We start from the raw sequence: 163,615 nt of genomic DNA, 5'->3' as shown, positions 1-163,615 counted from the left end.
CTCAGCAATCGTTGGTTACATCTTTGATTTCTCGCGGAGTAACTTGTGATGCTGATAATCTTGTTGACTATCAGTCTGACTGCACAAGCACCCACACGAATTGCTTGATTCAGTTGTTAAAGAGCGGCTGGTTAAGATCTTTCATCTCAACCGAGCGGCGTATTCTACAGCAGCCTCTATTGCTGTCAAGTGGTTATTTTCAGAAGTTTTCAAAGAATCCTTTGCAACTTCAATCACTTGCGCTTTCGATCTCTCGTCAGCGGGAGGCGGATTCTACAGTGTTACACACCGCTGTCAACACCTCTTTTTCAACTTCCTTTTGGCTTCGATGACCTGAAGCAACCCGCTGCCGAAAACTTCATAACTCATTGTTTACCAAGGAGCTTTCCGTTTCGACTGCGCCGGAAGTGGGGCGGATTATAGACAGATAAAATTCGCCGTCAACTGCTAATTCAGGGTTTCTATCAGTAAAGCCGCCCCCCCCCTGAAACCTCGACTACCTATATAGAAGGATACGTCCAAGAGTTGCCCACCCTGCCCAACGCCATCAACGACAGGTACGTCATCACTCCCACCCCATCAATGCCATCGATGTTCACCATCGACCCAATGAAGTTCTCATAAAAATCCTGACGCGTAACATCTGCTCCATACCTACCCACAACACCCCGGAGCACACCACCATGAAACGCCAGATCATTCTCAGCCTCGCTTTCTCGGTACTGGCCGCCAACGCTTTTGCCGCCTCGCAGGCACAACCGGCCATCGACACCCAGCTCCAGCCAGTAATTGTCGAAGGCGGCTCGGATCGCCTGATCCAGAATCGCATTGCCGAAGGTGGCTCCGATCGTCTGCAACAGAACCGCGTCGCCGAGGGTGGCTCCGATCGTCTACAACAGAACCGCGTCGCCGAAGGTGGCTCCGATCGCCTGCAACAGAACCGCGTCGCCGAGGGTGGCTCCGATCGCCTGACCCAGAACCGCGCATGACTTGCAGTCCCGCAGTACAGGACAAAAAGCCCGGCCTGAACCGCCGGGCTTTTTCTTGCCTGCCCCGCCCTTACGCGCCAGACGCTCGCTTCATGCAACGCTGATAACGCTCATCGACACGCTTGGCGAACCAGGCCGTGGTGAGTTTTCGAGTAATTTTCGGGCTTTGCAATTCAATTCCCGGCAATACCGCCCGGGGCAGTGATTTGCCTTGAGCCTTTTGTGCAAGCTCGAACACCCGCTTATAGAGCTTGCTGTCTTCGAACGCCAGGCTGTCCCCCAGCTCCAGCTGATCGCGAATGGTCGTGTTACGCATGTCCAGGCGCTTACCCAGGCTCCGTACCGCCAACTCCGTTGTCCCCGGCATGATTGAGCCATGGCGGATCAGGTCACCATCCAGCGCCAGTGAACTACCGGTCGCACGATTGAGTGCCGCCTGGAAAGCCGCGTTGCGACTGGCGTACCAACCGGCATTGAAATCGGCAAAGCGGTACAACGGCTGACTGTAATTGACCGGGTAGCCGAGCAAATGCGCGATGCCGAAGTACATGCCGCCGCGCCGGGAGAACACCTCACGTCGAATCGAACCGTCCACCGCATAGGGATAGCTGCGCGCCTGCTGCTCGGCAAACGCGATGCTGACTTGCATCGGTCCTCCGGTATGCACCGGATTGAAGCCGTCGAACAGGCTTTTCCCCATCGGCACCCGGCCAATGAAGTCATCGAAGATGGCGCTGAGTTCTTTCTCACTGCGCGCCGCGTTCAACCGGTCGTTGTAGCTCTTGCCGTTCGTCGAGCTGACCTGCAAGGCACCCCGCACCAACAGGTTGGGGATGTGCGCCTTGGCAGCGCGTCGATCGATCTCGTCCCGGGCGATCTTGCCCAGGCCGGGAACCACAGGGTCCGCCTGAAACGTCGACTCCTGCTCGGTCACGGCCAGCACTGAACAGAGGTTCTGCGTGGTGGCAGGGATCTTCTGTTCCGCGAACGCTGTATAGATGTCATTGGCCCAGCCTTCACGGTCAAGGGTCCTGGCTGGTAACAAGCGGACAATCTGCGCTTTGACCTGGGCCGGTTTCGGCACCGCCTGCCGAGGGGCCTGGCTCGCGCAACCCGCCAGCAGCAAGAGCGCCGTCAGGCCGGTGATCAATGATTTGCAGTGCATGGGAGGTTCAAGGGTCCTTTTGACATACCGGGTGAAACGCTGGCGCCTACACTCCGGGTTTTCCCGGTGGAAATGCAAGCACCCGTGCTCTTCACTGAGAGATTGATTCGTGGCTGTCTGACACCCAAACGTTTGAAGGAGTTCGACGCGATGCTGACCCTGGATTTCCTGATCACCTCATTGATTGTTGTCCTGATCCCCGGCACCGGCGTGGTGTTCACCCTGTCCACCGGACTGAGCGCGGGCAAGCGAGCCAGTGTGTATGCCGCACTGGGCTGCACCGCCGGTATCGTGCCGCACTTGATGGCTTCGATCCTGGGGCTGTCGGCGATTCTGCATACCAGCGCGCTGGCCTTTCAGGGGTTGAAATTCGCCGGGGTCGCCTACCTGTTGTACCTGGCCTATGCCACCTGGCGCGATCGCTCAGCCTTTGCCGTGACCGATGTCCCCGTGACCCGCAGCGCTGCACACATCATGCTTCGGGCCTGCCTGCTGAATGTACTCAACCCCAAGCTGACGATTTTCTTCCTGGCATTTCTCCCGCAGTTCATCACGCCAGGCGGTCCTGCGGCGTCGCTACAGATGCTGACACTCAGCGCCGTGTTCATGCTCATGACCTTTGCAGTGTTTGTGATCTATGGCTTACTGGCCCACATTTTTCGCACCGCCGTCATTGAATCCCCCGGCGTCCAGAACTGGCTACGTCGCGGCTTTGCCGCCACCTTCGCCGCGCTGGGCCTACACCTTGCATTTGCTCAACGCTGAGCCCCGGTCCTGGAAAGGGTAATGCCGGACAGCCGGATCTAAACTGTAGGGATCCGCTTCGAGGCAAATCGGCCGTGTGGCACCTCACCTCCAATAAAACGCATAATCAAGAGAGCCCGCATGAAAAGAGTGCCGGTCGCCAGCCTGCCATTGGCGTTGCTGTTGTTCAGTGGCAGTCCCTACGTATTGGCTACCGAGGGCAGTGTCGGCAGGCCGATTACCGGCCAGATCATCTACACCAACGCCGGGATCATTCCACCGGAGCCTGGCTGGGTGGTGTCGGCGACCTCCATCTATTACGACGGTGAACTGAGCAAGAGCAAGCCAGCACCGGTGCGCGGCGAAGTGGGTAGCGGGTTGAAGATGAAAGTCTCCTATACCATGACCAACATCACTCGAATCTGGGACACCGGCAAGGGTCGCTGGAACTTTGCTTCGGCCGTTGGCCTGCCCGTGCAGTACACCGACGCCGAGGTCGACCTCACCGGACCACGCGGCCATACGGTGCGTGAAACCGACTACGGCACCCAGTTTGCCGACGCCCTGATCACGCCGATTGCAGCCGGTTACCACTTCAGCGCCACCGATCACATTGCGATGTCCTTGCCGATCTATGTGCCCACCGGCGCCTACGACAAGGATCGCCTGGCCAACGCCGGGCAGAACACCTACACCTTCATGCCGACCCTGGCCTACACCCACCTGTACGAGAAAGGCGGTGAGTTCAGCCTGCTGGGGGCGTTCGAGTTCTATACCAGGAACGACGCCACCGATTACCAGAACGGCTGTATCTTTCGCCTTGATGGCCTCTGGACCCATGGCCTTGGCAATGGCTGGGCGGCCGGGGTGGTGGGCGGCGTGATCAAGCAGGTGACCGACGACGAAGGTCCGACTGCCGACCAGTTGAACGGCTTTCGCGGACACTCGGCCGGTGTCGGGCCGTACATTGGCTGGAGTGGCAAGTTTTCCGATGCCCAGGCGAGCATCAATGGCCGCTGGGTGTCCGAGTTTGATTCCGTCAACCGACCGGAAGGTGGCGGGGTCAGCGTGAACCTGACGCTGGCGTTCTTCTAAATCTCAAGCCAGCGTCGCACGGAGCGCTCCTACGAGGGCAACGCTATGAACCGCAGCGACGTACTGATCATCGGTGCCGGCCCCACGGGGCTGGTCCTGGCGCTTTGGCTGTGCAAACTCGGGGTCCGGGTGCGCATACTCGACAAGACCAGCGTCCCCGGCACCACCTCCCGCGCCCTGGCCGTCCAGGCCCGCACCCTTGAGCTGTACCGCCAGCTCGACCTCAGCCAGGCCGTGGTGCAGAACGGCCACACCGTGCCCGCCGTCAATATGTGGGTCAAGGGCGTGCCCGCCGCGCGACTGCCCCTGGCGAGCATCGGCAAGGACCTGACGCCCTACGCTTTCCTGGAAATTTACCCGCAGGATCAACACGAACGGTTGCTGATCGAGCGTCTGGAACAATTTGGCGTGGAGGTCGAGCGAGACACCGAGTTGACCGGTTTCAGCGAGCACGACGGCGGCATTATCGCCCAACTGCTGTTGCCCGACGGTCAATCACACAGCTGCCAGGCCTGCTACCTTGCCGGCTGCGACGGTGCTCGCTCCACCGTGCGCAAGGCACTCGACATCGGCTTTCCCGGCGGCACGTACCAGCAAGTGTTTTATGTCGCCGACGTCAATGGCTCCGGCCCGGCGTTCAATGGCGAGCTGCATGTGGACCTGGATGAAGCCGACTTCCTGGCCGTGTTCCCCCTCGCCGGCACTGGCCGTGTCCGGTTGATCGGCACCGTGCGCGACGAACGCGCGGAACAGGCTGAAACCCTCAGGTTCGAAGACATCAGCCGTCGCGCCATGGATCACCTGAAGGTGCAAATCGATACCGTCAACTGGTTCTCGACTTACCGGGTCCACCATCGGGTGGCGGACGAGTTCCGCCTGGGTCGTGCCTTTTTGCTCGGTGACGCGGCCCACGTCCACAGCCCCGCGGGTGGCCAGGGCATGAACACGGGCATTGGCGATGCGATCAATCTGGCCTGGAAACTCGCCGCCGTCCTCAACGGTGGGGCCAGCGACAAGTTGCTCGACAGTTACGAGATCGAACGCATGGCCTTTGCCCGCCGACTGGTGGCGACCACCGACAGGGTGTTCAGCTTCGTCACCGCCGAAGGCCCGATCGCCGACCTGCTGCGTACCCGCCTGGCGCCCTTCCTGTTGCCGAAAATGGCGTCCGTGGAGCGGGCTCGAGAGTTTCTGTTTCGCACCGCGTCTCAAATCACCCTGAACTATCGGGGGATGCCATTGAGCGAGGGGCACGCCGGCCATGTGTTCGGCGGGGATCGCCTGCCCTGGGTGCCAGACGGCGTCACCGACAACTTCGCCAGCCTGAGCCGCCTGGACTGGCAGGTGCACGTGTACGGTGACACCAGCGACGAAATGCGCGCCTGGTGCACTGAACATCGTCTGGCGCTACAGGTGTTCGACTGGTTGCCCGCCCACGAAGCCGCCGGGTTGGCGCGCAACGGTTTCTACCTGTTGCGACCGGACACTTACGTGGCGGTGGCCGACCTGTCGGCCGACCCGAAAGTCATCGAACGCTACTTTCGCGACCACGGGATCAGGCCGTTCCTCTGCTGAGCACCCGTTAGTGCCGGCTCAGATCCCGCTCAGGGCCAGGTCCATCGCGAAGTATGTGAAGATCAGGTCCGCGCCGGCGCGCTTGATCGCACCGAGGCTCTCACGCACCACGCGCTCTTCATCGATGGCACCGGCGGCCGCACCGAACTTGATCATCGCGTACTCGCCACTGACCTGGTACGCCGCCAACGGCAAGCGCGAGGCTTCACGGATATCGCGGATAATATCCAGGTACGCCCCCGCCGGCTTGACCATCAGCGCATCGGCGCCTTCCCGCTCGTCGAGCAAGGATTCGCGCACGGCTTCACGGCGATTCATCGGGTTCATCTGATAGCTTTTACGGTCCCCCTTGAGCGCACTGCCACCGGCTTCGCGGAACGGGCCGTACAGCGCGGAGGCGAACTTGGTCGAATAGGCCATGATCGAGGTCTGGCTGAAACCGGCTGCATCCAGCGCCCGGCGAATGGCCTGGACCTGCCCGTCCATTGCCGCTGACGGGGCAATCACATCGGCCCCTGCCCGCGCCGCGGCGACCGCTTGCTTGCCGAGGTTGATCAGGGTGTTGTCGTTGTCCACCTCAGCGCCATGCATCACGCCGCAATGACCGTGATCGGTGTACTCGCAAAAACAGGTATCGGACATGACGATCATCTCCGGCACCGCGTCCTTGCAGATCCGCGCCATGCGCGACACCAGACCGTTTTCATGCCAGGTGTCGCTGCCGTTGCCATCCAGATGATGGGACACGCCAAAGGTCATCACCGACTTGATACCCGCTCGTGCATACCGCTCGATTTCACCGGCCAGTTTCGACTCGGGGATCCGACGCACGCCCGGCATGCTGGTGATCGGCACGAAATCGTCGATTTCTTCCTCGACAAAGATCGGCAAGACCAGGTCATTGAGGGTGAACTCGGTCTCCTGGAACAGGCTGCGCAATTGCGGGGTGCGCCGCAAACGGCGAGGACGGGCTTCGGGGAACTGACTGGACATGAGGTTTCCTGGCAGGAGGCCAACGGCCTGGACAAGACAAAGGTCGCAAAGACCGGAAGCTTATGCCCCTGCCCCCTTGCGACACAAATGCACATTCCGGAAGAGTTTATTACAGATCTGGCAATAATTGACGTTCGCCGACAGGGTTGCCCCCCGCGCCAGCAGACACCGTGTTGCCGGTGAGCTAGGCTCAAAGCCGACCCCAACACCCCGAAGGATACGGAGTACCCCCATGTTCGACATCCAGAACTACGGCAGTTTCATCGCGGCCATTGTGATCTTCCAACTGATGCCCGGCCCCGGCACGTTTGCCATCCTCAATGCCACTGCCCGCAACGGCATCGGCGCGGGTTTTGGCGCGGTCATCGGTACCCTGCTGGGCGATGCGGCCTACATGATTGCCGCCGCAGCAGGCCTGGCAGCGGTCATGCATGCCAACCCCATGTTGTTCCACGGTTTGCAATGGTTCGGTGCCGCCTACCTGTGCTGGATGGGCCTTGGCATGTTGTTCGGCCCGGTCGCCCGCGATACTGGCGGCGAGGAACCGAAACGCTCGGCGCGCACCTATCTGCGTAATGCACTGGTGATCAGCCTGACCAACCCGAAAGTCATGTTGTTCTTCGTGGCATTTTTCCCACTGTTCATCCAACCGGGTTCATCGAGTGTCACCCTGGTGGCGATGATGGTGCACATCACACTGATCAGTTTCCTCTACCAGGGGGCGCTGGTATGGGTGGGCAATGCCGCCGCGATTCGCTTGAAGACACTGCCCCTGGCCCGCACGATCGCCACCCGGGTGGCTAGCCTGGCGCTGATAGGCTTTGGTCTCAAGCTGGCGGCGAGCAACCGCTGAACACTGGCTCTGCCGGACGCTGAAAAACGCCACCGCCGCGACGGCAGTGGCGTTCCATTCATGGCTTTGGAATTTCCAGGCCGCGAATAACCGCCGGTCGTGCCAGAAAGCGCTCCAGCACCCGCAGTACATTCGGGAAATTGTTGATCTCCACCAGATGCCCGGCTTCATAGAAGCCGATCAGGTTACGCACCCATGGGAAAATGGCGATGTCAGCGATGGTGTAGCGCTCGCCCATGACCCAGTCACGACCTTGCAGGCGTTCGTCGAGCACTTTGAGCAAGCGCACACTCTCGGCCACGTAACGGTCACGGGGGCGCTTGTCCTCGTAGTCCTTGCCGGCGAACCGGTTGAAAAAGCCCAGTTGGCCAAACATCGGGCCGATACCGCCCATCTGGAACATCAGCCACTGAAGGGTCTCATAACGGGCGGCCGACTCCTGAGCCAACAACTGCCCGCTCTTGTCGGCGAGGTAAATCAGGATCGCTCCAGACTCGAACAACGCCAGGGGCTGGTCGCCAGGGCCGTGCGGGTCAAGGATCGCCGGGATCTTGTTGTTGGGGCTCAACGACAGGAACGCCGGGGACATCTGGTCCTGAGTGTCGAACGATACCCGGTGCGGCTCATAGGGCAGGCCTATCTCCTCCAGCATGATCGAGACCTTGACCCCGTTAGGCGTCGGTAAGGAGTAGAGCTGGATCCACTCGGGGAACTGTGCAGGCCATTTTTCAGTAATAGGAAATGCTGACAAATCGGTCATAATGAACATCCAGTGACAATTAAATGACTGAGCTCTGGCCTTGATCGTGGCGTACGCCGGGCCTTACCGCGGCTAGCTTAAACCCGCGCGTCGCAAGGGGAGCATCTTAATTCAGAAACATTATGTCGCTAACCTGGTACACGCCCCACAGGGCACCCCGGATAAAGTGCCGCCCGCAAACTTTATTCGAACCAACGGGCCTCAATAGACTCTGAAGCCAGCCCTAGTGCCAGACGATTTGCTCCACGACACGGAAAACCATCCGTAGCCAGGCAGGCTGCTCGCGATGGAAAGGTTTGTCAGCCTTAATCAAATGTGCTGAAGAACTTTTATTCAATGATCAACAAATTCAAGCTCACCCATCGCCTGAAGCGCCGCTCCTTGATGCTCTTTCCGGCCTTGCTGGTGGCAGGTGCCCTGTTCCTTGCCCTTGAGTCCAGCGAAAGCCGTGCGCAGCCGGCTGACGGCACCCAGACCCTGGTGTTCCTGCGTCACGCGGAAAAACCTGCCGGCGGCCTCGGCCAATTGAATTGCCAGGGCCTGAACCGTGCTATCGACCTGGCACAACTGCTGCCGGAGAAATTCGGCAAGGCCGATTTCGTCTTTGCCGCCAATCCGACCCGCAATGTCGAGGAAGGCGAGCTCGATAACTCCTACAGCTACATTCGCCCGTTGATGACCATCAGCCCAAGCGCCATCAAACTGGGGCTGCCGGTGAACATCGAGTTTTCGGCCAATGACACCAGCGAGCTGGCTGACGAACTGCTCCACAACAAGTACCACAACGCCACTATCTATACGGCCTGGTCTCACGGCTACCTGCCGGAACTGATCAACAAAGTGGCGCAAGAGGCTGTCGGGGGCAAACAGTCCATTACCGATGACTGGCAGTCCGGCGACTTCGACTCACTCTACGTACTGACCCTGACCTGGCATAACGGCAAGGCCACCTTGCAGAGCCAGCACTTCAAGCAGGGGCTGGACAACGGGGATGAGGCCTGTCCGACCTGACAGGTCGGCTTCTCACCCACAGGTCTTCACGTCTACAGGGGAAACCGGGCTGGGGTATGATGCGCCCCTTGTCTCTATTGTCCGGAACCCCCGCATGTCCAACTCCTTAGCAGCCCCTACACGGGGCTGGTCGTTCTGGTGGAAGCCCGCCCTGTTCCTGTTGGTGGCCTGCATCGGCCTCTACTACGTCAAGTGGTCGCCGTACTACTTCAAGGCCTTCGTCGCTGCCGACAACCACAGCATTGGCGCCTCGATTCTCAATGATGCGCAGACCTCGCCATTGGCGGCCGCCCTGGCCTACGCCAAGGTGTATTTCCTGGCGATCTGGAAAGCGGCGGTGCTGGCGGTCATTCTCGGCTCATTGCTGCAGGTGCTGATCCCCAGGGACTGGTTGCTGCGCCTGTTCGGCAAGGCCGGTTTCGCCTCGACCCTGCGTGGCGGGCTGTTCGCGTTGCCAGGCATGATGTGCAGTTGCTGTGCCGCCCCGGTGGCCGCCGGCATGCGTCGGCAAAACGTTTCGGTGGGCGCCGCGCTGGCGTTCTGGATCGGTAACCCGGTGCTGAACCCGGCAACCCTGGTGTTCATGGGCTTTGTCCTGGGCTGGGGCTTTACCGCCCTGCGACTGGTGGCCGGCCTCGTGCTGGTACTGGGAGTTTCACTGGTGGCCCAGCGCATTTCCCGTCCCGAGCACGTGCCGGAAGCCGCGCTGCAAGCCGTGGCGAACGTCAGCACCACGGATTCGCAACCCTTCCTCAGCCGCTGGATTCGCACTCTGTGGCAGTTGTTCTGGAGCACTATTCCGGTCTATGTCCTGGCAGTGCTGGTGCTGGGCGCCGCACGGGTCTGGCTGTTTCCCCACGTTGACGGGGCGATGGCAGACAACTTGTGGTGGCTGGTACCGCTGGCCATCGTCGGCACCTTGTTCGTGATTCCCACCGCAGCGGAAATCCCGATCGTGCAGACCATGATGGCCCTGGGCATGGGCACCGGCCCGGCAGTTGCCTTGCTGATGACTCTGCCCAGCATCAGCCTGCCGTCGCTGCTGATGCTGCGCAAGGACTTCGACACCCGGGTGCTGGTGACCGTGGCCCTGCTGACCATGCTGGTCGGCGTGATGTGCGGGCTGATCGGCGCGCTGGTGCTGTAAGACACGCGGGGCAAGGCGCTGGACGATCGGCGCCTTGTTCTCAAGCCTGTCGGCGGCTGCGTTCGCGCAGGTATTCAAGCACCGCGGCCTGCTCGCCCGCGAACTCGATTCGAGCGCCCTTCTTCTCGCGCTGGAAGGCGTACATCGGGTCGTAGTACTCGTTCAACAACCCTTCGATCCAGCCGCAGTGCAGGTCCACCGCACCGCTGCGTGCCTGTTCGGCCAATGCCGCTTCCATCAAGCCGAACAGCCGTTGGTGGCGCTCGCCACCCAGACGTTTGCTGATGTTGTTCAGGCTGCCCAGCAAGCGCTCGGAAAACTGCGCAAAGCCTTGATCGCCATGCACCGCGACAAACTCGGCGCACAGGTCCACCACATAATCACGCAGGATGCGCTCTATCCGCCCCTGCACACTGTCTTCCAGCCAGACCATCGGAAAACGCTGCATGCCCTGATACAGCGGCAACGGCAAGGCGCAACTGCCCACCATGCGGCTTTCATCCTCGAGCACAAACTGCTCGATACCCCTGGCGCGCTTTTTCAGTACATCAACTGCCAGGCGGTTCTCGAAGTCGATATTGGAGGGTTGCCCGCTCGCCCGCTTGCCAAAACTGGAACCACGGTGATTGGCATGCCCTTCCAGGTCCAGGCCATTGTTCAAGCGCGTGAGGACATCGGTCTTGCCGGTACCGGTCATGCCACCGAGCAAGACGAAATCGCACTGGCCGACAGCCTGGTCGAGCGTATCCAGCAGGAAGGTACGCATTGCCTTGTAGCCACCGCCGACCCGAGGGTATTCGATGCCCGCTTCATCCTTGAGCCATTGCTGGACGATCTGCGAGCGCAGGCCTCCGCGAAAGCAATACAGATAACCCTCGGGATGGGCCCGCGCGAAATCGGCCCAGGCCTGGATCCGCTCGGCCTTGATCGCCCCCGAGACCAACTGGTGCCCCAGGACAATGGCCGCCTGCTGGCCTTGCTGCTTGTAACAGGTGCCGACGCGCTGACGTTCGTTGTCGGTCATCAGCGGCAGGTTGACCACCCCGGGAAACGCGCCCTTGGTGAATTCGATCGGCGCACGGGTGTCCATCATGGGTCGATCGTTGAGAAAGATGTCGCGGTAATCGGTGATATCGACGGGCATCAAATCACCTCGACCGCGTTGCTCTGTCGCTCGACCAGTTCACCGATAGGCGCCAGGTCCAACCCCAGCTCGGCGGCCACCGCCAAAAACTGCTCGTTGCCCTCCGGTGTCACGGCAACCAGCAAGCCGCCACTGGTCTGCGGGTCGCACAGCACCCGCTTGTGCAGTTCCTGGACGCGCCCGAGTTTACTGGCGTAGCTGTCGAAATTGCGCAGGGTGCCACCCGGCACACACCCTTGGTCCAGGTAGTACTCGACCCCCGGCAGGCGCGGCACGCGGTCGTAGTAGACGCGAGCGGTCAGCGCACTGCCGTCGGCCATTTCCACCAAATGCCCGAGCAGGCCAAAACCGGTGACATCGGTCATGGCGGTCACGCCGGCAAGCTTGCCGAAGCGGCTCCCGGGCTTGTTCAAGGTGCACATCCAGTCGCGAGCCAGGCCCACGTCACTGTCGCGCAGCTTGCCCTTCTTCTCTGCGGTGGTGAGGATGCCGATCCCCAGCGGCTTGGTCAGGTACAGCAGGCAACCGGCAGTGGCGGTGTCGTTGCGCTTCATGTGGCGTTTTTTCACCAGCCCGGTAACGGCCAGGCCGAAGATCGGCTCGGGTGCGTCAATCGAATGACCACCCGCCAATGGAATACCCGCCGCGTCACACACCGCACGGCCGCCGCGAATCACTTCCCGGGCGATCTCAGGCGCCAGCACGTTGACTGGCCAGCCGAGGATGGCAATCGCCATCAACGGGTCACCGCCCATGGCGTAGATGTCGCTGATGGCATTGGTGGCGGCGATGCGACCGAAATCGAACGGATCATCGACAATCGGCATAAAGAAGTCGGTGGTCGAGACCACACCCTGCTCGTCATCGATGGCGTACACCGCCGCGTCATCACGAGATGCGTTGCCCACCCAGAGTTTCGGGTCGAGGTTCTGCGCGCCGCTGCCGGCCAGAATCACCTCCAGCACCTGGGGCGAAATCTTGCAGCCACAACCTGCGCCATGGCTGTACTGGGTCAGGCGAATCGGCTCGCTCATGAGGGCACCTCTGCAATTGAAGATGAGCGATTCTAGCAGAGCGCGCTGCCCGCACCCTCACTTGGCGTCCAATCGGCGTGACTGCCGAACTCTCGCCCCCATGCTGCCAGTTCATGACCGTTCGGCAACCGGAGTGAATTTTTCCTGCCGTGGACGATCACTCAACTACGACAGGGAGAAATAGCGACACCATGATCAACGCAAAATTGTTCGTCATTGAATACACCCTTCACGGTGTGCCCAAGTCGTTCATCATCCGTCACGAGAAGATGGACAACGCTGAAGCCTGGCACTGGGCCAGTTGTGACGCCGGTTTCGGCCGGATCGGTCGATTTGTCCGCGAGAACGTCAAAAAGACCAGCATGCCGCAAGCGCAGAAGTTCGGTATCGAGAACGTCACTTGGCGCCCGACCCGTTAACTCAATCGATGCCACCATCGAACGTGAAGCCCAACGGCCCCACGCTCAATGGCGTGCCTTCAACCGTGGGCGCCCTTCGCACACTTACAACCGGCCATGACGCAGGCTTCGCCGTGTTCGTGATGCTTGGCGCAACCTTCGCAGCAGTAATGCTTGCCATGACGGACGACGGAGTGCTCACCCAGTTTGCAGGTGCAGTTGGGGCAGGCGCAGGTGTCTCCTTGCTTGGCTTTCATCGATCTGATTCCTCCATACGGGTGGCTGTGCGGGCGTGGCACCAGAGCCACACCTCAAGCAACGACCGCGCACCTTGAAACCGACCCACAGAGACGACTGGCGGCCTTCGCTCATCGTTGAGGTTAGTCGATGCCACACACTCAGCCGGCCCCTGCGTACACGACCACTGGCATCAGGCAAAATGACGCGGTAGCAGTCCCCGGCAGACTGAATGTCATAAGCCCCCGCAAGCGACATGCCTGAAGGTTTCAGGCGACAGGGCAAAGCCTTGTATGCTGTGGCTACTGCCCTCGTACAAGGATCTGTCCGTGCTGCTTTTGAAACTGCTGGTGATCCCCGGTTTTCTGTTGTTGATCTCCCTGGCCGGCAAACGCTGGGGCCCCAGCATCGCCGGTTGGTTGTCGGGACTGCCGGTGGTGGTCGGGCCGATTCTGTTTTTCCTGGCGGTCGAGCAAGGCACGGCCTTTGCCGCCCAATCCGCGACGGCGGCCCTGTCCGCCATGTTTGCGATGATCACCTTCTGCGTGGTGTATGCCCAGGCAGCGCAACGGTTCAACTGGCCAACGGCGCTGTTGATCGCGCTGCTGAGCTGGACGTCCGTGGCGCTGGTGTTGTCGCTGATCCCCGCCTCCCTGGTGTTTTCCAACATCGCCGCAGCCACCGCGCTGCTGACCGCGCCTTACCTGTTTCCGGCGATACAGCCGCTGGTGTCCGGCCCAGCACCGAAGTCCGACAAGCTCCTGCTGCGCATGCTGGCCGGCGCCGCGTTGACCCTGGTGGTGACCCTGCTGGCCAGTACCGTGGGTGAGCGCTGGAGCGGCCTGTTGGCGGTGTTCCCGGTACTGGGCAGCGTCATGGCGGTGTTCTCCCAGCAAACCCGCGGGCCGGCGTTCACTGCCGCCTTGCTGCGGGCCACGGCCACCGGCATGTACTCATTCGCCGCCTTCTGCCTGACGCTGGCACTGGCCCTGCCTCATTGGGGATGGAGCGCATTTATCCTGGGTGTGGCGGTGTCACTGGGCATGTTGCTGGTGACCAAGCGCAAAGCGGCGCCAAGGCCCCTCGCCGCGACGATCGAACCGGTTGCGACTAAGCTCGTGGGCGGTGTTGACCGCACGCAACAACCCTGACTCCAGCCGCCGCACTACTGTTTACGAAGGAACGTAGATGACCGCCTCTCTTGAAGTGCTTGCCCCGGGCAAAAAAGCCACCTCGGCCACTGCCATCGGGACGATCGCCATCTTTCTTTGGTCCTGCCTGGCCCTGCTGACCACCCTCACCGAAGGCATCCCGCCGTTCCAGTTGCTGGCCATGAGCTTCGGCATCGCCTTCGTCGCCAGCCTGATCATTCTCGGGCGACGGGGCCGGGTCGGCTTCCAGAGCTGGCGCCAGCCGTGGCCCGTCTGGCTGACCGGCTTTCTCGGGATCTTTGTCTATCACGCCCTGTACTTCTTCGCCCTCAAAGCCGCGCCTGCGGCTGAGGCCAGCCTGATCGCCTACCTCTGGCCGCTGCTGATTGTGCTGCTCTCGGTACTGGGTACCGCAGAGCGCCTGCACGCACGGCAACTGCTCGGTGCCCTGCTGGGGCTTTTCGGCACGGCGCTGATCCTGCTGCAACGGCCCCAGGATGAAGTCGCGACAATGCCCATTGCCGGCTATCTGGCGGCGCTTGGCTGTGCGTTGGTGTGGTCGAGTTACTCGGTGATCAATCGGCGCTTCAACGAAGTGCCCAGCAGCATCATGGGTGGCATGTGCGGGTTGGTGGCGCTGGCCGGGCTGATCTGCCATCTGCTGCTGGAAACTAGCGTCTGGCCCGACGCCAGCCAATGGGCAGCGATCATTGCGCTCGGTCTCGGCCCCGTGGGGCTGGCCTTCTTCGCCTGGGACCACGCCACCAAACACGGCAACCTGGCGATGCTCGGCGCGCTCTCGTACCTGGCGCCGCTGATGTCGACCCTGCTGTTGATCCTCATGGGGCGCAGCCCGGTCAATCCGCTGTTGATCGGCTCGGCGCTGTTGATCATCGTCGGTGCCGTCATCGCGACCGCGCGCGCCAACGCACCGAAAGCCGCCGGCGAGGCCCAGCCTGACTGACCCCGGCGCCGCACCGGCAGGACATTGCCAGCACCCTGACCACATGACCTCAGGTCGCAGGGCAAGCCTTCACTCAAGTTGGCACTGGAGTGAAGGCGCGAGCCCGTGGGATGATCACCGCCGTCGCGCGATTACCCCGGAGACCCTGCATGTCGCTGCTCAAGAAACCCACCTTCCGTAAAAAAGCCGCTGCCCTATTCCTGACGGCAGTGACGGCCTTTGGCGCCACCCACACATTCGCCGCCAGCCAGCCTGCCGCCAAGACCGCCTCCGAGCAGAAAGTCTCGGCACTGGGCGGGAAATTCGCCTTTACCCTGCCCAAGGGGTTCATCGCCGACCCGTTGCCCGGCGGCGACGTGGCCCAAGGCACTTCCGGCGCAACGGGCACCATGTACACCAACCCGCACAGCAAAACCGTGCTGATCGTCGCCGAAAACACCCTGCCGGGCGGACTGAACATCAAGGACAACGACAGCGTATTCCTCGACGAGTCGGTATCCGGCTTCGCCAGCCAACAACGCGAAGCCCTGCCTGATTTCAACAAGCAAAGTGAAAAGAGCCTGACCCTCAAAGGCCTCGGCCTGCGCCAGATCGACTTCACCGCCACCCAAGGCGGCGGCCCGACCCTCAACACCAGCCTGCTGGCCGGCTCTGGCACCCACATGGTGCTGGTCCAAATCATCTCCCGCGCCGACGACAAAACCGGCCACGCGGCACTGCTCAAAGAGGTTCTCGGCGAGAAATAAGGTTCTTCACGGAATCCCGGGAAACACAGAAACAACAGGCCGAACACCAACTCGCCAGCTCGCCTACCGCCCTTGATCTAGCTTTGGCTTTGGCTTTTGATCTTGATCCACCCGCCCCTTCGACAGGCCGAACGCAGGCGTTCATCAGGGGGTAGGCGCGCAGCGCCGTTCGGCGCAGCCGAACACATCGAGAGGAGGTCGAGCGAAGCCGACCGGAGGCGATGCCCCCTGATGAATGCCGGAGAGAGGGAACCCCGAGCCTCGGCGAGGGGCCGAACGCTCGGGGCGAGACCTTTGGTTACTTTGGGGCGTTTGCCAAAGTGACCCGCTGTAAAAGCGGAACCATAAGAGGCCGTAACCGCAGCAACGGATATGTACACCTGCAACAAAATGACTGGCTGTCAGGCAAGCCAGCTCGTGCAGCGGACTCCGCAAACAAAACCAGACTCAATCATTGGTCAACTTGCCCACCCGAATCACCTCCCGCCCCGCCACCTTCGCCTGCCAGATCCCCGGCTCCGTATAGCGCCCGCGATCCAGCGCAAACAACACCCCGCTGGTCCCGGCACACACCACGGACACCCGATCACTCAACGGATCGACCACCTCGAACACCGCATCCCCCCGCTCGACCCACTCCCCGGCCTCGCGCAGAAAACTCACCACCCCATGATGGGGCGCAAACAGATACTCGGTACCGGCGAACGGCATCCCCTCACAGCAGGCTTGCGGTGCCGCCGGCCACTGCCCGGCAATGAACCCCTGCTCGGCCAGGAACCCCAGAATCGCCTCGCAATTGGCCTGTGCCTGATCAATCCGGGTGTCGCCCATGCTGCCCAACTCCAGGGTCGTCGCCAGGTTGGCCGGAGGAATGGCCGCCTCAGGAAACGCCCGGGCCAACCGCAACCAGGGCGACGAACAGGACTCATCGAACGAACTGCCGCCAGAGTCTTCACACAGCAACGCAACGCCCGCCTTCAAGCGCGCCGCCAGCGACTGCCACTGCGGCCAGTGCTGCGGCAACGCATAGAGATGAATGGCGGCTTCAAAATCGCAGTGCAGGTCCAGGGTGATGTCGGCGTCACAGGCATGACGCAGCAGCAACCGGTGCATGGCCTCCAGCTGTGAAGCCGGCGCTGGCAAGCGGTCAAGTACCTGGCCCATGGTCTGCCGGATCAACGCCACGTTTACCTCGGCGTCGCTACCCAATTGAGCGCCGATCAATTCACCGACCGGGCCGCCGAGCTCATGAAAAGCACGGTTGAAATTCTTGCCGCTGCCCAGTTCGAAACGCCCCATGTGGGCGCTTTGCAGATGTTGGTCCAGACCAATCGGGTTGGCCACCGGCACCAGTTCGATCACACCCTTGAGCTGGCCCTGGGCTTCGAGTTCGCCAAGGCGTTTTTTCAGCTCCCAGGCCGTGCGCATGCCCGGCAACTCATCGGCGTGCAGGCTGGCCTGGATGTAGACCTTGCGCTCACCTGCGCCGAAACGAAACACGCTCAGGGTGCGCTCGGTGCCGAGGTGGCTCCAGGGCAGTGAATGGTCAATACGTTGCATGGGGGCTCCCAGGGGAAACAGGTCGGACAGGGTCACTCAAGTGGGCATAAAAAAAGTGGCCACCGCGTCAACGGTAGCCACCTTTTTGAACGGAGAAATTACTCGCCGTACACGTCAAAGTTGAAGTACTTGTCCTGCACTTGCTTGTACTTGCCATTGGCGCGGATTTCGGTGATGGCGGTGTTGAACTTGTCGGCCAGCGCCTGATCGCCTTTGCGCACGGCAATACCCGCGCCGCCGCCGAAGTACTTGGCGTCTTCATAGGTCGGGCCTACGAAGGCGAAGCCCTTGCCGGCGTCGGTTTTCAAGAAACCGTCGTCCAGGTTGACCGAGTCTGCCAGCATCGCGTCGAGGCGACCGGCAACCATGTCCAGGTTGGCTTCCTGCTGCGAGCCGTAGCGCACCAGCACGATACCGGCCGGTTGCAGCACTTCGGTGGCGAAGCGGTCATGGGTACTGGCGCGCAGCACACCGACTTTCTTGCCCTTGAGTTCGGTCAGCGGGTCTTTGACCGCGGTGCCTTCCTTCATCACGAAGCGGGCCGGGGTGTGGTAGTACTTGATGGTGAAATCGACGTTCTTCTTGCGGTCGTCGGTGATGGTCATGGACGACAGGATCGCGTCGATTTTCTTGACCTTCAGCGCCGGGATCAGGCCATCGAACTCTTGCTCGACCCAGGTACATTTGACTTTCATCTGCTCACACAGCGCATCGCCGATGTCCACGTCAAAGCCTGAGAGTTTGCCCTCAGGCGTCTTGAACGAGAACGGTGGGTAGCCGGCTTCAATCCCCAGACGGATCGGCTTGGCATCGTCGGCCACAGCGGTCAGGGACAACATCGACAGTGCCAGGGCACCGAGCATCACTCGCTTTTTCATTTATAACTCCTGTGTGCGGAGACTCTTATTGGCAGCATTCGATGGATAGCTTGTGGCTAGTATTTATCGAAGTGGCCGGCAGTCTAGAGCTGCGCCCGGGAAGCGAATTATGTTGAAGCGACAAATTGTTATAAAAATAAGCAGAAGGTATGACAAGCCATAGTCCACTGCACCCGCACGCTGCAACGCCCTACAGAAACGCCGCGCTTTCGGTCAAGATGACGCAGCTGCCGACAGAACACTCCACCCGCCAACCGAGCGCCGCATCATGCCCGAGCACTTGACCTCGCTGAACCTGATCCAGCACCACCCCGCCGAAGGCCCGGGCGCGATTGACGACTGGGCCGAATCCCGAGGGCTGACCCTCAAGGTGTTTCGTGCCGACCTCGGTCAACTACCGTCGGAGAGTGCAGCACCGGTGATCATCCTGGGCGGGCCCTACGAATCCAATGCCGGCCCAGAGTGGCTGGCCGCAGAACGCCAGTGGCTGGCGGCCAGTATCGAGGCCGGAGCGCCGGTATTCGCCATTTGCCTGGGTGCGCAATTGCTGGCCCTGAGCCTGGGTGGCAGCGTGCGGCGAATGGCGGAACCGGAAACCGGCTGGACCCGCATCACGTTCGCCAATGGGCAACCCCTGACGGTCCTGGAATGGCATGAGGATGCTATCGATCTGCCGCCCAACGCCCACTTGCTGGCCAGCAGCGCCCGATGCGCGCAGCAAATGTACGCTGTCGGCCCGACCCGTGTGGGCGTGCAGTTTCATCCAGAATGGAACGCCGAGTCCGTCGCCTTGCTCAACGCCCATTTCGCGCAAGCATCACCACTGCCCCGGGACCAGGACGACAGTGCGGCCTACTGTCAGGTGTCCGACTGGTTGCACGTGACGCTGGATCAGTGGCACGCGGCGACCAAGGCTTGAGCGATTCCCCTGTGGCGAGAGCGCTTGCCCCCGCTCAAGCACCTGGCGTCGCAACCAACGCTCACCCAACACCCAGCAGTGATCAGCATTCACAACCGATCGCTGCACTGACCGGCCGCTCGATCGCACGGCTCAACTCGAAGCCTTCATCCAGCCACCCGGTCACCCCGCCGATCATTTCCTTGACCGGATACTCCAGCGCCGCGAGTTTCACCGCGGCCTTGTTGGCGCCATTGCAATGGGGGCCTGCGCAATACACCACGAACAACGTGCTTTTCGGGTACGCCGCCAGAACGTCCGCAGTGATCAAACGCCCCGGAATATTCAGGGCTCCCGGCACATGACCGCGCTCATAGGCGTGCGGGCCGCGCACATCCAGCAGGACGAAGTCCACTTCATCGGCCTGCTGGCTGGCAAACACGTCAGAACAGTCGGTTTCAAAGGTCAGGCGATTGCTGAAATGCATCAAGGCAACGGCTGAAGAAGCGGCAGGGACAGCGTTTACCAGACTGGTCATGGGTGTTCTCCAAAGCGGATATGGGTGTGAGAAGACTGTATCCAGATAGTCGTTGGCGCTACAGTGGCGCAAACGACACTCACTGGGAACTTTCCGCCAAATGCACAACGACCCCGGATTAGTCGCGATTCTGGCCTACGACGGGCTCTGTACCTTTGAGTTTGGAATTGCCGTGGAGATCTTCGGTCTGGCAAGGCCCGAGTTCGACTTCCCCTGGTACGAGCACTGCATCGTAGGTGTTGACCCGGGACCGATGCGCGCCACCGGCGGCATTCAGGTGCTGGCCGATGGCGGCATGGAACGGCTGGAAACGGCCCGGACCATCATCATCCCCGGCTGGCGCAACCGCAGTGAGCAGGTGCCGCAAGCCCTGCTGCAGGCGCTTCGCCAGGCCCATGCCCGGGGCGCACGGCTGCTGTCGATCTGCTCCGGGGTGTTTGTCCTCGCGGCCACCGGCCTGCTCGACGGGCGCAGCGCGACGACGCACTGGCGTTACACCCAGGAATTGGCCGAGCGCTTCCCCAATATTCTGGTGGACCCCGACGTTTTGTACGTGGATAGCGGCCAGTTGATCACCTCGGCCGGAAGCGCCGCGGGGATTGATGCGTGCCTGCATCTGGTGGCCAGGGACTTCGGTACTCAGGTCGCCAATTCGGTGGCCCGGCGGCTGGTGATGTCACCGCAACGCACCGGCGGTCAGGCGCAATTCATTCCCGCCCCCATCAGCCGTACGCCCCGCAGCGATCTGTCGCGGGTCATGCACTGGGCACGAGAGCGCCTGCATGAGCCCTTGGGTGTGCGTGAGCTGGCAAGCCAGGCGGCCATGAGCGAGCGCACTTTTCTACGACGCTTCAGTGAAGCGACCGGCGAGTCCCCCAAGTCCTGGTTGCAACAACAACGCCTGGCCCGGGCCCGGGAGCTGCTGGAAAGCAGTGCCCACCACACGGAATCGATCGCCCGGCAATGCGGCTACCGTTCCGTGGAGAGTTTTCGGGTGGCGTTTCGCACGGTGGTGGGACTGCCGCCCTCGGTGTATCGGGAGCGGTTTGGTCGCGAGGTGAACGCGCGGTCGGATTGATCGCCTTCGATTGAAAAACCGCACAGGCAATCACCCGCAACCACGCCAGACGGGTGGTGCGGGTGACCTGCCGCGCCGGGGCTTACTGCCCGCTGCGCAGCATGTCCTTGGGCACGTACTTGCCGATTTCAAACTTGCCGATCGCGGCGCGGTGCACTTCGTCCGGGCCGTCGGCCAGACGCAGGGTCCGTTGCATGGCGTACATGTAGGCCAACGGGAAATCGTTGGAAACTCCCGCGCCACCATGGATCTGGATCGCCCGGTCGATGACTTTCAAGGCGACGTTCGGTGCAACCACCTTGATCTGGGCAATTTCGCTTTTCGCCACTTTGTTGCCCACGGTGTCCATCATGTAGGCGGCCTTGAGGGTCAACAGTCGCGCCATGTCGATTTCCATCCGCGAGTCGGCAATCTTGTCGATGTTACCGCCCAGGCGAGCCAACGGCTTACCGAAGGCAGTGCGATTGACCGAGCGCTTGCACATCAACTCCAGTGCCCGCTCGGCCATGCCGATCGAACGCATGCAGTGGTGAATCCGGCCCGGGCCAAGGCGCCCCTGGGCAATTTCGAATCCGCGGCCCTCGCCCAGCAATACGTTCTCGTACGGCACCCGCACATTGTCGAACAGCACTTCAGCGTGACCGTGGGGGGCATCGTCGTAACCGAACACCGGCAACGGACGCAGGATTTTCACCCCGGGGGCGTCCACCGGCACCAGGATCATCGAATGCTGTTGGTGCCGTGGCGCGTCAGGGTTGCTCAGGCCCATGAAGATCAGGATCTTGCAGCGCGGGTCGCAGGCACCCGACGTCCACCACTTCTTGCCGTTGATCACCCACTCATCGCCATCGCGCTCGGCACGGGCGGCCATGTTGGTGGCATCGGAGGACGCTACGTCCGGCTCGGTCATGGCGAACGCCGAGCGAATCTCACCGCGTAATAGCGGCTCAAGCCAGCGCTGCTTTTGCTCTTCGTTGGCATAACGCACCAGCACTTCCATGTTGCCGGTGTCCGGTGCCGAGCAGTTGAACGGCTCGGGACCGAGCAACGAGCGACCCATGATTTCCGCCAATGGTGCGTATTCCAGGTTGGTCAGGCCGGCGCCGAGTTCCGACTCCGGTAAAAACAGGTTCCACAGGCCTTCGGCCTTGGCCTTGTTTTTCAACTCTTCCATGATCGCGGTCGGCTGCCAGCGATCGCCCTCGGCGACCTGGCGTTCAAACACCGCTTCGGCTGGATAAACGTAAGCATCCATGAACGCAGTCACGCGTTCACGCAATTCCTGAACCTTGGGCGAATAGGCAAAATCCATGGGCAGCTACCTTTTTTGACGAGGTGGTGGAGGCGTTGTTGAGGTCATGAATCGATGCTAGATCAGCCTTGATAATTTATCTAACCTATTCTCGGCGTGTATTAACATTCATCACCGATATATGATCGACTGATCGAGCCACCTGCTCCCATAACAAAAGCCAAGAGCCAAACGCTATGAATCTAAGCAAGGTCGACCTCAACCTGTTCATCGTCTTCGACGCGATCTATACCGAAGCCAACCTGACCCGTGCCGGGCAGATTGTCGGCATTACCCAGCCGGCGGTGTCAAACGCTCTGGCCCGCCTGCGCGAGACCTTCAACGACCCGCTTTTCGTGCGCACGGCCCAAGGCATGGTGCCCACGCCCATGGCGCAAAACATCATCGGCCCGGTGCGCAACGCCCTGTCGCTGTTGCGCGTCTCGGTCCAGGAAAGCCGGATTTTCAACCCGCTGCAGGCGGTCAAGACGTACCGCATCAGCATGACCGACCTCACGGAAGCGGTAATCCTGCCACCGCTGTTCCAGCGCCTGCGCCGCCTGGCACCGACCGTGATCATCGAGAGTTTCCTGTCCAAGCGCCGCGAGACCACCAAGGAACTGGCGGCCGGGCGCCTGGACTTTGCCGTCGACGCCCCGCTCAACACCGACCCGCAAGTGCGCCATGTCAAGCTGATGGAAGACCGTTACGTCTGCGCCATGCGCAAGGGCCACCCCATGGCGGGGAAAGAGAAGTTCAGCCTCGATGACTACCTGTCACTGACCCACATTCATATTTCCAGCCGGCGCAGCGGCCTGGGTTACGTTGACCTGGCCCTGGGTAAAATGGGCATCCAACGCAAGATTGCCCTGCGTTCCCAGCATTACCTGATGGCCTCCCAGGTGTTACAACAAACCGACATGGTGATGACCGTACCGGAACGTTTCGCCCGTCGTCATGACCTGCAGTCCTTCCTGCTCCCGGTCAATGACGTGCCACCGGTGGAAACCCACCTCTACTGGCACGAAAGCACTGACCAGGACCCGGCCAACCGCTGGATGCGCGAGCAGATGATCGAGTTGTGCCAGCAGGTGACGGCCAATGAGAAGAAACTGGACAAGGTGTAATCGCGAGGGGGCAGCCTGACAGGTCCTGTCCTCGTTCATCGCAGGCGAGCGGTACGCCGCCCGGCCCTCTTCCACAGGTTCAATGCGATACCCGCGGGGACGGGCTGGCCCGCGCAAACGCTGCTTGACGTTTACGTCAACCTGACATTAGTTTAGTCCCAAGTCCCTTTCTTGAGCGCGCCCATGAGCAGCCAGACCTACAGCATTTCCGACCTCGCCCGCGAGCTCGACATCACCACCCGCGCCATTCGCTTTTACGAAGAACAAGGCTTGCTGAGCCCCGAGCGACGCGGTCAGGAGCGCATCTATTCGCCGCGGGACAAGGTCAGCCTGAAACTGATCCTGCGGGGCAAGCGCATCGGTTTTTCCCTGGCCGAATGCCGCGAACTGATCGAACTCTACGACCCCACCAGCGGTAACACCAAGCAATTGCACAGCATGCTGGCGAAAATCAGCGAACGCCGCGAACAGCTTGAACAGCAACTGCTGGACATCGAACAGATGAAGCTGGAGCTCGACACCGCCGAAGAGCGCTGTGTCCATGCGCTGGAGCAGACGATCAAGAACCAGCAGGCCGTCCAGTAGAAACACTACGCCCAATGGGGAGCCGGGCTTGCTCACCCCCCCACAGGGATCTCCGAACACTCAGACAATGACAACAGGTCAACGCCCATGTCCCTCCCCTCCCATGTACGCCTGATCGAAGTCGGCCCGCGCGATGGCCTGCAGAATGAAGCCCAGCCCATCAGCGTCGCCGACAAGGTGCAATTGGTCGATGCGCTGAGCGCTGCCGGCCTCGGCTATATAGAAGTCGGCAGTTTCGTGTCACCCAAGTGGGTACCGCAAATGGCCGGCTCCGCCGAAGTGTTCGCACGGATCCAGCGCAAACCCGGCGTGACCTATGGCGCCCTGGCCCCCAACCTGCGCGGATTCGAGGACGCGATGGCGGCCGGGGTCAAGGAAGTCGCGGTGTTCGCCGCCGCGTCCGAGGCATTCTCGCAGCGCAACATCAATTGCTCGATCAGTGAAAGCCTGGAGCGTTTCGTGCCGATCATGGACGCCGCCAGGCAGCATGGCGTCAGCGTGCGCGGTTACGTGTCCTGCGTACTCGGCTGCCCCTATGAAGGTGAAGTCGCGCCGGAGCAGGTGGCAATGGTCGCCCGCGAGCTGTATGCCATGGGCTGCTACGAAGTGTCCCTGGGCGACACCATCGGTACCGGTACCGCTGGCGCCACCCGCAAGATGTTTGAAGTGGTGTCCGCCGACGTGCCACGGGACAAGCTCGCCGGGCACTTCCACGACACCTATGGCCAGGCCATGGCGAACATCTACGCCAGCCTGCTGGAAGGGATCGCAGTATTTGACAGCTCCGTCGCCGGCCTGGGGGGCTGCCCCTACGCCAAGGGCGCCAGCGGTAACGTCGCCACGGAAGATGTGCTGTACCTGCTCAATGGCCTGGGCATCGAGACTGGCGTCGACATGGAGCAATTGCTGCTGGCCGGCCAGCAGATTTGCACCGTTCTGGGCCGCCCAACGGGTTCACGCGTGGCCAAGGCCCGTAGCGCACAATAATGTGTCGGGGGTGTGTTACCGCCCCGCAACAAAACGAGTAACACGGAAACAAACTGACCGAAAAAAATTTAGCGAATGAACACGCAAAATTGTAAATCATTGATTTTAAAGGATTTTTAAAAGTTGGCACGGGTTCTGCTATCTCTATGGCATAACAAGAACAAAAAAAGCGGCAAACCTAATAAAAATAAGACGTAACGACTCTGACATAACAAAAACAACACGGCAGAGACGCAGCTAACAGATTTTTTTGGAGAAGGTGTGCTTTCAGGGTGCTGCATGCAGTCACCCGCAACCGGGCAGAGAACAATAAAACTACCTTCAGGTAGCTCCCGAACTGGTTGGATCGCTTGGCGAAAAAGCAGATCAGCGCTCAAAAAAATACGTTTGCTCTTGACCCCGCATGGGGGTCGCACAAAACAGCGGTAAAGGGTCACGGTTGCCAAAAACAACAACAGACCGCCCCTTAATAATAAAAAAAGAGCATGCAGCAATAAATTAAAGGGGAGCTTCGGCTCCCCTTTGTGCTGTCTGGTGTTCAGGTTTTCCACCGACCTCGCGCAGATTCCGCTTGCTCGCGATGAACTCAATAGCGCCGCGCTTATCCAGAAAGCACGCGTCATCGTTAACGTCCATCGCGAGCACGCTCGCTCCTACACAAGAATGTGGTTATCCCTTGCTGGCTTTCAACTCCTCGATACTGACCTCGCGCATCTTGAATTTCTGGATCTTGCCGGTCACGGTCATCGGGAATTCATCGACAAACTTGAAGTAACGCGGCGTCTTGAAGTGCGCGATGCGCTCCTTGCACCAGGCTTGCAGCTCCTGCTCGCTGGCGGTATGGCCAGGGTGGAGCTTGATCCAGGCCACAATCTCCTCGCCATACTTCTCGCACGGAATACCGATCACCTGCACATCCGCCACCGCCGGATGGGTGAAGAAAAACTCTTCCAGCTCACGCGGGTAAATGTTTTCACCGCCGCGAATGATCATGTCCTTGTTGCGCCCGGCGATGCACACGTAGCCCTCTTCGTTCATGGTCGCCAGGTCGCCGGTGTGCATCCAGCCAGCCTGATCGATGGCATCGGCCGTGCCCTGCGGGTTGTTCCAGTAACCGAGCATCACACTGTAGCCACGGGTGCAGAGCTCGCCGATGGTGCCGCGCGGGACCAGGTTGCCCGCCTCATCGATGATTTTGCTTTCCAGTTGCGGCTGCGTGCGGCCGACGGTGGTCACCCGCAGTTCCAGTTCGTCTGAAGGACCGGTCTGCAATGACACCGGACTGGTTTCAGTCATGCCGTAGGCAATCTGCACTTCACTCATGTGCATTTCGTTGATGACCCGCCGCATCACTTCGATCGGGCAGGTCGCCCCGGCCATGATCCCGGTGCGCAGCGTCGACAGGTCGAACTCCGCACGACGTGGCTGATCGAGCAAGGCGATGAACATGGTGGGCACGCCGTACAACCCGGTGGCGCTTTCCTGGGCCACGGTCTCGAGTGTCAGCAATGGATCGAATGCGTCATTGGGGTAAATCATGGTGGTGCCATGGGTGATGCAACCCAGGTTGCCCATGACCATGCCGAAGCAGTGATACAACGGCACCGGAATCACCAGGCGGTCGTGCTCGGTCAGCCCCAGGCTTTCACCGACCATGTAACCGTTATTCAGAATATTGTAGTGACTGAGGGTCGCGCCCTTGGGGAACCCGGTCGTGCCGGAGGTGTACTGGATGTTCACCGCCTGGTCGAAATGCAGGCTGTTCTGCCGCGCCTTGAGTTGTTCCACCGGAACGCCGGCGCCCAGATCCGCCAGTTGCGACCATGGCAGGAAACCGGACGGTGGCTGCGGGTCGAGGCTGATCACGCCGCGCAGATCCGGCAGGCGCTCAGACTGCAACTGACCGATGGCGTGCTCGGCCAACTCCGGTGCCAGTCCCTGCAGCATCGCGTGGTAATCGGAGGTCTTGAACGAACCGGCGCACACCAGCCACTGACAGCCGGACTGCTTGAGCACATACTCGAGTTCCGAGCTGCGGTAGGCCGGGTTGATGTTGACCAGAATCACCCCGATTTTTGCGCTGGCAAATTGGCTGATGCACCACTGCGCGCAGTTCGGCGCCCAAATGCCCAGGCGGTCCCCCGCCTGCAGGCCCAGCGCCAACATCGCCCTGGCGTGCAGCTCGACGGCATGCGCCAACTGCGTCCAGGTGTAGCGCAATTGCTGATGACGCACGACCAGCGCTTCGCCCCGTGGGTACTTGGCGACCGTGTTGTCGAACGCCTGGCCAATGGTCATCGCCAGCAAGGCTTTGTCCTGCGAACCGCGGCTGTAGCTGTGCTGTGGGTGAGCACTGTGTTGATCCATGACGACCCCTATATTGTCTTTTTTGTAGGAGCGAAGCCTGTCGGTGAATGAGCGTGTTTTCTCACCCCCCAAAGCGACGCTGGTCTTTCAGAACTGCCCCTACTCTCGCTCAAGTTGACGTTAACGTAAAGGGCGATTGACAGCCATTCGTCACAGGTTTACGTTAACGTAAAGGTGACAGTCGACTCGGCACGATTCACAGGCCGATTCTCCATTGATAAAAACAAGTGTGAAGGTGCCCCCATGAGCTATCCGACCCTGAACTTTGCCCTCGGCGAAACCATCGACATGCTGCGTGACCAGGTCCGCGCATTCGTCGCCAAAGAGATCACACCGCGAGCCGCACAGATCGATATCGATAACCTGTTCCCGGCGGACCTGTGGCGCAAGTTCGGCGACATGGGCCTGCTGGGGATCACCGTGCCGGAAGAATACGGTGGTGCCGGCCTGGGCTACCTGGCCCACGTCGTGGCCATGGAAGAAATCAGCCGCGGTTCGGCCTCTGTCGCCTTGTCCTACGGCGCCCACTCCAACCTCTGCGTCAACCAGATCAACCGCAACGGCACCCATGAGCAGAAGGCCAAGTACCTGCCCAAGCTGATCAGTGGCGAACACATCGGCGCCTTGGCCATGAGCGAACCCAATGCCGGTTCCGATGTGGTCTCGATGAAGCTGCGCGCCGACAAGCGTGGCGACCACTACGTGCTCAACGGCAGCAAGACCTGGATCACCAACGGTCCGGACGCCAACACCTATGTGATCTACGCCAAGACCGACCTGGAGAAGGGCCCGCACGGCATCACCGCGTTTATCGTCGAGCGCGACTGGAAAGGCTTCAGCCGCAGCAACAAGTTCGACAAGCTCGGCATGCGGGGTTCCAACACCTGCGAGCTGTTCTTCGACGACGTTGAAGTCCCGGAAGAAAACATCCTGGGCGTGCTCAACGGTGGCGTGAAAGTACTGATGAGCGGCCTCGACTACGAGCGCGTGGTGCTCTCCGGCGGCCCTACCGGGATCATGCAAGCGTGCATGGACCTGATTGTTCCGTACATCCACGACCGCAAGCAGTTCGGCCAAAGCATCGGTGAATTCCAGCTGATCCAGGGCAAGGTCGCCGACATGTACACCCAGCTCAACGCCAGCCGCGCCTACCTGTATGCCGTGGCCCAGGCCTGCGAGCGTGGTGAAACCGCCCGCAAGGACGCTGCCGGCGTGATCCTCTACAGCGCCGAACGCGCCACGCAAATGGCCCTCGACGCGATCCAGATCCTGGGGGGTAACGGTTACATCAACGAGTTCCCCGCTGGCCGTCTGCTGCGTGACGCCAAGCTGTATGAAATCGGCGCGGGCACCAGTGAGATCCGTCGCATGCTCATCGGCCGCGAACTGTTCAACGAAACGAAATAAATTTCGTCAGCGGCAAGCGTCAAGCTGCAAGAGGACTGCGCTCTTGCTTCTGACTTGTAGCTTGTAGCTTGAAACTTGAAGCTGCTACGGAGTAGCCCATGATTTTGCACACCCAGCTCAATCCCCGTTCGGCGGAGTTCGCCAGCAACAGCGCGGCAATGCTTGCCCAGGTCGATGCGCTGCACACCCTGCTCGCCCAGGTCCAGCAAGGCGGTGGCGCCAAGGCCCAGGAACGGCACACCTCGCGGGGCAAACTGCTGCCCCGCGAGCGGATCAACCGCTTGCTCGATCCGGGTTCGCCCTTCCTGGAAATCAGCCAGCTGGCCGCGTATGAAGTCTATGGCGAAGAGGTTCCGGCCGCCGGGGTGATCGCCGGCATCGGCCGGGTCGAGGGCGTCGAATGCATGATCGTCGCCAACGATGCCACGGTCAAAGGCGGCTCGTACTACCCGCTGACGGTGAAAAAACACCTGCGCGCCCAGACCATTGCCCAGCAGAATCGCTTGCCGTGCATCTATCTGGTGGACTCCGGTGGCGCCAACCTGCCCCGTCAGGATGAAGTCTTTCCGGACCGCGAACACTTCGGGCGAATCTTCTTCAACCAGGCCAACATGAGCGCCATGGGCATCCCGCAGATCGCGGTGGTCATGGGCTCGTGCACCGCGGGCGGCGCCTATGTGCCGGCCATGGCCGACGAAGCGATCATGGTGCGCGAGCAGGCCACTATTTTCCTCGCCGGCCCACCGCTGGTGAAGGCCGCCACCGGCGAAGTGGTCAGTGCCGAAGACCTGGGCGGTGCCGATGTGCATTGCAAGATTTCCGGAGTGGCCGACCACTACGCCGACAGCGATGAACACGCCCTCGCGCTGGCCCGACGCAGCGTTGCCAACCTCAACTGGCGCAAACTCGGTGAGCTGCAGCAGCGCGCGCCGATTGCCCCGCTGTTCGCCAGCGACGAGCTGTACGGCGTGGTCCCGGCCGACGCCAAGCAACCCTTCGATGTGCGCGAAGTGATCGCACGCCTGGTGGATGGTTCGGTGTTCGACGAATTCAAGGCGCTGTTTGGCACCACACTGGTCTGTGGTTTCGCCCATCTGCACGGCTATCCCATCGCGATACTCGCCAACAACGGCATCCTCTTCGCCGAGGCCGCGCAAAAAGGCGCGCACTTCATCGAACTGGCCTGCCAGCGCGGGATTCCCCTGCTGTTCCTGCAAAACATCACCGGCTTCATGGTCGGCCAGAAATACGAGGCCGGCGGTATCGCCAAGCACGGCGCCAAGCTGGTGACCGCCGTGGCGTGCGCCAAGGTGCCAAAATTCACCATGATCATCGGTGGCAGCTTCGGTGCCGGTAACTACGGTATGTGCGGCCGGGCCTACGACCCGCGCTTCCTGTGGATGTGGCCGAACGCACGTATTGGCGTGATGGGCGCCGAACAGGCCGCCGGCGTGCTGGTGCAGGTCAAGCGCGAACAGGCCGAGCGCGGCGGACACCCTTTCAGTGCCGCGCAGGAAGCCGAGATCAAGCAACCGATCCTCGACCAGTATGAAGAACAGGGCCACCCCTACTACTCCAGCGCTCGCTTGTGGGATGACGGCGTCATCGACCCGGCGCAAACCCGCGACGTGCTGGCGCTGGCGTTGTCCGCCTCGCTGAACGCCCCTATCGAACCGAGCCGCTTCGGCGTGTTCCGGATGTGATCTGGAGAAAACCATGAGCGACTTCAATACCCTGGAACTGCTGACCGACCCCCGTGGTTTCGCCACGCTGTGGCTCAGTCGCGAAGCGAAGAACAACGCCTTCAACGCCGAAATGATTCGCGAGCTGATCCTGGCCCTGGACAAGGTTCAGGGCGACCCGAACCTGCGTTTTCTGCTGGTGCGCGGACGCGGCAAGCATTTCAGCGCCGGTGCGGACCTGTCCTGGATGCAGCAGTCGGCCGAACTCGACTACCACACCAACCTGGATGACGCCCGCGAGCTCGCCGAGTTGATGTACAACCTGGCCAAGCTGAAGATCCCGACCCTGGCGGTGGTGCAAGGTGCGGCCTATGGCGGCGCCCTGGGCCTGATCAGTTGCTGCGACATGGCCATCGGTGCCGATGACGCGCAGTTCTGCCTGTCGGAAGTGCGCATCGGCCTGGCTCCCGCGGTGATCAGCCCCTTCGTCGTACAAGCCATCGGCGAGCGCGCAGCCCGTCGTTATGCCTTGACGGCAGAACGCTTCAGCGGCGTACGCGCCCGGGAAATCGGCCTGCTCAGCGAAAGCTATCCGGTGGGCGAACTGGAGCCACAGGTCGAGCACTGGATCAATAACCTGTTGCTCAACAGCCCGCAGGCCATGCGCTCAAGCAAGGAACTGCTGCGTGAGGTCGGCAACGGCGCCCTGAACCCCGCGCTGCGCCGTTATTGCGAAAATGCCATCGCGCGGATCCGGGTCAGCCCCGAGGGGCAGGAAGGCTTGCGTGCCTTTCTGCAAAAACGGCCGCCGAGCTGGCAGGTCGAATCCACCACCAAGGAGCCGCGTTGATGAGCGCACCTGTACTCACCACCCTGCTGGTGGCCAACCGTGGCGAAATCGCCTGCCGTGTGATGCGCACCGCCAAAGCCCTGGGCCTGACCACCGTGGCCGTGCACAGTGCCACCGACCGGGACGCACGGCACAGCCGCGAAGCGGATATCCGCGTGGACCTGGGCGGCAGCAAGGCGGCTGACAGCTACCTGCAAATCGACAAACTGCTGGCCGCCGCCAAAGCCAGCGGCGCCCAGGCGATTCACCCGGGCTATGGTTTCCTCTCGGAAAACGCCGGCTTTGCCCGCGCCATTGAAGCGGCCGGCCTGATTTTCCTCGGCCCACCCGCGTCGGCCATCGACGCCATGGGCAGCAAATCCGCGGCCAAGGCCTTGATGGAAACCGCCGGCGTGCCGCTGGTACCGGGTTACCACGGCGAAGCCCAGGACCTGGAAACCTTCCGCGACGCCGCCCAGCGCATCGGCTACCCGGTCCTGCTCAAGGCAACGGCCGGCGGTGGTGGCAAAGGCATGAAAGTGGTCGAGGACGTCAGCCAGCTGGCCGAAGCCCTGGCCTCGGCCCAGCGTGAAGCCCTGTCGTCGTTCGGCGACTCGCGGATGCTGGTGGAGAAGTACCTGCTCAAGCCACGCCACGTGGAAATCCAGGTGTTCGCCGATCAACACGGCAACTGCCTGTACCTCAATGAGCGTGACTGCTCGATCCAGCGTCGTCACCAGAAAGTCGTCGAAGAGGCCCCTGCCCCCGGCCTGAGCGCGGAACTGCGCAAGGCCATGGGCGAGGCGGCGGTCCGTGCCGCGCAAGCCATTGGCTATGTCGGCGCCGGTACCGTGGAGTTCCTGCTCGATTCGCGGGGTGAGTTCTTCTTCATGGAGATGAACACTCGCCTGCAAGTCGAACACCCGGTCACGGAGGCCATCACCGGCCTCGACCTGGTCGCCTGGCAGATCCGCGTCGCCCAGGGCGAGCCGCTGCCGATGACCCAGGCGCAGGTGCCGTTGATCGGCCATGCGATTGAAGTGCGGTTGTACGCCGAAGACCCGGGCAATGACTTCCTCCCGGCCACCGGCCATCTGGCGCTGTACCGTGAGTCCGCCGCCGGTCCTGGCCGTCGTGTGGACAGCGGCGTCGAGGAAGGCGACACCGTTTCACCGTTCTACGACCCGATGCTCGGCAAGCTCATTGCCTGGGGCGAGGATCGCGAACAGGCACGCTTGCGCCTGCTGAGCATGCTCGACGAGTTCGCCATTGGCGGCCTGAAGACCAACATCAGCTTTCTGCGCCGAATCGTCGCTCACCCGGCATTCGCCGCCGCTGAACTGGACACCGGGTTTATCCCGCGCTACCAGGAGCAATTGCTGCCCGCTTCCCGCGAACTCAGCGATGAGTTCTGGCAGGCCGCCGCTCAAGCGTTTGCGCAAAGCCAGGCACACAGCGTACGCAGCGATGACCCGGGTTCACCCTGGGCCATTGGCAACGGGTTCCGCGCCGGATTACCCGCCGAAACCACGCTGCACTTGAGCTGTGAGGGCCAGGATCGGGCCGTCACCCTGGCCCCGGCTGACAGGCGTCATGCCGAACTGGTCGATGAACAGTTGCGGGTGGAGCATCACGGCCTGCGCCGCCAGCATCGCGCAATCCGCCACGGCGACAGCCTGTACCTGCAATGGGAAGGCGAACTGCACAGCGTCAAGCAGTACGACCCGATTGCCGCAGTCGAAGCCAGCCATAGCCACCACGGCGGGTTGACCGCGCCGATGAACGGCAGCATCGTGCGCGTCCTGGTGGAGCCGGGACAGACCGTCGAAGCCGGGGCACAATTGGTGGTACTCGAAGCCATGAAAATGGAGCACAGCATCCGTGCACCCCATGCCGGCGTGGTCAAGGCCTTGTATTGCCAGGAAGGTGAGATGGTCAACGAAGGCAGTGCGCTGGTGGAGTTCGACTAACCACCACCCACTGCCAGAGAGGTCCTGCGCGCCAGGACCTCGCTGATCAGAACTTCGCGGTAGCCTGCACCACCACGCCGATGATGTGGCAGTCGTCGGTCATCAGGGCCTTGGGATAGGTCGGGTTCAGCGGCACGAGGTAACGCTGGCCGCCCTCTTCTATCAACTTGCGGAAGGTCGCCTCGGCGCTGCCGGACCATTGGGCGATCACCAGTTTGCCAGGCACCGCCTCGACGGCCGGGTCGACCAGGATCAGCATGTCCTGAGCAATGCTCGGTCCGCTGGGTGCCGTCATCGCATCGCCCACCACGACCAGCCAGAACGCCGGCCCGCGGGCATGGTAATCCGACAATTCGGAGCGCCCCTTGCCGTAGGTGGGTGCTGTCGTTTCACGCACTTCGCAAAGCCCCCGCCAGTCGCTCACCGGGTAACGAAAGTACGGGTTGTACTTTTGCGCCAGCGGCATTTCATCCTCATCCGCTTCGTCATCGACTTTCGCCGCCTCGGTTTCCCTGATCACCAGGGCCACCTCAAGAAACCCCATTCCCAGTTCCCGGAGCACCCGGTTCATGTCGTCGAGGCTCGGCTGCCGACGCTTGTTCAACCAATGACCGACGCCGCCCTGCGACATGGCGAGGCGTTCAGCGAGTTTTTCCTGAGTGATCCGTAGCTCACTCATCTTGGCCTTGACCAATTCAATCCATTTATCCATGGGCGGAACGATACTTCCCGTGACCAGACCCTCAACACACACATTGTAGTATTTAATTTTTCGTCATAAATACGATTGGTACTAATATTTGACCTGACCCTACGCCCCCTCTCATGGAGTAAGACCTCACCATGGATAACATCGACAAAAACCCGCAAGAGCAGGAAATCGACACCAGCTTCACCTCACTCAAGGACTGTGCCGCTACCCAGCGCGCCCTCGACTATTACTTGAAACCAACTGTTTCGGAATGGGATGTCACGGAACGCTTGTTCAACGTCAAACGTCACGTCAGCAGCGAGGAAGCCCTGGTCCATGCCTCAGGCCTGCTGCGCTGTGCAGCGGCGAGCGCCAACGAGTCGGCGAACAGCCTGCAGGGCGCCAGCCGCGATCTGGTCTTGACGGTGGTTCACATGATCGACATGGCCAAGGCCATGGTGGAACGATCCCTGGACGGCAATCGAGCGGATTGAGCGGGAAATATTAGCGTCAACGCCGGGTTTCAGGTCAAACCGCAGGCGTCTTGCAAGGCGACAGGAAAAATATTTCCTATGAGGCAGGTGAAAACATTTGACTTGCAAATGATAATGATTATTATTGCATCAGCTGGTCGCGAGATCAGTCGATATCCCAAGAGACCTTAGGTCGGACTCTTCGAATATCTCCTCATCAGGCTAATCACGGTTTTTGACCCGGCTTTTTGCCGGGTCTTTTTTTTGCCAGTTATTCTGGCTTTGGCTTCAGGCTAATGAAGTCGGGTACTGCTGAATTCGATGGCGCGGATGATATCAAAAGAGCATCTTTTTGCAACACGGCAGTGAGAAGACGCCTTACAGGCAATGGAAAATAGCACTTGAGAATCAATCGCATAGTCACTAAGCTGCGGCTGCGTCAAGGACGACGCCCCCCCTCAACACCCCGCAAATTGCCCTCAGCCTTCCCCCTCCCTTGCGTGTAAAGTAAGCGCCATAACAATCATATCCAGGATGAGATTATGACCGTGGCTCAACGCTCCTTTGATATCACTGCCAATTTCGACAGCGGCAACATAGAGGTGCTGGACCTCAGCAATCCGTTACAGGCCTTGCTGGCCATCAAGCCCGATACCCGCAGTCAGCACTTCCAATGGTTTCATTTCAAGGCCAGCGGCCTGCATGTGGGGCAGGAGCACTGGTTTCGCCTGAACAACGCCAGCAAATCCTCGTACAACAAAGCCTGGGACGGTTATCAGGCCGTAGCCTCCTACGACCACGTGAACTGGTTCCGCGTCCCGACGATCTTTGAAGGCGATTGCCTGCGCTTCAGCCTGGAAGCCACCCAGACGCACGCCTGGTTTGCCTACTTTGAACCCTACAGCCGCGGTCGCCATGACTGGCTGATCGAACAAGCGCTGACCAAGGCCGGCACCGAGTTGCTGGCCACCGGCAAAAGCATCGAAGGTCGTGACATTCAACTGCTGCGCAAAGGCAGTGGTGCCGAAGGCCAGCGCAAGGTCTGGATCATCGCCCAGCAGCATCCCGGCGAACACATGGCCGAGTGGTTCATGGAAGGGGTCATCGAGCGCCTGCAACAGCACAACGACCCTGAGCTGAACAAATTACTGGCCAGCGCCGACCTGTACCTGGTGCCGAACATGAACCCGGACGGTGCCTTTCACGGTCACCTGCGCACCAACGCCATGGGCCAGGACCTCAACCGCGCCTGGCAGAGCGCCAGCCCGGACATCAGCCCGGAAGTGTTCTTCGTACAGCAGCAAATGGAAAAGTACGGCGTCGACCTGTTCCTCGATATCCACGGCGATGAAGAAATCCCCTACGTGTTTACCGCCGGATGTGAAGGCAACCCGGGCTATACGCCACGGATTGCAAAGCTTGAGGAGCATTTCCGCAGCCACCTCAAACACAAGACCCGCGATTTCCAGACCACCCACGGCTATACCCGTGACGAGCCGGGCAAGGCCAACATGACCCTGGCCTGCAACAGCGTCGGCGAACAGTTCGACTGCCTGTCGCTGACCCTGGAAATGCCGTTCAAGGACAACAACGACGCCCCCAACGCCCACACCGGCTGGTCCGGCAAACGTTCGATGCAGTTGGGCAAGGATGTCTTGTCGACGGTGGCCGATATGGTCGGCGCCTTGCGCTGATCCCCTGGCATGGCGGCATGCCTCCACGACATGCCGCCATGACCTCACTCAGACGCCGCGATCCGCCGGCAATCCTCCGGCCCCAGCAAGCGCCCGTCCTGGGAGCGCAGTTCCAAAGGCCTGATAACAGCGGTGCAACGCAACGCTGCACCGCCCTGCCCGATCAGTGATCCTTGCCAGCCAACATGCTCTGCAACACGCCGTCACGGCGCACCCAGCCATGGAACAGCGCCGCGGCCAGATGCACCAGCACGGTCAGGAACAGCAGGTACGCCAGATAGCCGTGAGCCTTGCGCAGGAAGGCAAACAGCGCGGTATTGGCCGGCACAATCGACGGCAGCTGCCAGGCACTGGCGAGCATCACCGGGTCGCCTGCCGCCGAAATCATCGCCCAGCCCAGCAGCGGCAAGGTCAGCATCAAGGCATACAGCAACACATGGGAGGCCCTGGCCGCCAGTACCTGCCAGGCCGGCAAATCGGCGGGCAACGGTGGCTGGCGAGTCGAAAAGCGCACCACCAGTCGCACGATCACCAACAGCAGGATCGCGATGCCCAAGGGCTTGTGCAGGTGGATCAGCCAGGCATGGCGCTCGGACACCGAGGCGACCATACCGGCGCCGATAAACAACATCGCGATGATCATCAATGCCATCAGCCAGTGCAGCAGCCGCGCCAGCGGCGCAAAGTGGTTCGGGTACGCGCTCATTGTGCAGGCTCCTGTCTGGCGGTGGGCAACTGGCTGACTTCCTGGGTACGCCGCAGGTAGGAGTTGGCGTAGACCGCTGAACGCGCCGCCAACAGCGGGTCATCCGAGCCTTCGATGCCTGCCGGCAAGATCAGCGGGTCGTAGTTGATGTCGCGGCATTCGCCGCTGTCCTGCGCCTGGGCACGCTCCAGGACCAGGGTCCCGGCATTCAGGACGGTGCGGTCGGCAGGCCACGCCTTGCTCGCGTCATGGGTCGGGTCCGAGGGCGCCGCCAGCGTGATGTTCAACTGCCAACGCAAAGGGCCGCTGCTCAAGCGCTGGAGCAAGTCCTGTTCCAGGAAGTCCGCGCCTTGCGGTGCACTGGCGCCCGCAGCGTCCCGGGTGACGGGCACCACGCCCCAGCGTACCGCCTGGCGCTGACCTGCTGCGTTGACCAGGTAGAACGCGTTAATGCCGTTATAGCTCTCGGTCGCGTAACTGGCCGAAGGCCTGGTCGACTTCACCCATTTCAGGAAGGGCGCGGTTTCCGGGTGCGCGGCGAAAAATGCCGGTGCGGCGGCCGGATCAGGTTTGCCAGTCGCGGGATCGGGGGTCTGCACCTGTTGCAACTGAAGGAAGGCTTCAGGCGTCCCCACCGGGAACACCGGCATGCTGTTCATGCCCGTGCGCCATTGCTGGCCGTTGGCCTGGGTGAAACGCAACGCCAGGCTGCGGATCGGCACACTGCTGTCAGGGGCGTAGGGGTTACCACTGGGCAACGCAAAGCGCCCAACCACCGGCGTCCATGCCGCGCTGAAGACCTGCGCAGTGGAATACTGACGCGCCTCTCCGGAGTTTTCGAAGTAACCGATCACGCACACCCCTTTGGCGTGATTGCGTCGAAAGCCTGGGTGAACACCGTTGTTGGTCTCCAGCACATTGACCAGCGCCTTGGGGGTCAGACGCTGTGGGTCCAGTGTGCCATTGACGTAGGCAAAGGCCCCGGCCAAGGCCGCAATCACCACGCAGATCCCCGCCAGGCGCAGGATCAGGCTCCCAGGGCTCAGGGGTATTTTGTCGGGTGGCGGTGCATGATCAACCATAAAAGACTCCAGGGCCGCAGCGGGCCTGTGGGAAGGATCAATCAGACGAAAGCGCTGCCGGTTTATTCCATTGGCATGGTGTTTATTTTTCCGCGGCTGGAATAACCTCCCTTGCCAAGCGTCTCCCGGGTCCCCAACACAGTGACTGGCCAGCCCACCATGAACCCGCTCGACGAACAGTTACGTGAACTCATCCCCAGGCTGCGGCGCTTTGCCGTGTCCCTGACACGCCATCCCGGCAACGCTGACGATCTGGTGCAATCGTCGCTGGAACGCGCACTGTCGAGCTGGGGGAGCAAGCGCCCGGAAGGCGACGTGCGCGCGTGGCTGTTCGCGATCCTGTATCGGCAATTTCTCGATGCCCACCGTCGCTCGAGGCGCTATGCCCGGATGCTGGAATTTTTCACCGGGCGCGATGACCCACAGCCTTCGCTGGAACGCACCGTCATCGCGCAATCGACACTGGAAGCCTTCGACCGACTGCCCACCGAACAACGCGCGCTGTTGCTCTGGGTTTCGGTGGAAGGCTTGAGTTACAAAGAGGTCGCCGAGATCCTCGACGTCCCCACCGGTACCGTGATGTCTCGCCTGTCCCGCGCGCGCCAAGCCTTGCGCCAGCTCAGCGATGGCGAAATCAGCAGCCCTACTCTGCGGATACTCAAATGATCAGCATGCCCCCCGAGGTCAATGACCTGCACGCCTACGTCGACCACCAACTCAACGAGGCCGACCGGCGCCTGGTGGAAACCTGGCTGGCGGCCAATCCGCAGATGACCGTCCAGGTCCGCGCCTGGCAGCAGGACGCCCAGCAACTGCGCGCCGCGTTGGGCGGAGCAATGCAGCAACCGGCCAACCCGGACCTGGACCCCGGCATGATTCGCCAACACCTCAAACGCCAGTCCCGGCGTCATCTGGCCAGTGCCGCGGTGCTGCTGATCGCGGTCAGTGTCGGTGGCCTGAGTGGCTGGCAAGCACGCGAGATGAGCCTGACCGGGAGCACACCGCCGATGACCGACGCGATGCAGGCGTATCGGATGTTCGCCCAGCAAGGCATTCTGCCGGCCGATTACAAGGTCGCGGACGACGGCGACGTACAAGGTTGGCTTGACCATTACTTCACCCGGGCCAATCGCCTGCCGGACCTCTCCCCCTCAGGGTTCAAACCGGTCAGCGGGCGTTTGCTGAGCACCGATCAAGGCCCGGCGGCCATGGTGATGTACGAGAACCCGCAGGGCAGCAAGATCAGTTTCTACATTCGGCCACCCGGCCCCCGGAACAATCTGTTGCCCCGTGGCAGTCGCAGCGACGGTGAATTGCAGGCGCAGTACTGGTCAGGGGCCGGGTACAACTATGCAATGGTCAGCGAAGCCCGGGGCCCGGCCACCCAAGTGATCAAGCAGACGCTGCGGTTCTAGAACCCGACGTCCAGAATGCCGTTGCGCTAAATTGCCGTTCAACAGCGTTTCATCAACCTGATCGATGTGCTGTACGACCAGGACAAGCTCCTGATCCTCTGGGTGAGCGCGATTTCCGTGGTGAGGGAGCTTGCTCCCGTTACGGCGCGAAGCGGCCCTGAGAAGACTGTGCAGTCTTTCAGATAACATCCGGTGAGCCGTTTTTGGCCTGCTGCGCAGACCAGCGCGAGCAAGCTCGCTCGCCACGGGATAAGTGTTCGACGTCCCAAGCTGGCATTACGCCGCTGAGCCGGTATTTGCCGCTATCATGGCCACGCCTGTCAGGGCGACACACTGCTCTCTTTTCACTGGTTGGATCTGTCCATGCATACCCTTGCACAACTGCGAGCCGGAGCGCTCGCAGGCCTCAAACGTCTGGACCTGTCGTGTGGCCTGACGGAGTTCCCCGAGGAAATCTTCGACCTGGCGGACTCGCTGGAAGTGCTCAACCTCAGCGGCAACGCCCTGGAGCGCTTGCCCGATGACCTGCACCGCCTGACCCGTTTGCGCGTGCTGTTCTGCTCGAACAACCGCTTCACTGAACTGCCGGAGTGCCTGGGCCAGTGCGCGCAACTGAGCATGATCGGGTTCAAGTCCAATCAGCTGGAGCGGGTCCCTGCCGCCGCCCTGCCGCCGCTGCTGCGTTGGTTGATCCTGACCGACAACCACATCGGCGAGTTGCCGAGTGAGCTGGGCGAACGCCCGCTCCTGCAAAAATTGATGCTGGCGGGCAATCGTCTGCGACACCTGCCCGCCAGCTTGAGCCAGTGCCATCAGCTGGAACTGATCCGCATCGCTGCCAACCAGTTGACCGAATTGCCACAGTGGCTGCTGACCTTGCCGGCACTGGCCTGGCTGGCCTACGCCGGCAACCCGTTGGAAACCGAGGCCTGCGCCAGCGCCCTTGAGACCACGGCGAACATTCCCTGGCCCCACGTGCACCTGCAGCAGCCGCTGGGTGAAGGCGCCAGCGGAGTCATTCATCGGGCGCAATGGCAGCCCCCTGCACAACCGGCGCAACCGGTCGCGGTAAAACTCTACAAAGGGCACATGACCAGCGACGGCTCACCGCTGCATGAAATGAACGCCTGCATCACCGCCGGCATTCATCCGAACCTGATTCGCGTCCATGGGCGCCTCGTCGACCATCCCCAAGCCCAGGCCGGGCTGGTGATGCACTTGGTCGACCCGAGCTACCGCAACCTGGCCGACCTGCCCAGCCTGGCCTCTTGCAGCCGTGACGTGTACACCGACGACCTGCGCCTGAGTGCTGCCGTGGCGTTGAACATTGCCGCAGGCATCGCCTCGGCTGCTGCGCACCTGCATCGGCAAGGCATTACCCATGGCGACCTCTACGGCCACAACACGCTGTGCAATGAGCGCGGCGAGTGCCTGCTCGGGGACTTTGGTGCAGCGTCTTTCCACGCTACCGCCGATACCCTGGAGACCCGGGCGCTGCAACGCATCGAAGTGCGGGCCTTCGGGATTCTGCTGGGTGAGTTGCTGGAGCGGGTCGACTCGGGGTTGAGCCAGGCAGGTCGGGTGGGACTGGAGCAATTGCACACGCGCTGCTGTCAGCCAGATGTCCTGGCCCGACCGGGTTTCAGCGAGATCGTGGAAGCGTTGGCCGCCTGCGACTCAAGTCGCTAGCGGCGCACACGCCACGTGGCAAGGGAGCGTGCTCCCTCGCCACGGGTCAGGTCGGATTCAGCCCGCCAGGCCGACAAACATGTCCTGCACGTCGTCGTGGTTATCCAGGCCTTCGAGGAAGGCTTCGACTTCTTCCATTTGCGCGTCGGTCAAGCCGCTGACCGGGTTCTTTGGCTTGTAACCCAGTTTCGCCGACAACACGGTGAAGCCTTGCTCAGGCAACGCCTTCTGCACGGCATCCAGGTCGGTGGCTTCGGTGATGAACAAGGTCGCACCGTCCTCCGCCGGCTCGAAATCCTGCGCACCGGCTTCGATGGCGGCCATTTCCGGATCGGCGTCAGGGGTGTCCGGGGACGCCTCGATCATGCCGACGTGGTCGAAGTCCCAGGCTACGGAACCGGAAGCCCCCAGTTGCCCCTTGCGGAACGCCACGCGGATTTCAGCCACGGTGCGGTTGATGTTGTCGGTCACACACTCAACGATCAGCGGCACCTGGTGCGGTGCAAAACCTTCGTAGGTTACACGATGGTACTGAACGGTTTCGCCCAGTTGGCCGGAGCCTTTCTTGATGGCGCGTTCCAGGGTCTCACGGGGCATCGAGGCCTTTTTAGCCTGCTCGACCACTAGACGCAGGTGCGCGTTGGTCGCGATATCGGCGCCGTTACGCGCAGCAATGGTGATTTCTTTCACCAACTTACCGAAGATCTTGCCCTTGGCGTTGGCTGCCGCTTCTTTGTGTTTAACCTTCCACTGTGCGCCCATTACTCACTCTCTTGATCTGTGGCGCCGAGACAACTATTGGCCGACGCTTTGCGCAAGTTTATACGGCAAAAAGTTGGCAATCGACCAAAAAGTGTTGTCAGTGATCGACATCCTCACCAGCCGTTGTAGGGTATTTCCGAAAAACCGCCTTGGCCGACTATTGATGGCCAGTGTTTCGTAACCTCTATGCCCCCGCACCTCATGGCAGAAGAGTCTTTGATGCACAACGACAAGGAAAGCCCCTTCACCCTGACGCTCACCGAGCTCGGCTTGAGTTTCCCGGTCCGCCAGTTCAGCGGTCACGAAGCCCTGAATCAGGTCTATCGGTTCGAGGTTGAAATGCTCGGCCCCATACCGGCCATGGCGCTGGAGCACTTGCTGCACCAGCCGGCATGGCTCGAGATGAGCCGCGACACCGGCCTACACGGCATCGTCCACAGCGCCGGCCTGCACTACGAAGGCGCGCAGCAGATCGGCTACAACCTGAAGCTGGCACCCCGGCTGCAGACGCTGGAACAGCAGCCCCGACGCCGGGTGTTCCGGCAACTGAGCGTGCCAGGGCTGTTGCGCCAGTTGCTCAACGAACACAGACTGCCAGGCGACAGTTATCGGTTCGAACTGCCTAACGGTGAGTATCCGCTGCGCGAGTTCTGCATCCAGTACGATGAAACCGACCTGCACCTGCTGCACCGGTTGTGCGAAGAGGAAGGCCTGCATTTTCACTTTGAACACCACCCTGACCGGCACGTCCTGGTGTTCGCCGAGGACAGCACAAGCTTTGCCCTGCCTCCGGTCGAGACCACCTTTCACCTCGCCGCACACAGTGCCGACCCGTCGCAGATCACCCAACTGTCCGAGTGTCATGACCGGCCCTTCGGCGAACCGCAGGCCGGTTTCCAGCCGCGCGCCGACAACCTCGGCGTGCTCCCTACGCCCGCCGACGCCGCCAATCAGGCGCCCCTCGACACGCCGTCTGCGCCGGGCCGAATCGACCCTTTGCTCACGCGTCGCAACCAGTTGGGACGCCGGGCACTTGAGCGCACACGTTGCCGGCAGCGTCGAGTGCAGGGCCACAGCACCCAGCCCGAACTGCGCAGTGGCCGGACGCTGCAGGTCAGCGGCCATCCCGTGGCGGCACTCAACGATCAATGGCTGCTCTGCGATGTCCATCACGTTGGACAACAGCCCGGTGTGGACAGCCCCTGGCCGGAACAGCCGACAGGCTATGGCAATCAGTTCACCGCCATTCCCTGGGCCACCGAATTCAGGCCAGCCCTGACCCATCCCAAGCCATGTATCAGCGGCTATCAGGTTGGTTGTGTCATGGGGCCGGCCGGCAAACCCGCCGCGCTCGACGCTCAAGGGCGGATTGAGGTCTGCCTGTGGCCGCAGCAGTCCGGCGGACCAGGCGCGGGCGGCATTTGGTTGTCCCTTGTGCACACCGGCAGCGGGCAGCCTCGACTGCCCTTGGGCGGCAACGAGGTGCAGGTCGCCTTTCTCGATGCCGACCCCGACCGGCCTGTGCTGCTGGGCGACTTCACCGGTGCTGCGCCAGACGAGTCCGCGCAAAAGATTGAAGATCAGCCCATCAGCCTGAGCGCCAATGGCAATGTCCTGCATCTGACGCCGACCGCCATCACCCTGTCCGGCCCCATGATCAGCCCTGCGCAGCCCTCAAGCGCCCCGCCGGCTGCCTGCGAACATGTCGACGACACCGATAGGCTGGCGGAACACGCCACCGGCTGGAGCGGCGAGATCTATCTGTTCGAACAACCACCCTCCACTGCCCGACGACTGTCCGACACCATCTGGTACATCGTGCGCACGCCCCGCCCCGGCCTCAAGGAGCTGGACGGTCTCAACCGTGATGCCGTGATCATGGAAGGCCGCAGCCAGGCATCAGGCAACCTGTCACTGACGACCAAGCAGAAAAGACAGCTGGCCCACGAATATGCCCGCACGCCGGAGCAACTCTGCCTGCTGTATCCGGGGCAATGCGTGGCACTGGCTGACTACTTCCAGCAATACTGGACAAGTGAGCAGCGCCTGGATTTCATCGACAGCGCCAAAGCGGCCAGGGCACACCAGCGCGGGGTCGACAACCAGTTGCTGTTCGACTGGCTGGTGAACCGCCCCGGACACTAACCCTTGTCCGCCTTGCCGGCCGCGACGGCAAACCTGGCCAGCCGCACGTCCAGATGGCGTGGCCGCCGGCCATGGTCCTCCGCGGGCTCCTTGTACGCGACGGGTGGTGGCGACGTTCCTGCAGATGGTGCGCGAAAGCCTGGAGTAGACAGGTCCCGCCTGCCCGCAAAGGCCGCATCGCGCGCTATCCCCCTGGTGCCAGGCCAAAGAATGCCTGGATCAAGCGCAAATCCCGGCGTCGCTCCATGCAGCCGATCATGTGCCGGTTCACCAGCCCGTCGCCCAGGATCGGCACCGCCCGCACCCGTGGGTCGTGACTGACTTCCACCGACGACACCACCCCCACCCCCAGTTGGGCGGCGACGGCTTCGGTGACCGCCTCGCGACTGTCCAGCTCCAGCAACACCCGTGGATTGACCTTCGCCTGAACACAGGCGTCATCGAAGGTGCGGCGGGTAATCGAGCTCGGCTCGCGCAACACCATGATCACCTGATCCAGTTGCTTGAGCGCTACCCCCCGCTCCAGTGCGGCCCAAGGGTGGTTATCCGGCACCAGGGCGCAGATCCGCGATTCGCTCAAGGCTTGCAGGTGCAACCCTTTGCGCGGCTCGACCTCTGTCAGCACCGCCACATCAGCATGCTCGGACAACAGCGCCGCCAGGGTTTCCTGGGCATTGCCCAGGCGCAGGTTGACCGTGATTCCCGGATACCGCGCCCGCAGGCTGGCCAGCATCGGCATCACCATGTGCGGGCCGTCCGCCGCCACTTCCAGGCGTCCGGTCAGCAACTGCCGATTGGCTTCGAGCATCACCTGCGCTTCCTCGGCCAGGCCAAACATGGCCCGGGTGATCGCCGCCAGCTTGGTGCCCTCCTCCGTCAGCTCGACCCGCCGCGCGGTACGCCGCAACAGTGTGATCTGGTAGTGCTCCTCCAGTGCCTTGATGTGCCCAGTGACCGCCGGCTGGCTGATAAACAAGCGGGCAGCGGCCCGGGTAAAGCTGCCTTCACGGGCCACGGCATCAAATGCACGAAGCTGGAACAGATTCATGAATAACCCTTACTGATGGTTGGCATAACAACAAACAATTTGATTGATGGCACACCAAATTGCAATTTATGTCCCGTAGCTTCATCCCATTGAATGCGAGGACACGTGAATGAGTACTGCCGACCCCATCCTGCTCACCCCCGGCCCACTGACCACATCGGCCCGCACCCGCCAGGCGATGATGGTCGACTGGGGCTCATGGGATGACCGCTTCAACCAATTGACCGCCAGCCTGTGCGAACAACTGCTGACCATCGTCAACAGCACCGACAGCCACCACTGCGTCCCCTTGCAAGGCAGCGGCACCTTCGCCGTCGAAGCGGCCATCGGCACCCTGGTGCCACGGGACGGCAAGGTCCTGGTGCTGATCAACGGTGCCTATGGCAAACGCCTGGCGAAAATCTGCGAAGTGCTGGGCCGTTCGTTCAGCGCCTTCGAAACCGCCGAAGACGAACCGACCACGGCCGCCGACGTCGACCGCCTGCTGCGCGCCGACAACAGCATCACCCACGTGGCGTTGATTCACTGTGAGACCAGCACCGGGATTCTCAACCCGCTGCCGGACATCGCCCAGGTCATCGCCGGGCACGGTAAACGCCTGATCATCGACGCCATGAGCTCGTTTGGCGCGCTGCCCATCGACGCTCGCCAGGTTCCTTTCGATGCCCTGATCGCGGCCAGCGGCAAATGCCTGGAAGGCGTGCCGGGCATGGGCTTCGTCTTCGCCAACAAGGCCGCATTGGCCAATGCCGCCGGTAACTCCCACTCCCTGGCGATGGACCTGTTCGACCAGCACACCTACATGGCCAGGACCGGTCAGTGGCGTTTCACCCCGCCAACCCATGTGGTCGCCGCCCTGCACGAAGCACTGCTGCAATACAACGAAGAAGGCGGCCTGCCGGCGCGGCATCAGCGTTACGCGAGCAACTGCCGGGTGCTGCTCGAAGAAATGAGCAAACTGGGCCTGCGCAGCTTCCTGCCAGCCAGCATCCAGGCGCCGATCATCGTCACCTTCCACGCACCGAAGGACCCGCGCTACCAGTTCAAGGAGTTCTACGAACGGGTCAAGGCCAAGGGTTACATCCTCTACCCGGGCAAATTGACCCAAGTCGAAACCTTCCGCGTCGGCTGCATCGGTCACGTCAACGGTACCGAGATGCGAGCCGCCGTTGCCGCGGTCGCTGAAGTACTGCGCGAAATGGAAGTGCTCGACATCTGACCCCGCTGACGCACCGACTGTTGCAGGCGCTGGCTTGCCAGCGACGGACTCGACAGCACCGCGTTTATCCAGCAAACACGAGTCATCAACGATCTTCGCTGGCAAGCCAGCCCCTACAGGACATCCGTGCCATGAACTACAACAACCCAACCCAACTGCAAGCCGCCATCCTCGACTGGGCCGGCACCGTGGTCGATTTCGGCTCATTTGCCCCGACCCAGATTTTCGTCGAGGCCTTCGCCGAATTCGACGTCCAGGTCTCCATCGAAGAAGCCCGTGGGCCGATGGGCATGGGCAAGTGGGACCACATCCGCACCCTGTGCGATCAACCGCAGGTGGCCGAGCGCTATCGCCAGGTCTTCGGGCGCACACCGACCGACGCTGACGTGACCGCCATCTACCAACGCTTCATGCCCCTGCAAATCGAAAAAATCGCCGAACACTCGGCACTGATTCCAGGCGCCCTGGACACCATCGCCCAACTGCGCCAGCAAGGGATCAAGATCGGCTCGTGCTCCGGCTACCCCAAGCAGGTGATGGACAAGGTCGTGGAGCTGGCCGCCACCAATGGTTACGTGGCTGATCACGTGGTGGCCACCGACGAAGTACCCAACGGCCGCCCATGGCCGGCCCAGGCGCTGGCCAACGTGATTGCCCTGGGGATCGACGACGTCGCCGCCTGCGTGAAGATCGACGACACGGTGCCCGGTATCCTCGAAGGTCGGCGTGCCGGCATGTGGACCGTTGCGCTGATCTGCTCGGGCAACGCCCTGGGCCTGACGTACGAAGGCTATCGTGCGCTGGCCAGCGACACCCTGGCCAGTGAACGCAAACGCATTCACGCCCTGTTCGAAGGCTCGCGCCCGCACTACATGATCGACACCATCACGGACCTGCCAGAAGTGATTGCCGACATCAACAAACGCCTGGCCAAGGGCGAAATGCCGCAAGGCAGCTAACTGTCCCGGGACGTTCGAGCAGCACCAACCCCTGAACCGGGCTGGCGTTTTTTTTGACCAGAACACCCGTCGCAGAGCGCTCGTAGCATGACAAAAGCCTGACCTGGCTCAGGCAAACCCGCGCAAACAGGATTACAGTGACCGCACTCCGTCACACAAGAGCGGGGAATTTCAGACCTGACTAGCGAGGAAATACCTATGCCATGGAAGAATTTGGAATCACGCTACAGCACGATATCAGTCACATTGCACTGGTTGATGCTGGTCCTGCTGGCGGTGGTTTACGCTTGTATCGAACTGCGCGGGATCTTTCCCAAGGGCAGTGAAGGGCGCACCCTGATCAAGGAAGCCCACTTCATGCTCGGCCTGACGGTGTTCGTGCTGGTCTGGCTACGCCTGCTTGCCCGCAGCCTGGGGGTTGCCCCGAAAATCAAGCCGACGCCGCCGCAATGGCAGAGCGCTCTCGCCACCCTGATGCATGTTGCACTGTATGTATTCATGATCAGCATGCCGATTCTAGGCTGGCTGATTACCAGCGCCGCAGGCCATCAGGTGATGTTCTACGGCGTCGACTTGCCGCTGCTGATCGATGAAAACAAGGACCTGGCCAAACAGATCGAGGGCTGGCACGTCCTGGGCGGCACTATCGGCTATTGGCTGATCGGCCTGCACGCGGTGGCTGGCCTGGCTCACCACTACGTGTACCGCGACAACACGCTGCTGCGGATGCTGCCTAAACGCGGCTGAGCACCGACGCCACGCTCTGGCGAGGGACCCCGCGCCCTCGCCACACGCACCGTGCCCGCTTGTGCCCTACGAACTCAAGCCCCGACGACCCTGCAGGCCACCCGTGTGGATGAAGATCAAGCGCGTCCCGGTGGCAAAGCGTCCAGACTCCACCTGCTGCTTGAGCGCCAACAACGCCTTGCCGGTGTACAAGGGTTCCAGCGGAATACCACTGGCCCGTTCGGTGGCGTCAATGAACGCCAGCAATGTCGGATCGACCTTGGCAAAGCCACCACGACTGCCATCGAACAGCTCATAGCCTCCGTCGGGCATCCCACACTCACTCAATATCCCGTCGACCTGCTGCGCCACGCCATGATCATCCGGCACGGCCAGCACACCCAGTACGGGGTGCCTGCCGGCCTCCGCCAGCACCAGGCCGGCCAAGGTGGTGCCGGTTCCACAGGCCAGCCACCAGCCATCATGGTCAGGCCAGCCCAGCGCCTCCAATTGCCCGGCCGCCAACGCCAATAACTGTCCGCACCCTCGAGCGCCCAACACCGTGCCCCCGCCTTCGGGCATCGGATGCAAATCCGGGTAGCGCTCCCGCCACGGTTGCCAGAAACCGGGTTGGTGCCGAGCCCGATAGCCGCCATACCCCAACCAGTGCAATTGCATGCCGAAAGCCTGCAAGTCCTGCACCGTCGAAGTGTCCTGGGGATGGCCGCGCAACAGGCCCACGGTTGCAAAACCAAAGCGCTTGCCCGCGGCCGCCAGGGCATGCAGGTGATTGGACCAGGCGCCACCGAGGCTGATGACACCCTTGGCCCCGCTTTCGCTGGCGAACCTCAGGTGCTCGATCAACTTGAACCACTTGTTGCCCGAGATCAGCGGATCGATGAGATCCAGCCGCAGCACCGCCACCTCGACACCCGCGCGAGCGAGCCAGTCCAGGTGCAGGGGTTGAAGCGGGGCCTGGGGGAGCCAGTGGGGAGGGAAAAGCATGAGGGATCGGTTCTGGGAGAAAAGAACCGGGATTTTAACAGCCTGCTACGGCTTGTGTGGCGAGGGAGTGGCTGCGGATACCTACCACCGTGGCGAGGGCACTTGCTCCCTCGCCACAGGGATTGAGTTACAGCTCGGCCGCCAGGCGCGAACCCTGATTGATCGCACGCTTGGCATCCAGCTCGGCCGCGACATCCGCCCCGCCGATCAGGTGCACATTCTGCCCGGCAGCCACCAGGCCATCGTGCAGCTCACGCAGCGGATCCTGGCCAGCGCAGATCACGATGTTGTCCACGGGCAACACCTGCGGCTCGCCAGCTTCGCCAATGCGAATGTGCAACCCCTCATCATCGATCTTCAGGTACTCGACACTGTTGAGCATCTGCACCTGCTTGTTCTTCAGGCCTGTGCGGTGAATCCAGCCGGTAGTCTTGCCCAGGCCGTCGCCGACCTTGGATTTCTTGCGTTGCAGCAGGAACACTTCACGGGCCGGGGCATGGGGCACCGCCTTGATCCCGGCAACACCGCCACGGGCTTCAAGGTGAGTGTCGATGCCCCACTCCTTCCAGAACGCTTCCCGGTCCTGGCTGGTGGCGACACCTTGATGCACGAGGAACTCCGAGACGTCAAAACCGATGCCGCCGGCGCCAATCACCGCGACTTTCTTGCCGACCGGCTTGCGCTCCAGGATCACGTCCAGGTAGCTCAGGACCTTGGCATGCTCGACGCCTGGAATAGCCGGTACGCGAGGTGCGATACCGGTGGCCAGGATCACCTCGTCGTATCCGCCGGCCACCAGTTGCGCAACATCGACCCGGGTGTTCAGGCACACCTCGACATGGGTGGTCTGCAGTTTGCGCTTGAAGTAACGCAGGGTTTCAAAGAACTCTTCCTTGCCCGGCACGCGCTTGGCGATGTTGAACTGGCCGCCGATCTCGCTGGCGGAATCGAACAGGGTCACCTGGTGGCCGCGCTCGGCAGCCACGGTCGCGGCGGACAACCCGGCCGGGCCGGCGCCGACCACGGCGATCTTCTTGAGTTGCTGCACCGGCAGGTAGTTGAGTTCGGTTTCGTGGCAGGCCCGCGGGTTGACCAGACACGAGGTCAACTTGCCGCCAAAGGTGTGGTCCAGGCAGGCTTGGTTGCAGCCGATGCAGGTGTTGATTTCATCGCTACGGCCTTCGGCCGCCTTGTTGACGAACTCCGGGTCGGCGAGGAACGGCCGCGCCATCGACACCATGTCAGCGTCGCCTTCGGCGAGGATCTGTTCGGCCACTTCCGGGGTGTTGATGCGGTTGGTGGTGATCAGCGGAATGCCGACCGTCCCACGCAGCTTGGCCGTGACCTTGCTGAACGCCCCACGCGGCACCTTGGTGGCGATGGTCGGAATACGCGCTTCGTGCCAACCGATACCGGTGTTGATGAGGGTCGCGCCAGCCTGCTCGATGGCCTTGGCCAACTGCACGATCTCTTCCCAGGTACTGCCGCCTTCCACCAGGTCGAGCATCGACAGGCGGAAGATGATGATGAAGTTCGGGCCTACCGCTTCCCGTACGCGACGGACGATTTCCACGGGCAGGCGCATACGATTTTCGTAGCTGCCGCCCCAACGGTCGGTGCGGTGGTTGGTGTGCGCGGCGAGGAACTGGTTAATGAAATAACCTTCCGAGCCCATGATCTCGACACCGTCGTACTCGGCCTTTTGTGCCAGCACGGAACAGGTGACGAAGTCGCTGATCTGCTTCTCGATGCCCTCCTCGTCCAGCTCCTTTGGCTTGAACGGGTTGATCGGTGCCTGGATCGCACTCGGCGCCACTTGTTTCGGGCTATAGGCATAACGCCCGGCGTGGAGGATCTGCATGCAGATCTTGCCGCCCGCCTCGTGCACGGCCCGGGTGACGATCTGATGCTTGAGCGCTTCCTCCTCGGTGGTCAGCTTGGCGGCACCGGAATAAACGCCGCCCTCGTCGTTCGGGCCGATACCGCCGGTGACCATCAAGCCAACACCACCGCGCGCGCGCTCGGCGAAGTACGCCGCCATGCGCTCGAAGCCACCCGGTTTTTCTTCAAGGCCGGTGTGCATCGAGCCCATCAGGGTACGGTTGCGCAACGTAGTAAAACCCAGGTCCAGCGGGGCCAACAGGTGCGGGTAGTGAGTGGCGGCCATCGGTAACTCCACAACGAGCAATCACGGAAAAAGTGCGGACGCTCTTGGGCGTCCATCGGTTATGTGGCACAGACTAAGAGCAGGCCCGCCGCCACTCAATGACCGTAAGTGACAAGTTATTGATCCAAATGCGCAGCACCCCTTGGCATTCTCCAGCCTGGGGCCTACCCTAGGCACCGAACCCTGCACACGGCCATCGACTGTTTTCCCATGCGCAAACTTCTGTACCTGACCTTCTCCATGGCGCTGCTCGCCATCATCACCAGCTACGCCATGTGGACAGCGCAACGCCCGATGGGCCATTACCTGTCCGACCTGCGGATCAACCTCGCCGTCGATCAGGGTGTACCGAGCGACCGCGGCAATCTGCTGGGCATCCAGCCCGAGCTGTTCCCCACCGATTATCAAAGCCCCGAACGCCTGCATCGCAAGCTCGCAGCCTATCTGCAGCACGCACGCGAACAAGGCCTGCTCAACGAAAAGACCATTGTGGTGCTGCCCGAACACATCGGCACCTGGCTGATGCTAAGCGGCGAAAAAGACGAGCTGTACCAGGCCGCCACGCTTGAGGAAGCCATGAACTGGCTCGCGGTGAGCAATCCTTTATCCTTTGTGCGAGCCGTGATCAGTGCCAAGGGCGACAACCGCCTGGATGACGCGCACCTGCGCATGAAGGCCAAGGACATGGCCAGCCAGTACCAGGCCCTGTTCGGCGGGCTGGCCAAGGCGTTCGGCGTGACCCTGGTGGCCGGCAGCATCGTGCTGCCCGAACCGAGCGTCAACGACGGCACACTACGCGTCGGGCGCGGCCCGCTGTACAACACCAGCCTGGTATTTGGCCGCGACGGGGTGCCCCTGGGCCAGCCACAGCGCCAGTTGTACCCGGACCCTGAGAGACAAGGCTACATCCAGCCAGGCACCGAGCACGCACTGCAAGTCGTCGACACACCGGCCGGGCGCCTGGGTGTGCTGATCGGCAACGACAGCTGGTACCCCGGCAACTACCGCACACTCAACGACCAGGGCGCACAGCTGATCGCCGTGCCGGCATTTGTCAGGGGCCGCTCTGGCTGGGACAAACCCTGGCGGGGTTATCAGGGTTCACCGACGCCTGGTGATGTCGGCCTCAAACCTGGCGAACTCAGTGAAGGCCAGGCCTGGCATCGCCTGACACTGACCAGCCAGCCACCATTGAGCCAGGCCAGTGCTGGCGTCAGCGTGTTCCTGCGCGGGCAATTCTGGGACCGGGGCAGCGCGGGGCAAAGCTTCCTGAGCAGCCATGGCCAGCACTTTGGCGACAGCGAAGCCCGCGGTGCGCGCTTGCTCAATATCTGGTTGTAACCCATGAAACCGCTGCCGATGCGCCTCGGTGACCTGTCGGTCGGCTTCGTCCACAGCCTGGCGGACGCCATACGCAGCCACGACCTGGACCCGCAGCCCCTGCTGGAACAATACGGCCTCGATGCCGCGCGCCTGGCTGAAGCTGGCGCCCGCTTGTCGATTCCGCGCTACATGCGCCTGGGCCATGCGGCGATCCAGCTGACGAACGACCCGGCGCTGGGCCTGCGCATGGGCCGGCTCAGCCGCCTGAGCCAGGCCGGACTGGCAGGCGTCACCGCCGCCCAGGCACCGACCGTCCGCGAGGCGGCCCGTTGCCTGATTCGCTTCGAGGCCTTGTACGGATCCAACTACCGCGGCCAGTCGAGCTTCCATGAGGACGCACAGGGGGCCTGGCTACGCTTCTACTCCATCAGCCCGTACAACGCCTACAACCGCTTTGTGGTGGATTCGATCATCGCCGGCTGGTTGCAGCAACTGTCCAGCGTCAGCCCTGAACCCTTGCGTGCCGAGCGGATCGACATCGAGTTCAGCGAACCGGATTACCGCGAACAGTACGCGCTGCTGGGCGATTGCCCGCTGCAGTTCGGTGCCGAGCAGAACCAGTTACGCCTCAGCCAGGCCAGCCTGGCCCAGCGCAACCCGGAGCATTGCCCGAGTACCTGGCGACACCTGTTGCAACTGTGTGAACGGGAACTGGAGCAATTGACCCGCACCCGCAGCCTGCGTGAACGCATCACCGCGCTGCTGGGACCGTTGCTCAATGGTGGTCGTGAACCCGACCTGGAAGAAGTGGCGGCGCGCTTGAAACTGCCGACCTGGACCTTGCGGCGCAAGCTCGCCGAAGAAGGCACGCAGTTTCGCGCGATTCTCAACGACACCCGCCGCGATCTGGCCATGACCTATATCCGCGACACCGAACTGGCCTTTGGCGAGATCGCCTACCTGCTGGGGTTCGCTTCGGCCGAAGCCTTTCAACGCGCGTTCAAGCGCTGGAACAACCAGACACCCGGCGAGTTTCGTCGCAGTCACCGGCAATCGGCCTGAAGCTGAAAACTTGCAGCTTGTAGCTGTACCTCTTACAACTCCGTTGCGTCTTCGGCCGGTTCCAGCGGGTCCAGTTCGAACGCCTGATATTCCAGCAGTTCTTCTTGATAATCGTCCATTGAGATGTCCTTCCTGAGTCGTGTTGAAAACCGTTTAACCCTTGACCTTCGCCATCAGCATAAAGTGCTCGCATGAACAAAAAATGACGCGGGTGAACGCCAGCACCTGCTGATAAAACGTAGCAGGCACCGAAGAATTTATCACGGGACAACTCGAACAGAGGTTGACGTACATCAACCCGCGCGCCCTGCGCGCGCATCGCTGGAGTAACGCTGCGTAACCAGCCTTCGATTGCGCAACGCCGGATTCGGATTACTGGCCGGAGGACGGCAAGGCAGGGATCGGTTCGCTTGGGGCGGGCAACACGCTTGAGTTCACGACTTGGGGCTCAGGCACTGGCTCGACATGGGTCACAGGCGTGATCGCGGCGGCTTCGGTTGGCGCCGCAACCGGTTCGGAAGCCGTCGACACCGGTTGTGCCTGCTCAACCGCCACGGGCATTGCAGGTACCGGATCGACGGCCGAAGGGGCTGCCGGTGGCGGAGCCGGCTCGATGATCGGCGCGGGTGTCGGTTCCGGGGCTGGGGCGGGCGTTGGATCCGCTGCCGGTGCCGGCGCGGCGGGGGCAGCCTTGGGTTCTGGCACACCCAGGTCAGTCTTTGGCTTCTCGGGAATATGCGCCGCTTTTTTTACATCAGGTGGCAGGAACAGTTCGACCAAGGCAAAAAAACGCTCGTAAAACTTCCCGGAGGTCACGGTTTCACTGGCGACCTTGACCATCGAGTCGTCGGAGGAGCCGATCGGCATCGACACCGAACCCAGCACACCGACACCCAGGCTGGCGGAGTTGTTGGTTTTCTTCAGCGCATAACGGTCCTGCAAGGCGTTGGCAAACATCGTCGCGTGATGGCTGCTGTCCTCGGCACAGACCACATTGAAGCTGATTTCCATGTGGGTTTCGCCCGTCTGCTGAAAGCTCTTGTGACCGCTGATCAGTTTCGGATCGGAACTGGTGATGATATAGCCTTGGCTCAGCAACGCCCGACGGGCCGCCTCGCACGTCGCCACATCAGTCACTGGGTACTTGCGCGAAAACGTCCCGGAATCGTCGAAGTTTTCATGCTCATAGATGGCCTGATCCTTCGAACAACCGGCGACCGCTGCCAGCATCAACGCCAGCCCGGCGGCACGCACATGAAATGATTTGAACATTGAACATCCTGAAAAAAACGACCCGGGGCGTATTGTGCAACAGTTCGGCCCGTTACGGCGCATGGATTAGTGGCTTGCACCCGCTACACCACTACTGACCACGATTTTCCGGAAAAGTCGCACACACCGATGATCGACGAACACCCGTAGCTTCGCCGCCCAGCCTTGAGGTGCACAAAGCAAAAGACCCCGGCATCACTGCCGGGGTCTTCGCGGATTACTCAGCCAGTACGTCAGGCATCAGAAGCGCTTGACGTCTGCCTCGCTTTCCAGCTGCTTGCGGTAGGCAGCAAAGTCTTGCTGACCCACACGCGATGCCAGGAAGCGACGGTACTGAGCCTTCTCTTCTTCAGTCGGTGCGGCGGCTTCGTTCACGCCATTGAGGCGCACGATCACCAGGCTGCCATCAGGCAGGGTCACGCTGCTGAAGGACGGTTTGTCCTTGGCCGCAGGCTTTGGCATGCGGAACAAGGCTTGCAGCACGGCCGGGTCAACACCTTCCTGGCCACGGGTGGCCGCTTCGGTGACTTTCCAGCTCAGGCTGTCGAGCGCCGTCTTGCCGTCGCGCAGGCTGGCCACCAGCTCATCGGCCTTGGTCTTGGCGGCTGCACTCGCGTGCTCCTTGACCAATTGCCCGCGGATAGCGGCATCGACGCTGGCCAACGGCAGTTGCTCAGGCTTGCGATGCTCTTTGGCACGCAGCACGATGACCGTTTCCGGGTCCAGTTCGATGGCGGTGCTGTTGGCACCTTCATCCAGCACTTCCGGGCTGAACGCCGCAGCGATCACGGCACGGTTGGCCGTCACACCTTCACCGCCTTCACGGCCGAATGGCGCAGACGTGTGGACGGTCAATTTCAGGTCCGCCGCAGGCTGGGCCAGATCGGAAGCTTCAAAGGACGCGTCTTCCAGTTGCTTGGTCGCTTCCACGAAACGCTGCTCGACCTGCTGGGTTTTCGCCTCGCGGGTCAGCTTGCCTTTCAGGCTGTCAAAGCTGGGTACTTCAGGCGCTTCAACGCCCAGCAGCTTGATCAGGTGGAAACCGAAGTCCGTTCGAACCGGCGCCGATACCTGGTCCTTGTTCAGCGCATACAGCGCTGTTTCAAAGGCCGGATCGTAGACACCCTGGCCTGCGTAACCCAGGTCACCGCCGTTGCCAGCCGAGCCCGGGTCCTGGGAGAACTCCTTGGCCAGCGCCTCGAAGCTTTCACCTTTGGCCAGGCGTGCCTGAACTTCCTCGATTTTGGCCTTGGCTTGCGCCTCGTTCACCTTGTCGTTGACTTCGATCAGGATGTGCGCAGCCCGACGTTGCTCGGCCAGGTTGGCGATCTCTTTCTGATACGCCGCCTGCAGCTCTTCGTCGTTGACGGTCACCTGGTCAAAGAAGGAGGCCTTCTTCAATTCAAGGTAATCGATGACCACCTGATCGGGTGTCATGAACTCCTTGGCGTGCTCGTCGTAGTAAGCCTTGACCTCTTCGTCGGTCAGTTTCACGGCCGCAGGGTCTGCCTTGACGTTCAGGGTCGCGAAGTCGCGGGTCTGTTTTTCCAGACGGGCGAAAGCCTGCACCTGTGCATCGGTGACAAAACCGCTGCCCGCCAGGCCCGCGCGCAGCTGGCCGATCAGCATTTCCTGAGCCAGCATCTGGCGGAATTGCATACGGCTGTAACCCAGCTGACGGATCACCTGGTCGAAGCGATCGCTGTTGAACTTGCCGTCCACCTGGAACTCAGGCGTTTGCAGGATCACCTGGTCCAAAGCCGCTTCGGAGAAAGCGAATTTCGAATCTTGCGCGCCCTGCAGCAGCAGCTTGCGATCGATCAGGCCCTTGAGCGCCGATTCACGCAGCATTTTTTCGTCGAGCAAGGAAGCATCGAAGTCCTTGCCCAGTTGTTGCATAAGCTGGCGGCGTTGCATGTCGACCGCCTGGCTCAGCTCGCTTTGACTGATGACTTCACCATTGACCTTGGCCGCGTCCTGGCTGTTGGTCGTCGCCTGGAAAATGGCCTCGATACCGGTGAACGCCATCAGTACAACGATGATCCCGATAATGGTCTTGGCAATCCAGCCTTGTGAATTGTCCCTGATATTCTGCAGCATGCGTCCCCCAGAAACGGTTGAACTTCAAAAATTAGGCAACCGTGGAGCGTGGGTAGAATCCGGATAGAAGAAAGGCGCATCCGAGGATGCGCCTTCTCGTAACTGGCGGAGCGGACACGGGGCTCGAACCTGCGACCCCCGGCGTGACAGGCCAGTATTCTGGCCGACCGAACTACCGCTCCGCTGCCAAGTCAGGCATAGACCCGACCCGGATAGGCAAAAAACCGAGTGAGGCTTAGTTAACAGCTTCTTTCAGTGCTTTACCGGCTTTGAAACCTGGCTTTTTGGCGGCTGCGATTTCCAGAGTCTTACCGGTCTGAGGGTTACGACCGATACGAGCTGGACGATCAGTGACGGAGAAAGTACCGAAACCCACCAGAACAACAGAGTCGCCGGCCTTCAGAGCGCCAGTGACGGATTCGATTACAGCGTCCAGCGCACGGCCAGCAGCAGCTTTCGGGATATCAGCGGATGCAGCGATAGCATCAATCAGTTCCGACTTGTTCACTCTAAGTCCCCTTATATCTATTTGAGATGATTCTAAGTTTTTTGGTGAAAGCAAAAACGAGTGCTGAATGGCCTACAGACACTTAAGAGCCGCTTTATAACAAGGGCTCTAAAAAGCTGTCAAGGAAGCCCCCCAGGCTAATACGTACTAATGCGTGCTAATTCTTTCCTTAGAGTCAGACTCGCGTTTTTCATCCTTCGCGACTATCTCGGGAGCCACATCCGGCAAGGGCTCCGGCGCGTATTGCAGCGCAATTTGCAGGACCTCGTCAATCCATTTAACCGGTTTAATCTGCAGATCCTGCTTGATATTGTCCGGAATTTCCTTCAAATCGCGTACGTTCTCTTCAGGAATGATCACCGTCTTGATCCCGCCACGGTGTGCCGCCAACAGTTTTTCCTTCAGGCCACCGATCGCCAGCACCTGGCCACGCAAGGTGATTTCACCGGTCATGGCAACATCGGCGCGCACCGGAATCCCGGTCAGGGCCGATACCAGCGCCGTGCACATGCCTACACCCGCGCTAGGGCCATCCTTGGGCGTCGCCCCTTCCGGCATATGGATGTGGGTGTCGCGCTTCTCATGGAAGTCCAGCGGGATCCCCAGGCTCTTCGCTCGGCTGCGCACCACCGTCAGGGCCGCAGTGATCGATTCGACCATGACATCGCCCAGCGAACCGGTCTTGATCAACTGCCCCTTGCCAGGCACCACGGCCGCTTCGATGGTCAGCAATTCGCCGCCCACCTGGGTCCAGGCCAGGCCCGTGACCTGGCCCACCTGATCCTGCTGCTCGGCCAGGCCGTAACGGAATTTGCGCACGCCGAGGAAGTGCTCGAGCACGTCGGCGGTCACTTTCACCGAGAAGCGTTTTTCCAGCGCATGCTCTTTGACCGTCTTGCGGCACACCTTGGCAATCTGGCGCTCAAGGCCACGTACACCGGCTTCGCGGGTGTAGTAGCGAATGATGTCGCGGATCGCTTCAGCGTCGAATTCCAGCTCGCCTTTTTTCAGGCCGTTGGCCTGAATCTGTTTAGGCGAAAGGTATTTGACGGCAATGTTGATCTTCTCGTCTTCGGTGTAGCCCGGCAGACGGATCACTTCCATCCGGTCCAGCAATGCCGGTGGGATGTTCATCGAGTTCGAGGTGCACAGGAACATCACATCGGACAAGTCGTAGTCGACTTCCAGATAGTGATCGTTGAAATTGTGGTTCTGCTCGGGATCGAGCACTTCCAGCAACGCCGACGCCGGATCACCACGCATGTCGCTGCCCATCTTGTCGATTTCGTCGAGCAGGAACAGCGGGTTGCGCACGCCCACCTTTGTCATCTTTTGAATCAATCTTCCCGGCATCGAACCGATGTAAGTACGGCGATGACCACGAATTTCCGCTTCGTCACGCACGCCACCCAAGGCCATGCGGACAAATTTACGGTTGGTCGCGTGGGCAATCGACTCCGCCAGGGAGGTCTTGCCTACACCCGGAGGGCCAACCAGGCACAACACCGGACCGCGAATTTTCTTCACGCGCTTTTGCACGGCGAGGTATTCGAGAATCCGCTCTTTGACTTCTTCCAGACCATAGTGGTCGGCATCGAGAATGTCTTCTGCGCGGGCCAGGTCCAGACGCACCTTGCTCTGTGCCTTCCACGGCACCTGCACCAGCCAGTCGATGTAGGAGCGCACCACGGTCGCTTCAGCCGACATCGGCGACATTTGCTTGAGTTTGTTCAGCTCAGCCTGGGCTTTGGCCAGGGCATCCTTTGGCAGGCCTGCGGCATCGATGCGCTTTTTCAGCTCTTCGACTTCGTTGTGGCCTTCCTCGCTGTCGCCGAGCTCTTTCTGAATGGCCTTCATCTGCTCATTCAGGTAGTACTCGCGCTGACTGCGCTCCATTTGCTTTTTGACGCGGCCACGAATACGTTTTTCGACTTGCAGCAGGTCGATTTCGGCATCCAGCAATGCCAGGACGTGCTCGACCCGGGCCGACAAATCGAGAATCTCGAGGATTTCCTGCTTCTGCTCGATTTTCAGCGCCATATGGGCGGCCATGGTATCGACCAGGCGGCCAGGCTCATCGATGCTGTTGAGCGACGACAGGACTTCGGCGGGAACCTTCTTGCCCAATTGAACGTATTGTTCGAACTGCGACAGCAAACTGCGGACAAACACTTCCGACTCGCGCTCGGGCGCGTCGACCTCGTCAATCAGCGAAACTTCGGCACGGCAGTGGCCGTCCACTTCCATGAAACGCTCGACGGCGCCGCGCTGCTCGCCTTCGACCAGCACCTTGACGGTGCCGTCAGGCAACTTGAGCAACTGCAGAACGGTCGCGATGGTACCTACACGGTAAAGTGCGTCTTCACCGGGATCGTCGTCAGCAGGGTTTCTCTGGGCCAGCAGAAGGATCTGCTTCTCGCCCGTCATCGCGGCCTCGAGGGCTTCGATGGATTTCTCGCGCCCCACGAACAGCGGGATAACCATGTGCGGATAAACCACGACATCACGCAATGGCAGGAGAGGCAATTCGATGGTTGTCTTCATGATTTCGCCTCTACGGCGGCCATAAGGCCGTAAACAGATGGAAGTAAGCTTGAAACCAAGATGGGGGCTGCCTTGAAAAAAAACAAGCTCAAAGAAGGCACTGAACCCGCTAAAAGCAAAGGGGCCCGAAGGCCCCTTCTTTAAACCAGCAGTGCGACGCTTACGCGTCTGGCGCTGCCTTGGCAGCCGGCTCACTGTTTTCGTAGATAAACAGTGGCTTGGACTTGCCTTCTATAACGCTTTCATCGATCACTACTTTACTCACCTCGGACTGCGAGGGGATTTCATACATAGTGTCGAGCAGTACGCCTTCGAGGATCGAACGCAATCCACGAGCACCGGTCTTGCGTTCCAGTGCGCGCTTGGCGACCGATTTCAGGGCGTCGGAGCGGAACTCCAGGTCTACGCCTTCCATCTCGAACAGCTTGGCATACTGTTTGGTCAGAGCATTTTTCGGCTCGGTGAGGATCTGCATCAGCGCAGCCTCGTCGAGCTCGTCCAGCGTCGCAAGAACCGGCAGACGACCGACGAATTCCGGGATCAGACCGAACTTGACCAGATCGTCAGGTTCGACTTCACGCAGGGACTCACCCACCTTCTTGCCTTCTTCCTTGCTGCGCACTTCCGCGCTGAAACCAATGCCGCCCTTGGTGGAACGGTTTTGAATAACCTTTTCCAGACCGGAGAACGCACCACCGCAGATGAACAGGATGTTACGGGTGTCGACCTGAAGGAATTCCTGTTGCGGGTGCTTGCGACCGCCTTGTGGCGGAACGGAAGCGACCGTACCTTCGATCAACTTGAGCAGGGCCTGCTGCACGCCTTCACCGGAAACGTCCCGAGTGATCGACGGGTTGTCGGACTTGCGCGAAATCTTGTCGATTTCATCGATATAGACAATGCCCATCTGGGCTTTTTCCACGTCGTAATCGCACTTCTGCAACAGCTTCTGAATGATGTTTTCAACGTCCTCGCCCACGTAACCCGCCTCGGTGAGGGTGGTTGCGTCGGCGATTGTGAACGGAACGTTCAGCAAGCGGGCCAGTGTTTCGGCTAGCAGGGTCTTACCCGAGCCTGTCGGGCCGATCAGCAAAATGTTGCTCTTGCCGAGTTCGACGTCGTCACTCTTCTTGTCACGCTGGTTCAGGCGCTTGTAGTGGTTGTACACCGCTACGGCCAGAACCTTTTTCGCACGCTCCTGACCAATCACATACTGGTCAAGGATGCCGCTGATTTCTTTAGGCGAAGGCAATTTATGCGCGCTGCTCTCGGCCTGGGCTTCCTGCACCTCCTCACGGATGATGTCGTTGCACAGGTCGACGCACTCGTCGCAGATAAAGACCGAGGGGCCGGCAATCAATTTGCGTACTTCATGCTGGCTTTTGCCACAGAAGGAGCAATAGAGCAGCTTGCCGTTGTCCTCGCCGTTGCGGGTGTCAGTCATTCGTTCGATCCAAATCCGATAGGCTTGCAACACAAGATGAAGGCTATTGCGGGCTTTTTCAAGCCCGCCGGTGATCAGACCAGCCGACCAGCCTGTTTTGAGCTGCTTATTTTAAGCGGGGCGCTGGGTGATCACTTCATCGATCAAGCCGTACTCACGCGCGGCGTCTGCACTCATGAAGTTGTCGCGGTTGGTATCGCGCTCGATTTCTTCAAGGGTGCGCCCGCTGTGCTTGGCCATCAACGTGTTGAGGCGCTCACGAATGAAGAGGATTTCCTTGGCATGGATTTCGATATCCGACGCCTGGCCCTGGAAACCGCCCAGTGGCTGGTGAATCATCACTCGCGAGTTCGGCAGGCAGTAACGCTTGCCAGGAGCACCGGCCGTCAGCAGGAACGCGCCCATGCTGCACGCCTGGCCGATACAGGTGGTCGACACGTTGGGTTTGATGAACTGCATGGTGTCGTAGATCGACATGCCCGCCGTCACCGAACCGCCCGGGGAGTTGATATAGAGATGGATGTCCTTGTCCGGATTTTCCGCTTCAAGGAACAGCAGTTGCGCACAGATCAGGTTGGCCATGTAGTCCTCTACCGGGCCAACCAGAAAGATCACACGCTCCTTGAGCAGGCGCGAGTAAATGTCGTAGGCGCGCTCGCCACGAGCGGACTGCTCGACAACCATCGGGACCAGACCGCCTGCGGCCTGGATATCAGAGTTCTGCTGAATATACGAATTACGGAACATGCTCTGCAGTCACTCCCAAATAGTTATGTCTTGAATACGCATAAGCCAGCTCGAGAGCTGGCTTATGGTGTGTGCTTCTAACGCAAAAACAATCAGTCGGCTTGTGGAGCTTCTACCGGCTTGACCGCTTCTTCGTAAGAGACCGATTTGTCGGTCACGCTAGCTTTCTGCAGAACAGTATCCACAACTTGCTCTTCCAGCACAACCGAACGAACTTCGTTCAGTTGCTGGTCATTTTTGTAGTACCAGGACACAACTTGCTCTGGCTCCTGGTAGGCCGAAGCCATTTCCTGGATCAGTTCGCGAACGCGGGTTTCGTCAGGCTTGAGGTCGTATTGCTTGACCACTTCAGCCACGACCAGACCCAGCACAACGCGACGCTTGGCTTGTTCTTCGAACAGCTCGGCCGGCAGTTGATCAGGCTTGATGTTGCCACCGAACTGCTGAACAGCCTGCACGCGCAGACGGTTCACTTCGTTCTCCAGCAGCGCCTTTGGCACTTCGATCGGGTTGGCGGCCAGCAGACCGTCCATTACCTGATTCTTGACCTTGGATTTGATCGCCTGACGCAGCTCACGCTCCATGTTCTTGCGAACTTCGGCGCGGAAACCGTCGATGCCCGACTCCTTGATACCGAACTGGGCGAAGAATTCTTCGGTCAGCTCAGGCAGCTTCGGCTCGGAAACCGAGTTGACGGTCACGGTGAACTCGGCTGCTTTGTTAGCCAGGTCCAGGTTCTGGTAGTTTTCCGGGAAGGTCAGGTTCAGAACGCGCTCTTCGCCCGCCTTCGCACCCACCAGGCCTTCTTCGAAGCCAGGGATCATGCGGCCGGAACCCAGGACCAGCTGGGTACCTTTGGCCGAACCACCGGCGAAGACTTCACCGTCAACCTTGCCAACGAAATCGATGTTCAGTTGGTCTTCGTTCTGAGCAGCACGCTCAACGGCTTCGAAACGGACGTTCTGCTTGCGCAGGATGTCCAGCATCTTATCCAGGTCGGCGTCAGTCACGTCAGCGCTCTGGCGCTCGACCGCGATGGAGTCGAAACCGGCAACGGTGAACTCAGGGAACACTTCGAACGTTGCTACGAATTCCAGATCCTTGCCCTTTTCCAGGACTTTTGGCTCTACCGAAGGAGCGCCAGCCGGGTTCAGCTTTTGCTCGACAATGGCTTCGTAGAAAGAAGCCTGGATCACGTCGCCTACAGCTTCCTGACGCGCATCAGCTTCATAACGCTGACGGATCACGCTCATCGGCACTTTGCCAGGACGGAAGCCTGCAATCTTGGCCTTTTGGGCAGTCTGCTGCAGACGCTTGTTGACTTGAGTCTCAATGCGCTCAGCTGGCACGGTGATGCTCATGCGGCGCTCAAGAGCAGAAGTATTTTCAACAGAAACTTGCATGGATATTCCTCGTTGCACAGACGTTAGCCGGCCGTTTCCGACCCCAGAATCAAGGGCATGCATTCTAGTGGGTCAAACTCAAGAAGTCACCCTACTGAAAACGGGTAAAAACGCAGCAGGCCATTTAGCGGCGAGGACAAACGGTTGAGCCTCGCCATGAGAGCAAATACAGCGAATCACGCCAGGGCTCTGCACCACCCCTTCTATATATAGAAGGAACCGGTCGGCTTCTCCCTGGTTGCGGCCTCGCCAGGAGACCGACGGGCAAATCGGGCATCATCGTGAAACATGTTTTCGACGAGCCGTACACCCTACCAGCACAAAACCCACCGTCATATCGAAAAAACTCGAACGTCTGAAACAAAAACGGCGCAGCCCTTTTCAGGTACTGCGCCGTTATCTGCTATCAAATAGCTACTTACAGGGTGACAGAGAGACTCGAAATAAACCCGAAAACTCCCGCCGTTGCTGGACCTGACAATGCAAGCCCCCCTCAAGTACACTTACAGCTGTACTGATCCGTTACCACCGGACCAGTTCGACTTAACCGAAACGGGCTGCGATTCTACCGCCAAGGTATTGAGAATGCTCGGTTTTTATTGATGCTACTGCTCCGACATTCTGCCGACCGAACAGCCCCCCTCTGCTGCGCCCAGCCCATGCGGCTACGCTGAAGATCTCAAGGAGGGTTTTCGACATATGAACCACCCCGGCTTCATAGGCACCTCCATGCCCCACACCACACATGAAGATGGATTACCCGCTCGACGTCGGAGGGTGGCTGGAATTGAGCAGTCTGAACCCGCGCTGACAGTATCGTCCGACGCACGGCTCCGGCAAAACGGTCAAGAAACAGCAGCATTCACTTACAATGTAACAGCCCAATGCAATCAGACTGGCGTCCCGCCGTGATACTTTGCGGCGCTTTATCGGGCCAGGAGATGCCTTAAGTATGCGCATCAAACGCCCCAGCCCCGTTTTCGGTGGCTACCTTGCCCTTTGTTGCTTGTTTTTCGCCGCATGGTTCACCCATCCCGCCCCGGTGCATTCCACGTTTGCCTTGATGAAACCGGTGCCGGCCGTGGCCGATGCCGCCAAGCCCATTTACACCAGCCGATTCGCCTCTTCCGGGCTGGTGGACTTCGTGCACTCTTCGGCAGTAACCGCCCTGCCTGACGGCAGCCTGATGGCGGTCTGGTTCGCCGGCACTCGCGAAGGCGCAGCCGATGTGCAAGTGCGCTCTGCCCGTTTTGACGCAAAAACCGGCGAGTGGGGTGCCGAGCAGGTACTGGTAACCCGGGATTCGACTGAACAGGGCACTCGAAAACACATTCGCAAACTAGGCAACCCGGTTGTTGCCCTCGCGCCGGACAATCGCCTCTGGCTGTTCTACGTGTCGGTGTCCATGGGCGGCTGGGCCGGCAGTGCGGTCAACGTGATGGTCTCGAATGACTTTGGCCGTCAGTGGTCCGCGCCACGCCAACTGATCACGTCACCTTTTCTGAATATCAGCACACTGGTCCGCTCAGCACCGGTATTTCATGCCGACGGCTCCATCGGCTTGCCGGTATACCACGAGTTTTTGGGCAAGTTTGCCGAGTACCTGTACCTGAGCGCAGACGGAAATGTGATCGACAAGTACCGCATCAGCCATGGCAATAATTCATTGCAACCCACGGTGGTTCCATTGGATGGCCAGCGCGGTATCGCCATGCTGCGTTACGCCGGTGACACCCACCACCGCGTGCTGGCGTCCCGCACTGAAGATGCAGGGCAAACCTGGAGTGAACCCTACCCACTCGACCCATCGAATCCGAATTCCTCGCTGGCGGCCGTCGCGACGCCCGAACATGGGTTGCTGGTCGCACTCAATGACCTGCAAGAGGGGCGCTTCAAGCTGAGCCTTTACAGGACCGACGCCGAAATGGCCGACTGGCATTCATTGCGAGACCTGGACAAATCCCCCGACCCAGAGGGCGACGCGTTTTCACCCGAGGCCTACAAGGAAATCATTGGCAAAGAGTTTCGCGACTCCAGTGGCGCGCTGCGCCAACCGCTGGAGGCGCAGTTCCTGAACAACCTCAACGGCCGCGTCTGTAAAAAACAAGGGTGTGACTTTGAATACGAGTACCCTTACTTCATTCGCAGCCCAGACGGGCTGTATCACCTGGTTTATTCCTGGAACAACACCTTTATCAAACACGTCACCTTCAACGAAGCGTGGCTGGCGGAGCGTACCCATTGAACAATCTCTGGCAGGCCCATATCAGCTTCGCGATGATCATCTTCCTGCTGCTACCCTCATTCGGCTTGAAGCGGGTTGGCGGTCTGACGCTCTTGCTCGCCTTGCTGGCTGCCAGCTTCATACCGCTTGACGGCTTGTCACTGGCCGCGTACTTGCGCAGCCATATCGATGACCTGGCGGTTACGACCCTGGTGCTCCTGGCCTGGGGGTGTTTGCGCCGACTGGATGTCTTGCCGCCTGCCCTGCAAGGTCAAAGCAGCGTCTTGATTCTCTTCGCCGCGGCGGCCCTGGCGCTGTATCCAGCAACCCTGGGATTGAGCGACCTGGACCCTTATCGACTCGGCTTCAGCCCGCGCCCATTACTGCTGTTCGTCGCACTGCTCACTCTGGGCCTGTTTTACCTGCGTAACTACCTGGCCGTCGTGATGCTGGCCTGCGCGACACTCGCCTTCATCATCGAAATCAAGCCTTCGCAGAATTATTGGGATTACCTGATTGATCCACTGCTCGGCCTGTATTGCTGTACGGCACTGTTGATACGCGCCACACGCTGGACCTACGATCGGCTAAACATGCTACGCGGCTGCGCATCAAACGGATCCGTTTGAAACTCAACGACATTATTCAATAAGGGGAGCATGGATGGGTTGGCTGCATTCGAGACGCCTGCATTACTGGCTTGGCGCAACGGCAACTATGTTTGCGCTGTTTGCACTGCTGCGGACGGTGTTCTTTTTCGGTTTTTCCGGTTTCGACGCCAGAGCCCTGATCGACGAACAAGCCATCCTGGAAACCCTGGGCATCGGCTTTCGTTTCGACCTGCGCCTGGCCATCCTGATAATGCTGCCGCTGGCATTGCTGGCGTGGCTCCCCCGCTGGAACCTTGTCAGCAGCCGCCTGGTGCGCCGGATCGCACGGGTATATCTGGCCACCACCCTCAGCGCTCTGCTGCTGGTCTACATCATCGATTTTGGCCACTACGCCTACCTGGGCGTAAGGATCAACGCTACCGTGCTGCGCTTCATCGATGATGCGCAAATATCCCGTGGCATGATCTGGCAATCCTACCCGGTCATCTGGATTTCGCTAGGCTGGCTGACAACAGTCGCGGTGGTGACACTGGTCCTGGTGCGCCTGGAACGCTTGACGCTTGACCGCCCCAGCAAAACCATTCACCCGTTCTCCGCCACATGGGGTAGCGCATTGATGGTCGTGCTGGTGCTATTGGGTATTTTGGGCCGCGTCGAAAACATTAACCTGGAAAACCCCGTCCCACTGCGCTGGAGCGATGCCTTCTTCTCGGGCAACAACCAGATCGCTGCGCTGGGTCTGAACCCCGTGATTTTCCTCTACGACACGGTCAAGGTCGGTCAGTCGCGCTATGACGAAGCGCAGGTGCGCGAGCACTATGCGGTCATGGCCAACTACCTGGGCGTTGATCAGCCCGATCCACACACCATGAACTTCGTACGCCACCAGGCACCACAACCCTACAAAGTACCGGGCTCGCGACCACCGAACGTGATGTTTGTCATGCTTGAATCGCTGGGCACCAGCGCCGTCGGGGCCTACGGAAACCCGATCAATCCGACGCCCAATCTCGATCGCCTGGCCACCCAGAGCTGGTTTTTCAAGCACTTCTATGTGCCGGTGACGGGGACCGCAAAAACCGTCTGGGCCAGTATTAGCGGGGTGCCTGACGTCACGCGCCAGGAAACCGCAACGCGCAATCCGCTGATCACCAATCAGCACACCCTGATCAATGCCTTCGCCGACTACGAGAAGATCTACACCATTGGCGGTAACTCCGGCTGGGCCAATATGAATGCCTTGATCCGGCAAAGCATCGACGGCGTTCGCCTGCTCGAAGAACGGGATTGGAAATCTCCGGCAGTGGATGTCTGGGGGATCTCGGACCTGGACTTGTTCAAGGAAACCGACAAAGTCCTGCAAGCACTGCCCAAGGACAAACCCTTCTTTGCCTATGTGCAGACGGCCGGCAACCATCGCCCCTTCACGATCCCCAAGACCAACGATGGATTCGAGGTCAAGCACCCAACCCTGGCAGAAGTCCAGGCCGCCGGATCGCGCAGTGTTGAACAGTACAACGCTGTGCGCCTGCTGGACTTCAACATCGGGCGCCTGATGGAAATAGCCAAGGCTGGCGGCTACTACGACAACACCATTTTCGTGCTGTTTGGCGACCATAACACCCGAATCGCCCAGATTCCGTTCCTGGCGCCGGCTTATGAGCAACTGGGCCTGGAAAGCAATGCAGTGCCCATGATCATACACGCGCCGGGTTTGCTTGGGACGCGCACGGTCGAGGAAGCGGTTGGCCTGGCGGACTTGCTGCCAACCGTGGCGGGCATGGTCGGTCTTGAGTTTCGCAACAGCGGCATGGGGCGCGACATTCAGCAGCCCGCCCCCGAAGGTGAACGCGTGGTACCACTGGTATTACGCGAGGGAACGTTCCCGCTGATTGCGGGCGTGACTCAACATTATATGGTGCAGATGGAGCACGATGGCAGCTCGCCAACCCTCCACGACCTGGCCTCAACGACTCCACGGGACAACGTGGCCGAGAAACACCCTGAAGAGTTCAAACGCCTGACGCTGCTGACCCGTGGCATGCATGAAACTTCAAGGCTGATGCTGTTCCAGAACGTGCGCAAGTGACATGACACGAGCTAAACGGCCGCTGGCCGTTTTAGCTCGAAAGCACTGACGTCAAAACGACCCGCCCAACGCTGCTGACTCCCAGCTCATGATCAGCAGCTCACTTCTGACATCGGCCTTTCCCTGCCGCTGGCTGGTCTTGGTGTATCGGGTATCCAGCATCTCAACGTACTCCCCCCCCAAAAAACACCCGGCGGATGCTTGGGTGGTCGTTGATGCTGACCATCACCCTACCACGTGCAACGGCGCATGAAATCGGCCATTCGCACGCAGTTCTCGAACGAAAATCCACCCCTTACCCCGCGACCTGCGTAGTGGAAGGTATGGGCACGGCCATAGCGCTCGGTGCATTCAAGCCCGTGCAAACTCTCGACGCAGGTGCCGGACAGATGTTGCCATGCGACCGAGAGACTCGAAACAAACCAAAAGACCCTAGTAATTGCTTGACACTACAACACAAGCAACATTCAGATGTACCAATACATGTACTAACCCATTGTTGCCGGATCAGCTCAACTTAACCGAAACGGGCTGTGTCTCTACCGCCAAGGCATCGAGAATGTTTGGGTTGTATTGACGCCACTTACCCGACGACCTGCAGACCGAACACCTCTCCCCATCCACTCATTCCCGCGCTGCCATGCTGAAAACTCCACGGCGGATTTACGATGCCAAACTCGGACCTGCTCCCTTCCCTGCTATTCAAGATCAACGAAAACCAACTCGCCCTCGAGGCTGCCATCATAGAGCTCACGCTCTGGGTTGAGCGGCGCGGCAGAAGTCGCCGAAAACGCACGTGGTGCATTGGTCACGATCGACCGGAATGAAGAGCTCATCAAGATGGCGCGGGCCGTGCTCATGACGCTGCAGTAAGGCAGTTAGCTACCCCTGAACCACTCAAGCCGAATATGCCGACCGCAGCCTGGCATCGAGCACCAATCGGCATACTGCCCCCGAATGATTTTCAACCATTGTCCCTGCATCGTTTATCATCCCCGGCAGGCAGGCTTGGAGGCTTTGCCAGGAAACCAATACGTGGAAAGCACTATATGAGCGCCCCAAAGCAATGAAAACTGAATACTCACTTGAGATAACCGCATTTACATTAGCGATAGTTATCGTATTTATCGTATTTTCATCACTATTCAAAACGAACATCGAAAACGCAGAAGTACGCCACGAATACAAATTCATCAATGGCATGCGTGGACTGGCCGCAGTATTCGTCTTTATAAATCATGCGCCATTTGCACTTTCCAACATGGGCATAACAAACACCATCTTCTCCTCTTGGGGCCAGCTATATCCGAACCTTGGATCTTTCGGCGTTCAGATATTTTTCTGCATCACTGGTTTTTTGTTTTTTGACAAGATAATCAAAACAGAAAAAATAGACTGGACAGAGTTTTTCATATCAAGAATAAAGCGCGTAGCTCCACTTTATTACGCGACCTCTTTGCTGGTCTTCTTGATAACTGCCTCATTCTCAGGATTTAATATCTTAGACAAAGAATCACTGATCACAATATCTGGGCTGCTATCCTTCAACTTCGTAGACAACCCGATGAAAATCGGCGGCATTTCCCTGGTTCCACTGAGCTCTGTCACGTGGACGCTGATCCATGAATGGCGGTTCTACGCCGTACTGCCGCTAGTCGCCATATTTTACAGATCAAAATACAAGACCATCATCATGGTTATCGCCATGGCTTTGGCAGCTATAGACCTTGGTTATTCTGCTCTTGTTTGCTGGGTCTACTTCCTGTCCGGTATAGCAGCAGCGAGCATTCACAAGATCTCCATAAAAAACAAAGCAGTAAAATTATCTGCAATGCTCATAGCCATACCTGCATTCGCATTAACATGCGGACTAGTTGAGGTGCCAGGCTATGGAGCAATACGATTCATTCTTACAACGCTATTCTTCATATCCATAACCATCGCAAACCCTTCATTCCTGCACTACCAGTTCCTCAACAGACTGAGTGACATAAGCTACAGCATATACCTTGTCCATCTACCGGTGCTGTTTATCGCCTTCAAAATAGCGTCCGTATTTGTAGATCTCTCAACCATCGACAAATTAACTTTCTGGTCGATAAACTTCGCGACAATACCTGTGATTGTCGCACTCTCTACATTCACATTTGTAAACATAGAGAAGAGATTCATGAGCAAGACGAAGGCAACTCAACCAGTCGTGAGCGTGGCGCAAAGTGCCTAGTTAGCCTTTGAGACGACATCATACGAATGCTCGCAAATTACTCCGCGGGAGCTGGCTTGGTCAGCAGTAGCTGCCAAGTCTCCCGCTCTTTGATCAGCGCGCTTAAGCACATCGGCAAGCACCAGGACGGCGCGGGTAGCCGCCTGGCTTGCGGCGGCAGTGCAGGAATGCCCGCTGCTTTGACTGGCTGAGAGGCGACGGGAACCTTGGGCATGGTGGTCGCGCAATAGTGCGTGACGCCGCCGGTAGGATCCAGCACGGTACCGGCGACCACACAACTTGAAGCGGCCGGTCATCGCCATGACCTTTTTCACTTCTTCCACGGCCTGGCGCGAAAGCGGTGCCAGGTACGGCGAAACCTTGCCCCCCCTCCAATCTCACCCTACTGCGCAACCGCTTCACGACCTCGGCCGGAATGGGTCCAGAGTGCGTTTTCGAGATCGAACTGGCTCGAGGGACGCATTGCGGAGCGCGCCCGCCCGGACGCCTGTTAATAGAAGAAGGCTAATCGCGCCGCCGGTGAACATGCGCCCGCGGAACTCACGAAGCTTTGCGAGGAAGAACTTAAGCTCATAGTCACCGCGAAGAATCAGGGCATGACTAACCGGTGGCTGAATCGCAGCAAGAGCTTCCAGGTCAGTTGCGGGGCTCGCGTCGATGATGCCCTCGGCAACGGCGAAGCTGAAGATCTGCTTCATCCATGTCCGGCAGTTCTCGGCTACATGGAGGGCGCCACGCTTTTCGATGCGGCGGATCACGATCAGTAGATCGGCGCGCCTCACTTCGCAGATGGGGATTTTGCCGAGAGCAAGCAGAAGGTCTTTCCAGGTACAGGCGGGACTGCTTCGCGCTGCCCTTGGCTGCTCAGTCAGGCGTGGACGCTTGAAGATGTACCAGCGTTCAGCCACTGCGGCGAAGGTGTTGGTCACGTCGGCGCCGGTAGTCTGCTGGAACTGACGTCGCTCCGAGCGCTCAATGCCTTTGGCAACCAGCTCACGAACTCCGTCACGGAGCTCTAGCGCATCTTTGAGGGAAACATCTGGGTAGGTGCTCAGGGATATGCGTGGTTGCTATCCGCACCATGAAAAACGGAAGTGCCACGCTTTCGAGCCTTTGCTGGCTACGAACAGGGACAGACCGCCCGTGTCGCTGAGGCTGTAGTGTTTTTCTTTGGGTTTTGCTTGCCTGACGGCAGTGTCAGTGAGGGGCATTAGTACCTCACCACAAGGTCACACAATAAGAGGCACCGATGAATGCACTAAAGTTTTGCGGATCGTGGCGAACGACCAAGGAACGTCCAGGCAACAAAAAAGCCGCACTAGGCGGCTTTCTGTTGGGTTTCGCGGACTATGGTGAATCACTGCGAATACTTGTTTGGTGCGGACGGAGAGACTCGAACTCTCACACCTTGCGGCGCTGGAACCTAAATCCAGTGTGTCTACCAATTCCACCACATCCGCGTATCAAGCTTTTAAAGCAAAGGCGCCAGACTATTAATCTGGCGCCTTTCTAAATATGGGGTGGACGAAGGGGATCGAACCCTCGACAACGGGAGTCACAATCCCGTGCTCTACCAACTGAGCTACGCCCACCATATTGCCATGTTGCGTTACTTGTGCCAAAGCTGCCTAATTGGCGCACCCGGCAGGACTCGAACCTGCGACCATCCGCTTAGAAGGCGGATGCTCTATCCAGCTGAGCTACGGGCGCCTTGTTAATCTGTATTCTTGGACGATTACAAACTAAGTGCTTTCAGTCTCACCGAATCAAACATCAATTCTGATCAACCTTCTTAACCAGTGCTAGGCTGTGCCCGACAAGTGCGACGAATGTTATAGGTGAGTCCGAAGGTCGTCAACTCTTTTTTAAAAAAAATTCATTTTATTTAAGGGGTTAGGGGAATTTGCAGACCAAGCGCCTTTGCCCTCACGCCCTGACATGCGAGAATGCGCTCTCTTTTCTTCCCCCTCTCGATGGTTAATCACGCGCAATGACAGCACAACTAATCGACGGCAAATCGATCGCCGCCAGCCTGCGCCAGCAGATCGCCAAACGTGTCGCCGAGCGTCGCGAGCAAGGCCTGCGCACGCCCGGCCTCGCGGTGATCCTGGTCGGCAGCGATCCCGCCTCTCAGGTTTATGTCTCGCACAAGCGTAAAGACTGTGAAGAGGTCGGCTTCCTCTCCCAAGCCTATGACCTGCCCGCTGACACCACCCAGCAAGCCCTGACCGACCTGATCGACCGTCTTAATGACGACCCGAACATCGACGGCGTGCTGCTGCAGCTGCCTCTACCTGAACACCTGGATGCCTCCAAACTGCTGGAGCGCATTCGCCCGGACAAAGACGTCGATGGTTTCCATCCTTATAACGTCGGCCGCCTGGCACAACGCATCCCCCTGCTGCGCCCATGCACGCCTAAAGGCATCATGACCTTGCTGGAAAGCACCGGTGCCGACCTGTACGGCATGAACGCAGTGGTGGTCGGCGCCTCCAACATTGTCGGTCGCCCGATGGCGATGGAACTGTTGCTGGCCGGCTGCACCGTCACCGTCACCCACCGCTTCACCAAGGACCTGGCCGGCCACGTCGGCCGCGCCGATCTGGTGGTCGTGGCCGCCGGCAAGCCGGGCCTGGTCAAGGGCGAGTGGATCAAGGAAGGCGCCATCGTCATCGACGTCGGCATCAACCGCCAGGAAGATGGCAAGCTGGTCGGCGACGTGATCTACGACACCGCCCTGCCCCGCGCTGGCTGGATTACCCCGGTACCTGGCGGCGTTGGCCCGATGACCCGTGCCTGCCTGCTGGAAAACACGCTCTACGCGGCGGAAACCCTGCACGGCTGAGTGTGGCGTTCCACTGATGCCGTACAAGAAACCCCGCCATCCGGCGGGGTTTCTCGTTTATGGACGGCCTTAAGGCTGTTCGTCGAAAACCCCTGTTTTTTAGTCGAAAACAAGGACTTTCATCTGCCCCCCGAAGAACATTCGACAGTTCCTCAACTACGCTCATAAAATGTAACGTATTTCTGGAAAAAGCCCGTTGCACAACGGCATACCCACATTTATCGAGCCTACTCGCGTGAAAATCCGTCTTTCTATCCTGAGTCTCTTGTTTGCATTTTCAGGCACTGCCATCACGTCGAACGTCGATGCTGGTGAAACCACTGCGGCACCTCGCGACCCTTCGAAACTGCATATCGCCTCGGGCAGCGCCATGCTGATCGACTTGCAGACCAACAAAATCGTCTATGCGAGCAACCCCGATGTCGTGGTGCCCATCGCCTCGGTGACCAAGCTGATGACCGGCCTGGTGGTGCTGGAAGCCAAGCAGAATATGGATGAGTACATTTCCGTGACGATCAGCAACACCCCGGAAATGAAAGGCGTGTTCTCGAGGGTCAAGCTCAATAGCGAGCTGTCGCGCAAGGAAATGCTGCTGATCACCCTGATGTCCTCGGAAAACCGCGCGGCCGCGAGCCTGGCCCACCACTACCCGGGTGGCTATGCCGCCTTTATTGCCGCCATGAACGCCAAGGCCAAGGCGCTGGGCATGACCAGCACCCACTACGTCGAGCCGACCGGCCTGTCCACCAGTAACGTGTCCACGGCACGCGACCTAAGCAAATTGCTGCAAGCGGCACGCAAGTACCCGATGTTGAGCGAGTTGAGCAGCACCAAGGAAAAAACCGTGGCGTTCCGCAAGCCCAGCTATACCTTGGGCTTTCGCAATACCGATCACCTGGTCCGCAAGGACAATTGGGATATCCAGCTGACCAAGACCGGCTTCACCAACAAGGCGGGGCACTGCCTGGTACTGGTTACCCGCATGGGGGATCGCCCGGTGTCGCTGGTGATTCTCGACGCCTTCGGCAAATACACCCACTTCGCCGACGCCACCCGCATCCGCCAGTGGGTTGAAACCGGCAAGAGCAGCCCGGTGCCGGCAGCGGCCCTGCGCTACAAAGCGGACAAGAACCTGAAAAGCCGCCAGACCGGCGTGGCCCAGACCGCCGAGTAACGCACTCATCAAGGCCCCGACACCCGTCAGGACCTTCATCGAAAACGGCGCCTCAGGGCGCCGTTTTTCATGGCTGGGTGTTCAACGCCCTGGTCGCCCGGGCAGCGGCCTGTTCCTGCCCCGCCTGGGCCAGGTCATTGGCCGCGCTCAGCCAACGCTGCCGGTCGACACTGGCGGGCACCTGAGTCGGCGCCTGAATCAGTACAGCCCAGCCGCCCGCCTCCTTGAAGGCCGACTCAAAGGCGTTGAAGTCCAGCAACAGGCGACGGTTCATGCCCGAGCGCAGCAGCACGGTCTGCTTCTGGCGGTTGTACCCGGCAAGAATGGCGTACCTGGGCTCTTTCCAGAAGGCCGAACCCTCGGTATAGCGCAACAACACCGGATAACCCGCCGCGACCTGGGTCAACAGCGCCGGCAAGTTGCTGTCCAGCGGGTACACGACCATGCCGTATTCACGCGCCAGCTTCGACATGTTCTGCTGCAGCTGCGCTTCGGCACCCGGCAAATGCAACGGTTTGTCGAGCAACCCCGGCGTGATCACGACACCCTGCTGAAACAGCAGGCTGGCCAGGGTTTGCGGCCCACCCTGGTAAGCCTCGCCGCGGTAGAACCTGCCGTTGAGCTCGACACGCTCGGGCAGGCGCTTGATTTCAGGTTGCACGCTCCCGGCACAACCGGCCAGGCTCAAGACGCAGGCCGCAGCCAGCAAGGCGAAGCGAAATCGAGGAAGTACCGGCAACATCAATCACTCACTTGTTCAGGTGCCGGTCAGCAATCTTCCGGCTTGAGCACTGATCATAGCAGCGCTATAGCGGTAAACGGCAGTCACCTGCAGCCGATAGAACGAACAGGTTGGAGGCTCACGACTATTGGTCAATAGCCTGCAACACATCTGCGGCTAGACTGACACCTGCAAAGCGTAAGTGCCCGAAGCTGGGCAAAGAGGAGGCACCGATGAGCCTGATGGCAATAATCCTGATGCTGATAGGTGGCTGGCTGGCTGTTGCAGCCGCCATGCTTTGGGGTGTGTTGCGCATCACCCGCAGACACCATCATGCCTACAGAGCACCGCAAGCCCCCGCTAAACACGAGAAACCTGCACGGCGTCACGCGTCTGCTCATTGAGCGACGCCATCGGTATCCCCATCAAGCAAAACGGCCGTCTGCACGCTTTCGAGCGCAGACGACCGTCGGGTACTGCCGTTAAGGCTTAAGCCTGTTCAGCGAGCTGCTTCTGCCTGGCTCGGCGCGACAACATGTTCAGCGTTTCGATCGCCGCCGAGAACGCCATGGCCGCATAGACGTAGCCTTTCGGTACGTGAGCGCCGAAGCCTTCGGCGATCAGGGTCATGCCGATCATGATCAGGAAGCCCAGCGCCAGCATCACCACCGTCGGGTTGTCGTTAATGAATTTGGCCAGAGGCTCGGCCGCCAACAACATCACCAGCACCGACACCAGGACCGCGATGATCATGATCGGCAAATGCTCAGTCATACCGACCGCGGTAATGATGCTGTCAATGGAGAACACCAGGTCGAGCATCAGGATCTGACCGATGGCCGCCGCAAAACCCAAGGTCACCGTCGACGTTTTCGACGTCGGGTCATCCGGCGACGGATCCATGCTGTGGTGGATTTCCGTGGTCGCCTTCCACAACAGGAACAGGCCACCGGCAATCAGGATCATGTCTTTCCACGAGAACGCGTGACCGAACACCTCGATCACCGGCTCCGTCAGTTGCACGATGAAAGCAATGGTGCTCAACAGGCCCAGACGCAGGACCAGCGCCATGCTGATACCGATCCGGCGCGCCTTGGCCCGGTGCTGTTCCGGCAGCTTGTTGGTCAGGATCGAGATAAAAATCAGGTTATCGATGCCGAGCACGATCTCCATGACGATCAAGGTGGCCAGGGCGACCCAGGCAGTGGGGCTTGCAGCGAGTTGTAAAAGGTATTCCATGGGTCAGTCCTGACTCGGTGTTAGACGGATTAGATTTCCTGCGACGAACTGTCTTGCTTGTCGTCGTCGGCGGAAGGGTCCTTTTTATTGATGATGTTCCCGGTGGCGTCGCTCAGGGCCTGCTCCGCCGCTTTGTGGGTGTCGTCGATCGCCTGCTTGGCCGATTCGGCGGCCTTGCCCATCAATTGCTGGGCACTTTTTTCCGCCTGGTCACAGCCAGTGAGCAACAGCGCAGAAACAGCCAGCAACGAAACCGCAGTCAGGGATTTGAGTTTCATCATGCTTTCCTCGTTAGAACAGACTCGGCCGAAGTAGTGGCCCGTCGATAGCGAGGCATTCTAAGGAAGGGAATACTTCAGGAAAATTCGTATTTTTAGCAGCTATACTTCGGTTTTTACGAATCGGCGAGTGCCCATGCTCAATTATCGGCAACTGCATTACTTCTGGGTCGTGGCCAAAACCGGCAGCATTGTGCGTGCCTGCGAGCAACTGAACCTGACGCCCCAGACCATCAGCGGGCAGATCAGCCTGCTGGAGCAGACCTACGGGATCGAACTGTTCCAACGGGTTGGGCGGCAACTGGAACTGACCGAGGCCGGTCGCCAGACCCTGACCTACGCCGAGCAAATGTTTCAGCTGGGAGGCGAACTGGAAGCCCTGCTGCGAGCCCAGCCCAACGAGCAACAGATCCTGTTTCGGGTCGGGGTCGCGGACGTGGTGCCCAAATCCATCGTCTATCGCCTGATTGCACCGACCATGGAGCTGCACGAACCGCTGCGCATTACCTGTCGCGAGGACAAGCTGGAACGCCTGCTGGCCGACCTGGCGATTCAACGGCTGGACCTGGTGATTTCCGATAGCCCGATGCCCTCGCACCTGGACATCAAGGGCTACAGCCAGAAACTCGGTGAGTGCGGGATCAGCTTCTTCGCCACTCGGGAGTTGGCCGAACGCTACGGCAGCGACTTCCCGCGCTGCCTGCATGGCGCCCCCCTGCTGATTCCCGGCCAGGAAACCGTGGTGCGCAGCCGTCTTCAACGCTGGTTTGCCGAACAGCGGATCCAGCCGCGGATCGTCGGCGAGTTCGATGACAGCGCCTTGATGCAGGCGTTTGGCCAATCCGGCAGTGGAATCTTCATCGGCCCCAGCGTGATTGCCGATGAGGTAAGACGCCAGTACGGCGTCGAGTTGATTGGCCAGACCGATGCGGTCAGCGAGTCGTTCTACGCCATCTCGGTGGAGCGCAAGGTCAAGCACCCGGGCATTGTCGCCATTACCGAAGGTGCCCGCCGGGCACTGTTTACCGCACTGTAGAGGCGCAGACGACCGGCGCCTTGAGCTTCATCAACAGCAGCGCCAACAGGATCGACACCAGGATAAAACCGGCCGCGGCAACGCCCAGGCTGGCCAGGCCCAGGGTGTCGATCACCCGTCCGCCCACCAGCGCTCCCAGGCCAATTCCCAGGTTCCCCCCGGCAATGTTCAGTGAGGCGGCAAACGCCGGCGCTTGCGGTGCTGCCTTCATCAGGCGCACATGGCAGACCAGAAACAATGCCGCCTGGGTCACGCCCCAGATGCCCATCGCCGCCGCCAACCCCAAGGTCGAATGGATACTCGGCACCAGGGCGAGCATGCCGCCGATCATGAACCCGCAGAACACCATCGACGCAATCAACGGATGGCGGTCGACCATGCGCCCGCCCAGCGAGTTTCCGATCAGGCCGACCGCACCAAACCCCATCAGGCACCACCCCACCACCGTGCCATTGAAACCGGCCAGTCGCTCCAGGATATCGGCCAGGTAGGTGTAGGCGGTGAACATGCCGCTGAACACCAGAATCGACAACAGCACATGCCCTTGCATCAACGGACTGCGCAGAATCCTGAACTGCGAAGCGAAACTCACCTGCTGGTTGTGCAGATCGGTTTTCGGCAAGTAGATAAACAGCAGTAAGGCCTTGGCAAAGGCAATCAGCGCCAGAATGCCAAAGGCACTGCGCCAACCGAATGCATCGGATATCAGCGTGCCGACGGGAATCCCGAAGACTGTGGCACAGACGATCCCGAAGCCGATCTTGGCAATCGCTCGCCCGGCATAGTCCGGCCCGACGATGTCCACCGCCGTTTCACTGGCCAGCGCCCAGAACACCGGCAGCCCCAGCGCCGGTATCAACCGGGCCACTGCCATCACGCCAATGTTGGGCGCCAGGGCCGCCAGGGTGTTGGCCAGCCCGAACAGGATCAACACGCTGATAAACAGCCGGCGGCGTTCAAAGCGCGCGAAGTACGCCGTCAGGAATGGCCCGAACGCAGCCACGGTAAACGCGAACAAGGTCACCAGCAGCCCCGCCTGGGAAACGCTGACATCAAGGTCGCGAGCAATCGAGGGCAACAGGCCGACAATGATGAATTCCGTGGTCAGCACCGTGAAACCGGCGGCTGACAACAGCAGGATGGGAAACAACATGGGTAACTCCAGAAAACGACAACGCCAGCGACTGCCCGAAGGCTCACTGAGGAGAGATGAAAATAGAGGATGGCGAATCTTATCAGAGTGCGCCTGATCATGCTGGCGGGAACCGGATCCCGGAGGGTGAACCCCAGGTGGCAGATCGTCACAGGACTGAAGGATAACGCCCACGCTGTGATAAAGTCCGCCCCCCGCGAAAGACTGGATGCTCCTCAGCCAAGGCTGAATTCGCGCGCTTATCCGTTTTGCCCGCCTTCTCGATCTCGACGGACAGCCTCCCTGGATTCACAGCACCTTAAAAAAATCAGAGATACCGCTATGACTGCAGCACCGCTTTCTCTCCTGCAACGACTCAAACGCACCAGCCTGGTCACCCAGATCGTGATTGGCCTGATTGCCGGTATCGTCCTGGCGCTGCTCGCGCCTGAAGTGGCGAAGTCCACCGCATTCATCGGCAAAGTGTTTGTCAGCGCACTCAAAGCCGTCGCGCCGATTCTGGTGTTCGTACTGGTCATGGCCTCGATCGCCAACCACAAGCACGGCCAGGAAACCCATATCCGACCGATTCTGTTCCTGTACCTGCTCGGCACCTTCAGTGCCGCCGCCGTTGCGGTGGTCGCCAGCACCCTGTTCCCTTCCAGCCTTGTGCTCTCCACCCACGACGTGGCCATCAGCGCGCCCGGCGGCATTGGCGAAGTCCTGCAAAGCCTGTTGCTGAGCGTGGTCGACAACCCGGTCAGCGCCCTGATGAATGCGAACTTCATCGGTATCCTGGCGTGGGCGATCGGCATGGGCGTGGCCATCCGCCATGCCGGCGCAACCACCCGTGAAGTGCTCGGTGACCTGTCCAACGGCGTGACCCTGATCGTGCACGTGGTGATTCGCTTTGCACCGCTGGGCATTTTCGGCCTGGTGGCTTCGACCCTGGCCACCTCGGGCTTCGACGCGCTGCTGGGCTACATGCACCTGCTGGCCGTGCTGCTGGGCTGCATGCTGTTCGTGGCCCTGGTGATGAACCCGGTCATCGTGTTCTGGAAACTGCGCCGCAACCCTTACCCGCTGGTACTGACCTGCCTGCGCGAAAGCGGCATCACCGCGTTCTTCACCCGCAGCTCGGCGGCGAACATTCCGGTCAACCTGGAGTTGAGCAAGCGCCTGGGCCTGCATGAAGACACCTACTCGGTCTCGATTCCCCTGGGCGCGACCATCAACATGGCCGGCGCGGCCATCACCATCACCGTGCTGACCCTGGCTGCGGTTCACACCTTGGGTATTGCCGTGGACCTGCCGACCGCCGTGCTGCTGAGCGTGGTCGCGGCGATTTGTGCCTGTGGCGCCTCGGGCGTAGCCGGTGGCTCGTTATTGCTGATTCCGCTGGCGTGCAGCCTGTTCGGCATTCCTAGCGAGATCGCCATGCAAGTGGTCGCCGTGGGCTTCATCATCGGCGTGCTGCAGGACTCGGCGGAAACCGCGCTGAACTCCTCCACCGACGTGCTCTTCACCGCTGCGGCCTGCCTGGCCCAGGAAGAGAAAGTCGAACAAACCGCGTAACAATCACACCCGTTAAAAAGCCCGCCAAGGTTCACACCTTGGCGGGCTTCTTTTTGCCTGCGGGTTTAGAACGCGCCCATGTAGTCGCGTTTGCCGACTTCCACACCGTTGTGACGCAGGATGGCGTAGGTGGTGGTGATGTGGAAGAAGAACTGCGGCAGGCCGTAGGTCAGCAGGTAGGACTGGCCCGTGAAACGCTTTTCTTTCGGCGTGCCGGGACGGGTCACGATCTCGATGCCTTCCTTGCCGTCGATTTGCGCGGGGGCAATACCGTCGATGAAGGACAGCACTTTGGCGATCAGCGCTTGCAGTTCGGCGAAGGTCACTTCGCTGTCGTCGTACGTCGGCAACTCGACTTGCGCTAGACGGGCAGAAACGCCCTTGGCGAAATCAACGGCGATCTGTACCTGACGCACCAGCGGGAACATGTCCGGGAACAGTCGGGCCTGCAACAGGGCATTGGGGTCGATGTTTTTGGCAGCTGCGTGGGCTTCAGCCTTGTTCAGCACATCGCTCAACGCGTTGAGCATTTGCTTGAAGACCGGAACGGATGCAGCGTACAGAGAAATAGTCATGGCAGTCTCGCTGGGTGGAGGGTGCTGTGAAGGGAGTGGAACGTGGCGCGATTATAGCCATGCTTGAGGCGCGGCGCGGCTTGTCTTTTATCGTGCAAGGATTAGGCTAGGCGGCTTCGACTGCATAGGGAAAGCGCGATGAGCACTGAACAAGAGACGTCCACCGAAGCACTGCGCCTGAGCAGCACCGAGCTGCGCATTCTCGGCTCCTTGATCGAGAAACAGGCCACCAGCCCGGAAACCTATCCGCTGACCCTCAATGCACTGGTCATCGCCTGCAATCAGAAAACCAGCCGTGAACCGGTGATGAACCTGAGCCAGGGCCAGGTCGGGCAAAGCCTGCGTGCCCTGGAAGGGCGTGGTTTCACCCGGCTGGTCATGGGCAGCCGTGCCGACCGCTGGGAACATCGGCTCGACAAGGCGCTGGAACTGGTGCCCGCCCAAGTGATCCTGAGCGGCCTGCTGCTCCTGCGTGGCCCGCAGACGGTCAATGAACTGCTGACCCGTAGTGGCCGCATGCATGACTTCGAAGACGCCGAGCAGGTGGTCCATCAACTGGAACGCCTGATTGCCCGCGGCCTTGCCATGCTGCTGCCACGTCAGTCGGGCCAGCGTGAAGACCGCTACATGCACACCTTGGGCGACCCTGAGGACATCGAGACCATCCTCGCCGCGCGCCAGAACCCGGTGGAGCGTGGCGGTAGCGGTGTGTCGGTGGAGCGCATTGAAGAGCTGGAGGCCAGAATCGCCGCGCTTGAAGAGCGCCTGGCACGCCTCGAATAACACACCGCTGGTTGCCAGCGATGAACGATGACGCCCCGGCGCGATGCATCGCGGGCACACCCTGATACCGTTCAGTCAAGAGTGAACGGCATCAGGGCAAGCCACTTCTTCACAGAGTAGGTGCAAGCCACAAGCTGCTTGCAGGCCCGACCTGAGTTATTCGCCCTCCCAGTAATCCACGCCGTCGGCCTCGTTGGCGACGGCGACAAACCCTGTGGCATTGCCTTCGGTATCGACCCTGAAATCATCCATGACCGTGTATTTCCCGGTATCCGGGTATTGGCAAATTTCCGGTGATTGTTGAGTACTGACCGCCAGGTATCTCAACTCGCCCGAACTGGTGTTGATGATCTGGTGCGCCGTTTCCGGGCCACCTGCCGGGCAGGCAATCACGTCGCCGGCACGGATGGCGAACGCCTGATCCCCGAGACGCACCTCGCCCTCCCCAGCTACCACGTAAAACATCTCCTCATTGACCCGATGGCTATGGAATGGAAACCCGCGCATGCCCGGTGGCAGTGCAATCAGGCTGTAGCCAAGTTTCTGTGAATGCAGTTGCTGACCCAGGCGGGCAATGCGTGGGGCATAGCGCAGGGCCGCAGCGCCGGTCGGGGCAAAGCCGTCGGGCAGCGGCTGAAGTTCAGCCTGGTCCAGATTGATAATGGCAGGGGGCATGGGGAACCTCGATCACGGGGTTATCGGTCAGCACGTCTTTGCATGCGTGAAGGGCCAAGTATAGGCACGGTTTTGCAGCCCATCCCGAGACTCCCTTTCCTGCCCGGCCACCACGGACGATCAACTGCGAGCGAACGCGACCGCCTTGCGGAACTGCTCGTCGCTGGGGCGCACGCCGGTGTACAGCACAAACTGCTCAAGGGCCTGGAGGGCGATCACCTCCAGTCCGGTGATCACGTGTTTACCAGCCTCACGAGCGCGCACGATCAGCGGCGTTTCCGAGGGAATCGCCACTACATCAAAGACGATCTCTGCAGTATCGATGGCAGCGTTCTCAAACGCCAACTGATCGGCTTCGCGGCCCCCGGCCATGCCGATTGGCGTGACATTGACCAGCATCTGCGGGCGCTCATCGCCCGGTTCTGCTTGCCAGCGATAACCAAGGGAGTCCGCCAGGGCGCGCCCCGCGCTTTCGTTGCGGGCCACGATCAGGCCGTTGCGATAGCCGCCATCACGCAAGGCGCTGGCGACCGCCTTGGCCATCCCACCGCTGCCACGCAGGGCGAACGACGTTTCCTTCGGCACGGCATGGGTCTTGAGCAGTTGCTCGATGGCCATGTAGTCGGTGTTGTAGGCCTTGAGGTGGCCGTGGGTATTGACGATGGTGTTGATCGACGCAATGGCCGCCGCCGAGGCATCCAGTTCATCGACCAGGGCAATGCAGGCCTCCTTGAACGGCATCGAGACGCCGCAACCGCGAATACCGAGGGCACGAATCCCGCCCACGGCGCCCGGTAAATCCTGGCTGCTGAAGGCCTTGTAGTAAAAATTCAGGCCCAACTGCTCATACAGGTGGTTATGGAATCGCAGGCCGAAATTCCCGGGGCGCCCAGACAAGGACATGCACAATTGGGTGTCTTTGTTCGGGTTCATCTGCATAGGGTTCTCCTTGCGTTCGCACGTTCTGATAGACGGGAATAGCCAGCCCGCAGGGTTTGATCAATCATGACAAGGTGCCCGTTCCTGCTGGCGTTGCGGGGTAAATACGGTGGTACAGACCTTACACAAAATTTACTCGGACGCCTCGCAGATTCGGCAAAGAATGCTGTCTTAGAGATATCCCCGCGACACTCCTTGGGTCTATCGCAGACACAAGCGCCGGGGCGAAATGCCGAGGATTGATCATGATCCGTAAACTACCCGCAGTTGCCTTGTTGATCGGTGCTTTCGTTGTCGCTGGACAGGTGCAGGCTCATGGTGGGGGTGGTGGCTACGGCTGGGGTGCCCCGATCGCCGTCGGTGCCGTGGTTGGCGCCGTGGTAGCAGGCTCGGTCATCGCCAACTCGCAGCGCCCGGTGTACATCCAGCAACCGGTCTATTACAGCCCGCCACCGGTCTACTACCAGCCTCAACCTATCTACATGCAACAACCCGTCTACTACCGCCCGGCACCTGTGTATTACGGCCCGCCGCGTGGTTACTACGGCCCACACCGCGGGTACTACGGTCGACGCTGGTAAGCGCCCGCGCTTTACCGTAAACGGCCCCCTGACTCGCACCGGCGGCCTGCCGTGGTGTGCCCTATGTCTGAATAAATCTCGCCAAGGTCGCTGCCGGGACAGTGACTGCGTGTAAATTTGACATGATTGATCCAACCCAAGCCTTGGCGCGCGCACAACTGTCATATTTATGTCATGAGTGCACCGCAAGCTCTGATCTGTCCGGCACAAACGGTTCATAAAAACAAGGACGACGCCCATGCCCACGCAAAACCCGCACCGCATTGTTGGCCTCTGCACCTCCAGCAAGGTCTATAGCGCGCTGACCGAACTCAAGCACCTTGAGGGTCACCGCAGTGCCAAGTTTCTTTCGCTGCTGGCCGAAAACCTGGTGCGCAAAGGCCTGCTCAACGACCATGAAGTGATGCACATGCTCGATCAGGTCGTCGACTGACGAGATGCCCACGTCAAGGGCGTCGATGTCCATTATCGAGCGCGTTGATTTTCCGTCGGACCCGCAGGCCCGTAAGGTAGCGCCATCGATTGATGGAGGTGCTTATGTCCAGGGTCCAGATCATGTCCGTTGTAGGGAGTGCCGTTCCCCCCTCGCTCAGGGAGCTGGGGTTGCTCGCCTGCTGGTACCTGGTGCGCGACGGCGAGCCGATCAGCGGCCCGATCACGTCGTTGCCCGCCGCCCAGGCCCTGTCGCAACGCATGGACACTTACGCGCTGAACGCCTAAGGCAACTGCACCCGGGGCTTGGTTTCCACGTACAACGCCCAGCTTGAGATGAACAGCGCGGCAATCAACGGCCCGATGACAAAACCATTGAGGCCGAAAACTGCCAGACCACCCAGGGTCGAGATCAGGATCAGATAGTCCGGCATCTTCGTGTCCTTACCCACCAGTATGGGGCGCAGGACGTTGTCCACCAACCCGATCACGAACACCCCATACAGGCCCAGCACCACGCCCTGCCAGACCGCGCCGCTGAGCAGGAACCAGGCCGCCACCGGCACCCAGACAAGCCCGGCCCCCACTGCGGGCAACAGCGACAAAAACGCCATCAACACCGCCCAGAGCAACGCACTGGGAATGTCCAGAAACCAGAAAATCAAACCGCCCAACGCCCCCTGCGTGACAGCCACCAGCAGGTTGCCCTTGACCGTGGCCCGTACCACGCGGTTGAACTTGAGCTGCAGACGGCGCTTTTGATCCTCAGCCAACGGCACCGCCGCCCGGATCTTGCGCGCCAGTTCGGCGCCATCGCGCAAAAAGAAGAACAGCAGGTACAGCATGATGAAAAAACTCACCACAAATTCGAAGGTGCCCTGACCGAAACTGAATGCCTGACTGGCGAAAAACTGGCTGCCCTGCATCGCACTCTTGACGATTTTCTCACGTAGGCCGCTCAACTCGCCCATGCCCACGCGGTCCAGCCACTGCTGAACATACAATGGCAGGCCGTGCTTGAACTGTGCCAGGTAGCCGGCAATGTCCAGCTCGCCACTCTCGAGGCTCTTGTAGAGCACTGTACCCTCCTGGACCAGCAACGCGCTGATGATAATCACCGGTAAAATGGCAATCGCCAGGCAGATGCTCAGGGTACACAGGGCAGTCAGGTTGCGTTGCCAGCCAAACTTCAGTTGCAACCGGCGCTGCAGGGGCGTAAAGACGATGCCCAGTATCACCGCCCAGAACACCGCGCCGTAGAACGGCAGCAGAATCCAGATGAACGCGAGGGTCACCAGCACCAATAGCACCAGCAACGATTTATTCTGCACAGAGGAATGGTTCATGTCCGGTCCAGGTCAGGTAGATGCAGACGACCGCTACGCCTTAAAGGTTAGTCTGCCGCGGCACGCCCAAATGCCCTGTTTTGTTCGCCCGGCATAGATCCAGATCAATAATCACCTGACGCATCTGCTTTACCCTCGCGAGCTTTTGCGATCGATGCCGCCATGACCCTCGCCACCCCTGAACTGCTCGCCCCTGCCGGCACCCTGAAAAACATGCGCTATGCCTTCGCCTACGGCGCCGACGCGGTCTATGCCGGGCAGCCGCGCTACAGCTTGCGGGTGCGTAACAACGAGTTCGATCACGCCAACCTGGCCCTCGGCATTCGCGAGGCCCAGGCCCAGGGCAAGCGATTTTACGTGGTGGTGAACATTGCCCCGCACAACGCCAAGCTGAAAACCTTCCTCAAGGACCTGGAACCGGTCATCGCCATGGCCCCGGATGCGCTGATCATGTCCGACCCCGGGCTGATCATGCTGGTGCGCCGACACTTCCCCCAGATGCCGATCCACCTGTCCGTGCAAGCCAACACAGTGAACTGGGCGAGCGTGGAGTTCTGGCAGCAGCAAGGCCTGAGCCGGATCATCCTGTCCCGGGAACTGTCGCTGGAAGAGATCGCCGAGATCCGCCAGCACGTACCGGCCATGGAGCTGGAAGTGTTCGTGCACGGCGCGTTGTGCATGGCCTACTCCGGGCGCTGCCTGCTGTCGGGGTACATGAACAAGCGCGACGCCAATCAGGGCACCTGCACCAACGCCTGCCGCTGGAAGTACTCGGCGCAACCGGCCACGGAAAATGCCACGGGGGACATCGTCCAGAGCTTTGTGCCGGAGCCGGTGCTGGGCATCGGCGCGCCCACCGACCAGGTATTCCTGTTGCAGGAAGCCAACCGTCCGGATGAACTGATGCCCGCCTTCGAAGACGAACACGGCACCTACATCATGAACGCCAAGGACCTGCGCGCGGTACAGCACGTTGAACGGCTGACCCGGATGGGCGTGCATTCGCTGAAGATCGAGGGTCGGACCAAATCCCACTTCTACTGCGCCCGCACCACTCAGGTGTATCGCCGTGCGATCGACGATGCCGTGGCCGGCCGGCCGTTCGACCGCAACCTGATGACTGACCTGGAGTCCCTGGCCCAGCGTGGTTACACCGAAGGTTTCCTGCGCCGTCACGTGCACGACGAATACCAGAACTACCAGAGCGGCAGCTCCGTCTCGGAACGCCAGCAGTTCGTCGGCGAACTGACCGGCAAGCGCCACGAGCGTCTGGCCGAGGTCAAGGTGAAGAACCGCTTCGCCCTGGGCGATCACATGGAACTGATGACCCCCAAGGGCAACTTCCACTTCGACCTGCAGCAACTGCAGAACACCAAGGGTGAAGCCATTGATGTGGCGCCCGGCGACGGGCACACCGTCTACCTGCCGATTCCGGATGCGGTGGATCTACAGTTCGGGTTGTTGATGCGCGATGTGCGCGAGGGGTGAAGCCGGGGGCAGTTTCGTGAGCGTCGCCACCGCGCTTGATCGTCCCCACGCGGGAACGATCAAGGCGAGAAAGGTCTGTGCTGTGCGCTTACAAGACCATCGCCGCCACCCAACCAAACGCCAGCAATGGCAGGTTGTAGTGGAGGAACGTCGGGACCACGGTGTCCCAGATATGGTGATGCTGACCGTCGATGTTCAGGCCGGAGGTCGGGCCAAGGGTCGAATCGGAGGCCGGTGAACCCGCATCGCCCAGTGCCCCCGCGGTACCGACAATGCAGACGATGGCCAACGGGCTGAAACCCAGTTGCACGCACAGCGGCACGAAGATCGCGGCGAGAATCGGCACCGTGGAAAACGATGAGCCGATGCCCATGGTCACCAGCAGGCCGACCAGCAGCATCAACAGCGCGCCAACCCCTTTGCTGTGGCCGATCCACGCGGCCGAGGTTTGTACCAGAGTCTGCACTTCACCCGTGGCCTTCATGACCTCGGCAAACCCCGAGGCGGCGATCATGATGAAGCCGATCATCGCCATCATTTTCATGCCTTCGGTAAACAGGTCGTCCGTCTCGCGCCAGCGCACCACGCCCGACACCGAGAAGATCAGAAACCCGGCCAGCGCGCCGATAATCATCGAATCCAGCAGCAGCTGAATGATGAACGCCGCGGCGATGGCGAGCCCGGCAACCATCAGGGTCAACGGGTTGTATTGCACCGTGACCTGTTCGACCCGCTCGATTTTCTCCAGGTCATACACGCGTTTCTTACGGTAGCTGACAAACGCCATCAACAAGCCGAAGACCATGCCCAGGGCCGGAATGCCCATGGCATGGGTGACGTTGATGCCACTGATGTCGACACCGCTCTTGGCCACGTTGGCCAGCAGAATCTCGTTCAGGAAGATGTTGCCGAACCCCACCGGCAGAAACATGTACGGCGTGATCAGGCCAAAGGTCATGACACAGGCAATCAACCGGCGATCCAGTTGCAGCTTGGTCAGCACGTACAGCAACGGCGGTACCAGCAACGGGATGAAGGCGATATGGATCGGCAGGATGTTCTGCGAGGCGATGGCCACCACCCAGAGCAGGCCGATCAACAGCCACTTGACCTGACCGCCGCCGTTGGCGTCCTGACGGTCGACCAGGGCCAGGGCCTTGTCGGCCAGGGCGTGGGCCAGTCCCGACTTGGCAATCGCCACCGCGAAGGCGCCGAGCAAGGCGTAGGACAATGCCACGGTGGCACCGCCACCCAGACCGCCGTTGAATGCCTTGAGCGTCCCCTCCATCCCCAGGCCGCCGGTCAGACCACCCACCAGCGCCCCCACGATCAGCGCGATCACCACATGCACGCGGGACAGGCTGAGTACCAGCATGATGCCAACCGCGGCAATTACAGCATTAATCATCGTTACCTCAGAGCACAGTCGCAGGTAAAACCTGCGCAAACGGAATGAGTCCGGCCAGCCGGCTGCAGGCGCCGACGTCGGATTGAAGGAGGTTTTATTAGAGGGCGCGCACTGTGAAGCAAGCAGCGGCAAGCTGCAAGTGTTGAGCGGCAAGCTTTTTCGTCATCGGTCGCCTCACGCCGGTCGCTCAAGAAAGCGGCTTTGATGCCGTTACAGTGCAAAGTCGCAGATATTTATCGAATAAGGATGCGTCCATGTCGCTCAGACAACTTTCCATTCAATGGAAAATCACGCTGCTCGCCGGGCTGTGCCTGGCCGGCATCGTGACCCTGCTGGTGGGTCTTTCGCTGTACCGCATGGAGCACAGCTCGCAACTGGTCAAGGCGTCGAGCATGACCATGCTCACCGAAGCCGCCCAGGCACGCATCGAGGCCCAGGGTGAAGTCCAGGCGTTGGGGATTCGTCAGCAGTTCATGGACGCCTATCAATATGGTCACGGGTTCTCGCGTCAGGTGCTGTTCCTGCGCGAACAGGCCGAGAAGCGCTTCCTGGATGCCTTCGACCTGCGTGAAGACCTGACCCGGCAGGTCAAGTCGGCGCTGCAGGCCAACCCACAGTTGCTCGGCCTGTCGCTGGTGTTCGAAGCCAATGCCCTGGACGGCAAGGACGAGCTGTTCATCGGCCAGGATGAACTGGGCAGCAACGACAAGGGGCGCTTTGCCCTGTACTGGTCGCAACCGACCGCCGGCAAGCTGAACTCGATGTCGCTGCCCGAAAGCGACATGGCCGACACCCGCACCGGCCCTAGCGGCGAGCCGGCCAATGCCTGGTTCACCTGCCCTCGCGCCACCCTCAAGCCCTGTGTGATCGAGCCGTATTTTTATGTGATCGATGGCCAGAACGTGCTGATGACCAGCATCGTCTTCCCGCTGATGGTGAACGGCAAGGTCATCGCCTCGCTGTCGGTTGACATCAACCTCAACAGCCTGCAGGCGATCAGCCAGCAAGCCAGCCACAAGCTCTACGATGGCCAGACCAGCGTCAGCATCTTGAGCCCCGTGGGCCTGATCGCCGGTTACAGCCCCGACGCCAGCAAGCTCAGCCAGCGCCTGGACATGGTGGATAAGACCAGCGGTACTGAATTGCTGCGCATGCTCGGCGGCAGCCGCGAGACCCACAGCCTGCACAGCAACGGCCAACTCAAAGTGCTGTCGCCGTTCGAGCCGATTCCAGGCGGCAATGCCTGGGGCGTATTGCTCGACGTGCCGGAGAAAGTGCTGGTAGGCCCGGCGGAGGCTCTCAAGAACGAACTCGATGAACGCACCACCACCGGCACCTTGATTGAACTGAGCCTGGGCCTGATGGCGGCGGTCATCGGCCTGTTGCTGGTGTGGCTGATGGCGCGCAGCGTCACCCGGCCGATTCTCGGCGTGGCGCACATGCTCGAAGACATCGCCAGCGGCGAAGGCGACCTGACCCGCCGCCTGGTCTACGACAAGCACGACGAACTCGGTCAGTTGGCCGGCTGGTTCAACCGCTTCCTCGACAAACTGCAGCCGATCATCGCCGAGGTCAAACGCTCGGTGCAGGACGCGCGCAGCACCGCCGATCAATCATCGGCCATCGCCACCCAGACCAGTGCCGGTATGGAGCAGCAGTACCGTCAGGTCGACCAGGTGGTCACCGCCTCCCACGAGATGAGTGCGACCGCACAGGACGTCGCCCGCAGCGCCGCCCAGGCCGCGCAGGCCGCACGGGAAGCCGATCAGGCCACCCGCCAGGGCCTGACCGTGATCGACCGGACCACCCACAGCATCGACAGTCTGGCCGCCGACATGAGCACCGCCATGACGCAGGTCGAAGGCCTGGCCGCCAACAGCGAGAAGATCGGCTCGGTGCTGGAAGTAATTCGCGCCATCGCCGAACAGACCAACCTGCTGGCGCTCAACGCCGCCATCGAAGCGGCCCGCGCCGGTGAAGCCGGTCGTGGTTTTGCCGTAGTGGCCGATGAAGTGCGCAACCTGGCACGCCGTACCCAGGAGTCGGTGGAAGAAACCCGCCAGGTGATCGAGCAGCTGCAAAGCGGCACCCAGGAAGTGGTCGGCTCCATGAGCAACAGCCATCGCCAGGCACAAGGCAGTGTCGAGCAAGTCGGCCAGGCGGTCACCGCCCTGCGGCAGATTGGCGATGCGGTGACAGTGATCAGCGACATGAACCTGCAGATCGCCAGCGCTGCCGAAGAGCAGAGCGCCGTGGCCGAGGAAATCAACAACAACGTGGCGACCATCCGTGACGTGACGGAGTCGCTGTCGGGCCAGGCCAATGAATCGGCGCGGGTCAGCCAGTCGCTCAACACCCTGGCCAATCAGCAACAGAGCCTGATGGATCAGTTCCGCGTTTGAATGTTACTTGTGTGGCGAGGGAGCTTACCCCCTCACCACACTGATCACTGCCCGGGCAACTCGATCGTCACCTTCAACCCGCCCCACTCGCTTTCCTCCAGCCGCAATTGCCCACCCCAGGCGTCGACGATATCGCGCACGATGCCCAACCCCAGGCCATGCCCATGGGTTTGCTCATCGAGGCGAGTACCGCGACTGAATACCTGGTCGCGTTGCGCTTCGGGAATCCCCGGACCGTCGTCTTCCACGGCCAGCACAAAACCTTCGCCCACTTGCACCACGCTCAAACGCACCTCGGCGTCGGCCCATTTACAGGCGTTGTCCAGCAGGTTGCCGAGCAACTCCAGCAAGTCTTCCCGGTCCCACGGCAGTTGCAGGCCCGGGGCGGCGGTGTAGCTCAGATGCAGGTGTTCGCCATGGATCATGTTCAGGGTGGCCAACAGCCCCGGCAGTTCGGCAGCGCAATCGAACTGTGCGCCGGGCAAGGCATCACCGGCCAGCCGCGCACGGTTGAGTTCCCGGTGCAGGCGCTGCTGCACCTGCTCCAATTGCGTTTGCAGAATCCTGCGCAGGTCTGGATGGGCGTCGAGTTTTTCGCTCGATGCCAGGCTCAACAGCACCGCCAGCGGCGTCTTCAACGCATGGCCGAGGTTGCCCAGGGCATTGCGCGAGCGCTTGAGGCTGTCTTCGGTATGCGCCAGCAAATGGTTGATCTGCGCCACCAAAGGCTCCAGCTCCCGGGGCACGTGCGCGTCCAGTTGCGAACGCTGGCCTTGTTGCAACTGGGCGATCTGCTCGCGGGCACTTTCCAGCGGGCGCAAGGCTCGCCGCACCGTGACGCGCTGCAACAGCAAAATCACCAACAGCCCCGCCAGCCCCAGCCCCAGGCCAACCTGGCGCATGCGTTGGAAGCTCGCGCGCACCGGGGTGTAATCCAGGGCCACGCTGATGGAAATCGATTGCCCCAGGCGCCGGTAGTCCGAACGCAATACCAGTAGCTGCTGACCATCGGGGCCCAGTTGCAGGTTGTCGTGCAACCCCGGTTTATCGAGCAGCGGTAATTCCTGATCCCACAGCGAGCGTGAACGCCAATGGGTATCGCCAAAGTCGATGCGGAAATACTGCCCGGAAAAGGGCCGCTGATAAGCCGGCGACAGCCGTCGCTCATCCAGCTGCAACCCCTGCGGGCCTCGAACCAGCGCCACCAGCAGGTTCTCACTGTCGTTGCGCAGGCCCGCTTCCAGATAACGTTGCATGCTCTCTTCAAACAACCACAGGCTGGTGTGCGCCAGCACCAGGCCGACGACCAGCATCACGCTGATCAACCCCAGGCTCAAACGCCGCTGGATCGATTTCACCGGGCTTGCCCACCGAACAGGTAACCCTGGCCACGACGGGTTTCAATCACGCTGCGCCCCAGCTTGCGCCGCAGATGATTAACGTGAACTTCCAGGACGTTGGAGTCGCGCTCGGTTTCACCGTCGTAGAGGTGTTCGGCGAGATGGCTCTTGGACAGGATCTGCTCGGGGTGCAGCATAAAATAGCGCAGCAGGCGGAACTCGGCGGCGGTCAGCTGAATGTCGGCACCGTCACGCATCACACACTGGCGGCCCTCATCGAGCTGCAACCCGGCGGCGTTGAGTGTCGGCTGGTTGGCTTGGCCGTGGGCGCGGCGCAGCAGTGCCTGAATCCGCAGGTGCAGTTCTTCCGGGTGAAAGGGCTTGGTCAGGTAGTCATCGGCCCCGGCCTTGAGGCCTTCGATGCGTTCGGCCCAGGAGTCGCGTGCGGTCAGCACCAGCACCGGCGTGGCCAGGCCCGCGGCGCGCCAGCGGCTGAGCACTTCAAGCCCCGGCAGTCCCGGCAGCCCCAGATCGAGGACGATCAGATCATAGGGTTCGGTGCTGCCCTGATGCACCGCATCGCGGCCATCGGCCAACCAGTCCACGGCATAACCCTGGCGATTGAGGCCGGCCAGCAACTCGTCGGCCAGCGGCACGTGGTCTTCCACCAGAAGCAAACGCATCGATCAATCTTCCTTGTCTTCGAGTAAACGGCCGGTAGCGGCGTCAAGGTCCAGCTCGCGCACCACGCCTTCGGGGGTGAGCAGTTCAACTTCATAGATGTAGAGGCCGCGTTTCTCCTCAAGCTCCGCTTCCAACAACTTGGCGCCGGGATGGCGGTCCAGCGCCTGCTGCAACAGCTGCTCCAGCGGCAGGATCACGCCCTTCTGACGCAGGCTCAAGGCTTCGTCCTGATCCAGGTCACGGGCCACGCCCACGGAGCAAAAAAACACCAGCGTCAGGGCCGTCAGGCCATAAGCGCGCAAATTAACCTTCATTACGTATCCTGATGATCCTTGAGTACTTGCCCACTGACGGCGTCCAATTCCAGATCCCATTCGATGCCTTGCTGGTCGCGCAACTCGACCTGGTAGAGGTACTTGCCATAGGCCTCTTCCAGTTCGGTTTCCTGCACGCTTGCTCCAGGATGCAAGGCCAGGGCTGTGGCGTTGAGTGTTTCGAAAGATTGAATGGTACCAGCGTCGCGCAGTCTCAGGGCTTCATCAGGCCCCAGGTCGCGGGCGTGAGCAAGGCTGGCGGTCAGGCTGACGAGGGCGGCGGCGAACGCTGCGGTCAGGGTTTTCATGGAGCGTCTCCGAGTCAGTATGGGCATCAGCCTAACCCTGTGAACTTAATTCAACCTGAATCGCCCTCGTCGATAGTCGTAACGCGTTGTCCCGTCACACAGGCATATAATCCCCCACTCGCCAGTACAGAGGCCGGCATGACCGCTATCCACATCAAATTCCCGGCACTGACCCTCAAGGCAGGCCCACGGGCCTTCGCCCGGATTCGCCAGGACGGCTTGAAGGCGCACGATGTCGGCACCCTGCCCGGTGCCGCCGGAGGGCCCAAGGCCCTGGGCATTCAAGGCCTGGACCTGGCGCTGTTCGGCGAATGGCTACCGGCCGCGCCCCGCGAGCGCTCGTTGATCGGCGCGTCCGTGGGTTCCTGGCGCTTCGCCAGTGCCTGTCTGCCGGACGCCGCCGAAGGCATCAGGCGCCTGGGTGAACTGTACAACGCCCAGCGTTTTGCCAAGGGCGTGAGCATGGCGCAGATCAGCCAGAGCTCCCAGCGCATGCTCGATGACCTGCTCGACGGGCGCGATGCCTTGCTGCTGGACAACCCCTTCTATCGGTTGAACATCATGGTGGTGAAAAGTCATGGCCTGTTGGCCGATGACCATCGCGGCCGGCTCGGGCTGGGCCTGTCCTCGGTGATCGCCGACAACCTGCGCGGCCGCTCGCGCCTGTCTCGACATTTCGAACGACTGATTGTCCATGACCCACGCCTGGCTCCACCGCTCAACGCGCTCGACGACTTCCCCTCACGCTTTGTGCCGCTGAACGCCGGCAACCTGCGCCAGGCGCTGCTCGCCTCGGGCTCGATCCCGATGGTCATGGAAGGTGTGCGTGACCTGCCAGGCGCCGGAGCCGGCACTTTCCGTGACGGCGGCTTGCTCGATTACCACCTCGACCTGCCCTACAGCGGCACCGACATCGTGCTCTACCCGCACTTCACCGACCGGGTCATTCCCGGCTGGTTCGATAAAACGCTGCCCTGGCGTCGGGCCTGCCCTGTGCGCTTGCAGGATGTCCTGCTGCTGGCACCATCCAGGCATTACCTGTCACGCCTGCCCTACGGCAAGCTGCCTGACAGGAACGATTTCAAGCGCTTCATGGGCGATCCGGCCGGCCGCCAGCACTACTGGAAGACCGCCATGGACGAGAGCCAGCGCCTGGGCGACGAATTCCTCGAACTGTGCGCCAGTGGACGCCTGGGCGACCGTCTGTTGACCCTTTAGTCAGTGTTTTCCCGCAAGCGTTATTTCAAGCTGTTAAACTCGCGGCCTGCCCCATCGCCGCGGGCGATAGCCACCTGACAGAGCTCAAACCACCGTGGAAATTTTCAAAGAGTTTACGTTCGAATCCGCCCACCGCCTGCCCCATGTGCCGGAAGGCCACAAATGCGGTCGCCTGCACGGTCACTCGTTCAAGGTGGCGATTCACCTGAGTGGCGACCTCGACCCGCACACCGGCTGGATCCGTGACTTCTCCGAGATCAAAGCGATCTTCAAGCCGCTCTACGAGCGCCTGGACCACAATTACCTGAACGACATTCCCGGCCTGGAAAATCCAACCAGCGAAGTCCTGGCCAAGTTCATCTGGAACGAATTGAAGCCCCTGCTGCCGGAGCTCAGCGCGATCCGCATCCACGAGACCTGCACCAGTGGTTGCATCTACCACGGCGAGTAAGCCGGCGCTATCGAGAAAACCACCGAGACCGGTGGTTTTTTTATGCCTATGATTCAGGAATCGCCCGGCGCTATCGACCGACAAAAGGACTCGCCATGCACATCATCAACGCCCGCCTGCGCAACCGTGAAGGTTTGCATGAACTGCACCTGGAAAACGGCCTGATCGCCAGCATTGCCCGTCAGACCGAGGCGCCGACCCTCGGCCCTGAAGACCTCGACGCTGGCGGTAACCTGGTGGTGCCCCCCTTTGTCGAGCCGCACATCCACCTCGACGCCACGCTGACGGCCGGTGAGCCACGCTGGAACATGAGCGGCACGCTATTCGAGGGCATCGAGCGCTGGGGCGAGCGCAAGGCGACCATCACTCTGGAAGACACCAAGAGCCGGGCGAAAAAAACCATCAACGCCCTCGCCGCCCACGGCATCCAGCATGTGCGCACCCACGTCGACGTCACCGACCCGCAACTGACCGCGCTCAAGGCCATGCTGGAATTGCGCGAGGAAAGCCGGCACCTGATCGACCTGCAAATCGTCGCCTTCCCGCAGGAAGGCATCGAGTCCTTTCGCAAGGGTCGTGAGCTGATGGAGGAAGCGATTGGCCTGGGCGCCGATGTGGTCGGCGGGATTCCCCACTTCGAGTACACCCGCGACCAAGGTGTCAGCTCGGTGAAATTCCTGATGGACCTGGCCGAACGCACCGGCTGCCTGGTGGACGTGCATTGCGACGAAACCGACGACCCCCATTCGCGCTTTCTGGAAGTGCTGGCCGAAGAGGCTCGCAGCCGCGACATGGGCTCACGGGTCACCGCCAGCCACACCACGGCCATGGGCTCCTACGACAACGCCTACTGCGCCAAGCTGTTTCGCCTGCTCGGACACTCGGGGATCAGTTTTGTCTCCTGCCCGACCGAAAGCATTCACTTGCAAGGGCGTTTCGACACCTTCCCGAAACGCCGGGGCGTGACCCGGGTCAACGAATTGCTGGAGGCCGGCATGAACGTGTGCTTCGGTCAGGACTCCATCGTCGACCCCTGGTACCCATTGGGCAACGGCAACATCCTGCGGGTGCTCGAAGCCGGCCTGCACATCTGCCATATGCTCGGCTACCGTAACCTGCAAAGCGCCCTGGACCTGGTGACCGACAACAGCGCCAAGGCCATGGCCCTGGGTGAGCGCTACGGGCTGGAACCGGGACGCTCGGCGAACCTGCTGATCCTGTCGGCCGACAGCGATTATGAGGTGATTCGCAGCCAGGGCTCGGCGCTGTATTCGATTCGCGATGGCAAGGTGTTGATGAAGCGCCAGATGCCGGTGGTTGACCTGTTCGGATCGGCCCTATAGCGGCAGTGACCCGGCAGGCCTCAAGCTCACGCCATCGATCGCGCGGTCCCGAACAATCGGACCCGCTGCAACTCACCGCCTCGTTCTTCGAGCAACACCGGGGCCGTGCCGCCCGGCATGACCACCGCCACCGCGCCTGCTGTTACCCAACCCACGCTCCATGCCGCGCAGGCGACTGCGCTGGCACTGGTGCCGGACGATGCGGTCGGCCCTTCGCCCCGTTCGAACACCCGTGCGGCAATCCGGTTGGCCGATTCCAGTGTTGCCCATTGCAGGTTGACGCCCGCCCCACAGGGCTCGCCCGCACCAACGGGTTGAGCAAAGGCGATTCGGGTCAACCCGGCCAACAGCACCGGTTCGACCATCTGCCGATGGCTCGGCAACCCGCTGCCATCCGCCACCAGCGTGACGCAATGAGGGTTGCCGATGCGCACGAAGCGGCTGTGGGCCCATTGTGGATTCAGCCCGGCGAGCCCCGGCACATGGCTCAGTTCATGTCGATCGAGCATCCGGGTCTGCACCGCCCTGGCCCCCACTGCGTCCGCTCCGAACGCCGGTTTGCCCAAGTCCAGCCAGAAACCCTGCACACCCTCGACCTGTGCCGGCTCGACCGAGGTGGCAACGGGCGACGACGTATCGTGCTTGTCGTGATGAACCTTGAGCACGCAATGCCCCTGCGTCGGCATCAAGCCCTGCTCGGTCAGCGCCTGGGAGAAAATCGTCAGGCCGTTACCACTGCGTTCCGCCAGTGTGCCGTCGGTATTGACGATCAGCAGGTCATACGGCGGCGCGGCCTGAAACGGGCCGACCAGCAACCCGTCCGAACGGTGCTGCTTGCCCCCGGCCGGTTGGGTGCCGGGGGCCCAATTGCAGCACGCCTCGATCGCGGCCACGGCCCAGAGCGCACGCTGTTGCGCCGCCTGGTGCGGGTCCGCAGGCAACTCGACCCCTCGCCGGCGCAACTCAACCGGGCTGACAACCCCATAGATATTGCCGCGAGCATCAAAAAAACACGTCATCAATAGGCTCCTGTCCGAGGGCATGCGGCGAGTTGATCGGCAACGCCACCGGGCAAATCGGCGCGACGTCGGCACCACGAAACTTAAGCGATGCGCCGATAAATGCAAGCAGGCACACCTTGTCGCGGGACAAGCCTTCCAGTTTGACCCGCTCGATAATCGACGCCCCTTGCATCGCCAGTAAGCAGGAGTACATCGGTAAGTGGCTGTCCTCGACTTGCGCAGGGAAACGAAGCAGCCCCGACAAAGCCATTGTGGTCTTTCAGAAAAAACCCGACGACGCTCCTTGGGGCTGCCATTCAGCCCAGCGGGGTGTACCTCCGTTTGACTGAACAGCATGACCGCAGGGCCTGTCAGAACCCGACGCTGGCCTGCACGAAGAACGTGCGCGGGGCGCCGACGTAGATCCCCGAGTTGTTGTCGCTGGAACGGGTGAAGTACTGCTTGTCGAAGATGTTCTTGACCCCGGCACCGAGCTTGAGGTTCGACAATTGCGCGCCGAAGTCATAACCGGCACGCGCATTCCAGAGAACATAGCCCGGGATATCACCGTACTGACCATCGGCCGTGCCTTCGGTGATGTAGTCGCCGTTGAAGCTGCCATCGGCATTGATCCCGGTGCCTGGTGAATGCTGCTTGGACTGGGCGAACGCATCGAGGTTGTAGGTCCAGCGGTTGATGTCGTAGCGCAAGCCGGCCGTGGCGACCTGGCGGGAGTAGAACGGCAGGTCTTGTCCCTTGAACCCTGGAATATCGCCTTCGTACACCGCGCGGGTGTAGGTGAAGCCGGCATTGGCGGTCAGGCCATCAAGCCGTGGATCAAGCGCGGCCATGTTGTAGTGAACCGACGCTTCCACCCCACGGTGCGTGGTGGCGCCCATGTTGGTCCAGCCCACATCGTTGCTGATGTATTGCAGTTCATCGTCGAAGTCGATGTAGAACAACGTCACTTCACCGCCCCACGCGTCATCGTTGTAGCGGGTACCGATTTCGTAGGTCTTGGCTTTTTCCGGGTTCAGCCCGGCGGCGGTCTGGTCACCCGAGCCGCCCTGCCCCAGTTGGAAGTACTGCAAGGCGCCAAAGGAGGTTTCGTAGTTGGCGAATAGCTTCCAGGCATCGGACATGTGGTACATCACGCTCAGGGCCGGCAACGGCTCGTGACTGTCGATGCTGCGGCGCTTTTCCTGGACCGGCTTGCCCGACGTATCGAGGACCGGGCGGTCATGCCACTCGGTGCTGATGTCCTCGAAGCGGATGCCCGGCGTGAGGGTCCAGTTACCGACATCGATCTTGTTGTCCACGTAGAACGCATTGGCCTCGGTGCCACCGGTGCGGTCCTGATACACGTGACCGTCCGAGCTTGGGGTCTGCACCGGCTGGTTGTTCACCAGCGCCACGCGACTGGCCTGCTCGTGCATGCCTTCCTTCAGGTAGCGGTAACCCACACTGACTTCCTGGGTCGTGGGGCCGGCGTCGAACACATGAGAAACCCGCGGCTCGATGCCGAAGGTGTAGTAGGTGCGCGGATAGGAACTGAGGGTTTTCTGATCGCGTGCGGCAATGGTGCTGCCACGGAAGCTGTCGGAGTAGTAGGTCAGCACCTCGGCCTGGGTGCGCTCGTCGATCTCGCGGATCCACCTGAAGGACACATCCTTGCGCCGGCCACTGAACTTGTCATAGTCGCGCACCGACTGGAACGGGTCTTCATCGTACTGTTTCTGGGTCAGGCCGCCGGGCATGTCGGCCTCGGCATCGTAGTAGTGGAAGTTCAGCGAGAAATCGTCGAAGTCGGTCGGCGCCCAGTGCGTCTTGAGGAGCACGTCATCGATGTCGTTGTCGTTGTTGCTCTCACGGTAGCCATTGCCGTTGACCCCCGAATACAACAGCGCCATGCCGATGCCGTTGTCGGCGGTGCCGCCCAGGAAGGCCGTGTCGATATGCTTCCAGCCACCGTACTGGGAGGTTTCCAGGGTCGTGCCGATTTCACCCGTGGCTTTTTCCGGGATCGCCCGGGTCACGAAGTTGATCACCCCGCCAACGTTCTGCGGTCCGTAACGCACGGAGCCGGCCCCTCGCACCACATCAATGCTGTCCAGGTTGCCGGAAGAAATCGGTGCCATGGACAGTTGCGGCTGGCCGTACGGCGCAAACGCAGCCGGTACGCCATCAATCAGTACGGTGGAACGCGGCGACAGGCGCGAGGTCAGGCCACGCACGCCAACGTTCAGGGAAATGTCGCTGCCACCGGTGCCGTTGGCGTCCTGCACCTGTACACCGGGCACGCGTTTGAGCACATCGCCGACGTTCATCGCGCCCTGCTCTACCATGGCCTCGCGACGGATCACCGTACGCGCGCCCGGGTGGTTCTGCACCACGGCGGCATCGGCATCGCCGAGCCAGTCCCCCACCACCTTGATGTCTGTCACGCCCAACTCCAGCGGACCATCGGTTGCACCCGTCGCGGATGACGCGGCAGGATTCAAGGTAACCGAACCTTCATCGATCCGGTACTCCAGGCCGCTCCCCTGCAACAGCTGACGCAGGGCCTGCTCCGGCGACAGGTTGCCGTCCACCGCGGGCGCCTGTTTGCCGGCCACCAGCTCCGGGTTGAAAAATACCTGCAGGGACGTCTGCTGCCCCAGCTGCGTCAAGGCCTCGCCCAACGGTTGCGCCTGAATGTGGATGTCGCCGGCGGCCTGCTCGGCGTACGCCGAAGGCATGGCGGCGTTGACGGCCAGGGCAAGGGCCAGTGGCAGCCAACGGGAGGAACACGTGGCGGATTTGTTGTTTTTAGCGCGGGTATTTTTCACGTCGAACGTTGTCCTGTTGATCGCAAAGAAGTGCGTCTGTTAATGCAAACCAGTTGCAGTTGGACAAGAAGACGAAGAACTCGAAAAAAACCTGAATCTATCGCGCAATTATTTCCTGGCTGCCGTCATCGAGCGTGCGGATGGCCACTGGTAGGATGCTCGGCAGGGCCTTGAGCAAGGCCTCTGTGTTGTCGGACTTGAACACGCTGGTCAGGCGCAGATTGCCCACCGTCGCGTCGCTCACCCTCAGCGGCGTGTCCCGATAGCGCGACACTTCCTCGGCCACTTCGCTGAGGCTGGCATCGTTGAACACCAGCTTGCCGCTGCGCCACGCCGTCAGGGCCTGGGTATCGACCGCCCGGGCCTGGGCGACCTGCCCGCTGGCATCAATCCGAGTCCCCAGACCGGCAGTGAGGTTGACGAATTCGTTGTCGGGCGCCTCGCGGCCCTGCACCCTGACCGTGCCCTGCTCGACCGCCACCCGGGTTTCAGTGTTGTCGCGGCGCACATCAAAGCGCGTGCCGGTGACCGTGACCTTGCCGGCACCCGCCTCGACCACAAAGGGTCGATGGCTGTCGTGTTCGACACTGAACATGGCCTCGCCCTGGATCAGTTCGATCCCACGACGGTTGTTTTCAAAATGCACCTGGACCCGACTGCGGCTGTTCAAATCCATCAGCGAGCCATCCGGCAAGCTCACCTGGCGGCGCTCGCCGGAGGCCGTGGAAAACTCCGCGGTGTAGCGACCCGGCTGATTCAGGCCACTGAACAGGCCAATGCCAACCGCCAGTGCCAGCACACTGGCGGCCACGGCATAACGCACCAGCGGGCGGCGTTTGGTCCGCATGGGCGGGGCCTCGCACAATGCTTGCAACCGTGCCTTGGGCAGCAGGTCAGCGACGCTCCACAGGGTTTGCAGCAACTGGAGTTCGTCGCGGTGTTGAGGGTGCTCATCCAGCCAGGCGTCGAAGCGGTGCTGATCATTATCGCCAAGCGGTGCATCTTGCAAGCGCGTGAACCACAGCGCCGCCTCGTCGCGAACCGTCGTTCGCCCGCACGCGCAATCACGAGTATCCATCATGGAAGGTCCTGTCTGGCTGTGGCTGGAACAAGGCGGCCGATCATTGGGCGGCACCGTCCAGGCGGTCACGTAAATGCCGCAGGGTGCGGATCATATACTTTTCCACCATGTTTTTAGACAGGCCCAGGCGTTCGGCGATTTCGGCCTGGGTCAGCCCCTCGAGCTTCTGCCAGACGAACACCTTGCGACAGTTGGCAGGCAGTTCTGTGAGCGCCCGCTCGATGGAGTCAGCCAGCTGGATCGCGTGCATGTAATGCTCCGGGTCATCTACCGACGACACACTGAGATCGACCGCCTCGGACTCCATGGCACCTCGCCGATCCTCACGCCGATAACCGTCCACCGCGATATTGCGAGCGGTCTGATGCAAATAGGCCCGCGGCTGCTGTACCGCCACCGAGTCGGATTCAAGCACCCGCACGAAGGTGTCGTGGGCCAGGTCCTCGGCTTGCTGGCGATTTCTCAACCGGCGCGTCCAGGTTCCGACCAACTCTTCGTAATGCTCGAAAAATCCGCTTGTGCGGGGCAGCTTGGGGGTCATCACGGCGTGCTGTGGTGGCGAGAGCGCGAATAGTAATGCTTCCTATTAAGGCCGGCAATTCATTCCTCGGAGCTTTGACCAATTGCCGCTTCATCCCCCCACGGACCAGTAAAAACAGGTGCTATCGGTCGTAGATCAGGCCAAGCGGTTGGGCCTGCCAGCTCAACAGTACCGCCACCCCAGCGCAGACCAGCAACGTGCCGCCCAGGTTTTGACTCCAGCCCGCGAGCATCAGGCCACTGCCTATCAAAATGTAATACATCAAGCCAAACAAGGCGCCGGCAGTCCCCAAACGATCGCGATAAGCCGCCAGTGCTGAACCCAGGATATTGGGGATCGCTATGCCAAACGCCATAACCACCAACAGCATCGGCGCGAGGAACCAGACACTGGCGTGCAGTCCTTGTACCCCTATCGCCCCCAGCAACGCCGCAACCCCAGCCAGCGCGATCAGGTGTGGTCCCTTTACAGAGCGTTTGAGCAACTGCGTGTTCAACACCGCCCCCAGTCCCGATCCAAGGGCAAGAATCACTCCGCTATAGCCAAACAGTTCCGGACTCAGTCCCAAGCGTTGAAACTCGAAGGGCGCGAGGCTGTAGTAGCTGAAAATCGCAATGTTGAATACCGCCACCAACAATGCTGAACGCCAGATCGCGATGTCCTTGAGCATCAGCCACAAGGTCGCGAACAGGGGGGGTGCGCAACGGCGCTCAGGTCGCGTCTCGGGTAAAGTCCAGGCACACCAGGCGACCAGGGCCAATGCCAACATCAAAAGACAAACCTGCACACCTCGATAACCAAATTCGCTAACCAGCGTCATACCGGCAAAGAGACCCAGCGCCGGACTGATTGCCAGGGCCATGCCGACCAGGGAGAACACGCGTGCCAACGCCGCCCCCTCGAAAAGATCCCGCAACACTGTTTGTGTCCCCACCGAACCAACCGCAGCACCGAAGGCTGCCAGCGCTTGCACCGCCAGCAGAACACTGAAGGTGCTGGCCCCCAGAGCCATGACCGAGGCGACGACATACACTGCCAGGCCCGCGAGCATCGTGGGTCGTCGACCGATCTGGTCACAGGCTCGCCCCCACACCACCACGCCGGCGGCGAATGCCAGAAAGTACACTGATAGAAGCTGGGCGGCGACGGCAGGCGTCACCCGAAATACTTGTCCGATATCGGTTAACGCCGGACTGTAGAGGGTTTGTGCGACCTGCCCAAACATCAACAGGGCAATGGCCAGGCGTAGCAGGTTACTGGTGTTCATGAGGGCTCACTCACCTAAAAGAAGGGTGGTGATTTTAAAGAACTGTTATTGACGTATTATCTTGATCAAGACAACAAACCACTAGAATCGGACAATGTATGGCATGGCTTGAAGCTCAGGCGTCTTTCGACCCGGACGTATATGCCGCCGAGGTCATTGGCATTGCAGCCTGCCTGGGCAACCATGACTCAGGCCTGCATGAGCACGAGCGCGGGCAGTTGCTGTTCACCCGCCAGGGTTGCACCCGAATCACCCTGGCCGGACAGTTGTGCCTGTTGCCCCCATCGCGCGCGGCATGGATCCCGCCAAGGGTTAGCCATCGCGCAGTCATGCAACAAAGCGTCGACTACCGATCCGTTTACCTGACACCGCAACTGTCTGCATCGTTACCCCGTAAGGTCTGCGTGATCGAGGTCAGCCCGTTGCTGCAGGCGGTGCTGGAACCGATTGCCATGGCCCCGTTCGACACCGACTGGCAACAGGGCAAGTTCATGCATCTGCTGGAATTGTGTCTGGGTGAAATCCGTGAGGCCAGCCTCCAGCCTATGCTATTGCCCCTGCCTCGGGATCATCGTTTGGCGCCCTTGCTGACCACGCTCGAAGACCTGCCGCCACAGCTAGACGTATTGGCCACGAGAGTTGGTGCCAGTAGCAAAACCATTGGACGGATATTCCAGCGGGAAACAGGCATGGGTTATCAGCAATGGCGCCAGCAGTGGCGTCTGATGCGCGCCATCGAACTGCTCGCCACCGGTCGCAACATCAGCTACAGCGCTTTCGAGTTGGGGTTTGCCAGCGACAGCGCGTTCATTGCTTTTTTCAAAGCCATGACCGGCACGACACCTGGCGTCTATTTCCGATAACGGGACAGTCGCAAGCGTAGGTGTTGCCGATTACGGGAGTTGCACACTAGAACGGCAAATGGCGGCAGCGACCTGCACTCTTTCACCCGGAGCAGCTACGCCGTCGCCAACCTGCTGCCGCGCTACGGCATCAGCAAGAACCTCGCAGGCCCGCGAAGCAACGTGCTAGATTCGCGCTTCAATCGGCACGACAAGGAGTGTTCACTGATGAAGTTCGGCTACCTGATCATCTACGTCCCCGACGTTAGCGCGTCGCTCGATTTTTTCTCCGCAGCCTTCGGGTTCGCCGTGCGCTTTGTCCATGAGTCGGGCACCTATGGCGAACTGGAAACCGGTGAGACCGCCCTGGCCTTCGCCGCCGATGAACTGGCCGCCATGAATTTCAGTACCGGCCACGTATCAGCCCACGCCAGCGCCAAACCACTGGGCATGGAAGTCGCCCTGGTCACCGACGACGTTCACGCGGCTCACGCCAGAGCGCTGGCCGCCGGCGCCAGTGAAATCGCCGAGCCTGCCAGCAAACCCTGGGGCCAGATCGTTTCCTACGTGCGCTGCCCGGACGGAACACTGGTGGAAGTCTGTTCACCGATCGCCTGACGAACACCCCAGCCACGGAGACTGGCAATGAGCGAGACGACTTATAACGGCCGCTGTCTGTGCGGCTGGATTCGCTATGCGGCCCAGGGCCCGGCCGAAAATCCCCATACCTGCTCCTGCCGCCACTGCCAGCAGCACACGGGCGCACCGACGGCTGCGTGGGTTGAATTTCCCCGCGACAAGGTCACCTGGACCGGGACCGGCGGCCTGCCTGCCACCTACAGGTCATCGAACTATTCCAGCCGCGCGTTCTGTCCTCGGTGCGGGAGCTCGATCGGCGCCATCGATGACGCGCCCACCGTCGCCCTGCTGCTCGGTGGTTTCGATCACGTTGAAGACCTGGCACTCACACCGACGCATCACGCCTTTGCGGACGGCCAACCCGACTGGTGGAAAATCGTCGACCCGCAGTAACCATCAAGACACCGATCACCTGCCCAGCGGCAACTGACGAGCGCCCGGGCGCAGGCCGAGTTACTCGCGACCCAGCGGCAACTGGATGTCATCGCCCCCCAGAAACAACAGGCCAGGGCTGCACTGGTACAGGCACGTGCCGAACGTGATCTGGCGCAGTTGAACCTTGACTACACCGAACTGCGCGCACCGGTGGACGGTGTGATCGGCAATCGCCGGGCACGGGGCGGCGCCTACGCCCAGGCGGGCGCGCAACTGCTCTCGGTGGTACCGGCCAGCGGACTGTGGGTGGATGTCAACTTCAAGGAGGATCAACTGGCGCATATGGTGCCCGGCCAACGGGTCAGCATTCACGCCGACGTGCTCGTCGGACAGCAATTCCATGGCCGACTCGACAGCCTGGCTCCGGCCACCGGTTCGCAGTTCAGTGTGCTGCCGCCGGAAAACGCCACCGGCAACTTCACCAAGATCGTGCAGCGGGTGCCGGTACGCATCCTGCTGGACCCCGCTGACGGCGTGCTCGGTCATCTACGTCCAGGCTTGTCGGTAACCGCCTCGGTGAACTGTGGCTGCTGACTTACCGTGAAGCCCAGACGCAGACTTACGGCGACACCTTCCTGATGATCATGGTCTGCTTCATCGTGGCGACGCTGATGGTGCCCCTGATGCGCAAGGTGCAACAACCGGCGGCCCCTTCAGCAGACGCTCACTGATCAGGCCTGGGGCATTTTGCGAAAGCCCACGGCCAGGCGGTTCCAGGCATTGATGGTGGTGATCGCGACGGTCAGGTCGACAATTTCCCTGGCATCGAACTCGGCGCTCAGTTGTTCGTAGTCTTCATCCGGGGCATGGGTCTGACTCAACAGGGTCAAGGACTCTGTCCAGGCCAGGGCCGCGCGTTCTCGGGGGGTGAAAAACGGCGTCTCACGCCATACCGACACAGCGTACAAGCGACGCTCGGTCTCCCCGGACTTGCGCGCATCGGCGGTGTGCATGTCAACGCAAAAGGCGCAGCCGTTGATTTGTGAGGCTCGCAGTTTGACCAATTCGATCAGGGACTTTTCCAGCGGCAGTTTCGAGACCGCCCCTTCCAGGGTGATCATGGCTTTGAGGGCCTCCGGAGAAGCGGTGTAGAAGTCGATACGAGGTTGCATGGTCTGCTCCATAACAAGTGGTTGAGGCATACAGTAGCCCCGCCCGGGCCGAGGACAAATGACCAATAGTTGCGAAGTTGAGGAAGCCAATTCGGCGCTTGCCGATTGATCCGTTTTCCGGACCTGGGGAAAGAACAGGCGCCCTCACCACAGGGTTCGTGTGATCCCGTAGCGCCTGCCACGCGCTAGCGGCGGCTACGCAGCCACTGCAAGAAGCCCTTTTTCACCGCAACCGCCGGCACTTCGCGGGTCAAGGTCTGCGCCGTTTGCTGGCGGAAGTCGAGCAAGGCCTTCATCGCCTCATTGATGTCGTGGCGAGCGTCGAGACAGGGTTTGAGGTACTCCTTCTCGATGCGGTACAGGGTGCAGTAGGTCTTGGCGTAGAAGTCCGCCGGCACCGAGTCGTCGGACAGAATCCCGGCTTCGCCGATCACCTCCCCCGGCCCCATGCGCCCGGCTTCGAACTTGTTGCCCGCCCGGCTCAGGGTCACCGAGACCACGCCCGATTCGATGATGAGCAAATGATCGCTGACCTGGCCCGCGGGCAAGATCATCTCGCCCGCGCGGAAGGTGATCAGCTCCATGTTCTGGCTGAAGGTGTCCTTTTCATCCTGATGCAGGGTCGAGAAAATGGTCGAGCTTTCCAGCAACGCTCGTGGCCGCGACAGGTTCACCGGGGCATCGCCCTCGGCCGTCGACAACAGGCGGACGCCCGACGCCTGTAAATGGCGGAACGCCAAGTCGAACAACGCATTGCGCGCTTCACGTTTTTGCGCCATCGAACTGACAAAACCACTGATCTCGTACTCCACGCCGCTGCTGCTGGCGCTTTTCAAGGCGACGCTCGGCGCTGGCTGGCCGAGCAATGGCCGGCACCCCTGTATTGCCCGCTCCAGCGCCTCGATCACGGTTTGCGGCCGCGCATGGGGACTCAACTGCAAGCTGACGCCAATGCCGAAAATATCACTGGGCCGGCTGAAGTTGATGATCTTGGCCTTGGCCGCCAGCGAGTTGGGAATCACCGCCATGCTGCCCTGGGCGGTTTGCAGGCGCGTGGCGCGCCAGTCGATGTCGATGACCCGGCCTTCGGTGCCGTCGATGGAAATCCAGTCATCGAGTTGATAGGGTTTGGTGGTGTTGAGCACGATGCCGGAAAACACGTCGCTGAGGGTGCTTTGCAAGGCCAGGCCGACGATGATTGCCACCGCACCGGACGTCGCCAGCACGCCCTTGACCGGCAGATCGAGGACATAGGCCAACGCGGCAATGATCGCGATCAGGAAAATCACAGCCCCCAGCAGGTCCTGCAACAGCCGGCCGGTGTGCCCTACCCGCGGCATCATCACCGCACCGATCAGCACGGTCAGGGTGCGCGCCGCGAACAGCCACCAGGCGATCTGCAAACCGGTCGCCGCCAGGTGCAGCGGCACGTTCTCCGGCCAGGGCGCCGCCTGCATCGGGTTCAACCCCTCATTGAACAGCACGGCGCTGAACAACGAGAACATCAGCAGCCGCACCAACAGCTTCCATTGACTGCCGCTGCTGCTGATCACGCGCCACAGCAACAGGTCGAGCAGCATCAGCGCCAAGGCGGCGTACAGGGGATGGTCGGTGAGCAGTGACAGCATCAAGCAACTCCAGCGAAGGCCGATGAACGGAAGATCGCACACATTGGCCACAGTGTAGGAGCAATTGTTTTTGCGGGATAAACGCCGTCTGCAAAACACTGGAAAACCAATGCGGGAGCGGGCTTGCCCAGCCCGCTCCCGCAGTTGATGGGTGGTGTGCACAGAGGCTGTGTACACCACCGGACCCGGCTTACTTGCCGGCGGTCAAGGTGTTGTAGCTGGTGATCAGGTTGCGGTAGTCAGGAATGTGGTTGGAGAACAAGGTCCCCAAGCCTTCGATGTCGTTGCGCCAGTCGCGGTGCAGCTCACAGGCCAAGCCGAACCAGGTCATCAGTTGGGCGCCGGAGGACGACATGCGATCCCAGGCCGACTGACGAGTCAGTTCGTTGAAGGTACCGGAAGCATCCGTGACCACGAACACCTCAAACCCTTCGGCCAGGGCCGAGAGTGCCGGGAAGGCCACGCACACTTCAGTCACCACACCGGCAATGATCAGTTGCTTCTTGCCGGTGGCCTTGATGGCCTTGACGAAGTCTTCGTTGTCCCAGGCATTGATCTGGCCAGGGCGAGCGATGTACGGCGCCTCGGGGAACATTGCCTTGAGCTCGGGTACCAGCGGGCCGTTGGGGCCGGTTTCAAAGCTGGTGGTCAGGATAGTCGGCAGTTTGAAGTACTTGGCCAGGTCGGCCAGCGCCAGCACGTTGTTCTTGAAACGATCCGGTTCGATGTCGCGTACCAGCGACAGCAGGCCCGCCTGATGATCAACCAACAGAACGGCGGCGTTATCCTTGTCCAGACGCTTGTAAGAAGTAGTCATTGCAGTAGTCCTCGCGTGTTATCGATGCCGAGTGAATGTCGGCGTGGGGGTACCCGGTTAGCGCTGGGAGTCCAGCACTTCGTGTTCGTTCGCCACTTGTTGAGCCTTGAGATAGCTCTCGATCAGCAATTGATAATGCGGCATGGCCTGGGCGTAGACAGCAGCCCACTGCTCGGCATCTGGACGGTTCCAGGAGCCTTGCAGCTCAGATAGCGTAGCCATGATGTCGATCGGCACCACCCCGGCTTGTGCCAAACGGGCAATGGTCAGATCAGTGGCCAGTTTCGAGTGGTTACCGGAGGCGTCGACCACCGCAAACACCTTGTAGCCCTCATGCACCGCCGCAATCGACGGGAACGCCAGGCAAACGCTGGTCAAGGTGCCCGCAATGACCAGGGTTTTCTTGCCGGTGGCTTCGACCGCCGCGCGGAATTCAGGATTGTCCCAGGCGTTGATTTCACCTTTACGCGCCACGTATCGGGCGTGCGGTGCTTCCTGGTGAATCTCTGGAATCAGCGGCCCGTTCGGACCCTGAGGTACCGAGGCAGTGGTGATCACCGGCATCTTCAACAAGGTCGCGGCCTTGGCCAGGGCAATGGCGTTGGCGCGCAATTGCGGCACGTCCATGTCCTTGACGATCTGGAACAGGCCGCTCTGGTGGTCGATCAACAGCAGCGCGCTGTCGTTGGGGTCGATGGTCGGTTTCAGGCCGTTGAAGTTGGCCGCGTTGTGGGTGCTCATGTGCGTTTCCTCTTTCGTTTAGGCAACAGCCATCCCTGGCCTGGGAACCGGCCTACGCATCCTGTGTAGAGCGGGTGATTGAACCGATACGGCTTAACCGTGCATCCGGCCGAACCGACCGGATTGAAAATCGGCAAAAGCCTGGTGAATCTCCTGCTCGGTGTTCATCACGAACGGGCCGTGACCGACGATCGGCTCGTCGATCGGCTCACCGCTGAGCAGCAGGACCACAGCATCGTTGTTCGCTTCCAGGCTCAACTGGTCGCCATGGCGTTCGAACAGCGCCAGTTGTCCTTCGCGCACCAGCTCCAGGCCATTGACCTGAACCGTGCCGCGCAGTACCACCAGAGCGGTGTTGCGACCTTCGTGCAGGTCCAGGTTGAGCACCTTGCCGGCATTGAGGCGGATGTCCCAGACATCGATCGGGGTGAAGGTGCGCGCCGGCCCCTTGTGACCGTCGAGTTCACCGGCAATCAGACGCAGGCTACCGGCCTTGTTCTCCAGGGCGATGCTCGGGATATCGCCATCGAGGAGGGTCTGGTAGCCGGCCTCGGCCATTTTGTCCTTGGCGGGCAGGTTGACCCACAGCTGGACCATTTCCAGGGTGCCGCCCGTCTTGGCGAATGCCTCGGAGTGGTACTCCTCGTGCAGGATCCCGGACGCCGCGGTCATCCATTGCACATCGCCAGGGCCGATCTTGCCGCCGCTACCCGTGGAGTCCCGGTGCTCCAGTTCGCCCTTGTAGACGATGGTTACGGTTTCAAACCCGCGGTGCGGATGCTGACCCACGCCGCGTCGTGCGGTGGTCGGGGTGAATTCAGCGGGGCCGGCATGGTCGAGCAACAGGAACGGGCTGATGTGTTTGCCCAAGCTGTCGTAGGAAAACAGCGTGCGGACCGGAAAACCGTCGCCCACCCAGTGCGCCCTTGGGCTGGTGTAGATACCGATGATGTTTTTCATGGTGCCTCCGAATGTGGGGTGAGTCAGAACATGGACAAAGCTTAAATCCAACACCTTTGATCCGGTAGACTGCAAAAATCACCCTTAGCGTTCTATTTGGAGAACGATAGTGGAAGACCTGAACACCCTGTACTACTTCACCCAAGTGGTCGAACACGGCGGTTTCGCCGCGGCAGGACGGGCGCTGGACATGCCCAAATCGAAACTCAGCCGACGCATTGCCCAGCTCGAAGAACGCCTCGGGGTGCGTTTGATCCACCGTACCAGCCGGCATTGTTCGCTCACTGAAATCGGTCAGGCCTACTACCAGCGCTGCCTGGCGATGCGTGTGGAAGCCGAAAGCGCCGCCGAACTGATTGAACGCAATCGCTCCGAACCCCAGGGACTGGTGCGCATCAGTTGCCCGACGGCGCTGCTCAACTCCTGGGTCGGGCCGATGCTGACGCGCTACATGCTCAAGTACCCGTTGGTGGAGCTGTTCATCGAGAGTACCAACCGCCGCGTGGACTTGATCCACGAAGGCTTCGACATTGCTCTGCGGGTGCGTTTTCCGCCGCTGGAAAACACCGACCTGGTGATGAAAGTACTGGGTAACAGCACCCAAAGCCTGGTGGGCGCCCCGGCCTTTGTCGAACGCTTGTCGACCCCCGCCTCACCTGCGGACCTGAGCGGATTGCCGAGCCTGCATTGGGGCGCCGCGCAACGGGAGTACCAATGGGAGCTGTTCGGCCCGGACGCCGCCAGCGCAGTGATCCGCCATCATCCAAGGTTGGTGACCGACGACCTGATTGCCTTGCGCACCGCCGTACTGGCGGGGTTGGGCGTCGCCCACCTGCCGGCCGTGGTGGTGCGTGACGATCTTGCTGCGGGGCGTCTGGTGGAACTGGTGCCGGGCTGGGCGCCCAAGTGCGGGATCGTCCACGCCATCTTCCCTTCGCGCCGTGGCCTGCTACCGTCGGTGCGCACGCTGATCGATTTTCTGGGTGCGGAGTTCAGCCAGAGCGATATTGCTTAAGGGCAGTTGCAAGTTGTAAGCCGTAAGCTGCAAGAAGCTTATAGCGCGTAGCTGGCCACTGAGCGTCTAGCGCTTGAGATACCGATCCAGCCGCTGCATGGCGTCGTGCAACCCTTGCACGGCCTGGTTCAGGGAGTGGCTGTCGTGCTCGCGGCACGCGGTCTCCAGTTGTTCGCACCAAAGGATCAGGCGCTGTGCCTTGATCATTCGCGCACCACCCTTGATCCGATGGGCCAGATCCCGCAAACCGATGCGATCACTGTCGGCATGAAGCGCCTGTAGACGCACCCTGTCCTCGGCATTGCTGGCCGTCAGGTCGGCCAGCAGATGATCGATCAGGTGGCGATCATCCCCGGCCAGTTGCTCAAGGCCACCTAAGTCGAACTCGACGCCGGGATCCGCGGGTGTTTCGACCGACACCGATGCATTCGCCAACACCGGAGCCCCTGTCAGTCCGGCATTCAGGTCCTTGAGGTTGATGGGTTTGAACAGGCAATCGTCCATCCCGGCTTCCCGGCAGCGGATCTTTTCTTCGTGCTGGGCGTTGGCGGTGAAGCCGAGGATCAGGCAAGGTTTCAATCCGTGGATTCGCTCCTCCTCACGGATCGCCCTCGCCAGTTCATAGCCGCTGAGAGCCGGCATGTTGCAATCGGTGATGACCACGTCGTACACATGCTCACGCCAAAAACCCAGCCCCTCCTCCCCGTCTCTGGCGTCCTGTACCCGATGCCCCAGGTGGCTCAATTGCTGTGCCAGCAACAGGCGGTTGGCCGCGTAGTCATCCACCACCAGTACCTGCAACGAACGCCCTGGTCCGAGCGCAGCACCCGGTGCTGGCGGTACCTCGGTCAACGGTTGCAAGACCGCTACATCAAGCTGGACCTCGACCCGGGTACCGCTCCCCAGCACACTGTTGAGCTGCAGACGCCCTCCCATCATCTCGCACAGCGAGCGACTGATGACCAGGCCGAGCCCCGAGCCACTGCGTCCGTCCTGAGGGCTATTGGCCGCCTGTACAAAAGGGCTGAACAAGCGCTGCTGGTCGGCATTGCTGATACCTATCCCGGTGTCTTCGATCAGCAGCCTGACGGCCACGTGTCCCGGCACCGTACCGGGCTCAACCTGCAACGTCATGCGAATGTGTCCGGCACGAGTGAATTTGATGGCATTGCTCAGCAGATTGGAGACGATCTGTTTGAAGCGCATCGGGTCGATCAGCACGTCGCGCTGGCTGCGAGCGTCCAGTTCAACCAACCACTGCAGGTTCTTTTCCCGCACCAGGCCTTCGAACACCTTGCTCACCGACTCGACCAATCCCCCCAGGTTGGCCCGTTCCGGGGCGAGGGACAAATGCCCGGACTCTATCCGCGAGATGTCCAGAATATCGCCGATCAACTCCAGCAGTTGTTGTGCCGCACTGGACGCGACTTCAATCGCGAAACGGTCGGTCACCCCCTGTTGCGCCCGGGTCATCGCCAATTCCAGCATGCCGATCAGCGCATTCATGGGGGTGCGAATTTCATGGCTCATGGTGGCCAGAAACGTGGTCTTGGCACGGTTGGCATCGTCAGCGGCATCCTTGGCCTGCTGAACCTGTTGCAGCAGTTGCTGGCGTTTGCGAATCTGATTGCGCTGGTATGCGATCCAGGCCAACGCGAGTAACAACAGCAGGCCTGCCGCGGCGAACCCCTGAATGATGGTGGTGCGGTGGCGTGACCAGTAGCTGCCGTCGACAGGCACTTCGTTACGCCAGCGACTGGCCAGTTCGTCCAGTTCCTGCGGGGAAATGCTCAACAGGGCCTTGTTCAGGATGGAGTAGAGCTCACGCTCGCCACGGTTGGTCGCAAAACCGATGTGCGTCAGTTCAGTGCCTACGGTACTGGCGACCTGCAGGGTGTCACGGTACTGTCGGGCAATGATGTAACGCGCACTGATCAACGAAGGCATCGCAGCATCGGCCTCCTTGTTCGCCACCATGGTCATGGCCTGGGCAGGACTGTCGACTTCGATGAAACGCACATCCCGCGCATGGGCGCTAATGAGTTCGCGCAACGCATTGCGTCCGACCACCGCCACGCGTTTACCCGCCAAATCATCCAGGGTCACCGGGGCCTTGTTGCCAATGGCACAGACCAGCACAAAGGGGTTGATCAGATACGGTCGGGTGAAGCGGATCTCGGCCTGGCGCTCAATGCTTGGGGTGAGCACGGCCATCAGGTCGATCTCGCCACGCTTCAACTGGTCAATCTGCTGGTTCAGCGACTCGCCGCGTATCGCTTCGAAACGCAAACCCGTACGCAGGCTGATCCGGTTCAGTACCTCGGCGCTGAGCCCAGTGAACCGGGCGTTTTCGTCCTCGAACGACAAAGGCGCAAAGTCGCGCATGAAGCCGACTTTGATCCGAGGATGCTGATCCAGCCAGCGCTGCTCGCGGGAGCTCAATTGCACCCGCTGGGTGTTGCTGAAACTGCTGCCGGAGCTCCAGCGGCGCAGAATGGTCGTGCGCTCCTGCTCTGGAATCGCCGCCAGCGCAGCATCGATGATGCCCCGCAAGCGGAGGTTGTCGGCACTGACGGCAAAGCCGAACGGGTTGACCTCCATCCGGGCGAACTGCGTCAGCTGCACATTGCTCAGGTAGTTGTTATTGATCAGGTAGTTGGCACTGATGGAGTCGCCCAGGTAAGCATCCGCACCACCAAAGGCCACAGCCCCCATGGCGCTCAAGGTCGAGCGATACAGCTCAAGCCGGACATCGGGGTAAGCTGCCTTGACGGTGTCCGGCCGCACGTAGTGATCCAGCATCGCCACCCGCAGGTTGCCCAGATCAGGTGACAAACGCGCACTGTCGCCCACCCGCGTGACCAGGATGGGCGCGTCCTCGGCATAGGCACGTGACATCAACAATTGCGAATCGGCGGCTTCGAATCCGTTGGCCGCCCCCAACAGATCAATCTCCCCCTGCTTTAACGCATCAATCACTGCCTCGCGCGAGTCATAACGCGCCACTTCCACCTTGATATGCAGCAATTGGGCGATCAGCCCGGCAAAGTCAGCGGTGATACCCTCAAAGTACTGATCATTGATGGTGTTTTCGAAGGGTGGGTAGTCTGGTGCCGAGGCGCCGAGGTGCAAGCGACCTTTCTCCCTCAGCCAGCGCCAATCCGCTTCATCCAGGTTGACCCGGTAGCCCTCGACACTCGATCGCCCCTGCAGCCGCAGGGGTTCCGGCGTGGAACCAAGGCAGCTCAGCGCCCAACACAGGCTGACCCCTGTCAACACGACCCGCCAGGCGCGCGTGCTCACGGGGATTCAGATCAGATGGTTGCGTTGGGCGAAATCCCGCAGATGAACCAGGGACTTCACGTTGAGCTTTTCGATCAAGCGGGTTTTGTAGGTGCTGACGGTTTTGTGGCTCAGGTGCATGCGCTCGGCAATTTCCTTGTTGCTGGAGCCACGTACCAGGTGCTGGAAAATGGTCAACTCGCGGTCGGAGAGTCTGTCGATCATTTTCTGCTCATCCATCTGTAGCAGGCTCTGGTTCACCGAGCTGGTGTCCAGTCGAGGGAAGTAGGTGTAGCCAGACATCAACGCCTTGACGGCTTTACACAGCTCATCGAGGTCGTTGGATTTTTCGACAAACCCCATGGCCCCACCCCGCATGCAACGCTCGACATAGAACCTGGGCTCATGGGAGGTGAAGACCACAATGCGCGAGGGCAAGCGCTCGCGCTGCAGACGAGCAAGAAACTCCAGTCCGCTGAGCCCGGGCATCTGCAGGTCCAGCACCACCAGGCTGGGCGAATGCTCGCGAATCGCCAGCAGGGCATCGATGGCAGTGGATGACTGGGCGATGGTCTGGAACAGCGGCCTGTTATTAGCGTCCTTGAGTGCCCCAAGCACCATTTTCAGAGCCGCCCGAACAACCGGATGATCGTCTGCGATCAACAGTGAACTCATGGCAACTCCTGTAAATGTATCGCCCACGGCAAAAACATGGGCCGAATAGACACGGCCGCGCAATGACTATTGCACGGGAATAGCGGATCGACTACCTGTCAGATATGACAGTTCAGACGAACGGTACTACGTCACCTGGAGATTTGTCAGGCGCGCAGACCACCCTGATGCCAGGGATGAGGACGTTCGGAAAGGGGGATGGGCAGATCCACGCGGCTCATCAGGCTCTCGAGGGTTTCCTGATCCGGAACCCGGTCCTGACTGATCCGCACATTACCCGGCTGCGCGACAAACAACGCTGGCAACCCGGCCTGCTGGGCATCGTAAATCAGCGCATGACGAATCTGCTGGTTGTCCTGACAGAATGCCAGGGGATCCAGTCCGGTGCCTGTCGTCAGGGAGGCATTGATGATCACCAGGTCAAAGGGTTCACACCCGTACTCAACGACACTGAGCAACTCGTCGAGTGAATGCACGGGAGCAATTCGGTAGTAACCGAGCTGATTCAGGCGGCGCTCGACTTTCATCCGATGAAAATGCTGCTCATCGGCAATCAGTATACGTAAGGCTTTATTCGGCATAGTTGATCAACTCTGCAATAACAATGCGGCCAGTCTGCACTTAGCCATTTCAAGAGCCTGTGAGACTAAGGACAACAGCGCAGGGTTTATGTAGGACTATTCTGAAAGAAACAGTTCCATTTCCATTTAACTTTTTTTCTGCGGGACCGATGACATTTGCAGCCAGCGCAGTAAGTCAGGGCCGCTCATGGGCCGGGCAAACAGATAACCCTGCCCCTGGCGGCAGTTCAATGCCAGCAGTTGCTGGCGCTGTGCTTCGGTTTCAATGCCTTCGATCACCACCGACATGCCCAATGCCTCGCCCAGCGCCAGGGTGCTGCCGATCACTGCGCGGCAACGTGGCTCGTCGTCCAGTGTGCGGACGAACTCACCGTCCAGCTTGATTTCGTTGAACGGCAACTGGCACAGGCGCTGCAACGATGAAAAGCCGGCACCGAAGTCATCGATGGACAAGCGACTGCCCATCATGCGCAGGCGTACCAGGCTTTCAAGACTGGTGGCCGGAGCCTCCAGCAAGCCACTCTCGGTCAGTTCGAACGTCAGGCAACTGCCGGGGGTATCGTGCAACGCAAGAATACCCCTGATGGTAGAAACCAGCTCGGGGTTGGCCAACTGCATGGCGTGCAGGTTGAAGGCGACATTGAGCGTGGAGCCTTGCTCACGCATTGGCCGCAGCAAGGTCAGGACCTGGTCCATTTGCGTAAACAGCAACTCATCCAGCAGCCCAAAGCGCTCCAGCACCGGCATGAACACGGCCGGCGACAGGATCCCGCGAAAAGGATGGAGCCAGCGGGCCAGCACTTCCACGCCGCAGACTTCGCCGGTCAGCAGATTGAACTTGGGCTGGTAGAACGGCTGCAATTGCCCTTCCCGCAAGGCACTGCGCACCTCGCTTTCACTGGCAGGCTCAGGCACGGGCAGTGCAATCACGTCATCACGAGGCCCCGCAAGGTGTTTTTCCAGCAACAGTCCCAGCGCTTGTGCGTACAAGGGTTTACCGACATCCCCCAGCAGCCTGAGCCCCGACAGCGAAACAATCTGGCGGACGGCACGACGCACATCGGCTGACAACGAACTGCTGATGATGATCGACCCGACCAGCCCCGAGCGTCCTGCGCGCTGAAAGAACTCCAGGCCGTCCATGCCGTCCATACACAGGTCGCACAGGGCAATGTCGACCGCGCCGACCGTTTGCAGCAGGGCCAGCGCCTGAGCCCCGTCACTGGCCTGGAACACTTCCTCGCACCCCATCTGCTGGAGCGTCTTGACCGCCACAGCTCGCACAAAGGCATGATCCTCAAGCACCAGCACCCTGATCGGCAGTATCATTTTGGCGGCCCGCGTCGTAGAAAGATGACGCAATTATCCCGGCATGCCAGCCAAACTGATTTAGGAAACGTCCTAAAGCTTGTAGGAATTTTCCCAGAGTTGCCGATTGCAGGAACATTGACCCCACGCCCTCTTGACACCCTCTCAGCCAGCCCGTTGCTCAAGTGTATCGGCCAGCCGCTCCATGGCCTGTTGCAACGCATCCACCGCCGCCGTCAGTTGCTCGCCACCTCCCTCTTCGCAGGCGCTCTCCAGGCGTTCGCAACAGTGGATCAGCCCTTGGGCCTTGATGATCCGTGCGCCCCCTTTTACCCGATGAGCCAGGTCAGCAAGCCCCAAAACATCATGGTGGGTGAACAGACTGAGGAGCCGCGATATGTCTTCTTCATTGCTGCTGGCCAGATCCCCCAACAGGCTTTTGATCAACGCCTCATCGCCGCGCGTCAGCTGCTCGAGGTTGGTCAGGTCGATGGCGTCTGCCGGCGTGCGACGCTCTTCTTTGGTTGGGACCGGGACGGTGTCCGGGGCAACGCATGCCAGGAAGGCGCTCAAATCGCGCAGGCTGATGGGCTTGAACAGACAACCATCCATGCCGGCTTCGCGACAGCGTTGTTTCTCTTGCGGTTGTGCATTGGCGGTAAACCCCAGAATCAGCCCCGGCGTAATTCCCCCCGCGCGTTCTTCGCTGCGAATCGCCCGCGCCAGCTCATAGCCGTTCATGACAGGCATATTGCAGTCGGTGATGACCACATCGAAATGCTGGCCGCGCCAGGCCCGTAGGCCGTGGGCACCATCCTGCGCCTCCTTGACCCGGTGCCCCAGGTAAGTCAGCTGCTGCGACACCAGCAGGCGATTGGCCGGGTAGTCATCGATGACCAGGATATTCAGCATCTGACCCTGGGGGGGGAGCTGGCTCATGGGTTGAACGCTTCGGACCAGGGGTTCCAGGATGGGCAACTCCAGCGTCACTTCAATTTGTGTGCCCTGGCCCAACACACTGGACAGCTCCAGCGTCCCACCCATCATGTCGCACAAGGTGCGACTGATCATCAGCCCCAGGCCACAGCCACTGCGGGCCGATTGAATGTTGTTACTGGCCTGGCTGAATGGATTGAACAGCCGTTGCTGATCTGCTTCGCATATCCCGCTGCCCGAGTCCTCGACACGCACAACTACCTGCAGGCGTTGCGCATCGCCAACCGATTGGCCCCTCACACTCAGGCGCACCTGACCCTCTGCCGTGAATTTGATGGCGTTGCTCAACAGGTTGGACACGACTTGTTTGAAACGCAGCGGGTCAATCAACACATCCTGGTTGGCGATAGCATCCACCTCCAGGTGCAAGTGCAGCTGTTTCTGTCGGGCTAGCCCGTCGAAAATCCTTGCCGCCGACTCCACCAGTGAACGCAGGTTGGCACGTTCAGGTGCCAGCGACAGATGGCCCGATTCGATGCGGGAGATGTCCAGAATATCGCCGATCAGCTCCAGCAGTCCCCGCGCCGCCCCCGACGCCACCTCGATGGCGAAACGATCCATAACCCCTTGATCGGCTTTTTTCATGGCCAGCTCAAGCATGCCGATCACCGCATTCATGGGCGTGCGGATTTCGTGGCTCATGGTGGCCAGGAACGTGGTCTTGGCACGGTTGGCCTCGTCGGCTTCATCCTTGGCTTCACGCAATTGTTCCAGTAGCTGCTGGCGCTCGCTGACGTCGATCCAGCCGCCGATCATGCCGCTGACCCGACCGTCGCTGCCGCGATACGGCAACATCCAGTGATAAATCGTGCGCACGTCGTGTTCAGACAAGGTCAATTGGCGGTCCCGCACGCGCGGCAGCCCCTCCTCCATCACCTGCAGGTACTCTTCGTGAAAAGCCTTGGCTTCGACCACGCTCTTGAGCTGGCCGCAAATCACCGTTTGGCCGATCACCGCGTCGCGCTCAACCCCGAACACTTCCAGATAACCATGATTGCAGGCCATCATGCGCCCTTGCCGGTCCCGCACATAGATCGGATGAGGCGTGCCATCGATCAGTACACGCATGAATTCCAGTTGATCGTTGAGTGCACGCTCGGCCTGCTCGCGCTTGCGTATCAATACACGCAGGTAGCCAATCCAGCCCAATGCAACCAGCAACAGCAACCCGGCAATCGCAAAACCCTGGATGATCGTCGATCGGTAGCGCAACCAATAGCTGTCTTCGATCACCGCTTCACTGCGCCAGCGATTGGTCAGTTCGTCCATCTCCTCCGGCGGAATGCTGAACATCGCCTTGTCCAGAATCGAGAACAGCTCTGGCGAGTCGCGGGCCGTGGCAAAGGCCATATGGGCCGACGAAGTGCCCACAGTGCTGGTGATCTGCAACTGATCGCGAAATTGCCGGGAAATCATGTAGCGCGCACTGATCAGAGAACTGACCGCCGCATCAGCCTCACCACTGGCTACCATGTTCATGGCTATCTGGGCATTATCCGCGACCAACAAGCGAATGCCGGGATAGCGCTCGGCAACCATGTCTTTGATCGCACTACCGCGGGTCAGTACCAGTCGCCGACCGGTCATTTCATCCAGAGTGGGCGGGGCGTCGGCAATGATTCGGCTCACCAGTACGTACGGTGTGTTCAGGTAAGGACGAGTGAAACGCAACGTGTGTTCACGTTCGATACTGGGGGTCAGGGAGACCAGCAAGTCCGCTTGCTTCGATTCGATCCGGTCGATGAGCTCGGGCACGGAAGAGCCTTGCTGAACATCGAACTTCAAGCCGGTGCGTAGCGTCAACCTGGCCAGCACATCGGCCGCAACCCCTCGGAACTCGCCTTCACGAGTAAAGAATGAAAAAGGCACAAAGCTGCCATCCACGGCCACGCGCACCCGGGGATGGGCGTTCAGCCAACGCTGTTCGCTGGCGGTGAACTGCACCCGATTTTTTCCTGAGAGGCTGGCGCCACCGGCGTTCCAGCGGCGCAGGATATTCAGCCGCTCCTCCGTGGGGATGGCTGCCAGCGCTGCATTGATGATTCGCAGCAAGCGTTGATCATCGCGCCGCAAGGCAAAGGAAAAATCGTTGGCTTCCATGCGCGAGAAATCAACCAACTGGACGTTGTTCAGGTAGTTTTTGAGAATCAGGTAATTCGCACCGATGGCATCACCGATGTACACATCCGCCTGGCCAAACGCGACTGCACCGATGGCGCTCAGGGTCGATGGGTACAGTTGCAGCCGAGCCTTGGGATAGAAGGCCTGCACCTGCGTCGGGGGCAGGTAGTAATAGACCATCGCCAGGCGTTTGCCCGCCAGATCCTGCGTGACGTCCTGAGTGTCGTCAGTGCGACTGACCAGCGTTGGCTGGTCATCGGCATAGGCACTGGACAGTACCAGTTGCGGATCTTCGGCCTCGAAATTGTTGGAGGTCCCGAGAAAGTCGATCTGCTGCGTTTTCAGCGCCTTGATCACGTCTTCACGGGAGCTGTAGCGCTGCACCTTGATGTCAACCTGCAGTAACTGGCCGAGCAACTGCGCATAGTCAGCGCTCAGGCCTTCGTAGTCATTGCCATTGTTGGTAATACCGAACGGTGGGTACTCCGGGGCCGATGCACCCAGCACCAGCGTTCCTTTGCTGCGCAACCAGAGCCAGTCGCTGTCATCGAGCACAACGTGATAACCGTCGACACTGGAACGGCCCACCAGGTTGTAGGTCTGCGGTCCGGCCTGCAACAGGCTGGTCCACAGCGACAAGAGCACAAGTACGGCAACCGGAAGACACTTTCTAAGGGAAGGCATCTAGATCAGGTTGTTACGTTTGGCGAAGTCGGCCAGGTAGACCACCGACTTGACGTTGAGCTTCTCGATCAATCGGGTTTTGTAGGTGCTGATGGTCTTGTTGCTCAGCAGCATGGCGTCCCCGATCTGCTTGTTGCTCAGACCGTTCGACAGCTGCTGCAGAATGGTCAGTTCCCGGTCGGTCAGACTCTGGATCAACTCAAGATCGGTGGCCTGGATATCGCTGCGACGGACCGAACTGCAGGGCAGGTTCGGGAAAAAGCTGTAGCCATCCATGATCGCCGAAATGGCCCTGCGCAGTTCGTCCGCATCCTCGGTCTTGGAGATATAGCCTGCGGCGCCCGCCTTCATGCAGCGCATGGCAAAAAACTGCGGCGACTGTGACGTCAGCACGAGAATCTTGCCAGACAGGCGCAATGCGCTGATCCGGCTGATGACTTCCAGACCGTCCAGTTTGGGCATGGCGATGTCGAGGATTATCAGATCCGGAGCATGCTCGCGAGCCAGTTGCACGGCATCGGCACCATTATCCGCCTCGGCGACCACGTCGAAATGCACTTGCTCCAACAGCATCCTGACCGAAGAACGAATGAACGGATGATCGTCCACAACCATCGCTTTATACATACAAACCTCTGTAAAACTGGCCGGATCAGACCAAAGGGAAACGTTCCCGGCTGAAAAACCACCCATCATGCATGATCTCGAAGGACCTTCCTAAGTGCAGTGTAGGAAGTTTCGGGATTTTTTTCAGCGAGCCCATCGCTCGCGTCTCGATGCCAGCGTGCAACGCGCTGACCATTGTTCAAACGCCTGGCAGGTCATGGGACGCGCCAGAAAGTAGCCTTGACCGGTCTGACAGCCCATCGCGATCAGGGCGTCACAAATACCCGGACTGCTGACCCCTTCGATGACCAGGTCCATCTCCAGTGAGCGGCCCAGTGCCATGGTGCTGGCAATGATTGCCCGGTTGTGTGGCTCCAGAGGCTGTTGCACACACTCACCGTCCAGTTTGATCTGGTTGAACGGCAGATGGCATAACTGTTTGAGCGAAGAGAACCCCGAGCCAAAATCATCGATCGCCAGGCCACAGCCCAGGCCACGCAATTGCAACAGGCTGTGCTCGATGCTCGCTGGCAAATCGAGCAAGCCATTTTCGGCCAGCTCGAACGTCAATGAAGCACCTGGAAGCCGATGGCGTTGCAAGGCTCGCCGGACATGCTCGATCAACTCACCACTGGCCAGTTGCGAGGCATGCAGGTTGAACGCCAGTTCAAGTGCCCGGCCTTGAGCACGCAAGGTGTTGAGCAGGCTCAAGCCTTGATCGAACAGTTGCTTGAACATATCGTCGATCAGGTCGTACGCCAGCATGGCCGCCAGAAAATCCCCTGGCAGCAGCACCCCTCGCGAAGGGTGCTCCCAGCGCGCCAATGCCTCGACCCCGACCAGGGCACCGCTGCTCAACATCACCTTAGGTTGATACCAGGCGCGAAACTGACCCTGGTCCAGGCCATGCCTGACCTCGGATTCGCTGGGCAGTGCCGGTTCCGGCCGCCATGCAGACAAGGGTATCCGCCGACCGAGGCTGTAGCGATGCAACACCGCCTGCAGCTCCCGCAACAGCATGGGCTGCCCCAGCACGCCGAGCATTTTCAGGCCGGACAGCGAAACCATTTGCCCGACGGCGCGGTGCAGCTCCAATGGCAGCTCACCGTACAAGGCCAGCGCGCGGACCCGGCCCGAGGCACTGGCGCCATGCAGGAACTCCAAACGCTCCAGCGCCCGGTTGCTCACATCACATAAGACCAGGTCCACGCCGCCCGCCTCATGGAGCTGTCGCCATGCCTGCTCTGCGGCGCTAGCGTGCAATACCTCGCCCACCCCCAACCGATGCAGCATGTGGGTGAGCGCGTCACGTTGAAACCCTTGATTGTCCAGCACCAGCACCCTGGGAGTGTCCATAGGCCTAAAACACATTGAAAATCGAATGTGCAAATACTGGCAATGTGAACCCTATTCACAGGAAGGATCTGTCCTACAGCAACGTAGGAAATTTCCCAAGAAATACATCAGTCCGTGGTACTCGGGCTCCAGAACGCTTGTTGCACCAACGGCGAGAGGCTCAACCGCGCCACCAGAGCATCCAGCTCATCGCCATCCACCGATGTCGTGGCGAGGGTGGCTTCGATTTCCACTTCTTCGCTGCCAAAGGCATGTACGTCGACATCGCTGGCCGGATAATTGCTGCGCTCAAGCTCAGCCTCAAGCAAGGCAAACACCGCTTTTTGCCGCGAGCGTTGGGCAATCACATAGACAATGTTGGTCACCTCGGCCGAAATGACGTCCAGCGGCTGGCGGTTGATGTTGTTGACGATCGGTCGCAGCAAGGTGTTTGCCGCCAACACAAACAAGGTGCCGAGCAAGGCTTCCAGCACCAGGTCGGCACCGGCACAGGCGCCGACCGCTGCCGAAGCCCAGAGGGTGGCGGCGGTATTCAGACCGCGAACGTTACCCTCTTCGCGCATGATCACCCCCGCGCCGAGGAATCCGATACCGGACACCACGTAGGCGATCACCCTGACCGCCCCGTCGGCGCCACCGAGTCGGTTGGCCGTGTCGACGAAAATCGCCGCGCCCACGGCGACCAGTACATTGGTGCGCAGGCCGGCGGTACGCTGGCGGTACTGACGTTCGAAACCGATCAGCCCGCCCAGAATGAACGCGGCACTGAGGCTGACCAGGGTGTCGACCATCGAGGTCATGTTGATGTTATTGATGGCTTGCATGGGGTATTCCCTTCTCGTTTCGCGTCATGCCCGGGAGCGGACGCTGAGCGCCCACGACGGTTCCATCCGCAGTGTGGGGAACGGTCATGAACAACTGGGGTGTCGACAATCAAGACTGTCGATGAGAGGGGCATCGGGGACGGCCGGCATAGGCCGTGAGCGGGATGCCGCTGCTCGCTTGGGTGGCGAGACAACGGCACAGAACGTTGCGCGTTATCTTGCCGGGGAGTGGCCGGCTATCGAAACCGGCCGACAACTGTCACTGGAACACGTGGCCATTGTGGGCCTCCGAACAGGATGAAAACGCGCGCAGCTTACGCCGCAGGTACACCAAGAGCAAACCTGTATACAACAACCCGAGTATTAATATCGGTGGCGTTCAGCACGGGTTCAGATTCAGGCCGTAGCCCCCCTCGCGGGCAAGCCCGCGAGGAGTTGATACCTCAGGAAGTGGCGGCGTCGGGCTTGTGTGCGACAAAGCGCATCATCCACTCCGCAACGGTCGTGCCATGGTGGTCATGGGCCAGGCTGGCCACGCCCTGCTGGTAGATCTGCTCGCCAAGGTTCTGCTGACGGATGTCCAGCAACGCCCGCGAGTAGTCGTGAATGAACTCCGGATGCCCCTGGAAGCACAGCACCTGGTCGTTGATGTGGTACGCCGCGTACGGGCAAAAATCGCTGGACGCGATCACCGTGGCGTTTTCCGGTAGCGCGGTGACCTGGTCCTGGTGGCTGATCAACAGCGTCAGCTCTTCCCTCACCGGGTTCATCCAGGGCGCCTTGGCCGCCAGTTTGTAGTTGTGGGTGCCAACGCCCCAGCCCTGAGTTGCCCGCTCACTCTTGCCGCCCAGCAACAGGGCCAGCAGTTGATGACCGAAGCACACGCCCAGCAGTTTGTCGCCGCGCTCATAGCGCGTCAGCAGGTAAGTCTTGAGGGTCTGGATCCAGGGATCGGTGCCAAACGAATCGGCCTTGCTGCCGGTGACCAGATAAGCGTCGAAACTCAGCTCGTCGCTTGGGTACTGGCCCTGCATTACGTTGTAGACCGTGAACTCGGCAGCGATGGGTTGCTGCGAAAACAGACGCTGGAACATCTGCCCGTAACCCTGATATTGATCGACCAGTTCCGGACGCAGGATGTCGGTTTCCAGAATGCAGATGCGTAACGACATAGAAAGTACCTGACACGATAAAGGCAATAGCGCACACACCAGAGCCTGCCTTGAAACCCGGGGTCAAGGCAAGCCCGGCGCATGCCGCTAACCGGTCAGAATCGTTCGCCGCTGGCCGCTTTTTCCAGCAACAGGGCCGGCGGTGTGAAGCGCTCGCCATATTGTTGTGCCAGATACCGGGCGCGGGCGACGAAGTCTTGCACACCGTACTGGTTGATGAACTGCAGCGCGCCACCCGTCCAGGCGGCGAAGCCGATGCCGAAGATCGAGCCGATGTTCGCGTCGGCGGTCGACAGCAGCACGCCCTCCTCCACGCAGCGCACGGTTTCGATGGCCTGTACGAACAGCAGGCGATCACGCACGTCCTGTGGCGAAATCTGCCCGTCAGCCTGCTCGAAACGCGCTTTGAGTCCCGGCCACAAGTGCTTCTGGGCACCCGCCGGGTACTCGTAGAAACCGCCACCCGCCGCCTTGCCCGGACGCTTGTACTCGTTGAGCAGCAGATCGATCACGGCAAACGCCGGATGCTCCGTCAACGGTTTGCCTTCGGCTTGCAGGTCCTTGGCAGTCTGCTGCCGGATGTGGCTCATCAGACTAAGGGAAACCTCGTCGGAAATCGCCAATGGACCAATGGGCATTCCGGCCTTGCGCGCTTCGGTTTCGATCATCGGCGCCGCTATGCCTTCGCCGAGCATGGCGATCCCTTCGTTGGTAAACGTGCCGAACACCCGCGAAGTGAAGAAACCCCGGCTGTCGTTGACCACAATCGGGGTTTTCTTGATCTGCAGGACGAAATCGAAACCACGGGCCAGGGTTTCATCGCTGGTGTTGGCACCCTTAATGATCTCCACCAGTGGCATTTTTTCCACCGGACTGAAGAAATGCAGACCGATGAATTTCGACTGATCCGGGACCGCGGTCGCCAGGCCGCTGATGGGCAAGGTCGAGGTGTTCGAGGCGATCACCGCGTCCGTACCGACGACACTTTGCGCGGCCGACGACACGCGGGCCTTGAGTTCACGGTCTTCGAATACCGCCTCGATGACCAGGTCGCAACCGGCCAGGTCGGTATCCTGCTCGGTGGTCTGGATCCGCGCCAGGGTGGCGTCTCGTTGCTCGGCGCTCAGTTGACCACGGGCAACTTTCTTGTCCAGCAACGCCGCCGAATGAGCCTTGCCCTTCTCGGCCGCCGCCAGGCTGATGTCCTTGAGCACCACGTCTATCCCGGCCACTGCGCTGACATAGGCAATCCCGGCGCCCATCATGCCGGCACCCAGCACCCCGAGCTTTTTCGTCACGTGCGGCGCAAACCCTGCTGGGCGCGAACCACCGGCGTTGATTTCGTTGAGCTGGAACCAAAAGGTGCCGATCATGTTTTTCGCCACCTGGCCGGTGGTCAGTTCGGTGAAATAACGGGCCTCAATCAACTGCGCGGTGTCGAAATCAACCTGGGCGCCCTCGACCGCCGCACAGAGGATTTTCTCTGGCGCCGGCATGCAACCCTGGGTCTTGCTGCGCAGGATCGACGGTGCGATGGCCAGCATTTGCGCGACTTTAGGGTGCGATGGCGTGCCACCCGGGATTTGGTAGCCCTTCACATCCCAACGCTGCACCGCCGCCGGGTTGGCGAGAATCCAGGCCCGGGACTTGGCCAGCAATTCAGCATGATCCGCCGCCAGTTCATCGACCAACCCGGCTTGCAGGGCTTGCGACGGTCGGACTTTCTTGCCTTCGAGCAGGTAAGGCAGCGCCTTTTCCAGGCCCAGCATGCGCACCATGCGCACCACCCCGCCACCGCCCGGCAGCAGGCCGAGGGTCACTTCCGGCAACCCGATCTGCACCGAGCCGTGGTCCAGGGCCACACGGTGATGGCAGGCCAGGCAGATCTCCCAGCCACCCCCCAGCGCTGCACCATTGATCGCCGCTACCACCGGTTTGCCGAGGGTTTCCAGGGCGCGCAACTGGCCTTTAAGCTGCAGCACACTGTCGTAGAAGGCCTTGGCTTCAGGCTTGCCAACCTTGATCAGTTCGTTGAGATCGCCGCCGGCAAAGAAGGTTTTTTTCCCGGAGGTGATGATCACCCCGGCGATGGAATCCTTGTCGGCCAACAAACGCTGGACGCAGTCGGCCATGGCCTCGCGGTACACCGCGTTCATGGTGTTGGCGCTCTGGCCCGGCATGTCGATGGTCAGGACCACAATCCGGTCCGGCCCCTTTTCGTAACGAATGGCATCAGTCATGAACAGGTTTCCTTGAAGTCGGGGGCTCAGTAGCGTTCGATGATGGTGGCAATGCCCATGCCGCCGCCCACACAGAGGGTTGCCAGGCCGTAACGTTGCTGACGCACTTCCAGCTCATCGAGCAAAGTGCCGAGAATCGCGCAGCCGGTGGCGCCCAACGGGTGGCCCATGGCGATAGAGCCTCCGTTGACGTTGACCCTGGCCGGATCAATGGCCATGTCCTTGATGAACTTGAGCACCACCGAGGCGAAGGCTTCATTGACCTCGAACAGGTCGATGTCCTCTACCCGCAGCCCGGCCTTGGCCAACGCCTTGCGGGTGGCCGGCGCGGGGCCGGTGAGCATGATGGTCGGGTCGGTGCTGGTGACGGCCGTGGCGACGATTCGCGCTCGCGGCTGCAACCCCAGTGCCCGCCCACAGGCTTCGGAGCCAATCAGCATCAGTGCCGCACCGTCGACAATCCCGGAACTGTTGCCCGGTGTATGCACGTGGTGGATGCGCTCCACGTGGCTGTAAACCCGCAACGCCGTGGCATCGAAGCCCATCTGCCCGATCATCTCGAAACTCGGCTTGAGCTTGCCCAGGCCTTCGAGGGTCGAGTCGGCGCGGATGAACTCGTCGTGATCGAGCAGGACAATGCCATTCTGATCCTGTACGGGCACCAGGGACTTGCTGAACGAGCCGTCTGCCCGCGCCCGTGCAGCCTTCTGCTGGGAATGCAGGGCAAAGGTGTCGACGTCATGCCGGCTGAAGCCCTCGAGCGTGGCGATCAGGTCGGCGCCCACGCCTTGCGGGGTGAAATGGGTGTGCAGGTTGGTCTGCGGGTCCAGCGCCCAGGCACCGCCATCACTGCCCATCGGCACGCGGGACATGGATTCGACACCGCCGACCACCACCAGGTCCTCGAAACCGGAGCGCACTTTCATCGCGCCGAGGTTCACCGCCTCGAGGCCCGACGCGCAGAATCGGTTGATCTGCACCCCGGCGACGCTGACATCCCAGTCCGCCACCAGCGCCGCGGTCTTGGCGATGTCGGCACCCTGGTCGCCCACCGGCGTGACGCAGCCCAGCACGATGTCATCGACCTGGCTGGTGTCGAGTTGTGTACGCTGCTGCAAGGCCCCCAGCAGGCCGGCCACCAGGTTCACCGGTTTGACACCGTGCAAGGCGCCATCCGCCTTGCCACGGCCACGGGGCGTGCGTATTGCATCGAAAATCAAAGCTTGGGTCATGACATCCTCGTACTGCCGGGCAGGTAAAAGATCAGCGAGTCCTCACCTTAGGCCCAGCAGCGGCGGATTCAATGACCGAAGCGCTCAACGGCCTTGACGGTCACGCTCAGACGGACGGTAGTCTGCTATCGGATTAACCGTTTCAGGTCACCGAACTGTCTAGCAAAAGGGCGGCAAAGCAGCTGGCAATAGGCCTCATGCTTTTTAGTAGCGATTTGTACTTGTTTGATACGAAATGGATCTAAACCACAGTCGGCGTGGCCCCTAAGGTAAAACGTACGAGGTTGTCGTCGGGTTTTGCCGAGGCACCCGTGATGAAGGGAATTACAGCGCTTTGCCGTCATGGAGAAATGCAGGCAAGCATTCGACGCTCAGGAAATAACAAAAAAAGGCGGTCAGCCATGTTCAAACAATCGAAAGTGCGTCAAGCCGGGCTCATTCTATTCGCCACCACGCTGCTGCTCATTTTGCCGAACCTGACCAAGGTCATCGGATAATCGGGCAGGATTATTTGCGGTACCTTTCTGAAAAAACCGAAGTGCTCGCTTTCCGGCTCCGTGTGCGTGTGCCAACCTTGGCGACATGACCACAACCGGATGGCGATCACTTGAGAGCGCTTCTTTTGCTTGGGGCCTTGCTGCTCAGCACGCCCTTGTATGCCGCGCAACTGGTGCTCGACCTGGGCAGCGGCAGTCGTACCTGGAAAACCGAGGAACTGCTCAAGCATCCTCGGGTGCAAACCATCACGATCGCTGACGACGTCTCCTACAAGCGCACCATGCGTTATCGCGCGGTGCCGCTGGCGGCGTTATTGATCGGCGTACAGGCCAGCGACCATGTGCAGGCGGTGGCCCTGGACGGTTTCGCCGCCGAACTGTCGGCAGCGCCCTTGCTCGGCATCACCGGCGCACGGGCGTGGCTGGCGATCGAAGACCCGGCCGAGCCGTGGCCGGCATTATCGGAGGGCAAACCGGGCGCCGGTCCGTTCTACCTGGTGTGGACCGACCCTGAGGCCGGGCATATCAGCCCCGAGCAGTGGCCTTTCCAGGTGGCCCGCATCCAGCGCCTGGCTCCGGTCGCACAACGCTTCCCTGCCCTGCTGCCGGATCCCGCGCTGGCTACCAGTGACCCGGTGAACCGGGGCTTCGCGCTGTTCCAGAAGAACTGCCTGGCCTGCCATCGCCTCAATGGCGCTGGTGATGCGCAGTTCGGCCCGGACCTGAACATTCCCTACAGCCCGACCGAGTACTTTGGCACGGACTTCCTCAAGCGCTATATCCGCGACCCGCAAAGCCTGCGTCAATGGCCACAGGCGAAAATGCCGGGGTTTTCGGCCAGTGTATTGACCGATGAGGAGCTGACGATGCTGGTGGACTATCTGAAGCATATGGCGGGACGGAAGGTGACACCGTAACGGCAAATGAAAACGGCCGACCCTGAGGTCAGCCGTCGCTGAGTGTTGTCGCTGTTCATAGTGTTATGCGAGTAGCCCTCGTACCTCCTGCTTGACGCCCCAACCCTCGATAATGCCGCCCAATGGCCCGACCACCGCCTCGAAGTCCTGTTCGAAATCACCGATACCGCCATAGGTGGCGTACATCACCTTGCTCAGCTCCAGATGCCAGGCGCCGTCGTCGCGCACACTGATCTGTGCATTCAAGGATTCACCGCGAAAATGTCCTGCCGCCCTGCGCGCCCGCTCCTCGTCCGGGAAAATGGCGTAGAACTCGATGGGATGGAACCGGGAAAAATCAAAACCGCCTTCTTTCATGCGGCGCAGCACGCTGCTGCTGATGTCTTCTTGATAGGCTGTGCTCATGAAACGTCCTCCTTAAACCATGGATAGACTTTCCGTACTCCCTGCGCCCGCAACCGAATGGTGAGAGCGATACGGCAAGAAAATGCCGCCGGGAAACAAGCATGTAGCTGACAAGACCAGACCTTAGCGATCCATTCGCTGATCTCGATTGCAGAGTAGCCTCAAGTCAGAGCGCCTGCCAAGGCCTGGTTGCGGGAAGGGTTCAAGAAATCAGGGAGATGCTGAGGATTTGGATGCTGTTCTGCTCTTTCAGGCTTTTGAGCGTGGGATCCTCGATACGCCCCTCCAGATCATTGAGGTCCAGTTCAGCCGGGACCGGGAGGAGTCTGGTGCGGATCAATTGCGCCGCCTTTTCCATATCAGGCTTTTGCTCACAGTCAAAATGCTCGACGGTTTGCACACCATGATTATCAACGAAGGTGATTTCCCACTTTTGCATCGGTGCCTCCTCGATAAACCCCTCATATGGGCTTACTACCATCTCGACACCGAATCGCCGGCAATCGTTCCCGCTGCCGACGGCGATAGGAGCGAACGTGCTCGCTCCTACCTCCCAGTCCTCACTTCTCGGCGCGCTCTTTCAGGGACTTCAAGGTATTGAAGGGCGCATCGACCACGAACTTGTTGGCCACCATCGCCGGCACGCTGCCACCCGGCTCGGTATGCACCTGATAGGTCACTTCGACTTGATCGCCTTTGGGGACAAACTTCCAGAACCCCTTGACCTGGGCGACCCGGACAAAGCCTTTTTCTTCGGGAATGTACTTCGGCATACCTTCAAGGTTACGGGTCAGGCTGCCATCGGCGCTCTCGACGGTAGTGACCTGCAGTACCGAGTCACGCGGGGTGACCGGCCAAGGTGTATTGAACTGGGTGTAGGTCCAACTCTGATCGCCTTCGTGCTTGAGCAGTTTCTGGGTCTTGCACTCGTGAATCCAGGAACAGGCGCCTGACACGTCATCCTGCAGTGCGCGCAGCTTGGCGACGGTGGTCTTCATCAGGGTGACCCCCTGATAGGACTTGTAGTCGGAACCGGGTATTTCACTCAGGGAGATCTTGATGCCATCTTCGTTCTTGGCGACCGTCCAGCTTTCGGCCTGAGCGGCGGTCGAGGCCAGTACGGCGGTCAAACCACACAACACAGCGATACGATGCAGCGAACCCATAGTCTTATTCCTTATTGTTGAAGTTCCGTTCGTTGAACACACTACGCCGCCGTCATTTGCTCCCACCAACCGAGCAACCTGATCGCCTCTTCACTGCTGGCACCACAGACTTCAACATCCGCCTGAAACGAACCGCACACTGCGGGTCGTTCGGGCTGGCCGAAAATGCTGCACAGATTATCGACAGACAGTTGCACACAGCGTTCTCCCGCAGCCTTGCCATTTGGCATGCCGGGAATCGGGGTACTGATGGAAGGGGCAATGCAGCAGGCGCCACAGCCTTCTCGGCATTTCATGACGTCAAGCTCCTCGCGACGGCTAATGTGTTGAATGACATGGGCTAGAGTAACCGCTAAAACAGTCGTTTGAAATTGGCTCGATCGCGGTTTTTCACGCAACTGCGCGTGACCGGTCAGTCGTGCGACAAAGTGCCGGGGTGCGGGGTCACACCGTTCACTGATTGAACTGAAATTCCAGCGCCGCGCCCTCGACTTCCCGCCGATCCTCATTGCGCATCTGCAATTGCAGTTCGTTGGTAATCAGCCGGCCATTGAGCTGAAATTTGCTTTCTTCCTTGGGTTTTTCACCAAACAGCGGCGGCAGCAAGGGGGCTCGCCTGACCAGAGGCAGGCTGCCAATCGGCTGCAATTGCCTGACCATATCGGATGGCAGACTCAAATCCACATTGGCCGATGGCAGCTCGGTGGTCCTGACCACCTCACTGGCGGCCCTGGATTTGGAGGCAATAGGCGGGCGCTCTTTCTGCGGTGCCGGTTTCTTCGCCACATGCGCCTGGTTCACCGGCTCAACCGTCGTTACAACAGGGTTCACGGTACTTTGCGCAGCGGATGCCGCCAGCGCCTCGTCCGGGCTCAAGACACTCAACAGGCAAGCCAACACCAGACCAGCAGGAAAAATCGCGTTCATGACCCTACAGCACTAACGGCAGAGGGCCATATGCTCGCTTGTTGCAAGGTCGCTGACAAGCGCCCATCGCGATTGACCCGGTCCGCCCCCTCAAAAGCCGCTGGCGGTTTCCTGGCAAAGCTGGGTGGCAAGCATGCCGAGCGTCATCAGCGCGCGCTCGGCCTCACGGTTCCAAGGCGTCCCGCAATTGAGGCGGATGCAGTGGTTGAACTGCTCGGTGTTGCTGAAGATCAGCCCTGGCGCGATGCTGATCCCCTGCTGCAGCGCCCGCACATGCAGTTCCTGGGTATTGACCCGCCCCGGCAGGCTGACCCACAGGATGAATCCGCCCGTGGGCCGGGTCATCTGCGTGCCTTCCGGAAAATACTGCTGCACGGCCAACTGGAAGGCGCTGAGGTTCTTGCGGTATTCCTGGCGAATGTAACGCAGGTGCCGATCGTAACCGCCGTTCTCCAGATAAGCCGCGATCCCCATCTGCGTCACGCTGCACGCCGAGTGTGTGCTGAAGGTCTGCAAGCGCTGGATTTCCTGCTGATACTTGCCGGCAATCATCCAGCCGATGCGCACGCCCGGCGACAAGGTCTTGGAAAAGCTCGAGCAGTAGATCACCCGATCCAGCCGGTCATAGGCCTTCAGGGACTTGGTGCGCCCCTGCTCGAACATCAATTCGCCGTAGATATCGTCTTCGACCACCTGGATATCGAAATCCGACGCCAGACGCAGCAGTTGTTTCTGCCGCTCTTCGGGCATGGTGCCGCCCAATGGGTTGCTCAGGCGCGTGGTCAGCACCAACGCCTTGATCGACCACTGGTTGGCGGCCAGCTGAAGCGCTTCCAGGCTCATGCCCGTGGCCGGGTCGCTGGGGATCTCGATCACCTTGAGCCCGAGCAGGTCGGCCAGTTGCAACAAACCGTAGTAGGTCGGCGACTCCGCGGCGATCAAGTCGCCGGGACGGGTCAGTACCCGCAGGGACATCTGCAAGGCATCGACACAGCCGTGGGTAATCACCACTTCGCTAGGATCGACCACCACCCCGGCATCGCGCATGCGGATCGCCACCTGGCGCCGCAGCGGCTCGAAGCCCGGGCTGAACATGTAACTGAACGCCCGCGGGCTGTGAAAGCGCGTGACCTTGGCCAATTGCTGGTGCAGCGCCCGCACCGGCAGGTAGTCGACACTGGGCACCGCGGCCCCTAGCGGGAACACCCCTTCGCGGCGCGATTCCACCAACACTTGCTGGATGATGCTGCTGCGGGTCACCAGACCAGGACGCTCGACACGGGCGATATCCGGGGTCGGCGCTGTCAGTGCCGGTGTCTGGTGCACGTAATAGCCCGATTGCGGACGCGCGCGAATCAGCCCCTGATCTTCGAGATTGGCATACGCCTGAAGCACGGTCGCATGGCTGACATTGAGCTGCGAACTCATCTTGCGTACCGAGGGAACGCGTTCGCCGGGCTGATAGACGCCGCGCCGGATATCCTCAGCGAGCTGCTGAGCGATACGTTGATAGAGCAAAAGATTGGTCATGACGCAGCACTCGATTTCACGGGCATTTTATTCTTGTGTGAAACACTACCGGAACAGTTTGGAAGTGTACTGGGACAGTTACTACAATAGTCGACCATATAGTGCAGTGTCAGCAAAAACTGTACTGTTTTGTGGAGCCTTTCGCAGGCATAAAAAAACCCGGCACCTCTGAGGGGGCCGGGTTTTCCAGTGACGCTGACCTTAGCGGGCGGCGCCTAGCTGGCCTTTTTCATCGGAGAAGACAATTTCAACCCGACGGTTCTGCGCGCGGCCGCGCTCGGACGCGTTGGCCTCTACCGGGTATTCATCGCCGTAGCCTTCGACCTGAATGCGTTTATCGTCAATCCCCAGGTCCATCAGCATGTTCGCCACCGCCTGGGCGCGATCGCGGGACAGTTTACGGTTCTCCTGCTTGCCTCCCGTGCTGTCGGCGTAGCCCTCGATGCGGACCACGCGCTTGGGATTGAGCTGCAGGAACTGGACGATCTTCAATACGGTACGGTTGGCCGAACTCTTCAGCTCCGCCTCACCGGTGTCGAACAACACATCCCCGAGCGTCATCACCAGGCCGCGATCGGTCTGGGTGGTCGCCAGGCTGATGATTTGCTCCTCCAGCCATTTGCCCTGTTGCTGCACACTGAGCAACTTGGCTTCGCGCAACGCCAGTTGCAGGCGCTGACGCTCCAGCTCAAGCTTGGCCGCCCGCTCCTCATTGAGCACTTTCTCGCTGTGCTGGCGGGCAATTTCGCTGTAGCGCTGACTCAGGTAGGCGTAGTGCTGCACATCGGCACCACTGCCCCAGTAGCTGGACAGGCGATCGGCCCGCGCCAGGGACTCACCGGCACGAATCACGTCTTTGGGGGCAATGCGCAATACGTTCGAGTCTTCCTTGACCTTCTGGAAGTCAGCGCTGGCCTGTTGCAACGCAACGTCACTGTGCTGGCCCGCGCAACCGTAAAGGCCGACCAACAACACCCCACCCAATACTCCGCTCTTCAGGTTCATTGGGCGTCTCCCAGCTGCTTGCGCAGGCGAGCGATGCGGGTATTGAGCACGTTGAGTTGTTCCTGGCTTTTCAGGGTCAGGACCTTGGCCTCTGCCAGGCGCGCATCCAGCTCGGCCTGTTCGGCCTGCATACGGGCATCCTTGAACGACTGATCGGCCATATCGGCCTTGGCCCGGGTGTACTTGTCTTCAGCCAGTTTCAGCTCAGGCACTTCCCCGGCGGTTGCCCCGACGGCGGCAGCCTGTTCCAGGGCCTGCCCGGTCAGACGCATTTGTTCATTCGGCGCCGGATCGGCTGCACAACCCGCCAGAGCCGTAACGGCCAGGGCAGCGAAAAGAGGTCGAATAGTCACTAAAAATCCCTACTGTTTTGGGGTGCTGACGGGCTGTTTCAAATGTGCTTTCCAGCGCTCCAGATTGCGCTGTAGCACAGCCTCCGTCAGACCGGACGCGGGCAATTCTGTCATCTTTTTGGCCAACTGTCCGCGCAACCATGGATCGTTGCAGGCCGAGTTGTGAGAAATGGCCAGGAACAGCCCTGGTTTGTCGATCGGTTGTGGGTCAGCCTGCACATCGTTGGCGATGCTCAATGTCTGTGCCATGGCCATCCCGGCATAGCGTCCGGCCAGGACGTACTCCACTTCACCCAACACCAGCTTCTGAAAGGCCTGGGTCAGGTTTGGCGTACTCACCAGGGTCAATTGCGACCGTGCGAACGCCTCGAAGGCCTGGGTCAACCGCGCCTGTTGTGACACCGCGCCCATGTGCCCGCTCAAGTCCTTCGCCTCGATGTAGTCCAGGGTCGAGCCATTGCGAGTCCACACCAGGTAGTCGTTGCCTGCCAGCGCAGGATGAATGTAATCAAGCGACTCCAGCTGCTGGGTCATCAATGACGCGTCCGCCAGCATGTCGATGCGTCCGCTGCGCACCTCCTCGATTGCCTGTGAGCGCTTGCCGGCGTAGCGCAGCTCGACGGTGAGCCCCAACTCCCCCGCCACCTGCTGCAGCAGGTCGGCGTTGCTGCCGATCAAGTGCGCGGGATCCTGCGGGTCCTGCCACAGATACGGTGGCGCATCCGGGCTGCCGGTCACCACCAGGCGTTCGCACTTGCCGGCTGCGACCGACAGCGCCGGCCATAACAACAGGCTCACCAGCATCGACCAACCGCTCAAGCGATGCATCTCCATGGCATGTTTCCCCACTCTGTAAATCGCAGACAATAAAAAACCCGGCCAGAAGGCCGGGCTCTTTATAAGTGAAGCCGCTGGATTAGACCAGCTTCTCCAGCTCAGGGATGGCTTCGAACAAGTCCGCCACCAGGCCGTAATCGGCCACCTGGAAGATCGGCGCTTCTTCGTCCTTGTTGATCGCAACGATCACTTTGGAGTCTTTCATGCCGGCCAGGTGCTGGATCGCGCCGGAGATACCGACGGCGATGTACAGCTGTGGTGCAACGATCTTACCGGTCTGGCCGACCTGCATGTCGTTGGGTACGAAACCTGCGTCGACCGCGGCGCGGGAAGCGCCAACAGCAGCGCCCAGCTTGTCGGCCAAGGCGTACAGGTGTTTGAAGTTGTCACCGTTCTGCATGCCACGACCGCCGGAAACGACGATCTTGGCAGCGGTCAGCTCCGGACGATCGGACTTGGCCAGCTCTTCGCCAACGAAGTTGGAGGTGCCAGCATCGTGAGCAGCAGCAACCGCTTCAACAGCAGCCGAACCACCTTCAGCGGCAACCGGGTCGAAACCGGTGGCACGCACGGTGATCACTTTTACGGCGGCGTTGGACTGCACGGTAGCAATGGCGTTACCGGCATAGATCGGGCGCTTGAAGGTATCGGCGCTTTCAACCGAGATGATCTCGGAGATCTGGTCAACGTCCAGTGCAGCGGCAACGCGCGGCAGGATGTTTTTGCCGTTGGAAGTCGCGGCAGCCAGGATGTGGCTGTAGCCAGCGCCCAGCTCGGCCACCAGCGGCGCGACGTTTTCCGGCAGCTGGTGAGCGTAAGCCGCGTTGTCGGCGACCAATACTTTGCTCACACCAGCGATTTTTGCAGCGGCTTCAGCCACCGCGCCAACGTTCTGGCCAGAGACCAGGACGTGGATGTCGCCACCGATTTTCGCAGCGGCAGCCACGGTGTTCAGGGTGGCCGGGGCCACAACCTTGTTGTCGTGTTCAGCGATTACCAAGATAGTCATAATTAGATTACCTTCGCTTCGTTTTTCAGTTTCTCGACCAGTTCAGCCACCGACTTGACCTTGATACCCGCGCTGCGTGCAGCCGGCGCTTCGACTTTCAGGGTCTTGTTGGTGGAGGCGGTGGAAACGCCCAAAGCTTCAGGAGTCAGCACTTCAAGCGGCTTCTTCTTGGCTTTCATGATGTTTGGCAGGGACGCGTAGCGCGGCTCGTTCAAACGCAGGTCGGTGGTAACAATGGCCGGCAGTTTCAGGGAAACCGTCTGTGCACCGCCGTCGATTTCGCGCGTCACGGCAACGGAGTCGCCAGCGACTTCGACTTTCGAGGCGAAAGTGCCCTGACCGTAGCCGCTCAAGGCAGCCAGCATCTGGCCGGTTTGGTTGTTGTCGCTGTCGATGGCTTGTTTGCCAAGGATCACCAGCGAAGGCTGTTCCTTATCGACAACCGCTTTCAACAGTTTGGCAACGGCCAGAGAAGTCAGGTCTTCGGCGGATTCGACGAGGATGGCGCGGTCGGCACCCAGAGCCAGCGCGGTGCGCAGTTGCTCTTGAGCGGTGGACGGGCCGATGGAGACGACGACGATTTCAGTCGCAACACCTTTCTCTTTCAGGCGTACGGCTTCTTCCACTGCGATTTCGCAGAAAGGGTTCATCGACATCTTGACGTTAGCGAGATCGACGCCGGAGTTGTCCGCTTTGACGCGAACCTTGACGTTATAGTCGACCACTCGTTTGACAGCTACAAGAACCTTCATGGATTCCTCGTTACTCTCCGGTGAAAAGAAAGTCGCCTAGGCGAACCTGGCGGTTGATGCTCAACGGCGCAAGGGCACCTCTAAAAACGCCGGCATGTGAATGGGTGACCCTGCTCACGAGAGGGATGACCGTTCGTCAGCGACGACTGATCGGCCAGGTCTTTTCGCAGCGTGTAAACTTCGCACCGAACCCTCGTTGCGCGTCACCTTGTACAGCCTTCGCCCTGTCTTTAGAGGTGCTCTTGAAACCAACAGTCAGCCTACGGCGAGCGCAAAACCGCCCGTATCTTGACCGGAACGCCTATTCTGGTCAATACGGCAAAATGGTCAGTTATAAGCCGCGCTTCTTTGATTTATCTGGCTTTCAGCAAATTCAAACAAACGTTTGTATTGGACGCTGGGAGTGGTGTAGATATAATGCGCCACCTAGAGAGAAAGGTGGTGGATCGATTGTCCCCTGCCCCGCAATGCGGAGCAATTCATCGATGCGACGCCAAACCTCCAATTAGAAAAAAAACTGTTGAGCCTTGAGTAGGAGATAACCTGTGGAACGCGAATACATGGAATTCGACGTGGTCATCGTCGGTGCCGGCCCCGCTGGTCTTTCCGCCGCCTGCCGATTGAAGCAGAAGGCCGCCGAAGCCGGTAAGGAAATTAGCGTCTGCGTGGTCGAAAAAGGCTCCGAAGTCGGCGCTCACATTCTTTCCGGCGCGGTGTTCGAACCTCGGGCCCTGAATGAATTGTTCCCTGATTGGAAAGCGCTCGGCGCACCGCTGAACACTCCGGTCACCCGCGATGACATCTTCGTCCTGAAGAATGAAGATGGCGCGATCAAGGTTCCAGACCTCTTTGTGCCCAAGACCATGCACAACGAAGGCAACTACATCATCTCCCTGGGCAACCTGTGCCGCTGGCTGGCCCAGCAGGCCGAGAACCTGGGCGTAGAGATCTACCCGGGCTTCGCCGCCCAGGAAGCCCTGTTCGACGAAAACGGCGTGGTTCGCGGGATCATCACCGGCGACTTGGGCGTTGACCGTGAAGGCAATCCGAAAGAAGGCCTGTACACCCCGGGCATGGAACTGCGCGGCAAGTACACGCTGTTCGCCGAAGGTTGCCGTGGCCACATTGGCAAGCAACTGATCAAGCGCTTCAACCTCGACAGCGACGCCGACGCCCAGCACTACGGCATTGGCCTGAAGGAAATCTGGGAAATCGACCCGGCCAAGCATCAACCAGGCCTGGTGGTGCACACCGCTGGCTGGCCGCTGGACATCATGGGCACCGAAAACACCGGCGGCTCCTTCCTCTATCACCTGGAAAACAACCAGGTGGTGGTCGGCCTGATCGTCGACCTGTCCTACAGCAACACCTACCTGTCGCCGTTCGACGAATTCCAGCGCCTCAAGCATCACCCGGTGCTCAAGCAATACCTGGAAGGCGGCAAGCGCATCAGCTACGGCGCACGCGCCATCTGCAAAGGCGGCCTGAACTCGTTGCCGAAAATGGTCTTCAAGGGCGGCGCACTGATCGGTTGCGACCTGGGCACCCTGAATTTCGCCAAGATCAAAGGCAGCCACACCGCCATGAAATCCGGCATGCTCGCCGCCGATTCGGTGGCCGATGCCCTGTTCGCAGGCTCCGAAGGCGCGGACGAACTGACCAGCTACGTGGAGTCGTTCAAGTCCAGCTGGCTCTATGAAGAACTGTTCGCCAGCCGTAACTTCGGCCCGGCAATCCACAAGTACGGCGCCATCGTCGGTGGCGGCTTCAACTGGATCGACCAGAACATCTTCGGCGGCAAACTGCCGTTCACCCTGCACGACACCAAGCCGGATTACGCTTGCCTGAAGCTGGCGGCCGACAGCAAGAAGATCGACTACCCGAAACCGGACGGCAAACTCAGCTTCGACAAGCTCAGCTCGGTATTCATCTCGGGGACCAACCACGAAGAAGAACAGCCTTGCCACCTGAAGCTGGCCGACGCGAGCATCCCGATCAGCAAGAACCTGCCGCTGTACGACGAGCCGGCGCAGCGCTACTGCCCGGCGGGCGTGTATGAAGTGATCACCCAGGAAGACGGCGAAAAACGCTTCCAGATCAACGCCCAGAACTGTGTGCACTGCAAGACCTGCGACATCAAGGACCCTGCGCAGAACATCACCTGGGTGGCACCGGAAGGTGCCGGCGGCCCGACTTACCCGAACATGTAAGTCGTACGCTTGAACAAGAAGGGCTCCCGAACGGGGGCCCTTTTTCGTTGGACGGCCCTGTATTGACCGGGCTTGCCGGGTTTCACGCCACCCGATGCGCGACCTGCGCCGCCGATAATCAACGACCCTCGGCGAAGTCGCGCAACACGTTGCCATCCATGCGATAGCGCACCCACTCTTCCTGTGGCTGCGCGCCGAGGGATTCGTAGAACTCGATCGCCGGCTTGTTCCACTCCAGCACACTCCACTCGAAACGGCCGCAGTCGTTGGCGCAGGCGATTTTCGCCAAGTGGCGCAGCAACAGTTTGCCGGCGCCACCACCGCGCTGCTCGGGAGTGATGTACAGGTCTTCGAGGTACAGGCAGTTACTGCCCAGCCAGGTCGAGTAGCTGAAGAAAAACACCGCGAAGCCGATCGGCAATCCGTCGCGCAGGCAGATCAGGCCATGGGCGGTGGCCCCCTCACTGAACAGGCTGCGCTCGATGTCGGCCACACTGGCGATGACTTCATGGCGGGCCCGCTCGAAGTCGGCAAGCTCGGTGATGAAGGCCAGGATTTGGGGGGCATCGCTGGGTGTGGCCGGGCGGATCTCGATCGACATGAACGTCCCTTGAGAACGATTGAAAACGCCATACTATGTCGGCAATCAACGTTCGTCACATGTCGCTGCAAAACTTTGTTCAGGGAACGATGCCCTTCACCCAAAAGGATAGCCATGCACGCCAGCGCCTTCGCCCCACTGCAAACACTCGCCTCAAGCCTCCTGCCCCATGCACTGGAACCCTCGCAGGACGGCGCCCACGACCTCGCACACTTACAGCGGGTATGGCACAACGCCCAAAGGATTCAAGCCGAAGAAGGCGGCGATCTTGAGATACTGTTGGCCGGCGTACTGCTGCACGACTGCGTCGCGGTGGAGAAGAACTCGCCGCTGCGCTCACAGGCCTCGCGGCTGGCGGCAGAAAAAGCCATGCCCCTCCTGTGCCAACTGGACTGGCCAGAGCCCAGGGTACGAGCCGTTGCCCACGTCATTGAGGCCCACAGTTTTTCGGCGAACATCACTCCCGTCACCCTGGAAGCGAAAATCCTTCAGGACGCCGACCGCCTCGACTCCCTCGGCATGCTCGGCGTGGCGCGCACGTTTTACATCGCCGGGCGCATGGGCAGCACGCTTTACGATGCCACGGACCCCTTGGCCCGCACACGGGACTACGACGACAAGCGTTTTTGTCTCGATCACTTCCAGACCAAGCTGCTGCACCTTGCCGACGGCTTTCAGACGCCCTCCGGCCAGCGTCTGGCGCGCCTGCGTCACGAACGCCTGCAACGTTTTCGCGACGACCTGCTCGAAGAAATCGGTTTGGCCGCCAGTGCCAAAACAGCACCGCGTTGGCCAGCCTGATTGGCGCCGCGCGGTTCCGGAACCGGGGCGCGGCACTGAAACAGCGCCCGAATCAGGGCTCCAGGCCGATACGGAAGAACTCGCCGCCACTCCACACACCCAACCAGCGCTGGCCGTCGATCTCGCGAGTCACGGCCAGCTCGACCAACTGATAGAACACGTTGCGATGGATCAGGGCTTGCAGATTGGTGCGCACATGCACATAGGGCGCGGGCTCCTGAGTGACCGGGTCGATCACGACGTGCAACGGATGCTCAGGCCCGGCCTCTGTCAGTTCATCGACGTTGGTGGTGAAGCGCAGCACCTGGGCCTGCCCCTCACCTTCGACGTCCAGCGTCACCGCCACGAAGGGGGCGTCGTCGACCTTGATCCCGACCTTCTCCACCGGAGTGATCAGGAAGTAATCATCGCCGTCACGGCGAATGATGGTGGAGAACAGCTTGACCATCGGCTTGCGCCCGATCGGCGTGCCCAGGTAAAACCAGGTGCCATCACGGGCGATGCGCATGTCAATGTCGCCGCAGAAGTCGGGGTTCCACAAATGAACGGGCGGCAAGCCTTTGGACTTGGGGATTTGCCCCAGCAGATCGTTAGCTTTTTGCGAACCACTCATGTTGCTCTCCCGGTGAACTACTGATCGCTCAGGCCCAGCAGGCTGCGAGCGTATTGCGCAAGCGGCGGGCCCAGCAGATCTTCTGGCCTGTTGTCATGGAACGTCAGCAAACCGCCACGACTCTTGATCCGTGCAGTATCAATCAAATACCGGGTGCTGGTCTCGATCAACATGATCTGAATCACCCCACTGTCGATCCCCAGGCGGTCCACGGCCTCCTGGTCAAGCCACTCATCCGAGTTGCCGATACGGTCATCGGCACTGGCGAAGCGGGTGTACAGCAGGTAATGGGCACCAAGGCCGCGGGCCTCGCCCATGGCGGCATCCAGGCCTTCAGGGCCTGCGGCACGACGCACCATCGGGAAATATTCGATAAAGCCCTTGAAGGCCTCTTCGGCGACCACATTCTGTCGTGGCTCGGCACTGCCCGGCGGCGCGAACGGGCCTTGGGCAATGTAGATGAACGAGTCTGGCTGAATACGCAGGTTATTCACGCGACGGCTGTCGCTGTGATCGAGCAAACCCGCATCGCTCATGTGATAGCGAGCCTCTTCGCCCATGTCGCTGACATTCATGCAGCCGCCAAGTGCCAAAACGGCCAGCAGCAAAACCAGGCTACGCATCCTACCCTCCAGAAGCCGGTGACGGAAAACCGGCGAATCTTTGCAGGATGCAGCTTCCGCGCCAGTCCTTGAGTCCACGCACACTTGCAGAGGATCAATGAGGGTTTTTACCACTCGGGTCTGTATCAGCCACCGATGATCTTCATCACCGTGGCCCCACCGGAAAACGCCACTTCCTGCTTGTCGCCCAAGGCTTTTACCAGCAGGCGCTGGAGCGCGGGCAATGCCTGGTGACGCGGCTTGTCCAGCAAGTCGCCCACGTAGTGGCGGTTGCTCGATGACAGGCAACCGTGCAGCCAGCCCGTGGACGACAGGCGCAAACGCGAACAGGTGCGGCAGAATGGTACGCTTTCGTTGGCGATCACGCCGAAGTGGCCATGGCCAGGGATTTCATAACGCACCGCCGTGGCATCCACAGGGGCGTCGGCCTGCAGGTACTCGTACCGCTCGCCAATCAGGCTGAGCAACTGCTGAAGGCTGACGAATTGTTGCAGGAACGCGTTTGAATCACTGGCCAAATGGCCCATGCGCATCAGCTCGATGAAACGCAACTCATAGCCACGCTCCAGGCAATAATCGAGCAATGGCAGCACTTGATCGAGGTTCTGCCCACGCAACGGCACCATGTTGACCTTGATCTTGATGCCGGCCGCACGGGCCTGCCCCATGCCATCGAGCACGGTCGCCAGATCGCCGCCACGGGCAATACCGCGAAACGCGGCAGCGTCCAGGGTATCAAGGGAAACGTTGATCCGCCGAATGCCGGCATCCACCAGCAGAGGCAGCTTCCTGGCCAGCAATTGTCCGTTGGTGGTCAGGCTGATGTCTTCAAGCCCCATCTGCCCCACCGCCGTCATGAAGGCTTCCAGCTTGGGGCTCACCAACGGCTCGCCACCGGTAATGCGCAGACGCTCGATGCCGGCGGCTTCGATCAGATAGGCAACGCCGCGCGCCATGGCTTCGGCCGACAGTTCATCCTGCGCAGCCACCAACCGCTTGCCATTAGGCACACAGTAGGTACAGGCGTAGTTGCAGGCGGAAGTCAGGCTGACCCGCAAATTGCGGAAGCGCCTGCCTTGTCGGTCAACGATCATGGATCACTCCGGCGGAAGTCGATGCGGAAAAGCTAAAACTTGACTCACAAATCAAGTTTTAGCAATACCTAAGCCTGAGTATATTCCCGGGGCACTGCGCCATACAGGGAAACATGGCGCAATAAGGCTGCTGAATGGATCAGCTGCCTGGCGTGTCGGTATCGCGCTTGCGCTTGTTACCCATGCGCACGCCGATATCCATCAGGAACTGGAAGAAACCTTCCTGATCTTCCAGCACATTGCTCCAGAACGGCGAGTGATACAGCGCCACGGCGCCATGCACCAGCGCCCAGGATGCGCAGAAGTGGAAATACGGCGGCACGTCTTCCAGTTTGCCTTCGCTGATGCGGCCCTTGATCAACAAGGTCAGGCGATCGAAATTGGAGGCGCGAATCTTGTGCAGTTCCTCGACCATCTCCGGCACCTGGTTGCCCTTGACCACCTTCTCTTCCAGGCGATCGAACAACCGGTAGCGCTGCGGATCGCGCATGCGGAATTCGAAGTAGGCCCGGGACAGGGCTTCCTTATCCTTGTCGACATCGGCAGAGTGCAGCAGCTCGTTCAGGTCACGCTCGTAGTCGAGCATCAGGCGCAGATAGATCTCCGCCTTGGACTTGAAGTGCTTGTAGATGGTGCCTTTGCCGATACCCACGGCATCAGCGATCATCTCGACGGTGACACTGTCTTCACCTTGTTCGAGGAACAGCTTGAGCGCGGTGTCGAGAATTTCTTGCTCGCGGCGACGAAACTCACGGACCTTACGAGGTTCTTTATGCATAAGAAAAAGGTCTGTAGGGGTCAAAATTCGAAGCCGCGTATTATGCCTAAATTGCGCCAAATTGCACGGATCATCCGACCATGACTACGTTTCTTGATGAATTTGTACAGGCTCCGGGCCTGCGTTATTTGAATCATGCGGCCGTCGCACCCTGGCCAAACCGCGCCGCAACAGCCGTGTCGCGCTTCGCCCAAGAGAACGTTTTACTGGGTGCACGTGATTATCCGGACTGGATGGCATTGGAGCAACGCCTGCGCGAACGCCTGAAACGACTGCTAAACGCGCCGTCGACGGATGATATCGCATTGGTCAAAAATACTTCCGAGGCATTGTCTTTTGTCGCCTTCGGACTGAGCTGGGCCAGTGGTGACCAGATTGTCATCAGCGATGAAGAATTTCCTTCCAACCGTATCGTCTGGGAGGCCTTGACCGCCCAAGGCGTGGAAGTGGTCCAGGTCAGCCTCAAGGGCGACGACCCAGAAGGTGCCTTGTTGACTGCTTGCGGTCCTCGAACCCGCCTGATGTCGGTCAGCGCGGTGCAGTTCGCCAGCGGCCTGCGCCTGGACCTGCAGCGCCTGGGCGCCGGTTGCAAGCAGCAGGATGTGCTGTTCTGCATCGACGCCATCCAGCAACTGGGCGCCCTGCCCTTCGATGTCCAGAGTTATCAATGCGACTTCGCCATGGCCGACGGCCACAAATGGATGCTGGGGCCAGAAGGCCTTGGGGTGTTCTACGTGCGTAGCGACCTGCGCGAACAGTTGAAGCTGCATGAATTCGGCTGGCACATGCTCGAACACATGGGCGATTACAATCGCACCACCTGGGAACCGGCCAAAAGTGCCCGACGCTTTGAGTGCGGCAGCCCGAACATGCTCGGAGCCATGGCCCTGGAGGCCAGCCTGTCATTACTGGAAGAAGTCGGCATGGAACAGGTTGCCGCCCTGATTGCCGAGCGGGTGCAATGGCTACAGGAGGGGCTCAGCACCATTGCCGGCGTGAAACTGCACAGTCCGTTGAATCCGGCCCGGCGCGGCGGGATTTTCTCGTTCAGTATCGACGGCATCGATAATCAGGTGCTTTACGAGACCCTGAAAGCCCAGCAAGTGGTGTGTATTCCACGCGGCCCCGGCATTCGTTTCTCTCCGCACTTCTACACAGAAAAGCGCGTGATCGACGAAACTATTGCCATTATTGCGTCCATCGCCAGGCAGTGAGAACTCAAGCGAAGCGCCGGTATTCCAAATTTGTTTAAGAAACGCAGGGGGCAAACTGGACGAGGCGCAATACTGATCAATACTTGAAATGTCGACGCGTCATCTCCCCCAAGTGGCGTGTCGATATAGGTACCAATGGACTGCGTGCCTTTGTTTTACTCCTAATGGTCTTAACCCGGATTCACCCCCCAGAACCCGGGTTTTTTTTGCCTGCAATTTGAGCGCCCCAGAGCGTCCTTTAGCCAGCCGACCTGACGTGCGCCAACGGAAACAGCCGCCTGAAGTTCTCGGTGGTCTGCTCGGCGAAACGCTCATAAGACTCGCCGCGCAGCATCGCCAGGAACTCTGCCACTTCCCGCACGTACTGCGGCAGGTTTGGCTTGCCACGATACGGAATCGGCGCCAGGTACGGCGAATCGGTCTCGACCAGCAGCCGGTCTGCGGGCACCTTGCTGGCCACATCGCGCAGGGCATCGGCATTGCGAAAGGTCACGATCCCCGACAGCGAAATGTAGAACCCCAGGTCCAGCGCGGCCTTGGCCATGTCCCAGTCTTCAGTGAAGCAATGCAGCACGCCGGCCTGGGGCAGCGCGGCTTCACGCAACAACGCCAGCGTATCGGCACGCGCGCCACGGGTGTGGACGATCACCGGCTTGCCCGTCTGTTGCGCGGCGTGCAGGTGCAGCCGGAAGGACGCCTGCTGCAAGTGGGCCGCCTCAGGCTCGTAGTGGTAGTCCAGGCCGGTTTCGCCGATGGCCACTACCCGCGGGTGGTTGAGTTCCTGCAGCAGCCAGTCCAGCGCGGGGGCCGCGTCCGGCTGCACATCCAGGGGATGAACCCCCACCGAACAGTCGACGTCGTCATAGCGCTCAGCGAGCGCCTTAACGTCGGCGGCGTTATCGACACTGACGCCGATGCACAGGAAATGCCCGACCCCACGCTGGCGTGCCGCTTCAAGTGCGGCATCCAGGGAGCCGTCATGTGCGGCGAGATCGAGACGGTCGAGATGACAATGGGAATCTACGAGCATAAAAGGCTGAAACTACATCCTGTGAGAGGGGACGGTCGACCTGGGTATGGCGACCGGACGGTGTTCATTCATGCAGGTGCCCCGATCATCGCTGACCAGGCAAACCTGTCCACTGCACCAGCAAGGCTTCAAGCAGCAGCACACGATTGAGATTAGCCTTGCTCAGCACTTTCTGTCGCTGGGCAAGGATCCAGTCCTGAATAGTCAGGACCTTGTCCTTCGAGGACTTCTGCGCCAGGTACTGCACCACCTTGCGCATGTCCGCCAGGCCAAGTCCGGCCTCGTCCTGGGTCAATTGATAACGCAGAATCAGGTTCGACCAATCACAGAACCAGTCGAACAGCAGTAACAGCGGGATCGCATTCCAGCCTTCAGCCAGCTGCGTGGGCGACTGCTGCTGCTTGAGCAACTTCTTGACACCGTCGACCACCAGCGCACGCTGCTCGCGCACACCCTGGGCCTGCAAGGTGACCGCCGCCAGGGGCGAACCCGCCGCCAGGGTCAGCAGTTCGACGCGCTCGTCTTCGCTACAGCCGGGCAAGGCCGTGGCCAGCCACGCAAGGCTCATGGCCTCGCTTGGCAGCGGACAGGCTTGCTGCACACAACGACTCTTGATCGTCGGCAGCAACCGGCTGGTCTGGTGACTGACCAACAACAACACGGTATCGCCCGAAGGCTCTTCGAGGCTTTTGAGCAAGGCGTTGGCCGCGTTGATGTTCATCGACTCCGCCGGCTCGATCAACACCACCTTGCGCCCGCCCAACTGTGCGGTCTGCACCACGAAACTCACCAGCTCGCGGACCTGGTCGACCTTGATCGCCTTGTCCGCCTCTTCCGGCTCCAGGATGTAGTTATCCGGGTGGCTGCCCGCCTTGAGCAACAGGCAGGACTTACACTGCCCGCACGCATCCAGACCTTCAGGCCGCTGGCACAGCAAACGCGCCATCAGGCGCTCGGCCAAGGCTCGCTTGCCAATACCCGTAGGACCATGGAGCAGGTAGGCATGAGCGTGCTGCGCACGTCCAGCCAGTTGCTGCCAGAGGCTGTCTTGCCACGGATAGGCTTCAGCCACGATGACGCTCCAGCAGTTGCGGCATCAGCGCGTCCAGCGCCCGCTGGACCTGGGCCAATGGCTGTGAAGCATCCACCAACAGGTAACGCGCAGGATCGGCTGCCGCACGCTTGAGAAACGCATTGCGCACGGCGTCGAAAAACACCCGGCCTTCCAGCTCGAAACGATCCAGCCGACCACGGGCACTGGCGCGTGCCATACCGATTTCAATCGGCAAGTCGAACACCAGCGTCAGGTCTGGACGCAGGTCACCCTGGACAAAGGTTTCCAGGGCAGCAATGCGCTCCAGGGACAACCCACGGCCGCCACCCTGATAGGCGTAAGTGGAGTCGGTAAAGCGATCGCACAGCACCACGGCCCCGCGAGCCAGCGCCGGGCGAATCACCTCGGCCAGGTGCTGCGCACGCGCGGCAAACACCAGCAACAGCTCGGTATCCGGGTTCATGACTTCGTCGACGGGTGCCAGCAAGACATCGCGAATGCGCTCGGCCAGCGGCGTACCGCCAGGTTCGCGAGTCAGCACGACCTCGATACCCTCGGCACGCAGGCGTTCGGCCAGGTACTCGCGATTGGTGCTTTTGCCAGCGCCTTCCGGGCCTTCCAGAGTTATAAACAAGCCAGTCACAGGCAGTCCTTAGTCAGAGTCATTGCGGGCTTTGCGGTGCTTGCACATCAGGTGCCGGCAGCGCTGATGGCACTTCGAGCCCCATCTCTGGGGCAGTATCAGGCGCGTCCGCATCGGGTGCTGCCGCGCCATTGTCCGGCGCAGGACTGGAACGATAGTCCGCGCGACGCTTGATCTGATACTCGCGCACGGCATTGTTGTGGGCATCCAGGTCATCGGAGAACACATGACTGCCATCGCCCCGTGCCACGAAGTACAAACTGCTGCCAGGAACAGGGTTCAATGCCGCATGAATCGCTTCACGGCCGACCATCGCAATCGGCGTCGGCGGCAATCCGGAAATCACGTAGGTATTGTACGGCGTCGGCTCCCGGAGATACGCCCGCGTCAGCTTGCCGTTGTAACGCTCACCCATCCCGTAGATCACGGTCGGGTCGGTTTGCAACAGCATGCCCAACTGCAGGCGACGCACGAACACGCCGGCAATCTGCCCGCGCTCCTGGGGTACACCGGTCTCCTTCTCCACCAGTGAGGCCATGATCAGCGCCTGATAGGGTTCGGTGTACGGTGCATCAGGAGAACGCTTGCCCCACTCCGCGGCCAGGACTTCATCCAGTCGGTCATAGGCTTTTGCCAGCACCTGCGCGTCGGTCATGCCACGCACGAAGCGGTAAGTGTCCGGAAAAAACCGCCCCTCCGGAAACACGCCGGCATGTCCAAGCTTCTCCATCAGCTCGCCGTCGCTCAAGCCATCGAGGGTCTGTTCCAGCTTGTCGGTTTTCGCCAACGCGGCACGAACCTGACGGAAGTTCCAGCCCTCCACCAGGGTCAGGCTGTACTGAACCACTTCGCCGCGCTGCCAAAGGCCGATCAGGCCTTGCGCAGTCATACCGGGTAGCATGCGGTATTCACCGCTGTGCAGAGGCTGGGTAGCGAGGTTGAGGCGCCAGTATAGGCGCAACCAGAAGGCATCCTCGAGGATACCGTCTGCTTCCATACGCTTGAACGTCCCGGACGGCGTGGTTCCATTAGGTACGTCCAGCAACTCTTCCTGAGTAATGTTGAGCGGCTGCTCCAGCGCCGAATTGATTTTCCAGGCCGAAGCGCCCAGCAGCAGCCCCGCCAGAACCAGTCCGGTTTCCAGCAGCAGCAAGAGTTTACGTCTCACGAATCAAGCATCCAGTAGCGCGCGGGCAATGCCTTGCAGTTTACGGGTGAGCGGCCCAACCGGCCAGCTCAGCGCAGCACAAGCGCATACCGGCCAAATGCCGTATACGCTGTTGCAGACGAAGACTTCATCAGCCTGTTGCAGGTGTTCGAGACTGATATCGGTGATTTCAGTGGGGATTCCCAAAGACTTGGCTTGAAACAATAATTCGGCACGCATCACGCCGGCAACGCCACAGCGACTCAAATCGGCAGTGACCAAAACGCCATTACGCACCAGAAACAGATTACTGAAGACCCCCTCAATGACTCGCCCCTCAAGGTCCAGCATCAAGCCCTCGGCACAATCACCCCCCTGCCATTCGGCACGGGCAATGACCTGTTCAAGGCGATTGAGATGCTTGAGACCGGCCAGGGCCGGCTGGATCGAAAGGCGCGTCGCGCAAGGAAACAACCGTACACCTTGCTGTCCATGGGCAGGCGGGTAAACCACCGGGGGATTGCCTTGCAGGATTCGCCGGGGCGCAGCCGCGGGGTCGGCGGCATAACCGCGCAGGCTGTCACCACGCGTGAGCATTAGCTTGAGCACACCCTCGCCCAGGGCGGCGGCGTATGCCAGCAGTTCGCTGCGGATCAACCCGTGATCCGCAGCCATTGCCAGGCGCGAACACCCCTCAGCCAGACGCTGCAGGTGTCGATCCAGTAACAGTGGCTGCCCACCCTTGACCGCTATGGTCTCGAACAGGCCGTCACCATAAGCCAGGCCGCGGTCTTTCAGCGACAGTGAGTCACCCGGCCGACCGTCGACCCAGCTGTCCATCAACCGACGAACCGGCGAAACACCAGGGAGCCATTGGTGCCACCAAAGCCGAACGAGTTGGACAGCACCACGTCGATGTCCATGTTACGCGCCGTGTGCGGCACGAAATCGAGATCGCAACCTTCGCCCGGCTCATCAAGGTTGATGGTCGGCGGCGCCACTTGGCCATTGATGGCCAGCACACTGAAGATCGCCTCGACAGCGCCCGCCGCACCCAGCAGGTGACCGGTCATGGACTTGGTCGAACTGACCGCCAGCTTATAGGCGTGATCGCCGAACACGGTCTTGATCGCCTGGGCTTCGGCGAGGTCGCCGGCAGAGGTCGAGGTACCGTGGGCGTTGATGTACTGCACCTGATCGCCGTTGATCTGCGCATCGCGCAACGCGTTGGTGATGCAGCGCGCAGCCCCCGCACCGTCAGCTGGCGGCGAGGTCATGTGATAGGCGTCACCGCTCATGCCGAAACCGATCAGCTCGGCATAGATGGTCGCACCACGGGCCTTGGCGTGCTCAAGCTCTTCGAGCACCAACGCACCGGCACCATCGGACAAGACGAAGCCATCACGGCCCTTGTCCCATGGACGACTGGCGCGGGTCGGCTCGTCGTTGCGGGTCGACAGTGCACGCGCGGCACCGAAGCCGCCCATGCCCAGGCCGCACGCCGCCATTTCGGAACCGCCGGCAATCATCACATCGGCTTCGCCGTAGGCAATGTTGCGCGCCGCCATGCCGATGCAGTGAGTACCGGTGGTACACGCTGTCGAGATGGCGTAGTTCGGCCCCTGTGTCCCCAGATGGATGGACAGGAAGCCGGAAATCATATTGATGATCGAGCCCGGCACGAAAAACGGAGAAATCCGTCGCGGCCCCGAATCATGCAAGGTGCGGCTGGTTTCTTCGATATTGGTCAGACCGCCAATACCCGAACCCATGGCCACGCCAATGCGATCACGGTTGGCATCGGTCACTTCCAGGCCGGCATTACGCACCGCCTGAAACCCGGCCGCCAGACCGTATTGAATGAACAGGTCGAGTTTGCGAGCTTCCTTGACCGACAGATATTCCTCGACATTGAAGCCCTTTACCGAGCCGCCAAAACGGGTGGAATAGGCAGAAAGGTCGGTGTGTTCGATCAGACCAATGCCACTGCGGCCAGCCAGAATGCCCTGCCAGCTGCTCGGCACATCCGTGCCCAGTGGCGACAACATACCCATACCGGTGACTACGACGCGTCTACGCGACACAGCACTCTCCTTTTTTCAAATGACGACTTTGCATCGGACCTAAAGAAAAAACCGCACGCCATGATGGCAGTGCGGTTTTTCCATGACAGCGAACAACGATTACAAACTATTACGCCTGATGGCTAGTAACGTAGTCGATGGCAGCTTGTACAGTAGTGATCTTCTCAGCTTCTTCGTCAGGGATTTCGGTCTCGAATTCCTCTTCCAGAGCCATCACCAGCTCAACGGTGTCAAGGGAGTCGGCACCCAGGTCTTCTACGAAGGAAGCAGTGTTCACAACTTCTTCTTCTTTAACGCCCAGTTGCTCAGCAACGATTTTCTTGACGCGCTCTTCGATGGTGCTCATACCTTGTTTTCACTCCTAATGGACAAATTCAGGCAGCTGGCCAGTGGGTAAGTGTATAGAAAGGCTTTTCGGTTTTTCAACTGAAAGCTTCACTCCTCAAACCCTGATGACCCGCTGCCTATAAATAAAGTGCAGCTTTATAACGGATTTTAGACAGCTCGTATGACATTTTTTTGAAGCAATCCGTCACATTTAACTCATGTACATCCCGCCGTTCACCGGGATTGTAGCCCCAGTAACGTAAGCCGCACCGTCCGACGCAAGAAAAGCGACCACGGACGCGATCTCTTGAGCTTGCCCCAGTCGGCCCAGCGGAATTTGCGTCTGCAGGGCTTCACGCTGCGCTTCAGGCAGCTCACGGGTCATATCGGTATCGATGAACCCCGGAGCCACCGAGTTGACCGTGATCGAGCGCGAGCCCACTTCACGCGCCAACGCGCGGCTGAAACCTTCCAGACCCGCCTTGGCGGCTGCATAGTTTACTTGGCCTGCGTTGCCCATGGCACCCACAACCGAACCAATACTGATAATTCGGCCCCAACGCGCCTTGGTCATGCCGCGCAAAACACCCTTGGACAGGCGAAACAGACTGTTCAGGTTGGTATCGACAACATCATGCCATTCGTCATCTTTCATGCGCATCATCAGGTTATCGCGGGTGATGCCGGCGTTATTGACCAGAATCGCCGGCGCACCGAACTGCTCCTGAATGCTCGCCAGCACGGCCGCCACGGACTCGTCGCTGGTGACATTGAGCTCAAGGCCGGTGCCTTGAATGCCGTTTTCCTTCAGGGTTGCCGCGATGCGCTCGGCACCGGAAGCGGAAGTCGCGGTACCAACCACGATAGCACCCTGACGACCCAGCTCCAGGGCGATGGCCTGGCCAATACCGCGGCTGGCACCGGTCACCAGTGCAACTTTACCTTGCAGACTCATGCAAGCTTCTCCTAATTCAGGCCAGCGCTGCACGGGCGGCAGCGAAGGCATCTGGGGTATTGAGGTTAGAGGTCGACACGCCTTCGGCGCAACGCTTGTTCAGGCCAGCCAGGACTTTACCCGGACCGCACTCGACCAGTTGGGTCGCACCCTTAGCAGCCAGTGTCTGGACGGACTCGACCCAGCGAACCGGCTTGTAGAGTTGCTCGAGCAGGTCGCGCTTGAGGGTTTCCAGGTCAGTTGGCACCGCAGCACTGACGTTTTGCACCACAGGAATCTGCGGAGCCTGCCAGTCGATCGCGGCAATGGACTCGGCGAATCGCTCGGCAGCCGGACGCATCAGTTCGCAGTGCGACGGCACGCTGACCGGCAACGGCATCGCACGCTTGGCGCCACGCGCCTTGCAGCCTTCGATGGCGCGCTCGACAGCCGCCTTGGCACCGGCGATCACCACCTGGCCCGGCGAGTTGAAGTTGACCGCACTGACCACCTCGCCTTGCGCCGCTTCAGCACAGGCTGCCAGCACGTCGGCATCATCCAGGCCGAGAATGGCGGCCATGCCGCCCTGCCCGGCCGGTACGGCCTCCTGCATCAACTGGCCGCGACGCTCTACCAGCTTGACGGCGGCCCCCAGGCTCAGGCTGCCAGCGGCAACCAGCGCGCTGTACTCGCCCAGGCTGTGACCGGCAACGTAGGCCGGACGTGCACCGCCTTCAGCCAGCCACAGGCGCCACAGGGCGATCGAAGCGGTCAGAATGGCCGGCTGGGTCTTGTCGGTTTGATTGAGCTGCTCTTCCGGCCCCTGCTGGGTCAGTGCCCACAGGTCGTAACCCAGAGCATCGGAAGCTTCTTTGAAGGTTTCGAGGATCAATGGATGTTGCGCGCCCAACTCGGCCAGCATGCCGAGGGACTGCGAACCCTGTCCTGGAAAGACGAATGCGAGGGAAGCAGACATGTAACAAGCCCCTAATGATCTTGTCGTCGGAGAGTTGACGCCCCATTTGAGGGACGCAAGAAACTGACAGTTGGATGGCCAATTGAACCGAGCGGTCACATTTAAGCATTGTCCGACGAAAATGCCTAAGGCAACAAATCCTCGAGACGACCGTGAAGGCGCTCAGGCAGGTTTTCCTGAATCTCGATCAAGGCGCGCTGGATGGCACTCTGGAACCCCTGCACACCCGCCGAGCCGTGACTCTTGACGACAATCCCCTGCAAACCAAGGAAGCTCGCACCATTGTGCGTGGCCGGCGCGAGCTCGGCCCGCAAGCGTTTCATCAGCGGCAACGCCAAGGCACCGACCACTCTGGAGGCCAGGTTTTTCCTGAACAGCGCCTCGATGCGCCCGGCAATCATGGTCGCCAGACCTTCGCTGGACTTGAGCAGGATGTTGCCGACAAAGCCGTCACACACCACCACATCCGCCTCGCCACGATACAAGCCATCGCCTTCGATGAATCCGATGTAGTTCAGGCCCCGGGCGTTTTGCAGCAGCGTAGCGGCGAGCTTGACCTGTTGATTGCCCTTGATGTCTTCGGTACCGATGTTGAGCAACGCCACCTTCGGGCGAGCGATACCCAGAGTCTGCGCCGCTACCGACCCCATCACGGCGAACTGGAGCAGGTGCTCGGCACTGCAATCGACGTTGGCGCCCAGGTCGAGCAACTGGCAATAACCACGCTGGGTCGGAATCGCCGCGATCATGGCCGGACGATCAATACCCGGCAACGTCTTGAGCACATAACGTGACAGCGCCATTAGCGCACCGGTATTGCCGGCACTGACACACGCCTGGACCTTGCCATCACGCAACAGCTCGAGGGCCACGCGCATCGAGGAGTCCGGCTTGCCACGCAGGGCCTGGGAAGGTTTTTCATCCATGCCGATGACGTCAAGGGCCGGCACAATCGTCAGGCGTGCGCGATCCACAGCCGACTGGCTGGCGATCAATTCTTCAAGGAGGGAGGGTTGACCGACAAGGGTCAGGTGCAGCGAGGGCGTAGCAGACAGACAAGCAAGGCTGGCCTGAACAATGCTGCGGGGACCGAAGTCCCCGCCCATTGCGTCAATCGCGATAACTTGAGCGGACAAGGATTACTCGTCAGCGCCCTTGTCGATCACTTTACGGCCACGGTATACGCCTTCTGGCGATACGTGGTGACGCAGGTGAACTTCACCAGTGGTCTTTTCTACGGACAGGGTGCTTGCCTCGAGAGCATCGTGCGAACGACGCATGTCACGGGCGGAGCGGGATTTTTTGTTCTGCTGAACAGCCATAATTGATTAACTCCTAAACGTTTGGGTCACGCTTTAACTGCGCCAATACACTGAACGGGTTGGACCGCGTTACCTCGTCCTCGCTCGGTTCGGGCTCATCGAGACCCGCCGGCTGCTGGCATTCTTCCGGATGATGAGCAGGCACAATGGGCAAGGCGAGCAAAAGCTCCTCCTCGATCAGTGACTGCAGATCCAAAGGATCTTCGCCCAGTTCCAGCACGTCATAACCTTTCGGCAACGACTGGGTATTCGCACCCTCCTTTACCACAGCATAACTGCATTCGCTGTGAATCGGCAGGGTGACCAGCTCAAGACAACGCTGGCAAACCATTTTGACCTCGGTGTCGATAAAGCTGTGGATCACCACAGATTTACGTTCATCTCGTTCAAAAACGAATTTAGCCTGCACCGTACCGACAGTGTCGGAAAGCGGGTCGCAGAGTCTCTCCAAATCGGCTAGCAGCATTTCACCCTGGAGGGTGGTGCCACGATCAGCCAATTTGCGCGGGTCAACGTGAGGTGGAATCGGGTCATTCAACATAGGCGCAGCATTATAGGGATGCCCCCGCCCATGTCAAAGGAAATTCAGCCCTGTCCGTCACTTGGAAGCCCCGCTAGAATTATCGGCTGACTTCTGGAGAGCCGCATGCTGCCTTTATTACTCGCTTCAAGCTCGGTTTATCGCCGTGAATTACTGGCTCGCCTGCAGCTGCCATTCACCTGCCAGTCGCCGGATATCGACGAAAGCCACCAGCCTGGCGAGCCCGCCATCGAACTGGTAAAACGCCTGGCCGAGGAAAAAGCCCGAGCGCTGGCCGACAGCCACCCCGCACACCTGATTATCGGCTCGGACCAGGTCGCCGTACTGGATGGACGCATCATCGGCAAGCCCCACACCTTCGAGAAGGCCCGCGAGCAGCTACTGGCCGCCAGCGGCACCAGCGTGACCTTCCTCACCGGCCTGGCCCTCTTCAACAGCCAGACAGGCCTGTGCCAGCTCGACTGCATCCCCTTCACCGTACACATGCGCACCCTCAACCCGCAGCGCATCGAGCACTACCTGCACGCCGAGCAGCCCTATGACTGCGCAGGCAGCTTCAAGGCCGAAGGACTGGGCGTCAGCCTGTTTCAAAGCACCGAGGGCCCGGACGCCACCAGCCTGGTGGGTTTGCCACTGATACGCCTGGTGGACATGCTGCTGGCAGAGGGCGTGCAAATCCCCTGAGACCAATGCAAAAAAAACCGGCCATCGAGGCCGGTTTCCTTTACAAAACAGCGATCAGCGCAATGCAGGACCTTGAAAGCCCATCCACATGGCCAGTTGCGCAGCCACGCTCGCCCCCAGCTTTTTCGAGAAGCGATCAAACGGCGACTCCTCGATGGTGAAGTCGACCAGTTCTTTTTCGCCAATCACGTCCCGCGCCACCGAACTGGCACTGCCCAGGCCATCGATCAGCCCCAGCGGCAACGCCTGCTCGCCCGACCAGACCAAGCCGGAAAACAGCTCCGGATGCTCCTTGTCCTTCAGGCGATCACCACGCCCTTTTTTCACGCTGGCAATGAACTGCTGGTGCGTCGTATCCAGCACGCCCTGCCAGAATTTAGTCTCTTCAGCTTTTTGCGGCTGGAACGGATCAAGGAACGATTTGTGCTCACCCGAATTGTAGGTGCGACGCTCGACACCCAGCTTCTCCATGGTACCGACAAACCCATAACCAGCCGCCGTCACTCCAATGGAACCCACCAGACTGGCCTTGTCGGCATAAATCGCATCCGCAGCACTGGCAATGTAATAAGCGCCCGAGGCACCAATATCGGAAATCACCGCATACACCTTGGTATCCGGGTGCAAGCCACGCAGGCGGTGAATCTCGTCATACACGTAACCCGACTGCACCGGACTGCCGCCCGGGCTGTTGATGCGCAACACAACACCCTTGACCTTCGTGTCCTCGAACGCCGCCCGCAGACTGCTGACGATGTTGTCAGCGCTGGCCGGTTCCTTGTCGGCTATCACGCCAGCAATATCGATCAACGCGGTATAGCCCGGACCACGCGCCGCGGACTTCTCCATATCCATCAGCGGCGTGAACAGAATCAGCGCGACAAACAGATAAACAAAGGTCAACAACTTGAAGAAAACCCCCCAGCGCCGCGAACGACGCTGCTCCTGCACACCCGCAAGCAGGGTCTTCTCCAGCAACTTCCAGCTCTTGTCTTCGCCGCCTTCAGACTTGGCCTTGTCGGGCGCTTTCCATTCGTCAGTCATTGCATCCACCCCAACACAAACTTAATTGGCCCGCTGACCCAGCCAGGCGCGCAATTGCGAAAAATGATCTATGGCCAGTCGCGGCTCGAACGCGCGCAACGCCTCGATGGATTGAGCCCCATAACTGACCGCCACGGACGCCATGCCAGCATTACGCGCCATCTGCAGGTCGAATGACGAATCCCCGACCATCAACGCCCGCCCGGCACCAACACCACAATGCGCCAGAATCTGCTCAAGCATCAATGGGTGCGGCTTGCTGGCCGTCTCGTCGGCGGCGCGGGTGATATCGAAATACGCCTCCCAGCCATGGGACTTGAGCACTCGATCGAGTCCGCGCCGCGCCTTGCCGGTGGCGACCGCCAATTGATAGCCCTCGGCCCGAAACGCTTCAAGCGACTCGGCGACACCTTCAAACAACGGTGAAGGCTCGGACTCCAGGGCGACGTAGTGATCGGCATAGTGCCGACGAAAGGCCACCAGTTCGGCATCGCCGATCTCTGGATACAAGGTGCGAATCGCCTCCGGCAAACCCAGACCGATAATTCCCTTGACCGCCAGGTCATCACACAATGCAAAACCCGACCGCTCGGAGGCGACATGCATCGCCTCGACAATCCGCCCGATGGAGTCGGCCAGCGTGCCGTCCCAGTCAAAGATCAGCAGCGAGTAGTCAGGGTGCACTCAGGCGCTCCACGGTCTTGGCCCACATCTCATCCACAGGCGCCTGCAGCTTGAGCTCGCCACCATCGGGCAACGGCACGGTCAGCATGTAGGCATGGAGAAACAGGCGCCTGCCGCCCAGGTCGCGAATCTCCTTGGAAAAATCCTCGTCGCCGTACTTGCTGTCTCCGGCGATCGAGTGGCCAGCGTGCAGGGTATGGACGCGAATCTGATGGGTACGCCCGGTAACCGGCTTGGCCTCGACCAGGGTGGCGAAATCACCGAAGCGACGCAGTACCTTGAACAAGGTCAGCGCTTCCTTGCCCTCCTCATCCACTTCCACCATGCGCTCGCCGGAGCGCAGGTTGCTCTTTTGCAACGGCGCACGAACACTCTTGATGGAGGACGCCCAATTGCCACGCACCAGCGCCATGTAGCGCTTGTCCACGCCGTCACCGCGCAAGGCGGTATGCAGATGGCGCAACATGCTGCGCTTCTTGGCAATCATCAGCAGCCCGGAGGTGTCGCGGTCCAACCGGTGGACCAGTTCCAGCTCCTTGGCATCCGGGCGCAACTGACGAAAGGCTTCAATCACTCCGAAACTCAGGCCGCTGCCACCGTGCACAGCGATACCGCAAGGCTTGTTGATCACGATCAGCGCCTTGTCTTCGAAGACAATCGAGGCTTCCAGGCGCTGTAACAGACCTTGCGCCAGCGGCACCGGCTCGTCGCGCTCAGGCACGCGAACCGGCGGAACGCGCACAATGTCGCCCGCCTGCAGCTTGTACTCGGGCTTGATCCGCCCCTTGTTCACTCGCACTTCGCCTTTACGCAAAATGCGGTAAATCAAGGTCTTGGGCACGCCTTTGAGCCGAGCAAGAAGGAAGTTATCAATACGTTGGCCGGCATATTCCGGCGAGACCTCAAGCAGTTGTACGGCTGGGGTCGAGGGGGCTGTAGTCGTCATGGCGGGAATGATAACAATTTTTTATGGAATTGAAGCACTTAATCATTGCTGCTATAGTCGCGAACGCCGCCAAAAGCGGCCTGGACAGAGGACAAACGGCAAGTTGCCGGCCCTGACCAACGCAATTCATCAGGACGCGAGGCCGTCCTACGGGGCTTTCGCATCGATCGGAAGGTTCGTGATTGTAACAAGCGCAGGTGACATGAGGCCTGAAGCGAGCGCAACCAGACGGTACCATTCGTCAGTTGCGCCGATATTTACGGCCAGTTCACAAAGTGCAGTCAGTCTCGAATCAGACCTTGAGCGAATGCTTCGGAAACAACGCCTGTTACAGCCGGGAGCTGGCGAACACGCCCTCACCCGGTCTTGAGTAGCCATGAGCGTGGACTCCCCTTTGGAGAACACGGTAAATGCCAACCCGCTGCGGATTCTGCGCGCGGCAGCACCCGAATTATCAGGGATACGTGTAGGGTGGAGATGCACAACCGTCGGACCGTGTAGCACTAGGCTTATATTTAGACGCTTCATCTCGTCCACAGTCGCCGGTTGATTCCTCCTCCTGACTGAGTGCTTAAGTAGCCACAGCAAGCAGGACGCGTACGTCGCGACGAAGGCCCACATTGGCCGGACATCGCTGGACACGGGAATGGCCAACCACTCCCGACGCACCTGACACCGACCGTGAGAAGTCGTGTGTGCCGAACGCCGTTTCCGGCAGCCCGGAAACCGACGGTACTACATGAAAAGAATGCTGATTAACGCAACTCAACCCGAAGAGTTGCGTGTTGCACTGGTAGATGGCCAGCGCCTCTACGACCTGGACATCGAATCCGGTGCACGCGAGCAGAAGAAGGCCAACATCTATAAAGGCCGGATTACTCGCATCGAACCAAGCCTTGAGGCTGCCTTTGTCGATTTCGGCTCTGAGCGCCACGGCTTCCTGCCCCTCAAAGAAATCTCCCGCGAATACTTCAAGAAGACCCCTGAAGGCCGCGTCAACATCAAGGACGTCCTGAGCGAAGGCCAGGAAGTCATCGTTCAGGTGGAAAAAGAAGAACGTGGCAACAAGGGCGCCGCCCTGACCACCTTCATCAGCCTGGCCGGTCGCTACCTGGTACTGATGCCGAACAACCCGCGTGCTGGCGGTATCTCCCGTCGCATCGAGGGTGAAGAACGCAATGAACTGCGCGAAGCCCTGAACGGCCTGGTTGCCCCGGCCGACATGGGCCTGATCGTGCGCACTGCCGGCCTTGGCCGCAGCAGCGAAGAAATGCAGTGGGACCTCGATTACCTGCTGCAACTGTGGACCGCCATCAAGGAAGCGTCCCTGGATCGTTCCGCGCCGTTCCTGATCTATCAGGAAAGCAACGTGATCATCCGCGCGATCCGCGACTACCTGCGCCAGGACATCGGCGAAGTGCTGATCGACAGCGTTGAGGCCCAGGACGAAGCCCTGACCTTCATCCGCCAGGTGATGCCGCAGTACGCCAGCAAGATCAAGCTGTACGAAGACAGCGTTCCGCTATTCAACCGCTTCCAGATCGAAAGCCAGATCGAGACCGCCTTCCAGCGCGTCGTTGAACTGCCTTCGGGCGGCTCCATCGTTATCGATCCGACCGAAGCCCTGGTGTCCATCGACATCAACTCGGCGCGCGCCACCAAAGGCAGCGATATCGAAGAAACCGCCCTGCAGACCAACCTTGAAGCCGCCGAAGAAATCGCCCGTCAGTTGCGCCTGCGCGACATCGGCGGCCTGATCGTCATCGACTTCATCGACATGACCCCTGCCAAGAACCAGCGCGCCGTGGAAGAAAAAGTCCGCGAATGCCTGGAAGCCGACCGCGCACGCGTGCAGATCGGTCGCATCTCGCGCTTCGGCCTGCTGGAAATGTCCCGTCAGCGCCTGCGTCCATCCCTGGGTGAAAGCAGCGGCATCGTCTGCCCGCGCTGCAGCGGCACCGGCATCATCCGTGACGTCGAATCGCTGTCGCTGGCGATCCTGCGCCTGATCGAAGAAGAAGCCCTGAAAGACCGCACCGCCGAAGTTCGCGCCCAGGTGCCGATCCCGGTGGCTGCGTTCCTGCTCAACGAAAAACGCAACTCGATCACCAAGATCGAACTGCGCACCCGTGCCCGCATCGTCATTCTGCCGAACGATCACCTCGAAACGCCGCACTTCGAAGTTCAGCGCCTGCGCGATGACAGCCCGGAAGCCGCTACCGGCCAGTCGAGCTATGAAATCGCCGCTGCCGCCGCCGAAGTCGAAGACGTCCAGCCGGCCGCTGCAACCCGCACCCTGGTTCGCCAGGAAGCGGCAGTGAAAACTGCTCCGGCCCGCGCCAATGCTCCGGTTCCAACCGAAGTAGCTGCTCCGGCCCCAGCCCCTACGCCGGTTGCCGTCCCTGAACCAAGCCTGTTCAAAGGCCTGGTGAAGTCGCTGGTCAGCCTGTTCGCCACCAAGGAAGAGCCAGCGGCTCCGGTTGTGGTTGAAAAGCCTGCTGCCGAGCGTCCGGCACGCAACGAAGAACGTCGCACCGGTCGCCAGCAGAGCCGCAGCCGTAACGGCCGCCGCGATGAAGAGCGCAAGCCACGTGAAGAACGTGCACCGCGCGAAGAGCGCGCACCACGTGAGCCACGCGAAGAACGCCAGCCACGCGAAGCCCGCGAAGAGACCCCGGTGGTCGCTCGCGAAGAACGCGCACCTCGCCCACCTCGTGAAGAGCGTGCACCACGCGCTCCGCGCGAAGACCGCAAGCCACGTGGCGAGCGCGAAGAGCGCCCGGTGCGTGAACTGCGCGAACCGCTGGATGCCGTGCCAGCCGCGCCAGCCGCTGCTGCCGTCGCTGAAGAGCGTCCGGCTCGTCCGCCACGCGAAGAACGCGCGCCACGCCCACCGCGTGAAGAGCGTCAACCACGTGCTGAACAGGCTGTCGCCGCTGCTGCCGAAGAAGAGCTGCCGACCAACGAAGAGCAACTGCAGGAAGATGGCCAGGAAAACGCCGAAGGCGATCGTCCACGCCGCCGCTCCCGCGGTCAGCGTCGTCGCAGCAACCGTCGCGAGCGTCAGCGTGATGCCAACGGCAACGTGATCGAAGGCTCGGAAGAGACCGAAGGCAGCGAAGAGCCAACGGGCACTGAACTGGCTGCCGGCCTGGCCGTGACCGCCGCCGTTGCCAGCACTGTAATCAGCGCGCCTGCTGAAGCCCAGGCTCACCAACAGGCTGAACGTGCGACTGCCGCCGCGACTGAAGCACCCACCCAGGAAGAAACGGCCCAGGCTGAAGCGCCAGTCGTGGAAGCCACCACTCCAGTCGAAGCGCCAGCCGCTCCTGCTGTAGAAGTTGCTCCAGTGGTTGAAGCCCAGCCTGAAGTGCAAGCTGCGGCTGAAGCCCCCGTCGCGATTGCAGAGCCTGCGGTTGAAGCTCCTACCGCCGTTGAAGCGCCAGTCGCTGAACAGGCACCGGAAGTTCGCGAAGAGCAAACCGCATTCAACTGGGTTGCCGAGCCTGTTGCCGTCGAAGCGCCGGCACCGGTTGCTGAAGTGGTTGCCGAGCCAGTGGCCGTTGCTGCCGAACCTGCGCCAGTAGAGGCACCAGTGGTTGCCGAAGTGGCCGCACCGGCTGTCGAAACTGCCCCTGTCAGCGCCCTGACCGAAAATGGTCGTGCGCCGAACGACCCACGTGAAGTGCGTCGTCGCAAGCGTGAAGCCGAGCGCCTGCAGAAGGAAGCCGAACTGGCAGCCGCTGCTGCACCGGCCGTCGTGGCTGAAGTGGTGGAAGCAGCGCCTGCTCCGGCTGCCTCGACCATCGACGAAAACCTGCGTTCCGTCGAAGAAGCGGCAGAGCAACAACCCGAGGCCCAGGAAAAAGAGCACGAGCCTAAACCACTCGCCTGATTCCGTCCGCCACTGAAAAGCCCCGCCTGGTAACCCAGGCGGGGCTAATGAGATGGTCAGCCTGACCGAGAAGCCCTGCAGGTTTACGCTTGCAGGGCTTTTCTCGTTTTCGGACGGAGGATCTCTCATGAATACGATGACGCTTCTCGGTATCGACATCGGCAAA

Annotated in this window: 153 protein-coding genes, 4 tRNA genes and 6 pseudogenes; 62 read left to right on the top strand and 101 right to left on the bottom strand. The window is 60.5% G+C overall.

Going from position 1 to position 163,615, the window contains the following annotated elements; all coding sequences use genetic code 11:
• Positions 1-332: pseudogene (locus CKW29_RS25850) on the top strand (hypothetical protein); the annotation flags it as partial.
• A gap of 351 nt (positions 333-683) precedes the next feature.
• A complete protein-coding gene (locus tag CKW29_RS17620) occupies positions 684-989 on the top strand; it encodes a hypothetical protein (protein ID WP_095143616.1) in 306 nt (101 codons plus the stop codon).
• 70 nt (positions 990-1,059) lie between these two features.
• On the opposite strand, the gene CKW29_RS17615 is transcribed toward CKW29_RS17620, so the two are convergent.
• The gene (locus CKW29_RS17615) at positions 1,060-2,154 is read right to left on the bottom strand and encodes a DUF1615 domain-containing protein (protein WP_095143617.1); all 1,095 of its coding nucleotides are present in this window, start codon (positions 2,152-2,154) and stop codon (positions 1,060-1,062) included.
• Positions 2,155-2,304: 150 nt separating this feature from the next.
• On the opposite strand from CKW29_RS17615, the gene CKW29_RS17610 reads away from it, so the two are divergent.
• From CKW29_RS17610 to CKW29_RS17600, 3 genes are all read left to right on the top strand, one after another.
• Positions 2,305-2,919, top strand: coding sequence for a LysE family translocator (locus tag CKW29_RS17610; RefSeq protein WP_095143618.1), 615 nt, complete (start codon positions 2,305-2,307; stop codon positions 2,917-2,919).
• A gap of 120 nt (positions 2,920-3,039) precedes the next feature.
• Positions 3,040-3,993, top strand: coding sequence for a transporter (locus CKW29_RS17605; protein WP_095143619.1), 954 nt, complete (start codon positions 3,040-3,042; stop codon positions 3,991-3,993).
• A 45-nt stretch (positions 3,994-4,038) separates the two neighbouring features.
• Positions 4,039-5,568 (top strand): FAD-dependent monooxygenase, encoded by a 1,530-nt coding sequence (locus CKW29_RS17600; RefSeq protein ID WP_095148897.1) that lies wholly within the window; start codon positions 4,039-4,041, stop codon positions 5,566-5,568.
• A gap of 18 nt (positions 5,569-5,586) precedes the next feature.
• Here CKW29_RS17600 and hemB read toward each other — a convergent pair whose 3' ends face one another.
• Positions 5,587-6,561, bottom strand: a complete 975-nt coding sequence (gene hemB, locus CKW29_RS17595; protein WP_095143621.1) for a porphobilinogen synthase — start codon at positions 6,559-6,561, stop codon at positions 5,587-5,589.
• Between the two features lie 232 nt (positions 6,562-6,793).
• Between hemB and CKW29_RS17590 the strand changes: the two genes are divergently transcribed.
• On the top strand, positions 6,794-7,414 hold the full coding sequence (locus CKW29_RS17590) for a LysE family translocator (RefSeq protein ID WP_095143622.1): 621 nt from the start codon (positions 6,794-6,796) through the stop codon (positions 7,412-7,414).
• Between the two features lie 58 nt (positions 7,415-7,472).
• Here the strand turns inward: CKW29_RS17590 and CKW29_RS17585 are convergent, their stop codons facing one another.
• Positions 7,473-8,174, bottom strand: a complete 702-nt coding sequence (locus tag CKW29_RS17585) for a glutathione S-transferase family protein (RefSeq protein ID WP_095143623.1) — start codon at positions 8,172-8,174, stop codon at positions 7,473-7,475.
• A gap of 336 nt (positions 8,175-8,510) precedes the next feature.
• Here CKW29_RS17585 and CKW29_RS17580 point away from each other — a divergent pair, with 336 nt between their 5' ends.
• Both CKW29_RS17580 and CKW29_RS17575 read left to right on the top strand, forming a co-directional pair.
• On the top strand, positions 8,511-9,185 hold the full coding sequence (locus CKW29_RS17580; RefSeq protein ID WP_095148896.1) for a histidine phosphatase family protein: 675 nt from the start codon (positions 8,511-8,513) through the stop codon (positions 9,183-9,185).
• Between the two features lie 94 nt (positions 9,186-9,279).
• Positions 9,280-10,332, top strand: a complete 1,053-nt coding sequence (locus CKW29_RS17575) for a permease (RefSeq protein ID WP_095143625.1) — start codon at positions 9,280-9,282, stop codon at positions 10,330-10,332.
• Positions 10,333-10,372: 40 nt separating this feature from the next.
• Here the strand turns inward: CKW29_RS17575 and mnmH are convergent, their stop codons facing one another.
• Together mnmH and selD are read right to left on the bottom strand one after the other, a co-directional pair.
• A complete protein-coding gene (mnmH, locus tag CKW29_RS17570; protein WP_095143626.1) occupies positions 10,373-11,476 on the bottom strand; it encodes a tRNA 2-selenouridine(34) synthase MnmH in 1,104 nt (367 codons plus the stop codon).
• Positions 11,476-12,510, bottom strand: a complete 1,035-nt coding sequence (gene selD, locus CKW29_RS17565; RefSeq protein ID WP_095143627.1) for a selenide, water dikinase SelD — start codon at positions 12,508-12,510, stop codon at positions 11,476-11,478. The genes mnmH and selD overlap by 1 nt, the downstream gene beginning before the upstream one ends.
• A gap of 191 nt (positions 12,511-12,701) precedes the next feature.
• Between selD and CKW29_RS17560 the strand changes: the two genes are divergently transcribed.
• Entirely contained in the window at positions 12,702-12,929 is a 228-nt protein-coding gene (locus CKW29_RS17560; protein WP_095143628.1) for a DUF6555 family protein, read from the top strand.
• Positions 12,930-12,988: 59 nt separating this feature from the next.
• On the opposite strand, the gene CKW29_RS17555 is transcribed toward CKW29_RS17560, so the two are convergent.
• Positions 12,989-13,165 (bottom strand): metallothionein, encoded by a 177-nt coding sequence (locus CKW29_RS17555; RefSeq protein WP_095143629.1) that lies wholly within the window; start codon positions 13,163-13,165, stop codon positions 12,989-12,991.
• Positions 13,166-13,474: 309 nt separating this feature from the next.
• Here CKW29_RS17555 and CKW29_RS17550 point away from each other — a divergent pair, with 309 nt between their 5' ends.
• The 3 genes from CKW29_RS17550 (at position 13,475) to CKW29_RS17540 (ending at position 16,006) form a co-directional block, all read left to right on the top strand.
• Positions 13,475-14,296 carry a hypothetical protein gene (locus CKW29_RS17550; protein ID WP_095144060.1) on the top strand — a complete coding sequence of 274 codons (822 nt, stop codon included), beginning with the start codon at positions 13,475-13,477 and terminating at the stop codon, positions 14,294-14,296.
• A 37-nt stretch (positions 14,297-14,333) separates the two neighbouring features.
• Complete coding sequence (locus tag CKW29_RS17545; protein ID WP_095143630.1) at positions 14,334-15,260, top strand: DMT family transporter; 927 nt, start codon at positions 14,334-14,336, stop codon at positions 15,258-15,260.
• Positions 15,261-15,409: 149 nt separating this feature from the next.
• Positions 15,410-16,006: a hypothetical protein gene (locus CKW29_RS17540; RefSeq protein ID WP_095148895.1), complete on the top strand. Its 597-nt coding sequence runs from the start codon at positions 15,410-15,412 to the stop codon at positions 16,004-16,006.
• 447 nt (positions 16,007-16,453) lie between these two features.
• Here CKW29_RS17540 and CKW29_RS17535 read toward each other — a convergent pair whose 3' ends face one another.
• The gene (locus CKW29_RS17535; RefSeq protein ID WP_095148894.1) at positions 16,454-17,566 is read right to left on the bottom strand and encodes a succinylglutamate desuccinylase/aspartoacylase family protein; all 1,113 of its coding nucleotides are present in this window, start codon (positions 17,564-17,566) and stop codon (positions 16,454-16,456) included.
• A 98-nt stretch (positions 17,567-17,664) separates the two neighbouring features.
• Positions 17,665-18,444 (bottom strand): ABC transporter substrate-binding protein, encoded by a 780-nt coding sequence (locus tag CKW29_RS17530; protein ID WP_095143633.1) that lies wholly within the window; start codon positions 18,442-18,444, stop codon positions 17,665-17,667.
• A 280-nt stretch (positions 18,445-18,724) separates the two neighbouring features.
• Between CKW29_RS17530 and CKW29_RS17525 the strand changes: the two genes are divergently transcribed.
• Positions 18,725-19,363, top strand: a complete 639-nt coding sequence (locus tag CKW29_RS17525) for a type 1 glutamine amidotransferase (protein ID WP_095144061.1) — start codon at positions 18,725-18,727, stop codon at positions 19,361-19,363.
• 82 nt (positions 19,364-19,445) lie between these two features.
• Here CKW29_RS17525 and CKW29_RS17520 read toward each other — a convergent pair whose 3' ends face one another.
• Positions 19,446-19,880, bottom strand: coding sequence for a rhodanese-like domain-containing protein (locus CKW29_RS17520; protein ID WP_095143634.1), 435 nt, complete (start codon positions 19,878-19,880; stop codon positions 19,446-19,448).
• A gap of 100 nt (positions 19,881-19,980) precedes the next feature.
• Here CKW29_RS17520 and ftrA point away from each other — a divergent pair, with 100 nt between their 5' ends.
• Positions 19,981-20,958, top strand: a complete 978-nt coding sequence (gene ftrA, locus CKW29_RS17515; RefSeq protein ID WP_095143635.1) for a transcriptional regulator FtrA — start codon at positions 19,981-19,983, stop codon at positions 20,956-20,958.
• Between the two features lie 82 nt (positions 20,959-21,040).
• Here the strand turns inward: ftrA and CKW29_RS17510 are convergent, their stop codons facing one another.
• Positions 21,041-22,270, bottom strand: coding sequence for an acyl-CoA dehydrogenase (locus CKW29_RS17510; protein WP_095078923.1), 1,230 nt, complete (start codon positions 22,268-22,270; stop codon positions 21,041-21,043).
• 176 nt (positions 22,271-22,446) lie between these two features.
• Between CKW29_RS17510 and CKW29_RS17505 the strand changes: the two genes are divergently transcribed.
• From CKW29_RS17505 to CKW29_RS17495, 3 genes are all read left to right on the top strand, one after another.
• The gene (locus CKW29_RS17505) at positions 22,447-23,376 is read left to right on the top strand and encodes a LysR family transcriptional regulator (RefSeq protein ID WP_095143636.1); all 930 of its coding nucleotides are present in this window, start codon (positions 22,447-22,449) and stop codon (positions 23,374-23,376) included.
• A 183-nt stretch (positions 23,377-23,559) separates the two neighbouring features.
• On the top strand, positions 23,560-23,961 hold the full coding sequence (locus CKW29_RS17500) for a MerR family DNA-binding transcriptional regulator (RefSeq protein ID WP_095078921.1): 402 nt from the start codon (positions 23,560-23,562) through the stop codon (positions 23,959-23,961).
• A gap of 87 nt (positions 23,962-24,048) precedes the next feature.
• Entirely contained in the window at positions 24,049-24,948 is a 900-nt protein-coding gene (locus CKW29_RS17495) for a hydroxymethylglutaryl-CoA lyase (protein WP_095143637.1), read from the top strand.
• Between the two features lie 116 nt (positions 24,949-25,064).
• Here the strand turns inward: CKW29_RS17495 and CKW29_RS26105 are convergent, their stop codons facing one another.
• Positions 25,065-25,571: a hypothetical protein gene (locus tag CKW29_RS26105; RefSeq protein ID WP_256577018.1), complete on the bottom strand. Its 507-nt coding sequence runs from the start codon at positions 25,569-25,571 to the stop codon at positions 25,065-25,067.
• Positions 25,572-25,617: 46 nt separating this feature from the next.
• Positions 25,618-27,315, bottom strand: a complete 1,698-nt coding sequence (locus tag CKW29_RS17485; RefSeq protein WP_095148893.1) for an AMP-binding protein — start codon at positions 27,313-27,315, stop codon at positions 25,618-25,620.
• Between the two features lie 243 nt (positions 27,316-27,558).
• Between CKW29_RS17485 and CKW29_RS17480 the strand changes: the two genes are divergently transcribed.
• The 4 genes from CKW29_RS17480 (at position 27,559) to CKW29_RS17465 (ending at position 33,203) form a co-directional block, all read left to right on the top strand.
• On the top strand, positions 27,559-28,722 hold the full coding sequence (locus tag CKW29_RS17480; protein WP_095143639.1) for an isovaleryl-CoA dehydrogenase: 1,164 nt from the start codon (positions 27,559-27,561) through the stop codon (positions 28,720-28,722).
• A 98-nt stretch (positions 28,723-28,820) separates the two neighbouring features.
• Positions 28,821-30,425 (top strand): carboxyl transferase domain-containing protein, encoded by a 1,605-nt coding sequence (locus tag CKW29_RS17475; RefSeq protein WP_095148892.1) that lies wholly within the window; start codon positions 28,821-28,823, stop codon positions 30,423-30,425.
• A gap of 13 nt (positions 30,426-30,438) precedes the next feature.
• Positions 30,439-31,254 carry a gamma-carboxygeranoyl-CoA hydratase gene (locus tag CKW29_RS17470; RefSeq protein WP_095148891.1) on the top strand — a complete coding sequence of 272 codons (816 nt, stop codon included), beginning with the start codon at positions 30,439-30,441 and terminating at the stop codon, positions 31,252-31,254.
• Positions 31,254-33,203 carry an acetyl/propionyl/methylcrotonyl-CoA carboxylase subunit alpha gene (locus CKW29_RS17465; RefSeq protein ID WP_095143642.1) on the top strand — a complete coding sequence of 650 codons (1,950 nt, stop codon included), beginning with the start codon at positions 31,254-31,256 and terminating at the stop codon, positions 33,201-33,203. Before CKW29_RS17470 ends, CKW29_RS17465 begins: the two co-directional genes overlap by 1 nt.
• A 46-nt stretch (positions 33,204-33,249) precedes the next feature.
• Here the strand turns inward: CKW29_RS17465 and CKW29_RS17460 are convergent, their stop codons facing one another.
• Entirely contained in the window at positions 33,250-33,915 is a 666-nt protein-coding gene (locus tag CKW29_RS17460) for a S24 family peptidase (protein ID WP_095143643.1), read from the bottom strand.
• 131 nt (positions 33,916-34,046) lie between these two features.
• Between CKW29_RS17460 and CKW29_RS17455 the strand changes: the two genes are divergently transcribed.
• Positions 34,047-34,388, top strand: a complete 342-nt coding sequence (locus CKW29_RS17455; RefSeq protein WP_095143644.1) for a DUF6124 family protein — start codon at positions 34,047-34,049, stop codon at positions 34,386-34,388.
• A gap of 521 nt (positions 34,389-34,909) precedes the next feature.
• Positions 34,910-36,061, top strand: coding sequence for a M14-type cytosolic carboxypeptidase (locus CKW29_RS17450; protein WP_095143645.1), 1,152 nt, complete (start codon positions 34,910-34,912; stop codon positions 36,059-36,061).
• A 163-nt stretch (positions 36,062-36,224) separates the two neighbouring features.
• On the opposite strand, the gene CKW29_RS17445 is transcribed toward CKW29_RS17450, so the two are convergent.
• Together CKW29_RS17445 and CKW29_RS17440 are read right to left on the bottom strand one after the other, a co-directional pair.
• Complete coding sequence (locus tag CKW29_RS17445; protein WP_095143646.1) at positions 36,225-36,767, bottom strand: cytochrome b; 543 nt, start codon at positions 36,765-36,767, stop codon at positions 36,225-36,227.
• Positions 36,764-37,849 (bottom strand): catalase family peroxidase, encoded by a 1,086-nt coding sequence (locus CKW29_RS17440; protein WP_095143647.1) that lies wholly within the window; start codon positions 37,847-37,849, stop codon positions 36,764-36,766. The genes CKW29_RS17445 and CKW29_RS17440 overlap by 4 nt, the downstream gene beginning before the upstream one ends.
• Before the next feature lie 159 nt (positions 37,850-38,008).
• Between CKW29_RS17440 and CKW29_RS17435 the strand changes: the two genes are divergently transcribed.
• The 3 genes from CKW29_RS17435 (at position 38,009) to CKW29_RS17425 (ending at position 40,953) form a co-directional block, all read left to right on the top strand.
• Complete coding sequence (locus CKW29_RS17435) at positions 38,009-38,515, top strand: RNA polymerase sigma factor (protein ID WP_095143648.1); 507 nt, start codon at positions 38,009-38,011, stop codon at positions 38,513-38,515.
• Positions 38,512-39,264, top strand: coding sequence for an anti-sigma factor (locus CKW29_RS17430; protein ID WP_095143649.1), 753 nt, complete (start codon positions 38,512-38,514; stop codon positions 39,262-39,264). Before CKW29_RS17435 ends, CKW29_RS17430 begins: the two co-directional genes overlap by 4 nt.
• A gap of 363 nt (positions 39,265-39,627) precedes the next feature.
• Positions 39,628-40,953: a leucine-rich repeat-containing protein kinase family protein gene (locus CKW29_RS17425; RefSeq protein ID WP_095143650.1), complete on the top strand. Its 1,326-nt coding sequence runs from the start codon at positions 39,628-39,630 to the stop codon at positions 40,951-40,953.
• Between the two features lie 57 nt (positions 40,954-41,010).
• Here CKW29_RS17425 and CKW29_RS17420 read toward each other — a convergent pair whose 3' ends face one another.
• Positions 41,011-41,715 (bottom strand): YebC/PmpR family DNA-binding transcriptional regulator, encoded by a 705-nt coding sequence (locus CKW29_RS17420; RefSeq protein ID WP_095078906.1) that lies wholly within the window; start codon positions 41,713-41,715, stop codon positions 41,011-41,013.
• A 219-nt stretch (positions 41,716-41,934) separates the two neighbouring features.
• On the opposite strand from CKW29_RS17420, the gene CKW29_RS17415 reads away from it, so the two are divergent.
• Entirely contained in the window at positions 41,935-43,860 is a 1,926-nt protein-coding gene (locus CKW29_RS17415; protein WP_095143651.1) for a type VI secretion system Vgr family protein, read from the top strand.
• On the opposite strand, the pseudogene CKW29_RS26100 reads toward CKW29_RS17415, so the two are convergent.
• Together CKW29_RS26100 and CKW29_RS17410 are read right to left on the bottom strand one after the other, a co-directional pair.
• Positions 43,857-43,952 (bottom strand): annotated as a pseudogene (locus CKW29_RS26100) (hypothetical protein); the annotation flags it as partial. The gene CKW29_RS17415 and the pseudogene CKW29_RS26100 sit on opposite strands and share 4 nt — an antisense overlap.
• Positions 43,953-44,044: 92 nt before the next feature.
• Entirely contained in the window at positions 44,045-44,908 is an 864-nt protein-coding gene (locus CKW29_RS17410; RefSeq protein WP_095143652.1) for a LysR substrate-binding domain-containing protein, read from the bottom strand.
• Positions 44,909-45,017: 109 nt separating this feature from the next.
• Between CKW29_RS17410 and CKW29_RS17405 the strand changes: the two genes are divergently transcribed.
• The 3 genes from CKW29_RS17405 (at position 45,018) to CKW29_RS17395 (ending at position 47,833) form a co-directional block, all read left to right on the top strand.
• The gene (locus tag CKW29_RS17405) at positions 45,018-46,127 is read left to right on the top strand and encodes a 2-aminoethylphosphonate--pyruvate transaminase (protein ID WP_095143653.1); all 1,110 of its coding nucleotides are present in this window, start codon (positions 45,018-45,020) and stop codon (positions 46,125-46,127) included.
• Positions 46,128-46,258: 131 nt separating this feature from the next.
• Positions 46,259-47,086 carry a phosphonoacetaldehyde hydrolase gene (gene phnX, locus CKW29_RS17400; protein WP_095143654.1) on the top strand — a complete coding sequence of 276 codons (828 nt, stop codon included), beginning with the start codon at positions 46,259-46,261 and terminating at the stop codon, positions 47,084-47,086.
• A gap of 198 nt (positions 47,087-47,284) precedes the next feature.
• Entirely contained in the window at positions 47,285-47,833 is a 549-nt protein-coding gene (locus CKW29_RS17395; RefSeq protein WP_095143655.1) for a cytochrome b, read from the top strand.
• A 66-nt stretch (positions 47,834-47,899) separates the two neighbouring features.
• Here the strand turns inward: CKW29_RS17395 and CKW29_RS17390 are convergent, their stop codons facing one another.
• Together CKW29_RS17390 and CKW29_RS17385 are read right to left on the bottom strand one after the other, a co-directional pair.
• Positions 47,900-48,817 carry a 1-aminocyclopropane-1-carboxylate deaminase/D-cysteine desulfhydrase gene (locus CKW29_RS17390; RefSeq protein WP_095143656.1) on the bottom strand — a complete coding sequence of 306 codons (918 nt, stop codon included), beginning with the start codon at positions 48,815-48,817 and terminating at the stop codon, positions 47,900-47,902.
• A gap of 127 nt (positions 48,818-48,944) precedes the next feature.
• Positions 48,945-50,984, bottom strand: a complete 2,040-nt coding sequence (locus CKW29_RS17385) for an NADPH-dependent 2,4-dienoyl-CoA reductase (protein ID WP_095143657.1) — start codon at positions 50,982-50,984, stop codon at positions 48,945-48,947.
• Between the two features lie 210 nt (positions 50,985-51,194).
• Here CKW29_RS17385 and CKW29_RS17380 point away from each other — a divergent pair, with 210 nt between their 5' ends.
• Both CKW29_RS17380 and CKW29_RS17375 read left to right on the top strand, forming a co-directional pair.
• Positions 51,195-52,325 (top strand): nitrilase-related carbon-nitrogen hydrolase, encoded by a 1,131-nt coding sequence (locus tag CKW29_RS17380; RefSeq protein ID WP_095148890.1) that lies wholly within the window; start codon positions 51,195-51,197, stop codon positions 52,323-52,325.
• Positions 52,326-52,328: 3 nt separating this feature from the next.
• Positions 52,329-53,369 (top strand): AraC family transcriptional regulator, encoded by a 1,041-nt coding sequence (locus tag CKW29_RS17375; RefSeq protein ID WP_095148889.1) that lies wholly within the window; start codon positions 52,329-52,331, stop codon positions 53,367-53,369.
• Between the two features lie 372 nt (positions 53,370-53,741).
• On the opposite strand, the gene CKW29_RS17370 is transcribed toward CKW29_RS17375, so the two are convergent.
• From CKW29_RS17370 to tig, 8 genes are all read right to left on the bottom strand, one after another.
• Entirely contained in the window at positions 53,742-54,641 is a 900-nt protein-coding gene (locus CKW29_RS17370) for a DUF2242 domain-containing protein (protein WP_095143660.1), read from the bottom strand.
• A 240-nt stretch (positions 54,642-54,881) separates the two neighbouring features.
• A complete protein-coding gene (locus tag CKW29_RS17365; RefSeq protein WP_095148888.1) occupies positions 54,882-56,741 on the bottom strand; it encodes a SurA N-terminal domain-containing protein in 1,860 nt (619 codons plus the stop codon).
• A gap of 103 nt (positions 56,742-56,844) precedes the next feature.
• A tRNA-Asp gene (locus tag CKW29_RS17360) sits at positions 56,845-56,923 on the bottom strand.
• Between the two features lie 53 nt (positions 56,924-56,976).
• Positions 56,977-57,249 (bottom strand): HU family DNA-binding protein, encoded by a 273-nt coding sequence (locus tag CKW29_RS17355; RefSeq protein ID WP_002552737.1) that lies wholly within the window; start codon positions 57,247-57,249, stop codon positions 56,977-56,979.
• Between the two features lie 147 nt (positions 57,250-57,396).
• Positions 57,397-59,793, bottom strand: coding sequence for an endopeptidase La (gene lon, locus CKW29_RS17350; protein ID WP_095148887.1), 2,397 nt, complete (start codon positions 59,791-59,793; stop codon positions 57,397-57,399).
• Positions 59,794-59,953: 160 nt separating this feature from the next.
• Positions 59,954-61,237 (bottom strand): ATP-dependent Clp protease ATP-binding subunit ClpX, encoded by a 1,284-nt coding sequence (gene clpX / locus CKW29_RS17345; protein WP_095143663.1) that lies wholly within the window; start codon positions 61,235-61,237, stop codon positions 59,954-59,956.
• 111 nt (positions 61,238-61,348) lie between these two features.
• A complete protein-coding gene (clpP, locus tag CKW29_RS17340; RefSeq protein ID WP_090456702.1) occupies positions 61,349-61,984 on the bottom strand; it encodes an ATP-dependent Clp endopeptidase proteolytic subunit ClpP in 636 nt (211 codons plus the stop codon).
• A 92-nt stretch (positions 61,985-62,076) separates the two neighbouring features.
• Complete coding sequence (tig, locus tag CKW29_RS17335) at positions 62,077-63,387, bottom strand: trigger factor (protein ID WP_095143664.1); 1,311 nt, start codon at positions 63,385-63,387, stop codon at positions 62,077-62,079.
• Between the two features lie 952 nt (positions 63,388-64,339).
• Between tig and CKW29_RS17330 the strand changes: the two genes are divergently transcribed.
• From CKW29_RS17330 to CKW29_RS17320, 3 genes are read left to right on the top strand one after another with little or no spacing between them, the layout of a single operon-like run.
• On the top strand, positions 64,340-65,632 hold the full coding sequence (locus CKW29_RS17330) for an exo-alpha-sialidase (RefSeq protein ID WP_095148886.1): 1,293 nt from the start codon (positions 64,340-64,342) through the stop codon (positions 65,630-65,632).
• Positions 65,629-66,240, top strand: coding sequence for a hypothetical protein (locus CKW29_RS17325; protein ID WP_095143666.1), 612 nt, complete (start codon positions 65,629-65,631; stop codon positions 66,238-66,240). The genes CKW29_RS17330 and CKW29_RS17325 overlap by 4 nt, the downstream gene beginning before the upstream one ends.
• 34 nt (positions 66,241-66,274) lie before the next feature.
• Positions 66,275-68,311, top strand: coding sequence for an LTA synthase family protein (locus CKW29_RS17320; RefSeq protein ID WP_095143667.1), 2,037 nt, complete (start codon positions 66,275-66,277; stop codon positions 68,309-68,311).
• Between the two features lie 51 nt (positions 68,312-68,362).
• Here CKW29_RS17320 and CKW29_RS26095 read toward each other — a convergent pair.
• Positions 68,363-68,724, bottom strand: a pseudogene (locus CKW29_RS26095) (DNA adenine methylase); the annotation flags it as partial.
• A gap of 255 nt (positions 68,725-68,979) precedes the next feature.
• Between CKW29_RS26095 and CKW29_RS26090 the strand changes: the two are divergent.
• Positions 68,980-69,184: pseudogene (locus CKW29_RS26090) on the top strand (hypothetical protein).
• 193 nt (positions 69,185-69,377) lie between these two features.
• Positions 69,378-70,535: an acyltransferase gene (locus CKW29_RS17305; RefSeq protein WP_095148885.1), complete on the top strand. Its 1,158-nt coding sequence runs from the start codon at positions 69,378-69,380 to the stop codon at positions 70,533-70,535.
• Here CKW29_RS17305 and CKW29_RS17300 read toward each other — a convergent pair.
• The 6 genes from CKW29_RS17300 to CKW29_RS17280 form a co-directional block, all read right to left on the bottom strand.
• A complete protein-coding gene (locus CKW29_RS17300) occupies positions 70,532-70,831 on the bottom strand; it encodes a DUF2514 family protein (RefSeq protein WP_256584920.1) in 300 nt (99 codons plus the stop codon). The genes CKW29_RS17305 and CKW29_RS17300 overlap by 4 nt on opposite strands.
• A 102-nt stretch (positions 70,832-70,933) precedes the next feature.
• On the bottom strand, positions 70,934-71,464 hold the full coding sequence (locus CKW29_RS17295; RefSeq protein ID WP_095143670.1) for a hypothetical protein: 531 nt from the start codon (positions 71,462-71,464) through the stop codon (positions 70,934-70,936).
• A gap of 141 nt (positions 71,465-71,605) precedes the next feature.
• Positions 71,606-71,746 carry an Arm DNA-binding domain-containing protein gene (locus tag CKW29_RS26330; RefSeq protein ID WP_371850796.1) on the bottom strand — a complete coding sequence of 47 codons (141 nt, stop codon included), beginning with the start codon at positions 71,744-71,746 and terminating at the stop codon, positions 71,606-71,608.
• Between the two features lie 164 nt (positions 71,747-71,910).
• A tRNA-Leu gene (locus CKW29_RS17290) sits at positions 71,911-71,995 on the bottom strand.
• Between the two features lie 56 nt (positions 71,996-72,051).
• Positions 72,052-72,127 (bottom strand) — tRNA-His (locus tag CKW29_RS17285).
• A gap of 41 nt (positions 72,128-72,168) precedes the next feature.
• Positions 72,169-72,245 (bottom strand) — tRNA-Arg (locus CKW29_RS17280).
• Between the two features lie 280 nt (positions 72,246-72,525).
• Between CKW29_RS17280 and folD the strand changes: the two genes are divergently transcribed.
• Together folD and pbpG are read left to right on the top strand one after the other, a co-directional pair.
• Complete coding sequence (folD, locus tag CKW29_RS17275) at positions 72,526-73,380, top strand: bifunctional methylenetetrahydrofolate dehydrogenase/methenyltetrahydrofolate cyclohydrolase FolD (protein WP_095078887.1); 855 nt, start codon at positions 72,526-72,528, stop codon at positions 73,378-73,380.
• Positions 73,381-73,615: 235 nt separating this feature from the next.
• A complete protein-coding gene (gene pbpG, locus CKW29_RS17270; protein WP_095148883.1) occupies positions 73,616-74,554 on the top strand; it encodes a D-alanyl-D-alanine endopeptidase in 939 nt (312 codons plus the stop codon).
• 67 nt (positions 74,555-74,621) lie between these two features.
• Here the strand turns inward: pbpG and CKW29_RS17265 are convergent, their stop codons facing one another.
• From CKW29_RS17265 to CKW29_RS17255, 3 genes are all read right to left on the bottom strand, one after another.
• Positions 74,622-75,296 carry a peptidase C39 family protein gene (locus CKW29_RS17265; protein ID WP_095148882.1) on the bottom strand — a complete coding sequence of 225 codons (675 nt, stop codon included), beginning with the start codon at positions 75,294-75,296 and terminating at the stop codon, positions 74,622-74,624.
• A gap of 468 nt (positions 75,297-75,764) precedes the next feature.
• Complete coding sequence (locus tag CKW29_RS17260; RefSeq protein ID WP_095148881.1) at positions 75,765-76,514, bottom strand: TerC family protein; 750 nt, start codon at positions 76,512-76,514, stop codon at positions 75,765-75,767.
• A 29-nt stretch (positions 76,515-76,543) separates the two neighbouring features.
• The gene (locus tag CKW29_RS17255; protein ID WP_095144062.1) at positions 76,544-76,792 is read right to left on the bottom strand and encodes a hypothetical protein; all 249 of its coding nucleotides are present in this window, start codon (positions 76,790-76,792) and stop codon (positions 76,544-76,546) included.
• A gap of 136 nt (positions 76,793-76,928) precedes the next feature.
• Between CKW29_RS17255 and nhaR the strand changes: the two genes are divergently transcribed.
• Positions 76,929-77,828: a transcriptional activator NhaR gene (gene nhaR, locus CKW29_RS17250; RefSeq protein WP_095143674.1), complete on the top strand. Its 900-nt coding sequence runs from the start codon at positions 76,929-76,931 to the stop codon at positions 77,826-77,828.
• On the opposite strand, the gene CKW29_RS17245 is transcribed toward nhaR, so the two are convergent.
• A complete protein-coding gene (locus CKW29_RS17245; protein ID WP_095148880.1) occupies positions 77,815-78,981 on the bottom strand; it encodes an MFS transporter in 1,167 nt (388 codons plus the stop codon). The genes nhaR and CKW29_RS17245 overlap by 14 nt on opposite strands.
• 321 nt (positions 78,982-79,302) lie before the next feature.
• On the opposite strand from CKW29_RS17245, the gene sstT reads away from it, so the two are divergent.
• Entirely contained in the window at positions 79,303-80,535 is a 1,233-nt protein-coding gene (sstT, locus tag CKW29_RS17240; RefSeq protein WP_095143676.1) for a serine/threonine transporter SstT, read from the top strand.
• Between the two features lie 65 nt (positions 80,536-80,600).
• Here the strand turns inward: sstT and CKW29_RS17235 are convergent, their stop codons facing one another.
• The gene (locus CKW29_RS17235; RefSeq protein WP_095148879.1) at positions 80,601-81,110 is read right to left on the bottom strand and encodes a DUF1993 family protein; all 510 of its coding nucleotides are present in this window, start codon (positions 81,108-81,110) and stop codon (positions 80,601-80,603) included.
• 138 nt (positions 81,111-81,248) lie between these two features.
• Here CKW29_RS17235 and CKW29_RS17230 point away from each other — a divergent pair, with 138 nt between their 5' ends.
• Entirely contained in the window at positions 81,249-81,893 is a 645-nt protein-coding gene (locus CKW29_RS17230; RefSeq protein WP_095148878.1) for a YceH family protein, read from the top strand.
• A 156-nt stretch (positions 81,894-82,049) separates the two neighbouring features.
• On the opposite strand, the gene CKW29_RS17225 is transcribed toward CKW29_RS17230, so the two are convergent.
• Together CKW29_RS17225 and CKW29_RS17220 are read right to left on the bottom strand one after the other, a co-directional pair.
• Positions 82,050-82,568, bottom strand: coding sequence for a cupin domain-containing protein (locus CKW29_RS17225; RefSeq protein WP_095148877.1), 519 nt, complete (start codon positions 82,566-82,568; stop codon positions 82,050-82,052).
• Positions 82,569-82,688: 120 nt separating this feature from the next.
• Positions 82,689-83,507 (bottom strand): shikimate 5-dehydrogenase, encoded by an 819-nt coding sequence (locus CKW29_RS17220; protein WP_095148876.1) that lies wholly within the window; start codon positions 83,505-83,507, stop codon positions 82,689-82,691.
• A 245-nt stretch (positions 83,508-83,752) separates the two neighbouring features.
• Here CKW29_RS17220 and CKW29_RS17215 point away from each other — a divergent pair, with 245 nt between their 5' ends.
• From CKW29_RS17215 to CKW29_RS17205, 3 genes are all read left to right on the top strand, one after another.
• Complete coding sequence (locus CKW29_RS17215) at positions 83,753-84,088, top strand: hypothetical protein (protein ID WP_095148875.1); 336 nt, start codon at positions 83,753-83,755, stop codon at positions 84,086-84,088.
• A 238-nt stretch (positions 84,089-84,326) separates the two neighbouring features.
• Positions 84,327-84,521: a hypothetical protein gene (locus CKW29_RS17210; RefSeq protein ID WP_095078877.1), complete on the top strand. Its 195-nt coding sequence runs from the start codon at positions 84,327-84,329 to the stop codon at positions 84,519-84,521.
• A 104-nt stretch (positions 84,522-84,625) separates the two neighbouring features.
• Positions 84,626-84,808 carry a hypothetical protein gene (locus CKW29_RS17205; RefSeq protein WP_095148874.1) on the top strand — a complete coding sequence of 61 codons (183 nt, stop codon included), beginning with the start codon at positions 84,626-84,628 and terminating at the stop codon, positions 84,806-84,808.
• Here the strand turns inward: CKW29_RS17205 and CKW29_RS17200 are convergent.
• A complete protein-coding gene (locus CKW29_RS17200; protein ID WP_095143683.1) occupies positions 84,805-85,866 on the bottom strand; it encodes an AI-2E family transporter in 1,062 nt (353 codons plus the stop codon). The genes CKW29_RS17205 and CKW29_RS17200 overlap by 4 nt on opposite strands.
• Positions 85,867-86,028: 162 nt before the next feature.
• On the opposite strand from CKW29_RS17200, the gene yegQ reads away from it, so the two are divergent.
• On the top strand, positions 86,029-87,354 hold the full coding sequence (yegQ, locus tag CKW29_RS17195) for a tRNA 5-hydroxyuridine modification protein YegQ (protein ID WP_095148873.1): 1,326 nt from the start codon (positions 86,029-86,031) through the stop codon (positions 87,352-87,354).
• Positions 87,355-87,442: 88 nt separating this feature from the next.
• Here yegQ and CKW29_RS17190 read toward each other — a convergent pair whose 3' ends face one another.
• Positions 87,443-88,759, bottom strand: a complete 1,317-nt coding sequence (locus tag CKW29_RS17190; RefSeq protein WP_172736476.1) for a Na+/H+ antiporter family protein — start codon at positions 88,757-88,759, stop codon at positions 87,443-87,445.
• A gap of 257 nt (positions 88,760-89,016) precedes the next feature.
• On the opposite strand from CKW29_RS17190, the pseudogene CKW29_RS26325 reads away from it, so the two are divergent.
• Positions 89,017-90,306: pseudogene (locus CKW29_RS26325) on the top strand (HAMP domain-containing protein); the annotation flags it as partial.
• Positions 90,307-90,408: 102 nt separating this feature from the next.
• Positions 90,409-91,164 (top strand): methyl-accepting chemotaxis protein, encoded by a 756-nt coding sequence (locus CKW29_RS26320; RefSeq protein ID WP_371850797.1) that lies wholly within the window; start codon positions 90,409-90,411, stop codon positions 91,162-91,164.
• 44 nt (positions 91,165-91,208) lie between these two features.
• On the opposite strand, the gene CKW29_RS17180 is transcribed toward CKW29_RS26320, so the two are convergent.
• Genes CKW29_RS17180 through CKW29_RS17165 form a run of 4 tightly spaced genes read right to left on the bottom strand, consistent with a single transcriptional unit; the run spans position 91,209 to position 93,810 of the window.
• Entirely contained in the window at positions 91,209-92,522 is a 1,314-nt protein-coding gene (locus CKW29_RS17180; protein ID WP_095148871.1) for a sensor histidine kinase, read from the bottom strand.
• A complete protein-coding gene (locus CKW29_RS17175; RefSeq protein WP_095143687.1) occupies positions 92,519-93,187 on the bottom strand; it encodes a response regulator transcription factor in 669 nt (222 codons plus the stop codon). The genes CKW29_RS17180 and CKW29_RS17175 overlap by 4 nt, the downstream gene beginning before the upstream one ends.
• 3 nt (positions 93,188-93,190) lie before the next feature.
• Entirely contained in the window at positions 93,191-93,502 is a 312-nt protein-coding gene (locus tag CKW29_RS17170; RefSeq protein WP_095143688.1) for a PepSY domain-containing protein, read from the bottom strand.
• Entirely contained in the window at positions 93,502-93,810 is a 309-nt protein-coding gene (locus tag CKW29_RS17165) for a PepSY domain-containing protein (RefSeq protein WP_095143689.1), read from the bottom strand. The genes CKW29_RS17170 and CKW29_RS17165 overlap by 1 nt, the downstream gene beginning before the upstream one ends.
• A 138-nt stretch (positions 93,811-93,948) precedes the next feature.
• On the opposite strand from CKW29_RS17165, the gene CKW29_RS17160 reads away from it, so the two are divergent.
• From CKW29_RS17160 to codA, 3 genes are all read left to right on the top strand, one after another.
• Positions 93,949-95,028 (top strand): hypothetical protein, encoded by a 1,080-nt coding sequence (locus CKW29_RS17160; RefSeq protein WP_095143690.1) that lies wholly within the window; start codon positions 93,949-93,951, stop codon positions 95,026-95,028.
• A gap of 94 nt (positions 95,029-95,122) precedes the next feature.
• Entirely contained in the window at positions 95,123-95,479 is a 357-nt protein-coding gene (gene queD / locus CKW29_RS17155) for a 6-carboxytetrahydropterin synthase QueD (RefSeq protein WP_081744008.1), read from the top strand.
• Positions 95,480-95,574: 95 nt separating this feature from the next.
• Positions 95,575-96,822, top strand: coding sequence for a cytosine deaminase (gene codA / locus CKW29_RS17150; protein WP_095143691.1), 1,248 nt, complete (start codon positions 95,575-95,577; stop codon positions 96,820-96,822).
• Positions 96,823-96,848: 26 nt separating this feature from the next.
• Here codA and CKW29_RS17145 read toward each other — a convergent pair whose 3' ends face one another.
• The 6 genes from CKW29_RS17145 to CKW29_RS17120 form a co-directional block, all read right to left on the bottom strand.
• Positions 96,849-97,841 (bottom strand): diaminopimelate epimerase, encoded by a 993-nt coding sequence (locus tag CKW29_RS17145; protein WP_095143692.1) that lies wholly within the window; start codon positions 97,839-97,841, stop codon positions 96,849-96,851.
• A complete protein-coding gene (locus CKW29_RS17140) occupies positions 97,825-98,094 on the bottom strand; it encodes a hypothetical protein (protein ID WP_095148870.1) in 270 nt (89 codons plus the stop codon). Before CKW29_RS17140 ends, CKW29_RS17145 begins: the two co-directional genes overlap by 17 nt.
• Positions 98,095-98,194: 100 nt before the next feature.
• The gene (locus CKW29_RS17135; protein ID WP_095148869.1) at positions 98,195-100,651 is read right to left on the bottom strand and encodes a TonB-dependent receptor; all 2,457 of its coding nucleotides are present in this window, start codon (positions 100,649-100,651) and stop codon (positions 98,195-98,197) included.
• Positions 100,652-100,748: 97 nt separating this feature from the next.
• Entirely contained in the window at positions 100,749-101,732 is a 984-nt protein-coding gene (locus CKW29_RS17130; RefSeq protein ID WP_095143695.1) for a FecR family protein, read from the bottom strand.
• A 40-nt stretch (positions 101,733-101,772) separates the two neighbouring features.
• Positions 101,773-102,273, bottom strand: a complete 501-nt coding sequence (locus tag CKW29_RS17125) for a sigma-70 family RNA polymerase sigma factor (protein WP_095143696.1) — start codon at positions 102,271-102,273, stop codon at positions 101,773-101,775.
• Between the two features lie 121 nt (positions 102,274-102,394).
• Positions 102,395-103,540, bottom strand: a complete 1,146-nt coding sequence (locus tag CKW29_RS17120) for an MFS transporter (protein ID WP_095143697.1) — start codon at positions 103,538-103,540, stop codon at positions 102,395-102,397.
• A gap of 98 nt (positions 103,541-103,638) precedes the next feature.
• Here CKW29_RS17120 and CKW29_RS17115 point away from each other — a divergent pair, with 98 nt between their 5' ends.
• The 4 genes and pseudogenes from CKW29_RS17115 to CKW29_RS17100 all read left to right on the top strand — a co-directional run.
• On the top strand, positions 103,639-104,403 hold the full coding sequence (locus CKW29_RS17115; RefSeq protein WP_095143698.1) for a helix-turn-helix transcriptional regulator: 765 nt from the start codon (positions 103,639-103,641) through the stop codon (positions 104,401-104,403).
• Positions 104,404-104,610: 207 nt separating this feature from the next.
• Entirely contained in the window at positions 104,611-105,000 is a 390-nt protein-coding gene (locus tag CKW29_RS17110) for a VOC family protein (protein WP_095143699.1), read from the top strand.
• A gap of 27 nt (positions 105,001-105,027) precedes the next feature.
• Positions 105,028-105,414 (top strand): GFA family protein, encoded by a 387-nt coding sequence (locus CKW29_RS17105; RefSeq protein ID WP_095148868.1) that lies wholly within the window; start codon positions 105,028-105,030, stop codon positions 105,412-105,414.
• Between the two features lie 30 nt (positions 105,415-105,444).
• A pseudogene (locus tag CKW29_RS17100) lies at positions 105,445-105,990 on the top strand (HlyD family secretion protein); the annotation flags it as partial.
• Positions 105,991-106,127: 137 nt separating this feature from the next.
• Here CKW29_RS17100 and CKW29_RS17095 read toward each other — a convergent pair.
• The 5 genes from CKW29_RS17095 to CKW29_RS17075 form a co-directional block, all read right to left on the bottom strand.
• The gene (locus CKW29_RS17095; RefSeq protein ID WP_095148867.1) at positions 106,128-106,568 is read right to left on the bottom strand and encodes a carboxymuconolactone decarboxylase family protein; all 441 of its coding nucleotides are present in this window, start codon (positions 106,566-106,568) and stop codon (positions 106,128-106,130) included.
• A 185-nt stretch (positions 106,569-106,753) separates the two neighbouring features.
• The gene (locus tag CKW29_RS17090) at positions 106,754-108,196 is read right to left on the bottom strand and encodes a mechanosensitive ion channel family protein (RefSeq protein ID WP_095148866.1); all 1,443 of its coding nucleotides are present in this window, start codon (positions 108,194-108,196) and stop codon (positions 106,754-106,756) included.
• A gap of 190 nt (positions 108,197-108,386) precedes the next feature.
• Positions 108,387-109,013, bottom strand: coding sequence for an isochorismate family cysteine hydrolase YcaC (gene ycaC, locus CKW29_RS17085; protein ID WP_095143703.1), 627 nt, complete (start codon positions 109,011-109,013; stop codon positions 108,387-108,389).
• A gap of 57 nt (positions 109,014-109,070) precedes the next feature.
• Positions 109,071-109,754, bottom strand: coding sequence for an isochorismatase family protein (locus CKW29_RS17080; protein WP_095143704.1), 684 nt, complete (start codon positions 109,752-109,754; stop codon positions 109,071-109,073).
• Between the two features lie 93 nt (positions 109,755-109,847).
• Entirely contained in the window at positions 109,848-110,714 is an 867-nt protein-coding gene (locus CKW29_RS17075) for a pirin family protein (RefSeq protein ID WP_095143705.1), read from the bottom strand.
• A gap of 106 nt (positions 110,715-110,820) precedes the next feature.
• Here CKW29_RS17075 and CKW29_RS17070 point away from each other — a divergent pair, with 106 nt between their 5' ends.
• Positions 110,821-111,729, top strand: a complete 909-nt coding sequence (locus CKW29_RS17070) for a LysR substrate-binding domain-containing protein (protein ID WP_095143706.1) — start codon at positions 110,821-110,823, stop codon at positions 111,727-111,729.
• Between the two features lie 66 nt (positions 111,730-111,795).
• Here CKW29_RS17070 and CKW29_RS17065 read toward each other — a convergent pair whose 3' ends face one another.
• The 11 genes from CKW29_RS17065 to CKW29_RS17015 all read right to left on the bottom strand — a co-directional run bounded on the left by CKW29_RS17065 (position 111,796) and on the right by CKW29_RS17015 (position 128,806).
• Entirely contained in the window at positions 111,796-115,032 is a 3,237-nt protein-coding gene (locus tag CKW29_RS17065) for a transporter substrate-binding domain-containing protein (RefSeq protein ID WP_095148865.1), read from the bottom strand.
• Positions 115,033-115,038: 6 nt separating this feature from the next.
• On the bottom strand, positions 115,039-115,686 hold the full coding sequence (locus CKW29_RS17060; protein WP_095148864.1) for a response regulator transcription factor: 648 nt from the start codon (positions 115,684-115,686) through the stop codon (positions 115,039-115,041).
• Between the two features lie 146 nt (positions 115,687-115,832).
• A complete protein-coding gene (locus tag CKW29_RS17055; protein WP_095143709.1) occupies positions 115,833-116,267 on the bottom strand; it encodes a chemotaxis protein CheY in 435 nt (144 codons plus the stop codon).
• Between the two features lie 126 nt (positions 116,268-116,393).
• Positions 116,394-117,596, bottom strand: a complete 1,203-nt coding sequence (locus CKW29_RS17050; protein WP_095148863.1) for an EAL domain-containing protein — start codon at positions 117,594-117,596, stop codon at positions 116,394-116,396.
• 144 nt (positions 117,597-117,740) lie between these two features.
• The gene (locus CKW29_RS17045; protein ID WP_095148862.1) at positions 117,741-121,376 is read right to left on the bottom strand and encodes a transporter substrate-binding domain-containing protein; all 3,636 of its coding nucleotides are present in this window, start codon (positions 121,374-121,376) and stop codon (positions 117,741-117,743) included.
• Positions 121,377-122,003, bottom strand: coding sequence for a response regulator transcription factor (locus CKW29_RS17040; RefSeq protein WP_095143712.1), 627 nt, complete (start codon positions 122,001-122,003; stop codon positions 121,377-121,379).
• 123 nt (positions 122,004-122,126) lie between these two features.
• A complete protein-coding gene (locus CKW29_RS17035) occupies positions 122,127-123,338 on the bottom strand; it encodes an EAL domain-containing protein (RefSeq protein WP_256584919.1) in 1,212 nt (403 codons plus the stop codon).
• Positions 123,339-123,445: 107 nt separating this feature from the next.
• Positions 123,446-124,162, bottom strand: coding sequence for an MgtC/SapB family protein (locus CKW29_RS17030; protein WP_095143713.1), 717 nt, complete (start codon positions 124,160-124,162; stop codon positions 123,446-123,448).
• 443 nt (positions 124,163-124,605) lie between these two features.
• Positions 124,606-125,334, bottom strand: a complete 729-nt coding sequence (locus CKW29_RS17025; protein WP_095143714.1) for an amidotransferase — start codon at positions 125,332-125,334, stop codon at positions 124,606-124,608.
• Between the two features lie 95 nt (positions 125,335-125,429).
• The gene (locus tag CKW29_RS17020) at positions 125,430-127,574 is read right to left on the bottom strand and encodes a 3-hydroxyacyl-CoA dehydrogenase NAD-binding domain-containing protein (RefSeq protein WP_095143715.1); all 2,145 of its coding nucleotides are present in this window, start codon (positions 127,572-127,574) and stop codon (positions 125,430-125,432) included.
• A 26-nt stretch (positions 127,575-127,600) separates the two neighbouring features.
• Positions 127,601-128,806, bottom strand: coding sequence for an acetyl-CoA C-acetyltransferase (locus CKW29_RS17015; RefSeq protein ID WP_095143716.1), 1,206 nt, complete (start codon positions 128,804-128,806; stop codon positions 127,601-127,603).
• Between the two features lie 607 nt (positions 128,807-129,413).
• Here CKW29_RS17015 and CKW29_RS17010 point away from each other — a divergent pair.
• Entirely contained in the window at positions 129,414-130,220 is an 807-nt protein-coding gene (locus CKW29_RS17010; protein ID WP_095148861.1) for a cytochrome c, read from the top strand.
• A 63-nt stretch (positions 130,221-130,283) separates the two neighbouring features.
• On the opposite strand, the gene CKW29_RS17005 is transcribed toward CKW29_RS17010, so the two are convergent.
• The 11 genes from CKW29_RS17005 to CKW29_RS16955 form a co-directional block, all read right to left on the bottom strand.
• The gene (locus CKW29_RS17005; RefSeq protein WP_095078845.1) at positions 130,284-130,625 is read right to left on the bottom strand and encodes a ribonuclease E inhibitor RraB; all 342 of its coding nucleotides are present in this window, start codon (positions 130,623-130,625) and stop codon (positions 130,284-130,286) included.
• Between the two features lie 202 nt (positions 130,626-130,827).
• Positions 130,828-131,064: a hypothetical protein gene (locus tag CKW29_RS17000; protein ID WP_095143718.1), complete on the bottom strand. Its 237-nt coding sequence runs from the start codon at positions 131,062-131,064 to the stop codon at positions 130,828-130,830.
• 121 nt (positions 131,065-131,185) lie between these two features.
• Positions 131,186-131,791 carry an START domain-containing protein gene (locus CKW29_RS16995; protein ID WP_095143719.1) on the bottom strand — a complete coding sequence of 202 codons (606 nt, stop codon included), beginning with the start codon at positions 131,789-131,791 and terminating at the stop codon, positions 131,186-131,188.
• 41 nt (positions 131,792-131,832) lie between these two features.
• Positions 131,833-132,087, bottom strand: coding sequence for a YkgJ family cysteine cluster protein (locus CKW29_RS16990; protein ID WP_095143720.1), 255 nt, complete (start codon positions 132,085-132,087; stop codon positions 131,833-131,835).
• Positions 132,088-132,244: 157 nt separating this feature from the next.
• Positions 132,245-132,718: a translation initiation factor 2 gene (locus tag CKW29_RS16985; protein WP_095143721.1), complete on the bottom strand. Its 474-nt coding sequence runs from the start codon at positions 132,716-132,718 to the stop codon at positions 132,245-132,247.
• A 90-nt stretch (positions 132,719-132,808) separates the two neighbouring features.
• Positions 132,809-134,248: a PLP-dependent aminotransferase family protein gene (locus CKW29_RS16980; RefSeq protein WP_095078841.1), complete on the bottom strand. Its 1,440-nt coding sequence runs from the start codon at positions 134,246-134,248 to the stop codon at positions 132,809-132,811.
• Between the two features lie 201 nt (positions 134,249-134,449).
• Positions 134,450-135,253 (bottom strand): OmpA family protein, encoded by an 804-nt coding sequence (locus CKW29_RS16975; protein ID WP_095078840.1) that lies wholly within the window; start codon positions 135,251-135,253, stop codon positions 134,450-134,452.
• Entirely contained in the window at positions 135,250-135,606 is a 357-nt protein-coding gene (locus CKW29_RS16970) for a DUF4398 domain-containing protein (RefSeq protein ID WP_095143722.1), read from the bottom strand. The genes CKW29_RS16975 and CKW29_RS16970 overlap by 4 nt, the downstream gene beginning before the upstream one ends.
• A gap of 9 nt (positions 135,607-135,615) precedes the next feature.
• Positions 135,616-136,440, bottom strand: coding sequence for an ABC transporter substrate-binding protein (locus tag CKW29_RS16965; RefSeq protein ID WP_095143723.1), 825 nt, complete (start codon positions 136,438-136,440; stop codon positions 135,616-135,618).
• An 82-nt stretch (positions 136,441-136,522) separates the two neighbouring features.
• Positions 136,523-137,452, bottom strand: a complete 930-nt coding sequence (locus CKW29_RS16960; protein WP_095148860.1) for an electron transfer flavoprotein subunit alpha/FixB family protein — start codon at positions 137,450-137,452, stop codon at positions 136,523-136,525.
• A gap of 2 nt (positions 137,453-137,454) precedes the next feature.
• Entirely contained in the window at positions 137,455-138,204 is a 750-nt protein-coding gene (locus CKW29_RS16955) for an electron transfer flavoprotein subunit beta/FixA family protein (RefSeq protein ID WP_095143725.1), read from the bottom strand.
• Between the two features lie 545 nt (positions 138,205-138,749).
• On the opposite strand from CKW29_RS16955, the gene CKW29_RS16950 reads away from it, so the two are divergent.
• Positions 138,750-140,414, top strand: coding sequence for an electron transfer flavoprotein-ubiquinone oxidoreductase (locus CKW29_RS16950; RefSeq protein ID WP_095143726.1), 1,665 nt, complete (start codon positions 138,750-138,752; stop codon positions 140,412-140,414).
• Between the two features lie 118 nt (positions 140,415-140,532).
• On the opposite strand, the gene CKW29_RS16945 is transcribed toward CKW29_RS16950, so the two are convergent.
• Positions 140,533-141,015, bottom strand: a complete 483-nt coding sequence (locus tag CKW29_RS16945) for a GNAT family N-acetyltransferase (protein ID WP_095078834.1) — start codon at positions 141,013-141,015, stop codon at positions 140,533-140,535.
• Positions 141,016-141,129: 114 nt separating this feature from the next.
• Between CKW29_RS16945 and CKW29_RS16940 the strand changes: the two genes are divergently transcribed.
• Complete coding sequence (locus CKW29_RS16940) at positions 141,130-141,816, top strand: HD domain-containing protein (RefSeq protein WP_095143727.1); 687 nt, start codon at positions 141,130-141,132, stop codon at positions 141,814-141,816.
• A 52-nt stretch (positions 141,817-141,868) separates the two neighbouring features.
• On the opposite strand, the gene CKW29_RS16935 is transcribed toward CKW29_RS16940, so the two are convergent.
• The 4 genes from CKW29_RS16935 to CKW29_RS16920 all read right to left on the bottom strand — a co-directional run bounded on the left by CKW29_RS16935 (position 141,869) and on the right by CKW29_RS16920 (position 144,924).
• Positions 141,869-142,429 carry a DUF1285 domain-containing protein gene (locus tag CKW29_RS16935; RefSeq protein WP_095078831.1) on the bottom strand — a complete coding sequence of 187 codons (561 nt, stop codon included), beginning with the start codon at positions 142,427-142,429 and terminating at the stop codon, positions 141,869-141,871.
• Positions 142,430-142,446: 17 nt separating this feature from the next.
• The gene (locus CKW29_RS16930) at positions 142,447-143,052 is read right to left on the bottom strand and encodes a DUF4823 domain-containing protein (RefSeq protein ID WP_095148859.1); all 606 of its coding nucleotides are present in this window, start codon (positions 143,050-143,052) and stop codon (positions 142,447-142,449) included.
• Positions 143,053-143,177: 125 nt separating this feature from the next.
• Positions 143,178-144,146, bottom strand: coding sequence for a GTP 3',8-cyclase MoaA (locus CKW29_RS16925; RefSeq protein ID WP_095143729.1), 969 nt, complete (start codon positions 144,144-144,146; stop codon positions 143,178-143,180).
• A gap of 139 nt (positions 144,147-144,285) precedes the next feature.
• Positions 144,286-144,924 carry a TetR/AcrR family transcriptional regulator gene (locus tag CKW29_RS16920; protein ID WP_095078828.1) on the bottom strand — a complete coding sequence of 213 codons (639 nt, stop codon included), beginning with the start codon at positions 144,922-144,924 and terminating at the stop codon, positions 144,286-144,288.
• Positions 144,925-145,004: 80 nt separating this feature from the next.
• Here CKW29_RS16920 and CKW29_RS16915 point away from each other — a divergent pair, with 80 nt between their 5' ends.
• Positions 145,005-146,138 carry an aminotransferase class V-fold PLP-dependent enzyme gene (locus CKW29_RS16915; RefSeq protein ID WP_095143730.1) on the top strand — a complete coding sequence of 378 codons (1,134 nt, stop codon included), beginning with the start codon at positions 145,005-145,007 and terminating at the stop codon, positions 146,136-146,138.
• 238 nt (positions 146,139-146,376) lie between these two features.
• Here CKW29_RS16915 and CKW29_RS16910 read toward each other — a convergent pair whose 3' ends face one another.
• The 12 genes from CKW29_RS16910 to CKW29_RS16855 all read right to left on the bottom strand — a co-directional run bounded on the left by CKW29_RS16910 (position 146,377) and on the right by CKW29_RS16855 (position 156,196).
• Positions 146,377-147,168 carry a TatD family hydrolase gene (locus CKW29_RS16910; protein WP_095143731.1) on the bottom strand — a complete coding sequence of 264 codons (792 nt, stop codon included), beginning with the start codon at positions 147,166-147,168 and terminating at the stop codon, positions 146,377-146,379.
• Between the two features lie 85 nt (positions 147,169-147,253).
• Positions 147,254-148,240: a DNA polymerase III subunit delta' gene (locus tag CKW29_RS16905; RefSeq protein ID WP_095148858.1), complete on the bottom strand. Its 987-nt coding sequence runs from the start codon at positions 148,238-148,240 to the stop codon at positions 147,254-147,256.
• Complete coding sequence (gene tmk / locus CKW29_RS16900) at positions 148,233-148,865, bottom strand: dTMP kinase (protein WP_095143733.1); 633 nt, start codon at positions 148,863-148,865, stop codon at positions 148,233-148,235. Before tmk ends, CKW29_RS16905 begins: the two co-directional genes overlap by 8 nt.
• Positions 148,866-148,884: 19 nt before the next feature.
• A complete protein-coding gene (gene mltG / locus CKW29_RS16895) occupies positions 148,885-150,033 on the bottom strand; it encodes an endolytic transglycosylase MltG (protein WP_095143734.1) in 1,149 nt (382 codons plus the stop codon).
• 3 nt (positions 150,034-150,036) lie between these two features.
• Entirely contained in the window at positions 150,037-150,852 is an 816-nt protein-coding gene (gene pabC, locus CKW29_RS16890) for an aminodeoxychorismate lyase (RefSeq protein WP_095143735.1), read from the bottom strand.
• Positions 150,852-152,096 (bottom strand): beta-ketoacyl-ACP synthase II, encoded by a 1,245-nt coding sequence (gene fabF, locus CKW29_RS16885; RefSeq protein ID WP_095143736.1) that lies wholly within the window; start codon positions 152,094-152,096, stop codon positions 150,852-150,854. The genes pabC and fabF overlap by 1 nt, the downstream gene beginning before the upstream one ends.
• A gap of 109 nt (positions 152,097-152,205) precedes the next feature.
• Positions 152,206-152,442 (bottom strand): acyl carrier protein, encoded by a 237-nt coding sequence (acpP, locus tag CKW29_RS16880; RefSeq protein WP_003175607.1) that lies wholly within the window; start codon positions 152,440-152,442, stop codon positions 152,206-152,208.
• Positions 152,443-152,634: 192 nt separating this feature from the next.
• Positions 152,635-153,378 (bottom strand): 3-oxoacyl-ACP reductase FabG, encoded by a 744-nt coding sequence (fabG, locus tag CKW29_RS16875; RefSeq protein WP_007942004.1) that lies wholly within the window; start codon positions 153,376-153,378, stop codon positions 152,635-152,637.
• A gap of 16 nt (positions 153,379-153,394) precedes the next feature.
• Positions 153,395-154,333, bottom strand: coding sequence for an ACP S-malonyltransferase (fabD, locus tag CKW29_RS16870; protein WP_095143737.1), 939 nt, complete (start codon positions 154,331-154,333; stop codon positions 153,395-153,397).
• Positions 154,334-154,458: 125 nt separating this feature from the next.
• Positions 154,459-155,469 (bottom strand): phosphate acyltransferase PlsX, encoded by a 1,011-nt coding sequence (gene plsX, locus CKW29_RS16865; protein ID WP_095148857.1) that lies wholly within the window; start codon positions 155,467-155,469, stop codon positions 154,459-154,461.
• Between the two features lie 3 nt (positions 155,470-155,472).
• Positions 155,473-155,655 (bottom strand): 50S ribosomal protein L32, encoded by a 183-nt coding sequence (rpmF, locus tag CKW29_RS16860; RefSeq protein WP_003179396.1) that lies wholly within the window; start codon positions 155,653-155,655, stop codon positions 155,473-155,475.
• 13 nt (positions 155,656-155,668) lie between these two features.
• Positions 155,669-156,196, bottom strand: coding sequence for a YceD family protein (locus CKW29_RS16855; RefSeq protein ID WP_008152342.1), 528 nt, complete (start codon positions 156,194-156,196; stop codon positions 155,669-155,671).
• A 105-nt stretch (positions 156,197-156,301) separates the two neighbouring features.
• Here CKW29_RS16855 and CKW29_RS16850 point away from each other — a divergent pair, with 105 nt between their 5' ends.
• Positions 156,302-156,880, top strand: coding sequence for a nucleoside triphosphate pyrophosphatase (locus tag CKW29_RS16850; RefSeq protein ID WP_095143739.1), 579 nt, complete (start codon positions 156,302-156,304; stop codon positions 156,878-156,880).
• A 54-nt stretch (positions 156,881-156,934) separates the two neighbouring features.
• Here CKW29_RS16850 and CKW29_RS16845 read toward each other — a convergent pair whose 3' ends face one another.
• The 3 genes from CKW29_RS16845 to rluC are packed head-to-tail and all read right to left on the bottom strand — an operon-like array spanning position 156,935 to position 159,554.
• Positions 156,935-157,924 carry a S49 family peptidase gene (locus CKW29_RS16845; protein WP_095148856.1) on the bottom strand — a complete coding sequence of 330 codons (990 nt, stop codon included), beginning with the start codon at positions 157,922-157,924 and terminating at the stop codon, positions 156,935-156,937.
• Positions 157,925-157,945: 21 nt separating this feature from the next.
• Positions 157,946-158,608: an HAD-IA family hydrolase gene (locus tag CKW29_RS16840; RefSeq protein ID WP_095148855.1), complete on the bottom strand. Its 663-nt coding sequence runs from the start codon at positions 158,606-158,608 to the stop codon at positions 157,946-157,948.
• Positions 158,598-159,554, bottom strand: coding sequence for a 23S rRNA pseudouridine(955/2504/2580) synthase RluC (gene rluC, locus CKW29_RS16835; RefSeq protein WP_095148854.1), 957 nt, complete (start codon positions 159,552-159,554; stop codon positions 158,598-158,600). Before rluC ends, CKW29_RS16840 begins: the two co-directional genes overlap by 11 nt.
• Positions 159,555-160,293: 739 nt before the next feature.
• Between rluC and rne the strand changes: the two genes are divergently transcribed.
• Positions 160,294-163,449, top strand: coding sequence for a ribonuclease E (rne, locus tag CKW29_RS16830; RefSeq protein ID WP_095148853.1), 3,156 nt, complete (start codon positions 160,294-160,296; stop codon positions 163,447-163,449).
• Positions 163,450-163,615 lie beyond the last annotated feature (166 nt).

Source organism: Pseudomonas sp. Irchel s3a18, from assembly GCF_900187535.1.
Taxonomy (GTDB): domain Bacteria; phylum Pseudomonadota; class Gammaproteobacteria; order Pseudomonadales; family Pseudomonadaceae; genus Aquipseudomonas.
The sequence above is the reverse complement of the archived record's forward strand: the minus strand, read 5'-3'. Positions and strand labels throughout refer to the sequence as shown.

Coding starts and splice junctions, on each gene's coding strand:
- CKW29_RS17620 (WP_095143616.1), top strand. CDS start 684: ATGAAACGCCAGATCATTCTCAGCCTCGCTTTCTCGGTACTGGCCGCC.
- CKW29_RS17615 (WP_095143617.1), bottom strand. CDS start 2,154: ATGCACTGCAAATCATTGATCACCGGCCTGACGGCGCTCTTGCTGCTG.
- CKW29_RS17610 (WP_095143618.1), top strand. CDS start 2,305: ATGCTGACCCTGGATTTCCTGATCACCTCATTGATTGTTGTCCTGATC.
- CKW29_RS17605 (WP_095143619.1), top strand. CDS start 3,040: ATGAAAAGAGTGCCGGTCGCCAGCCTGCCATTGGCGTTGCTGTTGTTC.
- CKW29_RS17600 (WP_095148897.1), top strand. CDS start 4,039: ATGAACCGCAGCGACGTACTGATCATCGGTGCCGGCCCCACGGGGCTG.
- hemB (WP_095143621.1), bottom strand. CDS start 6,561: ATGTCCAGTCAGTTCCCCGAAGCCCGTCCTCGCCGTTTGCGGCGCACC.
- CKW29_RS17590 (WP_095143622.1), top strand. CDS start 6,794: ATGTTCGACATCCAGAACTACGGCAGTTTCATCGCGGCCATTGTGATC.
- CKW29_RS17585 (WP_095143623.1), bottom strand. CDS start 8,174: ATGACCGATTTGTCAGCATTTCCTATTACTGAAAAATGGCCTGCACAG.
- CKW29_RS17580 (WP_095148896.1), top strand. CDS start 8,511: ATGATCAACAAATTCAAGCTCACCCATCGCCTGAAGCGCCGCTCCTTG.
- CKW29_RS17575 (WP_095143625.1), top strand. CDS start 9,280: ATGTCCAACTCCTTAGCAGCCCCTACACGGGGCTGGTCGTTCTGGTGG.
- mnmH (WP_095143626.1), bottom strand. CDS start 11,476: ATGCCCGTCGATATCACCGATTACCGCGACATCTTTCTCAACGATCGA.
- selD (WP_095143627.1), bottom strand. CDS start 12,510: ATGAGCGAGCCGATTCGCCTGACCCAGTACAGCCATGGCGCAGGTTGT.
- CKW29_RS17560 (WP_095143628.1), top strand. CDS start 12,702: ATGATCAACGCAAAATTGTTCGTCATTGAATACACCCTTCACGGTGTG.
- CKW29_RS17555 (WP_095143629.1), bottom strand. CDS start 13,165: ATGAAAGCCAAGCAAGGAGACACCTGCGCCTGCCCCAACTGCACCTGC.
- CKW29_RS17545 (WP_095143630.1), top strand. CDS start 14,334: ATGACCGCCTCTCTTGAAGTGCTTGCCCCGGGCAAAAAAGCCACCTCG.
- CKW29_RS17540 (WP_095148895.1), top strand. CDS start 15,410: ATGTCGCTGCTCAAGAAACCCACCTTCCGTAAAAAAGCCGCTGCCCTA.
- CKW29_RS17535 (WP_095148894.1), bottom strand. CDS start 17,566: ATGCAACGTATTGACCATTCACTGCCCTGGAGCCACCTCGGCACCGAG.
- CKW29_RS17530 (WP_095143633.1), bottom strand. CDS start 18,444: ATGAAAAAGCGAGTGATGCTCGGTGCCCTGGCACTGTCGATGTTGTCC.
- CKW29_RS17520 (WP_095143634.1), bottom strand. CDS start 19,880: ATGACCAGTCTGGTAAACGCTGTCCCTGCCGCTTCTTCAGCCGTTGCC.
- ftrA (WP_095143635.1), top strand. CDS start 19,981: ATGCACAACGACCCCGGATTAGTCGCGATTCTGGCCTACGACGGGCTC.
- CKW29_RS17510 (WP_095078923.1), bottom strand. CDS start 22,270: ATGGATTTTGCCTATTCGCCCAAGGTTCAGGAATTGCGTGAACGCGTG.
- CKW29_RS17505 (WP_095143636.1), top strand. CDS start 22,447: ATGAATCTAAGCAAGGTCGACCTCAACCTGTTCATCGTCTTCGACGCG.
- CKW29_RS17500 (WP_095078921.1), top strand. CDS start 23,560: ATGAGCAGCCAGACCTACAGCATTTCCGACCTCGCCCGCGAGCTCGAC.
- CKW29_RS17495 (WP_095143637.1), top strand. CDS start 24,049: ATGTCCCTCCCCTCCCATGTACGCCTGATCGAAGTCGGCCCGCGCGAT.
- CKW29_RS26105 (WP_256577018.1), bottom strand. CDS start 25,571: ATGACGCGTGCTTTCTGGATAAGCGCGGCGCTATTGAGTTCATCGCGA.
- CKW29_RS17485 (WP_095148893.1), bottom strand. CDS start 27,315: ATGGATCAACACAGTGCTCACCCACAGCACAGCTACAGCCGCGGTTCG.
- CKW29_RS17480 (WP_095143639.1), top strand. CDS start 27,559: ATGAGCTATCCGACCCTGAACTTTGCCCTCGGCGAAACCATCGACATG.
- CKW29_RS17475 (WP_095148892.1), top strand. CDS start 28,821: ATGATTTTGCACACCCAGCTCAATCCCCGTTCGGCGGAGTTCGCCAGC.
- CKW29_RS17470 (WP_095148891.1), top strand. CDS start 30,439: ATGAGCGACTTCAATACCCTGGAACTGCTGACCGACCCCCGTGGTTTC.
- CKW29_RS17465 (WP_095143642.1), top strand. CDS start 31,254: ATGAGCGCACCTGTACTCACCACCCTGCTGGTGGCCAACCGTGGCGAA.
- CKW29_RS17460 (WP_095143643.1), bottom strand. CDS start 33,915: ATGGATAAATGGATTGAATTGGTCAAGGCCAAGATGAGTGAGCTACGG.
- CKW29_RS17455 (WP_095143644.1), top strand. CDS start 34,047: ATGGATAACATCGACAAAAACCCGCAAGAGCAGGAAATCGACACCAGC.
- CKW29_RS17450 (WP_095143645.1), top strand. CDS start 34,910: ATGACCGTGGCTCAACGCTCCTTTGATATCACTGCCAATTTCGACAGC.
- CKW29_RS17445 (WP_095143646.1), bottom strand. CDS start 36,767: ATGAGCGCGTACCCGAACCACTTTGCGCCGCTGGCGCGGCTGCTGCAC.
- CKW29_RS17440 (WP_095143647.1), bottom strand. CDS start 37,849: ATGGTTGATCATGCACCGCCACCCGACAAAATACCCCTGAGCCCTGGG.
- CKW29_RS17435 (WP_095143648.1), top strand. CDS start 38,009: ATGAACCCGCTCGACGAACAGTTACGTGAACTCATCCCCAGGCTGCGG.
- CKW29_RS17430 (WP_095143649.1), top strand. CDS start 38,512: ATGATCAGCATGCCCCCCGAGGTCAATGACCTGCACGCCTACGTCGAC.
- CKW29_RS17425 (WP_095143650.1), top strand. CDS start 39,628: ATGCATACCCTTGCACAACTGCGAGCCGGAGCGCTCGCAGGCCTCAAA.
- CKW29_RS17420 (WP_095078906.1), bottom strand. CDS start 41,715: ATGGGCGCACAGTGGAAGGTTAAACACAAAGAAGCGGCAGCCAACGCC.
- CKW29_RS17415 (WP_095143651.1), top strand. CDS start 41,935: ATGCACAACGACAAGGAAAGCCCCTTCACCCTGACGCTCACCGAGCTC.
- CKW29_RS17410 (WP_095143652.1), bottom strand. CDS start 44,908: ATGAATCTGTTCCAGCTTCGTGCATTTGATGCCGTGGCCCGTGAAGGC.
- CKW29_RS17405 (WP_095143653.1), top strand. CDS start 45,018: ATGAGTACTGCCGACCCCATCCTGCTCACCCCCGGCCCACTGACCACA.
- phnX (WP_095143654.1), top strand. CDS start 46,259: ATGAACTACAACAACCCAACCCAACTGCAAGCCGCCATCCTCGACTGG.
- CKW29_RS17395 (WP_095143655.1), top strand. CDS start 47,285: ATGCCATGGAAGAATTTGGAATCACGCTACAGCACGATATCAGTCACA.
- CKW29_RS17390 (WP_095143656.1), bottom strand. CDS start 48,817: ATGCTTTTCCCTCCCCACTGGCTCCCCCAGGCCCCGCTTCAACCCCTG.
- CKW29_RS17385 (WP_095143657.1), bottom strand. CDS start 50,984: ATGGCCGCCACTCACTACCCGCACCTGTTGGCCCCGCTGGACCTGGGT.
- CKW29_RS17380 (WP_095148890.1), top strand. CDS start 51,195: ATGCGCAAACTTCTGTACCTGACCTTCTCCATGGCGCTGCTCGCCATC.
- CKW29_RS17375 (WP_095148889.1), top strand. CDS start 52,329: ATGAAACCGCTGCCGATGCGCCTCGGTGACCTGTCGGTCGGCTTCGTC.
- CKW29_RS17370 (WP_095143660.1), bottom strand. CDS start 54,641: ATGTTCAAATCATTTCATGTGCGTGCCGCCGGGCTGGCGTTGATGCTG.
- CKW29_RS17365 (WP_095148888.1), bottom strand. CDS start 56,741: ATGCTGCAGAATATCAGGGACAATTCACAAGGCTGGATTGCCAAGACC.
- lon (WP_095148887.1), bottom strand. CDS start 59,793: ATGAAGACAACCATCGAATTGCCTCTCCTGCCATTGCGTGATGTCGTG.
- clpX (WP_095143663.1), bottom strand. CDS start 61,237: ATGACTGACACCCGCAACGGCGAGGACAACGGCAAGCTGCTCTATTGC.
- clpP (WP_090456702.1), bottom strand. CDS start 61,984: ATGTTCCGTAATTCGTATATTCAGCAGAACTCTGATATCCAGGCCGCA.
- tig (WP_095143664.1), bottom strand. CDS start 63,387: ATGCAAGTTTCTGTTGAAAATACTTCTGCTCTTGAGCGCCGCATGAGC.
- CKW29_RS17330 (WP_095148886.1), top strand. CDS start 64,340: ATGCGCATCAAACGCCCCAGCCCCGTTTTCGGTGGCTACCTTGCCCTT.
- CKW29_RS17320 (WP_095143667.1), top strand. CDS start 66,275: ATGGGTTGGCTGCATTCGAGACGCCTGCATTACTGGCTTGGCGCAACG.
- CKW29_RS17305 (WP_095148885.1), top strand. CDS start 69,378: ATGAAAACTGAATACTCACTTGAGATAACCGCATTTACATTAGCGATA.
- CKW29_RS17300 (WP_256584920.1), bottom strand. CDS start 70,831: ATGACCGGCCGCTTCAAGTTGTGTGGTCGCCGGTACCGTGCTGGATCC.
- CKW29_RS26330 (WP_371850796.1), bottom strand. CDS start 71,746: ATGCCCCTCACTGACACTGCCGTCAGGCAAGCAAAACCCAAAGAAAAA.
- folD (WP_095078887.1), top strand. CDS start 72,526: ATGACAGCACAACTAATCGACGGCAAATCGATCGCCGCCAGCCTGCGC.
- CKW29_RS17265 (WP_095148882.1), bottom strand. CDS start 75,296: ATGTTGCCGGTACTTCCTCGATTTCGCTTCGCCTTGCTGGCTGCGGCC.
- CKW29_RS17260 (WP_095148881.1), bottom strand. CDS start 76,514: ATGGAATACCTTTTACAACTCGCTGCAAGCCCCACTGCCTGGGTCGCC.
- CKW29_RS17255 (WP_095144062.1), bottom strand. CDS start 76,792: ATGAAACTCAAATCCCTGACTGCGGTTTCGTTGCTGGCTGTTTCTGCG.
- nhaR (WP_095143674.1), top strand. CDS start 76,929: ATGCTCAATTATCGGCAACTGCATTACTTCTGGGTCGTGGCCAAAACC.
- CKW29_RS17245 (WP_095148880.1), bottom strand. CDS start 78,981: ATGTTGTTTCCCATCCTGCTGTTGTCAGCCGCCGGTTTCACGGTGCTG.
- sstT (WP_095143676.1), top strand. CDS start 79,303: ATGACTGCAGCACCGCTTTCTCTCCTGCAACGACTCAAACGCACCAGC.
- CKW29_RS17235 (WP_095148879.1), bottom strand. CDS start 81,110: ATGACTATTTCTCTGTACGCTGCATCCGTTCCGGTCTTCAAGCAAATG.
- CKW29_RS17230 (WP_095148878.1), top strand. CDS start 81,249: ATGAGCACTGAACAAGAGACGTCCACCGAAGCACTGCGCCTGAGCAGC.
- CKW29_RS17225 (WP_095148877.1), bottom strand. CDS start 82,568: ATGCCCCCTGCCATTATCAATCTGGACCAGGCTGAACTTCAGCCGCTG.
- CKW29_RS17220 (WP_095148876.1), bottom strand. CDS start 83,507: ATGCAGATGAACCCGAACAAAGACACCCAATTGTGCATGTCCTTGTCT.
- CKW29_RS17215 (WP_095148875.1), top strand. CDS start 83,753: ATGATCCGTAAACTACCCGCAGTTGCCTTGTTGATCGGTGCTTTCGTT.
- CKW29_RS17210 (WP_095078877.1), top strand. CDS start 84,327: ATGCCCACGCAAAACCCGCACCGCATTGTTGGCCTCTGCACCTCCAGC.
- CKW29_RS17205 (WP_095148874.1), top strand. CDS start 84,626: ATGTCCAGGGTCCAGATCATGTCCGTTGTAGGGAGTGCCGTTCCCCCC.
- CKW29_RS17200 (WP_095143683.1), bottom strand. CDS start 85,866: ATGAACCATTCCTCTGTGCAGAATAAATCGTTGCTGGTGCTATTGGTG.
- yegQ (WP_095148873.1), top strand. CDS start 86,029: ATGACCCTCGCCACCCCTGAACTGCTCGCCCCTGCCGGCACCCTGAAA.
- CKW29_RS26320 (WP_371850797.1), top strand. CDS start 90,409: ATGGAGCAGCAGTACCGTCAGGTCGACCAGGTGGTCACCGCCTCCCAC.
- CKW29_RS17175 (WP_095143687.1), bottom strand. CDS start 93,187: ATGCGTTTGCTTCTGGTGGAAGACCACGTGCCGCTGGCCGACGAGTTG.
- CKW29_RS17170 (WP_095143688.1), bottom strand. CDS start 93,502: ATGAAGGTTAATTTGCGCGCTTATGGCCTGACGGCCCTGACGCTGGTG.
- CKW29_RS17165 (WP_095143689.1), bottom strand. CDS start 93,810: ATGAAAACCCTGACCGCAGCGTTCGCCGCCGCCCTCGTCAGCCTGACC.
- CKW29_RS17160 (WP_095143690.1), top strand. CDS start 93,949: ATGACCGCTATCCACATCAAATTCCCGGCACTGACCCTCAAGGCAGGC.
- codA (WP_095143691.1), top strand. CDS start 95,575: ATGCACATCATCAACGCCCGCCTGCGCAACCGTGAAGGTTTGCATGAA.
- CKW29_RS17145 (WP_095143692.1), bottom strand. CDS start 97,841: ATGACGTGTTTTTTTGATGCTCGCGGCAATATCTATGGGGTTGTCAGC.
- CKW29_RS17140 (WP_095148870.1), bottom strand. CDS start 98,094: ATGGCTTTGTCGGGGCTGCTTCGTTTCCCTGCGCAAGTCGAGGACAGC.
- CKW29_RS17130 (WP_095143695.1), bottom strand. CDS start 101,732: ATGATGGATACTCGTGATTGCGCGTGCGGGCGAACGACGGTTCGCGAC.
- CKW29_RS17125 (WP_095143696.1), bottom strand. CDS start 102,273: ATGACCCCCAAGCTGCCCCGCACAAGCGGATTTTTCGAGCATTACGAA.
- CKW29_RS17120 (WP_095143697.1), bottom strand. CDS start 103,540: ATGAACACCAGTAACCTGCTACGCCTGGCCATTGCCCTGTTGATGTTT.
- CKW29_RS17115 (WP_095143698.1), top strand. CDS start 103,639: ATGGCATGGCTTGAAGCTCAGGCGTCTTTCGACCCGGACGTATATGCC.
- CKW29_RS17110 (WP_095143699.1), top strand. CDS start 104,611: ATGAAGTTCGGCTACCTGATCATCTACGTCCCCGACGTTAGCGCGTCG.
- CKW29_RS17105 (WP_095148868.1), top strand. CDS start 105,028: ATGAGCGAGACGACTTATAACGGCCGCTGTCTGTGCGGCTGGATTCGC.
- CKW29_RS17095 (WP_095148867.1), bottom strand. CDS start 106,568: ATGCAACCTCGTATCGACTTCTACACCGCTTCTCCGGAGGCCCTCAAA.
- CKW29_RS17090 (WP_095148866.1), bottom strand. CDS start 108,196: ATGCTGTCACTGCTCACCGACCATCCCCTGTACGCCGCCTTGGCGCTG.
- ycaC (WP_095143703.1), bottom strand. CDS start 109,013: ATGACTACTTCTTACAAGCGTCTGGACAAGGATAACGCCGCCGTTCTG.
- CKW29_RS17080 (WP_095143704.1), bottom strand. CDS start 109,754: ATGAGCACCCACAACGCGGCCAACTTCAACGGCCTGAAACCGACCATC.
- CKW29_RS17075 (WP_095143705.1), bottom strand. CDS start 110,714: ATGAAAAACATCATCGGTATCTACACCAGCCCAAGGGCGCACTGGGTG.
- CKW29_RS17060 (WP_095148864.1), bottom strand. CDS start 115,686: ATGAGTTCACTGTTGATCGCAGACGATCATCCGGTTGTTCGGGCGGCT.
- CKW29_RS17055 (WP_095143709.1), bottom strand. CDS start 116,267: ATGCCGAATAAAGCCTTACGTATACTGATTGCCGATGAGCAGCATTTT.
- CKW29_RS17050 (WP_095148863.1), bottom strand. CDS start 117,596: ATGATACTGCCGATCAGGGTGCTGGTGCTTGAGGATCATGCCTTTGTG.
- CKW29_RS17045 (WP_095148862.1), bottom strand. CDS start 121,376: ATGCCTTCCCTTAGAAAGTGTCTTCCGGTTGCCGTACTTGTGCTCTTG.
- CKW29_RS17040 (WP_095143712.1), bottom strand. CDS start 122,003: ATGTATAAAGCGATGGTTGTGGACGATCATCCGTTCATTCGTTCTTCG.
- CKW29_RS17035 (WP_256584919.1), bottom strand. CDS start 123,338: ATGGACACTCCCAGGGTGCTGGTGCTGGACAATCAAGGGTTTCAACGT.
- CKW29_RS17030 (WP_095143713.1), bottom strand. CDS start 124,162: ATGCAAGCCATCAATAACATCAACATGACCTCGATGGTCGACACCCTG.
- CKW29_RS17025 (WP_095143714.1), bottom strand. CDS start 125,334: ATGTCGTTACGCATCTGCATTCTGGAAACCGACATCCTGCGTCCGGAA.
- CKW29_RS17020 (WP_095143715.1), bottom strand. CDS start 127,574: ATGACTGATGCCATTCGTTACGAAAAGGGGCCGGACCGGATTGTGGTC.
- CKW29_RS17015 (WP_095143716.1), bottom strand. CDS start 128,806: ATGACCCAAGCTTTGATTTTCGATGCAATACGCACGCCCCGTGGCCGT.
- CKW29_RS17005 (WP_095078845.1), bottom strand. CDS start 130,625: ATGAGCACAGCCTATCAAGAAGACATCAGCAGCAGCGTGCTGCGCCGC.
- CKW29_RS17000 (WP_095143718.1), bottom strand. CDS start 131,064: ATGCAAAAGTGGGAAATCACCTTCGTTGATAATCATGGTGTGCAAACC.
- CKW29_RS16995 (WP_095143719.1), bottom strand. CDS start 131,791: ATGGGTTCGCTGCATCGTATCGCTGTGTTGTGTGGTTTGACCGCCGTA.
- CKW29_RS16990 (WP_095143720.1), bottom strand. CDS start 132,087: ATGAAATGCCGAGAAGGCTGTGGCGCCTGCTGCATTGCCCCTTCCATC.
- CKW29_RS16985 (WP_095143721.1), bottom strand. CDS start 132,718: ATGAACGCGATTTTTCCTGCTGGTCTGGTGTTGGCTTGCCTGTTGAGT.
- CKW29_RS16980 (WP_095078841.1), bottom strand. CDS start 134,248: ATGACCAATCTTTTGCTCTATCAACGTATCGCTCAGCAGCTCGCTGAG.
- CKW29_RS16975 (WP_095078840.1), bottom strand. CDS start 135,253: ATGAACCTGAAGAGCGGAGTATTGGGTGGGGTGTTGTTGGTCGGCCTT.
- CKW29_RS16965 (WP_095143723.1), bottom strand. CDS start 136,440: ATGGAGATGCATCGCTTGAGCGGTTGGTCGATGCTGGTGAGCCTGTTG.
- CKW29_RS16960 (WP_095148860.1), bottom strand. CDS start 137,452: ATGACTATCTTGGTAATCGCTGAACACGACAACAAGGTTGTGGCCCCG.
- CKW29_RS16955 (WP_095143725.1), bottom strand. CDS start 138,204: ATGAAGGTTCTTGTAGCTGTCAAACGAGTGGTCGACTATAACGTCAAG.
- CKW29_RS16945 (WP_095078834.1), bottom strand. CDS start 141,015: ATGTCGATCGAGATCCGCCCGGCCACACCCAGCGATGCCCCCCAAATC.
- CKW29_RS16940 (WP_095143727.1), top strand. CDS start 141,130: ATGCACGCCAGCGCCTTCGCCCCACTGCAAACACTCGCCTCAAGCCTC.
- CKW29_RS16935 (WP_095078831.1), bottom strand. CDS start 142,429: ATGAGTGGTTCGCAAAAAGCTAACGATCTGCTGGGGCAAATCCCCAAG.
- CKW29_RS16930 (WP_095148859.1), bottom strand. CDS start 143,052: ATGCGTAGCCTGGTTTTGCTGCTGGCCGTTTTGGCACTTGGCGGCTGC.
- CKW29_RS16925 (WP_095143729.1), bottom strand. CDS start 144,146: ATGATCGTTGACCGACAAGGCAGGCGCTTCCGCAATTTGCGGGTCAGC.
- CKW29_RS16920 (WP_095078828.1), bottom strand. CDS start 144,924: ATGCATAAAGAACCTCGTAAGGTCCGTGAGTTTCGTCGCCGCGAGCAA.
- CKW29_RS16915 (WP_095143730.1), top strand. CDS start 145,005: ATGACTACGTTTCTTGATGAATTTGTACAGGCTCCGGGCCTGCGTTAT.
- CKW29_RS16910 (WP_095143731.1), bottom strand. CDS start 147,168: ATGCTCGTAGATTCCCATTGTCATCTCGACCGTCTCGATCTCGCCGCA.
- pabC (WP_095143735.1), bottom strand. CDS start 150,852: ATGGACAGCTGGGTCGACGGTCGGCCGGGTGACTCACTGTCGCTGAAA.
- acpP (WP_003175607.1), bottom strand. CDS start 152,442: ATGAGCACCATCGAAGAGCGCGTCAAGAAAATCGTTGCTGAGCAACTG.
- fabG (WP_007942004.1), bottom strand. CDS start 153,378: ATGAGTCTGCAAGGTAAAGTTGCACTGGTGACCGGTGCCAGCCGCGGT.
- fabD (WP_095143737.1), bottom strand. CDS start 154,333: ATGTCTGCTTCCCTCGCATTCGTCTTTCCAGGACAGGGTTCGCAGTCC.
- rpmF (WP_003179396.1), bottom strand. CDS start 155,655: ATGGCTGTTCAGCAGAACAAAAAATCCCGCTCCGCCCGTGACATGCGT.
- CKW29_RS16855 (WP_008152342.1), bottom strand. CDS start 156,196: ATGTTGAATGACCCGATTCCACCTCACGTTGACCCGCGCAAATTGGCT.
- CKW29_RS16850 (WP_095143739.1), top strand. CDS start 156,302: ATGCTGCCTTTATTACTCGCTTCAAGCTCGGTTTATCGCCGTGAATTA.
- CKW29_RS16845 (WP_095148856.1), bottom strand. CDS start 157,924: ATGACTGACGAATGGAAAGCGCCCGACAAGGCCAAGTCTGAAGGCGGC.
- rluC (WP_095148854.1), bottom strand. CDS start 159,554: ATGACGACTACAGCCCCCTCGACCCCAGCCGTACAACTGCTTGAGGTC.
- rne (WP_095148853.1), top strand. CDS start 160,294: ATGAAAAGAATGCTGATTAACGCAACTCAACCCGAAGAGTTGCGTGTT.